This window comes from Modestobacter sp. VKM Ac-2979 (assembly GCF_026967995.1).
Taxonomy (GTDB): Bacteria; Actinomycetota; Actinomycetes; order Mycobacteriales; family Geodermatophilaceae; genus Modestobacter.
In genome coordinates this window covers 339542-564438 of sequence record NZ_JAPVBO010000001.1, presented here as the reverse complement: position 1 = coordinate 564438, position 224897 = coordinate 339542, and the positions used below count along the sequence as shown (strand labels likewise).

General features: G+C 73.2%; 231 protein-coding genes, 1 other RNA gene and 2 pseudogenes (2 of these 234 running past the window's edge). 131 read left to right on the top strand and 103 right to left on the bottom strand.

What is annotated here, in order from left to right; genetic code table 11:
* Positions 1-29, top strand: the 3' end of a protein-coding gene (locus O2W15_RS02805) for a hypothetical protein (RefSeq protein WP_269178298.1). The gene continues 514 nt to the left of window position 1, outside the view; 29 of the gene's 543 nt are visible here — the last part of the coding sequence; the start codon falls outside the window, past its left edge; it ends in the stop codon at positions 27-29.
* A 73-nt stretch (positions 30-102) separates the two neighbouring features.
* Positions 103-396: a hypothetical protein gene (locus O2W15_RS02800; protein ID WP_269178297.1), complete on the top strand. Its 294-nt coding sequence runs from the start codon at positions 103-105 to the stop codon at positions 394-396.
* Between the two features lie 8 nt (positions 397-404).
* Here the strand turns inward: O2W15_RS02800 and O2W15_RS02795 are convergent, their stop codons facing one another.
* Positions 405-1136 carry a spermidine synthase gene (locus O2W15_RS02795; RefSeq protein ID WP_269178296.1) on the bottom strand — a complete coding sequence of 244 codons (732 nt, stop codon included), beginning with the start codon at positions 1134-1136 and terminating at the stop codon, positions 405-407.
* Between the two features lie 26 nt (positions 1137-1162).
* The gene (locus O2W15_RS02790) at positions 1163-2512 is read right to left on the bottom strand and encodes a reverse transcriptase family protein (RefSeq protein WP_269178295.1); all 1350 of its coding nucleotides are present in this window, start codon (positions 2510-2512) and stop codon (positions 1163-1165) included.
* A 284-nt stretch (positions 2513-2796) separates the two neighbouring features.
* Between O2W15_RS02790 and O2W15_RS02785 the strand changes: the two genes are divergently transcribed.
* Positions 2797-3417 carry a hypothetical protein gene (locus O2W15_RS02785; protein ID WP_269178294.1) on the top strand — a complete coding sequence of 207 codons (621 nt, stop codon included), beginning with the start codon at positions 2797-2799 and terminating at the stop codon, positions 3415-3417.
* A gap of 12 nt (positions 3418-3429) precedes the next feature.
* On the opposite strand, the gene O2W15_RS02780 is transcribed toward O2W15_RS02785, so the two are convergent.
* Both O2W15_RS02780 and O2W15_RS02775 read right to left on the bottom strand, forming a co-directional pair.
* Positions 3430-3834 carry a hypothetical protein gene (locus O2W15_RS02780; protein ID WP_269164966.1) on the bottom strand — a complete coding sequence of 135 codons (405 nt, stop codon included), beginning with the start codon at positions 3832-3834 and terminating at the stop codon, positions 3430-3432.
* A 100-nt stretch (positions 3835-3934) separates the two neighbouring features.
* Positions 3935-4264, bottom strand: a complete 330-nt coding sequence (locus O2W15_RS02775; RefSeq protein ID WP_269178293.1) for a hypothetical protein — start codon at positions 4262-4264, stop codon at positions 3935-3937.
* A 122-nt stretch (positions 4265-4386) separates the two neighbouring features.
* Between O2W15_RS02775 and O2W15_RS02770 the strand changes: the two genes are divergently transcribed.
* On the top strand, positions 4387-5376 hold the full coding sequence (locus tag O2W15_RS02770) for an LLM class flavin-dependent oxidoreductase (RefSeq protein WP_269164964.1): 990 nt from the start codon (positions 4387-4389) through the stop codon (positions 5374-5376).
* Positions 5377-5381: 5 nt separating this feature from the next.
* Here the strand turns inward: O2W15_RS02770 and O2W15_RS02765 are convergent, their stop codons facing one another.
* The gene (locus tag O2W15_RS02765) at positions 5382-6716 is read right to left on the bottom strand and encodes a C40 family peptidase (RefSeq protein WP_269178292.1); all 1335 of its coding nucleotides are present in this window, start codon (positions 6714-6716) and stop codon (positions 5382-5384) included.
* Positions 6717-6887: 171 nt separating this feature from the next.
* Here O2W15_RS02765 and O2W15_RS02760 point away from each other — a divergent pair, with 171 nt between their 5' ends.
* Both O2W15_RS02760 and O2W15_RS02755 read left to right on the top strand, forming a co-directional pair.
* Entirely contained in the window at positions 6888-7085 is a 198-nt protein-coding gene (locus O2W15_RS02760) for a hypothetical protein (protein WP_269164962.1), read from the top strand.
* Positions 7086-7145: 60 nt separating this feature from the next.
* Positions 7146-7754, top strand: coding sequence for an SGNH/GDSL hydrolase family protein (locus O2W15_RS02755; RefSeq protein WP_269178291.1), 609 nt, complete (start codon positions 7146-7148; stop codon positions 7752-7754).
* Position 7755: 1 nt separating this feature from the next.
* On the opposite strand, the gene O2W15_RS02750 is transcribed toward O2W15_RS02755, so the two are convergent.
* The 4 genes from O2W15_RS02750 to O2W15_RS02735 all read right to left on the bottom strand — a co-directional run bounded on the left by O2W15_RS02750 (position 7756) and on the right by O2W15_RS02735 (position 11672).
* Positions 7756-8136 (bottom strand): thiol-disulfide oxidoreductase DCC family protein, encoded by a 381-nt coding sequence (locus O2W15_RS02750; RefSeq protein WP_269178290.1) that lies wholly within the window; start codon positions 8134-8136, stop codon positions 7756-7758.
* Positions 8137-8221: 85 nt separating this feature from the next.
* Positions 8222-8977, bottom strand: a complete 756-nt coding sequence (locus tag O2W15_RS02745; RefSeq protein ID WP_269178289.1) for a succinate dehydrogenase/fumarate reductase iron-sulfur subunit — start codon at positions 8975-8977, stop codon at positions 8222-8224.
* Between the two features lie 20 nt (positions 8978-8997).
* Positions 8998-10944 carry a fumarate reductase/succinate dehydrogenase flavoprotein subunit gene (locus tag O2W15_RS02740; protein WP_269164958.1) on the bottom strand — a complete coding sequence of 649 codons (1947 nt, stop codon included), beginning with the start codon at positions 10942-10944 and terminating at the stop codon, positions 8998-9000.
* Positions 10945-10961: 17 nt separating this feature from the next.
* On the bottom strand, positions 10962-11672 hold the full coding sequence (locus O2W15_RS02735) for a succinate dehydrogenase cytochrome b subunit (protein ID WP_269164957.1): 711 nt from the start codon (positions 11670-11672) through the stop codon (positions 10962-10964).
* Positions 11673-11879: 207 nt separating this feature from the next.
* Between O2W15_RS02735 and O2W15_RS02730 the strand changes: the two genes are divergently transcribed.
* Positions 11880-12491, top strand: coding sequence for a sulfite oxidase-like oxidoreductase (locus O2W15_RS02730; protein ID WP_269164956.1), 612 nt, complete (start codon positions 11880-11882; stop codon positions 12489-12491).
* Positions 12484-13209, top strand: coding sequence for an FAD-binding oxidoreductase (locus tag O2W15_RS02725; protein WP_269178288.1), 726 nt, complete (start codon positions 12484-12486; stop codon positions 13207-13209). Before O2W15_RS02730 ends, O2W15_RS02725 begins: the two co-directional genes overlap by 8 nt.
* A 47-nt stretch (positions 13210-13256) precedes the next feature.
* Here the strand turns inward: O2W15_RS02725 and O2W15_RS02720 are convergent, their stop codons facing one another.
* Entirely contained in the window at positions 13257-15368 is a 2112-nt protein-coding gene (locus O2W15_RS02720; RefSeq protein ID WP_269178287.1) for a catalase, read from the bottom strand.
* 178 nt (positions 15369-15546) lie between these two features.
* Between O2W15_RS02720 and O2W15_RS02715 the strand changes: the two genes are divergently transcribed.
* A complete protein-coding gene (locus O2W15_RS02715; protein WP_269164953.1) occupies positions 15547-16416 on the top strand; it encodes a formate/nitrite transporter family protein in 870 nt (289 codons plus the stop codon).
* Between the two features lie 2 nt (positions 16417-16418).
* Here O2W15_RS02715 and O2W15_RS02710 read toward each other — a convergent pair whose 3' ends face one another.
* Positions 16419-16967 (bottom strand): DUF1990 family protein, encoded by a 549-nt coding sequence (locus tag O2W15_RS02710; RefSeq protein ID WP_269178286.1) that lies wholly within the window; start codon positions 16965-16967, stop codon positions 16419-16421.
* Between the two features lie 40 nt (positions 16968-17007).
* Here O2W15_RS02710 and O2W15_RS02705 point away from each other — a divergent pair, with 40 nt between their 5' ends.
* The 4 genes from O2W15_RS02705 to O2W15_RS02690 all read left to right on the top strand — a co-directional run bounded on the left by O2W15_RS02705 (position 17008) and on the right by O2W15_RS02690 (position 23164).
* Entirely contained in the window at positions 17008-17877 is an 870-nt protein-coding gene (locus tag O2W15_RS02705; RefSeq protein WP_269178285.1) for a HipA family kinase, read from the top strand.
* Entirely contained in the window at positions 17874-18278 is a 405-nt protein-coding gene (locus O2W15_RS02700) for a DUF3037 domain-containing protein (protein ID WP_269178284.1), read from the top strand. The genes O2W15_RS02705 and O2W15_RS02700 overlap by 4 nt, the downstream gene beginning before the upstream one ends.
* 232 nt (positions 18279-18510) lie before the next feature.
* Positions 18511-20742 carry a PhoX family protein gene (locus O2W15_RS02695; RefSeq protein WP_269178283.1) on the top strand — a complete coding sequence of 744 codons (2232 nt, stop codon included), beginning with the start codon at positions 18511-18513 and terminating at the stop codon, positions 20740-20742.
* Between the two features lie 190 nt (positions 20743-20932).
* Positions 20933-23164 carry a PhoX family protein gene (locus tag O2W15_RS02690; RefSeq protein WP_269178282.1) on the top strand — a complete coding sequence of 744 codons (2232 nt, stop codon included), beginning with the start codon at positions 20933-20935 and terminating at the stop codon, positions 23162-23164.
* 91 nt (positions 23165-23255) lie between these two features.
* On the opposite strand, the gene O2W15_RS02685 is transcribed toward O2W15_RS02690, so the two are convergent.
* The 5 genes from O2W15_RS02685 to O2W15_RS02670 all read right to left on the bottom strand — a co-directional run bounded on the left by O2W15_RS02685 (position 23256) and on the right by O2W15_RS02670 (position 26869).
* Entirely contained in the window at positions 23256-23567 is a 312-nt protein-coding gene (locus tag O2W15_RS02685; RefSeq protein ID WP_269178281.1) for a 4a-hydroxytetrahydrobiopterin dehydratase, read from the bottom strand.
* 31 nt (positions 23568-23598) lie between these two features.
* Positions 23599-24312: a phosphoadenylyl-sulfate reductase gene (locus O2W15_RS02680; RefSeq protein ID WP_269164946.1), complete on the bottom strand. Its 714-nt coding sequence runs from the start codon at positions 24310-24312 to the stop codon at positions 23599-23601.
* A 163-nt stretch (positions 24313-24475) separates the two neighbouring features.
* Positions 24476-26155: a nitrite/sulfite reductase gene (locus O2W15_RS02675; protein ID WP_269178280.1), complete on the bottom strand. Its 1680-nt coding sequence runs from the start codon at positions 26153-26155 to the stop codon at positions 24476-24478.
* Positions 26156-26248: 93 nt separating this feature from the next.
* Positions 26249-26335 (bottom strand): putative leader peptide, encoded by an 87-nt coding sequence (locus O2W15_RS23950; RefSeq protein ID WP_371327776.1) that lies wholly within the window; start codon positions 26333-26335, stop codon positions 26249-26251.
* Positions 26336-26386: 51 nt separating this feature from the next.
* Complete coding sequence (locus O2W15_RS02670) at positions 26387-26869, bottom strand: RrF2 family transcriptional regulator (protein WP_231558426.1); 483 nt, start codon at positions 26867-26869, stop codon at positions 26387-26389.
* Positions 26870-26896: 27 nt separating this feature from the next.
* Here O2W15_RS02670 and O2W15_RS02665 point away from each other — a divergent pair, with 27 nt between their 5' ends.
* Positions 26897-27649 (top strand): (deoxy)nucleoside triphosphate pyrophosphohydrolase, encoded by a 753-nt coding sequence (locus O2W15_RS02665; protein ID WP_269164944.1) that lies wholly within the window; start codon positions 26897-26899, stop codon positions 27647-27649.
* A gap of 69 nt (positions 27650-27718) precedes the next feature.
* On the opposite strand, the gene O2W15_RS02660 is transcribed toward O2W15_RS02665, so the two are convergent.
* Complete coding sequence (locus O2W15_RS02660; RefSeq protein ID WP_269164943.1) at positions 27719-27889, bottom strand: CsbD family protein; 171 nt, start codon at positions 27887-27889, stop codon at positions 27719-27721.
* A gap of 396 nt (positions 27890-28285) precedes the next feature.
* Between O2W15_RS02660 and O2W15_RS02655 the strand changes: the two genes are divergently transcribed.
* From O2W15_RS02655 to O2W15_RS02625, 7 genes are all read left to right on the top strand, one after another.
* Complete coding sequence (locus O2W15_RS02655) at positions 28286-30025, top strand: ABC transporter family substrate-binding protein (protein WP_269178279.1); 1740 nt, start codon at positions 28286-28288, stop codon at positions 30023-30025.
* A gap of 316 nt (positions 30026-30341) precedes the next feature.
* A complete protein-coding gene (locus O2W15_RS02650; protein WP_269178278.1) occupies positions 30342-31331 on the top strand; it encodes an ABC transporter permease in 990 nt (329 codons plus the stop codon).
* A 27-nt stretch (positions 31332-31358) separates the two neighbouring features.
* Positions 31359-32315: an ABC transporter permease gene (locus O2W15_RS02645; RefSeq protein WP_269178277.1), complete on the top strand. Its 957-nt coding sequence runs from the start codon at positions 31359-31361 to the stop codon at positions 32313-32315.
* Between the two features lie 11 nt (positions 32316-32326).
* Positions 32327-33625 (top strand): ABC transporter ATP-binding protein, encoded by a 1299-nt coding sequence (locus tag O2W15_RS02640; protein WP_269178276.1) that lies wholly within the window; start codon positions 32327-32329, stop codon positions 33623-33625.
* The gene (locus O2W15_RS02635; protein WP_269178275.1) at positions 33622-34686 is read left to right on the top strand and encodes an ABC transporter ATP-binding protein; all 1065 of its coding nucleotides are present in this window, start codon (positions 33622-33624) and stop codon (positions 34684-34686) included. The genes O2W15_RS02640 and O2W15_RS02635 overlap by 4 nt, the downstream gene beginning before the upstream one ends.
* Positions 34687-34976: 290 nt before the next feature.
* A complete protein-coding gene (mshB, locus tag O2W15_RS02630) occupies positions 34977-35873 on the top strand; it encodes an N-acetyl-1-D-myo-inositol-2-amino-2-deoxy-alpha-D-glucopyranoside deacetylase (protein WP_269178274.1) in 897 nt (298 codons plus the stop codon).
* Positions 35870-36286, top strand: coding sequence for a hypothetical protein (locus O2W15_RS02625; protein ID WP_269178273.1), 417 nt, complete (start codon positions 35870-35872; stop codon positions 36284-36286). The genes mshB and O2W15_RS02625 overlap by 4 nt, the downstream gene beginning before the upstream one ends.
* On the opposite strand, the gene O2W15_RS02620 is transcribed toward O2W15_RS02625, so the two are convergent.
* Both O2W15_RS02620 and O2W15_RS02615 read right to left on the bottom strand, forming a co-directional pair.
* Positions 36243-36995: a GNAT family N-acetyltransferase gene (locus O2W15_RS02620; RefSeq protein WP_269178272.1), complete on the bottom strand. Its 753-nt coding sequence runs from the start codon at positions 36993-36995 to the stop codon at positions 36243-36245. The two genes, O2W15_RS02625 and O2W15_RS02620, sit on opposite strands and share 44 nt — an antisense overlap.
* A gap of 17 nt (positions 36996-37012) precedes the next feature.
* Positions 37013-39862, bottom strand: coding sequence for a bifunctional diguanylate cyclase/phosphodiesterase (locus tag O2W15_RS02615; RefSeq protein WP_269178271.1), 2850 nt, complete (start codon positions 39860-39862; stop codon positions 37013-37015).
* 198 nt (positions 39863-40060) lie between these two features.
* Here O2W15_RS02615 and fdxA point away from each other — a divergent pair, with 198 nt between their 5' ends.
* Both fdxA and dapC read left to right on the top strand, forming a co-directional pair.
* A complete protein-coding gene (fdxA, locus tag O2W15_RS02610; protein WP_014739194.1) occupies positions 40061-40381 on the top strand; it encodes a ferredoxin in 321 nt (106 codons plus the stop codon).
* Positions 40378-41481: a succinyldiaminopimelate transaminase gene (gene dapC / locus O2W15_RS02605; RefSeq protein WP_269178270.1), complete on the top strand. Its 1104-nt coding sequence runs from the start codon at positions 40378-40380 to the stop codon at positions 41479-41481. The genes fdxA and dapC overlap by 4 nt, the downstream gene beginning before the upstream one ends.
* On the opposite strand, the gene O2W15_RS02600 is transcribed toward dapC, so the two are convergent.
* Positions 41478-42410 carry an AraC family transcriptional regulator gene (locus O2W15_RS02600; RefSeq protein ID WP_269178269.1) on the bottom strand — a complete coding sequence of 311 codons (933 nt, stop codon included), beginning with the start codon at positions 42408-42410 and terminating at the stop codon, positions 41478-41480. The genes dapC and O2W15_RS02600 overlap by 4 nt on opposite strands.
* Before the next feature lie 81 nt (positions 42411-42491).
* Between O2W15_RS02600 and O2W15_RS02595 the strand changes: the two genes are divergently transcribed.
* Together O2W15_RS02595 and O2W15_RS02590 are read left to right on the top strand one after the other, a co-directional pair.
* On the top strand, positions 42492-43325 hold the full coding sequence (locus O2W15_RS02595) for an NAD(P)H-binding protein (protein WP_269178268.1): 834 nt from the start codon (positions 42492-42494) through the stop codon (positions 43323-43325).
* Positions 43322-43792 (top strand): anthrone oxygenase family protein, encoded by a 471-nt coding sequence (locus O2W15_RS02590; RefSeq protein WP_269178267.1) that lies wholly within the window; start codon positions 43322-43324, stop codon positions 43790-43792. Before O2W15_RS02595 ends, O2W15_RS02590 begins: the two co-directional genes overlap by 4 nt.
* A gap of 7 nt (positions 43793-43799) precedes the next feature.
* Here O2W15_RS02590 and O2W15_RS02585 read toward each other — a convergent pair whose 3' ends face one another.
* Together O2W15_RS02585 and dapD are read right to left on the bottom strand one after the other, a co-directional pair.
* A complete protein-coding gene (locus O2W15_RS02585; protein WP_269164929.1) occupies positions 43800-44576 on the bottom strand; it encodes a hypothetical protein in 777 nt (258 codons plus the stop codon).
* A 213-nt stretch (positions 44577-44789) separates the two neighbouring features.
* Positions 44790-45773: a 2,3,4,5-tetrahydropyridine-2,6-dicarboxylate N-succinyltransferase gene (dapD, locus tag O2W15_RS02580; RefSeq protein WP_269178266.1), complete on the bottom strand. Its 984-nt coding sequence runs from the start codon at positions 45771-45773 to the stop codon at positions 44790-44792.
* Between the two features lie 111 nt (positions 45774-45884).
* Between dapD and dapE the strand changes: the two genes are divergently transcribed.
* The 4 genes from dapE to O2W15_RS02560 are packed head-to-tail and all read left to right on the top strand — an operon-like array spanning position 45885 to position 48718.
* Entirely contained in the window at positions 45885-47015 is a 1131-nt protein-coding gene (gene dapE, locus O2W15_RS02575; protein WP_269178265.1) for a succinyl-diaminopimelate desuccinylase, read from the top strand.
* Positions 47012-47860, top strand: coding sequence for a TIGR00730 family Rossman fold protein (locus tag O2W15_RS02570; protein WP_269164926.1), 849 nt, complete (start codon positions 47012-47014; stop codon positions 47858-47860). The genes dapE and O2W15_RS02570 overlap by 4 nt, the downstream gene beginning before the upstream one ends.
* A 2-nt stretch (positions 47861-47862) precedes the next feature.
* Entirely contained in the window at positions 47863-48255 is a 393-nt protein-coding gene (locus O2W15_RS02565; protein ID WP_269178264.1) for a DivIVA domain-containing protein, read from the top strand.
* On the top strand, positions 48248-48718 hold the full coding sequence (locus O2W15_RS02560; protein ID WP_269178263.1) for an SRPBCC family protein: 471 nt from the start codon (positions 48248-48250) through the stop codon (positions 48716-48718). The genes O2W15_RS02565 and O2W15_RS02560 overlap by 8 nt, the downstream gene beginning before the upstream one ends.
* Before the next feature lie 11 nt (positions 48719-48729).
* Here the strand turns inward: O2W15_RS02560 and O2W15_RS02555 are convergent, their stop codons facing one another.
* Together O2W15_RS02555 and O2W15_RS02550 are read right to left on the bottom strand one after the other, a co-directional pair.
* Positions 48730-49476 carry a cytochrome c oxidase assembly protein gene (locus O2W15_RS02555; RefSeq protein WP_269178262.1) on the bottom strand — a complete coding sequence of 249 codons (747 nt, stop codon included), beginning with the start codon at positions 49474-49476 and terminating at the stop codon, positions 48730-48732.
* The gene (locus tag O2W15_RS02550) at positions 49473-49949 is read right to left on the bottom strand and encodes a DUF2243 domain-containing protein (RefSeq protein WP_269178261.1); all 477 of its coding nucleotides are present in this window, start codon (positions 49947-49949) and stop codon (positions 49473-49475) included. The genes O2W15_RS02555 and O2W15_RS02550 overlap by 4 nt, the downstream gene beginning before the upstream one ends.
* Positions 49950-50109: 160 nt before the next feature.
* Between O2W15_RS02550 and O2W15_RS02545 the strand changes: the two genes are divergently transcribed.
* The 9 genes from O2W15_RS02545 to O2W15_RS02505 all read left to right on the top strand — a co-directional run bounded on the left by O2W15_RS02545 (position 50110) and on the right by O2W15_RS02505 (position 58177).
* On the top strand, positions 50110-50823 hold the full coding sequence (locus O2W15_RS02545; RefSeq protein ID WP_269178260.1) for an ABC transporter ATP-binding protein: 714 nt from the start codon (positions 50110-50112) through the stop codon (positions 50821-50823).
* Positions 50820-52157: a hypothetical protein gene (locus tag O2W15_RS02540; protein WP_269178259.1), complete on the top strand. Its 1338-nt coding sequence runs from the start codon at positions 50820-50822 to the stop codon at positions 52155-52157. The genes O2W15_RS02545 and O2W15_RS02540 overlap by 4 nt, the downstream gene beginning before the upstream one ends.
* 96 nt (positions 52158-52253) lie before the next feature.
* Complete coding sequence (locus O2W15_RS02535; protein WP_269178258.1) at positions 52254-53162, top strand: DMT family transporter; 909 nt, start codon at positions 52254-52256, stop codon at positions 53160-53162.
* On the top strand, positions 53159-53737 hold the full coding sequence (locus O2W15_RS02530; protein ID WP_269178257.1) for a DNA-3-methyladenine glycosylase I: 579 nt from the start codon (positions 53159-53161) through the stop codon (positions 53735-53737). Before O2W15_RS02535 ends, O2W15_RS02530 begins: the two co-directional genes overlap by 4 nt.
* A gap of 116 nt (positions 53738-53853) precedes the next feature.
* Positions 53854-54021, top strand: a complete 168-nt coding sequence (locus O2W15_RS02525) for a DUF3117 domain-containing protein (protein WP_064972432.1) — start codon at positions 53854-53856, stop codon at positions 54019-54021.
* An 89-nt stretch (positions 54022-54110) separates the two neighbouring features.
* Positions 54111-55643, top strand: coding sequence for a leucyl aminopeptidase family protein (locus O2W15_RS02520; protein WP_269178256.1), 1533 nt, complete (start codon positions 54111-54113; stop codon positions 55641-55643).
* 81 nt (positions 55644-55724) lie between these two features.
* The gene (locus O2W15_RS02515; RefSeq protein WP_269164917.1) at positions 55725-55898 is read left to right on the top strand and encodes an antitoxin; all 174 of its coding nucleotides are present in this window, start codon (positions 55725-55727) and stop codon (positions 55896-55898) included.
* A 72-nt stretch (positions 55899-55970) separates the two neighbouring features.
* Complete coding sequence (locus tag O2W15_RS02510; RefSeq protein WP_269178255.1) at positions 55971-57419, top strand: hypothetical protein; 1449 nt, start codon at positions 55971-55973, stop codon at positions 57417-57419.
* A gap of 56 nt (positions 57420-57475) precedes the next feature.
* A complete protein-coding gene (locus O2W15_RS02505) occupies positions 57476-58177 on the top strand; it encodes a hypothetical protein (RefSeq protein WP_269178254.1) in 702 nt (233 codons plus the stop codon).
* Positions 58178-58272: 95 nt separating this feature from the next.
* Here O2W15_RS02505 and O2W15_RS02500 read toward each other — a convergent pair whose 3' ends face one another.
* Together O2W15_RS02500 and O2W15_RS02495 are read right to left on the bottom strand one after the other, a co-directional pair.
* Positions 58273-58677 (bottom strand): ArsR/SmtB family transcription factor, encoded by a 405-nt coding sequence (locus O2W15_RS02500; RefSeq protein ID WP_269178253.1) that lies wholly within the window; start codon positions 58675-58677, stop codon positions 58273-58275.
* The gene (locus O2W15_RS02495; protein ID WP_269178252.1) at positions 58674-59330 is read right to left on the bottom strand and encodes an SRPBCC domain-containing protein; all 657 of its coding nucleotides are present in this window, start codon (positions 59328-59330) and stop codon (positions 58674-58676) included. The genes O2W15_RS02500 and O2W15_RS02495 overlap by 4 nt, the downstream gene beginning before the upstream one ends.
* 218 nt (positions 59331-59548) lie before the next feature.
* Here O2W15_RS02495 and O2W15_RS02490 point away from each other — a divergent pair, with 218 nt between their 5' ends.
* The 4 genes from O2W15_RS02490 to O2W15_RS02475 all read left to right on the top strand — a co-directional run bounded on the left by O2W15_RS02490 (position 59549) and on the right by O2W15_RS02475 (position 63374).
* On the top strand, positions 59549-60475 hold the full coding sequence (locus O2W15_RS02490; protein ID WP_269178251.1) for an ABC transporter ATP-binding protein: 927 nt from the start codon (positions 59549-59551) through the stop codon (positions 60473-60475).
* Positions 60472-61353, top strand: coding sequence for an ABC transporter permease (locus tag O2W15_RS02485; RefSeq protein WP_269178250.1), 882 nt, complete (start codon positions 60472-60474; stop codon positions 61351-61353). Before O2W15_RS02490 ends, O2W15_RS02485 begins: the two co-directional genes overlap by 4 nt.
* Before the next feature lie 136 nt (positions 61354-61489).
* On the top strand, positions 61490-62242 hold the full coding sequence (locus O2W15_RS02480; protein WP_269178249.1) for a CPBP family intramembrane glutamic endopeptidase: 753 nt from the start codon (positions 61490-61492) through the stop codon (positions 62240-62242).
* 118 nt (positions 62243-62360) lie between these two features.
* Entirely contained in the window at positions 62361-63374 is a 1014-nt protein-coding gene (locus O2W15_RS02475) for a lipase family alpha/beta hydrolase (RefSeq protein WP_269178248.1), read from the top strand.
* A 34-nt stretch (positions 63375-63408) separates the two neighbouring features.
* On the opposite strand, the gene O2W15_RS02470 is transcribed toward O2W15_RS02475, so the two are convergent.
* The 3 genes and pseudogenes from O2W15_RS02470 to O2W15_RS02460 all read right to left on the bottom strand — a co-directional run.
* The gene (locus O2W15_RS02470) at positions 63409-64902 is read right to left on the bottom strand and encodes a phytoene desaturase family protein (RefSeq protein ID WP_269178247.1); all 1494 of its coding nucleotides are present in this window, start codon (positions 64900-64902) and stop codon (positions 63409-63411) included.
* 38 nt (positions 64903-64940) lie between these two features.
* Entirely contained in the window at positions 64941-65822 is an 882-nt protein-coding gene (locus O2W15_RS02465) for a polysaccharide deacetylase family protein (protein WP_269178246.1), read from the bottom strand.
* A 246-nt stretch (positions 65823-66068) separates the two neighbouring features.
* Positions 66069-66308, bottom strand: a pseudogene (locus O2W15_RS02460) (HNH endonuclease); the annotation flags it as partial.
* 25 nt (positions 66309-66333) lie between these two features.
* On the opposite strand from O2W15_RS02460, the gene O2W15_RS02455 reads away from it, so the two are divergent.
* Positions 66334-67737 (top strand): recombinase family protein, encoded by a 1404-nt coding sequence (locus O2W15_RS02455; RefSeq protein ID WP_269178245.1) that lies wholly within the window; start codon positions 66334-66336, stop codon positions 67735-67737.
* Positions 67738-67907: 170 nt separating this feature from the next.
* Here O2W15_RS02455 and O2W15_RS02450 read toward each other — a convergent pair whose 3' ends face one another.
* From O2W15_RS02450 to O2W15_RS02415, 8 genes are all read right to left on the bottom strand, one after another.
* Positions 67908-68534 carry a rolling circle replication-associated protein gene (locus tag O2W15_RS02450; protein ID WP_442928859.1) on the bottom strand — a complete coding sequence of 209 codons (627 nt, stop codon included), beginning with the start codon at positions 68532-68534 and terminating at the stop codon, positions 67908-67910.
* A 1014-nt stretch (positions 68535-69548) separates the two neighbouring features.
* On the bottom strand, positions 69549-70886 hold the full coding sequence (locus O2W15_RS02445) for a hypothetical protein (protein ID WP_269178243.1): 1338 nt from the start codon (positions 70884-70886) through the stop codon (positions 69549-69551).
* Positions 70887-70985: 99 nt separating this feature from the next.
* Positions 70986-72323: an HNH endonuclease signature motif containing protein gene (locus O2W15_RS02440; protein ID WP_269178242.1), complete on the bottom strand. Its 1338-nt coding sequence runs from the start codon at positions 72321-72323 to the stop codon at positions 70986-70988.
* A gap of 143 nt (positions 72324-72466) precedes the next feature.
* Complete coding sequence (locus O2W15_RS02435; protein WP_269178241.1) at positions 72467-74005, bottom strand: DUF2252 domain-containing protein; 1539 nt, start codon at positions 74003-74005, stop codon at positions 72467-72469.
* 55 nt (positions 74006-74060) lie between these two features.
* Positions 74061-75080 carry an ABC transporter permease subunit gene (locus O2W15_RS02430; RefSeq protein WP_269178240.1) on the bottom strand — a complete coding sequence of 340 codons (1020 nt, stop codon included), beginning with the start codon at positions 75078-75080 and terminating at the stop codon, positions 74061-74063.
* Positions 75077-75991 carry an ABC transporter ATP-binding protein gene (locus tag O2W15_RS02425; protein WP_036337515.1) on the bottom strand — a complete coding sequence of 305 codons (915 nt, stop codon included), beginning with the start codon at positions 75989-75991 and terminating at the stop codon, positions 75077-75079. Before O2W15_RS02425 ends, O2W15_RS02430 begins: the two co-directional genes overlap by 4 nt.
* Before the next feature lie 106 nt (positions 75992-76097).
* Complete coding sequence (locus tag O2W15_RS02420) at positions 76098-77093, bottom strand: MsnO8 family LLM class oxidoreductase (RefSeq protein ID WP_269178239.1); 996 nt, start codon at positions 77091-77093, stop codon at positions 76098-76100.
* Entirely contained in the window at positions 77093-78205 is a 1113-nt protein-coding gene (locus O2W15_RS02415; RefSeq protein ID WP_269178238.1) for a spore photoproduct lyase family protein, read from the bottom strand. Before O2W15_RS02415 ends, O2W15_RS02420 begins: the two co-directional genes overlap by 1 nt.
* 99 nt (positions 78206-78304) lie before the next feature.
* On the opposite strand from O2W15_RS02415, the gene O2W15_RS02410 reads away from it, so the two are divergent.
* The 6 genes from O2W15_RS02410 (at position 78305) to O2W15_RS02390 (ending at position 82267) form a co-directional block, all read left to right on the top strand.
* A complete protein-coding gene (locus tag O2W15_RS02410) occupies positions 78305-78724 on the top strand; it encodes a DUF350 domain-containing protein (protein ID WP_269178237.1) in 420 nt (139 codons plus the stop codon).
* Between the two features lie 21 nt (positions 78725-78745).
* On the top strand, positions 78746-79042 hold the full coding sequence (locus O2W15_RS23915; RefSeq protein WP_036337524.1) for an SH3-like domain-containing protein: 297 nt from the start codon (positions 78746-78748) through the stop codon (positions 79040-79042).
* Positions 79026-79316, top strand: coding sequence for an SH3-like domain-containing protein (locus O2W15_RS23910; protein ID WP_331253857.1), 291 nt, complete (start codon positions 79026-79028; stop codon positions 79314-79316). Before O2W15_RS23915 ends, O2W15_RS23910 begins: the two co-directional genes overlap by 17 nt.
* On the top strand, positions 79313-79903 hold the full coding sequence (locus O2W15_RS02400; protein ID WP_269178236.1) for a nitrile hydratase subunit alpha: 591 nt from the start codon (positions 79313-79315) through the stop codon (positions 79901-79903). Before O2W15_RS23910 ends, O2W15_RS02400 begins: the two co-directional genes overlap by 4 nt.
* 94 nt (positions 79904-79997) lie before the next feature.
* On the top strand, positions 79998-81185 hold the full coding sequence (locus O2W15_RS02395) for a zinc-dependent alcohol dehydrogenase (RefSeq protein ID WP_269164898.1): 1188 nt from the start codon (positions 79998-80000) through the stop codon (positions 81183-81185).
* A gap of 113 nt (positions 81186-81298) precedes the next feature.
* Positions 81299-82267: a GGDEF domain-containing protein gene (locus O2W15_RS02390; protein ID WP_269178235.1), complete on the top strand. Its 969-nt coding sequence runs from the start codon at positions 81299-81301 to the stop codon at positions 82265-82267.
* Positions 82268-82277: 10 nt separating this feature from the next.
* On the opposite strand, the gene glgA is transcribed toward O2W15_RS02390, so the two are convergent.
* A complete protein-coding gene (gene glgA / locus O2W15_RS02385) occupies positions 82278-83450 on the bottom strand; it encodes a glycogen synthase (RefSeq protein WP_269178234.1) in 1173 nt (390 codons plus the stop codon).
* A 71-nt stretch (positions 83451-83521) separates the two neighbouring features.
* Between glgA and glgC the strand changes: the two genes are divergently transcribed.
* Together glgC and O2W15_RS02375 are read left to right on the top strand one after the other, a co-directional pair.
* The gene (glgC, locus tag O2W15_RS02380) at positions 83522-84742 is read left to right on the top strand and encodes a glucose-1-phosphate adenylyltransferase (protein WP_269178233.1); all 1221 of its coding nucleotides are present in this window, start codon (positions 83522-83524) and stop codon (positions 84740-84742) included.
* A gap of 6 nt (positions 84743-84748) precedes the next feature.
* Positions 84749-85249: a 2'-5' RNA ligase family protein gene (locus O2W15_RS02375; protein ID WP_269178232.1), complete on the top strand. Its 501-nt coding sequence runs from the start codon at positions 84749-84751 to the stop codon at positions 85247-85249.
* Here O2W15_RS02375 and O2W15_RS02370 read toward each other — a convergent pair.
* The gene (locus O2W15_RS02370; RefSeq protein ID WP_269164892.1) at positions 85246-85923 is read right to left on the bottom strand and encodes an O-methyltransferase; all 678 of its coding nucleotides are present in this window, start codon (positions 85921-85923) and stop codon (positions 85246-85248) included. The genes O2W15_RS02375 and O2W15_RS02370 overlap by 4 nt on opposite strands.
* Before the next feature lie 233 nt (positions 85924-86156).
* Here O2W15_RS02370 and sigE point away from each other — a divergent pair, with 233 nt between their 5' ends.
* The 5 genes from sigE to O2W15_RS02345 all read left to right on the top strand — a co-directional run bounded on the left by sigE (position 86157) and on the right by O2W15_RS02345 (position 89813).
* Positions 86157-86762, top strand: coding sequence for an RNA polymerase sigma factor SigE (sigE, locus tag O2W15_RS02365; protein ID WP_269164891.1), 606 nt, complete (start codon positions 86157-86159; stop codon positions 86760-86762).
* Entirely contained in the window at positions 86759-87334 is a 576-nt protein-coding gene (locus O2W15_RS02360; RefSeq protein ID WP_269164890.1) for an anti-sigma factor family protein, read from the top strand. Before sigE ends, O2W15_RS02360 begins: the two co-directional genes overlap by 4 nt.
* Positions 87335-87579: 245 nt before the next feature.
* Complete coding sequence (locus O2W15_RS02355) at positions 87580-88944, top strand: S1C family serine protease (RefSeq protein ID WP_269178231.1); 1365 nt, start codon at positions 87580-87582, stop codon at positions 88942-88944.
* A gap of 92 nt (positions 88945-89036) precedes the next feature.
* Positions 89037-89429, top strand: a complete 393-nt coding sequence (locus O2W15_RS02350; RefSeq protein WP_269164888.1) for a twin-arginine translocase TatA/TatE family subunit — start codon at positions 89037-89039, stop codon at positions 89427-89429.
* A 45-nt stretch (positions 89430-89474) separates the two neighbouring features.
* Entirely contained in the window at positions 89475-89813 is a 339-nt protein-coding gene (locus O2W15_RS02345; protein ID WP_269178230.1) for a TfoX/Sxy family protein, read from the top strand.
* Between the two features lie 74 nt (positions 89814-89887).
* On the opposite strand, the gene O2W15_RS02340 is transcribed toward O2W15_RS02345, so the two are convergent.
* Positions 89888-91048 carry an Mrp/NBP35 family ATP-binding protein gene (locus O2W15_RS02340; protein WP_164701022.1) on the bottom strand — a complete coding sequence of 387 codons (1161 nt, stop codon included), beginning with the start codon at positions 91046-91048 and terminating at the stop codon, positions 89888-89890.
* 293 nt (positions 91049-91341) lie between these two features.
* Between O2W15_RS02340 and O2W15_RS02335 the strand changes: the two genes are divergently transcribed.
* Complete coding sequence (locus O2W15_RS02335; RefSeq protein ID WP_269164885.1) at positions 91342-92871, top strand: esterase; 1530 nt, start codon at positions 91342-91344, stop codon at positions 92869-92871.
* 108 nt (positions 92872-92979) lie between these two features.
* Here O2W15_RS02335 and O2W15_RS02330 read toward each other — a convergent pair whose 3' ends face one another.
* Positions 92980-95055, bottom strand: coding sequence for a calcineurin-like phosphoesterase family protein (locus tag O2W15_RS02330; RefSeq protein WP_269178229.1), 2076 nt, complete (start codon positions 95053-95055; stop codon positions 92980-92982).
* A gap of 316 nt (positions 95056-95371) precedes the next feature.
* Here O2W15_RS02330 and O2W15_RS02325 point away from each other — a divergent pair, with 316 nt between their 5' ends.
* The 3 genes from O2W15_RS02325 (at position 95372) to O2W15_RS02315 (ending at position 98081) form a co-directional block, all read left to right on the top strand.
* The gene (locus tag O2W15_RS02325) at positions 95372-96979 is read left to right on the top strand and encodes a nickel/cobalt transporter (RefSeq protein WP_269178228.1); all 1608 of its coding nucleotides are present in this window, start codon (positions 95372-95374) and stop codon (positions 96977-96979) included.
* An 80-nt stretch (positions 96980-97059) separates the two neighbouring features.
* Complete coding sequence (locus tag O2W15_RS02320; protein ID WP_269178227.1) at positions 97060-97767, top strand: AzlC family ABC transporter permease; 708 nt, start codon at positions 97060-97062, stop codon at positions 97765-97767.
* Positions 97764-98081 carry an AzlD domain-containing protein gene (locus O2W15_RS02315; RefSeq protein WP_269164881.1) on the top strand — a complete coding sequence of 106 codons (318 nt, stop codon included), beginning with the start codon at positions 97764-97766 and terminating at the stop codon, positions 98079-98081. The genes O2W15_RS02320 and O2W15_RS02315 overlap by 4 nt, the downstream gene beginning before the upstream one ends.
* 48 nt (positions 98082-98129) lie before the next feature.
* On the opposite strand, the gene O2W15_RS02310 is transcribed toward O2W15_RS02315, so the two are convergent.
* Together O2W15_RS02310 and O2W15_RS02305 are read right to left on the bottom strand one after the other, a co-directional pair.
* Positions 98130-99710 (bottom strand): MDR family MFS transporter, encoded by a 1581-nt coding sequence (locus O2W15_RS02310; protein WP_269178226.1) that lies wholly within the window; start codon positions 99708-99710, stop codon positions 98130-98132.
* A gap of 42 nt (positions 99711-99752) precedes the next feature.
* Entirely contained in the window at positions 99753-100355 is a 603-nt protein-coding gene (locus O2W15_RS02305) for an acyl-CoA-like ligand-binding transcription factor (protein ID WP_269178225.1), read from the bottom strand.
* Positions 100356-100471: 116 nt separating this feature from the next.
* Between O2W15_RS02305 and O2W15_RS02300 the strand changes: the two genes are divergently transcribed.
* Complete coding sequence (locus tag O2W15_RS02300; RefSeq protein ID WP_269178224.1) at positions 100472-101080, top strand: DUF6518 family protein; 609 nt, start codon at positions 100472-100474, stop codon at positions 101078-101080.
* 4 nt (positions 101081-101084) lie between these two features.
* Positions 101085-101582 carry an AAA family ATPase gene (locus O2W15_RS02295; RefSeq protein ID WP_269178223.1) on the top strand — a complete coding sequence of 166 codons (498 nt, stop codon included), beginning with the start codon at positions 101085-101087 and terminating at the stop codon, positions 101580-101582.
* 3 nt (positions 101583-101585) lie between these two features.
* Here the strand turns inward: O2W15_RS02295 and O2W15_RS02290 are convergent, their stop codons facing one another.
* Both O2W15_RS02290 and O2W15_RS02285 read right to left on the bottom strand, forming a co-directional pair.
* The gene (locus O2W15_RS02290) at positions 101586-102128 is read right to left on the bottom strand and encodes a DUF1003 domain-containing protein (protein ID WP_269178222.1); all 543 of its coding nucleotides are present in this window, start codon (positions 102126-102128) and stop codon (positions 101586-101588) included.
* Positions 102121-103359: a magnesium transporter MgtE N-terminal domain-containing protein gene (locus O2W15_RS02285; protein WP_269164870.1), complete on the bottom strand. Its 1239-nt coding sequence runs from the start codon at positions 103357-103359 to the stop codon at positions 102121-102123. Before O2W15_RS02285 ends, O2W15_RS02290 begins: the two co-directional genes overlap by 8 nt.
* Before the next feature lie 93 nt (positions 103360-103452).
* On the opposite strand from O2W15_RS02285, the gene O2W15_RS02280 reads away from it, so the two are divergent.
* The 3 genes from O2W15_RS02280 to O2W15_RS02270 are packed head-to-tail and all read left to right on the top strand — an operon-like array spanning position 103453 to position 106311.
* Complete coding sequence (locus O2W15_RS02280) at positions 103453-104334, top strand: PhzF family phenazine biosynthesis protein (RefSeq protein ID WP_269164869.1); 882 nt, start codon at positions 103453-103455, stop codon at positions 104332-104334.
* Positions 104331-105299 (top strand): DMT family transporter, encoded by a 969-nt coding sequence (locus O2W15_RS02275; RefSeq protein WP_269178221.1) that lies wholly within the window; start codon positions 104331-104333, stop codon positions 105297-105299. The genes O2W15_RS02280 and O2W15_RS02275 overlap by 4 nt, the downstream gene beginning before the upstream one ends.
* Positions 105300-105357: 58 nt before the next feature.
* Positions 105358-106311: an HpcH/HpaI aldolase/citrate lyase family protein gene (locus O2W15_RS02270; RefSeq protein ID WP_269178220.1), complete on the top strand. Its 954-nt coding sequence runs from the start codon at positions 105358-105360 to the stop codon at positions 106309-106311.
* A 15-nt stretch (positions 106312-106326) separates the two neighbouring features.
* Here O2W15_RS02270 and O2W15_RS02265 read toward each other — a convergent pair whose 3' ends face one another.
* Together O2W15_RS02265 and O2W15_RS02260 are read right to left on the bottom strand one after the other, a co-directional pair.
* Positions 106327-106737, bottom strand: a complete 411-nt coding sequence (locus O2W15_RS02265; RefSeq protein WP_269178219.1) for a DUF4190 domain-containing protein — start codon at positions 106735-106737, stop codon at positions 106327-106329.
* A gap of 16 nt (positions 106738-106753) precedes the next feature.
* Positions 106754-107470, bottom strand: a complete 717-nt coding sequence (locus O2W15_RS02260) for a hypothetical protein (RefSeq protein WP_269178218.1) — start codon at positions 107468-107470, stop codon at positions 106754-106756.
* 122 nt (positions 107471-107592) lie between these two features.
* On the opposite strand from O2W15_RS02260, the gene O2W15_RS02255 reads away from it, so the two are divergent.
* The 3 genes from O2W15_RS02255 (at position 107593) to O2W15_RS02245 (ending at position 110161) form a co-directional block, all read left to right on the top strand.
* Positions 107593-108789, top strand: a complete 1197-nt coding sequence (locus O2W15_RS02255; RefSeq protein ID WP_269178217.1) for an acyl-CoA dehydrogenase family protein — start codon at positions 107593-107595, stop codon at positions 108787-108789.
* A 120-nt stretch (positions 108790-108909) separates the two neighbouring features.
* Positions 108910-109833: a quinone oxidoreductase family protein gene (locus O2W15_RS02250; RefSeq protein ID WP_269178216.1), complete on the top strand. Its 924-nt coding sequence runs from the start codon at positions 108910-108912 to the stop codon at positions 109831-109833.
* A 19-nt stretch (positions 109834-109852) separates the two neighbouring features.
* Positions 109853-110161 (top strand): hypothetical protein, encoded by a 309-nt coding sequence (locus O2W15_RS02245; RefSeq protein WP_269178215.1) that lies wholly within the window; start codon positions 109853-109855, stop codon positions 110159-110161.
* Here O2W15_RS02245 and O2W15_RS02240 read toward each other — a convergent pair whose 3' ends face one another.
* Complete coding sequence (locus O2W15_RS02240; RefSeq protein WP_269178214.1) at positions 110162-110821, bottom strand: DNA alkylation repair protein; 660 nt, start codon at positions 110819-110821, stop codon at positions 110162-110164.
* 99 nt (positions 110822-110920) lie between these two features.
* Here O2W15_RS02240 and O2W15_RS02235 point away from each other — a divergent pair, with 99 nt between their 5' ends.
* Entirely contained in the window at positions 110921-112459 is a 1539-nt protein-coding gene (locus O2W15_RS02235; RefSeq protein WP_269178213.1) for an acetolactate synthase large subunit, read from the top strand.
* Here O2W15_RS02235 and O2W15_RS02230 read toward each other — a convergent pair whose 3' ends face one another.
* Positions 112460-113899 carry a sodium/glutamate symporter gene (locus tag O2W15_RS02230; protein WP_269178212.1) on the bottom strand — a complete coding sequence of 480 codons (1440 nt, stop codon included), beginning with the start codon at positions 113897-113899 and terminating at the stop codon, positions 112460-112462. It abuts the gene before it with no gap.
* 122 nt (positions 113900-114021) lie between these two features.
* A complete protein-coding gene (locus tag O2W15_RS02225; protein WP_269178211.1) occupies positions 114022-115287 on the bottom strand; it encodes a DUF3152 domain-containing protein in 1266 nt (421 codons plus the stop codon).
* A 360-nt stretch (positions 115288-115647) separates the two neighbouring features.
* Here O2W15_RS02225 and O2W15_RS02220 point away from each other — a divergent pair, with 360 nt between their 5' ends.
* From O2W15_RS02220 to O2W15_RS02190, 7 genes are all read left to right on the top strand, one after another.
* Positions 115648-116115, top strand: a complete 468-nt coding sequence (locus tag O2W15_RS02220; protein ID WP_269178210.1) for a hypothetical protein — start codon at positions 115648-115650, stop codon at positions 116113-116115.
* Positions 116116-116567: 452 nt separating this feature from the next.
* A complete protein-coding gene (locus O2W15_RS02215; RefSeq protein ID WP_269178209.1) occupies positions 116568-117815 on the top strand; it encodes a CpaF family protein in 1248 nt (415 codons plus the stop codon).
* Positions 117812-118675 carry a type II secretion system F family protein gene (locus O2W15_RS02210; RefSeq protein ID WP_269178208.1) on the top strand — a complete coding sequence of 288 codons (864 nt, stop codon included), beginning with the start codon at positions 117812-117814 and terminating at the stop codon, positions 118673-118675. The genes O2W15_RS02215 and O2W15_RS02210 overlap by 4 nt, the downstream gene beginning before the upstream one ends.
* 70 nt (positions 118676-118745) lie before the next feature.
* Positions 118746-119687, top strand: coding sequence for a type II secretion system F family protein (locus O2W15_RS02205; RefSeq protein WP_269178207.1), 942 nt, complete (start codon positions 118746-118748; stop codon positions 119685-119687).
* A 28-nt stretch (positions 119688-119715) separates the two neighbouring features.
* Positions 119716-119922, top strand: a complete 207-nt coding sequence (locus O2W15_RS02200) for a hypothetical protein (protein ID WP_269160612.1) — start codon at positions 119716-119718, stop codon at positions 119920-119922.
* On the top strand, positions 119912-120319 hold the full coding sequence (locus tag O2W15_RS02195) for a TadE/TadG family type IV pilus assembly protein (RefSeq protein WP_269178206.1): 408 nt from the start codon (positions 119912-119914) through the stop codon (positions 120317-120319). Before O2W15_RS02200 ends, O2W15_RS02195 begins: the two co-directional genes overlap by 11 nt.
* Positions 120316-120783, top strand: a complete 468-nt coding sequence (locus tag O2W15_RS02190; protein ID WP_269178205.1) for a hypothetical protein — start codon at positions 120316-120318, stop codon at positions 120781-120783. Before O2W15_RS02195 ends, O2W15_RS02190 begins: the two co-directional genes overlap by 4 nt.
* A 37-nt stretch (positions 120784-120820) precedes the next feature.
* Here the strand turns inward: O2W15_RS02190 and O2W15_RS02185 are convergent, their stop codons facing one another.
* The gene (locus O2W15_RS02185) at positions 120821-120991 is read right to left on the bottom strand and encodes a hypothetical protein (RefSeq protein ID WP_269178204.1); all 171 of its coding nucleotides are present in this window, start codon (positions 120989-120991) and stop codon (positions 120821-120823) included.
* 780 nt (positions 120992-121771) lie between these two features.
* On the opposite strand from O2W15_RS02185, the gene O2W15_RS02180 reads away from it, so the two are divergent.
* The 4 genes from O2W15_RS02180 (at position 121772) to O2W15_RS02165 (ending at position 124142) form a co-directional block, all read left to right on the top strand.
* Entirely contained in the window at positions 121772-122401 is a 630-nt protein-coding gene (locus O2W15_RS02180) for an ATPase, T2SS/T4P/T4SS family (RefSeq protein ID WP_269178203.1), read from the top strand.
* Between the two features lie 48 nt (positions 122402-122449).
* On the top strand, positions 122450-123022 hold the full coding sequence (locus O2W15_RS02175) for a hypothetical protein (protein WP_269178202.1): 573 nt from the start codon (positions 122450-122452) through the stop codon (positions 123020-123022).
* Positions 122922-123302 (top strand): ATPase, T2SS/T4P/T4SS family, encoded by a 381-nt coding sequence (locus O2W15_RS02170; RefSeq protein ID WP_331253856.1) that lies wholly within the window; start codon positions 122922-122924, stop codon positions 123300-123302. Before O2W15_RS02175 ends, O2W15_RS02170 begins: the two co-directional genes overlap by 101 nt.
* Before the next feature lie 144 nt (positions 123303-123446).
* Entirely contained in the window at positions 123447-124142 is a 696-nt protein-coding gene (locus O2W15_RS02165; protein WP_269178200.1) for a hypothetical protein, read from the top strand.
* A 20-nt stretch (positions 124143-124162) separates the two neighbouring features.
* Here the strand turns inward: O2W15_RS02165 and O2W15_RS02160 are convergent, their stop codons facing one another.
* The 5 genes from O2W15_RS02160 to O2W15_RS02140 form a co-directional block, all read right to left on the bottom strand.
* Positions 124163-124501 carry a hypothetical protein gene (locus O2W15_RS02160; RefSeq protein WP_269178199.1) on the bottom strand — a complete coding sequence of 113 codons (339 nt, stop codon included), beginning with the start codon at positions 124499-124501 and terminating at the stop codon, positions 124163-124165.
* Between the two features lie 52 nt (positions 124502-124553).
* Positions 124554-125722, bottom strand: a protein-coding gene (locus tag O2W15_RS02155; protein ID WP_269178198.1) for an IS3 family transposase whose coding sequence is annotated in 2 segments (ribosomal slippage) — positions 124554-125425 and positions 125425-125722 — 1170 coding nt in all. Because the reading frame shifts where the segments join, the coding sequence is not laid out codon by codon here.
* A gap of 30 nt (positions 125723-125752) precedes the next feature.
* The gene (locus tag O2W15_RS02150) at positions 125753-126022 is read right to left on the bottom strand and encodes an HGGxSTG domain-containing protein (protein ID WP_269178518.1); all 270 of its coding nucleotides are present in this window, start codon (positions 126020-126022) and stop codon (positions 125753-125755) included.
* A gap of 128 nt (positions 126023-126150) precedes the next feature.
* Positions 126151-127680 (bottom strand): major capsid protein, encoded by a 1530-nt coding sequence (locus O2W15_RS02145; protein ID WP_269178197.1) that lies wholly within the window; start codon positions 127678-127680, stop codon positions 126151-126153.
* A 123-nt stretch (positions 127681-127803) separates the two neighbouring features.
* Entirely contained in the window at positions 127804-128397 is a 594-nt protein-coding gene (locus O2W15_RS02140) for a hypothetical protein (protein ID WP_269178196.1), read from the bottom strand.
* Between the two features lie 564 nt (positions 128398-128961).
* Between O2W15_RS02140 and O2W15_RS02135 the strand changes: the two genes are divergently transcribed.
* Complete coding sequence (locus O2W15_RS02135; protein WP_269178195.1) at positions 128962-129561, top strand: mobilome CxxCx(11)CxxC protein; 600 nt, start codon at positions 128962-128964, stop codon at positions 129559-129561.
* A 568-nt stretch (positions 129562-130129) separates the two neighbouring features.
* On the opposite strand, the gene O2W15_RS02130 is transcribed toward O2W15_RS02135, so the two are convergent.
* Positions 130130-130852, bottom strand: a complete 723-nt coding sequence (locus tag O2W15_RS02130) for a hypothetical protein (protein WP_269178194.1) — start codon at positions 130850-130852, stop codon at positions 130130-130132.
* Positions 130853-131190: 338 nt separating this feature from the next.
* On the opposite strand from O2W15_RS02130, the gene O2W15_RS02125 reads away from it, so the two are divergent.
* From O2W15_RS02125 to O2W15_RS02115, 3 genes are all read left to right on the top strand, one after another.
* Positions 131191-131562 (top strand): hypothetical protein, encoded by a 372-nt coding sequence (locus tag O2W15_RS02125; protein ID WP_269178193.1) that lies wholly within the window; start codon positions 131191-131193, stop codon positions 131560-131562.
* 90 nt (positions 131563-131652) lie between these two features.
* Entirely contained in the window at positions 131653-132234 is a 582-nt protein-coding gene (locus O2W15_RS02120; RefSeq protein WP_269178192.1) for a hypothetical protein, read from the top strand.
* Between the two features lie 143 nt (positions 132235-132377).
* Positions 132378-133136, top strand: a complete 759-nt coding sequence (locus O2W15_RS02115; protein ID WP_269178191.1) for a hypothetical protein — start codon at positions 132378-132380, stop codon at positions 133134-133136.
* A gap of 32 nt (positions 133137-133168) precedes the next feature.
* On the opposite strand, the gene O2W15_RS02110 is transcribed toward O2W15_RS02115, so the two are convergent.
* Positions 133169-133480 carry a hypothetical protein gene (locus tag O2W15_RS02110; RefSeq protein ID WP_269178190.1) on the bottom strand — a complete coding sequence of 104 codons (312 nt, stop codon included), beginning with the start codon at positions 133478-133480 and terminating at the stop codon, positions 133169-133171.
* Between the two features lie 49 nt (positions 133481-133529).
* Complete coding sequence (locus O2W15_RS02105; RefSeq protein ID WP_269178189.1) at positions 133530-134129, bottom strand: hypothetical protein; 600 nt, start codon at positions 134127-134129, stop codon at positions 133530-133532.
* Positions 134130-134668: 539 nt separating this feature from the next.
* On the opposite strand from O2W15_RS02105, the gene O2W15_RS02100 reads away from it, so the two are divergent.
* Positions 134669-135415: a pentapeptide repeat-containing protein gene (locus O2W15_RS02100; RefSeq protein WP_269178188.1), complete on the top strand. Its 747-nt coding sequence runs from the start codon at positions 134669-134671 to the stop codon at positions 135413-135415.
* 170 nt (positions 135416-135585) lie between these two features.
* Here the strand turns inward: O2W15_RS02100 and O2W15_RS02095 are convergent, their stop codons facing one another.
* From O2W15_RS02095 to O2W15_RS02065, 7 genes are all read right to left on the bottom strand, one after another.
* The gene (locus O2W15_RS02095) at positions 135586-135945 is read right to left on the bottom strand and encodes a hypothetical protein (protein WP_269178187.1); all 360 of its coding nucleotides are present in this window, start codon (positions 135943-135945) and stop codon (positions 135586-135588) included.
* 265 nt (positions 135946-136210) lie between these two features.
* Positions 136211-137245 (bottom strand): hypothetical protein, encoded by a 1035-nt coding sequence (locus tag O2W15_RS02090; protein ID WP_269178186.1) that lies wholly within the window; start codon positions 137243-137245, stop codon positions 136211-136213.
* Positions 137242-137586, bottom strand: coding sequence for a hypothetical protein (locus tag O2W15_RS02085; RefSeq protein WP_269178185.1), 345 nt, complete (start codon positions 137584-137586; stop codon positions 137242-137244). Before O2W15_RS02085 ends, O2W15_RS02090 begins: the two co-directional genes overlap by 4 nt.
* 291 nt (positions 137587-137877) lie before the next feature.
* Complete coding sequence (locus O2W15_RS02080; protein WP_269178184.1) at positions 137878-139452, bottom strand: FMN-binding glutamate synthase family protein; 1575 nt, start codon at positions 139450-139452, stop codon at positions 137878-137880.
* A 133-nt stretch (positions 139453-139585) separates the two neighbouring features.
* Positions 139586-140521 (bottom strand): sugar phosphate isomerase/epimerase family protein, encoded by a 936-nt coding sequence (locus O2W15_RS02075; protein WP_269178183.1) that lies wholly within the window; start codon positions 140519-140521, stop codon positions 139586-139588.
* Positions 140522-140696: 175 nt separating this feature from the next.
* Positions 140697-141542, bottom strand: a complete 846-nt coding sequence (locus O2W15_RS02070) for a MurR/RpiR family transcriptional regulator (protein ID WP_269178182.1) — start codon at positions 141540-141542, stop codon at positions 140697-140699.
* Between the two features lie 4 nt (positions 141543-141546).
* Positions 141547-142359 carry a class II glutamine amidotransferase gene (locus tag O2W15_RS02065; protein ID WP_269178181.1) on the bottom strand — a complete coding sequence of 271 codons (813 nt, stop codon included), beginning with the start codon at positions 142357-142359 and terminating at the stop codon, positions 141547-141549.
* Between the two features lie 59 nt (positions 142360-142418).
* Between O2W15_RS02065 and O2W15_RS23945 the strand changes: the two are divergent.
* From O2W15_RS23945 to O2W15_RS02040, 4 genes and pseudogenes are all read left to right on the top strand, one after another.
* A pseudogene (locus O2W15_RS23945) lies at positions 142419-143827 on the top strand (hypothetical protein).
* Positions 143828-143871: 44 nt separating this feature from the next.
* The gene (locus O2W15_RS02050; RefSeq protein WP_269178178.1) at positions 143872-145314 is read left to right on the top strand and encodes an APC family permease; all 1443 of its coding nucleotides are present in this window, start codon (positions 143872-143874) and stop codon (positions 145312-145314) included.
* The gene (locus tag O2W15_RS02045) at positions 145314-146492 is read left to right on the top strand and encodes an amidohydrolase family protein (protein WP_269178177.1); all 1179 of its coding nucleotides are present in this window, start codon (positions 145314-145316) and stop codon (positions 146490-146492) included. Before O2W15_RS02050 ends, O2W15_RS02045 begins: the two co-directional genes overlap by 1 nt.
* A gap of 245 nt (positions 146493-146737) precedes the next feature.
* Positions 146738-148366, top strand: a complete 1629-nt coding sequence (locus O2W15_RS02040) for an ABC-F family ATP-binding cassette domain-containing protein (RefSeq protein ID WP_269178176.1) — start codon at positions 146738-146740, stop codon at positions 148364-148366.
* Between the two features lie 74 nt (positions 148367-148440).
* On the opposite strand, the gene O2W15_RS02035 is transcribed toward O2W15_RS02040, so the two are convergent.
* Positions 148441-149157, bottom strand: coding sequence for a Clp protease N-terminal domain-containing protein (locus O2W15_RS02035; protein WP_269178175.1), 717 nt, complete (start codon positions 149155-149157; stop codon positions 148441-148443).
* Between the two features lie 55 nt (positions 149158-149212).
* On the bottom strand, positions 149213-149443 hold the full coding sequence (locus O2W15_RS02030) for a hypothetical protein (RefSeq protein WP_269178174.1): 231 nt from the start codon (positions 149441-149443) through the stop codon (positions 149213-149215).
* A gap of 194 nt (positions 149444-149637) precedes the next feature.
* Between O2W15_RS02030 and O2W15_RS02025 the strand changes: the two genes are divergently transcribed.
* Genes O2W15_RS02025 through O2W15_RS02015 form a run of 3 tightly spaced genes read left to right on the top strand, consistent with a single transcriptional unit; the run spans position 149638 to position 153134 of the window.
* Positions 149638-149883, top strand: a complete 246-nt coding sequence (locus tag O2W15_RS02025; protein ID WP_269178173.1) for a hypothetical protein — start codon at positions 149638-149640, stop codon at positions 149881-149883.
* A complete protein-coding gene (locus O2W15_RS02020) occupies positions 149880-150623 on the top strand; it encodes an ABC transporter ATP-binding protein (protein ID WP_269164839.1) in 744 nt (247 codons plus the stop codon). Before O2W15_RS02025 ends, O2W15_RS02020 begins: the two co-directional genes overlap by 4 nt.
* Positions 150624-150626: 3 nt before the next feature.
* The gene (locus O2W15_RS02015; protein WP_269178172.1) at positions 150627-153134 is read left to right on the top strand and encodes an FtsX-like permease family protein; all 2508 of its coding nucleotides are present in this window, start codon (positions 150627-150629) and stop codon (positions 153132-153134) included.
* A gap of 15 nt (positions 153135-153149) precedes the next feature.
* Here the strand turns inward: O2W15_RS02015 and O2W15_RS02010 are convergent, their stop codons facing one another.
* The 3 genes from O2W15_RS02010 to O2W15_RS02000 form a co-directional block, all read right to left on the bottom strand.
* Positions 153150-153347 carry a hypothetical protein gene (locus O2W15_RS02010; protein WP_269178171.1) on the bottom strand — a complete coding sequence of 66 codons (198 nt, stop codon included), beginning with the start codon at positions 153345-153347 and terminating at the stop codon, positions 153150-153152.
* Between the two features lie 145 nt (positions 153348-153492).
* Complete coding sequence (locus O2W15_RS02005; RefSeq protein ID WP_269178170.1) at positions 153493-153729, bottom strand: hypothetical protein; 237 nt, start codon at positions 153727-153729, stop codon at positions 153493-153495.
* A 282-nt stretch (positions 153730-154011) separates the two neighbouring features.
* A complete protein-coding gene (locus O2W15_RS02000) occupies positions 154012-154248 on the bottom strand; it encodes a hypothetical protein (protein ID WP_036337631.1) in 237 nt (78 codons plus the stop codon).
* Between the two features lie 230 nt (positions 154249-154478).
* Here O2W15_RS02000 and O2W15_RS01995 point away from each other — a divergent pair, with 230 nt between their 5' ends.
* Positions 154479-156260, top strand: a complete 1782-nt coding sequence (locus O2W15_RS01995; RefSeq protein ID WP_269178169.1) for a putative bifunctional diguanylate cyclase/phosphodiesterase — start codon at positions 154479-154481, stop codon at positions 156258-156260.
* Between the two features lie 32 nt (positions 156261-156292).
* Here the strand turns inward: O2W15_RS01995 and O2W15_RS01990 are convergent, their stop codons facing one another.
* Positions 156293-156607, bottom strand: coding sequence for a DUF6343 family protein (locus O2W15_RS01990; RefSeq protein WP_269164834.1), 315 nt, complete (start codon positions 156605-156607; stop codon positions 156293-156295).
* Positions 156608-156652: 45 nt separating this feature from the next.
* On the opposite strand from O2W15_RS01990, the gene prfB reads away from it, so the two are divergent.
* From prfB to O2W15_RS01965, 5 genes are all read left to right on the top strand, one after another.
* Positions 156653-157765, top strand: a complete 1113-nt coding sequence (prfB, locus tag O2W15_RS01985; protein WP_269164833.1) for a peptide chain release factor 2 — start codon at positions 156653-156655, stop codon at positions 157763-157765.
* A 165-nt stretch (positions 157766-157930) separates the two neighbouring features.
* Positions 157931-158620 (top strand): cell division ATP-binding protein FtsE, encoded by a 690-nt coding sequence (gene ftsE, locus O2W15_RS01980; protein ID WP_269164832.1) that lies wholly within the window; start codon positions 157931-157933, stop codon positions 158618-158620.
* A 62-nt stretch (positions 158621-158682) separates the two neighbouring features.
* Entirely contained in the window at positions 158683-159567 is an 885-nt protein-coding gene (ftsX, locus tag O2W15_RS01975; RefSeq protein WP_269164831.1) for a permease-like cell division protein FtsX, read from the top strand.
* 83 nt (positions 159568-159650) lie between these two features.
* On the top strand, positions 159651-160127 hold the full coding sequence (smpB, locus tag O2W15_RS01970; RefSeq protein ID WP_036333358.1) for an SsrA-binding protein SmpB: 477 nt from the start codon (positions 159651-159653) through the stop codon (positions 160125-160127).
* A 4-nt stretch (positions 160128-160131) separates the two neighbouring features.
* Positions 160132-161055, top strand: a complete 924-nt coding sequence (locus O2W15_RS01965) for an NADP-dependent oxidoreductase (protein ID WP_269164830.1) — start codon at positions 160132-160134, stop codon at positions 161053-161055.
* A gap of 7 nt (positions 161056-161062) precedes the next feature.
* On the opposite strand, the gene O2W15_RS01960 is transcribed toward O2W15_RS01965, so the two are convergent.
* Complete coding sequence (locus O2W15_RS01960) at positions 161063-161389, bottom strand: DUF1905 domain-containing protein (protein WP_269164829.1); 327 nt, start codon at positions 161387-161389, stop codon at positions 161063-161065.
* Between the two features lie 94 nt (positions 161390-161483).
* On the opposite strand from O2W15_RS01960, the gene O2W15_RS01955 reads away from it, so the two are divergent.
* Together O2W15_RS01955 and O2W15_RS01950 are read left to right on the top strand one after the other, a co-directional pair.
* Positions 161484-162374: an amidohydrolase family protein gene (locus O2W15_RS01955; protein WP_269178168.1), complete on the top strand. Its 891-nt coding sequence runs from the start codon at positions 161484-161486 to the stop codon at positions 162372-162374.
* Between the two features lie 11 nt (positions 162375-162385).
* Complete coding sequence (locus tag O2W15_RS01950) at positions 162386-163381, top strand: GNAT family N-acetyltransferase (protein ID WP_269178167.1); 996 nt, start codon at positions 162386-162388, stop codon at positions 163379-163381.
* Positions 163382-163426: 45 nt separating this feature from the next.
* Here the strand turns inward: O2W15_RS01950 and O2W15_RS01945 are convergent, their stop codons facing one another.
* Positions 163427-164938: an MFS transporter gene (locus O2W15_RS01945; RefSeq protein WP_269164826.1), complete on the bottom strand. Its 1512-nt coding sequence runs from the start codon at positions 164936-164938 to the stop codon at positions 163427-163429.
* A gap of 203 nt (positions 164939-165141) precedes the next feature.
* Entirely contained in the window at positions 165142-165771 is a 630-nt protein-coding gene (locus tag O2W15_RS01940) for a TetR family transcriptional regulator (protein ID WP_269164825.1), read from the bottom strand.
* Between the two features lie 109 nt (positions 165772-165880).
* On the opposite strand from O2W15_RS01940, the gene O2W15_RS01935 reads away from it, so the two are divergent.
* The 4 genes from O2W15_RS01935 to corA all read left to right on the top strand — a co-directional run bounded on the left by O2W15_RS01935 (position 165881) and on the right by corA (position 169707).
* Positions 165881-166873, top strand: a complete 993-nt coding sequence (locus tag O2W15_RS01935) for a hypothetical protein (RefSeq protein ID WP_269178166.1) — start codon at positions 165881-165883, stop codon at positions 166871-166873.
* A gap of 18 nt (positions 166874-166891) precedes the next feature.
* Positions 166892-167773, top strand: a complete 882-nt coding sequence (locus O2W15_RS01930) for an SCO6745 family protein (RefSeq protein ID WP_269178165.1) — start codon at positions 166892-166894, stop codon at positions 167771-167773.
* Positions 167770-168306, top strand: a complete 537-nt coding sequence (locus tag O2W15_RS01925; RefSeq protein ID WP_269178164.1) for a carboxymuconolactone decarboxylase family protein — start codon at positions 167770-167772, stop codon at positions 168304-168306. The genes O2W15_RS01930 and O2W15_RS01925 overlap by 4 nt, the downstream gene beginning before the upstream one ends.
* 255 nt (positions 168307-168561) lie before the next feature.
* The gene (gene corA, locus O2W15_RS01920) at positions 168562-169707 is read left to right on the top strand and encodes a magnesium/cobalt transporter CorA (RefSeq protein WP_269178163.1); all 1146 of its coding nucleotides are present in this window, start codon (positions 168562-168564) and stop codon (positions 169705-169707) included.
* A 3-nt stretch (positions 169708-169710) separates the two neighbouring features.
* Here the strand turns inward: corA and O2W15_RS01915 are convergent, their stop codons facing one another.
* Positions 169711-170604: a dioxygenase family protein gene (locus O2W15_RS01915; RefSeq protein WP_269178162.1), complete on the bottom strand. Its 894-nt coding sequence runs from the start codon at positions 170602-170604 to the stop codon at positions 169711-169713.
* A gap of 172 nt (positions 170605-170776) precedes the next feature.
* Between O2W15_RS01915 and ssrA the strand changes: the two genes are divergently transcribed.
* Positions 170777-171152: a transfer-messenger RNA gene (gene ssrA, locus O2W15_RS01910) on the top strand.
* A 145-nt stretch (positions 171153-171297) separates the two neighbouring features.
* On the opposite strand, the gene O2W15_RS01905 is transcribed toward ssrA, so the two are convergent.
* The gene (locus O2W15_RS01905) at positions 171298-172542 is read right to left on the bottom strand and encodes a serpin family protein (RefSeq protein ID WP_269178161.1); all 1245 of its coding nucleotides are present in this window, start codon (positions 172540-172542) and stop codon (positions 171298-171300) included.
* A gap of 186 nt (positions 172543-172728) precedes the next feature.
* On the opposite strand from O2W15_RS01905, the gene O2W15_RS01900 reads away from it, so the two are divergent.
* Both O2W15_RS01900 and O2W15_RS01895 read left to right on the top strand, forming a co-directional pair.
* A complete protein-coding gene (locus O2W15_RS01900) occupies positions 172729-174354 on the top strand; it encodes a sodium-dependent transporter (RefSeq protein WP_269164818.1) in 1626 nt (541 codons plus the stop codon).
* Complete coding sequence (locus O2W15_RS01895) at positions 174351-174485, top strand: methionine/alanine import family NSS transporter small subunit (protein ID WP_269164817.1); 135 nt, start codon at positions 174351-174353, stop codon at positions 174483-174485. Before O2W15_RS01900 ends, O2W15_RS01895 begins: the two co-directional genes overlap by 4 nt.
* Positions 174486-174528: 43 nt before the next feature.
* Here the strand turns inward: O2W15_RS01895 and O2W15_RS01890 are convergent, their stop codons facing one another.
* Together O2W15_RS01890 and O2W15_RS01885 are read right to left on the bottom strand one after the other, a co-directional pair.
* Positions 174529-175221 (bottom strand): NADPH-dependent F420 reductase, encoded by a 693-nt coding sequence (locus O2W15_RS01890; RefSeq protein ID WP_269178160.1) that lies wholly within the window; start codon positions 175219-175221, stop codon positions 174529-174531.
* Positions 175222-175281: 60 nt separating this feature from the next.
* Positions 175282-176316, bottom strand: coding sequence for a 5-methyltetrahydropteroyltriglutamate--homocysteine methyltransferase (locus O2W15_RS01885; protein ID WP_269178159.1), 1035 nt, complete (start codon positions 176314-176316; stop codon positions 175282-175284).
* 148 nt (positions 176317-176464) lie between these two features.
* Between O2W15_RS01885 and O2W15_RS01880 the strand changes: the two genes are divergently transcribed.
* The 4 genes from O2W15_RS01880 (at position 176465) to O2W15_RS01865 (ending at position 179871) form a co-directional block, all read left to right on the top strand.
* The gene (locus tag O2W15_RS01880) at positions 176465-177403 is read left to right on the top strand and encodes a Rieske 2Fe-2S domain-containing protein (protein WP_269178158.1); all 939 of its coding nucleotides are present in this window, start codon (positions 176465-176467) and stop codon (positions 177401-177403) included.
* The gene (locus O2W15_RS01875; RefSeq protein ID WP_269164813.1) at positions 177400-177882 is read left to right on the top strand and encodes a hemerythrin domain-containing protein; all 483 of its coding nucleotides are present in this window, start codon (positions 177400-177402) and stop codon (positions 177880-177882) included. Before O2W15_RS01880 ends, O2W15_RS01875 begins: the two co-directional genes overlap by 4 nt.
* A gap of 103 nt (positions 177883-177985) precedes the next feature.
* Complete coding sequence (locus tag O2W15_RS01870; protein ID WP_269178157.1) at positions 177986-179224, top strand: sensor histidine kinase; 1239 nt, start codon at positions 177986-177988, stop codon at positions 179222-179224.
* Entirely contained in the window at positions 179212-179871 is a 660-nt protein-coding gene (locus tag O2W15_RS01865) for a response regulator transcription factor (protein WP_036333338.1), read from the top strand. The genes O2W15_RS01870 and O2W15_RS01865 overlap by 13 nt, the downstream gene beginning before the upstream one ends.
* A 103-nt stretch (positions 179872-179974) precedes the next feature.
* On the opposite strand, the gene O2W15_RS01860 is transcribed toward O2W15_RS01865, so the two are convergent.
* Positions 179975-180301, bottom strand: a complete 327-nt coding sequence (locus O2W15_RS01860) for a hypothetical protein (RefSeq protein WP_269178156.1) — start codon at positions 180299-180301, stop codon at positions 179975-179977.
* A gap of 13 nt (positions 180302-180314) precedes the next feature.
* Positions 180315-180968 (bottom strand): DJ-1/PfpI family protein, encoded by a 654-nt coding sequence (locus O2W15_RS01855; RefSeq protein ID WP_269164810.1) that lies wholly within the window; start codon positions 180966-180968, stop codon positions 180315-180317.
* Between the two features lie 117 nt (positions 180969-181085).
* Here O2W15_RS01855 and O2W15_RS01850 point away from each other — a divergent pair, with 117 nt between their 5' ends.
* Complete coding sequence (locus tag O2W15_RS01850; protein ID WP_269171118.1) at positions 181086-182024, top strand: GlxA family transcriptional regulator; 939 nt, start codon at positions 181086-181088, stop codon at positions 182022-182024.
* Positions 182025-182186: 162 nt separating this feature from the next.
* Here the strand turns inward: O2W15_RS01850 and O2W15_RS01845 are convergent, their stop codons facing one another.
* The 3 genes from O2W15_RS01845 to O2W15_RS01835 all read right to left on the bottom strand — a co-directional run bounded on the left by O2W15_RS01845 (position 182187) and on the right by O2W15_RS01835 (position 184691).
* Entirely contained in the window at positions 182187-182930 is a 744-nt protein-coding gene (locus O2W15_RS01845) for a DUF6518 family protein (protein WP_269178155.1), read from the bottom strand.
* A gap of 136 nt (positions 182931-183066) precedes the next feature.
* Positions 183067-183804 carry a hypothetical protein gene (locus O2W15_RS01840; protein ID WP_269178154.1) on the bottom strand — a complete coding sequence of 246 codons (738 nt, stop codon included), beginning with the start codon at positions 183802-183804 and terminating at the stop codon, positions 183067-183069.
* On the bottom strand, positions 183801-184691 hold the full coding sequence (locus tag O2W15_RS01835; protein ID WP_269178153.1) for an ABC transporter ATP-binding protein: 891 nt from the start codon (positions 184689-184691) through the stop codon (positions 183801-183803). The genes O2W15_RS01840 and O2W15_RS01835 overlap by 4 nt, the downstream gene beginning before the upstream one ends.
* A 130-nt stretch (positions 184692-184821) precedes the next feature.
* On the opposite strand from O2W15_RS01835, the gene O2W15_RS01830 reads away from it, so the two are divergent.
* Positions 184822-185997: a sensor histidine kinase gene (locus O2W15_RS01830; RefSeq protein WP_269178152.1), complete on the top strand. Its 1176-nt coding sequence runs from the start codon at positions 184822-184824 to the stop codon at positions 185995-185997.
* A complete protein-coding gene (locus tag O2W15_RS01825; protein ID WP_269164797.1) occupies positions 185994-186644 on the top strand; it encodes a response regulator transcription factor in 651 nt (216 codons plus the stop codon). The genes O2W15_RS01830 and O2W15_RS01825 overlap by 4 nt, the downstream gene beginning before the upstream one ends.
* 37 nt (positions 186645-186681) lie before the next feature.
* On the opposite strand, the gene O2W15_RS01820 is transcribed toward O2W15_RS01825, so the two are convergent.
* Together O2W15_RS01820 and O2W15_RS01815 are read right to left on the bottom strand one after the other, a co-directional pair.
* On the bottom strand, positions 186682-187857 hold the full coding sequence (locus tag O2W15_RS01820; RefSeq protein ID WP_269164796.1) for a serine hydrolase domain-containing protein: 1176 nt from the start codon (positions 187855-187857) through the stop codon (positions 186682-186684).
* Between the two features lie 125 nt (positions 187858-187982).
* Complete coding sequence (locus tag O2W15_RS01815) at positions 187983-188486, bottom strand: hypothetical protein (protein WP_269178151.1); 504 nt, start codon at positions 188484-188486, stop codon at positions 187983-187985.
* Positions 188487-188608: 122 nt separating this feature from the next.
* Between O2W15_RS01815 and O2W15_RS01810 the strand changes: the two genes are divergently transcribed.
* Entirely contained in the window at positions 188609-189610 is a 1002-nt protein-coding gene (locus O2W15_RS01810) for an aldo/keto reductase family protein (RefSeq protein ID WP_269178150.1), read from the top strand.
* Between the two features lie 43 nt (positions 189611-189653).
* On the opposite strand, the gene ggh is transcribed toward O2W15_RS01810, so the two are convergent.
* Complete coding sequence (gene ggh, locus O2W15_RS01805) at positions 189654-191198, bottom strand: glucosylglycerate hydrolase (protein WP_269164793.1); 1545 nt, start codon at positions 191196-191198, stop codon at positions 189654-189656.
* A 136-nt stretch (positions 191199-191334) separates the two neighbouring features.
* Positions 191335-192702: an APC family permease gene (locus O2W15_RS01800; protein ID WP_269178149.1), complete on the bottom strand. Its 1368-nt coding sequence runs from the start codon at positions 192700-192702 to the stop codon at positions 191335-191337.
* Positions 192703-192834: 132 nt separating this feature from the next.
* Here O2W15_RS01800 and O2W15_RS01795 point away from each other — a divergent pair, with 132 nt between their 5' ends.
* Both O2W15_RS01795 and O2W15_RS01790 read left to right on the top strand, forming a co-directional pair.
* Positions 192835-194148 (top strand): EAL domain-containing protein, encoded by a 1314-nt coding sequence (locus O2W15_RS01795; protein ID WP_269178148.1) that lies wholly within the window; start codon positions 192835-192837, stop codon positions 194146-194148.
* Positions 194145-194324 (top strand): DUF1059 domain-containing protein, encoded by a 180-nt coding sequence (locus O2W15_RS01790; RefSeq protein ID WP_269178147.1) that lies wholly within the window; start codon positions 194145-194147, stop codon positions 194322-194324. The genes O2W15_RS01795 and O2W15_RS01790 overlap by 4 nt, the downstream gene beginning before the upstream one ends.
* A 15-nt stretch (positions 194325-194339) precedes the next feature.
* Here O2W15_RS01790 and O2W15_RS01785 read toward each other — a convergent pair whose 3' ends face one another.
* Together O2W15_RS01785 and O2W15_RS01780 are read right to left on the bottom strand one after the other, a co-directional pair.
* Complete coding sequence (locus O2W15_RS01785; RefSeq protein WP_269164789.1) at positions 194340-195365, bottom strand: potassium channel family protein; 1026 nt, start codon at positions 195363-195365, stop codon at positions 194340-194342.
* Positions 195366-195451: 86 nt separating this feature from the next.
* Positions 195452-195994: a MarR family winged helix-turn-helix transcriptional regulator gene (locus O2W15_RS01780; RefSeq protein WP_269178146.1), complete on the bottom strand. Its 543-nt coding sequence runs from the start codon at positions 195992-195994 to the stop codon at positions 195452-195454.
* A 40-nt stretch (positions 195995-196034) separates the two neighbouring features.
* Between O2W15_RS01780 and O2W15_RS01775 the strand changes: the two genes are divergently transcribed.
* Positions 196035-198173 (top strand): MMPL family transporter, encoded by a 2139-nt coding sequence (locus O2W15_RS01775; RefSeq protein ID WP_269178145.1) that lies wholly within the window; start codon positions 196035-196037, stop codon positions 198171-198173.
* Here O2W15_RS01775 and O2W15_RS01770 read toward each other — a convergent pair.
* Positions 198088-199896, bottom strand: coding sequence for an AMP-binding protein (locus O2W15_RS01770; RefSeq protein ID WP_269178144.1), 1809 nt, complete (start codon positions 199894-199896; stop codon positions 198088-198090). The genes O2W15_RS01775 and O2W15_RS01770 overlap by 86 nt on opposite strands.
* 94 nt (positions 199897-199990) lie before the next feature.
* Between O2W15_RS01770 and O2W15_RS01765 the strand changes: the two genes are divergently transcribed.
* The 3 genes from O2W15_RS01765 to O2W15_RS01755 all read left to right on the top strand — a co-directional run bounded on the left by O2W15_RS01765 (position 199991) and on the right by O2W15_RS01755 (position 202982).
* Positions 199991-200845 carry a patatin-like phospholipase family protein gene (locus O2W15_RS01765; protein WP_269178143.1) on the top strand — a complete coding sequence of 285 codons (855 nt, stop codon included), beginning with the start codon at positions 199991-199993 and terminating at the stop codon, positions 200843-200845.
* Between the two features lie 38 nt (positions 200846-200883).
* Positions 200884-201648 (top strand): crotonase/enoyl-CoA hydratase family protein, encoded by a 765-nt coding sequence (locus O2W15_RS01760; RefSeq protein WP_269178142.1) that lies wholly within the window; start codon positions 200884-200886, stop codon positions 201646-201648.
* Between the two features lie 173 nt (positions 201649-201821).
* Positions 201822-202982 (top strand): glycerophosphodiester phosphodiesterase, encoded by a 1161-nt coding sequence (locus O2W15_RS01755; RefSeq protein WP_269178141.1) that lies wholly within the window; start codon positions 201822-201824, stop codon positions 202980-202982.
* 95 nt (positions 202983-203077) lie between these two features.
* Here the strand turns inward: O2W15_RS01755 and O2W15_RS01750 are convergent, their stop codons facing one another.
* Both O2W15_RS01750 and O2W15_RS01745 read right to left on the bottom strand, forming a co-directional pair.
* Entirely contained in the window at positions 203078-203950 is an 873-nt protein-coding gene (locus tag O2W15_RS01750; RefSeq protein WP_269178140.1) for a type IV toxin-antitoxin system AbiEi family antitoxin, read from the bottom strand.
* Between the two features lie 119 nt (positions 203951-204069).
* Positions 204070-204588, bottom strand: a complete 519-nt coding sequence (locus tag O2W15_RS01745; RefSeq protein WP_269178139.1) for a MarR family winged helix-turn-helix transcriptional regulator — start codon at positions 204586-204588, stop codon at positions 204070-204072.
* An 89-nt stretch (positions 204589-204677) separates the two neighbouring features.
* On the opposite strand from O2W15_RS01745, the gene O2W15_RS01740 reads away from it, so the two are divergent.
* The gene (locus O2W15_RS01740; protein ID WP_269178138.1) at positions 204678-205235 is read left to right on the top strand and encodes a YceI family protein; all 558 of its coding nucleotides are present in this window, start codon (positions 204678-204680) and stop codon (positions 205233-205235) included.
* A 74-nt stretch (positions 205236-205309) separates the two neighbouring features.
* On the opposite strand, the gene O2W15_RS01735 is transcribed toward O2W15_RS01740, so the two are convergent.
* The gene (locus O2W15_RS01735) at positions 205310-207415 is read right to left on the bottom strand and encodes a putative bifunctional diguanylate cyclase/phosphodiesterase (RefSeq protein ID WP_269178137.1); all 2106 of its coding nucleotides are present in this window, start codon (positions 207413-207415) and stop codon (positions 205310-205312) included.
* A 186-nt stretch (positions 207416-207601) separates the two neighbouring features.
* Here O2W15_RS01735 and O2W15_RS01730 point away from each other — a divergent pair, with 186 nt between their 5' ends.
* From O2W15_RS01730 to O2W15_RS01715, 4 genes are all read left to right on the top strand, one after another.
* Positions 207602-207940 carry a hypothetical protein gene (locus O2W15_RS01730; RefSeq protein ID WP_269178136.1) on the top strand — a complete coding sequence of 113 codons (339 nt, stop codon included), beginning with the start codon at positions 207602-207604 and terminating at the stop codon, positions 207938-207940.
* Between the two features lie 200 nt (positions 207941-208140).
* On the top strand, positions 208141-210030 hold the full coding sequence (gene typA, locus O2W15_RS01725) for a translational GTPase TypA (protein ID WP_269164777.1): 1890 nt from the start codon (positions 208141-208143) through the stop codon (positions 210028-210030).
* A gap of 339 nt (positions 210031-210369) precedes the next feature.
* Positions 210370-210849: a DUF5994 family protein gene (locus O2W15_RS01720; protein ID WP_269164776.1), complete on the top strand. Its 480-nt coding sequence runs from the start codon at positions 210370-210372 to the stop codon at positions 210847-210849.
* A gap of 154 nt (positions 210850-211003) precedes the next feature.
* Positions 211004-211984, top strand: a complete 981-nt coding sequence (locus tag O2W15_RS01715; protein ID WP_269178135.1) for an NAD-dependent epimerase/dehydratase family protein — start codon at positions 211004-211006, stop codon at positions 211982-211984.
* Positions 211985-212013: 29 nt separating this feature from the next.
* Here the strand turns inward: O2W15_RS01715 and O2W15_RS01710 are convergent, their stop codons facing one another.
* From O2W15_RS01710 to O2W15_RS01690, 5 genes are all read right to left on the bottom strand, one after another.
* Complete coding sequence (locus O2W15_RS01710; RefSeq protein WP_269178134.1) at positions 212014-212646, bottom strand: class I SAM-dependent methyltransferase; 633 nt, start codon at positions 212644-212646, stop codon at positions 212014-212016.
* A 9-nt stretch (positions 212647-212655) separates the two neighbouring features.
* Positions 212656-213669 (bottom strand): NAD(P)/FAD-dependent oxidoreductase, encoded by a 1014-nt coding sequence (locus O2W15_RS01705; protein WP_269178133.1) that lies wholly within the window; start codon positions 213667-213669, stop codon positions 212656-212658.
* Between the two features lie 111 nt (positions 213670-213780).
* Positions 213781-214791: a sulfite exporter TauE/SafE family protein gene (locus tag O2W15_RS01700; protein WP_269178132.1), complete on the bottom strand. Its 1011-nt coding sequence runs from the start codon at positions 214789-214791 to the stop codon at positions 213781-213783.
* Between the two features lie 90 nt (positions 214792-214881).
* Positions 214882-215010, bottom strand: a complete 129-nt coding sequence (locus O2W15_RS01695) for a putative leader peptide (protein ID WP_269164771.1) — start codon at positions 215008-215010, stop codon at positions 214882-214884.
* Positions 215011-215067: 57 nt separating this feature from the next.
* Positions 215068-216510 carry an MFS transporter gene (locus tag O2W15_RS01690; protein ID WP_269178131.1) on the bottom strand — a complete coding sequence of 481 codons (1443 nt, stop codon included), beginning with the start codon at positions 216508-216510 and terminating at the stop codon, positions 215068-215070.
* Positions 216511-216621: 111 nt separating this feature from the next.
* Between O2W15_RS01690 and O2W15_RS01685 the strand changes: the two genes are divergently transcribed.
* The 5 genes from O2W15_RS01685 (at position 216622) to O2W15_RS01665 (ending at position 222086) form a co-directional block, all read left to right on the top strand.
* On the top strand, positions 216622-218460 hold the full coding sequence (locus tag O2W15_RS01685) for a copper resistance protein CopC (RefSeq protein ID WP_269178130.1): 1839 nt from the start codon (positions 216622-216624) through the stop codon (positions 218458-218460).
* Positions 218461-218494: 34 nt separating this feature from the next.
* The gene (locus tag O2W15_RS01680) at positions 218495-219226 is read left to right on the top strand and encodes a YcnI family copper-binding membrane protein (protein ID WP_269178129.1); all 732 of its coding nucleotides are present in this window, start codon (positions 218495-218497) and stop codon (positions 219224-219226) included.
* A complete protein-coding gene (locus O2W15_RS01675) occupies positions 219223-219897 on the top strand; it encodes an SCO family protein (protein ID WP_269178128.1) in 675 nt (224 codons plus the stop codon). The genes O2W15_RS01680 and O2W15_RS01675 overlap by 4 nt, the downstream gene beginning before the upstream one ends.
* Entirely contained in the window at positions 219894-220985 is a 1092-nt protein-coding gene (locus O2W15_RS01670; RefSeq protein ID WP_269178127.1) for a hypothetical protein, read from the top strand. The genes O2W15_RS01675 and O2W15_RS01670 overlap by 4 nt, the downstream gene beginning before the upstream one ends.
* A gap of 441 nt (positions 220986-221426) precedes the next feature.
* Entirely contained in the window at positions 221427-222086 is a 660-nt protein-coding gene (locus O2W15_RS01665) for a M23 family metallopeptidase (RefSeq protein WP_269178126.1), read from the top strand.
* A 38-nt stretch (positions 222087-222124) separates the two neighbouring features.
* On the opposite strand, the gene O2W15_RS01660 is transcribed toward O2W15_RS01665, so the two are convergent.
* The 4 genes in view from O2W15_RS01660 to O2W15_RS01645 are tightly spaced (at most 41 nt apart) and all read right to left on the bottom strand, a layout consistent with a single transcriptional unit that may run on beyond the window.
* Positions 222125-222607 carry a hypothetical protein gene (locus O2W15_RS01660; protein ID WP_269178125.1) on the bottom strand — a complete coding sequence of 161 codons (483 nt, stop codon included), beginning with the start codon at positions 222605-222607 and terminating at the stop codon, positions 222125-222127.
* Positions 222604-222876 carry a helix-turn-helix transcriptional regulator gene (locus tag O2W15_RS01655; protein WP_036333296.1) on the bottom strand — a complete coding sequence of 91 codons (273 nt, stop codon included), beginning with the start codon at positions 222874-222876 and terminating at the stop codon, positions 222604-222606. The genes O2W15_RS01660 and O2W15_RS01655 overlap by 4 nt, the downstream gene beginning before the upstream one ends.
* A gap of 41 nt (positions 222877-222917) precedes the next feature.
* Positions 222918-223613: a response regulator gene (locus O2W15_RS01650; protein ID WP_269164762.1), complete on the bottom strand. Its 696-nt coding sequence runs from the start codon at positions 223611-223613 to the stop codon at positions 222918-222920.
* Positions 223610-224897, bottom strand: partial view of an ATP-binding protein gene (locus tag O2W15_RS01645; RefSeq protein WP_269178124.1) — the 3' portion only. Its footprint extends 1235 nt past the window's final position; the window shows 1288 of its 2523 coding nt (coding positions 1236-2523); its start codon lies off the right edge, out of view; it ends in the stop codon at positions 223610-223612. The genes O2W15_RS01650 and O2W15_RS01645 overlap by 4 nt, the downstream gene beginning before the upstream one ends.

Genomic DNA, 224897 nt, shown 5'->3' with positions numbered 1-224897 from the left:
CGGCCATCACCGTCGCACCGCCGAGCTGATCGGGGGACGCCTCACAGGCTGGACACATCTCGGGCACAGTGGCGTGCCACCGAGCCCGGCGAGCCTGGGGGCATGGCAGCGACGACGTTCCCCGGCTCCGACACGACCGGACCAGCCGGGAGGGCACCGGACATGGACGACGGCGCCGGGATGACCCGGCGGGACTTCCCGTTCCCCGAGGCCGGCGACCACCACATGCGGGAGTGGCCGCTGGTCTGGCACCCGGTGCGCGGCCACTTCGAGCGCACCTGCCCGCACGGCGTCGGGCACCCCGACCCCGACGACGTCGTGTACCTCCAGTCGGTCGGCGGTGTCTCCGGCGCGCACCCCTGTGACGGCTGCTGCATCGCGCCGATGCGGGACTGACCCCGCGGTCAGCGTGGCTCCGTGGCCAGGTAGACCGTGTTGGTCGCCGGTCGGCCCTGCAGCGGGTTGGGGAAGCTGACGACCTCGGCGGCGACGTCGACGAAGACCTCGGCCAGCACGGCCAGGTAGCCGTCCTCGGGCGGGTCGTTCGACCACAGCGAGAAGACCCCGCCCGGCCGCAGGTGCCGGGCCAGCCGCCGGGTGCCGTCGACCCCGTAGAAGCCGGCGCTGCCGTCGGCGAGCAGGTGCTGGGGTGAGTGGTCGATGTCGACGACGACGGCGTCGAACACCCGGTCCGGCGCGGCGGGGTCGAAGCCGGTGCCCGTGGCCATGGCGAAGAAGTCCCCGTGCACGAACCGGCAGCGGGGGTCGGCGGTGAGCGTGGGGCCGACCGGCACCAGCCCGCGTTCGTGCCAGTCGATCACCGGCTCGAGCAGGTCGACCACCACCAGCTCGGTCACCCGCGGGTCGGCCAGCACGGCCTCCGCGGTGTAGCCGAGACCCAGCCCGCCCACCGCGACGGCCAGGCCGGGCGCGTCCGGGGCAGGCGCGTCGAGGCGGGCCAGGGCGAGCCGGGCCACCGCCACCTCGGCCACGGTGAACTGGGAGGACATCAGGAACTCGTCGCCGAGCTTCACCTCGAAGACGTCCAGGCCGGTCGCCGGGTCCCGCCGCCGGCGCAGGCTCACCTCGCCGATCGGCGTGGGGCTCCAGTCGAGCTCCTCGAACCGGGCGCTCATCGGGTGACCACGGTCATCGGCCGAGCCTACGAGCGAGGGGGTGCGGTCCAGTCGATCCGGTCGGCCAGGCGGTGCAGCCGCGCGCCGAACGCCGGGTCGACCGAGGCGGCCCAGGCCACCCGGCCCAGCACGTGGTCGCGGAAGGTGTCCGGGTCGCGGCCCCGGGTCTGCGTCGTCCAGCCGTGGACGGCGCAGTTGTGCAGCAGCGCCCGCAGCGCGTCCCGTTCCGGCCTGGGCAGCGTGGGGTGGTCGTTGACCACGGTGCCCAGCACCGCCTGCCGGCGGGCGGCGCTGGTGGCCGAGGTCTTCGCCGCGTTCACCCGGAAGCCCTCCTCGGTCACCACCTCGGTGACCAGGTCGGCGAACCGGTCGCGGGCGATCCGCCGGTCCCCGCTGAAGGTCAGGTCGTCGACGTACCGGGTGTACGCGCCACCGGAGGCGGCGGCGAGGCCGGCCAGTCGGCGGTCGAGGCGGTGGCAGACCAGGTTGGCCAGCGCCGGGGACGTCGGTGCACCCTGCGGCAGGTGCGGCACCGTCAGCCGCTGCTCCAGGCGCCGGTGCCGCTCCCGCGCCTCGATGCCGTCCGGGGGCGGGATGCGCCGCCACACCTCGGTCGGCAGCACCGTCGTCATCAGGCCGGTGAGCACGTGGGCCACCGGCTCGGGCAGCCCGGCGACGCCCAGCAGCAGGCCGTGCACCCGACCGGCGGCGACGCTGGCGAAGAACGCCTCCAGGTCCATCCGCAGCACGACCGCGGACCCGGCGTGCGGGGCGACCGCGGTGCGCACGGAGCGGCCGGGCACGCAGCCGTGCGCGGCGTCGTGCACCGGGACGCGGTCGAGCACGTGCCGCAGCAGTCGTCGCTGCGCCTCCTTGAGCCGCGGCTTGGGCGCGGCGAGCAGCCGGACCCCGGCCGGGCGCTGGACCACCCGCCACCGGTAGTGCCGCAGCGCCTCGCCGGCCGTGCGCTCCAGCCGGCGGGCGTCGGCGAACCACGCCAGCTCGCCGGTGTCGACGTCGAGCAGCCGGGCGACCGCGGCCTGGTCGGGGAGGTCGGCGACCGGCCGCCGGCGCCAGGCCAGCTCGGTCGGCACCGGCTCCCACCGCACGGCCCGGGGGAGCGGGCGCCGGGACTGCCCGCGGTCCCACCCGCGCGTCGTCCGGACGACGGCGGCCAGCTCCCGAGGCCGGTCGACCGGGGCGGTGGGGTAGACCGTCTGCACCTCGCCGACCAGCGTGCCCACCCAGGTGCGGGCGCGGGCCTGGCCCAGCGCCACCGCCACCCGGCGGACCATCTCCCGCCGTCGCCACGGGCCGGCCAGCAGCGCGGTCGCGATCGCGGCCGCGGTGGCGGCGGCCTGCCGCTCGGCGGTCATCGCAGCTCCCGGCGTGCACGGCGGGGCGGGCAGCCGCTCCTCGCTGGAGGCGCCGCCTGGTGCGCGGAGCGCACAGCGCGGCTCATGACGCGATGCCCGACCTGCTCACGATGCCCCGGGGTTGCCCCGGGGTGATCGGCCGTTGCCGATCGTCCTGCCCGCCCCGTCGTGCACCCGGCCACCGTAGTGGTGTGCTGACCGCCGCCGGGGTCACATGCGGGACAGCCGGCCGCGGGATGCACCAGGATGGGCCCCCGTCGTCCCCGACCCCCTGGAGTGCCGCCGTGACCTCTTCGCCCTCCGGCCAGCCGCCGGCCCCGATGGCCGTGCCGGCCTTCTTCGTCTCGCAGCGGGTCACCATGATGGTCAACCGCTACGAGATCCGGGCCGCTGCCCCCGACGGCTCCGAGGGGCAGCTGCTGGCCCTGGCCGAGCAGAAGCGGATGAAGCTGAAGGAGGAGGTGGTCTTCTACGCCGACGAGACGAAGAGCCGCCCGGTCTTCTCCTTCAAGGCCCGCCAGCGGATGGACGTCTCGGCCCAGCACGACGTCTTCGACGAGCACGGTGCACCGCTGGGCATGTTCAGCAAGCAGTTCGGGGCCAGCCTGCTCCGCTCGACGTGGACCCTCTCGGCCCCGGGCATCGAGGCGGTCGGCCGGGAGCGCCGGCCGGTCCTGGCGGTGGTGCGCCGGGTCTGGACCGCGCTCCCGGTCGTCGGCGACGTCCCGGTGCCCTTCGTCTTCCACTTCGACTTCGTCGACACCGCGACCGGGGCCCCGGTGCTGATCAGCGAGCGGAAGAAGGCGATCCGGGACCGCTACACCGTCACGGTGCCCGACCCGCGGCTGGACTTCCGGGTCGCCGCCGCGATGGCCGTCGCCCTGGACGCCCTGCAGAGCCGCTGAGCCGGGCGGGCGCTACAGGTAGCGGCTCTCCAGCTCCGCGAAGAACGCCTTCGCCAGCGCGGTGAAGTCCGCCTCGCGGACGGCGATCTCGTCGCCCACCCGGTACTTGAGCACCGTGCGCGCCGGGTCCAGCCGGATGTGCTTGTCGGCGATCATCGTGCGGCCGTGCACCAGCGACTCGGCGATCAGCCGCACCTCGTTCAGCGCGTTGCCGTCCGAGCCCTCGATGCCCCGGCCGCGGTGCACGAACCAGTTCTCCAGCACCACGACCAGGTCGTTGAAGAAGACCGGTTCGAACTCCCGCAGGGCGGCCGGCTCGGTGGCGGCGGCCAGAACCCGGTAGGCGTCGACGCGGGCGTCGACCGCCGCACGCCGTCCGTCGATGTAGTCCAGTGCGTACGTGCTCTGACACAACACGGCTGCTCCTCACCCGATCGCGACGCTGCGTTCCGGCTGGCACCTCCAGGGTGACACCCGGTGCGGCGATCCGGAACCCGTCCAGGTGCGGGACCGGCGGTCAGGCCCAGGTGGAGTCGGGCTGCAGGCTGCGGGGGACCGGCAGCGGGGGGAGCGGTGTCGGGGTCCGCCGCGGCTGCCCCCGGCCGGGGAGCTGCAGGTCCGGCCGGGTCCGCGGCTCGGGGGCCGCTCGGTCCGGCCGGGGGAGGCGCAGGTCGGCCAGGTGCACCCAGCTGGCGCGGCGCAGCCCGCCGACGACGGCCTGGACGCGCACCCAGCAGGTGCCGTCGGGCTCGTGCGCCCAGCCGAGCAGGACGGCGGGGCGCCAGTCGCCGTCGAACAGGAACTCCACCGGCAGCGGCTCGCCCAGCAGCGACGTCATCTCCTGCACGACCGCGACTGTAGGTGCGCGGACGATCACTGAACGGCAGGCGCGCGTGCGCCGTCCCCGCCGGGAAGGGCACCGGGGCGCCGTGCGTTGTCCCGGACAACCAACGCGAAAGGCTCTTCCCCATGCGCATCCCGCTGTCCGTCCTCGACCTCGCCCCGATCGCTCGCGGGGAGACCGTCAGCAGCAGCATCGAGGCCAGCGTCGCCCTGGCGCAGCGCGCGGAGGAGCACGGCTACCAGCGGGTCTGGTACGCCGAGCACCACAACATGCCGACCATCGCGTCCTCGGCCACCAGCGTGCTCATCGCCCACGTCGGTGCCCGGACCAGCCGGATCCGGCTCGGTGCCGGCGGCGTCATGCTGCCCAACCACGCGCCGCTGACCATCGCCGAGCAGTTCGGCACCCTCGACGCGATGTACCCCGGCCGGATCGACCTCGGCCTGGGCCGCGCGCCGGGCTCGGACCAGAACACGATGTACGCACTGCGCCGGGACCCGAACTCCGCCGACACCTTCCCGCAGGACGTGCTGGAGCTGCAGGGGTACCTGACCGGCTCGAGCCGGGTGCCCGGCGTCGACGCGATCCCCGGCAAGGGCTCGGACGTCCCGCTGTACGTGCTGGGCTCCTCGCTGTTCGGGGCCCACCTGGCTGCCGCGCTGGGCCTGCCCTACGCCTTCGCCAGCCACTTCGCGCCGCAGGCCCTGGAGGCCGCCGTCGCCACCTACCGGCGGGAGTTCCAGCCCTCCGCCCAGCTCGACGCCCCCCACGTGATCGCCGGGGTCAACGTCATCGCCGCCGACACCGTGCGCCAGGCGGAGGAGAACCTGCAGGCGGTGCGCCGGACCATGGCCGTCGGCCTGTTCGGGCGGGGCCGCAGCTTCACCGACGAGGAGGCCGACCTGCTGCTCGAGCAGGGGGCCGGGCAGCACGTCAGCTCGATGTTCACCTACGCCGCGATCGGCACCCCGCGCGAGATCGGCGACTACCTCGAGGGCTTCCGCAAGCAGGCCGACGCCGACGAGCTGATCGTCGCCCACCAGGCCCCCACCACCGAGGGCCGGCTGCGCTCGGTGACCCTGACCGCGGAGGCCATGGAGTCCGTCAGCGCGTAGCCGCGTCAGGCGGTGGGGCGGGTGCCGCCGATGAAGCCGCTCCACCGCATCGACGTGACGCGGAGGACCGAGCCGCTCTGCGGCGCCTCCAGGATCTGGCCGCCCCCGAGGTAGATGGCCACGTGGTGGATGGTCGCGGGGCTGTTCGTGTTGGTGGCCCAGAAGACCAGGTCGCCGCGCTGCAGCTCCGACCGGGAGACCTTGGGCAGGGCCGCGTACTGGGCGCGGCTGTTGCGCGGGATCGAGATGCCGGCCTGGGCGTAGGCGTAGCGGGTGAGCCCGGAGCAGTCGAAACCGACGATGCCGGCGTCCACGCCCCAGCCCATGCTCGGTCCGTTGAGCGACCCGCCGCCCCAGGAGTAGATGGTGCCCAGGTGGCGCCGGGCGGCGGAGATCGCGGTCTCGACCGCGGAGGAGTCGCCGGTCCCGGCGGAGGTGCCGCTCTGCGGTGCGGAGACGAGGGAGCGGGTGGGAGCCGGCGTCCGCTCGGCGGTCGCCCGCTCGGCCGTGGCGCGCTCCGCTGCAGCCCGCTCGGCGGCCGCGGCGCGCTCGGCGGTCACCTGCTGGGCGGCGTACTGCTCGGCGGCGGCGCGGGCGCCCTCCAGGCCGAGGAGGGCCTGCTGGGCCTGGGCGAGCTCCTGCTCCAGGGTGGCCTGCCGGGCCGCCAGGCCGGAGGCCTGCGCGCGGGCGCCGGCTTCCAGCTCCCCGGCGGCGGCCAGCGCGTCCTCGGCCTCCTGCTTCAGCGTCGCGGCCTCGGCCAGGGTGGCGTGCGCAGCGGTCTCGGCGGTGCGGGCCCGCTCCTCGGCGGCCGACACCTCGACGACGACGTCCCCCTGGTGGGCGCCGGCGGCCTCGAGGAGGGCGGCGCGCTCCAGCATCTGGGCCGGCCCGTCGGCGGTGGTCAGCGCCTCCAGCGTCGGGGAGGTGCTGCCCTGCTGGTAGCTCTGCCGGGCGAACGCGGCGATGGCCGTGCGGGCGGTCGCCAGCTCGGCGGCGGCGTCGTCGGCGGTGGCCGCGGCGGCGTCGGCGGCGGCCTGGGCGACCTCGTACTCGGCCTGCTCGGCCTGGAAGGTGTCCAGCGCGATCGCCGATCGGGCCCGGGCGGCGTCCACCTCGGCCTGGGCGGTGGCGAGCTCGGCGGACAGGGCGCCGACCTGCTGTGCGGCGGTGTCCTGCTGCTGCCGGGCGGCGCCGATCTGCTCGTCGGAGGGGTTGGTCGGGGTCGCTCCGGCGGTGCCGGGAGCCGCCACCAGGCAGAGGGCCGCCACGACGACCACCCCGGCCATGCGGCGCACCGGACGGTGGCCGGTCCGTCGCTGGGTCGTTGCCTCGGTGCCCATGTCCTCGTGTCCCTCCACTGCCCTCGTTCACCCGATCAGGTGACCTGACAGAGAGGTCGGACGTTCCGGGACGCTCCTTGAGCGTCTCGACACCATGAGTTGTGGAAAGCAACTCGCTGCCCGGGCCTGGTCACTCGGGGGCACGGGCAGCGCAGGGGAGACCATGGGGGCATGAACGTCTTCACCGACTACGCCGAGACGCACTGGGTCCCGATCAACGGCGACATGGTGACCGTGCAGACCATCGACACCGCGGGGAAGCGGGAGACGCACGTGCTCTCGGTGCCGGACGCGCTGGCCCAGTTCAAGGTCAAGTACCCGTTCGTGGACGACGCCCAGGCCGCCGCGCTCTTCGCCCAGGGCGGCTGAGCCGCCGCAGCGAGGTCCGGGTCACGGCACACCGGGCGGCAGCGCGGCGTTGACCGAGGTGTGACCCTCCGCTTCCTCGTCCTCGGTGACTCCCTCGCGTTCGGCACCGGCGCCGCGACGGCGCGGGACACCCTCGGCGCACGACTGACCCGTTCGCTGCGAGAGGCCGGGCACGACGTCGACCCGCAGGTGGTCGCGGTGCCCGGTGCCACCTCACTCGACCTCGCCGCCCAGGTCCGCCGGGTGACCGGGCCCGTCGACGTCGCGTTGCTCGTGGTCGGCGCCAACGACCTGACCCGGCAGGTGTCACCGGTCCGGGCGGCCGCGGCGCTGGGCGCGGCCGTCCAGGACCTCCGGAGGGCCGGCGCGGCGGTGCTGGTCGTCCCCACGCCCGACCTGTCGTCGGTGGCCTGGGTGCCGCCGGCCCTGCGGGCGGTCGTCGCGGGCGTCTGCGACCTGCTGCGCAACCGGCAGACCGTCGCCGCGGAGCGGGCCGGCGCCGTCGTCGCCCCGGTCGCCCCGGAGCTGGCGCGGCGGTTCGCCGCCGACCCCTCGCTGTTCTCCGCCGACCGGTTCCACCCGTCCTCGGCCGGCTACGCGCTGGTCGCCGAGGCCCTCGCCCCGACCCTGCTCCGCCTGGTCGCCGAGCGCACCGACGCAGCGGCCTGACTCAGCCGGCGTCCGGCGGGGGCACCCGGCAGGCCGCCGTCCCGCCGGGGAGCCGGTGCCGGTTGGCCGCCACCAGCCGGTAGGCGATCGGGGCGACCCACCGGACCGGCGGCACGGAGAGGACGACGCCGGGCACCGACCACGGCAGACCCGCCGCCCGCAGGGCCTGCGCGACCGCCGGGGCGCCACCGGCCACCGCGCCGTCCCGGTCGAACCACAGCACCTCCGTCTGCGCCCGTGCGGCGCTCACCCCGGCCGTCGCCAGGTCGGTGGACTGCCACGGGACCACCTGCACGTCGGCCGGCAGCAGCCGCCGGGCGACGTCGGCGCAGCGGGTGCAGAAGGCGCAGTCGCCGTCGAAGACGAGCGCAGGTCCGGTCACGGGGGTCATCGTGCGCCCTGTCTCCTGGAACGACGAACGGGCCGGCACCCCAGGGGGTACCGGCCCGTTCGGTCGCGTACTTCGTTCAGCTGGTCGGGACGCCGCCGGCCCGCAGCGCGCCGAGCAGGTCGTGGTTCAGCCGGGAGATGGTCTCCATCGAGATGCCCTTGGGGCACACGGCGGAGCACTCGCCGATGTTGCTGCAGCCACCGAAGTCCTCGGCGTCCTGCTGGGCCACCATCTTCAGCACCCGGCTGTCCCGCTCGGGCTGGCCCTGCGGCATGAGCCCGAGGTGGGAGACCTTGGCCGCGGTGAACAGCATGGCCGAGCCGTTCGGGCAGGCCGCCACGCAGGCACCGCACCCGATGCACGTCGCGGCGTCGAAGGCGGCGTCGGAGTTCTTCTTCGGCACCGGGGTGGAGTGCGCCTCGGGAGCCGTGCCGGTGGGAGCGCTGATGAACCCGCCGGCGGAGATGATCCGGTCGAAGGACGACCGGTCGACCGCGAGGTCCTTGATCACCGGGAAGCCACCGGAGCGCCAGGGCTCGATGTCCAGCACGTCACCGTCGGAGAACGACCGCATGTGCAGCTGGCACACGGTGGTCTGCTCCGGGCCGTGCGCGATGCCGTTGATCATCAGACCGCAGGAGCCGCAGATGCCCTCACGGCAGTCGTGGTCGAAGGCCACCGGGTCGTCGCCGTCGAGGATCAGCTTCTCGTTGAGCACGTCGAGCATCTCGAGGAACGACATGTCGGGCGAGACGTCGGTGACGTGGTAGGTCACCATCTTGCCCTTCTTGGTCCGGTCGCGCTGACGCCAGATCTTCAGCGTCAGGCTCATCGTCCGTGTCTCTGTGCTGGTCACTTGTAGCTCCGCTGTGCGAGGTGGACGTACTCGTACTCGAGGGCCTCGCGGTGCAGCACCGGCGGCTCGCCCTCCGGGGTGTACTCCCACGCGGCGACGTAGGCGTAGTTCTCGTCGTCGCGCAGCGCCTCACCCTCCGGCGTCTGGCTCTCGGCCCGGAAGTGGCCGCCGCAGCTCTCGTTGCGGTGCAGTGCGTCGACGCACATCAGCTCGGCGAGCTCGATGAAGTCGGCGACCCGGCCGGCGTGCTCCAGGTTCTGGTTGAAGATGCCCTGCTCGCCGGAGACCTTGACGTTGGTCCAGAACTCGTGCCGGATCTCCGGGATCCGGTCCAGCGCCTTGCGCAGGCCCGGCTCCGAACGCTCCATGCCGCACAGGTCCCACATCAGCTTGCCCAGCTCGCGGTGGAACGAGGCCACCGTGCGGGTGCCGTTGATCGACAGCAGCCGCTCGGTCTGGGCGCGGACGGACTGCTCGGCCTCGACCGCCGCCGGGTGGGTGGCGTCGACTGCGGGGAACGGCCCGTCGGCGAGGTAGTTGCTGATCGTGCTGGGGAGCACGAAGTAGCCGTCGGCCAGGCCCTGCATCAGCGCGCTGGCACCCAGCCGGTTGGCGCCCTGGTCGGAGAAGTTGGCCTCACCGATGACGAACAGACCCGGGATGTTGGACGACAGGTCGTAGTCGACCCACAGCCCGCCCATCGTGTAGTGCACGGCCGGGTAGATCCGCATCCCGGTCTCGTAGGCGTTCTCACCGGTGATCCGGTTGTACATGTCGAAGAGGTTGCCGTACTTCGCCTCGATGGCGGCCTGGCCGACCCGGGCGATGGCGTCGCTGAAGTCCAGGTAGACGCCCAGGCCGTTCGGCCCGACACCGCGGCCCTCGTCGCAGACCGCCTTCGCCTGGCGCGAGGCGATGTCGCGGGGCACCAGGTTGCCGAACGCCGGGTAGTTGCGCTCGAGGTAGTAGTCCCGCTCGTCCTCGGGGATGTCCTTGGGGTTGCGGTCGTCGCCGCGCTCCTTGGGCACCCACACCCGGCCGTCGTTGCGCAGCGACTCGCTCATCAGCGTCAGCTTCGACTGGTAGTCGCCGCTGACCGGGATGCAGGTCGGGTGGATCTGCGTGTAGCAGGGGTTGGCGAACAGCGCGCCGCGCTTGTGCGCCCGCCAGGCCGCCGTGACGTTGGAGCCCTTGGCGTTGGTGGAGAGGTAGAAGACGTTGCTGTAGCCACCCGAGGCCAGCACCACGGCGTCGGCGAAGTGGCTGGTGATCTCACCGGTGATCAGGTGCCGGACGACGATGCCCCGGGCCTTCCCGTCGACGACGATCAGGTCGAGCATCTCGGTGCGCGGGTGCTGCTCGACGTTGCCCAGCCCGATCTGCCGCTCGAGGGCCTGGTAGGCGCCGTAGAGCAGCTGCTGGCCGGTCTGGCCACGGGCGTAGAAGGTGCGCGAGACCTGGGCGCCACCGAAGGAGCGGTTGTCCAGCAGGCCGCCGTACTCGCGGGCGAACGGCACGCCCTGGGCCACGGCCTGGTCGATGATCGCGGCGCTGACCTCGGCCAGCCGGTAGGAGTTGTCCTCGCGGGAGCGGAAGTCACCGCCCTTGACGGTGTCGTAGAACAGCCGGTGCACGCTGTCGCCGTCGTTGCGGTAGTTCTTGGCCGCGTTGATGCCGCCCTGGGCCGCGACGCTGTGCGCGCGCCGGGGGCTGTCCTGGAACCAGAAGTTCTTGACCCGGTAGCCCATCTCGGCCAGCGTGGCCGCCGCCGAGCCACCGGCCAGGCCGGTGCCGACGACGATGATCGAGAGCCGGCGACGGTTGGCCGGGTTGACCAGCCGGGCGCGGAACTTGCGCTCGTTCCAGCGGTCGGGGAGCGGGACGTCGCGGGGTGCCGTGGTGTCGGCGATGGGCTCGCCCACGGTGAAGAGCTCGAGAGGCATGACGGTGTCCTTCTCTCTCAGTCGATCAAGCCGAAGGCGACGGACAGCGGTACGAGCAGGAAGCCCACGGTGATGACCCCTGCGACGAGGTAGGCGAGGCCGTTGACGGCGCGCTCGCGGCGCTTGTTCGTCTGGCCGAGGGTCTGCGTGGCGGCGAAGATGCCGTGCCGCAGGTGCAGGCCGAGCAGCACCATCGAGACCACGTAGAAGAGCGTGATCGGGATGTTGGAGAAGCTGGCGACCAGGCGGTCGTAGGGCGTGGAGTCGTGACCGACCGGGTTCACCGCACCGAGCGTGAGGTCCAGGATGTGCCAGATGATGAACAGCGCCAGGATCAGCCCGCCCCAGCGGACGGTGCGCGAGGCGAAGCTCTGCTGCACCCGCTTCTTGGTCACGTAGGGCACCGGGCGCGCGCGCCGGGCCTGGCGCCACAGCGAGATGGCCGCCCAGAAGTGCAGCACCACCGCGGCGAGCAGCACGATCCGGATGATCCACAGCGCCGTCTGGGCCGGGAGCGCCGGCTCACCGATGGTGCGGATCCACCCGGAGTAGCTGTTGAACGACTCGGGACCCGAGAAGGCCTTCAGGTTGCCCACCATGTGGGCGAGCAAGTAGAGGATCATGATGATCCCGCTGACCGCCATGACGGTCTTCTTCACGACCGAGTTGTCGAACCGGCCGGTCTTGGGGGCCCTGCGCTGGGCTGGCTGCGTCGTCACTGTCGCCACAGGGCCAAAGGTAAGCCCAGTGCCCACATGACACCCAGGTGAACGCACCGTGACACAGCTCATGTAAGGCGACCCTGACCGTTCCGGGGGTCCGGACGGGGGACCGGCCCGGCCGGGGGAGCGGTGTCACCACCCAGGGAGACGGCGGCCCCGGGGGTGGAGGAAGATCGTCCTCACCCCAGTCCGGTGCCCCGAGAGGACGACGACGTGCCTGGACCAACCCGCGGCTTCCTCGGCCGCCGCCGCGCGGCCGGAGACCCCCGGCTCCCACCCGGCCAGTACGACGCCGGCAGTGACTGGCCGGTGCTGACCGCCGAGCCCACGCCCCGGATCGCCCCGGAGACCTGGAGCATCACCGTCGACGGCGAGGTGGCCACCCCGACCACCTGGACCTGGGACGAGGCGCACGCGCTGCCGTCGGCCGAGTACCGCGGTGACATCCACTGCGTCACCACCTGGTCGAAGTTCGACACCCGGTTCGGGGGCATCAGCGTCGACTCGCTGCTCGACATCGCCCAGCCCACGGCCGAGGGCCGGTTCGTGATGGCGACGTCCAAGACCGGCTACACCACGAACCTGCCGATCGAGGACGTCACCGGTGGCAAGGCGTGGCTGGTGTGGGAGTTCGACGGCAAGCCGTTGACCGCCGAGCACGGCGGGCCGGTGCGGATGCTGGTGCCGCACCTGTACTTCTGGAAGAGCGCCAAGTGGATCAGCCGGATCACCGTGCTCAAGCGCGACCAGCCCGGCTTCTGGGAGCAGAACGGCTACCACGACCGCGGCGACCCGTGGAAGCAGCAGCGGTACCAGGGTGACTGATGGAGGACGCGCGCCGGCCGGGGGATGGCGGACGGCGACGGTCGCCGGGCTGCGCCGGCCGATCGCCCGGGCGGTGGAGCTGCGGCTGGACGTGCACGACCGCATCGACCACCTGCCCGGCCAGCACTACGTCCTCCGGCTGACCGCCGAGGACGGGTACACCGCGCAGCGTTCGTACTCGCTGGCCTCGGCGCCGGGTGACCCGCTGGTGGAGCTGTTCGTCGAGCGGCTGGACGACGGCGAGGTCTCCACCTACCTCGCCGACGTCGTGGAGCCCGGTGACGAGCTGGAGGTCCGCGGCCCGATCGGTGGCTGGTTCGTCTGGGACGGCGTCACCCCGGCACTGCTGGTCGGTGGGGGGAGCGGCGTCGTACCGCTGGTCGCGATGGTCCGGCACGCCCGGGCGCTGGGCAGGCTGGACCTGCTCCGGGTGGCGGTCTCCGCCCGCACGCTCGCCGAGCTGCCCTACGCCGACGAGCTGGTCGAGGCAGGCGCGCTGATCGCGCTCACCCGGGAGACGCACGGCATCCGCCCGGGGGCCCGGTTGACCGCGATGGACCTGCTCCCGCTGTGGGAGCCCGGGCAGACCGCCTTCGTGTGCGGGTCCGCGGGCTTCGCCGAGTCGGCCAGTCAGCTCCTGGTGGGGCTGGGGCTGCCGCCGGAGTCGGTGCGGGTGGAGCGGTTCGGGCCGTCGGCGCTGGAGCTGCCCAAGCGCTGACCGGGGTGCCGGGACGCAGTCGCCTGCGTCCCGGCACCCGGTGCGGGTCAGGCGGCCGGCGGCACCTGCGAGGCGGTCACCAGCGGCGCCCGCTCCCAGACGCGGTGCTTGCCCATCGCGGCGATCAGGTCACCGGCCAGGGCGCCGGCGCTGTCCGCGGTGAGCACGCCGGGGCCGTCGACGTCGATGCCGGTGGCGGTCAGCACGTCGGCGCCGTCGCCCCACGCGCCGATCGCCTTGAGCTGGCGGTAGCTCTCCAGCAGCAGGACGACCGACTTCACGTCCTTCTCCTTCGGCGCACCGCCGGCGACCACGACCGCGTCGAACTCGACCGACCGCGCGGTCACGAAGGTCCGCTCCACGACCTCGGTGGCGCCCCCGTCGCTCAGCTCGCCGCCGGTGGGGGCGATCAGCTTGGTCATCGCGCCCTCGGCCTCCAGCGCCTCGCGCAGCGCGGTGACCCCGGCGATGTCGGCGCCGGGGCCGGCGACGACGCCGACCAGCCGGCCCTCAATCGGGTAGGACTCCCCGGTCACCTGGGCCAGCGCCGGGCTGGGCGCCAGGTGCTCCACCGGCGTCCCCTCCGGTGCCGGGAGGCCGAGGCCCTCGGCCACCGCCCGACACAGCTCGGTGTCGATCTTCGCCAGCACGCCGAGCGTGCGCTCCTTGATCGCCTGCTCGTAGACCTTGCCGAGCTCGAACGTGTACGCCTCCGCGACGTGCTTCTGCTCGTCCGCCGAGAGGCTCGCGTAGAACAGCGCGGCGTGCGAGAAGTGGTCGTCGAAGGACGCCGGGGCGCCCCGGACCACCTCGCCGGCGACCTTCCGCGGGACGTGCACGTAGGCCGCCTGGCTCGCGTCGGCGAGGGCGGGGGAGTCGTCGTCCACGCTGTTCGGCTTGTACGCCGCCAGGCCCTCGGGGATCCCGTGCTGGTGGAAGCCGTCCCGGGAGTTGTCGTTGACCGGGGCGTGCGGGCGGTTGATCGGGATCTGGGTGAAGTTCGGGCCACCGAGCCGGCTCAGCTGGGTGTCCAGGTAGGAGAAGTTGCGGCCCTGCAGCAGCGGGTCGTTGGTGCCCTCGATGCCGGGCACCAGGTGACCGGTGTGGAAGGCGACCTGCTCGGTCTCGGCGAAGTAGTTCGTCGGGTTGCCGGTCAGCACCAGCTTCCCGATCCGCTGCACCGGGCAGAGCTCCTCGGGGACGATCTTGGTGGGGTCGAGCAGGTCGATCCCCTCGAAGGTCTCCTCGTCGGTGTCCGGCATGACCTGGACGCCGAGCTCCCACTCCGGGTACGCGCCGGCCTCGATGGCGTCGGCCAGGTCGCGGCGGTGGAAGTCCGGGTCGACGCCGGCGGCGATCTGCGCCTCCTCCCAGATGAGGGAGTGCACGCCGAGCTTGGGCTTCCAGTGGAACTTGACCAGCGACGTCTCGCCGTCGGCGTTGACCAGCCGGAAGGTGTGGATGCCGAAGCCCTCCATCGTCCGGTAGGAGCGCGGGATGCCCCGGTCGCTCATGTTCCAGATCGTGTGGTGGGTCGCCTCGGTGTGCAGGGAGACGAAGTCCCAGAACGTGTCGTGGGCCGACTGCGCCTGCGGGATCTCCCGGTCCGGGTGCGGCTTCCCGGCGTGGATGATGTCGGGGAACTTGATCGCGTCCTGGATGAAGAAGACCGGCATGTTGTTGCCGACCAGGTCCCAGGTGCCTTCCTTGGTGTAGAACTTCGTCGCGAAACCGCGGGTGTCGCGCACGGTGTCGGCCGAGCCGCGCGAGCCCAGCACCGTCGAGAACCGGACGAACACCGGCGTCTCCAGGCCCTCCTCGGCCAGCACCGCGGCCCGGGTGACCCCGGCCGCGTTGCCGTAGGCGGTGAAGACGCCGTGCGCCCCGGCGCCGCGGGCGTGCACCACGCGCTCCGGGATCCGCTCGTGGTCGAAGTGCATGATCTTCTCGCGGAGGTGGAAGTCCTCCAGCAGCACCGGCCCGCGGCGTCCCGCCTTCAGCGAGTGGTCGGTGTCCGGGATGCGCACGCCGTTGGGCGTGGTGAGGAACTCGCCGGCCTGGGCGCGGGGGTCCCGGCCCTTCTCGGGGCCCTCGTAGGCCACGCCGGTGGCGCTCACGGTGGCCGGGGCGGACTGGTCGGGCTGGCGCTTCGGGGGCATGCGGGAGCTCCTGTGCTCGGAGGAGGGGTCGAGGTCCGCTACCCGGTCCTCGGCGGTGCAGAAACGGCGCCCGACGACGTGTGACGTGGTCGGTGTCGGGTGTGGTCGGGTCGGCAGCGGGTAGGCCCGCGCAGGACCGCGGCGCCCGACTGCCCGGCCGTCGTGGCAGGAGAGCACCGTGGGCACCACCCGTGAGGACCTCGGGGAGACCAACCCCTCCAACGAGGAGTTCGCCGACACCGACGCGGCGCGCGAGGAGCTCGGCGACGCCGACGGCGCCACCGAGGACGAGCTGCAAGAGGCCTTCGACGCCATCGTCAGCGACGGTGCGCAGCGACTGCACCGCAACTGGCGTGAGGTGCTCACCACCGGCTTCGCCGGCGGGCTGGAGGTCGGCACCGGGGTGCTGCTGCTCTTCGCCGTCTACGCCGAGACGGGCAGCCACCTGCTGGCCGGGCTGGCCTTCTCGGTGGGCTTCATCGCCCTCCTGCTGGCCCGCAGCGAGTTGTTCACCGAGGGCTTCCTCGTCCCGGTGACCGCCGTGGCCGCCGGTCGGGCCAGCTTCGCCCAGCTGGGCAAGCTCTGGGGCGGCACCCTGGTGGCCAACCTGCTGGGCGGCTGGGTGTTCATGTGGCTGGTCGTCCGGGCCTTCCCGGACCTGCGGGCCACCGCGATCGAGAGCGCCGTCCACTTCGTGGAGTCGCCGCTGGACCTGCAGTCGGCGTCGCTGGCCTTCCTGGCCGGGATCGCCATCACGCTGATGACCCGGATGCAGCACGGCACGGAGTCCGACCCCGCCAAGATCGTGGCTGCGATCGGCGGCGCCTTCGTGCTTGCCGGGCTGCAGCTGTTCCACTCGATCCTGGACTCACTGATCATCTTCGCCGCGCTGCACGCCGGGGCGCCGTTCGGCTACGGCGACTGGCTGGCCTGGCTCTGGTACACCGTGCTGCTCAACATGGCCGGCGGGTTGTTCGTGGTCACCCTGCTCCGGCTGGTCCGCAGCAAGGACATGATCAAGGAGGAGCGGGCCAAGGCCGGCCACTGAGGTCAGCCGGCCTGCGCGGCCCGACGGATCGCCACGACGTAGCGGTCCAGGGCCAGTCGCTGCACCCGCCGGCTGACCGGCGCGCCCAGCCGGGCCAGCGGCGTCGCCAGCCGGGAGAACGCCCGCAGCGTGTAGACGACGTCGCCACCGGGCTCCAGCGTGACGACGAAGCACTCCTCACCGCTCTCCGGGTGCCCGGGCAGCGTGCCGTAACCGAACCCGCGCCGAGCGGGCTCGTCGACCGCCCACACCACCCGGCAGGGGATGTCCAGCCCCAGCCGGCGCAGCCCCGCGGTCATCAGCACGACCGTGCCCGGGGTGCTGGCCGGCCCGTCGGCCAGGACCCGCAGGCCCGCGCCGCGCTGAGCGGCCCAGCGGAACACCGCAGCCCCGGCCCGGTCGAACTCCGCCCGGCCCGAACCGACGACGACGGACCGCTCGACGTGGTCGTAGCCGGCGGGCAGCGTCGCCTCCTGTGTGGCCCCGACCTCCGGGTAGGTGAACGGCGCGTCGGCCAGCTGCGGCAGCGTCGTGCGGCGGAGGAGTCCCACCGCGTCAGTGTCCCCGGACGGGCCCCGGCCCGCCGGTAGGGTGCGCAGCACTGTGCTCCCCGCCGTCTCCGCCACCCGCTACGTCACCCCGCTGCGCGAGGGTGGCTCGCTGCCGGGGCTCATGGAGGCCGACGACCTCGGCACCTACGTGGTCAAGTGGCGGGCTGCCGGGCAGGGCGTGAAGGTGCTGGCCGCCGAGGTGGTCTGCGGGGAGCTGGCCCGCCGGCTCTCCCTGCCGGTGCCCGCGCTGGTGACGGTGGACGTCGTCCCGGAGCTGGCGGTGGGGGAGCCGGACCAGGAGGTCCAGGAGCTGCTGCGCAACTCCGCGGGCACCAACCTCGGGATGGACTACCTGCCCGGTGCACTGGACTTCGAGGCGGGTGCGGCCCAGGTCGACCCGGAGCTGGCCGGGCGGGTGCTCTGGTTCGACGCGCTGATCGGCAACGTCGACCGGTCGTGGCGGAACCCGAACATGCTCTTCTGGCACGGGCGGCTGCACCTGATCGACCACGGTGCCGCGCTGACGTTCCACCACAACTGGCCGGGGGCGCCCGCCGCCGTCCCCCGCGCGTACGACGCGGCCCAGCACGCGCTGGTGGAGTGCGACCCCGACGTCGTGGCCGCCGACGCCGCGCTGGCCCCGCAGGTCACCGGCCCGCTGCTCACCGAGGTGCTGGCGCAGGTGCCCGATGCGTGGCTGGAGGGACCGACGGCCGCGGAGCCCGCCGACGAGGTCCGCGCCCGCTACGTCGGGCAGTTGCTGCAGCGGCTGGCCGCCCGCGAGGCCTGGATCCCCGGCGTCGTCGCGGCGGCCGCGACCGGAGGAGCGGGACGACGGACCGCGCCGCGGGGGGAGAACCGGCCGACCTGGCTCGGCCCGCCGCCGCCGGAGGGCGTGACCCAGCGATGAGGGCTGTGACACTCAGGGACACCTTCGAGTACGCGGTGCTCCGGGTGGTGCCGCGGGTCGAGCGTGGGGAGTCGTTCAACGCCGGGGTGCTCGTCTACTGCCGGCAGCGGGACTACCTGGGCTCCCGGCTGCACCTGGACGTCGACCGGCTGCGCGCGCTCGACCCGACCGCGGACCCGGTGGCGATCACCGCCGCGCTGCAGGCGGCGGCCGACGTCTGCTCCGCCGCGGTCGGGGCGGGCGCCGCCGGGCGGGAGGCGCTGGGGTCGCGGTTCCGCTGGCTGACCGCGCCGCGCAGCACGGTCGTCCAGCCCAGCGCCGTGCACACCGGGCTCACCGCCGACCCGGACGCCGAGGCCGACCGCCTGCTGCGGCTGCTGGTCCTCCCCGTCCGGGCCTGACCTCCCGGTCCGAGGAGCGCGGTCCTGTCCGCTCCGGTGGCGTGGCCGCGGCCCCGACGCCGCACCCGTCCCAGGCGGTGGCTACTCAGCGTTTGCGGCTCGACACGATGCGCTCAGACGCCCCGCCGGGATCCCACGGGTCACCCAGCATTCGCCCCCCGCCCGTCGAGAGAGTGATGCACGTCACTTAGCGTCCCGGTCCTCAGCGCCCCACCTGACCAGAGGACTTCCCATGACGGACATCGCGCCCACCCGCCGTCGTCTGCTTCTCCCTCTCCTGGACTCCTTCCGCCATGGCAGTCGGACGCACACGACGTGCCACTACAAGTGCGGCAACGCCTGTGACGTCCCAGTGCCGAACAAGTCGGACAACCCGACCATCGGCGAGGTCGTCGAGAGCGCCTTCAGCCGGCGGACCCTGCTGAAGGCCGCCGGCGCCGGGGCGCTGGTCGTGGCGGCGGGGCCGTTGCGCACCACGCCCGCGCTGGCCACCGGGGGGCCGGGCGGAGGCTGGCAGCCGCACCCGGAGGCACCGCTCACCTTCGAGCCGGTCGAGCAGAACTTCCTCGACGAGCTCGTCACCGCCACCGGCTACGAGTACGCCGTCGTCCTGCGCTGGGGCGATCCGGTGGAACCGGGTGCACCGGAGTTCGACGTCGACAACCAGACGCCGGAGGCCCAGGCGAAGCAGTTCGGCTACAACTGCGACTACATCGGAGTGCTGCCCCTGGACCGGAGCGGGCGCCGGGCGCTGATCGTGGTCAACCACGAGTACACCAACGAGCAGCTCATGTTCGCGGGCGTGGCGGACGAGGACGCGCCCACCACCGACCAGCAGAAGCGCATCGCGATGATGGCCCACGGGCTCTCGGTCGTGGAGCTGCACCGGGACGGGGACTCGGGCAACTGGCGACCGGACCCGCGGGGGAAGCGCAACCGTCGGCTGACGCCGGCGACGACCTTCGAGCTCACCGGACCGGCGGCCGGCTCGGAGTACGTGCAGACCAACGCCGACCCGGCGGGCCGCCACGTCCTCGGGACGCTGAACAACTGTGCCGGCGGCACGACGCCGTGGGGCACCACCCTGCACGGGGAGGAGAACTTCAACCAGTACTTCGGGCCGTCGACGCCGTTCGCGGAGGACCCGAGGGAGCCGCGGTGGTCGCGCTACGGGATCTCCACGGAGGAGCCCGGCGGCCGCCGGTGGGACCAGGTCGATTCCCGCTTCGACGTCACCCAGGAGCCCAACGAGCCCAACCGCTTCGGGTACATCGTGGAACTCGACCCGTACGACCCCACTTCCACGCCGAAGAAGCGGACGGCGCTCGGGCGCTTCAAGCACGAGGGGGCCAACGTCCGGATCGCCGAGGACGGACGCGTGGTCGCCTACTCCGGCGACGACGAGCGGTTCGACTACATCTACAAGTTCGTGTCGAAGAAGCGCTACCGGCCCGGCTTCGACCGCGCGTCGCGCGCGCACAACATGACGCTGCTGGAGGAGGGGGACCTCTACGTCGGACGCTTCACCGGCGACTCGCCGCCCGAGCAGATCGACGGCCTCGCGACGCTGCCCGCCGACGGTGAGTTCGACGGCACCGGCCAGTGGCTCCCGCTGGTCAAGGACGGGCAGTCGATGATCCCCGGCAAGTCGGTGCCCTGGGTGCTCACCTTCACCCGGCTGGCCGCCGACCGGCTGGGCAAGCAGCTGGACGCCAACGGCGACTTCCCCGACCCGGCCGCACCCGTGGTCGTCGACCCGTCCCAGCTGCCCACCCGGATGGACCGGCCCGAGGACATCCAGGTGAACCCGGTCAACGGGCGGGTCTACGCCGCGCTGACCAACAACTCCCAGCGCGAGGTGGCCGACGAGGCGAACCCGGTGTCCCGGTCCTTCGCCTTCGACCTCGAGGACGGCACCTACGAGTTGCGGGACGGGAACCGGAACGGCCACGTGCTGGAGTGGCTGGAGACCGACGGGATCGCCGGGGACGACTTCTACTGGCGGGTGTTCATCGTGGCCGGTGACCCGGAGACCCCGGGGACCTACTTCGCCGGCTACGACAAGACGCAGGTCAGTGCCCTCTCGTGCCCGGACAACCTCGAGTTCGACCCCGCCGGCAACCTGTGGATCTCGACCGACGGGACCGTGCTCTCGACGAGGAACCGGGAGGTCGGCACGTACGCCGGGACGAACGACGGGCTCTTCGCCGTGCCCACGGCGGGGCCGGAGCGTGGCCACCTCAAGGCGTTCCTGACGGTGCCGATCGGTGCGGAGTGCAGCGGTCCGCTGATCACCCCGGACGTCCGCTCGGTCTTCGTCGCGGTGCAGCACCCCGGGGAGACGCCCGGGTCGACCCGGGAGGCGCCGTCGAGCACCTGGCCGGACCGGCTGGCCGAGCGGCCGTACCCGCGGCCCAGCGTGGCGGTCGTCTTCCGGCCCGACGGCGGTCGGATCGGCAGCTGACCCGGTGACGCAGGAGCCCGGCTGTACCTGCGGCCGGGCTCCTGCTGCGCCAGTGCCTCGGCGCGACACGCCCGGTCGTCCCCAGGGACCCCACCGGTCACCCTGGTTTCTGCTGCCGTTCACCGGATGGGTGGGTGGGCCTTCCTAGCGTCCGGGGTCGGACCGTCCACCCGACCAGAGGACCCCTCCCATGACGGACATCGTCCCCGCCCGCCGCCGTCTGCTGCTGCCGCTGCTGAACTCCGTACGGCACGGCAGCCGCAGCCACACGACGTGCTACTACAAGTGCGGCAACGCCTGCGACACCCCCGTGCCGAACACCACGGGCAACCCCACCATCGGTGAGGTCGTCGAGGGCGCGTTCAGCCGGCGGACCATGCTGAAGGCCGCCGGGGCCGGGGCCCTGGTCGTGGCGGCCGGTCCGCTGCAGGCCGCCCCGGCACGGGCAAACGAGGCGGATCTGCTGAACTGGCGGCCGGCGCCCAACGCGCCGCTCACCTTCGAGCCGGTCGAGCAGAACCTGCTCGACGAACTGGTCACCGCCACCGGCTACACCTACGGCGTGGTGATGCGCTGGGGCGACCCGGTGCTCCCGGACGCCCCGGACTTCGACGTCGACGCCCAGACGCCCGAGGCCCAGGCCATGCAGTTCGGCTACAACTGCGACTACATCGGGCTGCTGCCGCTGGACCGGAAGGGGCGGCGGGCGCTGCTGGTGGTCAACCACGAGTACACCGACGAGCAGCTGATGTTCGCCGGCGTGGCGGACGAGGAGGCGCCCACCACCGAGGCGCAGAAGCGCATCGCGATGATGGCCCACGGCATCTCGGTCGTCGAGCTGGCCCGGGACGGGGACACGGGCAACTGGCTTCCCGACCGGCGGGGGAAGCGCAACCGCCGGGTCACCGCGATGACCACCCTGGAGCTGACCGGGCCGGTGGCCGGGTCCGAGTACGTGCGGACCAGCGCCGACCCGGCGGGCCGGCACGTCCTCGGGACGCTGAACAACTGCGCCGGAGGGACGACGCCGTGGGGCACCACCCTGCACGGGGAGGAGAACTTCAACCAGTACTTCGGGACGTCGACGGTCATCACGGAGGACCCGCGGGAACCCCGGCTGGCCCGCTACGGGATCTCCACCGAGGAGCTCCCCGGCCGCCGGTGGGACGAGATCGACCCTCGCTTCGACCTCACCCGCGAGCCCAACGAGGTGAACCGCTTCGGCTACGTCGTGGAGCTCGACCCGTACGACCCCACGTCCACCCCGAAGAAGCGCACCGCCCTCGGTCGGTTCAAGCACGAGGGCGCCAACGTCCAGATCGCCGAGGACGGCCGGGTCGTGGCGTACTCCGGTGACGACGAGCGGTTCGACTACATCTACAAGTTCGTGTCCAAGGCGCGCTACCGGCCAGGCATCGACCGTGCGTCGCGCGCGCACAACATGACCCTGCTGGAGGAGGGCGACCTCTACGTCGCTCGCTTCACCGGCGACTCGCCGCCGGAGCAGATCGACGGCCTGGCGACCGTGCCGGCCGACGGTGAGTTCGACGGCACCGGCCAGTGGCTTCCGCTGGTCAAGGACGGGCAGTCGATGGTCCCGGGCAAGTCGGTGCCCTGGGTGCTCACCTTCACCCGGTTGGCCGCCGACCGGCTGGGCAAGGAGCTGGACGCCAACGGCGACTTCCCCGACCCGGCCGCACCCGTGGTCGTCGACCCGTCCCAGCTACCCACCCGGATGGACCGGCCCGAGGACATCCAGGTGAACCCGGTCAACGGCCGGGTCTACGCCGCGCTGACCAACAACTCCCAGCGCGAGGTCGCCGACGAGCCCAACCCGGTGTCCCGGTCCTTCGCCTTCGACGTCGAGGACGGCACCTACGAGTTGCGGGACGGGAACCGGAACGGCCACGTGCTGGAGTGGCTGGAGACCGACGGGATCGCCGGGGACGACTTCTACTGGCGGGTGTTCATCGTGGCCGGTGACCCGGAGACCCCGGGGACGTACTTCGCCGGCTACGACAAGTCCCAGGTCAGTGCCCTGTCCTGCCCGGACAACCTGGAGTTCGACCTGTCCGGCAACCTGTGGATCTCCACCGACGGGAACGTGCTCTCCACCCGGAACCGGGAGGTCGGCACCTACGCCGGGACCAACGACGGGCTCTTCGCCGTGCCGACGGCCGGAGCGGAGCGCGGTCACCTCAAGGCGTTCCTCACGGTGCCGGTCGGTGCGGAGTGCAGCGGGCCGCTGATCACCCCGGACTCCCGCTCGGTCTTCGTCTCGGTGCAGCACCCCGGCGAGACGACCGGGTCGACGCGTGAGTCGCCGTCCAGCACCTGGCCGGACCGGTTGGCCGACCGGCCGTTCCCCCGGCCCAGCGTGGCGGTCGTCTTCCGGCCCGACGGGGGTCGGATCGGCAGCTGACCAGCTGACCAGCTGACCAGCTGACCAGCTGACCAGGAGCCCGGCCGCGGACAGCGGCCGGGCTCCTCGCGGCTGCGCCCCCGGGGGTGCCCTACACGCCGTCGTCGGACTGGTCGTCCAGATGGAGGTCGGCCCGACGGGCGAACTCCACGTCGAGCTCGGTCACCCCGTCCACCGAGTGGGTGATCAGGTGGACGGTGAGGTTGCCGTAGCTGATCTCGACGTCGGGGTGGTGGTCCAGCTCCTCGGCGACGTCGGCCAGGGCCACCACGCACCGGGCTGCGCTGCGGAAGTCGATCCCCTTCACCCTGCGGTGGATGCCGTGGACGTCCCCCGCCCACCCGGGCAGTTCCTCCAGGGCGTCGGAGAGCTCGTCAGGGGTCAGCAGGATGCGGCGGGCCATGCCGGCAGTGTGCTCGCCGGGTCCGACAGGATCAGGTGTGCAGCCCGCACTCGACCTTGTTCTTGCCGGCCCAGCGGCCGGCGCGCGGGTCCTCGCCCGGGGCGACCGGGCGGGTGCAGGGTGCGCAGCCGATCGAGGCGTAGCCGATCTCCGACAGCGGGTTGACCGGCACCTGGTGCTCGGCGACGTAGCCGTCGACGTCGTCCTGGGTCCAGGCGGCCAACGGGTTGACCTTGACCATGCCGCGCTTGGCGTCCCAGTCGACGACCCGGGTGCCCGTCCGGGTCGCGGACTCGTCGCGGCGCACGCCCGACCCCCAGGCGGTGAAGCCGGCCAGCGCCTGCGCCAGCGGCTGCACCTTGCGCATCGAGCAGCAGAGGTCGGGGTCGCGCTCGAAGAGCTTGGGCCCGTGCTCGGCGTCCTGCTCGGCGACGGTCAGCAGCGGCTGGACGTTGTGCAGGGTGATCGGCAGGACGCCGGTGATCCAGTCACGGGTGCCGATCGTCTCGGCGAAGTGGTAGCCGGTGTCGAGGAAGACGACGTTCACGCCGGGGACGGCGCGGCTGGCCAGGTGCGCCAGCAGCCCGTCGGCCATCGAGGAGGTGATGGCGAAGGAGTCGCCGAACGTCTCCCCGGCCCAGGTGAGCACGGCCAGCGCCTGCTCGACCGGGTCGGTGATGCCCTCGAAGCGCGCATCGGCCTCGGCCGCGAGCTCCGGCGTCGGTGTGGTGATCGCGATCGTCATGGGTGCTGCACCCCCGTTCCGGTCAGCCGCAGGGTGAAGGTCCGCAGGCAGGCACCGCAGTGCCAGCCGGTCGCATCGTCACCGTGCGGGGTGAGGTCTTCTTCGCCGCAGTACGGACAGTGGAACGGTGGCAGCTGGCGCGTCCTTCCGGACGTGCTGTCTGTCACACCAGCCACTCATCGTCGGCCCGCGCCACGTAGGCAGCGAACCGCTCGCCGGGCTCACGGCGGTCCAGGTAGCCGCGGAGCACGCGCTCGCAGTAGTCCGCGGTCTCCTCCTTGGTGATCTTGTGGCCGCGGAACTTCCGGCCGAAGGAGGCGTCGACACCGAGGTGGCCGCCCAGGTGGACCTGGAAGCCCTCGACGCTCTCACCTGCGGCGTTGCGGACGATCATGCCCTTGAAGCCGATGTCGGCGGTCTGGAACCGGGCGCAGCTGTTCGGGCAGCCGTTGACGTTGATCCCGATCGGCTCGTCGAACTCCGGCAGCCGGCGCTCCAGCTCGGCGTAGAGCTCCTGGGCGTGCTGCTTGGTCTCGACGATCGCGAGCTTGCAGAACTCCAGCCCGGTGCAGGCCATGGTGCCGCGGCGGAAGGCGCTCGGGCGCACCAGCAGGTCGTGCTCGGCCAGCGCGGCGACCAGGTCCTCGACCCGGTCGTCGGGGACGTCGAGGATGACCAGCTTCTGCTGGGTCGTGGTCCGGATGCGCCCGCCCTGGGTGCCGTACTCCTCGGCGAGGTCGGCGATCCGGGTGAGCAGCGTGCCGCTGATCCGGCCGGTGCGCAGCGCGAAGCCCAGCGCGTTGTTGCCGTCCTTCTGCTTGCTGACCCCGACGTGGTCGCGCTGGTCGTGCTCAGCCGGTGCGGGAGCCGGGCCGTCGGGCAGCTCGGCGTGCAGGTACTCGTCCTGCAGCACCTGGCGGAACTTCTCCGGGCCCCAGTCGGCCATCAGGAACTTGATCCGGGCGTGGTTGCGGGACCGGCGGTAGCCGTAGTCGCGGAAGATCGAGGTGCAGCCGGCCCAGACGTCGGTGACCTGGTCGGGGCGGACGAAGACGCCGATCCGCTTGGCGAACATCGGGTTGGTGGACAGGCCGCCGCCGACCCACAGGTCGTAACCGGCCTCGCCGGCCTCGTTCACCACGCCGACGAAGGAGACGTCGTCGATCTCGGGCTCGGTGCAGTGGTCGACGCAGCCGGACATCGACGTCTTCCACTTGCGCGGCAGGTTGCTGAACGCCGGGTCGCCCAGGTACTTCGCGACCGTCTCGGCCAGCACCTCGGAGGCGTCGATCACCTCGTCGGCGAGGACCCCCGCCATCGGGCAGTTCAGCATCACGCGCGGGACGTCTCCGCAGGCCTCCATCGTGCTGAGGCCGACCGACTCGAGCCGTCGCCAGATCTCCGGCACGTCCTCGATCCGGATCCAGTGGTACTGGACGTTCTGGCGGTCGGTGACGTCGGCGACGTCCCGGCCGAACTCGGTGCTGATCCCGCCGATGACCCGGAGCGACTCACTGGTCAGCGCCCCGCCGTCGATGCGGGCCCGCATCATGAAGTAGGAGTCCTCGAGCTCCTCGGCCTCCAGCACGGCGGTCTTGCCGCCGGGGATGCCCTGGGCCCGCTGGGTGTACAGGCCCATCCAGCGCATCCGGCCGCGCAGGTCGCCGGGGTCGATGCCGTCGAAACCGGTGTGCGCGTAGATGTCCAGGATCCGCTGGCGCACGTCCAACCCGTCGGAGTCCTTCTTCATCCGCTCGTTCGGGTTCAGCGGCTCGCGGTAGCCCAGCGCCCACTGACCCTGTCCGCGGACGGGGCGGTTGCTGCTGCGGGTGGGGGTCGACACGTCAGTCGTTCTCCTCTGCGCCAGCACGCCGAGCGTGCGCGACGCGGCCGGGTGTGGGTGCAGCAGGGAAGCTGCGGGGGAGCGGGCCGTTGGTCAGCGCGCGGCGCGACAGGCGGCGCTGGAGACCCGCGCCAGGTCGACGTGCAGGCGCTCCACGAGAAGGGCGCCGCAGTCCGTCACGGTTCGATCGTGCCACACCGAGCCGACTCGTGTTCCCGTCCGCGCTCGCGGTCAGTCCGCGGCCGGGACGCCGAAGGAGCGCCACGCACTGTCCAGCTCGATCATCTCGGCCACGTGCGGCGGCATGGTGCCGGCGACGACGTCGGCCAGGGTCACGTTCTCCAGCACCCGGCGGTAGGACTCCCGGGCCGCCACCCACACCGAGGCGAGCGGCCCGGCGGCGCCCGGGTACTCGACGTCCTCGGGGCGCTGCCCGTGCACCTCGGCGAGGAAGCCCTGCTCCACCCGCATGACCCGGGCGACGGAGATCTCCGACGGCGGCATCGCCAGCCGGTAGCCGCCCTCCCGGCCGCGCTGGCTGGTCACCAGCCGGGCGTGCTGGAGGTCGCCGAGGATGGCCTGCAGGAAGCGGGCCGGGATGCCCTGTGCCTGGGCGATCCGCTCGGAGGTCAGCGAGTCGGGTGCCACGGCGGCGAGTTCGACGGCGGCGCGGACTGCGTAGTCGACCCGGGCGGAGATGCGCACGACGTCCATCCTGCCGTGTCTGCGACGCTGCTCCCCGTGTTCCAGCTGCGGTTCACCACCTTGGTGGAGGCGCCCCTGACCGTCGCCTTCGACGTCGCCCGGTCCCTGGGGCGGCCGTGGCCGCACCCGTTGCAGGAGGTCGTCTCGGAGCGGCCCTGGCGCGACGTGCACGTCGCGGCGGCCGGCAGCGGCTGGCGGACCCTGGTCCACACCCGCTCCTTCACCGCCACCGCGGCCGGCACGCTCGTCGAGGAGCAGGTCGACGCGGAGGCCGCGCTGCCGGCGTGGCTGGCCGGGCTGGTGCCGCGGCGCCGGGTCGCGCGGGCCATGCAGGCACACCTGGACGCCTACGCAGCGGCGGCCGGCCGGCGGGCGCAGGAGGTCACCCAGGTCGTCGGTGCCGCGTTGGTCGACGACCGGCAGCGGGTGCTGGTCGCCCAGCGGGGCTCGGGGCCGCTGGCCGGGCTGTGGGAGTTCCCCGGCGGCAAGGTCGAGCCGGGGGAGCCCGAGGTGTCGGCGCTGGTCCGGGAGTGCCGGGAGGAGCTCGGTGTCGGGATCGCGCCCGAGGCGTTCCTCGGGGAGGTGCCGCTGGACGGCGTGGTCGCCGGCGGCCTGCCGGGCGCCTCGACCCTGCGTCTGTACGGGGGCCGGATCACCGCAGGTGAGCTGGTCGCCCACGAGCACAGCGAGCTGCGCTGGCTGGGGCCCGAGGAGTTGGACGACCTGGCGTGGATCCCGGCCGACCGTCCGCTGCTCCCCGCCGTCCGTGCCCTCCTCGCCCGCCGCTGACCCGCCCGATGCGAGAGCGCCGCCCCCGGCGGACCGGGGACGGCGCTCTCGACACGGCTCAGGACCGGGTCACTTGAAGACGTCCTTGACCTTCTCGCCGGCCTGCTTGACGTTGCCCGCAGCCTGGTCGTTCTGGCCCTCGGCCTTCAGGTCGGGGTCGTTGGTGGCGTCGCCGACGGCCTCCTTGCCCTTGCCGGACAGCTCCTGGGCCTTGTTCTTCATCTTGTCCATGCCGCTCATGGGGACTCCTCCGTCGTGGACGCCGGGGACCGGCGTCGGTGCAGCGGTACCCGGCTGCGGTGGGCGCACACGCTCAGTGAGCGGTCCGCGCGCGCGGCAAGATCACGTTCTCCGGGGTGTGCTCCGGACGGCCGGAAAGTGTGCGGCCGAGGGCGTCATATTGCCACGATGTTTCAGGTTCCCAGCCATGGTCGTTTGCACAGGTCACAAAATGATGACGGCCGTGGACGGCCTCTTCCAGCACTGCCTAGGGTCTGGCCGTTGCGCTCGTCCGAAAGCGTCCCGACAGCTGGATGACAGTGCGTGTTCATGTAGGTGCCCAGTCCGCCGGGCGATCCCCGGTCGGTCAGACCTGATCGTTCCCCCCGCTCCTGCGGGTCGAGGAGGCAAGCGAACGTGAAGTTGAGCAAGCGCACTTCCATGCTCATCGCAACCGGGCTCACCGGTGTGATGGCGCTCTCGGCGTGTGGCGGCGGTGGCGACGACGGTGGCGACGAGAACGCCAGCGGCGGGTCGGGGCGGGTCGTCTTCGGTGAGTCCACCGACTTCCCGGAGAACCTGTTCCCGAACATCGCGGCCGGGAACGCGGTGTCGACCGCGAACATCATCCACGGGGTGCTGCCCGGGGCCTTCAACGTCCTACCGGACTTCAGCGTTGTCTACAACGAGGACCTCCTGACCGAGGAGCCGACCCTCGAAGAGGTCGACGGGCAGCAGGTGAACACCTACGAGATCAACCCCGAGGCGGTCTGGAGCGACGGGACCCCGATCACCGCCGCCGACTTCGAGTTCACCTGGCGGAGCAGCCGTTCCGGTGACCCGGCGGACGGCGGCTGCGCGGCCAACCTCTCGACCACCGGCTACGAGCAGATCGCCTCCGTCGAGGGCTCGGGTGACGAGGACAAGACCGTCACAGTGACCTACGAGACCCCCTTCTCCGACTGGCAGTCCCTGTTCAGTGGTGACTTCGGCGGGGGGCTGCTGCCCGCCCACCTGATGGACGACGAGGACCCGGTCGCGCTCTGCGAGACCCTGACCGCCGGCTGGCCGATCGCCGAGGGCCTGCCCAACGACATCTCCGGTGGCCCGTGGCAGGTCACGGCCGAGAACATCGACGTCGGCAACCAGGTCGTCGTGCTGACGCCGAACCCAGAGTGGTGGGGCGAGGGGCCGGAGCTCGAGCAGCTGGTCATCCAGAACATCGGCAACGACCCGACCACCGCGGTCCAGGGCCTGCAGTCCGGTGAGCTCGGCGTGATCTACCCGCAGCCGCAGCTGGACCTGGTCGACCAGGTCCAGGAGCTCGAGCCCAACGTCGAGAGCGACATCACCTTCGGGCTGTCCTTCGAGCACCTCGACTTCAACACCACGGGCCCGATCCTGAACTCGCTGGCCGTCCGCCAGGCCTTCGCCATGGCGCTGGACCGCGAGGAGATCGTCGACCAGACCGTGGGTCAGTTCTCCAGCGACGCCGAGGTGCTGCAGAACCGGATCTACTTCAACAACCAGCCGCAGTACGAGGACACCGCTCCTGAGGAGTACAAGGGCCAGAACACGGAGCAGGCCCGGGCACTGCTGGAGGGTGACGGATGGGTCGCCGGCCCCGACGGCATCTACGTCAAGGACGGGCAGCGCCTGACGGTCCAGATCGACACCACGGCCAACAACCCGCTGCGGCAGACCACCATCGAGGTCATGATCCCGCAGCTGGCCGAGGCCGGCATCGAGGCGACGTTCAACGCCAACCCGGACATCTTCGAGAGCGCCGAGTCGCCCACCTCGCTCGAGGGTGGCGGCTTCCAGGCCGCCGTCTTCGCCTGGGTGGGGTCGCCGCTCCGCGGTGCCACCCAGTCGATCTACTCCTCGCCGCAGGGTGACAACATCCAGCAGAACTACTCGCGTCAGGGCACCCCGGAGATCGACGCCCTGTTCGCCGAGTTCGTGGCCGAGCCCGACCCCGACGCGCAGGCCGAGCTGGGCAACCAGATCGACGCGCTGCTCTGGGAGCAGGTCGCCACGATCCCGCTGTACCAGAAGCCGACCTTCATCGCCCACCAGAGCTCGATCAACGGCGTCGAGGACAACTCGAGCCAGGCCGGTCCGCTCTGGAACTCGGCGACCTGGACTGTCGAGTGACTCGGTTCCACCCAGCACGGCACAGTTCCACCCAGCACGGCACCACCTGAGCACGACCGCACCGCCCGGTCCGGCGCCGCCCTCGGCGGCGCCGGCCACCGGCTGCCGTGGCCCCCGGGAGACCGTTTCCCGGGGGCCGCGGTGTGTGCGGGCCGATGTGACGACGGCGTGTCCGGTCGGTGACCACCAGGTCACCCGGCAGCGTCTCGCCCGCCCCGCTCGCTCCGGACCGAGCACGACCTGCGCGGTCCGACGAAGGCACGCTGAACTGGTCGTTCCGACCGGACGGCTTCCGCTCCCGGCGTAAGGTCACCGCATGTTCTTCTTCACGATCCGGCGTCTGCTCGCGTCGGTCCTCGTGTTGCTGGTCAGCTCGTTCCTGGTGTTCGCGCTGTGCGCGGCCAGCTTCGATCCGCTGGCCAGGTACTACACCCAGAACCCCCGGCCGCCGGAGTCCTTCTTCATCAACCTCCGCGAGACGCTGGGGCTGGACGACAACTTCTTCGTCCGCTACTGGCGCTGGCTCTCCGGGGCGCTGACGGGTGACTTCGGCGAGACGATCAACGGCACCCCGGTCGCCGATCAGCTCTGGCCGCGGTTGATGGTCACGGGGCGGATGATCGTCGGTGCCGTGGTGATCGCCATCCTGCTGGCGATCATCGTGGGGGTCATCGGCGCCGTGCGGCAGTACAAGGCCTCCGACTACACCTTCACCTTCATCGCCTACATCCTCATCGCCCTGCCGACCTTCTGGTTCGCCGCGCTGCTCAAGGAGTACGTCGCCGGCGGGGTCAACGACCTCTTCGGGCAGCAACTGCTCTACACGATCGGGGAGGAGACCCCGGGGCTGTCGCTCTACGCCTCCGGCTGGGAACTCTGGTCCGACCGGCTCGGGCACCTGGTGCTGCCCACGATCAGCCTGGCCGCCTTGTCCTTCGCCGCCTGGAGCCGGTTCCAGCGCGCTGCGATGCTCGACGTCCTGGGGTCGGACTACATGCGCCTGGCCCGGGCCAAGGGGCTCACCTACCGCCGCACCGTGGTCAAGCACGGGCTGCGCAACGCGCTGATCCCGCTGACCACGGTGGTCGCGCTGGGCGTAGGCACGCTGCTCGGCGGCGCGGTCATCACCGAGACGGTGTTCGTCTGGCACGGCATGGGCGAGTACCTGCTGCGCAACGGCATCGGCCAGGACGACATCAACGTGGTGCTGGGCTGGTTGTTGATCAGCGCCGTCTTCGTCGTCGTCTTCAACCTGGTCGCCGACATCCTGTACGCGGTCCTCGACCCGCGCATCCGGCTGTCCTGACCCGGCCCCGCGAGAAGGAACGAGCCCATGGCCACCACTCAGACCACCACCGGACCCGTGGTGCCCGCGACACCCGGCACGCCCGAGGGCGGCGGGATCGAGCGCGAGTTCACCGTCAAGGCGCGCAGCCAGCGGCAGCAGATCGTCGGCCGCTTCCTGCACAACAAGGTCGGGATGGCCGGGCTGGTCATCTTCGTCCTGCTGTTGGCCTTCGGGTTCCTCGGCCCGCTGGTCACCGGCGTTGACTACGCCGACCAGGACAGTGCCTATCAGTCGGTCCCCCCGGGCACCGATGGCTACCTGCTGGGCAGCGACGCGATCGGCCGTGACCTCATGGCCGGGCTCATGACCGGGGTCCAGCGATCACTGTTCATCGTGCTGCTCTTCGTCGCGATCGCCTTCCCGCTGGGCCTGCTGGTCGGCGCCCTGGCCGGCTACTTCGGCAGGTGGGTCGACAGCCTCCTGATGCGCTTCGTCGACCTGATCCTCACCGTGCCGCTGCTGGTCGTGCTGATCGTCGTCGCCAGCAACTTCCCGGGCTCCCGCACCCCGCTGGGCGTCGGGATCATCCTAGGGCTGTTCGGCTGGCTCGACCTCGCCCGGATCGTGCGCAGCCAGTTCCTCTCCCTGCGGGAGAAGGAGTACGTCGAGGCCGCCCACGCGATGGGCGCCTCCAACGGGCGGATCATCTTCAAGCACCTGATCCCCAACGCGCTGGGGTCGCTGATCGTCTGGACGACGCTAGCCGCCGCCACCGCGATCACCCTGGAGGCCGCGCTGACCTACCTGGGCTTCGGGGTAAACGGCGCCAACCAGACCTCCCTGGGGCGGCTGGTCTCCGACGGGGTGCAGGCGGCGAGCACCCGCCCCTGGCTCTTCTACTTCCCCGGCATCGCCCTGCTCGTCATCGTGTTGTCGATCAACCTGATCGGCGACGGGATCCGGGATGCCTTCGACCCGAACAACCGCCGCGTGCGGGCCTGAGAAGGAGCTCCATGTCCACGATCGGGACCTCGGGCCCCGCCATGTCCGGTGCCACCTCCACGGGCACCATGACCCAGGGCCGGACCACCAGCCTCCCCGACTTCGACCCGGCGGCGCCGCTGCTGGAGGTCACCGACCTCAACGTCCGGTTCCCCACCGAGGACGGCCTGGTCCACGCCGTCCGCGGGGTCGACTACTCGCTGCGCTCCGGTGAGGTGCTCGGCATCGTCGGCGAGTCCGGCTCCGGAAAGTCCGTGACTTCGCTGGCGGTGATGGGGCTGCTGCCCGGCTCCGCCCGGGTCACCGGCTCGATCAAGTACCGCGGCCAGGAGCTACTCGGGCAGAGCGACCGCAGCATGTCGCGGATCCGCGGCAAGGGCGTCTCGATGATCTTCCAGGACCCGATGACGTCGCTGGACCCGGTCTACAAGGTCGGCGCGCAGATCGAGGAGACGCTGCGCATCCACGACAAGCAGCTGTCCTCGAAGGCCGCGGAGGCGCGGGCCGTGGAGCTGCTGGAGCTGGTCGGCATCCCCAACGCCGGCGACCGCGTGGACGCCTACCCGCACGAGTTCTCCGGCGGCATGCGCCAGCGGGTGGTCATCGCGATCGCCATGGCCAACCAGCCCGAGGTGATCATTGCCGACGAGCCGACCACGGCTCTCGACGTCACCGTCCAGGCGCAGATCCTCGAGGTGCTGCAGACCGCCCTCCAGGAGACCGGCGCCGCGATGGTCATGATCACCCACGACCTGGGTGTCGTGGCCGGCATCGCCGACCGCGTCCTGGTCATGTACGCCGGGCGGCCGGTGGAGATCGGCAGCGTCGAGGACATCTACTACGAGCCCCGGATGCCGTACACGCTCGGCCTGCTCGGCTCGTTGCCTCGGCTGGACTCCGCGACCCGGGAGCGGCTCACCCCGATCCAGGGTGCGCCGCCCTCCGTGGTGAACATGCCACCCGGCTGCCCGTTCGCGCCGCGCTGCCCGCTGCACATCGCCGAGTGCGACGAGGCCGAGCCCGAGCGGTTCCAGGTCGGCCCCGGTCACACCGCCGCCTGCATCCGCACCGAGGAGGTCGCCGCCGCCCACGGGCGGGCCGCCGACATCTTCAGCGAGTCCGCCGCCGACGCCACCCTCGAGGCGGCACGGGTCCCGGCCGGAGTCGCCGACGCCCAGAGCGACCTGGACGGCGACGGTCCCGCCGTCCCGCCCGGCGACCAGACGGCGCCCCGGGCCGGTCAGAGCGACGCCGGCACCCAGAGCGTCGTCAGCGCCCCGCCACGCCCCACGAACGGAGACCGGGCATGACCGCCCCCACCACCCAGCGCCCTGCCGGCGGTGCGCCCGACCGCGGCGAGCCGATCCTGTCGGTGCGCGGCCTGGAGAAGCACTTCCCGATCAAGGGCGGCGGCCTGGTCAAGCGGACCGTCGGGGCCGTGCGCGCTGTCGACGGCATCGACCTGGACCTCTACCCCGGTGAGGTGCTCGGCCTGGTCGGGGAGTCCGGGTGTGGCAAGTCCACGACCGGGCGCGCCATCCTCAACCTCCAGCCGGCCACCGCCGGCTCGGTGGTCTTCCAGGGGCGGGAGCTCGTCGGGCTCAACCGCAAGCAGATGCGCCCGCTGCGCCGGGACATCCAGCTGATCTTCCAGGACCCCTACGCCTCGCTGAACCCGCGGTTGCCGGTCTTCGACATCGTCGCCGAGCCGATGGTCATCCACGGGCTCACCAAGGACCAGGACGAGCTGCGCTCGCGGGTGCGGGAGCTGGTGGAGACCGTCGGGCTGAACCCGGAGCACACCAACCGGTACCCGGCCGAGTTCTCCGGTGGGCAGCGGCAGCGCATCGGGATCGCCCGCGCGCTCGCGCTGCAGCCCAAGGTGCTGGTCCTCGACGAGCCGGTGTCGGCGCTGGACGTCTCGATCCAGGCCGGCGTCATCAATCTGCTCGAGGACCTGAAGAGCAACCTGGGCCTGAGCTACCTGTTCATCGCCCACGACCTGTCGGTGGTCCGGCACATCTCCGACCGGGTCGCGGTCATGTACCTGGGGCGGATCATCGAGATCGCCGACCAGGAGGAGCTGTTCAACCGCCCGGCGCACCCGTACACGCAGGCGCTGCTGTCGGCGATCCCGCTGCCCGACCCGCGCCGCGAGCGCGCCCGGCAGCGGATCATCATCACCGGCGACGTCCCGAGCCCGGCCAACCCGCCCTCGGGGTGCCGGTTCCGCACCCGGTGCCAGAAGTTCGCCAACGAGCTCACCGACGGCCAGCGCGAGATCTGCATGACGGAGGACCCGAAGCTCGAGGACCGCGGCGCCGGCCACCTCAACGCCTGCCACTACGCCGAGGTCAAGTCGGTGCTGTGATGTTCGCGATCCTCCGGACCGCACCGCGGCCAGCGGCCGTGCCCGGCTCTCGGTGAGCCGTTTCGTCGGATCTGAGCAGGACCCTCCGGGCCCGTGCTCGGATCCGACAGCTCGCTCCGCTCGCGCACTGCTGCGCGGCCGGGTCGCGGGTCGGCTGTCGTGACGCGCCTGCGTCGGTGGCAGGCGAGAGTCCTCCGGACGCCGCGCCTGGCACCGACAGCTCGCCGCGCTCGCGTCCGTTGGCGGACACGGGTACGAGCGTCCTGGGCCGTCACGGTGTAATTGCTCGTGTGACTGCTCCACGCCGGCTGATGCTCGTGCACGCCCATCCCGACGACGAGACGATCAACAACGGGGCCACGATGGCCCGGTACGTCGCCGAGGGGGCGCACGTCACCCTGCTCACCTGCACGCTGGGGGAGGAGGGCGAGGTGCTGGTGCCCGAGCTCGCCCAGCTGGCCGCCGACCAGGCCGACCAGCTCGGCGGCTACCGGATCGGTGAGCTGGCCGCGGCGATGGCCGCGCTCGGCGTCACCGACTGGCGCTTCCTCGGCGGGGCGGGCCGGTATCGCGACTCCGGGATGATGGGAACGGCGGCCAACGACGCGCCCCGCGCCTTCTGGCGGGCCGACCTGGACGAGGCGGTCGCGCACGCGGTCGCCGTCGTCCGTGAGGTGCGCCCGCAGGTGCTGGTCACCTACGACGAGGACGGCGGCTACGGGCACCCCGACCACATCCAGGCGCACCGGGTCGCGATGGGTGCGGTGGAGGCTGCCGCCGACCCCGGCTACCGGGCCGACCTCGGGCCGGCCTGGCAGGTGGCGAAGGTCTACTGGAACGCAATGCCCCGCTCGGTCCTGCAGCGGGGCATCGACGCGATGGCCGCCCTGGGGGAGGAGTCGCCCTTCGCCGCGCTGGGCGACCTGGACGAGGTGCCGTTCGCCGTCGCCGACGTCGTCGTCACCACCGAGGTCGACGCCCGCGCCCACGCCGGGGCCAAGGAGGCCGCGATGCGCGCCCACCCGACCCAGATGACGGTGGACGGCCCGTTCTTCGCACTGTCGAACAACCTGGGCCAGGAGGTGCTGGCCACCGAGCACTACCGGCTGGTGCGCGGGGAGCGGGGCCCGGCCGGGTCGGGCCCGCAGGGCTGGGAGGACGACCTGTTCGCCGGGCTGCCGGGGTGAGGGTGCTCCGACTGCTGGGCTGGTCGGTCGCGGCGGTGGTCGTCGCCGCCTGGCTGGCGCTGGTCGAGGTGCTCTGGCTGCCCTGGCGGGTCGGCGGGGTCCCGGTGCCGCTGTCCCTGCTCGTGGCCGTGGTCGGCAACCTGCTGCTGGTCGACGCGGCCCGCCGGCTGTCGGGCTCGCGGCTGGTCGCCGTCCTGCCCGCCGTGGTCTGGCTGGCCGTCGCGCTGACCGGCACGATGCGCCGGCCGGAGGGCGACCTGCTGCTCCCCGGCGGCGACGCGGTCACGCAGGCGACCACCCTCGGGTTCCTGCTGCTCGGCGTGGTGGCTGCCGCCTTCGCCGTCGGCCGGGCGCTGGGCGCTGCGCCGGTCAGGCCGGCCGGTGCCGGTAGTGGTAGCGGTGGTGCTCGATGAACCCCGCCTGCCGGTAGAGCGCCCGGGCTGCGGCGTTCCCGGCGGTCACCTGCAGGTAGACCGAGTGCGCGCCCCGTTCGGCCGCCCACCGTCCCAGCGCGGCCATCACGGCGGTGGCCAGCCCGCGACGACGGTGCTCCTCGGCCACGGTGACCGCGGTGACCCCCAGCCAGCCGTCGGTCAGTGCCCCCCGGGCGACCGCCGCCAGCGGGGCCGGTGCCGGGTCGAGGCGCACCGAGGCGAAGACGACGTCCGCGGCGGAGGTGAGCACCTGACGGGCGACCGGCGGGAGCGCCGCCCCCCGGTGCCGGTAGCCGGCCAGCCAGGCGTCGTCCGGCGTGGGGGAGAGGTCGACCGGGACGGCGGGCTCGGCCGGCCGGCCGACCGGTGCGGTGAGCACCAGCACGTCCTCGTCCCGGGTCCACCCGGCCTCGTCGAAGGCCGCATCGGCGCGCCGGGACTGCACGCCGGGCAGCTGGGCGGACGGCCGGAGACCCCGGTCGTCGTACCAGCGGGTGACGGCGGCGACCGCCTCGGGCAGCGGCAGCCCGGGGTCACCGACGACCAGCGCCGAGTTGGCCCGCCCGGTGAAGCCACCACCGGCGCGCAGCAGCCAGTCGCCCAGCCGCTCCTCCGCCAGGGCCTGCCAGCCACGGGCGGCCAGCAGTTCCAGCTCCGGTACCCCCAGGGGTGAGCGCCGCTGTCCCATGGGTCGATCCTGCGGTCTCAGGTGGGCGGGGCCGTCACCGGGGTCGGCAGCCGCTCGGCGAGCCAGTCGAGGACGTGCTCGGCCGCCATCGGCCGGGCCACGTGGTAGCCCTGGGCGACGTCGCACCGCCACTCCCGCAGGGCGGCCAGCGCGGCGGCGTCCTCGACGCCCTCCACCACGATCGTCATCCCCAGGTCCCGGCCCAGCTGCAGCGTGCTGCGCACGATGGCCGCCGCCCGGACGTCGGAGGTGAGCTGGCCGACGAAGCTCCGGTCCAGCTTCAGCTCGTGCACCGGCAGCGCACGCAGGTACGACAGGGACGAGTAGCCGGTGCCGTAGTCGTCGATCGAGAGCCGGACGCCGAGGGCCCGCAGCCCGGCGAGCACCTGGGAGCTGCGCGCCGCGTCGGCCATCAGCACGTCCTCGGTGATCTCCAGGGTGAGCGCGGCGGCCGGCACCTCGGTCGCCTCCAGCAGCATGGCGACCTGGTCGGGCAGGGCGACGTCGGCGAGGTTGGACACCGACAGGTTCACCGCGACCGACAGGTCGTGGCCGGCGGCCCGCCAGCCCTGCAGGTCGCGGAGGGAGCGCTCCAGCACCCGCAGCGCGAGCCGCCGCATCAGGCCGGCCTGCTCGGCGAGGCCGAGGAAGGTGTCCGGGGCGAGCAGGCCCCGCTCGGGGTGCTCCCAGCGCACCAGCGCCTCCACGCCGGTGACCTGGCCGCTGCGCAGGTCCAGCTGGGGCTGGTAGTGCGGCACGAGCTGGTCGGAGTCGAGCGCGTCGCGCAGCTCCTCGAGGGTCTGCAGCCGGTCGCGGGGGTCCGTGGCGCCGTCCGGCGTCCAGACCTGGGAGCCGTCCCGGGCCCGCTTGGCCGAGTACATCGCGGTGTCGGCACGGGCGAGCAGCAGCGAGCGGTCCCGGCCGTGGTCGGGGCACACCGCGATGCCGATGCTGGCGTCGACGTGCAGCGACATGCCGTCGAGCACGAAGGCCTCGCGCAGGGCGGCGCCCAGTCGGTCGGCGACCTCCTGGGCCCGGGCCGCGTCGGCGTCGGGCAGCAGGACGGCGAACTCGTCGCCCCCCATCCGGGCCAGCAGGTCCGCCGGTCCCAGTGGCTGCTCGAGGCGGGGGCCGACCAGGCGCAGCAGTTCGTCGCCGACGCTGTGCCCGAAGCTGTCGTTGACCTCCTTGAAGCGGTCCAGGTCGATCATCAGCACCGCACAGGACCGGGCGGGCGTCGCGTAGACGGTGCGCTCCAGCTCCTCGGTGAAGCGCCGTCGGTTGGCCAGGCCGGTGAGCGGGTCGTTGTGCGCCTCGAGCGCCAGTTGCTGGACGCGCAGCTGCTCCACCGCCCGCAGCTCGGCGTTCTGCACGACGAGGGCCCCCTCGAGCACCACCTGCTGGACGGCCTGGCGCAGCGACGGGGACCACTCGCCGGTCCCGCTGGAGGAGCCGGTGACGACCATGCCGAGCAGCCGGTCGCCGGACAGCAGCGGCACGCTGAGGTAGGAGGTGAGGCCCAGCGCGTGCACCAGGTCGGCGTCCAGCAGGTCGCTGGCGACGGCGTCGGGGACGAAGACCGGGCGTCGGTCGCGGACGGTCAGCTGCCACAGCCGGACGTCGCTGACGTCCTGGCCGACCAGCCGGTCGCGGATCACCTGGATGTTCTGCTCGGGCCACCCGACGTGGCGCACCTCGCCCAGTCGACCGGCGTCGTCGAGCAGGTAGGCGGCGCTGCGCTCGGTGCCGGCGAGTCCCCGCACGACGGTGGCCAGCACCTCGGCAGCCTCGGCCACCCCGGTCGCCGACGCTCCGTCGACGAGCAGCTGGCGGACGGCGCGGGCGGTGCTGAGCGATGCGGCGCGGGCCTCGGTGGCGCGCGCCTGCTCGATGACCCCACCCAGGTGTGCACCGGCGGCCGAGGCGAGCCGGCGGACGTCCTCGGAGAAGGGCTGGATCGAGGGGCTGTCCAGGGTCAGCACGCCGGACAGCTGGGGGCTGCGGCCCAGGGGCACGGCGAGGCCCGAGGCGATGCCGAACGCGTCGACCCACCAGCCGGTCAGCAGCTCGGAGTCCCGGTCGGCGGACATCGGGCGACCGGTGCGCAGCACCTCGTCGGCCAGCCGGAGCGGCTCCGGTGCCTGGCGGAACTGCGTCCAGGAGCCGATGTCGCGCCGGCCGTCGGCGTAGCTGGCCATCCGTGGCACCAGGACGCCGTCCTCCAGCAGGAAGACGCAGGCGCGGTGGACCTCGCCCAGCGCGGCGAGCTGCTCGCAGGCCGAGCCGAGGAGCTGGTCCATCGACCGGGCGAGGGCCGCGCTCTCGATCAGCCCGAGCAGCACCTCGGCCTGGGCCAGCCGACGCTGCTCCGAACGGCGCGTCCAGGCCTCCTGCAGGGCCACCGCCAGCCGCGGGGTGGCGTGCCGCAGCTGCGACGCCGAGGCCGCCGCGGCCGGCTCGATGACGAGGGCACCGACGACCTCGTCGCCCACCAGGAGCGGCTCGCCGTGGGCGGAGCGGACGCCGTAGCGGTCCGCCTCGTCGGCGAGCGACCGCGGGGCGTCGTCGAGGTGCATGTTCAGGGTGCGGCGTTCGCCGATCACCGCGGAGAGCACCGGTGAACGCTCCAGGGACAGCGGCACCCGTTCGCCGGGCGGCACCTGACCGACCGGTCCACCGGAGCGGACCTGGCGGAAGGGGACGGCGACGCCGGTGCTGGCCTCGTGCACCCAGACGGCGACCCGGCTGGCGCCGGAGGTGCGCTGCAGCCGGAGCATGAGCTGTTCGAGGGCGGCGACGGCGTCGTACGGCGAGGGCGGGTCGCCCTGCGCCTGCACCCCGTCGCCGGACGTCCTCGACTCTGACACACCGCTCCATCGGCGGGACGGGTCGGCTCTTGAGGGTGTGCGGCAGGTCACCCCCCGATCGGGTGGCGCGGTCCGGCGGCGCGTCGGCGGCCCACCCATCGCGCTGAGCGGGCAGGCCTCGGGTGATACTGGACATGATCCACCGCAGTCCCTGGCCCGCCAGGGAGCTCACCGCCCCGCACGTCCCGGAGGAACCCCGTGACCTACGTCATCACCCAGGCCTGTGTCGACGTCCTCGACAAGGCGTGCATCGACGAGTGTCCGGTGGACTGCATCTACGAGGGCGACCGGATGCTGTACATCCACCCCGACGAGTGCGTGGACTGCGGCGCCTGCGAGCCGGTCTGCCCGGTGGAGGCCATCTACTACGAGGACGACGTCCCGGACAAGTGGAAGGACTTCTACAACGCCAACGTGGAGTTCTTCTCCGACCTGGGCAGCCCCGGTGGTGCCGCCAAGACCGGCAAGATCAACAAGGACCACCCGCTGGTGGCCGCGCTCCCGCCCCAGGGCGAGTGAGCACGGTCCGGCTGCCGGACTTCCCCTGGGACTCGCTGGGCCCCGCCCGCGCTCGCGCCGCTGAGCACCCCGGTGGTGCGGTCGACCTGTCGATCGGCACGCCGGTGGACCCGACCCCGGCCCTGCTGGGGGAGGCGCTGGCCGCGGCCGGCAACGCCCCCGGGTACCCGACGGCGTTGGGCACCGTGGACGTGCGGCGGGCGGCGGCCGGCTGGCTCTCCCGCCGGCTCGGCGTCCAGCTGGCCGACCCGCTGGGGGCCGTGCCGTCGGTGATCCCGACGGTGGGCTCCAAGGAGCTCGTCGCGCTGCTGCCGACGCTGCTGGGGCTCTCCGGCACCGGGACGGTGCTCATCCCCGAGGTCGCCTACCCGACCTACGAGGTGGGCGCCGTCGTGGCCGGGCTCTCCGTGCAGCGCACCGACACCCCGCCGGCGGTCCGTGGCGACGCCGTCCTGGTCTGGCTGAACTCGCCGGGCAACCCGCACGGCCGGGTGCTCACCGACGACGAGCTGCGCGCCTGGGTGGCCTGGGGCCGCACGCACGGCGTGCCCGTGGTGGCCGACGAGTGCTACGTCGAGCTGGGCTGGGACGGCGTCCGGCCGAGGTCGGTGCTGCACCCCGACGTCGCCGGGCCGGACCACACCGGTCTGCTGGCCGTCCACTCGCTGTCCAAGCAGTCGACCGCCGCCGGCTACCGCGCCGGCCTGCTGTCCGGTGACCCGGCGCTGGTCCGCCGGGTGTGGGAGGTGCGCCGCCACCTCGGTCTGCTGGTGCCCACGCCGGTGCAGGCGGCGATGGCCGCCGCGCTGGCCGACGACGGCCACGTGGACGCCCAGCGGGAGCGCTACCGGTCCCGCCGGGACCGGCTGGCCCCGGCCGTACGGGCCACCGGCGCCCGGATCGACCACTCCGAGGCCGGCCTGTACCTCTGGGTCACCCGCGACGAGGACTGCTGGGCGACGATCGACTGGCTCGCGGGGCTGGGCATCGTGGCCGCACCCGGCAGCTTCTACGGCCCGGCCGGGAGCCGGCACGTCCGGCTGGCGCTCACCGCCACCGACGAGCGGATCGACGCCGCCGTGCAGCGCCTCACCAGCTAGCCCGCGAGCGTGGCGCGGTGGGCCGCCGGGCTGACCCCGGTGGCGCGCTTGAACGCGGTGCTCAGCGCGAAGGGGCTGGCGTAGCCCACCCGGTGGGCGATGCCGGAGAGGGTCAGGGTGCGGTCGCGGAGCAGGTCGGTGGCGAGCGCGATCCGCCAGCTGGTCAGGTAGCTCATCGGCGGCTCGCCCACGAGCTCGGTGAACCGCCGCGCCAGCGTCGCCCGGGCGACCCCGACGCCGTCGGCGAGCGAGGCGACGGTCCACGGCTCCGCCGGGCGGTCATGGAGCAGGGTCAGCGCCGGCCCGACGACCGGGTCGCCGGCGGCCACGTACCAGCCGGGGGCGCGCGCCCCGGGCCGGGCGGCCCAGACCCGCAGCGCGGACACGAGGGTGACGTCCAGCAGCCGGTCCAGCACGGCCTCCTGGCCGGGCGCCTCCCGGGCGACCTCCGCGGCGAGCAGCCGGGTCACCGCGGACGTGCCCTCGTCGGCGGGGACGACCACCAGGGGCGGGAGCGCCCGCACCAGCCGCTCGCCCACCGCACCGGGCTGGGGGTAGGTCCCGGTGAGCAGCACGGTGCCCCCGGCGGCGTCGTTGCCCCACGCGCGGGTGCCCAGCTCGGCCATCACTGTGCCCGATCCGACGGGTGTGCACTCCTGCCCGGGGCCGACGGACACCTGCGGCGGCGTCGACGGCTCGTCGGCCACCGTGTAGTGCTGCGGGCCGCGGACCAGGGCGACGTCGCCGGCGCCGATGCGCTCGGTACGCCCGTCGGCGAGCACCACCCACGCCGAGCCGTGCAGGACGGCGAGCAGGGTCAGCGGAGCCTCGTCGGCGATCCGCATCGACCAGGGCGGGCTGAGCAGGGAGCGCAGCAGGAACGCACCCCGCGCGTGCGGGCCGTCGAGCAGGGCGGAGACGGCGTCCATGCGGCGCAGCGTAGACGCTGACGCATGTCATCGCGCTCCTCGGCGATGGATCGTCTCGATCCGTCTCGCTGTACTGACGTCATGACCGAACAGCTGATCCTCGTGACCGGCGGCACCGGGACGACCGGCCGCCGCATCGCCCACCGACTGCGGGCCCGGGGCGTGCCCGTGCGGGTCGCGTCCCGGAGCGCCGCCTGCCGGCTCGACTGGGCCGACCCCACCACCTGGGACGCCGCCCTGGCCGGCGCCTCCGCGGTCTACCTGGCGTACGCGCCGGACCTCGCCGTCCCGGGGGCGGACGACGTCCTGGCCGCCTTCACCGACCGGGCCGCCCGGGCCGGGGTCGGCCGGGTGGTGCTGCTGTCCGGCCGCGGCGAGCCCGCCGCGCAGCGGGCGGAGCAGGCGGTACGGGAGACCGCCAGCAGCGCCGGGCTGGACTGGACCGTGGTGCGCTGCAGCTGGTTCGTGCAGAACTTCACCGAGGGCCAGTTCGCCGATGCGGTGCGCACCGGTGAGCTCGCGCTGCCCGTGGACGACGTGGTCGAGCCGTTCGTGGACGCCGACGACATCGCCGACGTGGCCGTCGCGGCGCTGCTGGACGACGGACACGCCGGGCTCACCCACGAGCTGACCGGGCCGCGGGCGCTGACCTTCGCCGCGGCGGTGGCCGAGCTCGCCGCGGCGACGGGCAGGCCGGTGGCCTTCCGGTCGGTGCCGCTCGCGGAGTTCACCGCTGCCCTGGCGGGGGAGGGCGCGCCGCCGGAGGTGGTCGAGCTGATGACCCACCTGTTCACCGAGGTCCTGGACGGCCGCAACGCCGCGCCCACCGGCGGGGTGCAGCAGGCGCTGGGCCGCCCGGCCACCGACGTCACCGACGCGGTGCGGCGCAGCGCGCTCGCCGGGAGCCGGGCGTGAGCGCGGAGCGCCCACCCGTGCTGGTGGTCGCGACGATCGGGTCCGGGCTGGTCGCCGGGGCCTTCGCCGTCTTCAGCCTGATGGTGGTGCCGGCGCTGACCGCCCTGCCCGGCGCCGCCGGTGCGACGGCGATGCAGTCGGTCAACCGCACGGCGGTCCGCCCGGGCTTCATGACGCTGCTGTTCGGGACCGCGCTGGTCTGCCTGGTGCTGGGCGGGGCCGAGCTCGCCGGGGCCCGTCGGCCGGCCGTGCTGACCGGGGTCGCGCTGTACCTGTTCGGGGTCGTCGGGGTCACCGTGCTGGCGAACGTCCCGCTCAACGACGCGCTGGCCCGGCTGGACGCCGCGGCACCGGGTGCGGCGGAGGCGTGGCGGGAGAACGCCGGCCACTGGACCCGGTGGAACACCGTGCGCTCGGTCGCCGCGACGGGCGCGGCGACCGCCTTCCTGCTCGGGTCGGCCGACTGACCGCCGGTCACTCCAGGCGGAGCCGGAGCGGGAGCTCGAAGGCGCTCGGGGTGCTCTCCCAGCCGACCGCGGGGGTCCAGCGCCAGCCGTCCATCGCCACCTCGGTGAGTCCGAAGCCCTCGGCGTGCGCCACCGCCCAGGTGGCCTCCGGCCAGCCGGCGCCGGCGATGGAGACGGTGCCGTCGGTCTCGACCGTCGGCGGGCCGGCCTCCCGCCGGGCGGCCTCGGTGACCACGGCCGTCCGGTCGGCCAGGGTGGCCGGCCCGGCGCCCGGAGCCGCGCCGCAGGTCAAGGCGGAAGGAGAGGTGGCGAGCAGGGCACCGCTCAGCGCGCTCGCCATCGGCTCCCACTGCTGGTACGCCTCCGGGTACCCGCTGCGCTGGACCGCCTGGGCCACCTCGGTGAGCCGTCCGGTCTCCCAGCCGGGCACCTCGACCAGGCCGTCGAAGAACTTGCCGGCCGAGTAGACCGGGTCCCGCACCTGCGCCTCGCTGCCCCAGCCCTGCGAGGGCCGTTGCTGGAACAGACCGAGGGAGTCACGGTCGCCGTAGTCGAGGTTGCGCAGCCGGGACTCCTGCTGCGCGGTCGCCAGCGCGATGACGGTGGCCCGCGGCGGCAGGCCACGCGAGCGGGCCACCGCCGCGATCGTCGCCGCGTTGGCCGCCTGCTCGGCGGTGACGCTGACGTCCGAGCCGGGCACCGTGCACCCGGCGAGCACCGACGGCGTGCCCTCCTCCTCCCGCCACAGCAGCGCGATGGCGGCGAGGAGGGCGGCGACGAGCACCAGCGGCCACAGCGTCCGTGCGGGGCTCGTCCGGCGGGCACGGCGCCGCGGGGTGGGTCGCGCCGGAGGGCGGCGCGCCGGACGTGCCGCGGGGCGGGCGGCCCGCGGCGGGGGCCGTCGGCCCGCGACCGGGGTGCTCACCATCGCGCCGATCGTAGGTCGCCGAACTGTCAGGAACCTGGAAGGCGGGGGCCCGCGCGGCGGCCCCCGGCCTCAGTTGGCGTGCAGTGCGGCGTTGAGGGCGCCCCAGTCACCGTCGCGGGGCAGGGCCTCGAGCGCGCCGCTGAGGGAGTTGCGGCGGAACAGCAGGCCGTCGCGACCGGAGAGCTCGCCCGCCTTGATCGTCGTCCCGTCGGGGAGCGCGACCTTCGACCCGGCGGTGACGTAGCAGCCGGCCTCGACCACGCAGCCGTCGCCGAGGGAGATGCCGATGCCGGCGTTGGCGCCCAGCAGGCAGCCCTTGCCGATCGAGATGACCTGCTTGCCGCCACCGGAGAGGGTGCCCATGATCGAGGCGCCGCCGCCGACGTCGGAGTCGGCGCCGACGACGACGCCCGCGCTGATCCGGCCCTCCACCATCGAGGGGCCCAGCGTGCCGGCGTTGAAGTTGACGAAGCCCTCGTGCATGACCGTGGTGCCCTCGGCGAGGTGCGCGCCCAGCCGCACCCGGTCGGCGTCGGCGATCCGCACCCCCGAGGGGACGACGTAGTCGACCATCCGCGGGAACTTGTCGACCCCGAAGACGGTCAGGTGCCCGGCGTCCGAGCGCAGCCGGGCGCGCGCCGCGTCCAGCTCGGTGGCGAGCACCGGGCCCGCGCTGGTCCAGGCCACGTTGGCCAGCAGCCCGAAGACGCCGTACATGTTGACCCCGTGCGGCTGCACCAGCCGGGCGGAGAGCAGGTGCAGGCGCAGGTAGACGTCGTGGGCGTCGACCGGCGGGGCGGACAGGTCGGCGATGGTGGTGGAGACGGCGACCGACTGCACGCCGCGGGCCTCGTCGGTGCGGACCAGCCCGGAGAAGTCGGGCCCGAGCAGCCCCTCCAGCTCCAGCACCCCGATCGGCTGGGTGCCGCTCTCGCCCTGGTCGGCGCTGCTGAGCGTCGGGGAGGGGAACCAGGTGTCGAGCACCGTCCCGTCGGAGGTGAGGGTGGCGATGCCGACGCCGTTCGCGCCGGTGGTCTCTGCAGCGGTCGTCACGGGCAGTCAGGCTACCCAGGGCGCCGCAGCGCGGTCCGGCTGCAGGGGCCCGACCTCGCGTCGGCGAGGGGCGGGGGGCAACCAGGTCCTCCCTCACTACCCTCGGCGGTCGTGAGCCCCGACGACCAACCGCTGCCCCCGCTCGACCTGAGCGCCGACGTCCTCACCCTGACCCGGGCCCTGGTCGACGCCCCCTCGGTCTCGGGCACCGAGGGGCCACTGGCCGACGCCGTCGAGGCGGCGCTGCGCGGGCTGGGCGGCCTGGAGGTCGAGCGGGTGGGGGACACCGTGCTGGCCCGCACGAACCTGGACCGGCCCACCCGGATCGTGCTCGCCGGGCACCTGGACACCGTGCCGATCGCCGACAACGTGCCCAGCCGGGTCGAGGTCGTCGACGGCGAGGAACGGCTCTACGGCTGCGGCACCAGCGACATGAAGGCCGGCGACGCGGTGATGCTGCGGCTGGCCGGGATGTTCGGCGTCCCCGGGGCGCAGCCGGCCCGCGACCTCACGTTCGTCTTCTACGACAACGAGGAGGTCGAGGCGGTCCGCAACGGCCTGGGCCGGGTGGCCCGGGAGCGCCGCGGCTGGCTGTACGGCGACCTGGCGGTGCTGCTGGAGCCCACCGACGGGGTGGTCGAGGGCGGCTGCCAGGGCACGCTGCGCGTCGTCCTCACGGTGCCCGGCACCCGTGCGCACAGCGCGCGTTCCTGGCTCGGCGTCAATGCCGTGCACGGCGCCGCCGGCATCCTCGCCACCCTGGCCGCCCACCCGGCGCGGGAGGTCGAGATCGACGGTCTCCGCTACCGCGAGGGGCTCAACGCCGTGCGGATCGAGGGCGGGGTCGCCGGCAACGTCGTCCCGGACGTCTGCCGGGTGACCGTGAACTTCCGGTTCGCCCCGGACCGGGACGAGGACCAGGCCCTGGCGTACGTGCGCGAGGTCTTCGCCGACGCGCTGGCCGCCGGGGTCACCCTGGAGCTCACCGACACCTCCGGCGGCGCGCTGCCCGGCCTGTCGGAGCCGGCCGCCGCGGCGTTCGTCGCCGCGGTCGGGCAGCCGGCCCGGGCGAAGCTGGGCTGGACCGACGTGGCCCGCTTCGCCGCGTTCGGCATCCCGGCGGTGAACTACGGCCCGGGTGACCCGAACCTGGCCCACACCGTCGAGGAGCACGTCCGGGTCGACCGGTTGCAGCCGGCCGAGGACGCCTTGATCGCCTACCTGAGCGGGAGTGACGCATGAGCCAGACCGACGACGGTGCCCGGCGGCGGCCGATCCGGCACCGCGGGCCGATCACCCTGCGCGGCGGCGAGCCCGACCCGCAGAACGCCGGGACGACGACCGACCAGCGCCTGCTGGACCGCCGCGGCAGCAGCGACTGGGTGCACACCGACCCGTGGCGCGTGCTCCGGATACAGGCCGAGTTCGTCGAGGGCTTCGGCCTGCTGGCCGACCTGCCGCGCGCGGTGAGCGTCTTCGGCAGCGCCCGCACCCCGCGGGACTCCGCGTACTACGCCACCGGGGTGCAGCTGGGCGCAGCGCTGGCCGACGCCGGCTATGCGGTGATCACCGGCGGTGGCCCCGGCGCGATGGAGGCGGCGAACAAGGGCGCCTGCGACGCGGGGGGCACGTCGGTCGGGCTGGGCATCGAGCTGCCGTTCGAGCAGGAGCTCAACGAGTGGGTCGACGTCGGCGTGCTGTTCCGCTACTTCTTCGTGCGCAAGACGATGTTCGTCAAGTACGCCCAGGCGTTCGTCATCCTGCCCGGCGGTTTCGGCACGCTCGACGAGCTGTTCGAGGCGCTCACCCTGGTGCAGACCCGCAAGGTGACCCGGTTCCCGGTGATCCTGTTCGGCAGCGAGTACTGGTCCGGGCTGGTCGACTGGATCCGGCAGACGATGGTCGCGCAGGGGACGGTGAGCCCGGCGGACCTCGACCTGCTGCACGTCACCGATGACGTCGCCGAGGCGGTCGCGATCATCCAGGCCGCGGACGCCACTCGCGGTGAGCACGAGTCGGAGCCGCCCCCCGGGGAGGCGGTCCCCGACCCCGCTCCCGTTCCCGGCTCGGCCCCGGTCGACGACTGAGCATGGCCGGACTCGTCTTCGTCATCAGCCTGCTGCTGGTCGGCGGGCTGCTGTTCCTCGGCGCCTCGCTGCTGCTCGGCCGGGGCGAGACGCAGCCCCCGGCCGAGCCCGAGCGCTCCCCGGTGCAGCTGCCCGAGGGGCGGGCGGTGGTCGCCGACGACGTCCGGGCGCTGCGCATCTCGGTGGCCGTGCGCGGGTACCGGATGACCGAGGTCGACTGGCTGCTGGACCAGCTGGCCTCGGTGCTGGACGACCGGGACGCGGAGATCGCGGCCCTGCGGGCACAGCTGCCGGGCGTCCAGCGTCCGGTCGACCAGCGAGACACCGACCCCGGAGGCCTCCCCGTCCTGGAGGACGGCCCCGGGAGTGACGAGGAGAGGCGGGCCGATGCCTGAACTGGTGGAGCAGGTCGAGGTGGACGCACCACCGGAGCAGGTGTGGGCGGCGCTGGTCGACTGGGACCGGCAGGGTGAGTGGATGCTGCTCACCGACGTGCGGGCCGGCGCACGCGACGGGCAGGGCGTGGGTGGGGAGCTCGCGGCCACCACTGGCGTCCGGCTGCCCGGTCCGCTCGGGGGCCGCCGGCTGGGGGTGCTGGACACCATGCTGATCACCGGCTGGGAGCCGCCCCGCCGGGTCGACGTGCGGCACACCGGGCGGGTGGTGCGCGGCACCGGCACCTTCGAGGTGCGGCCCCGGGACGGCGGCGGGTCGACGTTCGTCTGGACCGAGGGGCTGGACCTCCCGCTGGGCGCGCTGGGCCGGGCCGGCTGGCCGCTGGTGCGCCCGGTGATGGCCGCCGGGGTCCGGCTGTCGCTGCGCCGCTTCGCCGCCTACGCGCAGGCCCACCCCGCCTGACGGGGCTGCGCTCAGGCCGGTGCGGGGAGGGCGGCGTGTTCGGCGTCCCGGATCGTCGCCCGCGAGCGGTACCACTGCCGCCACAGCAGGGCGGCCACCAGCACGTGCACGACCGTGCCGCCGTGGTACATCAGCTGGGCGCCGGCCTCGGCTCCGGTGACCCCGGCCGGCGGGGCTGCGTACAGCGCCTTGGCCAGCACGTCGTGGGCGGCTGCGCCCGCCGCCAGCGCCACCGCGCGGACGACCACGCCGCGGCGGTGCCCGATCGGGTCCAGGGCCAGGACGGCGGCCGTGGCCAGCCAGCCGGTGAGCAGCACGTGCACCGAGACCAGCAGGTGCAGCCCCGGCGAGTGCAGCATCGCCGTCAGCAGGCCGGTGCCGTAGAGCAGCCAGAGCCCGGCGGCGTTCAGCCCGGTGGCCACGAACGGGTCGGTGAGCACCCGCACCGGTGCCGTGCGCAGCGCCCGGCTGACCCGCCGGGCGGCGGGCGCCGGGAGGGCGCGCAGCAGCAGGGTCGAGGGGCGGGCGAGCACGAGCAGCACCGGGGCGACCATCCCCAGCAGCAGGTGTGCGGCCATGTGCGCGCGCAGGTCGTCGTGGCTCGTGGCGAGCGGCCCGGTGAGCGCGACGGCCAGGCAGCCCAGCCCGGCCAGCCAGGCCGCCGTCCGGCCCGCCGGCCACGGGGAGCGCGAGCGGGCGACCCCGGCCAGGTAGAGCGCGGCCGGTACCAGCACGAGGGTCCACACGGCCTGGTTCACGGTGCCGGGGCTCCCGGGGCGCTGCGGGTGCGGGCCCGCCGGAGCAGCAGCACACCGGCCAGCAGCACCAGGGCACCGGCGCCGATCCAGGCCACGTCGTAACCGGTGAGGTCGACGCCGTAGCGGACCTGGTGCAGCCGCAGCAGCTTGTGGTGGACGACGCCGTCCCAGACCTGGAACGCCCCGGCGCCCACCAGCACCGCACCCCACCAGGCGCCCGCGGCGAACGACCGCCGCCGGCGGACGTCGGCGAGCAGTGCCAGGCCGGCCACGGTCGCCGACCAGGTGGCGGCGTGCAGCAGCCCGTCGGAGACCAGGCCCGCGGCTCCGCTGGCCCGGTCGTAGAAGTGGTGCCAGTGCAGCAGCTGGTGGAAGACGATCTCGTCGACCGCACCCGCGGCGCCGAGACCGAACAGCAGGCCGGAGACGAGCAGCCGCCGACGGTCGGGCCGCCCGGGATCGGCTGCGGTCACGGGACCTCCGTCGTCCGGCTGCGGGTGGTGCCCGGTCGCTGCCCGGCCGCCGACCGGGGGAAACCCCCAGCCGGTCGTACGACCCAGGGCTGAGCCGGCCCGCCGGGCTTCCGTCCCCGGGGCGACGCGGTGCGCCGGGTCGGCGGCCGACGATCAGCCCATGACCGTGACCCTCTCCGCCCGGGACCTCCGGATGACCTACGGCGACGGCCCGGCCGCCGCCCACGCCCTGGCCGGGGTCGACCTCGACCTCGGCGCCGAGTCGCTGGCCGTGATGGGGCCCTCCGGCTCCGGCAAGACCACCTTGCTGCACTGCCTGGCCGGCATCGTCCGACCGACCTCCGGGTCGGTCACCTGGCAGGGGCAGGACCTCGCCCGGCTGTCCGACGCGCGGCGCACGGTGCTGCGCCGGTCGGACTTCGGGTTCGTCTTCCAGTCCGGCCAGCTGCTGCCCGAGCTGCCCGCGGTGGAGAACGCGGCGCTGCCGCTGATGCTGGCCGGGGTCGACCGCCGGACGGCGACCGAGCGGGCGGCCCGCTGGCTGGACCACCTGGGGCTGGCCGGGCTGGAGCAGCGCCGGCCCGGTGAGCTCTCCGGCGGGCAGGGCCAGCGCGTGGCGATCGCCCGCGCCCTGGTCACCTCGCCGGGCGTCGTCTTCGCCGACGAGCCGACCGGTGCCCTCGACGCCGCCACCGGGCAGGAGGTGATGAGCCTGCTGGTCCGCTCCACCTCGGCGGCCGGGGCGGCGCTCGTCGTGGTCACTCACGACGAGGGGGTCGCCGCCTGGTGCGGGCGGGTGGTCACCATGGGCGACGGCCTGCTGGTCGACGACCGCCGGACGCCGGCCGCGGCGCCGGGCGGTGGCCTCCGATGAGGGCCGCGCTGCGCCTGTGGTGGGCGCTGGCCCGCAGGCAGGGGCCCGACCGGCTGACCACCGGCCTGGCCGTGCTCGCCTTCACCGCGGTGACCTGGGCGCTGCTGACCACCCTGGGCGGGCTGCGCGCCTTCGTCGACCGCGCCGCCGTCGAGCGGGCCGAGCCGGAGCCCTCGGGCATGGCCGAGGTGTACGTCGTCCTGGCCGTCGTCGCGGCTGCCCTCATCCTGGTGCCGCTGATCACGCTCGGCGGCGCGGCGGCCCGGCTGGCCATCGCCCGGCGCAACGCCCGGATGGCGGCGCTGCGGCTGGCCGGGGCGACCACCGGGCAGGTCGCGGGGATGGCGGTCGCGGACGCGCTGGCCCAGGCGGTCGCCGGCGCGCTGGCCGGTGCGGTGCTCTACGGGGCGACCCTGCCGCTGGTGGCGCTGCTGCACTTCCAGGGCCGGGCCTTCGCGGTGGGGGAGCTGTGGGTCGGCTCCTGGGGAGCGCTCGCCCTGCCGGCGGTGCCGCTGGTGGCGCTGGTCTCGGCGCTGGCGGCGCTGCGCCGGGTGGCGGTCACACCACTGGGGGTGGCCGCGCGCACCGGGGTGAAGCCGCTGTCCTGGACCCGGCTGCTCCCGCTGTCCGTGCTGGTCGGGGTGTTCCTGCTCGCCGCCAACGGGATGCTCCGGCTCGACGCGATCGTGGTGCTGGCGATCCTCGTGGGGACGCTGGCCGGCGCCATGTGGGTGTTCAACCTGGTCGGCCCGTGGCTGATCTCGGTGCTGGGCCGGGTGGTCGCCCGGCGGGCGCGCAGCGTGCCGACCCTGCTGGCCGGTCGGCGGATCGTCGACGACCCGAAGGCGGCCTGGCGCAGCGTGGGCGGGGTGGCCCTGGTCGCCTTCGTCGCCGGCGTGCTGAGCGTCAGCCCGGGCCTGGCGGCGACCGGCGCGGAGCAGGACCACCTGGGGGTGGACATCGCGACCGGGACGGCGATCACGCTGGTGATCGCGTCGCTGCTGGCCGCGGTCTCCACCGGTGTCACCCAGGCGGGTCGGGTGCTCGACCACGCCGGGGAGTACCGCGCCCTGCACCTGGCCGGCACCGAGGTGGCCACCCTGCACGCGGCCCGGATGCGGGAGACCTGGATCCCGCTGACGGTCTGCGTGGGCGGCGCGAGCGTCACGGCGCTGGCGCTGATCACCCCGTTCATCGACGTGCTGGCCGACGAGCCGATCGGGGTGGTGCTCTTCCTCGGCTCCGTGGTGGCCGGCTGCGCGCTGGTGCTCGGCGGCACGGCGGCCAGCCGGCGGATGGTCGACCGGGCCGCCGGGGCGGCGGTCCCGGGCTGACCGGGAGCGGCCTGCGGTTCTGGGGCCGCCACCGTCGGGATCCGTCGTACCGGGGAGCCATGATGACCCGGTGACGGCGGCGGCTGGGGGACGAGGATGAGTCGGCGGGGCTGGGCGCTGTTCGTGGCGATGTCGCTCATCTGGGGCCTGCCGTACCTGCTGATCAAGGTGGCGGTGGAGGACTTCTCCCCGGTCGTGGTGGTCTTCCTGCGCTGCGCGATCGGCGCGGCGCTGCTCGTGCCGTGGACCCTCGCCCGGGGGCACCTGGGCACCGCGCTGCGCCGGCACTGGCGGGCCCTGCTGCTGTTCACCGTGCTGGAGATGACCGGCCCCTGGCTGCTGTTGCCGTACGCCGAGCAGTCGCTGTCCAGTTCGCTGACCGGGCTGCTCGTCGCGGCGGTGCCGTTCGTGGCCGCGGTGGCGGCCCTGGTCGCCGGGGACGAGGACCGGCTCTCCCCGCTGCGGGTGGTCGGGATGCTGATCGGGGTGGTGGGCATCGTCGCCCTGCTGGGCCTGGACGTCGGCGGGGCCCAGCTCAGTGCGATCGGGGCGGTCGCGCTGGTGGTGGTCGGCTACGCCGTCGCCCCGATCGTGATCAGCCACAAGCTGCCCGACGTGCCGGGCGTGACGGCGGCGTCCTTCGCGCTGCTGTTCACCGCGCTGGTCTACGCGCCGTTCGCGGTGCCCCGGCTCGGCGACGCCGTCGAGGCACCGACGCGGGCGTGGCTGGCGCTCCTGGCGCTGGGCACGGTCTGCACCGCGCTGGCCCTCGCACTGTTCTTCGCGCTGATCCGGGAGGCCGGCCCGCAGCGGGCGCTGGTGATCACCTTCGTGAACCCGGCGGTCGCCGTGCTGCTGGGCGTCCTGGTGCTCGACGAGCCGTTCACCCTGGGCCTGGCGCTCGGGCTGCCGCTGGTGCTCCTCGGCTGCGTGCTGGCCACCCGGCGCAGCCCCGTCCGCACCGCGCGGTCGGAGTTCGACGACCTCGACACGGCCGTCCCGTGACCGCGCAGACGCCGGAGCCGGGAGAGCGCTGCGGATGGGCCACGAGCGCGCCCGAGTACGTCCGCTACCACGACGAGGAGTGGGGGGTGCCGCTGCACGGCGACGACGCGTTGTTCGAGCGGGTCAGCCTGGAGGCCTTCCAGTCGGGCCTGTCCTGGATCACCATCCTGCGCAAGCGCCCCGCCTTCCGGGCCGCGTTCGCCGGGTTCTCGATCCAGGCGGTGGCCGCCTTCACCGACGACGACGTGGAGCGGCTGATGGCCGATGCGGCGATCGTCCGCAACCGCGCCAAGGTGACGGCCGCGGTGCGCAACGCCCGGGCTGCGCTCGACCTGACGGAGGGGTTGTCGGCCCTGTTGTGGTCCTTCGCCCCGACCGCGCCGCGTCCGCGGCCACAGGCCCTCGCCGACGTCCCGGCGACCAGCCCGGAGTCGGTTGCGCTGGCCAAGGAGCTGAAGCGGCGGGGGTTCTCCTTCGTCGGACCGACCACCTCCTACGCCCTGATGCAGGCCACCGGGATGGTCGACGACCACGTCGCGACCTGCTTCCGGGCGGGGGCGACGCACCCGGACTGAGGGGTCCGGGTTGGTCGATGGCCGTGGATACGGGATCATGGACCGCACAGCTCTGCACGAACAGTCGCCACACCACGGTCCAACCGGGCTGTGGGTGGCCGGTGAAGGAGGCACGCATGGCGGCCATGAAGCCGCGTACGGGTGAAGGTCCCCTCGAGGTCACCAAGGAGGGCCGCGGCCTGGTCATGCGCGTCCCGCTGGAGGGTGGCGGCCGGCTGGTCGTCGAGCTGTCCCCCGACGAGGCGAGCGCCCTCTCCGAGGCCCTGAAGGGCGCGATCAGCTGAACACCGACGCGAGTCTGCCCCCGGGCAGCCCCGCGACAGACGACGCGGCCCCGGCCGTCGGCAGCACGCCGGCGACCGGGGCCGCGCCGTTGCCGCGGGTCGAGGTCGTCCCGGCGGTGCCGGTGCTGGGTCCCGACGACGTCCTGGCCGTGCCGGTCGGTGCGAAGGGCTCGCTGCCCGACTGGCTCACCGCGGCTGCCCAGCCGCCGGTCGACCCGGAGTTCCTCGCTGCGGCCCTGGCCGACACCGGCAACGGCGGCAAGCCCGGCGGGATCACCAACGTGCCGCTGGAGAGCCGCCGCCCGCGCAGCGTGCTGGCGGTCGGGGTGGGCGATGCGACCCTGCCGCACCTGCGCTCCTACGTGGCGGTCGCCGTCCGGCGGGCGCAGACGCTCGCCGAGTCCGGCGCCCGCCGGCTCGTCCTGCCGCTGGACACCGGCGTCGCCCCCGCCGGGGCCGACGAGGTGCGGACCGCGGTCGAGACGGCGCTGCTGGCCGGCTACCGCTTCCGGGACACCTCCACGCCACACCCGCCCAGGCTCGCCGAGGTGCTCGTGGTGGCCGCCGGTGCCGACGACCCGGCGGTTGCCGCCGGTGAGCACGCCGGCCGGGTCGCTGCCGAGTCCGTTGTGTGGGCCCGTGACCTGGTCAACACGCCCAGCAGCACCAAGGACCCGGCCTGGCTCGCCGACCAGGCGCTCGGGCGGCTGGGTGGAGTCGACGGTGTGACGGTCACCGTGCTGGGGCCCGACGAGCTGCGGGCCGGCGGCTTCGGCGGCGTGCTCGCCGTCGGCGGGGGATCGGCCTCCCCACCGCGGGTGGTGATCGCCACCTACCGACCGCACGGGGCCGGTCCGGCGCACCCGGTGCTGGTCGGCAAGGGCATCACCTTCGACACCGGCGGCATCTCGATCAAGAAGAACGCGGGCATGCGCGAGATGAAGACCGACATGGCCGGGGCCGCCGCGGTCCTCGCCGCCGTCGACGCCGCGGCCCGGCTGCAGCTCCCGAGTGCCGTCACCGCCGTCGTCGCGCTCTGCGAGAACGCCGTCTCCGGTGCTGCCTACCGGCCGGCCGACGTCGTCCGGCACGTGGGCGGGCGCACCACCGAGGTGCGCAACACCGACGCCGAGGGCCGGCTGGTCCTCGCCGACGCGCTGGCGCACGCCCGGCTGGCGCTGGGAGCGACCGTGCTGGTCGACGTCGCCACCCTCACTGGGGCGATGCGGACGGCGCTGGGGGCCCGCACGGCCGGGCTGTACGCGACCGCCGACGGCCTGGCCGACGCCCTGCTCACCGCCGGCGGGCACGCCGGCGAGGCGTTCTGGCGGATGCCGCTGACCGAGGAGCACGTCGGGCACCTGCGCGCGCAGCTCGACTCCCCGGTGGCCGATGCGAACAACGCCCCGGGCGACCCCGGGTCGACCACGGCGGCGCTGTTCCTGCAGCCCTTCGCCGGGGGCCTGCCGTGGGCGCACCTGGACATCGCCGGCCCGGCGCGCGCCGGCCGGGACGACGCCGAGGTGGTCAAGGGCGGCTCGGGGTTCGCCGTCCGCACGCTGCTGCACTGGCTGGAGGCCGGCGCACCGGCCGACCTGCCGGAACCGGTGGTGCGCGACTGAGCGGTTGCCGCCACCGCTCGTTGGGCACTGGCCGGGACGAGCCGCGCCGTCGGGCGCGACCGGATCCGAGGGGGACCAGCCATGAGCATGATGGACAAGGCCAAGGGCGCGCTGGACAGCGACAAGGGCGAGCAGATCAGCGACAAGGGTCTGGACAAGGGCGAGCAGTTCGCTGACAAGAAGACCGGTGGCACGCACGACGCCCAGATCGACAAGGGCCGGGACGCCGCCGACGGCAAGATCGGCAACCAGTAACCGACGGTGCCGGCGGCTGGGGCCTGAGCGCCCCAGCCGTCACCGGCGGGCCGGGTCGGGCAGGATCGGTCCGTGACCGAGGAACAGCGCGGAGTCGTCTTCCCAGCCGGGCCCGACGGCCGGCGCAGCACCGCCACGCTCGGCCGGGCGGTCGTCGCCGACGCGCTGCGGCCGGTCGACCCGACCGGGGCGCGGGCAGCTGAGCAGGAGACCAACTGGCGGGCCGGCTACCTGCCCCACCTGCGCCGCACGGTGGAGGCGGGACTGAGCTCTCCCGACGCGGCGCTGCAGATCGCCGGTGCGGGGCTGGACTCGCTGCACGCCCGGATGCGGGTGGCCGGGCCGGACCGCGAGACCGACCTCGGCGCGCTGCAGACCGCGCCGGCGGCTCGCCGGCTGCGCACCGTCGAGGTGACCGGGGACGCCGAGCCCGAGCGCGAGCTGTCGTTGCCCTACCGCGGCGCCCGGCTGCGCGGTGACGACCTGCACCGCCGGCTGGTCGCCTGGGTCGACGCCGGGGTGATCGAGCCGAGCTGCGCCGATGCGGTGCGCACCGTGGCCGACCACCCCGAGTGGCTGGCGCTGCCCGACCGCACGGTCGCGGTGCTGGGTGCCGGCGCGGAGATGGGGCCGCTGACCGCCCTGCTGCGCTGGGGTGCCCGGGTCGCCGCCGTCGACCTGCCCCGGCCGCCGTTGTGGCAGCGGGTCCGCGACACCGCCCAGCGGGGCGCGGGCACGCTGCTGCTGCCGGTAGCCGACGACGACGCGGCCGGCGCCGACCTGATCACCGAGGTGCCCGAGGTCGCCGACTGGCTCGCGGCCCTGCCCGGCTCCCCGGTGCTCGGCAACTACGTCTACGCCGACGGCGCGACCAACGTCCGGGTCTCCACCGCCGTCGACGCGCTCACCCGGCGGCTGACCGAGGCCCGCCCCGAGCTGGCGCTGGCATTCCTGGCCACTCCGACCGACGTATTCGCCGTGCCCGGCGAGGCGGTCGACCACTCCGTCGCCGCCTACGCCTCCCGGCCGCGGACGGCGAAGCTGGTGGGCCGGCCGCTGCGCACGCTCTCGGCCGGGCGGTTGCTGCGCAGGGCGTACGTGCCGGGCACCGACCCGGGCATCGCCGACAGCCTGGTGCCGCAGCAGGGGCCGAACTACGCGCTGGCCAAGCGGTTGCAGCGCTGGCGGGCCTCGGTGGCCCGGGCGGCGGGCAGCACGGTGTCGATGAACGTCGCCCCGCCCACCCGGACCCGCTCGGTGGTCAAGAACCGCGCGCTGGCCGCTGCCTACGCCGGGGCGCACCGCTTCGGCGTGGAGGTCTTCGAGCCGGCGACGTCGAACGTGCTGATGGCGGCGCTGCTCGTGCACGACCTGCACACCGGTGGCGGGCCCGCGCAGCAGCACCCGTGGCAGGACGAGGCACACGCCGCCGCGCACGGCGGGCTGTGGCGCACCCCGTACGCGCCGCGCAGCGCGCTGGGCCTGGCGGCGGTGCTCGGCCTGGGCGCCGCGCGCGGTTGATCCGGCCGAGCGTGTTCCGCCCCTGACGGCCACCGGTCGCCTCTACGGTCGCGGCCATGTCGCCGGACGCCGCACCGACCACCCCGGCACCGCCGCGCCCGCGGGTGACCCTGCGGGACCCGTGGACGGCGCTGCGGGTGGCGCTGGTGCTCGGCTGCGTCGTCGTCGCGCTGGCCACCGTCCTCGTCGGTCAGCGCCCGGCGTCGCTGGAGGACCTGCGCGCTGCGGTCGATGCGGGCCGGGTGGAGGAGGTCCGGGTCAGCGAGGGGCTGGGGCCTCGGGCGACCGGCTCCGCGGTGCAGACCGCTGTCTGGCGGTCGGGGCTCGTCACCCGCCGCACCGAGGTCTGGCAGGTCAGCCCGAGCGCCCAGCCCCACGAAGGCTCCCGACCGGTCGTCACCGGCGACCTGGCCGACCAGCTGCGGACGGTCGAGCCGGGCCTGCGCGTGGGACCGCTTGCCGAGTCGTCCTCCTCGTCGGAGCTCCTGGGTTGGCGGGCCCCCGTGTGGGTGGGGGCCCTCCTGTTCGTCATCTGGCTCGCTGCGCTGTTCCTGCTGGTCGGCGGTCCGGTCCCGGAGCGAGCCACGCGCTGGGCGTGGTTCTGGCTCTGCTGGATCCCGCTCGGCACGCCGGTGTTCCTGGTGCTGTCCGGGCCGTTCCCCGGTGTCCCGGCGCCACGCCCGGGAGCTCGTCGGCTGACCGGTGGCTGGGCGTTCCTGCTCAGCTGGTTGGTCGTCGGCGCAGTCGCCGGGAGCTGACCCGGTGGCCCGGCAGGCCACCTCCCGGCCGGCTGTACGCACCGCAGGTGCGGTACGCCGACGCCCGCCGGGCGCTGGTCACCACGCTCATCCGGTCAGGCGGGGCGTCGACGGTCGGCCGCGGGGCGGTCGGGCTTCCCGGTCGTCGTCGGGCGGGTCCGCCGGCCTCGGGCCACCTCGGTGGCCAGCGCGTCCAGCGGCTGGGCGAACTGCGCCAGCGGGTCGACGAGCCCGGTCAACCACGCGCGGGCGGCGTCCAGGCCGTCCGGGTCGAGTGCGTAGAACCGTCGAGGCCCCTCGGCGCGCACCGTGACCAGCCCGGCGTCCCGCAGCACCCGGAGGTGCTGCGAGACGCCGGGCTGGGAGATGGGTGCACGGGCCTGCAGGGCCGCGACGATCTCACCGGCCGGCCGCTCGCCTGCGGCGAGCAGTTCCAGGACGTGCCGCCGGACGGGGTCGCCCAGCGCCTCGAATGCTCCGGTCGCTGCTGCTCGGGTCACTGCGCTCCTGGGGCGTCCTCGGGCGGGGTGGTGTAGAAGTCGACCGTACGGGCCGCCGCCTCGTGCGCCGGGCCCCGTTCGTCGCCGTCGGCGACCGCCGCGTCGGCCCAGCCGGTCGCCGCCCGCCGGACGAACTCCCGCCCCTCCGGCGTCAGGGGGAACGCCAACGCCTCGGCCGGGTCGACCGCGGCGCCGCTGTCCAGGTGCAGGCCCAGCCCCATCAGGCCGAGGTCCCAGCCGACGCCCACCGCGCCCGGGCCGAACTGCTCCCACATCTCGGGCTCGACCGGGGCCTCGTGCAGCAGCTCCAGCTCGGTGCCGGTGGCAGCCGGGGTCAACCGGACCTGCAGCCAGGACACCATCGGCCCGTACTCCCAGGTGACCGAGAAGGTCTCCGGCGCCGCGCAGTGCTCGACGGTGCCACCGGCGTTGCCCTCGAGCTGGTAGCGGCCGCCGACGCGCAGGTCACCGCTGACCGGCAGGAACCAGCGGGGGAGCCGATCCGGGTCGGTCACGGCAGCCCAGAGGTCGGGCCGGTCGGTCGGGTAGGTGCGGCGGGCGACCGCGATCCGGGTGGGTGTGCCCCCGCGGGAGCCGGTGCGGACCTCTCGGGTCACCAGCCCGGCGGATGCGGCGGCGTCGGTGATGGTCATGAGCCCCTCCTAATAAGTGAAAACTTATAGAACGACCGTAGCCCTGGGGCCGGAGTTGGACAAGGCCGTGCGGCACCGCTGCTCAGGGGCCGCTCAGGGACGCAGGTCAGGGGCGGTTCAGGGTCGGTTCAGGGCGCTCCCCGATGTGCCGGGGGCGGCCCCGCCGACAGGCTCGTCGGCATGGACACCACCTCTCCCGCCCACCTCGGAGGGACGCTGTGATCGTCGCCCGGGGACTCACCAAGACCTACGGCCCCAAGACCGCCGTCGACCACCTCAGCTTCACCGTCGAGCCCGGCCGGGTGACCGGCTTCCTCGGCCCGAACGGGGCCGGCAAGTCCACGACGATGCGGATGATCCTGGGGCTGGACCGCCCCACGTCGGGCAGCGTGACCGTGAACGGCCGGTCCTACGCCGCCTCGCCGGCGCCGCTGCGGGAGGTCGGTGCGCTGCTGGAGGCCCGGGCCCTGCACCCCGGTCGCAGCGCCCGCGACCACCTGCGCTGGCTGGCCGCCAGCAACGGCATCCCGCGCACCCGGATCGACGCAGTGCTCGACCTGGTCGGGCTGGAGGCCGTCGCCGACCAGCGGGTCGGCCGCTTCTCCCTCGGCATGGGCCAGCGGCTGGGCATCGCGGTGGCCCTGCTGGGCGAGCCACCGGTCGTCGTCCTGGACGAGCCGGTCAACGGCCTGGACCCGGAGGGCATCCGCTGGGTGCGCAACCTCGCCCGGGAGCTCGCCGGGCAGGGGCGCACCGTGCTGGTCTCCAGCCACCTGATGTCGGAGATGGCGCTCACCGCCGACCACCTGATCGTGGTGGGCCGCGGCCGGATGCTGGCCGACTGCTCGATGGCCGACTTCATCACCGAGCACGCGTCCTCCTACGTCCGGGTCCGCAGCCCACGGATGGGCGACGCCGAGGCGCTGCTGCGCAACAACGGCCTGGACGTCGACCGGGTCGACGACGAGCTGCGGGTGCGCGGCCGGAACGCCGCCCAGATCGGTGAGCTGCTCGGCGGCGCCGGGCTGTACGTCCACGAGCTCGCCCTCGTCCAGTCCTCGCTGGAGGACGCCTTCATGACCCTGACCGCCGACAGCGTCGAGTACGCCACCCACCCGGCCGAGACCGCAGGAGCCGTCCGATGAGCGCCACGTCGACCACGAACGCCGCCCCGGTCCGTCTCCGGGCCGGTTCCGCACCCGGCCCCGACGTCGTCTCCCTCGACCCGAACCGGCACGTGCCCGGCGTCCGGCAGCCCGGCTTCGCGCAGGTGCTGCACGCGGAGTGGGTCAAGTTCTGGACCGTCCGCTCCACCCGCTGGTCGCTGGGCCTGCTGTTCCTGCTCGGCGCCGGCCTGACCACGCTGGTCTGCTGGGCCGCCGCCACGGACCTCGCGGCCGGCGACACCGGAGAGGCGCCCGCCGCCTTCCTCACCTGGGGGCTGCTGTTCTCCCAGCTCACCGCTCTGGCGCTGGGCACGCTGGTGGTCACCAGCGAGTACGGCACCGGGATGATCCGGGCCACCGTCACCGCGGTGCCCCGCCGCGGACGGGTGGTGGCGGCCAAGGCCGTGGTGCTCGCCGGCGTGCTCTTCGTCGCCGGCGTGGTGACCGCGGTGGCCGGCTACTTCGGCGGCAACTGGTTCCTCGAGCGGGAGGGCGTCGGCATGGCGCTCTCCGACGACGGCGTGATGCGCGCCCTGCTGGGCAACGGGCTCTACCTCGCCGGGCTCGGGCTGTTCGCCCTGGCCACCGGGCTGCTGATCCGGCACACCGCCGCGGCCGTGACCGTCGGCATGGCGCTGGTGCTGGTGGTCGGCAACGTCGCCTACGCCCTGCCGGGCACCTGGGGGGAGTGGGTGGCCAAGCTGATGCCTGGCAACGCCGGCGGATCGGTCGCCCAGGTCGCTCCCTTCAACGGCGGTGCGGTGCTGGCGCCGTGGACCGGCTTCGGGGTCTTCGTCGCCGAGGTGGCCGCGCTGATGCTCGTGGCGGTCCTGGTCTTCCGCCGCCGCGACGCCTGACCCGAGCCGGTCAGCCCCTCCCTCGACTCCTCCCTCACCCCGACCGGCGAGGGAGGAGTCGCTGCGTCTCCGGTCGGCGGGGCCTGGACGGCGGGGGCCTGGACGGCGGGGCGGCGGGCGCGGGAGGCTGCCCGCCGTGCGCCTGCGTGTGCTCGACCTCGCCTGCCGGCGGCCGTTGACCCTGGCCGCCGCGGTCACGGTGCTCTGGCACCTGCTGCTGTTCGCCGTCGAGGACCTGCTGCCGCCGTTGCGACCCGGGTGGTTCCCCGACCTGGGCGCAGCGGTGGTGAACGTCGTGCTCGCCGCGCTCACGCTCGCGCTGATCGGCTGGCTCGGCTGGTGGCGAGAGACCGGCCTGGCCTGGCGCCGGCCGGACCGCTCGTGGTGGCTGCTCCTGCCGCTGCTGGCCGAAGGGCTGCTGCACCTCGTCGACGGGCTGACCGGTTCGGCGACGGCGCTGGCCAGCGCGGCGGTGACCATGCTGGCGGTCGGGCTGGCCGAGGAGTCGCTCAGCCGGGGGCTGGTGCAGCGGCTGCTGAGCCCGTTGGGCCTGGCCCGGGCAGCGGTCCTGGTGGGCGTGCTGTTCGGCCTGGGGCACGCGATGAGCGGGCTGTGGTTCGGGCGGCCGGGCGACGAGATCGCCTTCCAGGTGGTGAACACCGCCGCCTTCGGGTTCTGCCTGGCTGCGCTGCGCTGGCACGTCCGCACGATCTGGCCGTTGGTCGGGCTGCACGCGCTGGTGAACTTCACCAGCATCAACAGCCCCGGCGCGCTGCCGGACGTCGTCCAGATCGGGATCATCGTGGCGCTGATCGCCTACGGCTGGTGGTTGCTGCGGCTGCTCGACCGGCGACCGGAACGGACCCCGGACCCGGCCCGCACCGGCTGACCAGGGCTCCGGCCCCGAGCCCGCGGCGGCCGGACCTCGCGGTGCCGTCCGGTCGTCCCTCCCGCATCATCGGCTGGGCGGGCGGCGACGGAGCCGGCCCGGAGGACGGGAGTCGTCGATGCGCAGGTGCTGGACGGTGCTGGTCTGTGCGGTGGTGGTGCTGCTGGCCGGCCAGGGAACGGCGGCGGCGGCCCCGGTGGCCGGCGGGTACGCGGACCTGGACCAGCGCGGCCCCGCACTCGCTGTCCCGGCGGCGCAGCTGGCCGCCTCGCTGCACTGCAACGGCCCGGTCACCAAGGGCGGGCGGGCGCCGGTGCTGCTGCTGCCCGGCACCACGATGGACCCCGCGGTCGGCTTCGCCTGGAACTACGAGCGGGCGTTCGACCGCCTGGGCTGGCGCTGGTGTGCGGTGACCCTGCCGGACGACGCCACCGGCGACATCCAGGTGGCCGCCGAGCACGTGGTCTCTGCGGTCCGCACGGTGAGCAAGCAGGCCGGCCAGCGCGTCGACGTGGTCGGCTGGAGCCAGGGCGGCATGATCGGACGCTGGGCGCTGCGGTTCTGGCCGGACACCCGGGCGATGGTGGACGACCTGGTCGGGTTGAGCCCGTCCAACCACGGGACGACGGTCGCCGACCTCGCCTGCCAGACCACCTGTACACCGGCGAACTGGCAGCAGCGGTCGATCTCCGCGTTCACCGCCGCGCTCAACAGCGGCGCGGAGACCTTCGCCGGCGTCTCGTACACGGTCGCCTACACCCGGGCCGACGAGGTCGTCGTCCCGAACGCCGGACCCACCGCGAGCTCGGTGCTGCGGACCGGTGAGGGGCGGATCTCGAACATCGCCACCCAGGACGTCTGCCCGGCGAACGCGGCCGACCACTTCGCGATCGGCAGCTACGACCCGGTGGGCTACGCGATCGCGATCGACGCGCTGACCCACGACGGCCCGGCGGTGCGCGCCCGGGTCCCGGTGAACACCTGCCTGCAGGTCTTCCAGCCCGGCGTCGACCCGGCGACCTTCGCGACCGACTACGCCGCGTTCGTCGCCTACGCCACGGACGGGGAGGGGGACGCCGCAGACGTCCCGGCTGAGCCCGCACTGCAGCCGTACGTGTTCGCCCGGCGTTGAGGCCCGCCCGGCGCCGGATCGGACGGCCGCTGGGTCAGGCCGGGCCGATGAGCCCGGCGACGATCTCGGCGGAGAGGGTGACCAGCGGGAGCCCGCCGCCGGGGTGCGCCGAGCCGCCGACCAGGAACAGACCCGGGAGGCCGGCCGCGTTGGCCGGCCGCAGGAAGGCCGCACGGGCCCCGTTGCTGGACGTGCCGTAGATCGAGCCGCCGGGGCTGGCGGTCTCCCGCTCCAGGTCGGCCGGGGTGCGCACCACCCGCCAGCGGACCCGGTCGCGCACGTCGAGTCCGCGGGCGGCCATCGTCGCCAGCACCTGGTCGGCGTAGCGGTCGGCGAGCCCGGGGGCGGTCCAGTCGACGCCGCTGCCCGGCTCGTGCCGCGGCGCGTTGACCAGCACGAACCACGACTCGCTGTCGGCGTCCGGCCGGGTGGCCGGGTCGTCAGGGGCACTCACGTAGACCGTCGGATCGGCCACCGGCCGGCGGGGCCCGCCCCGTCCGAACAGGGCGTCGAACTCGGCGTCGTAGTCGGTGGGGAACAGCACAGTGTGGTGCGCCAGCCCGGGGGTGCGGCCGCGGAGCGCGAGCAGCAGCACGAACCCCGAGGACGACGGCGTCACCCGCCGCAGCGCGGCCCGGGCCCGCCGCACCGGCGCCTGCGGCGGCAGCAGGCTGCCGTAGAGGCTCATCGCGTCGGCGTTGCAGACGACGACGTCGGCCGGCACCACCTCGCCGTCGGCCAGCCGCACCCCGGCCGCCCGGCCCGCCGTCACCAGCACCTCCGTGACCGTGGCGCCGGTGCGCACGACCGCTCCTCGCTCGACCGCGCGCGCGGCCACCGCCTCGGGCAGCCGGCGGAGTCCGCCGGGGACGTACCAGGAACCGAAGGCCTGCTCGGCGTAGGGGACGGTGAGCAGCGCGGCGGGTGCCCGCCGGGGGTCCGAGCCGGAGTAGGTCGCGTACCGGTCCAGCAGCATCCGCAGCCGCGGGTCGGTCAGGTACGCAGCGCCCAGGCCGCGCAGCGTGCGGCCGGGCGCGACCGTGCGGAGGTCAGCGGTGTTGCGGGCGAGCCGGGCCAGGGTGGCCGCACCGGCCAGCGGGGTGCGCAGGAACGGCTGCTCGGTGGCCCGCCACATGGCCTCGGCGCGGGTCAGCAGCGCCGTCCACTGCGCACCGCTGCCGGGGCCGAGGTCGGCGTCGAGCCGGGCCGGGATGTCGTCGCGGTGCCCGGGCAGCGCCGTCGTCGTCCCGTCGGCGAACCGGTAGGCCACGGCCGGGTCGAGCCGCTGCAACGGCAGCACCTCCGACAGCGGTGCGCCGGTGGCGGCGAAGAGGTCCTCGAGCACCTGCGGCAGGGTGACCAGGCTGGGACCGGTGTCGAAGCCGTGGCCGTCGCGGGCGTACCAGCCGAGCTTGCCGCCGACCTGCGGCGCCTGCTCCAGCACGGTCACCGCGTGGCCGGTCGCGGCCAGCCGGGCGGCGGCGGCGAGACCCCCGAGCCCGGCGCCGACGACGACGACCCGGGCCACGCCCCTCACGGTAGCCGCCGGGGTGCGAGCGCCGACGGTCAGAAGTCGGACTCCAGGTGGGCCAGCAGGGTGGCGCCGTCCCAGGTGGGCGGCGGCATGATCCGGCGGATGGTGAGCAGCGGCTGCGCCGGGTCCGTGGGCTCGGAGAGCTGGAACGCGGCCCGGTACCCGGCGGCGGCGACGTGCGGCAGCGCCTCCTGGTCCCACATCCCGTGCGGGTAGGCGAGCAGGTCGACCGGGTGCCCGAGGATGTCGGCCAGGGTGGCCCTCGGGTCGTCGAGCTGCTCGGTCCACTGGCCGCCGGTCAGCTGGTCCACCCGCTGGTGGTCCCAGCTGTGCGCGCCGATCGTCATGCCGGCCGCGTCGAGCTCCCGCAGCTGGTCGCTGCTGAGCCAGTCCGGCTTGTCCAGCACCACGGTCATCGGGAAGAACGCCGCCGGGAAGCCGAACTCGCGGAGCACCGGCAGGGCCGCTGTGGCGTGGGTGACCGACCCGTCGTCGAAGGTCAGCAGCACCGGGCGGTCGGGGAGGGCGGTGCCGAACTGGAGGTGGTCGACGAGCGCCGGGGCGGTGACCGGGGTGTGGCCGCCGTCGCGCAGCGCCTGCAGCTGGGCGGTGAGCACGGCCGGGGGCGTGATGATCGTGCGGGCGTAGGCGCTGTCGTCGGGGCGGAACTCGCGGATCTGGTGGAAGCACAGCACCGGCACCGTCGACCGGGCGAGGATCTCCGCCGGCGTCCCCGGGGTCGGCGCCGGTTCCTCGGTCGGCGTGGGGGCCGCACTGGTCGACTCGGCTGCAGACTCTGGTGCCGAGGGCGTGGCTGCCGACGTCGTGGGCGCAGCGGTCGGGGAACTGTCGGATCGGCTGCAGCCGGCGAGGAAGAGTGCGCCGCCGGCGGCCAGGAAGTCTCGTCTGCGCACGGCACCACCGTCGCCCACCGGGGGGTGCCGAGGCAAACCCCCCGGCGTGGTGTTGCCCGGTTGAGCAGCCGCAGGGACCCCTGACGGCCCGCCGACGAATGGACCAGAACGCGGGCAGGGCTGGTCGCGGCGAGGGCCTGTTGCGGCGAGGGCACGTCGACACGAGGGCACGTCGACACGAGGGCACGTCGACACGAGGGGATGTCGACAGGAGGGCAGGCAGGGACGACGTCTGCCGGCGTGGGATCAGAAGGGCGGTGGGTCGTCGGCCGGGTCGGGTGGTGGTGCGCCCGGCGCGGGTCCTGGCTGCAGGCTCGAGCCCTCCGGGGGTGGCTGATCGGGTGGTCGTTGGCCGGGTGGTCGGGTGGTTCTGGTGACGCCGGAAGGTGTGGTCACGGTGAGGGTGCCGTCGTCGGCCATGGCGAAGTGCCAGCCGGGGGCGAAGGTCTTGAGCCGGTGGTGGGAGCGGCACAGGCAGCAGAGGTTGTTCACCAATCACTAGTCTGCCCCCATGGCAACGGCGGTAGGCGCGGCAGCGGTGTATGCGCGGATCAGCAGTGACACCGAGGGCCGCGCCCTGGGCGTGACCCGGCAGCTTGAGGACTGCCGACGGCTGGCCGACTCCCTCGGTTGGCCGGTGGCTCAGGAGTACGTCGACAACGACCTGTCGGCCTACTCCGGCAAGCGCCGCCCCGCCTACGAGCAGCTGCTGGCCGACCTGGCAGAAGGGGTGAGGGACGCGGTGATCTGCTATCACGTGGACCGACTGACCCGCCGGCCGGTGGAGTTGGAGCAGTTCGTGGCCACCGTCGACGCCGCCGGCGTGCGGCAGGTCCGCTTCGTCTCCGGGGACATGGACCTGGGCACCGGCGACGGGTTGCTGATCGGAAGGATCATGGCGGCGGTGGCAGCGAACGAGTCAGCAGCGAAGAGCCGCCGAGTGCTCCGGAAGTTGGACCAGATCGCCGCCGAGGGACGTCCGCACGGCGGGAACCGAAGGCCGTTCGGCTACGAAGACGACCGGGTGACAGTGCGGTCGGACGAGGCAGAGGTGATCCGGCAGCTGGTGGCCCGCTACCTGGCCGGGGAGAGCCTTCGATCCCTGTGCAGCTGGCTGGAAGCCAACGGCGTGCGGACCACCACCGGCGGCGAGTGGCACAGCCCCTCCCTTCGGACCGTGCTGAAGTCAGGCCGGATCGCTGGACTGCGGGAGCACCGCGGCGACGTGATCGGCCCGGCAGTGTGGGACGCGATCATCAGCCCGGCCGACCGGGACCGCGTGCTGGCCCGCATGGCTGAGGCGGCGGTGACCGGCCGCCGGTCCCCGCGTCGGTATCTGCTCTCGGGGCTGCTGCGATGCGGGCGGTGCGGAGGCAAGTTGTTCAGCTCCCCGCGAGGCGAGACGCGCCGCTACGTGTGCGTGTCCGGGCCGGATCACGGCGGCGGGTGCGGGCGCCTGACCGTTGTGGCTGAACCGGTCGAGCAGCTGCTGGTCGAAGCGGTCCTGCAGCGGCTGGACAGCCCGCACCTGGCCCAAACGCTCACCGGTCGCGGCGGTGACGTCCTGGCGCTCGAGCTCAGCGACGGCCTGGCCGCCGACCAGGAGCAGCTCGACGAGCTGGCGGTGATGTTCGGCAAGCAGGAGATCAGCGCCCGCGAGTGGCGAGCGGCCAGGCAGCCCATCGAACGGCGCATGACCGACCGGCAACGACAGCTGACCGCCGCCACCAGCACTGACGCCCTAGCCGGTCTGCCCGGCAACAGCGGCCCACTCCGCCAGCAATGGGCAGAGCTGAGCCTCACGCGACAGGCAGCCATCGTCTCAGCGGTCGTCGACCACGCCGTCATCGCTCCCGGCCAGCCCGGCAGCCGCTCCTTGGACCCGACCCGTGTCCGGCCGGTCTGGCGCCTATGACTGTCTCGGCGACCGGCTTCGGCCCTTGCGACGGTCGGTACCGAAACCTGCTGCCGTGGGCGGGGACAGCAGCGCGGCCACTTTCGCCAGCACGTGCGGATCGGTGATCAGCACCGGAACGCCCTGCTCGGCGCACGATTCGCTCAGCCAGGCCGCGACCGCCTCTCGGCTCAACCCCATGCCGACTCCACCGCCGCAGGCACATCACCCCGACTGGCCTCGCCAGCTGAAAGTGCCGACCCGAAAGCCGCCGCCGACGGGGCCAGTTGGTCGGTCGACGCCGCGCCAGCAGCTCGCGTCAGCCGCGTGTTCTCCATGGCGGCGCGGTTGGCCGCTCGCACGTCCCGCACCGTGAGCCCCCATTGCCGCGAGGAGGACCAGGTGCGATACCGAGCCGGTGCGCTGCCCCGGGAGACCTCCCCGGTGCGGGTGTTCACCACGTCGACCGCCCAGGGAACGTCTCCCCGCTGATCGGTGGCTTTCGTGGCGTACTTCGCCGCGTAGCGGGCGTGCTGCTGAGGGGACAGCAGGGTCAAGCCCACCTGACAGCCGAAGCCGGCAGCTAGCGCGATCCTCTGCACCTGGTCGCGTGACAGCGGGTCGGAAGACCACACCAGTACGTGCAGGTGCAGCGCGCCGCGCTTCTGGACCTCGACCACCCGGAAGTACTCGAACCGGCACACCCGCGAGAGGCTCAGCCGCAGCCGGTTCCATGCCTGACCGGCGGCCGCGTTCCACTCCGCGAGGTCCCCGACCCGGCAACCGCAGGAGCCACCGCCACCAGGGCGACCAGGCACCCACCGGGCATGTTCGCGCTCACCCGGCGCGGTCAACGTCAAGAAGCTTCCGTGGCCGCGATGCGCCGTAGCGGAGCGGGACTCCGCTATCCGGACGAGCAATCGTCGGTATCGGTCGGAGCAGGGCACGCATCGGGAGGCCCGGTGTGCCCGGCAAGCCCAGACGAGTCGACGGTCGCAGACGCGACACACGACGAGCAGGGGCGAAGTGCAGTCCAGCCCATCGACGCCGCCTCCTGGCAGGTAGCCCACGACGCGCAGTCCCCGGACGCCCGGCGGGCAGACGCACCCCGGCTTCTCTTCGGCTGGTTGGACATGACGACGCGGCTCAGCGAGCGCAGACACGGACGCGGCCGGAAGCGTCGGTCAGGGAGACGGGGCGGCCACGGCGGACAGCGCGGGCACGCATGGAACGTGCAGACATGAGGCTTCCAGGGAGACGACGGGACGCGACAGATGTGCGTAGTCGCCGCCGGTCGGCCGCCGGTCGGGGACGCACTCTGTGATGTCGTCTCGCGGGCCGATCCCCTGTAAGTGGCTGGTCCCGGGCGGGGTTTGCCTCGATGGGCCCCGGGGTGCAGTCGACATAGTGACACGAGCCCACGGCGAGCGGAAGCAACCCCAGGTCAGGCGCGTCTTGAGTTAGTGCAGGAAGAGGGTCAAGAGGCGACCCCTTCGGGGTCGCCACCCACAACGCCCGCTCGGCGCGGGGTCGGCCACAGGCCGCGACCCGGGCGCTCCGCACCCTTGAGCCGCGACCTGCGGTCGACCCCCCGTCCGTCGAGGGCGCCACAGGTGCCGACGCAGCGCACGGGCGCCCTCCGGGCGACCCTTCGGGCAGACCCGTGCACCACGACGACCCCCGCGGCAAATGCACTCACTACCGGGGGGCCGGGGAGATTGGAGGTCCAAGGACAGACCAGAGTTGCGTTGCTGCCTCAAGTTCAGGTCGACGGCTTCGCCATCGGTCGACAGGGCCGCCGTTTGTCGGCGGTCATCTTTCCGCTCTTAGCGTCACTGCCCGTTTAGTGGCGGCTCAGGAATGTTTCGGGACAGGTATCCCATTACACCTAGCAAGTCCCACCCAAGGTAGCTTAGGCGAGCGAATATCTCGTCAATCGGTCGCTCATACATGCGGCTAAGCACTCCGGCAAATTCGTCTCCGCGCGTCCGCATCTCCTTAATAGCTTCATTCGCTGACTCGTCTGCCTTCGATTGCCTAATCCCAAAGTAGAGCGTGACGACCAAGATCAACAAGAGGACGGCGATCGAAAAACCCGCCAAGATTTGCATAGCCGCTGCAACACCCTTGACAGGGGCGATCGCGGACACCTCTGACACAAAAAGCGAGGCGAAGGAGTAGTACGCGAACATTGCATAGCCCGTCGATCCTGACGTGTCGTACTGAGTAGGATCGATTTTGAAGATGGCCACGTTGATGAACGTGAATGAGATGAGCGCCTGAAGCATCAAGCCAACAACGCTAAGTGCGGAGAAAATTACAGCGAAATTGCTTCGCCGATAGACGTCTAGGCGGTAAGCCCAGAACTGGCTAACCCGATACCCCATGAGACCGAAACCAGCTCTGGTCATGATTTGGGAGCCAACCTGTGAGTCGAACTTGACGATCGCCGGGTCGCGCCACGCCTCATCAGGCGTCACGAAGTTGAGGAACGCCTTGCTCGAGAGCAACCGCGAGAGCATTTGCCGCTGGGCAATCACGAAGCGCGCGGGGGCGAAGGCGTAACGGAACGCCTTGTAAAGCGATGCGAACCAGAGGGCCAAAAGTCCAACGCTTGCCGTAGCCAGGATAGGGGTTACGGACGATGCAGCGATAGCGAGGAAGCAAAAGGCTGCGACAGTGCCAGCGATGACCGCATACTTAAAGCTTTGCATCGACGTGACGATTATGTGAATCACCCCCAGCGCAAGGGTCCAACTACCCCGCTTTTTCAGCGCCCGAGGAATCTTCCAGAAAAGCACAATCAGGGGGAAGAGTGAGACGTATAGCGGGAGCCAAGACTTGTCTTTCCGTATAGCGATCAACAAAATTGAGGTCAGAAGGAGGATGCCGAAAAACCGATAGTCCAGCAACCATTGGAAACCGGGGGCCACTGCGGACACCACCCAGCGATCGACGTCCCCCACGAGCAGCCGGAGGATCGCATAGCTCCATAAGAGGGAGGCGACGGCATCAAGGGCAAACCATTTCCAGCGACGCCACCTTGGGCCCAAGCGCAGCTTCTTCGAGTCCTGGGGCGAGGGTGAAGCGTTGTCCGCGTCGACCTTCGATTTCGTGAGCTGTATTGGCTCCAACTTGTCGAGGATGTTGTGCCGCGGTTCGTCGCCCACTGACTGCCTTCCGCCTGATCCGGTCTCGGACAGTACCTGTGTAAGCCGGTCGGAGCGCGTAGTTGAGCGACCAAGCCGCTGTCAGTTGAAGGGGAGGTCCTAGGGGTTGCTGAGGTTGGTGCAGTCGGTGGGGCCGCCGCAGGCGTGGGCGGTGACGTGGTCCAGGTCGGTCCAGCCGACGCGTTGGCCGCAGTTGGGGAACCGGCAGCGCCGGTCGCGGGTGGTCACGAATGACCGTTGCCGTGCGGTGGGGGTGTAGGCGGTGGTGGCCGGTGGCGGGCCGAGCACCGGACAGCCGCACGGCTGGCTTCCGCTTCCGCTGCCATCGCCGCTGCCGCTGGCTTCGCGGTTGCTGCCACGTTCGGGATGGTGCGGGCAGCCACGGCGGGCGAGGCGGGCCAGTTCAGCCGGGGTGATCGTGCTCAGCAGCTGCCCGTCCGGGCCGGTGAGCGCGTAGGTGAGGCTGCCGCCGTCGGGGGTGGTGAGCCCGAGGGCGCCGACCCGGCCGAGCAGTTCGCGCAGGTGGGCGGCGGTGATCGGCAGCCCGTTCACCCCACCCGGTGCACTGCTGACGCCGGCCAGAGCGGTCAGGTCGGCGGTGACCGTGACGTTCACGGCCACGGCGGGCAGCCCGGAGTCAGCCGGGCGGCGGATCAGTGTGGACAGCACGTGCGCCCGCAGGGCGCCGATCGGGCGGTCATCACCGTCGGCCTTGAGCATCTTCGCGAGTTGGTCGACCAGGTCGTGGCACTCCACGGCCTCATCGGTGGGCAGGTCCGCGGACAGCGTCGACCGGCCGTCGGTGGGGGAGGGGAAGACCCGCACGTCGGCGTTCTTGGCCGCGGCTTCCCGGCGCTCGTCGGCTGCGGCGGCGTCCAGGCGGAGCAGTTCCTCGGTGGCCCGTTTCTCCAGCCGCGCCACCGACAGCTCGCGCGCCTCATCCAGCAGCGCGGCCTCGACCTGGCCGGCGACGGCCGCCGGGGTGTGCTCGAGGACGTCGGCGAGCACCTGGGCCCGGCGCTCGTCCAGCTGCCCGGCGGCCAGGGCGGCGAAGGTGGCGGGCAGCTTCTCCGACCAGGTCAACGCCCGCCGCAACCGCACCGCCGCCGTCCCACGGCCCAGGTTCAGCACCGCAGACAGCTCGGCGAGGAAGAACTCGCTGATCTCCGTGCCATCGAGCTCGGCCGTCCAGCCCAGCCGGCGGGCACCCCGGCTGCCCGGCGGTGGGTCGAAGGTGGCCGGGCGCCGGCCGGCCAGCTGCAGGATCAGCTCGGCTTCCTCCGCGGCGGCCATCGCCCGCTGGCGCTGCACCGACCGCAGTCGGGCCGCCAGCTGCTCATCGGAGGAGGCAGCCTCCCGCGCGCCGTGCGCCGTGCCGGTGAAGCAGACGTCGACCGCCACACCCCAGAAGCCCGGTGGCATCGCCGTCGTCGTCACGCATTCGAACATACGTACGGCGTCTGACAGTTTCGGCGGGAGCGAGGCTGCCGACGGGGTCGACCCGCCCCACCGACCGTGGAGCCGTGCCGGGGCCCGGCTCCACGGTCGGTCTGGTGGCTCGCGCTCGGCCACCGCCGAGGTCAGCGGTAGACGACGTCCACGCTGCGGAAGGCGCCCAGCTCGTGGTCGGCGACGAAGTGCTCGTGGTCGCGGCGCACCCGGTCGGCGGCCTCCTCGGCGAAGCGCAGGACGTCGTCGACGAACAGGTCGCGCCCGCCGATGGCCTCCAGGATCGCCGGCTCGACGTCGTAGTCGACGTTGCCGGTCTCGTCGGACATCGCGTGCGTGTGGGCCAGCACCCGGCCGCAGATTTCCGCGTACTCCTTCCACTCGCTCGTGGACAGCTCGTCCAGGCTGATGTCGTCCCGGAACGGCGCCCGCTCCCGCACCATGAAGCTCTGGCCGTCGATGTCGACGCTCCCGTAGAAGACGTCGCCGCTGACCAGGTGCACCCGCTGGGCGTGCCGGATCCGGTCGCCCTGACCGTCCACCTCGTACCCCGACGGCGGCACCAGGCCGGACAGGGCCGAGCGGCGGGCGCGCTTGAACTCCAGGAGCAGGTCATCCGTGCCGTCGTCGCGCACGCCGGCGATGAGCACGTAGTACCGGGTCAGGCCCAGCGAGGCGGTGCCGGCGCCGCGCCGCTCGGCGACGTCCTTCACCCGCATCCGGCCGGCCCGCTCGGGCACCTCCACCTCGTTCTCGGCGACGTAGCGGTCGACGATCTCCTGGAACTCCTCCCGGCGGCTGCTGACCGGCACCAGTTCCTCGTCGGTGCGGAAGCCGCGCCGGGTCTCCTCCAGGAGGTCCTCCAGCCACTCGGCGCGGCTGGTCTCCAGCGTGCTGCCGATCAGCTCCGCGATCAGCGGCGGGGCGTTGTCCATCCGGAGCTGCTCGGTCTGCTCCTGGCCGTCGGCGGCATAGGCGGCGATCCCGGCCACGTAGCCGCGTACGAACCGGCGGGCGATGGCCCGCTGCTTCTTCTGGCTCTGGCCGGTCTTCTCGGCCGCGCCGAGCATGAACCCCACGGTGCCGCGCTTGAGGTCCCAGGTGAAGGGCGCGTAGTAGGCGTCGTCGAAGTCGTTGACCCCGAAGATCGGCACGTTGTCGGAGCTGGGCATCACGCCGAAGTTGCCGGGGTGGACGTCGCCGAGGGCCAGGACCGTGGGCAGTCGGGCGTCCTCGCCGACCAGGTCGCGGTAGAAGAGCAGGTTCGTGCCGCGGAAGAAGTGGAAGACCGAGCCGGCGAGCTTGTCGAACTTCGCCCGCGCCTCCAGGTCACCGGTGGCGATGCGAGTCTCGTGGTCCTCACGCACGGTCTCCCGTACGTGCACCCGGCGGTCGTTGCCACTGAGCATCCGGGGGATGAGCACCATCTCGCCCCGGGCCCGGGCCTCGGCCAGCAGGCGGAACGCCTCGACCCGCGAGTGCACCGGCCGTGAGCCGTCGCCACGGACGCCGTCGGACAAGGCGCCGCCGGACGCGGCGCCGTCGCCGGAGTCGGACGTCAGCGCGTCGACCAGTTGGTCCTTGGTCATCGACGAGCGTCCGGGTACGTCCTGCTCACGCGCGCGGCGCAGCAGTTCGGTGCGGGTGGCGGACTCGAGGTCTGTGTCCATGCCCCTCCGCCTACCCCGACCCGCCCGGGTGCTGAAACCCCGGCCGGCTGACGGGTCAGTGCAGGTCGCGGCGGGTGAACAGCACGGTGCCCAGGGTCAGGACGACGGCGGTCACCACGGCCATGAAGACGCCGGCCTGCAGGTTGCCCAGCAGGTACTCGGTGGACTCCCCGGTGAACGGGTCGGAGCCGAGGAACAGGGTCAGGCCGTCGGGCACCACCAGCGCCGAGGCGTTGTTGGTGAGCAGCCAGGGCTGCCAGTCCGGGCGTACGGCCCGTACCGCCGTCTCCAGCACCGCGAAGTAGACGAACCCCACCCCGAGCGCCGCGCCGGTGTTGCGCACCAGGTTGGTCAGCCCGAACCCGAGCAGCCCGGTCAGCGTGGTGAGCAGCACCCCACGGCCCCCGGTGGCCAGCAGCTCCGACCAGAACCCGTCGGGCAGGGCGGCCCCGTCGCCGGCGAACGACTGCCAGAGGCCGGCCATCGCCAGCCACGCGCCCTGCGCGACCACGCCGAGGACGGCGGAGGCCACGGCGACGACGACGATCTTGGCGCCGAGCACCCGGGGCCGCCGGGTCTCCCAGAACAACAGCGCGATCATCGACCGGGAGGACCACTCGGCGCCGACGAACGTGGCGCCGATCAGGAAGGCCAGCACCGCACCCGCTGCGCTGAACGCCACGGCCCCGGCGACGCCGTCCGCGGCGAAGGAGAACGGCGCCGGGTCCAGGTACCAGTCGAGGTCGAGGTCCGCGGCGGTGACCGGCGCGCCACACCACTCCTCGGGGGAGACGTCCGCCGGGACGTCGTCCGAGGCCAGGCACTCCGCCCGGAAGTCGTTCGCCCGTTCCACCTCCACCTGCAGCTGCTGCTGTGCCGCAGCGAGCCGCTCGGGCGTGGGGGAGGCGTACTGGGTGAGGCCGATGGCGGTGAAGGTGGCCCAGCCGAGCGCCGCGAGGAGCAGCAGCACCTGGATGAACCGGCGGGCTGCGAAGCGGTGCACCTCGGCCCTGAGCAGCCCGCTGAACCGGCCGGCGGGTGTGGTCGGGGGCGCCTCGGTGCGGACGGCGGTCATGCCGGCTCCGCCGTCAGTGCCAGGAACGCGCTCTCCAGGTCCGCCGCCACCGGGGTCAGCTCCTCCAGGTAGTGGCCGTGCTCGGCGAGCACCCGGGTGACCTCACCCGGCGCCGGGACGGCGGAGACCAGCAGCGCGTCCTCGGTCGGGGTCACGGTGAAGCCGGCGGCGGTGAGCACGGCGGTCGCGGCCGCCCGGTCGGGCACGCGCACCCGCACGTCCCCGGAGGACCGGCCGGCGAGCACCTCGTGCACCGGGCCGGAGGCGATGCACCGGCCCCGCGCCATGATCGAGACCTGGTCGGCGACCTGCTCGATCTCGGCCAGCAGGTGCGAGCTGAGCAGCACCGTCGTCGACCCGTCGCGGCCCAGCCGACGGATGAGCTCGCGCACGTCCCGGATGCCGGCCGGGTCCAGCCCGTTGCTGGGCTCGTCCAGGATCAGCAGCTGCGGGGACTTCAGCAGCGCGGCGGCGATGCCCAGCCGCTGCTTCATCCCGAGCGAGTAGCCCTTGAACCGGTCGTCGGCCCGGTCGCGCAGCTCGACGGTCTCGAGCACCTCCTCGACCCGGCTGCGCGGCACCCCGGCGGTCTCGGCGAGCAGCCGCAGGTTGCGGCGGCCGGAGAAGCCGGGGAAGAACAGCGGGGTCTCGACCAGCGCGCCCACGCTGCCGATCACCTGCGGGAGCCCATCGGGCACCGGCCGGCCCAGCAGTCGCACGTCGCCGGCATCGGGCCGGATCAGGCCCAGCAGCACCCGGATGGTCGTCGTCTTGCCCGAGCCGTTCGGGCCGAGGAACCCGTGCACGCCGCCGGACTCGACCACCAGCTCCAGGGAGTCCAGGGCCTGCTGCGGCGGGCGGCCGCGTCGGGCGTAGCTCTTGGACACCGCGTGCATCTCCACGGCCGGCACGAGTGCCTCCTGTCGGGACGGGGCTGGGCGGGAGCACCGTGGCACAGCGCGCGCCCGGGCGACACCACCTGGCGTGCGTGTCCGGAACGGGTCCGGCCGCCGGGGGTCAGTGCGCGGTGCGCGGTGCGCCGAGGAGCGCTGCCAGTGCGGCGTCGGAGTCGGCGAGCGCCGTCCGGTCGTGCGTGCTGCTGGAGGCGACCAGCTCCGCGGCGCCGGTCCGGTCGAGCAGCTCGCCCAGCCGGCTCGCCACCTGGGCGGGGGTGCCGGCGATCGCGGCGGCGACGGTCTGCTCGACGTAGGACTGCTGGCGCGGGGTGGGCGTGCGGGCCCGGATCCCCGCCACCGGTTCCAGGGGCGGGAAGACGCCGGTGGTGCGGGCCTGGGCCATGGCCCATGCCTCGGGCAGCAGCAGGTCGGTGGCCTCGCCGGCGGTGTCGGCGACCAGCACGTCGAGGCTGATCGCCACCCGCGGCTCCGGTGCCGACTCGCTCGGCCGGTAGCTGCGCCGGTACCCCGCCAGCGCGGCCAGCCCGGGCTCCGGGTCCCCGGCCACGCCCAGCAGCGGACCGCCGACGATCACCGGCAGCCCCAGCTCGGCCGCCACGGTCAGTCCTGAGCCGGTGGCCAGCACGTACATCGGGACGGCGGCGGCCGGGCGGGGGTGCGCGGTGATGGCCGCCGAGCCGGTGAGGTACGCCCGCAGCTCGGTCAGGTCGTCGGCGAAGTCCGGCTCGCCGGTGGAGCGCAGCGCCTGCCGTACGGGGGCGGTGAAGCCGGGGGAGCGGCCCAACCCCAGGTCGACCCGGCCGGGGGCGAACGCGCTCAGGGTGGCGAACTGCTCGGCGACGACCAGCGGCTGGTGGTGCGGCAGCATCACGCCGGCCGAGCCCAGCCGGATGGTCGTCGTCCGGCCGGCGATCGCGGCCAGCAGCACCGCCGGGGCGGCACCGGCGATGCCCGGCACGCCGTGGTGCTCGGCGACCCAGAACCGCTCGAAGCCGAGCCGCTCGGCGGCGACCGCCCGCTCGACGGTGGCGGTCAGCGCGGCGGCGTCCGGCTCGTCCGCCCGGGTGCGCGCGCGGTCCAGCAGGGAGAGGCGCATCAGAACGCGTAGCGGACGTGCAGCCAGGGGGCGTGCTGCCGGATGAGCTGCTGCAGCCGGTCGACCCCGGCCCGCTTCACGTCGTTGCGGTAGCGGACGTTGTGCATGCCGTTCTGGCTGACCTTGGGCTGCTGGAGCTCCGGGCGCCAGAGCAGGTCCTCGGCCTGCGGGTGCCAGCCGAGGTTGACCTCGTGCAGCTGCTCGTTGTGGGTCAGCATGATGATCTCGACAGCCGCCTGGGCCTTGGTGGCGTCGGACAGCTGGTCGTCGAGCTGCTGGAGCAACGTCGTCCAGTCCGCCTCCCATCCCTCGCGCAGCACGACGGGGGAGAAGTTGAGGTGCACCTCGTAGCCGGCCTCGACGAAGTCGTCGATCGCGGCGATCCGCTCGTCGATGCGGCTGGTGCGGACGTCGAGGAGGTGCGCGTCGGCGTCGGGCATCAGGGAGAAGCGCACCCGGGTGCGGCCCTGCGGGTCCAGGTCCAGCAGCTGCCGGTTGACGAACTTCGTGGCGAAGGAGGCCTTGGCGGTGGGCAGCGTGCGGAAGGCGGCGACGAGGTCGGCGATGTTGTCGCTGACCAGCGCGTCGACCGAGCAGTCGCTGTTCTCCCCGAGGTCGTACACCCAGTCGAAGGGGTCGCACTCGTTCGGCTCGGGCTTCGCACCCTGCCGCCCGACGTGCCGGCGCACGGCCCCGGTGATCTGCTCGATGTTGGTGAAGACGGTGATCGGGTTGGCGTACCCCTTGCGCCGCGGCACGTAGCAGTAGGCGCAGGCCATCGCGCAGCCGTTGGCGGTGGAGGGCGCGATGAAGTCCGCGGACCGGCCGTTGGGCCGCACGGACACCGCCTTCTTCACCCCCAGCACCAGCGTCTCGGTCTTCACCCGCACCCAGCGCTCGACGTTGCCCTCGTTGCCGTGCAGCGTCGGGATCTGCCAGTGCGAGGGCACCTCCACCAGCTCGGCGTCGGGGAACCGGGCCAGCACCTGCCGCCCGCGCGGGGAGGCGGCGGCCGCGGGCTCCGCGTAGACCGTGCGCACCTGCAGCAGCCGGTTCTCCACCGGGGTCTCCGGCGGGAGGACGTCGTCGAACAGGGTCAGTGCGTCCGTCACGCCTGGTGCAGCGCCGGCCGGTCGACGGCTGTTCCACCGGGCGATGTGGTGATGGCCCTAGGCTCAGCGCTCCGCCGTCCCCCAACTCGGAGGTCCTCTGTGCTGGCCAGCATCGGCTACGCCGTCGCCTACACCGGCGTCGGCATCCTGCTGCTCGTGGTGGGCGCCCTCGCTCTCGACCTGCTCACCCCCGGCCACCTGGCCAAGCACATCTACGAGGAGCGCTCGGTCAACGCCGGCATCGCGCTGGCCGCCGGCCTCCTCGGCCAGGGGGCGATCGCGTTCACCACCATCTGGACCAACGCGACCAGCGGCTTCGGGCGGGCGCTGCTCTACACCGTGGTGTTCGGGCTGCTCGGCGTGCTGCTGCAGGCGCTGGTGTTCCTGCTGCTCGACCTGCTCACCCCCGGGCGGCTGGGCCAGCACCTCACCGAGGTGACCTTCCACCCCGCCAGCCTGGTCTCCGCCGGCTCGACGCTGGCCGTGTCGGCGATCGTCGTCGCGTCCATCTGGCCCTGACCCCTCACCAGGAGGCTCCGCATGAGCCGGATCAACGACGTCGGCGGGATGGCCGGGTTCCCGGCGATCGTCGAGGAGCCCGACGAGCCGCCGTTCCACGCGGACTGGGAAGCGCACGTCCTCGCGCTCAACGGTGCGCTGATCAAGCGCGGGGTCTACAACCTCGACGAGTTCCGCGACGCCCAGGAGCGGCTGCCGGTGCAGCAGTACCTGGGCGCCTCCTACTACGAGCGCTGGTTCGCCGCGATCAGCACGCTGCTGGTGGAGAAGGGCGTCGCCACAGCCGACGAGCTCGCGGTCGATGACCACGGCGCCTGACGGGTTCGCCCCCGGCGACCGGGTGCGCACCCGGTCCGTCGACCTGGCCGGCCACACCCGGCTGCCCCGGTACGCCCGCGGCGCGGTCGGGGTGCTGGTCGAGCGCGCCGGGCGGCACCCGCTCGCCGACGACCGCGCCCGCGGCCTGACCGGGCCGGCCCGGTCGGTGTGGCACGTCCGGTTCGTCGCCGCCGACCTGTTCGGCGCGGGCGACCACACGGTCACCGTCGAACTGTGGGAGGACTACCTGACCCCGATCGAGGAGCAGCGATGAGCGGCGACCACGGCAGTTCCCGGATCTCGGCGCAGGTGCGGCACGTCGAGGCCCTGCTGGAGGGCCGCGCTCTGCTGGACGCCGGGGAGGTCGACCGCCGCATCGACGAGTTCCTCGCCGGTGGCACCCCGGCCAACGGGGCGCGCATCGTGGCCCGGGCGTGGACCGACCCCGGCTTCGCCGAGCGGCTGCTGGCCGACGCCAACGCCGCCATCCGGGAGGTCGGGCTGTCGATGGCGGGTGGCCTGCAGGAGCAGCGGCTGAAGGTGGTCGCCAACAGCGCCGAGACGCACAACGTCGTCGTCTGCACGCTGTGCTCCTGCTACCCGATCGCTCTGCTGGGCCCCTCCCCGAGCTGGTACAAGAGCGAGGCCTACCGCTCCCGGGTGGTCCGCGACCCGCGGGGCGTGCTCGCCGAGTTCGGTCTCGAGCTCCCGGCCGGGACGTCGATCGCCGTCTGGGACGCCAGTGCCGAGTCGCGGTACCTGGTGCTGCCCCGTCGTCCGGAGGGAACGGCGTCGCTGACCGAGGCGGAGCTGACCGGGCTGGTGACCCGCAAGGGCCTGATCGGCACCGCCGTCGTCTGAGCGGCTCCCGCCGGACGGCAGCGCCGTTTGGCCTGGTCAGGCGAGGGCACCGGGGTCTGGACGACGCATCGTGCGTCCCGACGAACGGAGCCCCATGAAGGCAGTGACCTGGCACGGCAAGCAGGACGTCCGGGTGGACACCGTGGACGACCCCTTCGTCCAGGCTCCCACCGATGCGGTGATCCGGGTGACCACGACCAACATCTGCGGCTCGGACCTGCACCTGTACGACCCGTTGGCACCGTTCATGGGCGTGGGGGACGTGCTCGGCCACGAGGCGATGGGCCAGGTCGTCGAGGTCGGCGCGGAGACCGGCGACCTGAAGGTGGGCGACCGGGTGTCCATCCCGTTCCAGATCTCCTGCGGGCACTGCTGGATGTGCCAGCAGCACCTGTACACGCAGTGCGAGACCACCCAGGTGCGCGACCAGGGGATGGGCGCGGCGCTGTTCGGCTTCTCCAAGCTCTACGGCGAGGTGCCGGGCGGGCAGGCGGAGTACCTGCGGGTGCCGCAGGCGCAGTTCACCCACATCAAGCTGCCCGAGGGGCCGGCCGACGACCGGTTCGCCTACCTCTCGGACATCCTGCCCACCGCCTGGCAGGGCGTGGAGTACGCCGGGGTGCCCGACGGCGGCACGCTCGTGGTCCTGGGGCTGGGCCCGATCGGTGACTTCGCCTGCCGGATCGGCCAGCACAAGGGCTACCGGGTGATCGGCGTGGACCTGGTGCCCGAGCGGCTGGCCCGGGTCGCCGCCCGCGGCATCGAGGTCCTGGACCTGCGCGAGCACTCCGACGACCTGGGCGACGCGATCCGGGACATGACCGACGGGCGTGGGCCGGACTCCGTGCTCGACGCGGTCGGCATGGAGGCCCACGGTTCGCCGGCGACCGGGTTCGTGCAGAAGGCGGCCGGGTTGCTGCCGCGGGCCGTCGCCGCCCCGGTGATGAAGGAGGCCGGCGTCGACCGGCTCAACGCCCTGTACTCGGCGATCGACATCGTCCGGCGCGGCGGGACCATCTCGATCTCCGGTGTCTACGGCGGGGCGGCCGACCCGATGCCGATGATCACGCTGTTCGACAAGCAGATCCAGCTGCGGATGGGCCAGGCGAACATCAAGCGATGGGTCCCGGACATCATGCCGCTGCTCACCGACGCCGACCCGCTCGGCGTGGACACCTTCGCCACCCACCGGCTGCCGATGTCCCAGGCACCGGAGGCCTACAAGGCGTTCCAGGAGAAGGCCGACGGCTACGTGAAGGTCCAGCTCAAGCCCGAGCTGTGAACCCGCCCGGTGGTCGGTCCCGCGGGGCCGGCCACCGGCCGTCGGGTCACCCGTGCGAGTCGTCCCGGCCGACGAACGCTCGGTGCCCGCTCTCCCCGGACCGATGAGGTGGCATGGAGTGGACGCGCAGCGCGCCTGAGGTGGCGACCGCCCGCGTCATCGGACCGGTCATCGGGGCGCTGTACCTGGCCGGGGGGCTCGCCGTCCTCGCGGTCGTCGCGTTCGGCGGCGGGGCGCGGCCGGTCTCGCCTGCGCTGGTGGCGATCGGCCCGGTCGCCATGCTGGCCGGCGCCGCGGTGGCCCGCTGGGGCCACCACCTGCCTCGGTCGGTGTTCCACCTGCTGGTGTTCCTGGGCACCACGCTGATCAGCGTCGTCGTGTACGCCGCGCCCGATCCGGCGTCGGCCATGGCCCTGGCCAGCACCTACTCCTTCGTCGCGGTGGCGGCGTTCTTCCTCTTCGCGCTGCCGGCGGCCGCGGCACATCTGGTCCTCGCGCTCGCCGCCTGCACCGTCGTCCTGCCGATGCGCGGGGTGTCGGCCGGGCCGGTCGTCGCGCTCGCCGTCGTCATGGCGGCGATCGGGCTGGTGGTCGCCACGCTGGCCCGGCGCGCCTCCGCCGCCAGCCTGGACGGGCTCACCGGCCTGGCCAACCGGCGCGGCTTCGACGACGCGCTCGAGGAGACGGTGCGGGTCGCCGTGCGCAGCGGCGCCGACCTGTCCGTGGCACTGGTGGACATCGACCACTTCAAGTCCATCAACGACCAGCACGGGCACGCCGCCGGCGACGACCTGCTCCGGACGGTGGCCGACGAGTGGCTGCCCCGGGTGCCGCGCGGGTCCGTGCTCGCCCGGCACGGCGGCGACGAGTTCGCGCTGTTGCTGCCCGCCCACGCCGGCCCGGCCGCGCTGGAGGTGGTCGAGCAGCTGCGGCTCGCCTGCGCGGGCGTGCCGCTGTCGATCGGCGTCGCCGAGCACGAGCCGGGCGAGCTGACCTCCCAGTTCATGCGCCGCGCCGACAGCGCCCTGTACCGGGCGAAGGCGGCCGGTCGTGCGCGCAGTGTCCTCGCCGAGGACCGCTGAGCGACTCGGGTCAGCGGCGGGCGGCGAGCACCGACTCGTAGACCTCCGCGGTCTGCTGGGCGATCGCCGGCCAGCCGAACTCCGCCAGGACCCGCTCCCGGCCGGCCGCGCCCATCGTGGCCGCGCGGCCGGGGTCGGCGAGCAGCTCGGCCATCCGCGCCGCCAGCCCGGCGGCGAAGGCGGTCGGGTCCTCGGCGTCGTAGGGCACCAGCAGGCCGGTGCGGCCGTCGTCGACCACCTCCGGGATGCCGCCCACGGCGCTGGCCACGACCGCGGTGCCGCAGGCCGCGGCCTCCAGGTTCACGATGCCCAGCGGCTCGTACACCGACGGGACGACGAAGACCGTCGCCCCGGTGATCAGCGGCACCAGCTGCTCGCGGGGCAGCATCTGCTCGATCCACACCACCCCGCTGCGGCGGGTCTGCAGCTCCGCCACGGCGTCGGCCACCTGCGCCCGCTCGGCCGGGGTGTCGGGCGCGCCGGCGCAGAGCACCAGGCCGGCCTCGGGGGGCAGCTGCTCGGCCGCGGCCAGCAGGTGCATCAGCCCCTTCTGCCGGGTGATCCGGCCGACGAACAGCGCGTACGGCCGGTCGGGGTCGACCCCCACCGAGCGGACGACGTCCGGCGCCTCGATCGGCCGGTAGGCCTGGGCGTCGACCCCGTTGCCGACCACGACGACCTTCGCCGGGTCCAGGTCGGGGTACACGTCGAGGACGTCGGCGCGCATGCCCCGGCTGACCGCGATCACCGCGTCGGCGGAGGCGTAGGCGGTGCGCTCCACCCAGGAGGAGAGCCGGTAGCCCCCGCCCAGCTGGTCGGCCTTCCACGGCCGGCGGGGCTCCAGGGAGTGCGCGGTCACCACGTGCGCGGAGCCGTGCACCAGCGAGGCCAGGTGGCCGGCGTGGTTGGCGTACCAGGTATGCGAGTGCACCAGCTCGGCGTCGGCCAGCGCGGCGGCGATCTCCACGTCGACGCCGACGGCCTGCAGTGCGCCGTTGGCGGCCTGCAGCCCGGACGGCACCCCGTGGCCGGTCGCGTCGGGGCGGGGCCCGCCGAAACAGTGGACGTCCAGCTCCGGCCCCTGCTCGAGTCCACGCAGGGCGGCGACGAGGTGCTCGACGTGCACCCCGGCCCCTCCGTAGACGTCCGGCGGCCATTCCCGGGTGATCACTCCGACGCGCACGGACTCACCCTAGGTGGTTGGAGCGGACGGCAGATGGGGCGAACGCCGCGTGCACCCGATACGGTCCGTCCATGCGTGGCGGCCCTCGAGTTCTCGGCATCGTGCTGGCAGGTGGTGAGGGCAAGCGCCTCGCCCCGCTGACCCAGGACCGGGCGAAGCCCGCGGTCCCCTTCGGGGGCAACTACCGGCTCATCGACTTCGTGCTGTCCAGCCTGGTCAACGCCGACATCCGGCGGATCGCGGTGCTCACCCAGTACAAGAGCCACTCGCTGGACCGGCACATCACCACCGTCTGGCGGATGTCGACGCTGCTGGGCAGCTACATCACCCCGGTGCCGGCGCAGCAGCGGCTCGGCCCGCGCTGGTACACCGGCAGCGCCGACGCGATCTACCAGAGCCTCAACCTGATCTACGACGACCGGCCGGAGATCGTCGTCGTCTTCGGTGCCGACCACGTGTACCGGATGGACCCGTCGCAGATGATCGACCAGCACCTGGCCACCGGCGCCGGCGTGACCGTCGCGGGCCTGCGGGTGCCCCGCAAGGAGGCGACCGCCTTCGGCGTCATCGACGCCGACGAGAACGGCAAGGTGCGCCAGTTCCTGGAGAAGCCGGCCGACCCGCCGGGGATGCCGGGCAGCCCGGAGGAGACCTTCGCCTCGATGGGCAACTACGTGTTCACCACCGACGCGCTGCTCGAGGCGCTGCGGGTGGACGCCGCCGACGAGAACTCGGTGCACGACATGGGCGGGTCGATCATGCCGATGATGGCCGACGCCGGTGACGCCTACGTCTACGACTTCAGCAGCAACGTCGTGCCCGGGGAGACCGAGCGCGACCACGGCTACTGGCGGGACGTGGGGACGCTGGACGCCTACTACGACTCGCACATGGACCTCGTGTCGGTCAGCCCGATCTTCAACCTCTACAACGACCGCTGGCCGATCTACACCCTGCCGCCGATGCTGCCGCCGGCCAAGTTCGTGCTCGGCGGCCGGGCCGAGGAGTCGATGGTCAGCGCCGGCGTGATCATCGACGGCGGCTCCGTGCACGGCTCGGTGGTCGCACCGAACGTGCGCCTGGAGCGCGGTTCGCGGGTCGAGGCCAGCGTGCTGATGGACGGCGTCCACATCGGCGAGGGCGCCGTCGTGCGCCGCGCCATCCTGGACAAGAACGTCGTCGTCCCGCCCGGTGCGCAGATCGGTGTCGACCCCGAGCGGGACCGGGAGCGGTACCACGTGAGCGCGAGCGGCATCACCGTCCTGGGCAAGGGCTCCCGCGCCATCCTGTAGCCGACGGTGCCGTCACCGCTGATCGTGACGCTGCTGCTGGACGACGACGCCCAGCAGCGGTTCGACCGGCTGCGGGCGGCGCACTTCCCGCCGGAGCGCAACCACTTGCAGGCGCACGTGACGCTGTTCCACGCGCTGCCCGGTGAGCACGTCCGTGAGGTGCGGGACGGCCTGCGGGGGACAGCCACCCGGTCACCGTTCGACGTCGCGATCTCAGGCGTGCGGTTCCTCGGTCGCGGCGTCGCCCTGGACCTGGCGTCTTCGGAGCTCACTGCCCTGCGCAACGACCTGGCCGACGCGTTCGACCCGTGGCTGACCCGGCAGGACCGGCAGTGGTCCCGCCCGCACGTGACGGTGCAGAACAAGGTCGCCCCGGAGGTGGCCCGCGCGCTGCACGCCGAGCTGACCGCGTCGTTCGTGCCGGAGACGGTCACCGCCCGCGGGCTCGGCCTCTGGCGCTACCTCGGCGGGCCGTGGGCGGCGGAGGCGGAGTTCCCGTTCGGTTAGGTGCGCTTGGTGGCGACCAGCAGGCCGGTGCCGATGGGGAGCACGGCGCAGGTCAGCGTCTCGTCCTCGCGCAGGGTCCGGGCGATCTCCCGCCAGGCGACGGTCTGCGCGTCCCGGGCCGCGTGGTCGGCGATCTTGTCCTCGGCGAGCAGGCCGTGGCAGATGAGCGACCCGCTGTGCCGGATGAGCCCGAGCAGCCCGGCCAGGTTGCTGGCGTACTCCAGCGGCGGGCCGGCGCAGCTGACCAGGTCGTAGGCGCCGGGGGACAGCCGCGGCAGCACCTCGCCGGGCGTGCCGAAGATCAGCCGGGTCCGGCCGCTGGGGACGCCGGCCTCGGTGAAGGCCTGCCGGGCCGCACGCAGCTCGGCCGGGTCGGCGTCCAGGGCGGTGAGGACGCCGTCGGGGCGCATGCCCTGCAACAGCCAGAGCCCGGCGACGCCGCCACCGCTGCCGATGGACACCACCGAGCGGGCGTCGCAGGCGGCGGCCAGGACGGAGAGGGTCGCGCCCACCGCCGGCTCGACCGGGACCTGGGTCCCGAACGCCTCGGCGGAGGTCATGGCCCGCTGGCGGGCGGCCACCTGGGCGGGGGTCTCGGCGGCGAAGCCATCGGCATAGGCCGCCGCGCCCGTCGGGGAGCCGCCGGTCGGGGGCGGTCCGGCAACGCTGGTCACCGGGCGAGGGTAGTGGCGAGGGCGGGGTCGCCGCCCGCCCGGGTGGGGGACGGGACGACGCCCGGTCGACTGCCTGGCAACTGGCTGTGTGTCTGCGCCGTACGGGAACACCGACTGCGCGCCCGGCCGTTGGACCGGACGTGCGTCTCTCGCGTACCACCAGCCAGCGCTCCGTCGAGCGGTCCACCCCCGCTGGGGAGGTGTCGTCCTCGGCCGTCTGCGATCCTGGGGCCGTGACCGAGCCCACCGCGACCGGGTCGGCGGCCCCCGCCGGCCCCGAACCCGCGGCCTCCGCGGCCGAGGGCTGGGTGGCGCCCACCTGGGAGCAGGTCGTCCGCGACCACTCGGCGCGCGTCTACCGGTTGGCCTACCGCCTCTCCGGCAACCAGCAGGACGCCGAGGACCTCACCCAGGAGACCTTCGTCCGGGTGTTCCGCTCGCTCGCCGACTTCTCCCCGGGCACGTTCGAGGGGTGGCTGCACCGGATCACCACGAACCTGTTCCTGGACATGGTGCGTCGCCGGCAGCGGATCCGCTTCGACGCCCTCCCGGAGGACACCGAGCGGCTGCCCGGCTCCGCGCCGTCCCCGGAGCAGGTCTACGCCGACACCCACCTCGACCCGCAGATCCAGGCCGCCCTCGACGCGCTCTCCCCGGAGTTCCGGGTCGCCGTCGTGCTGTGCGACATCGAGGGCCTCACCTACGAGGAGATCTCGGCGACCCTCGGCATCAAGCTCGGCACCGTCCGCAGCCGCATCCACCGCGGTCGCGTGCAGCTGCGGGAGGCGCTGGCCCACCTCGCCCCCGGCCGCCCCGTCCCCGCCGTGGAGGTGTCGTGAGCATCCCGGAGAGCCACCTCGCCCAGGAGGCGATCGCCGCCCTCGTCGACGGGGAGCTCTCCGGTGGCGCGGCGAACCGGGCGGCCCGGCACCTGACCGGCTGCGCACAGTGCCGGATGGCGGTCGCCGCCCAGCGCGAGGCGAAGGACGCGCTGCGGTACGGGGTCGACGTCGCGGTCCCCGGTGACCTCATCTCCCGGCTGCAGGCCATCCCGTTCACGGCCGCCGGCCCCGGCGCCGGGCTCGGCTCGTTGAGCGCCGGTTCCGACGGGCTCGCGGCCAGCGGCGCGGGTGGCTCCTGGGCGATCCCGCTCGCGCCCGCCGAGGCCCCGCCCCGGTCCGACGGCGGTGCCCGCTGGCTGCGGCGGGGGATGACCGGGGCGCTGGCCGGTCTCGGTCTGGGCGTCGCCGTGCTCGCCGTCAACCTGCCCACCGCCGACATGCCCGACCGGGAGCCGGTGGCCGACGCCGTCCGCTACGCGCCGACCGAGCGCACCGACATCGTCCCGCCCGTGGTGCGCACGTTCACCGTCGGTTCCACCACCGGCCTGCCCGCCGGCGGGACGCCCTGAGCGGGACGCCCGGCACCGAGCCGTCCGACGCCGGCTCCCGTCGCGCCGACGCCGACCACGCCGTCGGCCGGCCCGACGAGCCGCCGACCGCGTACGCCCGGCCCGCGGGGACGACGGGCGCCTTCGCGCCCACCGACGCCCGGCTGCAGCCCAGCACCCCGCCGGCCCCGGCTCCCCAGCCGGAGCAGCAGGCGGCCTTCGGTCGGCCCGCCGCGGTCGACGGGTCGTTCGGCGGTGACCGCCCGGTGCCGGCGCCCCGGCCAGTGCCCCCACCGCCCCCGGAGGCAGTGCTGCGGGCGTTCGCCCCCCGGGACGGCGCCACCGGTCTGGGTGAGCCCCCGGGCGGTCGCCCGGTGCGGCGGCGCACCGCCGTGGCCCCGTTCTGGAAGGCCGACGCGACCGCGGACCCGTGGCGCGACCCGCACGCCCCCGCTGCGCTGGGTGCACCCGCGCAGTACCCGCAGGAGCCACCGCAGCCCGGCCCGGTGCTGCCGGAGCCGCAGCCTCGCGGCGGCAAGGTCCGGCTGCGCGACCTCTCCGTCCGGCTGACCGTGCTGGGCCTGCTGAGCCTGCTCCTGGTCGGCATGGTCGGCGGTACGACCGCCTGGTACCTGGGCCGGACGGCCGACGAGGCGCCGTTGCTGGCCGAGGGCACCCAGCTCTCCGAGGTGTCCCCGGGGACCAGCCGGGAGCCCGGGTCGATCGCCGACATCGCCGGCCGGATCATGCCCGCCGTGGTCTCCATCGAGGTCCGGCTGGCCAGCGCAGGCGCCACCGGGTCCGGGGTCGTGGTGGACGCCGAGGGCGGCTACATCGTCACCAACAACCACGTCATCTCCGGTGCCGCCGACGTCGAGGGCGCAGAGATCCGGGCGGTCTTCAGCGACGGCAGCGGCTCGACCGCCCGCATCGTCGGCCGCGACCCGGCCAGTGACCTCGCCGTCCTCAAGGTGGAGAAGCCCGGGCTGGTCGCGGCGTCCCTCGGCAGCGTCGGCGACCTCGTCGTCGGTGACCCCGTGGTGGCGATCGGTTCGCCATTGGGCCTGGCCGGCACGGTCACCAGCGGCATCGTCAGCGCGCTGGACCGCCCGGTGCGGCTGACCGGCGAGGGCAGCGACACCAACGCCGTGATCAGCGCCGTGCAGACCGACGCACCGATCAACCCCGGCAACTCCGGTGGCGCACTGGTCGACGCCACCGGTGCGGTCATCGGGATCAACACCGCGATCGCCTCGGTGGCGGGCGCCGGCACCACCGGCGGCTCGATCGGCCTCGGCTTCGCGATCCCGATCGACACCGTGCGCGACATCTCCGAGGAGCTGATCACCACCGGGACGGCGGTGCACGCCTCGCTCGGGGTGAACGCCCGCACGGTCACCGACGGCACCCGCGACGGGGCGCTGGTGCTCAACGTCGAGCCCGGCAGTGGTGCCGCCGAGGCCGGGGTGCAGGAGCAGGACGTGGTCATCGCGGTCGACGGTGAGCCGGTCGTCAGCTCGGAGGAGCTGGCCGTCTTGGTCGACGCCCGCGAGCCGGGTGACACGGTGACCCTCGAGCTGGTGCGCGGTGGCAGTTCCCGCGAGGTCGACGTCACCCTCGGCGTCGCCTGACACCTGCTGTTGGGCTGCGGGTCGTCCGGCAGCAAGCCGGTCCACCTACGCTGGACACGGACCGCGTTCCGCGGCGGGCGCGAGGAGGAACGGTGTTCGACTCGATCGGCTGGGGCGAGATCGTCGTCCTGGCGCTGGCGGCGCTGTTCATCTTCGGCCCCGACCGCCTGCCCACGCTGGCGAAGGACGCCGCGAACGGGCTGAAGAAGGCGCGGGAGGCGGTCACCGGGGTGCGCGGGCAGCTGCACGACACCCTGGGCGACGACTTCGACCACCTGCGCGACATCGACTTGCGGCAGTACCACCCGAAGACGTTCATCCGGTCGCAGCTGATGGGCGACGACGACGCCCCGGCGCGGACGGGGAGCACCGCCGCCAGTCCAGCTGCTGCGGGTGCGACCGCGGCCGGCTGGTCCCCGGCGGGGCAGACGGCCCGCACGCGGGACGCGAGCACCCCGCCGCCGTTCGACGTCGACGCGACCTAGGCCGCGTCACCGGAGTCCTGCGACTCACCAGGGAGGAGCCGGTGGATGGCTCACGACGCTGAGCTCGCGGCCCGCGTCCGCACGGCCCTCTCGGAGAGGGACGTCCGTGAGGTGACGATGTTCGGCGGCCTCGCGTTCATGGTCGAGGAGAAGATGGTCGCCTGCGTCTCGGGCGGCGGGGGAGCCCTGCTCGTGCGCGTGTCCCGCAGCCGCGATGCCGAGTACCTGGCGGTGCGCGGCGCCCGCCGGGCAGAGATGGGGAAGGGCCGGTCGATGGGCGAGGGGTGGATCGCCGTCGACGAGGAGGCGCTCACGGGGGACGAGGACCTGCAGTTCTGGGTCGACGCCGTCCTGGAGCACCACGCCGAGGCAGCGGGGCGCTGACCGGACACGTCCACCGATGCGCGAGAGGCCGGTCACCCCGCGTGGGGTGACCGGCCTCTGTCGTGCCGGGGTGGCTACCGCTTGACCGGGGTCAGCCCCAGCGACATGCCGGACAGGCCGCGCTGGCGGACGGCGAGGGCGTCGGCGATCGCGGACAGCGACTGCGCGGCGGGGGCGTCGGGCTGGGCGAGCACGATCGGTGCCCCGGCGTCGCCGGCCTCGCGGAGGCGGGTGTCCAGCGGGATCTGGCCCAGCAGCGGCACCCGCGCACCGAGGGTCTTGGTGAGCGCGTCGGAGACGGCCTGGCCGCCGCCGGAGCCGAAGACGTCCATCCGGGAGCCGTCGGGCAGCTCCAGCCAGGACATGTTCTCCACGACACCGACGACCTGCTGGTGGGTCTGGGTGGCGATCGCGCCGGCCCGCTCGGCCACCTCGGCGGCGGCGAGCTGCGGCGTCGTCACGACCAGGATCTCGGCGTTGGGCACCAGCTGGGCCACCGAGATCGCCACGTCACCGGTGCCGGGCGGGAGGTCCATGAGCAGCACGTCCAGGTCGCCCCACCACACGTCGGCGAGGAACTGCTGGAGCGCCCGGTGCAGCATCGGCCCGCGCCAGACCACCGGGGTGTTGCCCGGGGTGAACATGCCGATGGAGATGACCTTCACGCCGTAGGACTGCGGCGGCATGATCATGTTGTCGACCTGGGTGGGCTTGTCGTCCACGCCGAGCATCCGGGGCACCGAGTGGCCGTAGATGTCGGCGTCCACGACGCCCACCGACAGGCCCTTCTTGGCCAGCGCGGCGGCGAGGTTGACGGTGACGCTGGACTTGCCGACCCCGCCCTTGCCCGAGGCGACCGCGTAGACGCGGGTCAGCGAGCCGGGCTGGGCGAAGGGGATCACCGGCTCGGCGGTGTCGCTGCCGCGGACCGTCTTGCGCAGCTCGGTGCGCTGCTCGTCGCTCATGACGTCCAGGCCGACCTGGACGGAGGTGACACCGGGGACCGCGGAGACGGCCTGGGTGACGCGGTTGGTGATGGTCTCGCGCATCGGGCAGCCGGCGACGGTCAGGTAGACCTCGATGCGCACCGCGCCCGGGTCGCCGCCGACGCCGATCTGCACGTCCTTGACCATGCCCAGCTCGGGCAGCGGACGGTTGATCTCGGGGTCCTGGACGGTCGCCAGCGCCGCGTTCACGGCGTCCAGCTCCGGGGATCCGGTCAGCGTGTCGGACATGCGCGTTGTGTCTCCTTCGACGGGGAGCCTGCGGATTCCGGGCCCCTGCGGGGGCCCGCGCGCCGGCGAGCCCCACTGTACGGCGGCTGATCGACCTGCCCCGGGCCAGCGGGTGTGAACCGGCCGACCTCCGACCTGCGGGGGACGACGACCGGTGGTGGCTGATGGCCGCCCGGCGCGCCCGGCACGACCCGCCGGTGCCCGAGGGTCACCAGATGACAGCGCTGCGGTGCCTGGTCATGATGAGGCGCCCAGTGGCGCAGCTCACAGTCGAGCAGTCGGGAGACGTCCTCATGACCCAGTTCCAGCACCGCTCCACCCGGCTCTGCGCGGTCACCGCCGCTGCGACCCTGCTGGTCGGCGGGTGGGCCGGCACGGCCGGTGCCACGGACGACCGGCACGGACCCGAGGGCCCGGTCGCCCCGGGGTTCCAGGAGGTCCAGCAGTCGCCGTCGCTGCCGGCGGTGCCCGCCCGGGACATCGAGTGGACGGTCGCCGACCCGGCCTTCGACTACGACCCCGCCACCGGGCAGCCGGGTGAGGCGTTCACCCCGCTGCTGGACGCGGAGGGCCAGCCGCGGACCCGGGTCCTGACCGGCGTGGAGAAGGGCGCCGGCTACCGGATCGAGGTGCCCACCGAGGGCTGGAACGGGGACGTGGTGTTCTGGGAGCACGGCTACCGCGGCACCGGGACGGTGCTCTGGGTGGACAGCCCCTCCTTCGAGCTGCGCCAGGCCTACGTCGACGCGGGCTACGCCTGGGCGGCGTCGTCCTACTCCGCCAACCGGTACGACATCCGGGCCGGGGTCACCTCGACGGAACGGCTGGCCCGGCTCTTCGACCGGCTCGTCGCCCCGGCCGACGACCGCTACCTGCAGGGCGTGTCCATGGGCGGCCACATCATCGGGGCCCTGGTGGAGCGGGAGCGGGTGGACTGGGCCGGTGCCGCGCCGATGTGCGGCGTGATGGGTGACCTGGCCCAGTTCGACATCCGGCTGGACTACAACCTGGTGGCGCAGACGCTGGCCGAGGTCGACGCCTACCCGGTGACCTCGACCGAGGACTACCAGGCTGCGATCGCCGAGATCAAGGCGACCCTGGGGCTGCCCACCTCGCCCACCGGGCCCAACCCCGAGCTGACCGAGCGGGGGGAGACCTTCCGGGACGTCGTGATCGACCTGACCGGCGGCCCCAGGCCGGCCGACGAGGCCGCCTTCACCTACTGGGAGGGGCTGACCTTCAACCTGGGCCGGTTCGCCGACGACCCGACCGGGACGCTGGGCGGGCTCACCGCGGGCTCGGTGGCCGAGAACGCCGACCGGCTGTACCCGACCACCTTCACCTTCCCGGACGGCTCGACGCTGAACTCCCGGATCGAGCGGGTCGAGGCGGCGCCGGGCACCCGCAAGGAGACCGGGAAGGCGCCGATCATCCAGCTGGACGCCGACTTCTCCGTCCCGGTCCTGTCGGTACACACCATCGGTGACATGTTCGTGCCGTTCGAGCACCAGCGGATCTACGCCGCCGAGGCCGCGATCCAGGGCACCGGCGGGCTGCTGGTGCAGCGGACGGTCCGGTCGGTCGGGCACTGCGAGTTCAGCCCGGAGGAGGCGGCACAGACCTTCACCGACCTGGTGACCTGGGTCGAGTCCCTCGAGGAGGGCGGCCCGGTGGTGCGGCCGGCAGGGGAGGACGTGCTGAACCGGAACGCGGTGGCCGAGGCGGACCTGGGGTGTGCCTTCACGGTGCCGCAGACCGGCGGCACCCGGGACCTCTTCCCGGCCTGCCCGGTGGCCGAGGAGCAGGCGGGCGCCGGCTCCTGACCGCCGCGCTCCGGCCGGCAGCCGACGACGCCCTCGGCGGGGATGGACTCCGGTCCCCGCCGAGGGCGTCATCGTCAGCCGGCCGCGGTCACACGGCCCACCTGCTGGTCACCCGTCCGCCGGGAGCACCTCGGAGCGGTAGAACGGCTGCGGCCGCTCCTTCACCACCTCGAAGTTGAGCGTCTCGACGAACTCCCGGCCGCTCGGGTCGACCGCCCGCACCGTCGCGGTGTGCGCGCCGACCGGCAGGTCCGCCGGCAGCGGCAGCCGCCACAGGTGGCTGGACTGGTCGGCCCACAGGTCCTGCTCGATCGGCTGGGTCGGGCCGGGACCGAACTTCTCGCCCCGGTAGGCCTCCCAGCCCTGCGCCCGCTCGTTGCCCGACGTGCTCGCCAGGGAGTAGCGCCCCACCTGCATCTGACGCACCAGCGCGTAGGGGTCACCGAACTCGGCGCCCTCCAGCACGCCCTCACCGGTGGCCGACTGGGTGCGATCGGCTGTCACCGGCTCCTGGTCGCCGATCTGCACGGTCACCTCGGTGGCCGTCTGCCCGTTCCACACGTTGGCCGTCAGGTAGCTGTCCGTGGCCAGGTCGGCCGGGGTCAGCAGGTTGAGGTCCCCCAGGTCGTTGACGTTGACCGGCGGCACCGCCATCGGATCCGGCGCCTCGAGCTCGGACTGGCCGGTACGCCAGGCAGCCAGCGTGTCGTACCAGCTCCGGAAGAAGGGCGAGTTCACCGACAGCGTCATCTGCTCGTCCTCGGGACGTCCGGTGGCGCGGTAGGTCTCCTGGTAGGAGTTGCCGTCCAGTTCGAGGTTCATGTAGCCGGGAGGGCCTCCCTCGCGCTGGATGGCCTCCGGGATGATGCCGCTGTTGCTGCCCGCGGTGCTCAGGTCGCCGGTCCACCAGGAGCCGGACGCGGCGCCGACGGTCAGGTGGCGGAAGGGCGCGGCGTCGAGGTCCAGCAGCTGCGTCCAGCCGGCGTAGCTGTCCCCGGCCGAGAGGTTCTCGACGACCTGGGTGTGCCCGGAGACCGACAGGGCCTCGCGACCATCCAGGAGCTCGTAGAGCCTCTTCACGTCGTCGGTCTGGTGCTTGATGAACTCCTGGTCCAGGTAGGAGATCAGCGGGATGTGCGTCGCGATGACGATGAGCTTGTCCTTCGACACGTGCGCCAGGTCGTTGGCCAGCCAGGTCAGCTGCTCCTCGCCGATCAGCCCGGTGTAGGTGGGGTGCTCGGCGTCGTTGCAGAACTCGTGGTCGCCATCCGCGTTGTCCTCGGCGACGCACGGGTACTTGACGTTGTCGAGACCGACGAAGTGCGTGTCCCCGATGTCGTAGGAGTAGTACTCCGGGCCGATCTCCCGCTTGTAGGTGTCGAAGGAGTGCTCGTCCTCCGTGGCGTCGTAGTCGATGTCGTGGTTGCCGGGGACCGCACGCACCGGCATGCCGGCCAGGCTCATGACCTCCTTGATCCGCGGGTAGAGGCCCAGGTCGTCCCCGGCGACGTCGCCGACGATGAGCGCACCGCACTCGCCCAGGTCGTCCCGCTGCTCGAGGTCGTTGACGACGCCGTCCCGCAGGAAGCCGATCTCCTGGTTGCTGTAGGTCTGGGTGTCACCGATGACGGCGCAGTCGATGGGGTCGTCGCCGGTGTCCGCGGACTCGACGAGCGGGAAGTTGATGGCCTCCGGCAGCGGCCCGGTGGGCGGCAGCCCGTCGAAGCGCAGTGGCGGGGAGCCCTCCGGCAGGTGGTGGTAGAAGAACTGCGGGAAGTTCTGCTCGTCCAGCGGGACCTCCCAGCCGGCCGGCTTGGTGACGAAGACGGTCATCCCGTCGTAGGCGGGCAGCTCGTAGTCGCCGTCGTCGTCGGTCTCGACCACCTCCCGCCCGTTGGAGACCAGGACACCGGCGACACCGGCCTCCCGGTCGCCGCGAGTGCTGTCCCGGTCCGCGTCCTCGTAGACGGTGCCCCGGATGATCTGCGGCTCGTCGCTGCCCGCGCGGACGACCTCGACCTGTCCGACGTAGGGGGCTGCCTGCTCTCCCTCGTCACCGGTCGCGGTGTCGCTCGCCGCCGCGGTGGTCATCGCCCCGATGAGCAGCGTCGCACCCACCGTCAACGCGAGGCCGCCGGCCAGCAACGGGACGGCCTTCGTGTGTGCCTTCCGTACCAACACCATGAACCTCCTGCAGACGGGCTGATGGGGTGCCCGGCGACAGCTCTCGCCGCGCCCGGCCAGACTCCGCCGCCGGTGGTTACCAGCAGGGGTACGGCAGGCGAGGATCACGCGCACGTGCGGGGACGACGGGGCCCCGCGGGCGTGTCGCCGCCTCGGGCGCTCCCGTGCCGGCTCGTGGTCGGGCACGACTCAGATGGACGGCTGCCGGACACCGTGCGTTCGCCGTCCGATCACGCAGGTGGGACTCCACCCGCGGTGTGATGGGTGAATGCGTCGATGGCCGTCTCGCGCGCGTGCCTCCCGCTGCCTCACGTGGGTGCTGGCGTGCCTGATCTGCACCAGCGGGCTCGTGGTCACCGCCGCGCCGGCGCTGGCCCATCCACTCGGCGACTTCACGGTCAACACCCACATCGGCGTTCGGGTCGAGCCCGCCGCAGTCGTCCTCGACGTCGTCGTGGACATCGCCGAGGTCCCGACCCTGCGGGCCTTCCCCGGGCTCGACGCGGCCTCGGCCGCCGCCGGGGACGCAGTGTCGGAGGCAGACCAGCGCGCCTACCGGGAACGCATGTGCCCGGCGCTGCGCGACGCGGTGGACCTCCAGGTCGGCGGGGCGCAGGTGGAGCTGGCGGACGACGGCAGCTCGTTGAGCTTCCCGCCGGGCAGCGCTGGGCTGGCCACTGCCCGGCTGGAGTGCACCCTCCGGAGCGTCCAGGAGCTGGACACCGTCGGGCAGGAGGTGGTGCTGATCGACCGCATGGCGGTGCAGCCGGTCGGCTGGCGCGAGATCACCGCCGTGGGTGACGGCGTCGAGCTGGCTGCGAGCGACGTGCCGGACCGCAGCGTCTCCGACGTACTGCGGAACTACCCTGAGGACCTGCTGGACGACCCGCTGGACCAGCGCCGGGCGACGCTGAGCGTCGTGGCGGGCAGCGGGATCGTCACCGGTCCAGTGGCTGGGCCAGGCGGCGGACCGGGACCGGAGCCGTTGCGGGGGCTGGACCCCATGACGACGGCGTTCATGGACCTGGTCTCCGCCACGCAGCTCAGCGTCGGGTACGGCGCGCTCGCCATCGTCCTGGCGCTCCTCCTCGGGTCGCTGCACGCCGTGGCCCCGGGGCACGGCAAGACCCTGATGGCGGCCTACCTCGTGGGCCGGGAGGGCTCGCTGCGACAGGCGGCAGTGATCGGTGCCTCCGTCACGGTGACGCACACCGCCGGCGTGCTGGTCCTCGGGGTGCTGCTCTCGGTCGCCGCGGTGACCGCGCCCGAGCGGATCTATCCCTGGCTGAGCCTGGCCAGCGGCCTGCTGCTCGTCATGATCGGGCTCGCGCTGCTGCGCGGGGCCTGGCGCCGCCGGTCATCCGGCACGGACGACGGTCATGCCCATGCCCATGCCCATGCCCATGCCCACGGCCACGGCCACGGTCATGGCCACGGGCACGGGGGAGACCTGGCGACCGCGAGTGCGACCCGGGAGGGAGCGGCAGCACCTGGGCGGGTCGCCGTCGCGACCTCGGCCGGCGCGGTGGCGCGGCCCGGGGACCGCGGGTCCTCCAGCGCCCAGTCGGGCGACGGGGTGCGCGGGGGCCACCGCAGCCTGCTGGCCGTGGGCTTCGCCGGTGGCCTGGTGCCCAGCCCGTCGGCGCTGGTGGTCCTGCTGGGGGGCATCGCGCTGGGCCGGGCCTGGTTCGGGGTGCTCCTCGTCCTGGCCTACGGGATCGGGATGGCGCTGGCGCTGATGGGTGCCGGCCTCCTCGTCGTGCGGGCCCGCGACCGGGTCGAACGCTGGTCCTCGGCGCGGCACCTCTCCGGCGGGCGCACCGGCGCGGTGCTCGCCGTCGCCCGCGCACTCCCGCTTCTCACCGCCGTGCTCGTCGTGGTGATCGGCGTCGGTCTCGCCGTGCGGGCTCTCGCGCAGGTGTGAGCGGCCGGGTCCGCACGGTCGCTGGGTGGACCCGTGCTGGCCCGTTCCGACGGGCACGGGCCGCTGACTAGGGTCGGCGCGTGCCGCCCGACGCCCGCACCGCCACGCTCCGGGACGCCGTCGGGCTCGGTGTGGCGGTGGGGCTGTACGGAGTCGCCTTCGGTGCGGCGGCGGCCGGCGCCGGGCTGGACACCTGGCAGGCGGTGGCGACGTCGGCGCTGATGTTCACCGGCGCCTCCCAGTTCGCGATGATCGGCGTGCTCGGGGCCGGCGGGGGAGCCTTCTCCGCCGTGGGCAGCGCCCTGCTGCTCGGCACCCGCAACACCGTCTACGGCGTCCGGCTGGCCCCGATGCTGGCGCCGCAGGGCTGGCTGCGCCGGGCCGGCGCGGCGCACTGGGTGATCGACGAGACGACGGCGATGGCGGTCGCCGCACCGGACCGGGAACTGGGCCGGCTGGCGTTCTGGGTCACCGGCGCCACCATCTACCTGGGCTGGAACGTCACGACCCTGGTCGGCTCGCTGGGGGCCGCGGCGCTGGGCGAGACGGCGCAGGCCGCGCTGGACGCCGTCGTGCCCGCGGCCTTCCTGGCGTTGCTGTGGCCCCGGCTGCAGCGCTCGGCGCGGGAGCCGGGCGTGCAGCGGCGGGTCGCCCTGGGCGGCGCGGTCGTCGCGCTGGCGCTCACCCCGTTCGTGCCGGCCGGGGTGCAGGTGGTGCTCGCCGTGGTCGCGGTGGCGCTGGCCGGCCGGCCGCGGACGGCGGCGTCCCCGCGGGAGGGGGCCGCGTGAGCACCGGGACGCTGTGGGCGGTGGTGCTGGCCGGCTCGCTGGGCTGCTACCTGCTGAAGCTGGCCGGGCTCTCGGTGCCGGCGGCCTGGGTGGAGCGGCCGTGGGTGACCCGGGTGGTGGAGTTCGTGCCGGCGGCGCTGCTGGCCGCGTTGGTCGCCGTCCAGGCCGCGACGTCGGGGCCGGACCTGGTCGTCGACGGGCGGCTGGTCGGTCTCGCCGTGGCCGCGGTCGCGCTGGCGCTGCGGGCACCGTTCATCGTCGTCCTGGTGCTGGCCGGTGCAGCCGGCGCGCTCGTGCACGTCGTGACCGGCTGACCGGACGGGCTGCCGTGCCCCCATCGGCGGCATGGCAGCCCGCACCGCTCAGTGCGCCAGCGGCAGCTGGGCCTGCTCCTCGGCCAGTCGCTCCGCGCCGCTGGTGGTCTTCAGCGGCTTCTCCTTGATGAACAGCACCACCAGCAGCGCCAGCGCAGCCAGCGGGGTGGCGATCAGGAACAGCTCGGCGGTGGCGTTGCCGTAGGCGTCCTGCACCACGCGGGCGACCTCCGGCGGCAGGCTGGAGACGTCGGGGACGGTGGTCTCGCCGCCGCCGCTCTCGCCACCGCCCAGCACGGCCAGGTCACCGGCGACCCGGCTGGCGAGCACCGCGCCGAGCACGCTGACCCCGATCGTGCCGCCCAGGCTGCGGAAGAACGACAGCACCGAGGTGGCCGAGCCGAGCTCCCGGGCGGGCACGTCGTTCTGCGCCGCCAGGACCAGGTTCTGCATCAGGAGGCCGACGCCGACGCCGAGCACGACCATGAACGCGCCGAGCAGCCAGATCGAGGTCTGCGCGTCGATGGTGGACAGCAGGCCGAAGCCGAGGGTCATCAGGACGCCGCCGGCGACCAGGAACCGCTTCCAGGTGCCGGTCTTGGTGATCAGCGCACCGGCCACGGTCGAGGAGACCAGCAGGCCGCCGACCATCGGCAGCGACAGCAGCCCGGCCTCGGTGGGGGAGTAGCCCAGCGAGATCTGGAAGTACTGGGACAGGAAGACCGTGCCGCCGAACATCGCGATGCCGACCAGGGCGCTGGCCAGCGTGGTGAGGGCGACGGTGCGGTTGCGGAAGATGCCGAGCGGGATGACCGGCTCGGCCACCCGTGACTCGACGAACAGCGCCAGCGCGAGGAGCACGGCGGCGCCGCCGACCATCAGCGCCGTGGTGCCGGAGAGCCAGTCGAAGTCGTTGCCGGCCAGGGTCACCCAGATCAGCAGGGTGCTCACCCCGGCGGTGATCAGCAGTGCGCCGAGCCAGTCGATCCGGACGTTCTCGCGCTTGACCTGCTTGAGCTTCAGCGTCTTCTGCAGCAGCACGATCGCGGCCAGGGCGAACGGCACGCCCATGAAGAAGCACCAGCGCCAGCCCAGCCAGGAGGTGTCCACGATGACGCCGCCGATCAGCGGCCCGGCGACGGTGGCGACGGCGAAAACGGCGCCGAAGATGCCGGCGTACCGGCCCAGCTCGCGCGGCGGGATCATCGCCGCCATCACGATCTGTACCAGCGCGGTCAGACCGCCGGCGCCGATGCCCTGGACCACCCGGGCGACGATCAGCATCGTGGTGTCCTGGGAGAACCCGGCCAGCAGCGACCCGGCGACGAAGAGGGTCAGTGAGATCTGCACCAGCAGCTTCTGGCTGACCAGGTCGGCGAGCTTGCCCCACAGCGGCACCGAGGCCGTCATGGCGAGCAGCTCGGCGGTGACCACCCAGGTGTAGATCGACTGGCTGCCCTCGAGGTCGGCGATGATCACCGGCAGGGCGTTGGAGACGACGGTCGCCGCCAGGATGGACACGAAGATGCCCACCATCAGGCCGGACAGCGCCTGGAGCACCTCCCGTCGGCTCATCCGGGCCTCGGTGCTGGCCGCGCCGGCTGCGCCGGTCTCCACGGTCGTGGACATGGTGCTCCTGTCAGTGCTGTGCATCGATGGGGGACGGGGAGGTCAGTGACCGGGCTCGGGGAGGCCGGCGGCCAGCGCGTCCAGCGCCTCGTCGAGCAGGGCGGTGAGCGGGACGGCGCCGCGCTGGACGTGCCAGCGGGAGAAGGTCACCCGGACGGCGGCGGACAGCACCGCGGCGAGCAGGCCGGGGTAGAGGTCGGTCTCCGCGGTCTGGCCGGTCCGCTCGGCGATCGCCACCGCGACCTCCCGCTCGTCGGCCGCACCGATCTCCACCAGCCGGGGGAGCAGCGAGGGGCTGCCGGCGACGACGGTGATCCGGTCGCGCAGCGCCGCGGCGTCGGCCTCGAGCCCGGTGAGGTCCGCGTGCAGGGCGGCGCGGGCGGCGGCGAGCACGCCGGTGCCGGCCGGCTGGGCGCGCAGTCGCGCGGAGAGCCGCGGCTGGTCGGTGCCGGCGGGGAAGAGCAGCGCCTCCTCCTTGGCGGAGAAGTGGTTGAAGAACGTCCGGTAGGAGACGTCGGCCGCCGCCGCGACGGCCTCCACGGTGACGTTCTCCCAGCCGAGCTCGATCGCCAGCCGGAGGGTCGCCGCGGCCAGCGCGGCCCGGGTGTCGGCCTTCTTGCGCTCGCGCAGCCCTCGCTCGGTCATGCGCTCAGGATGCGTCGTTCATTGCACACTGTGCAAGCTTGCTCGGTGTGCAGCTGCTCACGACGGTGCGGCGCGGCAGACGTAGGTGGGCGGGCGGCGGCGGCACGATCGGTGTCGTGACGGCGACCATCGAGGCACCGGCCCGTCGGCGGGCACCCCTGGCGCTCGCCCTGCTCGCCGGGGTGCTGACCGGCGTCGCGGCGAAGGCGGGTGACGAGTCGGGCTGGCGGTGGGCCACCGATCTGGGCAGCTACCCGGCCGCCTGGGTGCTGGTGGTCGCGCTGATCGGCTGGTCGGCGCCCGCTGCGGCGGCCGCCGCGCTCCGCTCCGGGGTGTTCTTCGCGGCGATGACGGTCGCCTACTACGCGTGGGCCGCCCTGGTCCTGGACTTCGGCTGGGCCGTCCGGCTGCTGGTAGCCTGGCTGGTGCTGTCGGCCACCGCGGTGCCGGCCACCGCTGTGGCGGCGCACGTGGCGACCCGGGGATCGGGGTGGCTGCCGGGTGCCCTGCTGGCGATGGCCGCCGGCATCACGCTGGGCGGTGGTGCGCTGGCCGACGCCGGTGACCACCCGGTGCAGGCGGTGGTCGACGTCGTCGTCGCCCTGGTGCTCGTCGTCGTCCTGGCCCGTGACCTGCGCACCCGGTTGTGGGCCGCGGCGCTGACGCTCCCGCTCACCGGGGTGGCCGCGGTGCTCCTCGGTCTGCTGCGCGACCTGCTGGGCTGAGCGGGTGCTCATCGTGGTGGGCGGGCTGTCCGGGGTCGGCAAGACGACGGTCGCCCGGGGGGTGGCCGGCGCGCTCGGCGTGGCCCACCTGCGGGTCGACGCCTTCGAGGTCGCGCTGCTCCGGCAGGGCCTGGTGCCCAGCGCGGCCGAGGTCGGCGCGCACGGCTACGACCTGGCGCTGGCCGCCGCCGACACGTGTCTGACCGCCGGCACCGGCGTGCTGGTCGACGCGGTCTTCGACGTCGCCGCCGCCCGCCGGCCGTTCCGGGACCTGGCCACCCGGCACGACGTCCCGGTGCACTGGGTGCGGCTGATCTGCACCGACCGGGCCGAGCACCGCCGCCGGGTCGAGGGGCGTCCCGCCGACCTCCCCGGCCACGTCGTCCCGACCTGGGAGCAGGTGCGGGCGCGGCGGGTCGACCAGTGGCACGAGCGGCACACCGTGGTCGACACCGCCACCGGCGACCCGGCCGACGCCGTGCTCGCCGCGCTGCGCCGCTGACGGTCAGCCGGTGGGCTCGGCCGCGGCCTCCCGGCGCTTCTTCTTCTTCTTGCGCTCGGCGGCCTCGTCGTCGGGGTCCTCGGGCACCAGTCGGTTCAGCTCGCCGCGGATGAAGTCGCGGGTGGCCAGCTCACCGACCGACACCCGCAGCGACGCCAGCTCCCGGGCCAGGTACTCGGTGTCGGCGCGGGTCTGCGCCGCGCGGTTGCGGTCCTCCTCGGCCTGGATCCGGTCGCGGTCGGCCTGCCGGTTCTGCGCGAGCAGGATCAGCGGTGCGGCGTAGGCGGCCTGGGTGGAGAAGGCCAGGTTCAGCAGGATGAACGGGTAGGGGTCCCACCGCAGGTCGACCGCGACGACGTTCAGCACGATCCAGACGATCACGAGGATCGTCTGGACCGCGAGGAACCGGCCGGTGCCCAGGAACCGGGCGATCCCCTCGGCGAACCGGCCGACCGCGTCGGGGTCGAGCCGCAGGAAGCTGCCGATGCCCCGGGCGGTGCGGGGCTGGTCCAGCCGCAGGTCGGCGCGCCGCTCGGCCTCAGCCACGCCGGGACCTCTCGCGCCAGTCCTCGGGCAGCAGGTGGTCCAGGACGTCGTCGACGCTGACCGCGCCCACCAGCCGGCCCTGCGGGTCGACCACCGGCGCGGCCACCAGGTTGTAGGTGGCGAAGTAGCGGGTGACCTCGGTCAGCGGCGTCTCCGGGCGAAGCGGCTCCAGGTCGTCGAGCACCCCGCTGACCAGGCCGGACGGCGGTTCGCGCAGCAGCCGCTGGATGTGCGCCAGTCCCAGGTACCGCCCGGTCGGCGTGGCCGAGGGCGGCCGGCAGACGTACACCTGGCTGGCCAGCGCCGGGGACAGCTCGGGGGTGCGCACCCGGGCCAGCGCCTCGGCGATCGTCGCGTCGGGGGCGAGGATCACCGGCTCGCTGGTCATCATCCCGCCGGCGGTGTCCTCGGAGTACTTGAGCAGCTGGCGGACCGGCTCGGCCTCGTCCGGCTCCATCAGCTCCAGCAGCCGGTCGCGGTCCAGTGTGGAGAGCTCGGCCAGCAGGTCGGCGGCGTCGTCGGGGTCCATCTCCTCCAGGACGTCGGCGGCCCGCCGCTCCTCGAGGGTGCCCAGGATGGTGATCTGCTCGGCCTCGGGGAGCTCACCGAGCACGTCGGCCAGCCGGGGGTCGTCCATCGCCTCGGCGACCTCGTGCCGCCGCTTGATCGGCAGCTCCTGCAGCGCGTGCGCCGCGTCGGCGGCGTTGAGCTCGCGGTAGGTGGCGATCAGCGTCTCGGCGCTCTGCCCGGTCTCGGGCAGGGCGAGCCCGCTGGCCTCGTCCCACGAGAGCTGGTGCAGCTGGCCGCGGCGGCCCAGCCGGCCCGGCTCCTGGACGGCGAGGCGGGCGACCACCCAGTCACCCGTGCGGGTCTGCTCGATCGCGGCGTCGACCACGACGGCCGGCCGGTCGGACTCCTGGATGGTCACCCGCCGGTCCAGCAGCTCGCCGAGCACCAGGGTCTCCCCGGCCCGCTGCTCGAAGCGCTTGAGGTTCACCGTGCCCGAGGCGAGCCGGACCGAGGCGGAGTCCAGGCCGGTGACCCGGCCCATCGGGCAGAAGATCCGGCGCCGCGGCACCACCTCGACGATGAGGCCGAGCACGCGGGGCGCGGCGCTGCCGACCCGCAGCGCGATGAGCACGTCGCGGACCTTGCCCACCCGGTCGCCGTTGGGGTCGAAGACGGTCAGCCCGGCCACCCGGGACACGTACGCCCTCGTCACCGTCGTCACTGGCCCTCCTCGATGCTGCGTCGGTCCCGGGACCAGTGGCCGGCGGTGACCTCGGGAACTCGGCCACCGGAGCGGAAGGCTACCGTCGCCGTCGTGGCGGCTCCGGGACCCGATCGACTCAGCTACGAGGTCGTGGACGTGTTCGCGCCCCGGCCCTACGCAGGCAACCCGCTGGCGGTGGTGTTCGACGCCGACGAGCTGAGCACCGAGCAGTGCCAGGCGCTGGCCTTCGAGTTCCACCTCTCGGAGACCTCGTTCCTCTGCGCACCCACCGCCGCGGACGCCGACTACCGGGTGCGGATCTTCACGCCGTTCGCCGAGCTGCCCTTCGCCGGGCACCCCAGCGTCGGGGCCGCGCACACGCTGGTGCGCGCCGGGCGGCTGCCGGCCGGGCGGGTGCGCCAGGAGTGCGGCGTCGGCGTCCTGGACCTGACGGTGGACGACGCCGGGGCGACCCTCGGCGGCGGCCGGCCGACCCTGGACCCGGGGCCGGACCCCGCCGTCCTGGCGGCTGCGCTGGGGTTGTCCGCCGGCGACCTGGCCGACTCCCCGGTGCACGTGGCCGGGTGCGGCCTGCCCTTCGCGTACCTGGCGGTGCAGCCGGGCGCGGTCGACCTGGCGCGCCCGGACCAGGGCGCGCTGGACCGGCTCGGCGTGGGGGAGGGCGTGTCGGTGCTGAGCTGGGACGCCGGCACGGCCACCGCGTACGCCCGGGTGTTCGCCGGTGACCTGCGCTGGGGCGAGGACCCGGCCACCGGGTCGGCGGCGCTGGGCACGGGGGTCTGGCTGGCCGCGGCCGGCCTGGTGCCGGCGGACGGGACGGCGGGGTACACGGTCCGCCAGGGTGAGCAGCTCGGCCGCCCCTCGGTGCTGTCCTGCACGGTCACCACCGCCGGCGGTGTCGCCACCGCGGCCACCGTGGCGGGCACCGTGCTGCCGATCGCCAGCGGCACCATCCGGGTCCCGGCGCGGTGACCGATCCCGCCGCCCCGCCCCGGTCACCGGCGCGCCGGGTGGGCGCCGCCGCCCCGTCGGTGTCGCCCTGGGCGGTGCACCGGCCGGGTGGCCGGGACGTCGCGCTGATGGCGGTGGCCGTCATCGGGGTGTCCTTCTCCGGGCCGCTCACCGCGCTCGTGACCACCTCGTTCCTGGCCATCGCCTTCTGGCGCAACGCCGCCGGCGCGGTGCTGCTGCTGCCGGTCCTGCTGCTGCGCGAACGTTCCACGCTGACCGGGCTGCGGGCCCGGCAGCTGGTCAGTTCCGTCGTCGCCGGGCTGTTCCTGGCCGCCCACTTCGCCGCCTGGCTGCCCAGCCTGTCGATGACGACGGTCGCCGCCTCCACCGCGCTGGTGACGACGACGCCGATCTGGACGGCGTTGGCCGCCCGCGTCTCCGGCGTCCGCCTGCCCCGGCAGGTGTGGTGGGGGCTGGCCCTGGCGGTGTTCGGCGCCGCACTGATCGCCGGCGTCGACGTCACCGTGTCCTGGACCGCGCTGGCCGGTGACGGGCTCGCGCTGCTGGGCGCCATCTGCGCCGCCGGTTACATGCTCGCCGGAGCCCGCGCGCGGGAGCGGCTGACCACCTCGGCGTACGCCGTCGTCTGCTACTCGACCTGCGCCGCCGTCCTCGCCCTCGCCGCCCTGGTCGTCGGGGTGCCGCTGGCCGGGTTCAGCGCGCGGGACTGGTGGCTGATCGCGGCGATCACCGTCTGCGCGCAGCTGCTCGGGCACACGCTGCTGAACCTGGTGCTCTCCTCGGTGGGCCCGACGGTGGTCGGGCTGGCGGTCCTGCTGGAGGTGCCGGGTGCGCTGCTGGTCGCGCTGGTGCTGCTCCAGCAGGCCCCGCCGCTGCTGGCCCTGCCGGGGATGGTCGCCGTCGTGATCGGGGTGGCGCTGGTGATCCGGGCCGGGCGCCCGACGCCGGAGGCCGACCCGGTGTAGCGCCGGGACGTCGCTACTCTCCGGTAACAACGTCGACCCGACCAGCAGCGGAGGCACCGTGGCCCAGCTCCGATCCCGTCGTTCCAACCTCGCCGTCCCGGGCAGCAACCCCCGGTTCCTGGAGAAGGCCAAGAGCCTCCCCGCCGACCAGGTCTTCCTGGACCTCGAGGACGCCTGCGCCCCGCTGGCCAAGCCAGGCGCGCGGAAGAACATCGTCGCGGCGCTGAACGAGGGTGGGTGGGGCGAGAAGATCCGCACCGTCCGGGTCAACGACTGGACGACGGAGTGGACCTACCGCGACGTGGTCGAGGTCGTGGAGGGCGCCGGCGCCGAGCTCGACTGCATCATGCTGCCCAAGGTCGCCGACGCCGCCCAGGTGAAGGCGCTGGACCTGCTGCTCACGCAGATCGAGAAGAGCAACGGGCTCGAGGTCGGCCGGATCGGCATCGAGGCGCAGATCGAGACGGCGCAGGGCCTGATCAACGTCAACGACATCGCCTTCGCCAGCGACCGGATCGAGACGATCATCTTCGGCCCGGCCGACTTCATGGCCAGCATCAACATGAAGTCGCTCGTCGTGGGCGCCCTGCACCCCGACTACCCGGGCGACCCCTTCCACCACATCCTGATGACGATCCTGATGGCCGCCCGCGCACGCGGCGTGCAGGCCATCGACGGCCCCTTCCTGCAGGTGCGCGACGTGCCGGCGTTCGAGGAGGTGGCCAAGCGCTCGGCGGTGCTCGGCTTCGACGGCAAGTGGGTGCTGCACCCGGGGCAGATCGACGCGGCGAACGAGATCTACGCGCCGTCCCAGGAGGACTTCGACCACGCCGAGCTCATCCTCGACGCCTACGAGTGGGCGACGTCGGAGGCCGGCGGCAAGAAGGGCTCGGCGATGCTCGGCGACGAGATGATCGACGAGGCCAGCCGGAAGATGGCGCTGGTGATCGCCGGCAAGGGCCGCGCGGCCGGGATGTCCCGCACCTCGACCTTCACCCCGCCGGAGGGCTGACCGGCGGGTCGCCGCTCAGGGGGCGAACGCGCCCTCGCTGATCGAGGCGAGCACCCAGATGTAGGCCACCAGCCCGATGACCATGAAGGTCGTGGCGATGCCGCCGACGATCACGGCGACCACCGCCAGTCCGCCGCCCCTCTCGCCGGTCCGCCGGACCTGCCGGCCGGCCACCAGGCCGAGCACCAGGCCGACCGGGGCGAACACGAAGGCGGTGAACAGGGCCACGATCGCGAGCTGGTTGGTCGGCCGCTGCCAGCCGGGGCCGTAGGCAGACCGGCCGTACCCGGGAGGTCCGTACCCGGGAGGTCCGTACCCCGGGGGGCCGTACGCGGGCGGGCCGGGAGGTCCGTACGCGGGCGGTCCGTACCCCGGCGGGGCGCCGGACGGCGGCGGGTCCCCGCGGTAGAAGTCGTCCTGGCTCACGGCGTCAGTGTGCCGGTCAGGCGCCGATCGCCTCGGCAGGCAACGCGGCGATGCGGGTGGCGATCGACCGGCCGGCGGCGGCGGTGACCTCCGGGTCCTCGCCGACCAGCACCGAGAGCACCTGCCCCCGCGCCTGGGCGAGGGTGACCTGGGTCGTGCCGTCGGCGAGGCGGTACTGGAAGACGACGCTGTTGGCGGCCAGGCCCTCGGCGCTCGGGCCCGGCTCGAACGTGTACTCCTCCTCTGGGCAGCCGCCGAACGCCTGGACCAGCTCCTGCACCGCGGTCGTCGCCGCGGCCGGGGTCGCGTAGGCGATCGCCTCCGACGACAGCTGTGCGGTGCCGGCGGGGTCCAGGCCCACCACCGGCTGCTTCGCCGTCCGCTGCGACTCGGAGGTGAACGGGTAGCCGCAGATGCCCTCGAGGCTCGGGTTCCCCGCCAGGTCGGCGTCCGTGGGGACCGGGTTGGCCTGCACCGACCAGCCCTCCGGCAGGTCGGCGGCCCGCAGGGCGGTGGCCACGATCGCCTCGGCCGGGTCCTGCGCGGCGGCCGGGTCGGCCGTCGCCGCGGCTGCGGCGGCTGCGTCGGCCGGGGCGGGTTCGGCAGTTCCCTGGGCGGGTTCGGCGGTGCCCGGGGCGGCCGCACCGTCGTCGGCGTCCTCGGCCGCCCCGCACCCGGCCAGCGTCAGGAGGGCCACGGCGGCGGGGACGAGGAGGCGGCGACGGTGCTTCACCGCCGCGACGGTAACCGCCACAGCTGTGCGGCCGGGACGCCGGAGGAACCGGGCCGGGAGTGCTCCATACTCGCGACGTACTCGCCAGTAACCGAGACACCGTCGTCCCGAGGAGTGTGCGCATGACCCGCCTGGCCCAGACCGCGGACCTGACCGACGTCCAGACCGAGATCCTGTCGACGGTCCGCCGCTTCGTGGACAAGGAGATCATCCCCAGGGCCCAGGAGCTGGAGCACGGGGACGTCTACCCGACGGAGATCGTCGAGGGCCTGGCGGAGATGGGGATCTTCGGGCTCACCATCCCTGAGGAGTTCGGCGGGCTGGGGGAGTCGCTGCTGACCTACGCCCTGGTCGCCGAGGAGATCGCCCGCGGCTGGATGAGCGTCTCCGGCGTCATCAACACGCACTTCATCGTGGCGCACCTGATCACCCAGCACGGCACCCCGGACCAGCAGGCCGAGTACCTCCCGCGGATGGCCACCGGCGACCTGCGCGGCGCGTTCTCGATGTCCGAGCCGGAGCTGGGCAGCGACGTCGCGGCGATCCGGACGAAGGCAACCCGCGACGGCGACGAGTACGTGATCAACGGCTCGAAGATGTGGCTGACCAACGGCGAGAACGCCACCCTGGTCGCCTTCCTGGTCAAGACCGACGAGGGCAGCGACTCCCCGTACAAGAACATGACCACGTTCCTGGTGGAGAAGACCCCGGGCCTGGGTGAGCGACTGCCCGGCTTCTCCATCCCCGGGCGCATCGACAAGATGGGCTACAAGGGCATCGACACCACCGACGCCAGCTTCGACGGGTTCCGGATCGGCGCGGACAAGATCCTGGGTGGGCAGCCCGGCCGCGGCTTCTACCAGATGATGGACGGCGTCGAGGTCGGTCGGGTGAACGTCGCGGCCCGTGGCTGCGGGGTCGCGATCCGGGCCTTCGAGCTGGCCATCGAGTACGCCCAGCAGCGGGAGACCTTCGGCAAGCCGATCGCCCAGCACCAGGCCATCGCCTTCAAGCTCGCCGAGATGGGCACCAAGGTCGAGGCGGCCCACACGATGATGGTGCGCGCGGCCCGGCTGAAGGACTCCGGCGAACGCTTCGACGTCGAGGCCGGCATGGCCAAGCTGCTGGCCAGCGAGTTCGCCAGCGAGGTCACCCAGGAGTCCTTCCGCATCCACGGCGGCTACGGCTACTCCAAGGAGTACGAGATCGAGCGGCTGATGCGCGAGGCACCGTTCCTGCTGATCGGCGAGGGCACCAGCGAGATCCAGAAGACGATCATCAGCCGCGGCCTGCTCAAGGAGTACGCCAGCAAGCGCTGACCCGTCCCCCCGCTCCCACCAAAATGGCCATTTTGGTGGGGCCGGGGGCCGGTGGAACGGCGGGGTGGGCGGAACAGCGGGGCGGGTGGGCGCCTTGCACCGGGCATGAGAGCTGCAGGAGTGACGGAGTTCGGTGGTCCGGAGGCCCTGCGCCTGGTCGACGTCCCCCGGGAGCCGCTGGGTCCGGGTCAGGTGCGCGTCCGGGTCACGGCGGCGGCGGTCAACCCGACCGACACCTACGCCCGCAACGGCACCTACGCCCAGCGTGACCCGGTCAAGGAGCCCCCCTACGTGCCGGGGATGGACGTCGCCGGCACGCTGTCCGAGATCGGCGACGGCGCGGACACCGACATCCACGCCGGCGAGCACGTGATGGGCATCGTCGTCCCGTCCGGTGCGCACGGCGGCTACCGCGAGGACGTCGTGCTGCCCGCCGGCTCGATCGCCCGCGTCCCCGAGGGCGTCGGCGACGCCGCGGCGGCCACGCTGCCGATGAACGGGCTCACCGCCCGGCTCGCTCTGGACCGGATGGCGCTCCAGCCGGGCCAGGTGCTCGCGGTGACCGGCGCGGCCGGGGCGTTCGGCGGCTACGTCGTCCAGCTGGCCAAGACCGAGGGGCTGACCGTGGTGGCCGACGCCAAGGCCGAGGACGAGCAGCTGGTGCGCGACCTGGGTGCCGACGTCGTCGTCCGGCGGGGGGACGACGTCGCCGACCGGATCCGCGAGCAGTTCCCCGACGGCGTCGACGGGCTGGCCGACGGCTCGGTGCAGGACGCCGCCGTGCTGCCCGCGGTCAAGGACGGCGGGGCCGTCGCGACCGTCCGCGGCTACCGCGGCGACGGGCAGCGCGACCTGCGGGTGTTCCCGGTTATGGTGCGCGACTACGCCGAGGAGCACGCCAAGCTGGACCGGCTGCGCGAGCAGGTGGAGAAGGGTGAGATCACCCTCCGCGTGGCGCAGACCTTCCCGGCGGCGAAGGCCGCGGAGGCGCACCGGCGGCTCGAGGCCGGCGGCGTGCGGGGACGTCTGGTCCTCACCTTCTGATCGCGATAGGAAGGCCCGCATGAGACGCAGGCGCTCGTGGGGCTCGCTCTGGTCGAAACGCTCGGTGCTGTCGATCAGCTCGACCGGGTCGGTGCTGTCCATCGGCAGCGTCGGCTCGGTGCTGTCGATCGGCAGCATCGGCTCGTCCTGCTCGCTGTTCAGCATCGGGTCGAGCACGTCGATCGGGTCGGCGGCGTCCTGGCTGTCGATCGGGTCGCTGCTGTCGGCGGAGTCCCGGTGGTCGGTGCTGTCCTGGCGGTCGGTGAGGTCCCGGCGGTCGGCGGGGGAGTGCGCCGGGGAGTGCGACTGCTGCGGGTCGGCCGGCTGATCAGCCCAGGTGCTTGGCCGCCTCCCGCCGGGAGAGCGGACTGAGCTCGTGCTCGGCCAGGAACCGGCGCACCCAGTCGGGGTCGGTCTTGGTGTGCTCGCGCAGCGCCCAGCCGATCGCCTTGCGCACGAAGAACTCCGGGTCGGCGACGTTGACCTCGATCACCTCGGCCAGCAGCGCGGTGTCGGTGCGCTCCTTCGCGCCGAGCTGGGCGATCACGGCGCTGCGCCGCAGCCACCGGTCCGGGTCGCGCGCCCAGCCCTGCAGCACCGGTCGCAGCGGCGCGGGATGGGCGAGCAGCAGGTCGCGGACCCGGGGCTGGACCCCGTCGACCAGGTCCCACCACGCGCCGGTGGTGATCATCTCCTCGTACAGCGGCAGCAGCTCCAGGGCACCGCGGGCGACGGGCAGGCCGGTCAGCGCGATGGCGGCGTGCCGCTCCTCCCGCACGGTCGCCTCCCGCCACAGCGCACCGGCGGCCCGTTCGACGTCCGGTGGGTGCGCGGCCGCGGCGGCCCGGACGATCCGGCGGACGTCGGGCAGCCGCACCCCGAGGCAGGGCTCCGCCGTCTTCAGGTAAGCCTGCATGCCGCGGCCCCGCTCGGGGTCGGCCGCCGCCCGCAGCGCGGCGCGTACCTCCGGGACCAGGTCAGCGGCCATGCCGGCGATCCTGCCGCAGTCGGATCGCCCGGCGGGAGTCCTCGTGCGAGGCTGCCGGGGAGGTCGCCCGCCGGTGCGCGGCCCTGGTCGGGAGGTCCCGTGAACGGCGCGCAGGCAGTCATCCGCACCCTGGTCGACGGCGGGGTGGACGTCTGCTTCGCCAACCCCGGCACCTCGGAGATGCACTTCGTGGCGGCCCTGGACGACGTGCCGGAGATGCGGGCCGTGCTCACCCTGTTCGAGGGGGTCGCCACCGGCGCCGCCGACGGGTACGCGCGGATGACCGGCTCGCCGGCGGCGACGCTGCTGCACCTGGGGCCGGGGCTGGGCAACGGCATCGCCAACCTGCACAACGCCCGCCGGGCACGGACGCCGCTGGTCAACGTCATCGGCGACCACGCACTGACCCACAAGCGGCTGGACGCGCCGCTGGAGTCCGACATCGACGCGCTGGCCGGCACGGTGTCCGGGTGGGTGCGCCGGTCGCTGGCCACCAGCGAGGTGGGTGCGGACACCGCCGACGCGATCGCCGCCGCCGCCCGCGGCCAGGTGGCCAGCCTCGTGCTGCCGGCCGACGTCTCCTGGAGCGACGGCGCCGCGGTGGCCGCCGTCCCGGCCCGGCGCCCGGCCCCGCAGGTGCCGGCCTCCGTGGTGGCGGAGGTGGCCGGCGTGCTCGGCGGTTCGACGGTGCTCTTCCTCGGCGGCGACGCGGTGCTCGAGCCCGGGCTGCGGGCCGCTGCCCAGGTCGCCGCGGGCACCGGTACCCGGCTGCTGTCCCAGCGGTCCCCCGCGCGGATGCAGCGCGGGGCCGGGCTGCCCGACGTGCTCAAGCTGCCCTATCCGCCCGAGGGCGCCCGCAAGCAGCTGGACGGCGTGCAGCACCTGGTGCTGGTCGGCGCCGCGGAGCCGGTGGCGTTCTTCGGCTACCCCGGCATGGACGGCCGGCTGCTGCCCGAGGGCTGCACGGTGCACGTGCTCGCCGAGCCCGGGGAGGACGCCGTCGCGGCGCTGCAGGCCCTGGCCGAGTCGACTGCACCGGACGCCGTCCCGGAACTGGCCGAGGCCCGCCGTCCGGACCTGCCCACCGGCGAGCTGGACACCAAGGCCCTGGCCGAGGTGGTCGGCGCGTTGCTGCCCGAACGGGCGATCGTCGTCGACGAGGCGCTGACCAGCGGCTACTTCCTCCCCATGGCGACCGTCGGGGCGCCGGCGCACGACTGGCTGACCCTCACCGGCGGGGCGATCGGGCAGGGGATGCCGGTGGCCACCGGCGCCGCCGTGGCCTGCCCGGACCGGCCGGTGGTCTCGCTGCAGGCCGACGGCAGCGCGATGTACACGATCCAGGCGCTGTGGACCCAGGCCCGCGAAGGGCTCGACGTCACCACGGTCATCTGCGACAACAGCGCCTACGCGATCCTCGCCAGCGAGCTGGAGAACGTCGGGGCGGCCGGCGGGGGAGAGCGCGCCGGGAAGCTGCTGGACCTGGGCGGTCCGGCGCTGGACTTCGTCGCGCTGGCCACCGGGATGGGCGTGCCGGCGACCCGGGCCACCACCGCCGAGGAGCTGGCCGAGCAGTTCCGCGCCGCGCTGGCCGAGCCCGGGCCGCACCTGATCGACGCCGTCCTCCCGCGCGGCTGATCAGGTGTCCGCGACCCGGGCCTCCTCCTCGGCCGGGGAGCGACGGCCGAAGTAGAAGATGCCGATCCCCAGCGACACGGCGAGCAGCACGGCCATGAAGACGAGCAGCGGCACCGCGCCGAACTGGGCGATCAGCGGCAGCGACGCCGCGGTGACCAGGCCGCCGCCGAAGAAGGGCTCGAAGGCCAGCTGTTTGTAGCCGAACGCCTCCATGGCCGGGGTCGCCGCGTTGGGGTCGGCCACCCGGATCAGGATCAGCCCAGTGGCTGTGACGCCGAGGGACTGCCCGAGGTCGCCGATGCCGCGCTCGAACCAGAACCGCGGGATCATCCGGCGGGCCAGGAAGACGAAGACCCCGACGTTCCAGGCGAGCCCGGCGATGGCGAGCAGCAGGAACGTCACCCAATTGTTCGCGATCGCCTGGATGGACAGCGTGGCCAGCGCGCTGATGATCAGCAGGTCGAGGGCGATGCCCTGGATCCGCAACATCATCTGCCGGTCGACGATGCCGGTGTGGTCGAAGCGGTCGACCAGCTTCTGCACCGCGACGCCGCCGATCATCGCCAGCGGGAACAGCGGCACGTACTCGAAGAGCTCGACGGTGTCGGCCCACAGCAGCCGCTCCAGCGCCTGCAGCGCCTCCAGCAGGGCGAGCCCGAGCAGGATCGCCACGGCGACGACGGCGAAGTGGATCGCCAGCGGCTCGACCGAGGCGGTGCGCACCGTCAGCATCGCGGCCGGCTTCTGCTCCTCCTTCTCGTAGAGCCCGCGCTGCTCGGCCAGTGAGGTCTTCGCATCGCTCTCCAGCACCTCGGCGCGGCCGGTGTGCACCCCCCAGTTGATCAGCGCGATGCCGACGACGACACCGGCGACGACGCCCACCGTGGCCAGGCCGAGCGCCAGGTCCTGCCCCTCGGGGAAGCCGAGCTCGGCGAAGGTGTCGCCCAGCCCCGCCGCGGTGCCGTGCCCGCCCTCGAAGCCGACCTCGATCAGTGCCCCGACCATCGGGTCCTGGTCGAGGAAGGGCACCAGCAGGAGGACGGCGAGCAGCAGCCCGATCACGTACTGGCCGGACGCCATGGTGACGCCGAGCGCCAGCTGCGGGCCGGCCAGCTCGGCCGCCTCCTTCACCTTGGGGATGCGCTCGCCGAGGAACAGCGTCGCGAAGACCACCGAGATGAGCAGGCCGGGCAGCGACGCCCAGACGTCGAGGAACTCCTCCGGCCACAGCCCGCCGGTCAGCGGCGCGTCCGGCCCGCCGATCGCCTCGGCGATCGAGCCGACCACCTCCGGGCCGATCAGCAGGGCCAGGAAGCCGCCGATGATCGAACTGGGGAGGAAGAGCTTCTGGGCGATCCGCGACCGGATCCGGACGAGCTTGGCGACCAGGAGCAGGACGCCCAGCACGAGCAGGCTGAGTCCGATGACGTCGGCGGACACGGTGCCTCCCTCGGGGAGATCCGAGTCGGGGACCGGTCGCGCAGGGTGGTCCCTGACGGGTGCGTACACCCTGGCGGCTCACGGGCTCGCCGACAACCCCCGGTCGGCCGTGCGGTCGGCGATCAGTCCGCCGACAGCACCTCGGTGCTGCCCGTGGCCCGGTCCCACACGATGGACCCGCCCTGGAAGTCGCTGCGGCGCCCGCCCTCGACGTCGTACTCCCCGCTCACCGGGTAGCCCAGCGGGCCCTGTTCCCAGTCCAGCTCGGCCCAGCGGTTGCGGATGGCGCCGTAGACCTCGTGGGCTCCGGTGCTGGGGGTCCAGTAGATGGAGGCGCCGCTCGGCCGGCTGAAGTGGTTGTAGCGGCCGACGCCGTCGGGGGTGGCCCGTTCGCCGGTGATCGGGTAGCCCATCGGGCCCTGTTCCCAGTCCAGCTCGGCCCAGCGGTTGCGGATGGCGCCGTAGACCTCGTGGGCTCCGGTGCTGGGGGTCCAGTAGATGGAGGCGCCGCTCGGCCGGCTGAAGTGGTTGTAGCGGCCGACGCCGTCGGGGGTGGCCCGTTCGCCGGTGATCGGGTAGCCCATCGGGCCCTGTTCCCAGTCCAGCTCGGCCCAGCGGGCGCGGATGCCGCCGTAGACCTCGTGGGCTCCGGTGCTGGGGGTCCAGTAGATCGAGGCCCCGCCCTGACCGGCGTAGTGCTGGTACCGGCCGACCTCGTCCGGGGTCGACAGCTCCCAGGTCACCGGGGGCCCGAGCAGCCCACCGGCCTCGCCCAACGCCCGGTACAACTGCTCGATGGCCGACCAGTTCACCGACACGCCCTGAGTTCGCGCGGCCTGCTCCCGTTCGGCGATGAGCGGCCAGACGTTGGCCAGGCAGCCCTGCAGCGAGATGGACTGCTGCTGCATCACCGGGGCCGCCTGACCCCCGGTCGGGCAGTCCCGGTGCCCGAGGCCGAGCCAGTGCCCGACCTCGTGCAGGATCACGTACTGCTGGTACAGCGGGAGCCCGAAGGCCCAGGAGCTCGTGGCCAGGCGCCACCGCTCGTCGTTGATGTAGACGGTGCGCCCGACCCGGCAGCTCCACGTGCTGCTGCACCCGGGTGCGGCGTTCCCGACCACGGCGGGCGAGGCGAGGACGAGGTCGAAGTCGGCGCCGGAAGGGACCTGCTGGAAGGCGAGCGTGCCGCCGAGGCTCCAGCCGCGGTTGTCGGTCAGCGTGTCGGCCGCCACGGCGGAGAAGTGCCCGAGGTCGCCGGCGACCGAGCCGCGCGTGGACACGGTGTAGGTGATCGTCCGTTCTGCAGCCTGGGCCGTGCTGGCGCCCGGGACCAGCACCGTCGCAATCGCGATCAGTGCGGCCAGGACGGTCGTCGCGTACCGGTTCATCTGCCACCTCATCCCTGCGCAGGGACCACGGTGGCGCTCCTGCGCGTGTCCTCCCGCGCGGAGTCGGTCCGGATCGAGGGTGTGCGGCGCCGGCCCCGCTTACCTTCCTCCCGCACCGTAGCGAGCGGACCTCGTGGTCCGCGAGCCCTCCGGTGTGCCGAGAGGAGGGCGTTGCTACCGAGCGCGCCGCTGACTAGCGGGAACGCAAGAACGTCGTCGGTACAGCGACGGTAACCACCGCGGCTGACAGGAGTCGGGGGTCGCTCGTGGCGATCGCGAGCACGACCGTCTCCCCTGTGGGGCCGGGTTTCCCGTTGATCAACACGGGGCACCTGTGGGCCACCATCCGAGGAGGACCCCGTGGACACCTGGCTGATCGTCGTCATCGTCATCGCCGTGCTGATCGTGCTGGCGCTCGTGGCGTTGGCGATCACCAAGCGCGGCGGGGCGAGCAAGGAGCGCAAGCGCGAGCAGGCCCTCGAGCACCTGCGGGAGGCAGAGGTGCTCGCCGCCCGCGCGGACGAAGAGCAGGCCCTCGCTGACGAGCAGGCCGCCCGGGCCCAGCGGGAGCGCGCCGAGGTCGAGGAGCGCACCGCGCTGGCGGAGAAGGAAGCGCACGAGCACACCGTGCACGCGCAGCAGGAACGGTCGCGGGCCGCGGAGCTCAAGGCCAAGGCCGAGAAGCTCGCCCCGGGGCTGGCGCAGTCCGAGGGCGGCCACGCCCGCCTCGAGGACGGCGACCGGCGCGAGGTGGTCGAGGACCACGAGGCCGGCCGACAGGACGACGCCGCACGGCCAGAGGGGCCGCACGGCGCCACTCGCGCCTGATCGGCTCCGATGCCGGGCCGCCCCCCACTCGGGGAGGTGGCCCGGCATTCGTTACAGGTACTGCACTCAACCGGCGGATCGACAGGTCAGGGCGCCGGCTCGCGACCTCAGGCCCGTGAGCGCAGGCCGGTGCGCCAGGCGAGGGCGGCGAGCTGCGCCCGGTCGCGGGCGCCGAGCGTGCTGAGCACCCGGCCGACGTGGGCTCGCGCGGTCGCCGGGCTCATCGCCAGCGCGCGGGGGTGGATGTGGGGGTCACGCCGGCGATGACGTAGAGAGCCGCGTCCAGAGACGCTGGCGTCGAGTGGATGTCGACGCAGGCGTCGCTTGATCGGGTGAACCGTCCGGGTGAGCAGTCACTCCTTGTCCACAGGGCTTCCCGCGAGACCGGATCGTCCCCTTACAGTCACGGCACTCATCTGACCAAGTGGCTGCTCAACGGGGGTGTCGTGCCGGTGGCGAGCTCTGCCGTCGATCTCGTCGACGGCGAGGTCCGGGAGCTGATCCGGCGCCGGGGGCTGGACCCGTTCGGCGATCCAGGGCCGGTGCGGATGCTGGTGCGGGACGTGGTCGCCGACTACTCCGAGCGCTCGCTGTCCTCGACGTTGCCGCCGGTCGGTGACCCGGAGGGCGTCGTCCGTGACGTGTTGGACCGGGTGGCTGGCTACGGGCCGCTGCAGCGGTGGCTGGACGACCCGGAGGTCGAGGAGATCTGGGTCAACGAGCCGGGCCGGGTGTTCGTCGCCCGCCGGGGTCGCAGCGAGCTGACGACGACGATCCTGGGTGCCGGGCAGCTGGCGGACCTGGTCGAGCGGATGCTGCGCAGCTCGGGTCGGCGGATCGACATGTCCACCCCGTTCGTCGACGCGATGCTGCCCGACGGGTCGCGGCTGCACGTCGTGATCCCGGATGTCACGCGCCGGCACATGGCGGTCAACATCCGGAAGTTCGTGCTGCAGGCGCACTCGCTCGACGAGCTGGTCGCCTTGGGCACGCTGACCTCGCAGGTGGCCCGATTCCTGGAGGCGTCGGTCGCCGCCGGGCTCAACATCCTGGTCTCCGGCGGCACCCAGGCCGGCAAGACCACGATGCTGAACTGCCTGTGCGCGGCCGTGCCGGCCCGCGAGCGGGTGGTCACCTGCGAAGAGGTCTTCGAGTTGCGGGTGCCGCTGCCCGACGTCGTGGCGATGCAGACCCGGCAGGCCAACCTCGAGGGCGCCGGAGAGATCCCGCTGCGCCGGCTGGTCAAGGAGGCGCTGCGGATGCGGCCCTCCCGGCTGGTCGTCGGAGAGGTCCGCCAGGAGGAGTGCCTGGACCTGCTGATCGCGCTGAACAGCGGCCTGCCCGGGATGTGCACCCTGCACGCCAACAGTGCTCGGGAGGCCGTGGTCAAGATGTGCACCCTGCCGCTGCTGGCCGGGGAGAACATCGGGCACGCCTTCGTCGTCCCGACCGTGGCCTCCAGCGTCGACCTCGTGGTGCACGTGGGCACCGAGCCCAGCGGTGCGCGGCGGCTGCGCGAGGTGGTGGCGCTGTCCGGCCGCACCGAGGGCAGCGTCGTCGAGACCGCCGACGTCTTCACCACCCGCGACGGACGGCTGGTCCGCGCCGACGGCTACCCGCCGCACGCCGACCGGTACGCCGCCCACGGCTTCGACCTGGCCGCGTTGCTGGGTGACCCGGACGAGCGGCGGACCGCGTGAGCGTGCCCGGCGGCCTGCTCGGGCTGGCCCTCGGCGTCGGTCTGCTGCTGATCTGGCGCAGCGGCGCCCGGGCGCCGGTCCGGCGGGCGGGCACGTCCCGGCCGGGACGGCGTCAGCAGCTGCTGGCCGCCGCCGGGCTCACCGGGATCAACTCCGCCCAGCTGCTCGCCCTGCAGGTCGCCCTGGGCATCGCCTGTCTCCTGCTGGTGCTGCTGACCACGCAGACGGTGACGATCAGCCTGGCGTTCGGCGTCTTCGGCTCGGCGGTGCCGTACCTGCTGGTGCGCCGGCTGGCCGCCAAGCGCCGGGCCGACCTGCGCGAGGTGTGGCCGGAGGTCGTGGACAACCTGGCGTCGGCGGTGCGCGCCGGGCTCTCGTTGCCCGAGGCCTTGTCCGCGCTCGCCGTCCGTGGCCCGGAGGTGCTACGGGGCTCCTTCGCCCGGTTCGCCGCCGACCACCGCTCAAGCGGCCGGTTCAGTGACGCCCTCGACCGGCTGAAGGACGACCTGGCCGACCCGGTGGGCGACCGGATCGTGGAGACGCTGCGGGTGGCCCGCGAGGTGGGCGGCAGCGACCTGGGCCGGGTGCTGCGCACCCTGGCCGCGTTCCTCCGCGAGGACGCCCGGGCCCGTGCCGAGCTGGAGACCCGGCAGGGCTGGGTGATCCAGGCCGCCCGGCTGGCCGTGGCCGCGCCGTGGGTGGTGCTGCTCCTGCTCGCCACCCAGCAGCAGACGTTGACCGCCTACGACAGCCCGGTCGGGACGGCGCTGCTGCTCATCGGCGGCGGGGTGTGCCTGCTGGCCTACCGGCTGATGCTGAAGATCGGGCGGTTGCCCGAGGACGTGCGGGTGCTCCAGTGAGTGAGCATCGCAGCGAGCGCCAGCGAGCGAGGAGCGGAGCGAACGGGCCGCGGAGCGGCGCGGTGTCGTCGTGAGCGCCGGGCTGACCGGCATGCTGCTGGGGCTGGTCGCGGCCACCGGCGTGCTGCTGGCGGTGAGCTTCGCGCCGCCGTTCCGGCAGGTGCGGCTGGTCGACCGGCTGGCGCCCTACGTGCACGACAGCCCGGCGCCGTCCCGACTGCTGGGCACCGCCACCCAGCCGGGGGTGCTCAGCGCCGCCCGGCGGGTGTTCGGCCCGGTGCTGGCCGACGGTGCGCGGCACGTCGACCGGTTGCTCGGTGGCCGGGTGGCGGTGCGGCGGCGCCTCGACGCGCTGAACGCCGACGCGACCGTCGAGGACTTCCGGATCGAGCAGGTCGTGTGGGGCGGGCTCGGGCTGCTGGGCGCCGCCGTCCTGGCCGTGCTGGGGTCGGCGCTGGCCGGGACGGTGAACCTGCTGTCGGTCGTGCTGCTGTGCGTGGCCGGGCTGGTCGGCGGCGTGCTGGGCCGGGACTGGTGGCTGACACAGCAGGTACAGCGGCGCGAGGAGCTGCTGCTGGCCGAGTTCCCGGTGGTCGCCGAGCTGCTGGCGCTGGCCGTGACGGCGGGGGAGAGCCCGACCGCGGCGATCGCCCGGGTCACCCGGCTGTCCGGTGGAGAGCTGGCCCGGGAGCTGGGCGCGACCCTGGCCCGGGCCCGCGCCGGGGTGTCGCTGGTCGATGCGCTGCAGCAGCTGGCCGACCGCACCTCACTGGACCCGCTGGCCCGCTTCGTCGACGGACTGATCGTGGCCATCGAGCGCGGCACCCCGCTGGCCGAAGTGCTGCGGGCCCAGGCCGCCGACGTCCGGGAGGCCGGCAAGCGCCGGCTGCTCGAAGCAGGCGGGCGCAAGGAGATCGCGATGATGGTCCCGGTCGTGTTCCTGGTGCTGCCCGTCACCGTCCTGTTCGCCCTGTACCCGGGGCTGATCAGCATCGTCTCGCTGGCGCAGTGACGCCGGTGACCGACAGAGAGGACCACGGATGCGTGCCTACGCGTTCCTTCTGACCGCGCTGGCTGCGCTGGCGGCCCGGCTGCGGGAGGACGATCCCGAGCGGGGCGACGTCCCGGGCTGGGTGATGATCACGGTGATGACCGCCGCGCTGGTGCTGGCGATCCTCGTGCCGTTCCGCGCGGCGATCGTGGAGGCGGTGTCGAACGCGCTGGAGTCCGTGACGAGTGCGCCGTGAGCGGCTGACGGACGACGGCGAGCGGGGGAGCGCGGTCGTCGACTTCGTGTTGGTCGGCGTGCTGGTCGTGGCGCTGCTGCTCGCGGTGCTGCAGGTGGCGGTCTACGTGCACCTGCGCAACGTGGTGGTGGCCAGCGCGCAGCAGGGTGCCCGGTACGCGGCCAACGTCGACGTGCCCACCGAGGCGGGGGCGGCCCGGACGTTGGAGATCGTCGGCCAGGCGACCTCGGCCGGGACGGCGGCGGGGTTGGCGTGCGAATCGGTGCAGGAGGTCGACGAGAGTGGGCTGACGCTGGTCGTCGTCCGGTGCGTCGGCGCGGTGCCGAGCCTGTTCGCCCCGCTGGGAGACCTGTTGCCGTTGTCGGCGACCGGGCGCTCGGTGGCGGAGACGCCGTGAACTGGATCCGGGCGCGGCTGGGTGTCGGCGGCTCCGAGCAGGGGTCGGCGATCGTGGAGTTCGTGTTCATCGCGCTGGTGGTGTTCCTGCCGCTGGTCTACATCGTGGCCGGGTTCTCCGCCGTCCAGCGCGGGGTGTTCGCGGCCAACGCGGCGGCGCGGGAGGCGGGGCGGGCGATCGCCACTGCGCCGGACGTGGCGACCGGGCAGGCGCGCGCGGAGGCGGCGGTGGCGATCGCGGTGGCCGACCAGTCGGTGGAGGCGACCGACGTCGTCCTGGCGTATGCGCCGGCCGGCGCCGGGTGCGAGGCGGCGGGCGGTTACTGGCCGTCGCTGGTGCCGGGGGAGGAGTTCTCGGTGTGCGTGACGGTGACCGTGCGGATCCCGCTGCTGCCGGAGTTCATCGACGCCAACACCGCCACCGGCCAGTTCCTCGTCGAACGCGACCGCTACGTCGACGGCTGACCGTGCCCCCGTTCACCACCTTCATCGGCTGACCGGCTCAGTCGATGGAGGTGGTGGACGGCGGGGCGCTGCCGCCTTGCGGTGCCTCGCCGGTCATCAGCTGCACGATCTGCTCGCGGTCGGCCGCCGAGGGCAGTCCCCAGGTCGGCTCGTACTCGTAGACCTCGGAGAGCGGGCGCGAGGCAGTGCGGCCGGTGAGGATCTCCACCGCCGAGGTGTCGATGAGGCCGGGGTGCTCGACGCCGCAGGCCTCGGCGACCCTGATCAGGTCGCGTCGGAGCGTCTGGATGTAGGTGCCCGCCCGGACCGACTTCAGCGCCGGGTCGAGGCCGTGGGCGAGCCAGGCGTTCTGGGTGGCGACGCCGGTGGGGCAGGTGTCCGAGCACCTTGGCGCTGGGCACCTGCGTCTCCTGGCCGGCCTGCGCGGTGGTGGCCGGGACGGCGTGGCCGAAGGTGCGGTGGTTGATCACCGGGTAACCGGCGGTGAACTCGAGGTCGTTGTCGGTGCCGAAGCCGAAGTAGTTGTTCTGCTTCTTCGCCGAGGCGTACACCCAGCGCCGTTGGTCGCGGGTGAACGGCCGCTCCTCGTTGTTGCCGGCCACCAGGTACTGCCGCATCTCCGGTCCGATGGACTCCAGCAGGTAGCGGGCCCGGCCGAGCACCGGAAAGTTGCGCAGCAGGGTGTGCTCGCGCTGCAGGAGGTCGCGGGCGGCGACCCCGGCGAGGGCGGAGAGTCCGGCGGCCGCGGCGCGGGTGGCCCAGGTCATGTCCCACTATGACGCGAGCCCGCTCCGATCGTGTCCGGTTCTGCGCCGGGACCTCTCCGTGCGCGCGCGGGGCACTTCGCCGTCGTCGTGTCCCCTGACCGGGTGAACCAGCCGGGTGAGGGGCCCTGTTCGTCCACAGGGCTCCCCGCGGAGCCGTCTCATCCCCTTACAGTCACGGCACTCATCTGACCAAGTGGCTGCTCAACGGGGGTGTCGTGCCGGTGGCGAGCTCTGCCGTCGATCTCGTCGACGGCGAGGTCCGGGAGCTGATCCGGCGCCGGGGGCTCGACCCGTTCGGCGATCCAGGGCCGGTGCGGATGCTGGTGCGGGACGTCGTCGCCGACTACTCCGAGCGCTCGCTGTCCTCGACGTTGCCGCCGGTCGGTGACCCGGAGGGCGTCGTCCGCGACGTGTTGGACCGGGTGGCTGGCTACGGGCCGCTGCAGCGGTGGCTGGACGACCCGGAGGTCGAGGAGATCTGGGTCAACGAGCCGGGCCGGGTGTTCGTCGCCCGCCGCGGGCGCAGTGAGCTGACCACGACGATCCTGGGTGCCGGGCAGCTGGCGGACCTGGTCGAGCGGATGCTGCGCAGCTCGGGTCGGCGGATCGACATGTCCACCCCGTTCGTCGACGCGATGCTGCCCGACGGGTCGCGGCTGCACGTCGTGATCCCGGATGTCACGCGCCGGCACATGCCGGTCAACATCCGGAAGTTCGTGCTCCAGGCGCACTCGCTCGACGAGCTGGTCGCGCTGGGCACGCTGACCTCGCAGGTCGCTCGGTTCCTGGAGGCGTCGGTCGCCGCCGGGCTCAACATCCTGGTCTCCGGCGGCACCGCGCAAGGAGCCTAGACCCGTCTCTAAATGCGTCGCCCGGACGGTGACTTCTACTCTTGCCACATGGCAGACCTAGCACCGCCGCTCGTCACAGGCGTGTTCGCGCTGGCCGGGGCGAGTGCTGGCGCACTGCTGAGTGGTCTTGTGTCTAGGGCCAGTGACAAGCGGCGTGTCAAGGCCGAGGACGACCGCAGGTGGCTGGCTGATAGACGGCTGATCTACAGCACCTTCCTGGGGGTGATCGAGTCCATGCTCAATGACCTCGAACGCGTTTCCCACCTACTGGGCGGTGAGTCGAAACAGCTGGCCGAAGAAGACAAACAAGCTCTCGAAGCGGCAAATGACGCGTACGAGCGCCGGTGGGCGAACGATCTCCGGCCAGCGTTCGGTCAACTCCGGCTCATCGCCTCCCTTCCCGTTGTCGAGCTAGCTGAGCGTCTCGCGGGCTTTGGCGGGCACGTCGGCGGAGTGCAAGTCCCGTTCTTTGAGGGCGGAATGGTGCAGGAGTACCTCCGCAGGATGCTCCGGACTCGTGATGTTGTATCGGAGCTGCTTGCCGAAATGCGGTCTGAGCTGGGGCTGCCGCCAACCGAAAAGCGCCGGTCTTGGGCGTGGGATGTCGAGGAGGCTGATTAGGGTTCGGACGTGGACCCAGGCCGGCAAGACCACGATGCTGAACTGCCTGTGCGCGGCCGTGCCGGCCCGCGAGCGGGTGGTCACCTGCGAAGAGGTCTTCGAGCTGCGGGTGCCGCTGCCCGACGTCGTGGCGATGCAGACCCGGCAGGCCAACCTCGAGGGCGCCGGAGAGATCCCGCTGCGCCGGCTGGTCAAGGAAGCGCTGCGGATGCCGCCCTCCCGGCTGGTCGTGGGCGAGGTGCGCCAGGAGGAGTGCCTGGACCTGTCGCAGTCGGCCTGAACGAATACGGGCTCGGCTCGCGCCTTGCCGCTTCCCTTTTGACTGCAAGCACCCCAGGATTAGGTGAAGCAATGCTATGTCCCGTCCTACCGACAGGGTACGGTGCGCCTCACCATCTTGCCCCCTGCGGGCTGCTGTGTCCGCATGGCGCTGGTAACCGGGAGGGGCCGTTTGGTGGCAATCGAAGATGTAGTGCGCAAAGCATTCGAGGACGCGCGGGCGTCGGGCTATGAAGAGGCCTTCCTGTCCGAGGCGATAACCAACTGGCGAGAATGCGAAAAGAGCATAAACAAGACGACCACGGTCCTTGTGCTGACCTCTGCGGTCGCAGAGTTGGTCCTTCGCGGAGCGGCGTCCGAGCTGTCGATCGCGGGCATTAAGGTCACGCAGCTTGTTGTCGTCTACTCCGCACTCCCGGTGGTCATCGCATACTTGTATTCCAGTCTGATGTTCCTTTGTGCCGAGTCTTCGATGAATCAGACCGCCTTTGACGCCGTCATGACTGTGCGACAGCCCACTCTTTGGCGTGCGAACCTCGAGCGGTTGTTGTACCCCCCAAATATGACATTCATTGCAGGTGATCGACTCCGCCACGGATTTCCCCGTGGATCAAAGCTTGGAAAGCTCGTGGATTGGGCACTGGGTGCGCGAGCTATACTCCTAATAATCCTTCCGATTGCCTTCATTTCCTACATGTTCGTGCGACTCTTTGACAAGATGGGAGCTTCCAATGTTGCAGTATGGATTTCCCTATGCTTGTCGGTGATTCTCGTGTTGGTCGGACTGGTGGGCCTGGCCGCAGCAGCGCTCGTCTGGGAGGGCCAAGACAAGTCTTCGTGAATTTGGCGGCGCGCTCCCGGTTAGAACTGCACGGGCTCGGGGACCGGTTCGCCGGAGACGACCTCAGCGTCGAGCACGTCTTCTCTCGTGTATGCGTCGCTGTGCCAAGCCTGCTTGCCCAGATGACGACCGATCGTTCGGCGGACGCGCTGGCTTTGCGGGTCTAGGCCGAAGTCGCGGAGCGTGGCGACGATCGCAACTTCAAGGGCAGTGACCGTCTGCTCGTTGAGCTTTGACCGGCGGTCGTCGGTCTTGCTCGTGACCATCCCGCTGGCGAGCTGGCCCAGATGTCCGCGCTCGGCTGAGTAGACCGCCAGCAGCGCGCCGTTGTTGGGGTCGTGGGCCAGCTGGCCGTCCAACCAGTCGATCGGGACTGCCCAGGCTTCAGTTGACTCGGTTCGTTAGGGGCGGTCAGGCCGCGTGAGCGGCCTGGGTCAGTGTCTCGAACTCGATGGTGGTCATGCGGCCGAGGGCGTCTTGGCGCCGGCGGCGGTGGTAGGTCTTCTCGATCCAGATGACGATCGCCAGGCGCAGCTGGTCACGGGTTGTCCAGCGCTGGCGGTTGAGGACGTTCTTCTGCAGCAGGCTGAAGAAGGACTCCATGGCGGCGTTGTCGGCGCAGGCACCGACCCGGCCCATCGAGCCGCGCAGCTGTGCGTCGCGGAGAGCGCGGACGTAGGCGTGCGATCGGAATTGGCTGCCGCGGTCGGAGTGGACGATCGCCTCGACCGGGCCGCGCAGCGCCAGCGCGTTGCTCAACGCGTTGACCGCCAGGTCCGAGGTCATCCGGGCGTCGATGGAGTAGCCGACGATGCGCTTGGAGCAGGCGTCCTTCACCGCGCAGAGGTAGAGCTTCCCTTCCGCGGTGGGGTGTTCGGTGATGTCGGTCAGCCACAGCCGGTTGGGCGCCTCGGCGGTGAAGTGGCGCAGCACGAGATCGTCGTGGACAGGTGGTCCGGGCTTTCGGTTCAGCCCGCGCTTACGCGAGTGCACCGACCACAGGCGCTGGGAGCTGCACAGCCGATTGACCCGGTTGCGGGAGGCCCGCACCCCTTGTTCGGCGAGCTCGTCGGTGATGAACCGGTAGCCGAACCCCGGGTCGTCGTGGTGAATGTCGATCGCGGCGTTGATCAGGTGCGCGTCGTCCCAGTCGCGCTGGCTGACCGGGTCGGCCTGCCACTTGTAGAACGCCTGCTTGGAGAAGCCCAGCACCCGGCAGGTCACCGCGACAGGGATCTTGTCGGCGGCCAGGTCCTGGACCAGCGGGTACATCATCTTGGGAGCACATCGCGGGCGAAGTAGGCCGTCGCTCGGCGCAGGATCTCGTTCTCCTGCTCCAGCTGCTTGGCCCGCTTACGCAACTCCCGGTTCTCAGCTTCCAGGTCGACCCCGGCGCTCGAGGCAGCCGGCGATGACGTCGGGCCGGAAACCCTGTCCTCGCGGTCGGCGATCTTCAACCACCGCTGCAAGCAGGACTCAGAGACCCCGAAGCTCCTGGCGACCTGCGCGACCGACTGGTCACCCTGCCGGGCAACCGCGATCACGTCAGCCCGGAACTCCTTGGGGAACGGCTTGGGCACGATGCAGATCCTTCCAGCGAGACCGAAGCCTCACAGGTGAGGAGTCAACCGAACCCTGGGCAGTCCCATCCGCCCCTGGGTGCGGTCGAGTTCTTCTTGCAGCGCGTCGACGGCGGAGATCGATCGCGGGATGCCGAGTCGGTTGGCCAGGTCGACGGCTTGGGCTTCCGCGACGCGCTCGACGGCCTTGGCGCGGGTCCTTGGAACCGAGCCGCCGTGCATGCGGCACCGCTCCTGGCCCTTCATGGCCGGCTGGGTGCAGTCGCCGCCGTCGCGCCGTCGGGCACGGCACAGCCGCATGTGGTCGACGGGTGCGTTCGTGTGGGGCCGCGCGGGCGGGGTGCCCCCGTGCTGCACGCACATCGGCTGGTCGGAGACAGCGATGTACGTGCAGCCGGGAGCGTCGCAGCGCGGATCGCGCTGCCCCATCAGGCTGCGATCTCGGCGGCGCGTGCGATGCCCGAGGGGGTCAGCGCCTGGTCGATGCGCAGCGCCTCGCCACCACGGAACAGCACGGACTCGAACGTCTCAGAGAACATCTGGAAGTCGTTCGCCGCGTTCAGCGTCGAGTCCCGCACCAGGCCGAGGTCGAGCGTGCCGCCGTCGAGGAACTGGAAGGCCCCGGCCGGGAACATGTAGCTCACGACGCTGGTCGGCCACGCGTTGACCGCGCCGGGTGCCTGCGGATCGAACTGCTGCCCGGCCTCACCGTCCAGGGCCCACGTCGGTGCCAGGTTCCGCGACGCGAGGTACTGCCCCAGCTCGGCGTCGCTGATGCCGATCGTGGCGTCGCCGGGCTCCTGCAGCGCCAGATCGGACCGGAGGATGCCCTTGGCCCAGTGCGGCAGGATCAGCTGCAACGGGGTGTCTGGTGCCGTCCGCAGCCGGTTGCGTATCCCCGTGGCGGCGCGGTCCAGCAGTGGCAGCAGCACGCGAGTCGCACCGAGGCCGTTGCCCTCACCGGTAGCGCCGGACACCGACGTCGACAGCGAGCCGATCTGCGTGAGCAACTGCTGCTCGGCGATCCGGGCGTGCAGCGTCATCGCCAGGTCCGTCACCCGCGCGATGTGCTCCGGGTAAGTCCGAGCGAGCAGGTTGCCGAACGTCAGGATGTTGGTGACGGCCTGGACGGTCACGAGGATCTCCGGGCCGGGAACGACGCGCAGGCTCGGCTTGCGCACCGTCGGGTCGGTCACGGCGGCGAGGTCATCGGCCACGTCCCAGATGTCGATTGCGCCTTCCAGATCGGCCAGCGTCGGCGGACGCATGAACCGCACTGCGCCACGGGTCGTGGTGAACGTCGGCAGCGACTGCTTGACCGGCCGGTCGTTGACCTCCGAGCCGGGCAGCGCGTAGTCGGTGTCCTCCGGCGCACCGAGCCCACCGGCCGCCACGATGGCCTGCACGGCTGCGTGGCTGTGTGCCTCGGCGGCGGCGTCGAGTGCCGCTGTGGTGCTCACCGGGTCGTCGCTGCTGAGGGTTTGCGCGGCAGGTCGATCAGCGTGGACCCGCGCCAGCAGGACGCGGCCGTTCGCGGTGTTCGCGGCGCGGTTGCTGCGCAGCGCGTCAACGATCTCCCCAGCCAGGGAGGCGCGGTCGTTGATCGCGGTACCGCTGGCGGTCATCGCGTGCGACGAGCCGCCGGGGGAGAGGCGAGGCCGACGATCACCGGGAACGACCAGTCGACTCCGAGGGGAGGACTGGTCGCGCAGCGAGGCCAGGATGGTGCGGGACTCGTGCGCACGGATGACGTTGTCCTCGCGGCGCTTCTCTTCGCGCTTGAGCGTCGTCGCGGCTGAGGCGAGGACTTCGAGCTGAGCGAAGCGCTCTTCGCCGTGGACCTGGGTGGGGTCGACCTGGCTGTCTTCGAAGGCCTGGAGGATGAGGGTCTTCAGCTCGTTGAGCTCTTCGTCGCTCAGTTCCGTCACTCGTCCGAGCAGCTGCTTGATGCGGTCCATGTTGGACTCCCGATGGCGTGATCACGTGGTGATCGACTCGCACATCGGGATTGCCGCCGTAGCGCCATGTCGCGCCACCGGTTCACCGCTGCTGCCCTCGCTCAAAGGCGCCGGGCCGTCGTTCTAAGTAGATCGTACGTCGTCTGGCTCGCCCGTCTGTTCGGTCGTCTTAGGCTCGTCTTTGGGCGAGAATCCCGTAAGCTCTTTCAACTTCCTCCCTGGCCACGTGATCGCATCTTTGCGGCGTTGTCGTCTTCTTTGCTCCTGTGCAATGGTTGGTGCAAGATAAGTCTTGCAGGCATCCCGCAAGGAATGAATGTCGTCGTACTGCCGCGTGATGTATCCCTCGGCGGTCGTGTGCTTCATCGTCTGAAAGTTTGCGTAGACGTGAGCGTGCTTTATCGCCCACGCGGTGTCTTCGACCAACCGGTCAACGAAAACTTGGCCTTCGTGCATCGTCAGTGCAGCGAACCTGACGTGGAGGTCCTCGATCAGTACGTCGAGCTCGGCTGCGCGAAGTTCTAGGGCAGTGGACGCCTTCTTGTAAGCGGTGTAACGCTCAAACCACTTGTCGCTAGATGGCACGATGACGCCGTTCGCGGCGACATCGATGTTCCGGAACCATTCGATGGTTGCCGTGCGATGGGTTTCGCCAGCCATGATCAATGCAACACCCAAGCGGCGGCACTCGCGCAGATACTCGTCCTGGCGATCCACGCGACTCTTGCTCGTAGCCTGCTGACGACCAAGCAAAACGCCCAGGAGAGCTGCTGCCGGCGCAGCCAACGGCCCGGTTAGACCTACCCAATCCACCACGTCTCTGGTCTAGCACGAATTGCCGACAAATTCCCCCACCGGCGATCGGGGCGCGCTACAGGAGTCCAGTCCGTGCTCTGCGCCAGGAGCGTGATGCACGCACAGGTCATCGATGAGGGCGGCTTCGGCCACCGGCTGAGATGACCTCCAAGCAAGACGACGACGCCCACTGCGGGATTACTCGCAGTGGGCGTTGTCGTATGTCGAGCGCGGCGCTCAGCCGCCTGGGGGGCGGGTCAGACGGCTCGGCTCAGGACGCCGCGGACGGTGGAGGGCCACCAGCGAAGCGCAGCACCCCGCTGGCCGAGGTGCTGCGGGCCCAGGCCGCCGACGTGCGGGAGGCCGGCAAGCGCCGGCTGCTCGAAGCAGGCGGGCGCAAGGAGATCGCGATGATGGTCGCAAACGCTAGGTGCACACCGTCTTGGCCGGGTGGGTCAGTCTCTGTTCCTGGGTATCATTCAGGCGATGCCCATCCCCGTAGGAGAGCAAGACGAGCAGTCGTCGCTCCATAGGCTGCGGTCGGAGGCTTGGGACCGCGCCATCTATGCTGCGGGCACTGCGTACATCTTTGAGATTCGGGTGGCGAAGCTCCGCCGCAAAATCAAATTGCTGACCTTCTTCGGCTTCGCTGCCCCATTGGCCGTCGGTCTCTTGGTATTGGGGTACGGGCTCGACGCCCCCTTCTTGCCGGTCGTCCTTCCCGTTACCATCGCCGCCGCCGCCGTTCAGCTCGTCATCGCGCTCTGGGCTTCGTTGTCGAACTGGTCCGAGGACTTGGAGCGGTCGGTGCGCTCTCTCCTGGCCAACGAGGCGCTGAGACAACGGTTTGAGGACCTGGGCAGAACGCCGCCTGAGTCGGAGGAACTACTGCGCCACGGCCTAGACGTTCAGCGCGTTGCCGATGAGGCCCAACGTCAGCAGGACCACGTGATCGGTGTGTCGGCGAAGGACAAGAGGAGGGGTATGAGGGCAGGCCTGCTGAGGTATGTACGTCCGTGCGCATCCTGCAAGGAAGTGCCAACCACGATGAAGCCGACTAAGTGTGGAGTTTGCGGTGACTTCTAGCCAACCGTCCGCCAATGCCCAGCGAGTCTTTCGCGGGTTCGCGACACTGGGCAGCCAAGATCAGGATGCCCTTGTTGAGATGATCAGCAGGTATCGACGGGAGAATCCGGGGCAGCGCGAAAGCACGCGCAAGAGCTTTGAAAACGTCCCGGGCGTGGACCTCGGGCCGCTCTCGGGTGGTTGTCCCTGTTGTGGAAGGGGCTAAACGACTGAAGCGCTAGGCCGATGCGCGTAAACGACGAAGGCCCCGACCTTCGGAAGTGGAGGTCGGGGACCTTCGTGGTTGTGCAGGGAGGGTCGCCGCAGCGGCGGAGCGGTGGCCTGCTCTGGTGGCCAAGGGCAGTGGCCTCGCGGACGCCGCGCCCTCAAGGTGACGGCTGAGAATCTCGTGGCCTACATGGCAGGCGACGCCCAGTAGCTGGCGGCGTGTAAACGCAAGACGCCCCGCCTCCGTGGTGCGGAGACGGGGCCTTCGTGGTCATGCGCGGTTGGGTTCAAAAGGTCTGCAAGTGCCCGCCCTCTGCGGGGAGCAGGCGGGGCCGTGTCGTGCGGGGCGGTCTCGGCGCTATCAGCCGCTGGTGATGCCCTTGACGGCGACGTCCACCGCCGACGTGATCGCGGCGATAGGTACTGCTCCGCTCCACTGGCTCAGCATTTTTCGTGAGGCTTCGCGCCAGGTCGTCTTCGTCTTGTTGTCCTGCGCGATCTCGGCGACAGACCCCATAGCTCCGCCCAGCTCAAAAGTTACGCTCCGGAGTGCGGCAGTGCCAAAAGTTTCGATCTCCTCAAGCACCCTGCCCGCTTCAAAAACCAGGCCGAGCAAGTACCGCCTCGGCCCCTCCTTGAGAACGTCATCCCCAGTCTCGGTGATAAGAGCAGTGGCCTGGTCGATGGCAAGGCGTAGGTCGGCGAGATGCTCGGCGGACAGCTTCGGGGTTAGTCGCGCGGTGTCAATGGTGCCAGCAAGTGCGCGAAGGAGACGAAGGTCGCGGGGGTCAATAGCAGGAGCGGTCTTGGTGGCCAGGCCGTTCCAGCCGTGGTTGATCGAAAAGACGGCCTCGTACCAAAACGGGAGGGTCTCTAGGTAGTAGTCAACGTCGTCTCCGGCCGCTCGGAGCGCGTCGAGGTCGCGTTCCACCTGCACGAGGTAGCCGACCGCGCGCTGATGCAGCGGCCAAAGCGAGGTTCCGCGCTGCGTCGCCACCGTGCGGCGATGACTGAGGGCGCTGGCCCCCTGGGGAATCGTCCACTCCTCGATCAGGTCAGCGAGCAGGGCGGCAGCGTTCTTCACAGTCACGACCTTCTCACCGGGGACCGGCGACGCGCTTGCCTGCGGTCTGCATGAGCACGCCCGCCCCTCCTGTCACAGGGGCAGCTCCGGCGCGACGACCGCAGGGCCCCGCCCTCCGCCAAGCGGACGGGGCCGGTGTCGGTGCTCAGACGCGGGAGATCAGCGGAAGCCGCCGCCCCGCTTGGCCTTGCGGAGAGCCCACGTCACGGCGTCCACCGTGGCGGCGGGGCCAGCCTCGGTGGTGTTGACCGTGAGGCTTTCGATGAGCGGGCCAGAGCCGCCGTTGACCTGTAGGCCTCCAGCGGCGGCCTCGGTCGCGGTGGTCCTAGGGTCCCGTCATGGCGTTCGGGAGACAGAAGGCGGGCGATAATCAGTCCGACGACGGCAACATGGTTCCCGAGGCCGAGGTGCGGGCCATCGTTGAGGCCGCGATCCGGGCCAGGGACTCCGGTCGCCGGATCTTCACCTGCTCTGTGACCGTGGAGTTCACCACGGGCAGTGGCCTCGGCATGGGAGGCAAGCGGAGCACCCAGGTCAGGCGTTGGGATCCGGCCGTGATGATTGAGGAGGTCGAGGCGCTCGGATGGCGCTTGGAGCATCTCGACCACGTCTGGGAGCAGACGGAGCACAACAACGCTCTCGGTGGCGCCGCGATGATCCGGGGGCTCACGGTGGCCCACCTGCTGTTCCGGATGGGCGAACGGCCCTAGGAGGGCGGCACTTCGCCACCGCCAATGGGGTCCAAGGGTCGCTTTCCTGTCGGACCTTGCCATTCCAGATATGTATGTAACGCTGCCACTATGGACATTGCAGCAGTCGTGGCGATAGTCGCCGCTGGCATCTCATTGGTGGCGCTTGTTGCCGCGTTCTACCAAGCCAAGAGCGCCAAGGACCAAGTCACCGAAGCGCGGGAGCAGACCGAGCTACAGAGGCAGATGCACCGAGACGCGACGGAGCCGTACGTCTGGGCAGACATTCGCCCGGATGAAGGTCACGGACAACTTCTCAAGGTCGTCGTACAGAACGGCGGTCCCACGGTAGCGGAGGACATTCGGGTGAGTTTCGACCCCCCGCTGCGGGACGCGAGCGAGCGCGACGGGGGAGTCTTCTCGGCTCTCGACGGTGGAATCTCGGCGCTGGCCCCTGGGCGCTGGATGACGTGGAGCATCGGCGATCCCAATAAAGTCATCACCGATGATGCTCCCACGTCCTACTCGGTAACGGTGGACGCCGTGGGGTCGTTCGGAGCCATTAAGACGTTGCGCTATACGATTGATCTTTCCCAATGGGCCGAGACCTCGGGAGTGCCGCTGGGGACTTTGCATGAGGTCAGGAACGCCATCACCGACGTCACCAAGGCGATCAAGGGTGGCGGCGTGTGAACGGCCCGGAACGCGAGAAGGCCCCGCCTCCTCGGGAAGAGGAGACGGGGCCTTCGTGGTAATTCGGTGTGTCTTGGACTTGCCGGATCTACGCCGCGTCTGCGGGATGCCCGTCAGAGCCGTGCAGGAACCCGGAACCTCGGGTGGACGGGGTCGACGCCGTTGTCATCACAGAGAAAGCGGAGGCGGCGGATCTCCCGCTGGAGCGCGTACTCGCCGTCCTCCGGCTCTACCGCCTCCGCCCACGCCGCGCATCCGCAGTCGGCACCGCACCACCAGCGGCTCACCTCGTAGAGGAGGCCGGTGTCCAGGTCGGTGACGTCCACGGTCGGCGGGATGAAGTCCGGCGGGGTCCCGCTCTCCGGGGCCAGGCGCGGGAGAGCGTCGAAGGCGTCCCGATCATCCTGGTCGACGCGGAGGCGGAGGGTGGGGCCTTGGTCATCTCAACTCGGATGTGCGTCGTCAAGTTCAAAAAGCGGCCGAAGTTCGTAGGCAGCGGCTCATGCCGCGTCCTCGCCAGCCAGGTCCTCGTTCCGCGGAGTGACCCTACAGCGGTAGCGCGCCCAGCTCGACGCGTCACGTCAGGCGGCATCAGCCATGCTTCGCGGATGCACGAGGACTTCTACTCCGTCGCCACAACCGCCGCCTTGGTCTTCCTTCTAGGAGGTATGTACGCGGTGAACAGGAAAGAGGCTGAGGGCATGCAGGGGTGGCAGCACTTTATGCTGTACGTCTTCTTCGCTGGGCCAGCTCTTGGCGTGCTCTTCATCTCACTGGGAGTGCTGTCCGGGGATATCAGTGATACATCTGCGTGGCGGACGACCGTCCGCTATTTAGTGCTAGTGCAGGTGATGACCGGCATGGTCGGTTTCCTAAGCCAGTCCAACGAGCACCGCAAGTAGAAACTGGGAGCACTGCTTGAGGGCGGGGGTGCTCACTTGGGGGTCTCCGCGTTGAGAGTGGTGGGAATGGGGGTCTTCTTCGCGGCCTTATGGGCCTTCTTGACGATCTGCTCGACGTCCTTGAGGGCCTTCTCGTGGGCCTTCTCGGCCAGGACCCGGTGCTCGGCCTGCAACGTGGCGAGCTGCTCGGCGTGCGCCGCCTCGGCCTCCCGGCCCTCCCAGGCCACGAGAATCTGGGAGATCCAGTCGCGGGTGACGGTCTGGACGATGACGTCGGGGTCGGTCTCGTCACCGACGAGGGCGGGGTAGGTGCCTCGGAGAGCGGAGACGATGCGGGGCCGCATCTCCGGCGGGACGACGATGCCGCCGATGACGTCGGCGTCAGTGGGGCGGTCACCGACGGCCTCGTGCGGCGATGCGGCGCTGGGCCTCGGCCCGGCCCCCTGCCGACGTGGAGCCGGACGTGGCTTCGGTGGACGCGGGTTCAGAGGCGGCGTCCTCGGTCGCCGTCTCGCCGGGCTTGACGGGGTGCCTACGGCGGGCTTCGACGCGAGCCGCCTCGATGCCGCTCTGCCAGCTCGCCTCCTGCTCCCGCCGGGACTCGGCACGGAGTTGGGTGACGGCCTTCTCGGCGGCGGTGACGGCGGCGGCAGTCGCCGGGCTCACCTCCACGTCCGGGCGAGGCTCGACGGGCTTGCCCGCCCGGCGGCGGGCCTCGGCCACCCCGGCGGCGGCACCCCGGGGCTCGGAGAGCTGCTTCCGCTCGGCTCGGGCGACGGCCTGGGCGTCCTCCAGCACGCGCTCGGCCTCGCGGAGGCGACCGGCCAAGGTCGGCGTCCCGGTGGGCTGGTCGTCCTGGTCCTCGTCGTCGGCACCGACGCCATGAGCCTTCTGCGCGGCCACGGCGTTGGCTAGAGCAGTAGCCAGCCGGTCGGCGTCGGCCAGAAGGGCCGCCAGGCGGGTCTCGGCAGCGGTGATGTTGTTGGTGGTCATGCGGGGTCCTTGTCGGTGTCGTTGGGGGTGGCCTGCCAGCCGCTGTCGGGCTGGACGACGCGAAAGCGTTCTCGGGCAGAACGCGGGGAGCCGCTGGATCGGCTGGGGTCCGGAGCGTGACGAACGGAGTGGCCAGCGGAGCCAGGGGACGCGGGGTCCTCACCGATCACTACCCCGGCTCGGCGCATGGCCGGGATAGTGAGCAGTAGGTCGTCCAGGAGTCGCCGCATGGTGTCCACGCTGGCGCTGGAGGACCCGGGCGCCTCTGCTTCGGCGCGCTTGCGCACGTAGAGGGCGACGTCGTTCTCCAGGCGGTCCTGTTGCCAGATGACGGCTTGGGGCCGGGTCCACTCCTGCTCCCATAGCAGGGCTTCCCGGGGGCTTGCTTCACCGGGCAAGGGCCAATCGGGGGCTGGATGCTGACGGCCCTCGCGGGACAGGACGGTGAGGTGGCCGTCGAAGGTGGGGACTCGGCCGGAGCGAGGCGTGACTCCACGAGGCAAAGGGTGTCTCCTTTAGGGCTGGCAGTGAGGTGGGGGGTGTTAGCTCTCGACGAAAAGCCACGCCACTCTCTCGCGGCTGGGGGGTGCTTCCTGGGACGCTCTGAGCCAACCAGTAGCGAGGGGGCGGTCGGCGTGGCGACTAGTCGAGGTGGCCGAAGCGGTGGTCAGGTCTCGTCCTTCTTTAGCAAGCATGCTTACGAGGTCGTCCGCGACCTGGGCATCGCACTCTTAGCGATTGCTATCACGTTCCATCTTGACGCTCGGATTGCCGATAGGCAGGAAGCGAGGGAGGATCTGCGGAACGCGCAACAGCAGATTGTTGAAAATGTGCGTTTCGTGCGGGAGCGGTCGGGTGACTCTGATGGAATCAAGCCGTTCATGATCATGAACTTGCGAGGTGCGAACCTGTCCGGCTTGCATCTCGGTTGCAGTGCACCAAGCGAGCCTTCATGTGCCGACCTATCTAACGCCGACCTGAATGGTTCCGTCTTGCAATACACTAATCTTCGCAACGCCAACCTTTTCGGTGCCGATATGACGAACGCCCGACTGTGGTCGACGGATCTGGAAGGCGCGAATCTAATCAACACTGATCTGCGTAACGCCTGGCTGGCTGACGCGCGGCTGCAAGGCGCAGACTTGCGGGGAGCGGACCTGTCCGGCGCGGATCTATCGACGAGTCCCGCGCTCGTGGATGCGACCACCATCGATGGCGTCTGCTATGACTCCCGAACGAAGTGGCCCCGAGGCTTCATGCCGCCTTCACCAGAATGCGACGGGTGACCCCGGCCGACCATTCCGCAGCTCACCCCGCTGCCCTCACCTCCGGGCGTGAGGGGGCTGAGGGGGGGTGTCTACCCCCCAGGGGGGGGACCCTGGTTGAAGTCGGAGAGGGTGACGGTCACTCGGGTATGGGTGGGCGAGGCCGTGCAGTCCTGGAAGAGCTGAGAGGCTCAGAGCCCGGTCCGCTTCCAGCCCGCGTTACAACGCCTGCACTGGGCGACGACGCCGTCGGAGGTCCCTCCGCCGTGGCGTAGGGCCTTCACGTGGCCGCCTTGAGCGGGGTTGTCCTCGGTGAAGCGCTCGCCACACTCGGAACAGTTGGTGGCCTTGGCCTTGGCCTTGGCCTTGGCCTTGGCCTTGGCCTTGGCCTTGGCCTTGGCGGAAGCGCGACGGAACGCCGCGTCGTAGCCGCGTTGTGCGGGCGTGCCGCGTTCACGCTCGTACTCACTGGCGTGCGTTGAGCATCGGCCTCGGAAGGTCGCGTGCTCAGGGCAGCCAGGCCGTGCGCAGATCTTGGGGGCTCGGGCCATGAGGGCTCCAGAGGGGTTGAGGGTGTGCCCGCCCCCGACACCGCCCGGCTCGCGCTGGGCAGGGTCACTGGCAGCCACCGGGCAGGGCGGCAGGACTCAGGGGGGTGGCGCTGGCATGGCCGCCAGGGGTGAGCCAGGTGCCGGGGCAAGGGGGCGTTGACGGCCACCTCCCTCGGGGGAGGCGGCCTACCTCGGCCACCTCCGGCCGCCTCCCCCAGGAGAGGGCGGCCGGAGGGAGAGGGGGCAAGCCGAGGGGCCGGGGGTGTCAGCCCTGCTGGGCGGCGGAGTAGTCGCGGAGCCCAGCCGGGCTCCCGCCGGGGAGCTGGTGGGCGAGGACGTTGGCCTCGGAGCCGTGCCATGCCTGGAGGCTTCCGGGCTCCGGCCGCACCGGCTCCAGCTCGCCGGTCCGGGGATTACGGACCAGGTGGACGGAGGTGTCGCGGATGACCACGGCCCCGTCCGCCTCGTCACCCGGACGACCGATCCGGGGCGAGAGCGTGGCGCGATGGCGGACGACCAAGAGAAGGTCGTCGGTGCTGGATCCGAAGGGATCGAAGGGGGCAGAGGAGACGACGCGGCCGGTGAGGTCAGCGGTGGCGTGGCCTCGTAGCTCCTCGGCGTAGCGGGGCCAGGCGGAGCCGATGCCTGCGTACATCGTGCGGGCGAGGAGGACGCGGCCACCCTCTCGGCGGTATAGATCGTTCGCCGCGTTGAGGAGGTCCCGGTGGTCCTTGCGGACCTCATCGTGACGGCGGGCCAGGCGGCGAAGGGCGGCGAACTCGTCGGCGAGCCCGTTGTCCACGGCCTCCTCGGCGCTGGTCACCCCGCCGAGCTTGGCGGCGATCTCCTCGGCGTCGTTGAGGACCGTGTCCAGGTCCTCGGCCAGGGCGTCGTAGAGGGCATCGGAGGAGTCCACGATGACCTGGACCAGCTCATCGCGGTAGCGAGCCGGAGCCTCGGCCAGCAGCTTCACGGCCGCGTTCCGGTGCGCCCGAGCGGTCTCGGCTACGCCGAGCTTGGAGATCAGGTCGGCCACGTCAACCGAACCGCCAGCGCGGAGGGTGGCGTCCACCTCGGCGGCCAGGTCGTCGGCGGGCACCGGGGTCTGGCGGGCCTCGGCGGCGGCCTTAATCGCGGCGGTGAGCGCGGTGGTGAGGGTGTCGAACTCAGGCGGCAGCACGGCCATGAGGCGTGCGCTGGCGAAGACGGTGCGGACCAGGCGGCCCCGGTGGTCGTCGGCGGGGAGGCGGACGTCGGGGGCGGTGCGGACGGGGGTGGGGGTGTTGGTCGTCAGTGTCAAGTGCTCACGGTCTGGATCGTCCTCAGTGCACCTCGATGCACGAGTGTCACCTGCGCCGCGTACACCGCGAGCATCGCGACAGCGAGAGCGGCCACACCGGCCCATCGCCACAGGGTCAAGCCCTCAGCATGGGCAGAGACATCGGCGATGCCGATGGCCAGGACCTCGAATGCCAGGAAGACGACTCCCGCTGCGAAGACGACCGAGGCCAAGCGCCCTGGCCTGTACGCGAGGGCGATCGCGCCCGGCAGCAGCACCACGACGTAGAAGACCGTGATCCCAGCGGTCCCCACCCAGCTGAACTCCGCGGCTCCGTTGGTCACCAGGGCGATCGCGCGCATGAGCAACCGCGTGAGCGCCGCACTGGCGGTGCCCCATACGGCAGCCACAGCGGTGCCCCTGGCAGCCGCACGTCCCAGCCGATGGATGTCCATGACCGTCCCAAGCTGGCCTAGACCGTCTTTCCATGCTGCTCTCCATGGCTGGAGAACGCCAGAGGATGACGGCTGACCAGAGAGCCGTCCTGACCGTGCTCCTGGGACGGCCCGTCACTGTCCTGTTCCCGAACGTCTCAACCGGGAGAGCGAAGGTGCGCGGTCGTCTGACGGCACACCTCAGGCTCTCGACCGGGCTCAGTCGGTTGCGGTGGTGGACGGCGGGGCGCTGCCGCCTTGCGGTGCCTCGCCGGTCATCAGCTGCACGATCTGCTCGCGGTCGGCCGCCGAGGGCAGTCCCCAGGTCGGCTCGTACTCGTAGACCTCGGAGAGCGGGCGCGAGGCAGTGCGGCCGGTGAGGATCTCCACCGCCGAGGTGTCGATGAGGCCGGGGTGCTCGACGCCGCAGGCCTCGGCGACCCTGATCAGATCGCGTCGGAGCGTCTGGATGTAGGTGCCCGCCCGGACCGACTTCAGCGCCGGGTCGAGGCCGTGGGCGAGCCAGGCGTTCTGGGTGGCGACGCCGGTGGGGCAGGTGTCGGTGTGGCACTTCTGCGCCTGGATGCAGCCGATCGCCAGCATCGCCTCGCGGGCGACGTTGACCAGGTCGCAGCCGAGGGCGAAGGCGATGACCGCGTTGTCGGGCAGGCCGAGCTTGCCGCCGCCGATGAAGGTGACCTGCTCGTGCAGCCCGGCCCGGGCGAAGGTGGAGTAGACCCGGGCGAAGCCCAGCTGGAAGGGCAGCGAGACCGAGTCGGTGAAGATCAGCGGCGCGGCACCGGTACCGCCCTCGCCGCCGTCGATGGTCACGAAGTCCACCCCGCGGCCGGTGGTGGCCATCAACTCGGTGAGCTCGTGCCAGAAGCCCATGTCGCCCACCGCGGACTTCACGCCGACCGGCAACCCGGTCTCGGTGGCCAGCAGCTCGACCCAGTCGAGCAGGCTGTCGGTGTCGGAGAACTCGGCGTGCCGGGAGGGGCTGATGCAGTCGACGCCCTCCGGGACACCGCGGGTGCCGGCGATCTCGGCGGAGACCTTGGCCGCGGGCAGCACACCGCCCAGCCCCGGCTTGGCGCCCTGGCTCAGCTTGATCTCCAGGGCGCGGACGGGGGCGGAGGCGACCAGGTCCTTGAGCCGGTCCAGGTCGAAGCGGCCGTGCTCGTCGCGGCAGCCGAAGTACGCCGTCCCGAGCTGGAACACCAGCTCCCCGCCGTGCCGGTGGTGCGGGGAGATGCCGCCCTCGCCGGTGTTGTGCAGGCAGCCAGCGAGTGCGGCGCCGCGGTTGAGCGCCTCGACCGCGTTGCCGGACAGCGAGCCGAAGCTCATCGCGGAGATGTTGACCACCGACTGCGGGCGGAACGCGTGCGTCCGGTCGCGGGCGGCGCCGAGCACCTTGGCGCTGGGCAGCGAGGACGCGTGGCCGGCTTGCACGGTGGTGGCCGGGACGGCGTGGCCGAACGTGCGGTGGTTGATGACCGGGTAGCCGGCGGTGAACTCGAGGTCGTTGTCGGTGCCGAAGCCGAAGTAGTTGTTCTGCTTCTTCGCCGAGGCGTACACCCAGCGCCGCTGGTCGCGGGTGAACGGCCGCTCCTCGTTGTTGCCGGCCACCAGGTACTGCCGCATCTCCGGTCCGATGGACTCCAGCAGGTAGCGGGCCCGGCCGAGCACGGGGAAGTTGCGCAGCAGCGTGTGCTCACGCTGGAGGAGGTCGCGGGCGGCGACCCCGGCGAGGGCGGAGAGTCCGGCGGCCGCGGCGCGGGTGGCCCAGGTCATGGACCACTATGACGCGCCGGCGGCTGGTTCGGGGCCGGTTCAGGGCCCGACCCTGCTGCGGTGGGACCAGCCGGACACGCGCGAGGGGGCGGTCCCGGCTGACCGGGACCGCCCCCTGCGGGATGGTGCTGCCTCAGTAGGTCACGGAGGTGAGGTAGTCGAGGCCGGCCTGTGCGGCCTCGAAGGGGTCGAACGACGGGTCGCCGAAGCGCGGGTCGTGCTCGACGACGTAGTAGCGGACGCGGTGGGCGGCCGCGAAGATCGACGGGAAGTCGAGGGAGCCGCGGCCGACGATCTCGATCCGGTTCTCCAGGTCCGGGTTGAGGTCCTTGACGTGGAGCAGCTTGACCCGCTTGCCGTACTCCTCGATGACCTCGACCGGGTCGAGGCCGGCGTAGGCGACCCAGTACAGGTCGAGCTGGGAGACCACGTTCTTCTTCTGGGTGTGCTGCATCAGGATGTCGAAGGCGGTGCGGTCGCCGAAGACGGTGGTGAACTCGAAGTCGTGGTTGTGGATCATCAGCGTCTGGCCGGCCTTGCGCGCCTGCTCACCGACGGCGTCGAGATACTCGGCGTAGGCGATCCAGTCGGCCTCGGTGGTGAGCTCGCCGATCCACGGCGCGCCCGCGGTGCTGCCCGAGCCGAAGTACTTGATGCCGAGGACGCGGTTGTCCTCGATGATCTGCTCGATGTCCGCGGGGTTCGCGGGGGAGCCCACGTCGACGTGTCGGGCTGACGCCTTGAGGCCGTACTCGTCCAGCAGGGCGGCGTACTCCTCGGCGGTCCAGCCGCTGAGCGTGTACGGCTCGACGTTCCGGTAGCCCATCTCGGCCAGCCGGCGCAGGACCTCCTCGTGGCGCGCCTGCTCGTCGGTGCCACTGCTGAGGTAGTCGGCGAACGTGTAGAGCTGGATCGAGATCTTGCTGAGCGGCACGCCACGCTCGGCGCACTCCGCGGCCGCTGCCCCCTTCGACGGTGGGGCGGCGCTCGCCGTACCGGCGACGCCGACGAACAGCAACGCGGACAGGACGGCGACGAGCACGGCCCGCAGGCCGATCGGCAACTTCACGGTTTCCCCCTTGGCTGGTCACGTGGGCACACGACACCGCCGCGGGAGGCCGCCCGCTGGCTGGGGCGGAGCACACGCGACTGTGGCGTGCGCCACAACCTAGGGCCACTTACGTCAGATGCAAAGCAGAAGTCGGACGAACCCGGGGCGGAACGACACGGTCGCGCCCGGGGCGTCAGTCCAGCACCTCCTTCGCGCTGGCCGCCTCCCAGCGCCGCATGCGTTCCACCGCGGTCGGGCCGAGCCGGTCGAGGACGGCGTCCACCAGGAGCTCGGTGAGGACGAAGGCTGCCGCCGCGGAGTCGAAGGCGCCGGACGAGCGCACGGAGGTGGGCAGGACGACCTCCGCCACCTGAGCGATGGGGGAGAGCCACTCGTCGGTGATGCAGATGATGTGCGCCCCGGCCTCGGCGAGCAGTGCGGCTCGGGCCACCGTCCTGGACTGGTAGCGCCGGAAGTCGTAGACGACGAAGACGTCCCTGCTGTCGGCGTCGAGCACGTCGGCCGCACCGATCTGCTGGTCCTCGTCCGGCAGTCGGACGTGCGGCCGGATCTGTCGCAGGTGCAGGGAGAGGTAGCCGGCGATGTGTCCGGAGAACCGGCCACCCACGACGGTGATCCGCATCCTGGGGTGGGCGAGCAGGTCCACGGCAGCGTCCAGCTCCGTCCGCGGGATCGCGCCCAGTGACTGGGCGATCGATCCGGTCGCGATCTGGACGCCTCGTTCCAGCCAGTGCCCCTCACCACGGGTCGCCCGCGTGCTGTCGTACAGCGACAGCGGAGAGGCCACGCGCTCGGACAGCTCTTCGAGCAGCGCCTGCTGGAGAGCGGGGAAGCCGGTGTGCCCGAGGCTGCGGGCGAAGCGGACGACGGTCGGGGGGCTGACCCCTGCCGTGGCGGCGAGTTCGGCGCTGGTGCCCAGTGCTGCGCGCGGGTAGTCCGCCAGCAGGACCCGGGCCACCCGCCGTTCCTGCGGGCTGAAGGACGACAGGTCCGCCGTCAACGCATCCCTGATCGACACCGGCTCACTGTGCAGGTTCGGCCGGAACGGGATCAAGCACGTCGATGACCCGGGTGGTCAGGTCGATCGCCAGGACGCTGTCGGGCGGCACCGGTGTCCAGCCCTCGTCGGGCAGGCCGCTGGAGATGACGTGCACGGCGGTCGCGGAGACCTTGTAGGCCATGTCGAAGTAGGCGGTGGCGTGCCCGCGCGGCATCGCGTCGTCGGACCCGAAGACCTGTCGCAGGTCGTCCAGCGGCGTGGCCGCCCGACTGTTCACGTGCACCGCGTAGAGCCGCGCCGGGGTGAGGAACAGTGCGTTCAGGCTGGACTGCGGGAAGTGGCTGCGCAGCATGCCGACGGCGCGGGCGACCCCCGCCCGCTCGTCCGCGGTCTCCTCGATGCACTGCAGCACCAGGCGGAAGTAGCGCTCGCTGTCGGTGTCGCCCACCAGCTGGGCTCGGGCGTCCTCCCCCAGGAGCGCCTCGAGCTCGTCGATGGGGGAGATGCTGCCGTTGTGGGCGAGGGCGTGGTCGCCGTCCGTGAACGGGTGGGTGTTCTCGGCACCCACGGCCAGTCCGTCGGTGGCCCAGCGGAGGTGCACCAACCCGGCGGTGCCGAGGGCCCGGTCGGCCAGCGCCGTGTAGGTGGGGTCGGCCGCGGCCGAGATCGGCGAGGTGGCCGCCCGTGTGGTGTCGGTCGCCTGGTCTCGCCAGGCCATCCCCCACCCGTCGCCGTGCACGGCGGACAGCGAGGTGAAGGTGTCGAAGTCCGTCCGGCCGAGTCCGTCGACCGCCGAGACAGGTGTCTCGGCGACGTATCCCAGCAGTCGGCACATGGTCGCCAGGCCTCTTCCTAACAGCTCAGCAGGACGGTATAAACAGCGCCTGACCTGTAATGCGCATTACAAGCACGTTAAGCATCGCCCTCACGAAACGGATGCGTCAAGTGCTCCCGACCTCAACGACGAGCGATCACGATGTGCAGCAGCTCGCCGAGCGCCTCCGCCATGCCGGTGCCCGCACGCTCACCGGGGTCGTCAGCGACTCCGGTGGCGTCATCCGGGCGAAGACCGTCCCGGCTCGCCGCATCGAGTCCTTCGCCCGCTCGGGGATGGGCGCCTCGTTGACGTGGCCGGTCTTCTGCGTGGACAACGGGATCGCCATGACCCCGGAGGTCAACGTGGTCGGCGACCTGCGACTCACCACCGATCTCGAGCGTGCGGTGGTGCTCGACCACGGGTTCGGCTGGGCTCCCGCCGACGTCCGTGACCAGCAGGGCGAGCTGTCCCCGTACTGCTGGCGCAGCGTGACGCGCCGTCAGGTCGCCCGGCTGGCGTCGCTGGGCATCGAGGCCCTGGTCGGCAGTGAACTGGAGTTCGGGCTGCTCGGCGCCGACGGCCGGCTGCTCGGCGAGAGCGACGGGTGGCCCTGCTACGGGGCTGCGGTCTACAGCGGGTTGAGCGACTTCGCGGCGGACCTCTGCGAACGGCTGGACGCGGCGGGTGTCCCGGTCGAGCAGGTGCACGCGGAGTACGGACAGGCCAGTTCGAGATCTCGTTGCCCCCTCGCACACCGCTGGCCGCGGCCGACGACGTGCTGCTCGCCCGCGCGGTGATCGGCCGGGTCGCCCGGGCGCACGGGCTGCGCGACACCTTCTCCCCGGTGCCGTTCGCCGGCGGGTCCGGCAACGGCGCCCACATGCACCTGTCCCTGACCAAGGACGGCGTTCCGCTCTTCAGCGGCGGGTCCCTCGCCGGGGACCTCACCACCGAGGGTGCCCGGGCGGTGGCCGGCATCGTGCGCGAGCTGCCGGGCAGCATCGCCGTGCTGGCCGGGACGGTCGTCTCGGACGAACGCATGCAGCCCGGGCACTGGTCCGGCGCCACCGCCTGCTGGGGAGTCGAGAACCGGGAGGCCGCCGTCCGCCTGCTGCGGGCCAACAACGGCAACCCGCACGGGGCCAACGTCGAGGTCAAGTGCGTCGACTCCGGAGCCAACACCTACCTGGCCACCGGGCTGCTCCTCGGGTTCGCCGCATCGGGGATCGAACGCGAGCTGGCCCTGCCGGCCCCCGTCGAGGTCGATCCCCGGGAGCTCACCCCGCAGCAGGCAGAGGCCGCGGCCGTGGTGCCGCTCCCCAGCGATGCCGCCGGCCGCATCGCCATGTTCGAGGAGAGCCAGGAGGTGCGCGCGGTCCTCGGACCGGAACTGCACGCAGCGGTCCTCGCGGTGCGCCGGTACGAGGCCTCGCTGGACGCCGGCCCCGACCTCCATGCGCGCACCCGGTTCGCCTGGTCCTCCTGAGTCCGGCACCACCTCACCCACCTGCACCGACACCGAGGAGTGACATGGCCAAGCGCAAGCTCAAACTGTGGGAGGCCCTGGCGCTCTCGCTCGGCCTGATGGGGCCGACGCTGGCCATGGCCGGCAACGGCCAGGGCATCATCGGCACGGTCGGCAAGGCGGTGCCCCTGGTCTTCGCCCTGGGGTTCGTCGGGGTGGCCCTGGTCGCCTACGGGTTCATCCGGCTGACCCAGCGCTACAACCACGCGGGCAGCGCCTACGCCCTCGTCGGGGCGACGCTGGGTCCCCGCGCGGGGTTCGTGGCCGGGTTCGCGCTCTTCGGCACGTACCTGTTCTTCACGATCTGCACGGCGGCCGTCTTCGGGGCCTTCCTCAACGCCCTGATCGGCTCGGCCTCGGGAACGGGCACGAGCGTCGGGTTCGGCATCGCGGCCGTCGCGTGCCTGCTGGTCACCGGCTTCATGAACACCCGGGACACCCGGACGGTGTCCCAGTCGCTCCTGGTGATCGAGGGCGTCGGCATCGCCGCCATGCTGGTGCTCGTCGCCGCCGTTCTCGGTCAGGGCGGTGCGGAGCAGACCGGCGTCGACCTCACCACCTTCTCCCCGGACGGCGTCGGACTCAGCGCTGTGCTCGCTGCCGTCGTGGCGGCGTTCCTCTCCTGGGCCGGCTTCGAGGCCTGCGCCGCGCTCGGCGAGGAGACCGACGACCCGCGGCGCAACATCCCGCGTGCCCTGTTCGGCTCCGTCCTGCTCACCGGCGCGCTGTACGTGCTGGTCATGTTCGCCCAGACCATCGGCTTCGGCACCGACGAGGCGGGGCTGGCCGCGTTCCAGGGATCGGGGAACACCCTGGGCGACCTGGGGGAGGGGTACCTCGGCCACTGGTTCGCGCTGCTGCTGCTGTTCACCGCGGTGCTGTCGGCGTTCGCCTCCAACCTGTCCTCGGTGATGGCGTCGGCACGGCTGGCCATGGCCTTGGCGCGGGACGGCTTCGGCCCGCGGCAGTTCGCCCAGATCGACCCGACGCACCAGACCCCCCGGAACGCGGTGCTGGCGATGGCGGGCATCGGCATCGTCGTCAACCTCGTGTCCTGGCTGACCGGGTGGCCGGTGATGGGCACCGGGGACGCCGCCATCGACGCCTACTTCTTCTACGCCGTGGTGGGCGCCACGTGCCTGCTGTTCGTCTACCTGCTCGTCGAGGTGGCGGTGTTCGCGGCCTGGCGCCGCGGTGTCATCAGCGTCCGGGCCGCCGAACTGGTGCTGCCGGCCCTGGGGGGCGGCTTCATCCTGGTCGTCATCGGCTACAGCGTGAAGGACGCGACCGGCTTCTCCCCGGCCTACGTGGCCATCGGGTGGGTGCTGCTCGGGCTCCTGGTCGCCGTCCTGGCCGGTGGACTGGCCAAGCGGATCGGCGCCTCGCTGGCCCGGGAGCTGGACGAGGTCGACGAGGACCGCACCGTCGTCGACCCCGAGCCGGTCTGATGCACCCGGCTGCGGAGCGGCGGTACCCCTGGGACCACGCCGGGGCGCGGGCGTTCGGAGGTCCGCTGGCGGACACGGTGGCGGACCTGGCGCTGGTCGACCACCACGTCCATGGTGCGCTGCGCACCGGGGTGGACCGCCCGAGCTTCGAGTCGATGATCACCGAGGCGCCCAGGCCGTCGACGGTCGCGACGCAGTTCGACTCGCAGATCGGCTTCGCCATCCGTCGCTGGTGTGCCCCGGTGCTCGGGCTCCAGCCGCACGCGTCGGCTGACGAGTACTGGCACCACCGGTCCGAGCTGGGTGAGGAGGAGGTCAACCGACGGCTGCTGCGCGCCAGCGGCACGTCGACCTACCTGATCGAGACGGGGTATCTCGGGGACGCCGTGCTGTCGCCGGAGGAGCACGCCGACGTGGCCGACGCCAGCGCCCGGGAGGTGGTGCGGCTGGAGACCATCGCGGAGTCACTGCTGGACGAGGTCGACTCCGCACGTGCCTTCGTGGCGCAGTACCCGTCCCGTCTCGCCGAGGCGACCAGCTCGGCGGTCGGCACGAAGAGCATCCTCGCCTACCGCTTCGGCTTCGACGTCGACGCCGCACGGCCTGGCGACGACGAGGTCGTCCGGGCCGTCGAGCGGCTGCTCGGCACGACCACCGGCCGGCAGCGGATCGAGGACCCGGTGCTCCTGCGCCATCTCCTCTGGTGCGGCGTGGACCGGGGGCTGCCCATCCAGCTGCACAGCGGCTACGGCGACCCGGACCTGGACCTGCACCGGGCCAATCCGCTCCTGCTGGCCCCGTGGCTGCGAGAGGTGGAGGGCTCCGGCGTCCCGGTGATGCTGCTGCACAACTACCCGTACCACCGTGAGGCCGGATACCTGGCCCAGGTCTTCGACAACGTCTACTTCGACGTCGGGCTGGGGCTCAACTACGTCGGCAGTCAGAGCCCACAGCTGATCGCCGAGTCGCTCGAGCTGGCGCCCTTCCACAAGCAGCTGTACTCGTCGGACGCCTGGGGACCCAGCGAGCTGCACTTCCTCGGCTCGCTGCTGTGGCGCCGGGGGATCAGCAGGGTCGTCGGTCAGTGGGTGCAGGACGGTGACTGGTCCCAGGGCGACGCCGAGCGGGTCCTGCGGCTCATCGCGCACGAGAACGCCGAGCGGGTCTACCGGCTCTGAGGCACGTCGCGGAGGTCGAGCGCACGGAGCGTGCACAGCGGCAAATGGCGTGACGACCCGGGCCGCCGGTGACTAGCGTGCCGGGCAGGAGTCCTCGACCAGGGAGCAGCGGCATGGGTGGCAGCGGCGACATCTCCGGGTGAACCCCGGGATGTGCCCGGCAGGCGAGCAGCCGCCGGAGCCTCCGTCGTCCTCGTCCACCGCCGGGCCGCCACGTGCGCCCGCGTCCCCGCAGAGGTCCCGCCGTGCCCGATGCCTCCGTCGTCTGCTCCGCCCTGTCCTTCGCCTGGCCTGACGGCACCCCCGTCTTCGCCGACCTCTCCTGCACCGTCGGCGCCGGCCGCACCGGCCTGATCGCACCCAACGGTGCGGGCAAGAGCACCCTGCTCAGGCTGATCGCCGGTGAGCTCCGGCCCGCCGCAGGCGCGGTCACGGTCGGCGGCGTCCTCGGGTACCTGCCCCAGTCGCTGCCGCTGGTCGGTGACCTCACCGTCGCCGAGGTGCTCGGCGTCGCGCCCGTGCTCGCCGCGCTGGCCGCCATCGAGTCCGGTGACGTCGCCGACGAGAACTTCGCCGCCATCGGCACCGACTGGGACGTCGAGGAGCGCGCCCGCGTCCAGCTCGGCCGGCTCGGCCTGGGCGACGTCATGCTCGACCGCCGGCTCGACACGCTCAGCGGCGGGCAGGTCGTCACGCTCGGCCTGGCCGCGCAGCTGCTGAAGCGCCCCGACGTCCTGCTGCTCGACGAGCCGACCAACAACCTGGACGGCGACGCGCGCCACACCCTGTACGCCGCGCTCGACGACTTCCCTGGCTGCCTGCTCGTGGTCAGCCACGACCGGGCGCTGCTCGACCGGATGGACCGCATCGCCGAGCTCGACCGGGGCGAGTTGCGCACCTACGGCGGCGGGTTCACCGACTGGGAGGCCGCCGTCCGGGCCGAGCAGGAGGCGGTGGAGCGGGACGTCCGCACCGCCGAGCAGGAGGTCAAGCGGGAGAAGCGGGAGCGGCAGCTGGCCCGGGAGCGGGCGCAGAAGAAGTCCGGCAACGCCGCCCGCACCGTGAAGGACGCCGGGCTGCCGAAGATCCTCATCGGCAAGATGAAGCGGACCGCCCAGGAGTCGGCGGGCAAGGCCGACGACGTGCACGCCGCCCGGCTCGACGGTGCCCGCACCCGGCTGGAGGAGGCCGAGCGCGCGCTGCGGGACGACCAGGCGATCGTGTTGGAACTGCCCGGCACCGCGGTGCCGGCCGGGCGCACCGTGTTCGCCGGCGAAGGCCTGCAGCTGCGGCTGGGGGAGCGGGCACTGTTCGCCGAGGACGGCGTCGACCTGACCGTCCGCGGCCCGGAGCGGATCGCGCTGACCGGGGCGAACGGCGCCGGGAAGTCGTCACTGCTGCGGCTGATGACCGGCGACCTGCAGCCCGACGCGGGGGAGATCCGGCGGGCCGACGGTCGGGTCGCCCACCTCTCCCAACGGCTGGACCTGCTCGACCCCGACCGCACCGTGGCCGAGGCGCTCGCGGACGCGGCACCGGCGATGCCGACGGCGGAGCGGATGAACCTGCTGGCCCGCTACCTGTTCCGCGGCAGCCGGGCGCACCTGCCGGTCCGGGCGCTCTCCGGCGGTGAGCGGCTGCGGGCCACGCTGGCCTGCGTGCTGCACGCCGAACCGGCACCGCAGCTGCTGCTGCTCGACGAACCGACGAACAACCTCGACCTGGTCAGCGTCGCCCAGCTGGTGAGTGCGCTGGCGGCCTACCGAGGCGCGTTCGTGGTGGTCAGCCACGACGAGCGGTTCCTCACCGAGCTCGGCATCACCCGCTGGCTCCACCTCACCGACGGCCGCCTGCAGGAGATCACCGCGCCCTGACCCGGCCGCGCCTGTGCACTCGTCGTCGGTCCTGGCCCGGCGAAGCGACGGTCAGCGCACAACGGGCGCCGTCCTCACTGCGGGGGTTGCTCGGAGACGGCGGACAGGGCGGCGATCAGGTGCTGTTCCGCGGTCGCCTTGTCGACGCCCAGCGAGGTCAGCAGGCCGGCGCCGTCCTCGGCCTCCAGTAGCGCCAGCAGCAGGTGCTCGGTGCCGATGTAGTTGTGGCCCAGCCGCAGCGCCTCGCGGAAGGTCAGCTCCAGCGCCTTCTTCGCACCCGCGTCGAACGGGATGAGGGCCGGGACGTCGCCGGCCGCCGGCGGCAGCGACGCGGACGCGGCCTGCCAGACGGCGTCCAGCGTCAGGCCCTGCGCGACCAGTTCCTCGGCGCCGAGCCCGTCACGCTCGGTCAGCAGCCCGAGCACCAGGTGGGTCGTGGTCAGCTCGACGTTGCCGGCCGCGCGAGCTGCCTCCTGCGCCGCCACCACCACGTTGCGGGCGCGCGGGGTGAAGCGGTTGAAGCCCTCGTCCGGGTCCATCGGCAGGTCCTTGGGCACGAAGCGCTTCTGAGCCGCCTGCTTGGTCACGCCCATGCTCCTGCCGATCTCGGTCCACGACGCCCCGGAGCGGCGGGCCTGGTCGACGAAGTGGCCGATCAGGTGGTCGGCGACCTCACCCAGGTGGTCGGCGGCGAGGACGGCGTCGGTGAGCTGGTCCAGTGGCTGGTTGTGCACCTGCTGGATCGCGGAGATCAGGTCGTCGAGCCGGACGGTGGGCGGCAGCTGTGTCATGCCGTCAACGCTAGGTTGACGACTCGCTGACGTCAACCCCCGGTTGACGATGTGGTCAGCCGGCGATGCGGGTGCACTCGGCGCAGCGGTCGGTGCCCGGGAAGGTGAGCCAGTCCTGCGTGGCGACGGCGGAGACCAGGACACCGCAGACTGACTGGTCCAGACCGTCGACGACCGGGCGAGCGACGGCGTGGGTGACCTGGTCGCTGCTGCGGGGGTCGTGCGCCGTGGAGGCCACGTGGGTGGCCGTGAGGTCGGTGCCGATCGAGGAGATGGTCGCCGTCATGGGCAGCAGCCTGCCGCAGGAACATGACGATCTGACTGCGATGGGACGTTGATCGTGCGATGGCTCGTCACACGGGTGCCGAGCCGGCCCCGGGTACAGCCTGCTGCACCGCAAGAGGCCAGGTCAGGGGATCGGATACGGGGCCCGCCCCGACCAGCATCGGGAGGGACACCAGCCCGACCGAGGAGCCCCCCGTGCCCGACCCGTACCGCCTCGACCCCACCGCACAGCCCGTCGACCTCCGTCCCGCACCCGAGCCGGCACGCAGCACCCCGGACCGGCCGCTGCGCACGCTGCTGTGGGTCGTCCTGGTGCTGAGCATCGCCGGCAACAGCGTCACCTCGTTCAGCGCCGTCCCCCTCGCGGTCAGCATCGGCTTCGGCCTGCTGACCGCCGTCAGCGCCATCACGCTGATCAGCCTGCACGTGCGCAACCGATGAGCACCGCCCTCGCACCGACGGCCACCGCCGCCGTCGCGCTCACCCACGTGACCAAGACCCACCCCAACGGCGTCCGCGCCCTGGACGACGTCACGGTCGAGGTGCCCCGCGGCAGCTTCCTCGCCGTCATGGGCCCCTCCGGCTCCGGCAAGAGCACCCTGCTGCAGGTCGCCGCCGGGCTGGACACCCCGACCAGCGGGGAGGTCCTCCTCGACGGCACCGGGATCGGCGGGCTGGACGAGACCCGTCGCACCGAGCTGCGCCGCGACCGGATCGGCTTCGTCTTCCAGGCCTACAACCTGCTGCCCGCGCTCACCGTGGGGGAGAACATCACCCTGCCGTTGCGGCTGGCCGGGAAGTCGCTGGACCGGGAGTGGGTGCAGTACCTGGTCGATCGGGTGGGCCTGGGCGACCGGCTGGACCACCGGCCGACCGAGCTCTCCGGCGGCCAGCAGCAGCGGGCCGCGATCGCCCGCGCCCTGGTCGCCCGGCCCGCCGTCGTCTTCGCCGACGAGCCCACCGGCGCCCTGGACCTGCACAGCGCCGCCGAGGTGCTCGGCCTGCTCCGCGCCCTGGTCGACGACCTGGGGCAGACCGTCGTGCTGGTCACCCACGACCCGGCCGCCGCCGCCCGCGCCGACCGCGCGCTGGTGATGGCCGACGGCCGGGTCGTCGACACCCTCGAGCACCCGGCCGCCGCCGACCTGGCCGGGCGCCTCGTCGCGCTGCGCGAGGGCTGAGCCGTGCTCGCGCTCGCCCTGCGGCTGGCCCGCACCCGGCTCACCGCCTCTCTCGCCGTCCTCGTCGCGGTGCTCGGCGGGGCGGCCATCGTCACCGGCACCGGCGTGCTCGCCGAGTCCGGCCTGCGCTCGCACCTGCCCGTCGACCGGCTGGCCGGCGCGGAGGTGGTCGTCTCCGCCGACCAGACGGTGCAGCCCAGTGCCGACCTCGCCGTCGCCCTGCCCGAGCGGGGGAGCGTTCCCGCAGCGCTGGCCGACGAGCTGGGGGAGCTTCCGGGGGTGGCGGCCGCCGTCGCCGACGTCGGCTTCCCGGCCGCCGTCCTCGGCACCGACGGGGACGTCGTCGCGACCACCGACCCGACGACCGCCGGGCACGGCTGGTCCTCCCTCGGCCTGCTCGACGACCCCGAGGTCACCGGCACCCCGCCGACCGGCCCGCAGGAGGTCGCCCTCGACTCGGCGATCGCCGCCGCGGCCGGCGTCGCCCCGGGCGACACCGTGCGGGTCGTGCTGGCCGGCCGCGCCGTCGACGCCCGGCTCACCGCCGTGGTCCCGGCCGGTACGGGCGTGCTCGTCGCCGACGACCGGGCGGCGCGGCTGGCCGGGCAGACCGACACCGTCGACCTGATCGGCCTCCAGGTGACCGGGGACGTCGAGGCGGTCGCCGACGCCGTCCGCCCGCTGCTGCCCGCCGGCACGATCGTCAGCACCGGCGACGCCCGCGGCGACGTCGCCCTCCCCGAGGCGGCCGCGGCCCGGTCGCTGCTGGTCGTGCTCGCGTCCTCGCTGATGGGCGTGCCGCTGCTGATCGTCGGGTTCGTCGTCGCCGGGGCGCTGGCCGTGTCGATCGGCGGTCAGCGCCGCGAGCTGGCCCTGCTCCGCGCGGTCGGCACCACCCCGCGGCAGCTGCGCCGGCTGGTCGCCGGTCAGGCGAGCGTGGTCGCGGCGGTCGCGCTCGTCCCGGGCATCGCCCTCGGCTACCTGCTGGCCGGGCAGTTCCGTCGGCTGCTGGTGCACGTCGGGGTGCTCCCCGACGCGCTGCCGCTGGCCGTCGGCCCGCTGCCGGCGCTGGCCGCTGCGGCGCTGCTGCTCCTCGTCGTCCAGGTCGCCGCCCGCTGCGCCGCCTGGCGCACCAGCCGCGAGCCGGTGACCCAGCTGCTCGCCGACTCCCGGACCGGCCCGCGCACCCCGTCACCCGGCCGGCACCGCACCGGCCTGCTGCTCATCGCCGCCGCCGTGCCGCTCTCGGTGCCGCCGCTGCTGGTGCAGTCGCCGATCGGGGCGGCGTCCACCTCGCTGGCCGGCATCGTCGCCGCCATCGGCCTGGCGCTGGCCGGCCCCCTCCTGCTCCGCCGGGTCACCGGCCGGCTCGCCCGCCGGCTGCCGGCCGGCACCTCCGCGCCCGCCTGGCTGGCGGTGGCCAACCTGCACGGCTACGCGCTGCGCTCGGCGGGTGCGGTCACCACGCTGGCGATGGCGGTCGTCGTCGCGCTCACCTACACGTTCGCCCAGACCACCGTGATCGACGCGACGGCGGAGGAGACCCGGGCGGGCACCGTCGCCGATGCGACGGTCACCGCCCCCGCGCTGGGCGGCATCCCCGCCGGCCTCCTCGGCGCGGTGCAGGCCGTCCCCGGGGTGGAGTCGGTCGCGCCGGTCAGCTCCACGGCCGTGCTCTGGCCGATGCGCGTGCTGGGGGAGGAGGAGCTGTCCGGCGGGCCGGCGCTGGTGCTGCCCCCGACGGGGGCCGGTGTGCTCGACCTCGACGTGCGGGACGGCGACCTGGCCGACCTGACCGGCGCCACCGTGGCCGTCGGAAGCGACGCCGCCGCCGCCCGGGACGTCGGGATCGGCGACCAGGTGCAGCTCATCCTGGGGGACGGCGCCGAGGTCGAGGCCCGGGTGGTCGCCGTCTACGACCGGGAACTGGGCTTCGGCTCCGTCGTCCTCTCCGCCGACATGGCCGCGGGGCACACCACCGGCGGGCTGGCCGACAGCCTGCTGGTGCGCACCGACGGCGACCCGGCGACCGACCGGGCGCTGGCGGGCCTGACCGACCGGCCCGGCGTGACGGTGTCCGACGGCGGGGTCGCCGGCGACCGGCCGGCCGCGCCGCCGGAGGTGTGGATCAACCTGGCGGTCATCGGCGTGCTGCTCGGCTACCTGCTGCTGGGGATCGCCAACGCGCTGGTCGCGGCCACCGCCCAGCGGCGCGGGGAGATCGCGGCCCTGCGGCTGACCGGGACCACGCCGCGTCAGGTGCGCGCGATGATGCGGCGCGAGGCGGCGCTGGTCTCCGGCGCTGCGGTCGCGGCCGGGGTGCTGGTCTCCGTGGTGCCCTTGGCCCTGCTCGGCCTGGGCTTCCTCGACCGCCCCTGGCCGTCGGGGCCCGGCTGGCTGCTGCCGGTGACGGCGCTGGTCGTCACCGGCATCGCGTTCCTGGCCATCGAGGTGCCGACCCGGGCCGCGCTGCGGGTCGCGCCGGCCGATGCGCTCGCCACCCAGGGGTGAACCGGCCGTGCCGACTCAGCTCGGGAAGCCGTCCCCGCCGGCCAGTGCGGTGATCGCGATCATCGCGGTGAAGACCAGGACGGTGGCGACCAGGACGCCAAGGCACAGCACCCAGCCGCGGTCACCCAGCCCGGGCTCCTCCGCCGGCGCCGGGGTGGGGGTGGACTGCTCGGCAGCGGGACGGGTGCGGCGCTGCTCGACGGACACGCTCATGCGGACTCCCGGAGACGTCGGCCGGACCGGCCGGTGGCCTGGACGCCGTGGTCAGCGCCCGATCCGGACGTTAGGCAGCGCAGGAGCCCAGGACCCGGGGTCGGAGGTCCCTGATCGAGGGACTCTCGGCCTCATCCGGGCAGCGTCACTGCAGGGTGTCGCGGTTCTGGGCGTGCTCGCTGACCTGCGGCACCTCCTCGCCACCGGAGCCCACCCGCACCGGCTCGCCGGCCGTGGTGCGGGCCCAGCACAGCCGGCACAGGTGGGTGGGCTCCTCCGGCAGCAGTGGGTGCGCGCCGAGTGGCTGCACCTGCACCCAGCCGACGGCGGCGGGGGCGTCAGCCACCTCGGCGCACCGGTCGCAGCGGTACTGGACGGACATGCGGATCAGCCTCCTGGCCCGGGGGGACGACGGTGGCCCTCAGGACACCAGCGTCCCCCTCCGCCGCCGAGATCGCAGCCCGGATCCGATCAGGAGCGCAGCGTGATCAGGCCAGCGGCAGCTGCTCCTGCAGGTCGGCCTCGAACCAGTCGCTGCCCAGGTCCTCGACCTCGCGCAGTTCGAGCTCGGCGAGCAGGGCGTAGGCGGTCTCGATGTCCATGCCCCCGAGCCAACGGCGAGTTCCGCACGCACGGCTGGAGGGATCCGCAGGAGAACCGCAGATCAGCCGCCGCGGTTGACCTCGGCCTGGACGACGCCGAGGAGCGCGGTCTGCAGCGTCTGGTCGTCGTGATCGCCGCGGTCGAGGGCCTCCTGGGCCGGGCCGGGGAGCTGGCGCACGTCGAGGTCGTCGAGCCACGTCGTCTCCCCGCCGACCTGGCGCCCCAGCGTGAGGGCGTCGCCCTCCCGCCGCACCAGGTACTCCTCGCCACCGAGCTCGATCGTCGTTGAGTCGCTCATGGCGTCGCCGTACCCGGGGCCCCTGCAGGTCTACACCCGCCCCGACACGGGCACCCCGGTGATCGGGCGCTGAGACACGCCGTCCTGAGCTGCCGGTGTTCACTCTTTCCGGGCCGACCGGCGTGGCGGGTCTCCAGCTGTGGCCACTGTTGCCGATGGTCTCGGGGAGACAGGAGAGGCCTGGGAGATGCCCGGACGGGCCCTGGGACGGACCGGAGGAGGAGGTGGACGTGCCGCGAGCGAGGAGTGGTGCACAGCTGCCGATGGACGTCCGGCACCGGGACGGCGGCGAGCAGGCGCAGGCCGGCCTGGTGGCCGGCGTGCTGGACGCCCTGCCCTCGCCGACGGTGCTGATCGACGCCGACGGCACGATGCTGCTGGTCAACTCCGCCTGGCAGGCCGCCGGCGACCTGCTCGACGACGACCGGCTGCGGGTCGGCGTGGGAGGCAACTACTTCGCGGTGGTGCTGAGCCTGTCCGACGACGCGGCGAACCGGGCGCGCATCGACCAGCTGCGGGAGCTGTCGGCGGGGCGCCGGACCACGGTGTCGGCCGACTACGCGCTGGCCACGGTGACCGGCGTGCGCTGGTACCACCTGCAGGCCTCCCGCGCCGACCGTTCCGGGCGGGTGGTGGTCACCCACACCGACGTGACCTCGCGGGTGGAGGCGGAGCGGGCGTCGTCCTGGCAGGCCCGGCACGACCACCTCACCGACCTGCCCAACCGGGCGCACCTGCACGACCTGATCTCCGCCGAGCTGCGCCGCGTCGACCGTGGCCCGGTCACCGTGCTGTTCCTGGACGTCGACGGCTTCAAGGACGTCAACGACACGCTCGGCCACGAGATCGGCGACCACCTGCTGCGCGAGCTGGCCACCCGGCTGACCAGTCGCACCCGGACACAGGACACCGTCGGCCGCCTCGGCGGCGACGAGTTCGTCGTGCTGTGCCGTGACTGCGACGTCGACGGCGCCCTCGCGCTGGCCGAGCGGTTCCAGAGCACCTTCGACGAGCCGTTCGACCTCGGTGAGCGGGTCACCCGGCTGACCGTGAGCATCGGCGTGGCCACCGCGCCCGGCGACGACCCGGACCTGCGCTCCACCGACCTGGTCCGGGACGCCGACCTGGCGATGTACGCGGCGAAGGCGGCCGGCCGCAACCGGGTGCGGGTGTTCAGCCCCGACCTGCGCAGCGCCGTCGAGCAGAAGGTGCTCGTCGCCGCCGAACTGCGGGAGGCGATCGAGGCCGGCCAGCTGGTGCTGCACTACCAGCCGGTGCTGCACCTGCCCAGCGGTGAGGTGTCCGGGGTGGAGGCGCTGGTCCGCTGGCAGCACCCCGAGCGGGGCCTGCTGAGTCCGTGTGACTTCATCCCGCTGGCCGAGCAGACCGGGGTCGTCGTCCAGCTCACCCGGTGGGTGCTCGGCGAGGCGACCCGGCAGGCCGCAGCGTGGGAGCGGGCCGGCCTCTCGCTGGTCACCGGGGTCAACATCAGCGCCGCGCACTTCGCCACCGGCACCCTCGTCGCCGACGTCCACGACGCGCTCGACGCCGCCGGGCTCGCCCCCGAGCGCCTGGTGCTGGAGCTCACCGAGACCAGCGTCGCGGAGGACCCGCTCCGGGCCGCGGCCCAGTTCGCCCAGCTGCGGGTCACCGGCGTCGAGGTGTCCATCGACGACTTCGGCAGCGGCTTCTCCTCGCTGAGCCAGCTGGTGTCCATCCCGGCCGGCGTCCTCAAGCTGGACCGCAGCCTGATCGCCGGCATCGAGGTGCGGCGCAGCGAGTCCGCGGCGGCGATCGCCGCGGTGGTCGGGCTGGCCGCCGCCTGCGGCATGCGCAGCCTCGCCGAGGGCGTGGAGACCGCCGGTCAGCTCGAGCTCGTCGCCGAGCTGGGCTGCACCCACGCGCAGGGCTTCCACATCGCGCGGCCCATGCCGGCCGCCGAGGTGGCCGACTGGCTGGCCATCCGGCTCGCTGCCCGGCGCGCCCGGCGCAGGCGCCTGCAGACCGCCTGACCCCGCCCGGCGGCCGGTGCAGGCGGCCGGGCTCAGCCCGGTTCGCCGCGCAGTTTGCGGCGGGCCACGACCATCAGGTCGACCAGCGCGATCACCGCCAGCACGGCCAGCGCGATCGGGAAGACCAGCGGGACGTCGGCGAGGAACGCCAGCACCGCGAACACCGCGCAGATCACCAGACCGAAGGTCGCCAGCACCAGCCGCAGGGTCAGCGCACTGCGGGCTGTGTCGGCGCCGCCTTCCGGGTACCTGGGTTGGGACTCGGGGATCCCGTGCGGGAACTGGTCGCGCTCGTACTCGGTGAGGTCGTCGGGGTTGCGCCGGTCGTCCGGCGGTGACGTGCTCATGCCGCCGTGGGTACCCGGTGGCGCAGCGCACTACCCTGGATCGACGTGGCCGCTGACTTCTCCGTCGTCCTGGACGAACTCGACACGACCTTGAAGTCCATCGAGGCCGTGATGCGGGTCGATGACCTGCGTCGGGAGGTGGCCGAGCTCGAACAGAAGGCCTCCGCACCCGACCTCTGGAACGACGTCGAGGCGGCGCAGGCGGTGACCTCTCGCCTGTCCTACCTGCAGGGCGACCTGCGCCGGGTGGAGGAGCTGCGCAGCCGGCTCGACGACGTCGGACTGCTGCACGAGATGGCGGCCGAGGAGGGCGACGAGGCCACCACCGCCGAGACCGAGCGCGAGCTGACCAGCATCCGCGCCGTGCTCGACGAGCTCGAGGTGCGCACGCTGCTGTCCGGGGAGTACGACTCCCGCGAGGCGCTGGTCACCATCCGCTCGGAGGCCGGGGGAGTGGACGCCGCCGACTTCGCCGAGATGCTGATGCGGATGTACCTGCGCTGGGCCGAGCGGCACAAGTACCCCACCGAGGTCTACGACGTCTCCTACGCCGAGGAGGCCGGGATCAAGTCGGCCACCTTCGCCGTCAAGCAGCCCTACGCCTACGGCACCCTCTCCGTCGAGCAGGGCACCCACCGGCTGGTGCGCATCTCGCCGTTCGACAACCAGGGCCGCCGGCAGACCTCCTTCGCCGGCGTCGAGGTGCTGCCGGTCGTCGAGCAGACCGACCACGTCGACATCCCGGAGAACGAGATCCGGGTCGACGTCTTCCGTTCCTCCGGCCCGGGTGGGCAGAGCGTGAACACCACCGACTCCGCCGTCCGGATGACCCACATCCCCACCGGCATCGTCGTCTCGTGCCAGAACGAGAAGTCCCAGATCCAGAACCGGGCCGCCGCGCTGCGCGTGCTCCAGGCCCGGTTGCTCGTGGTCCGGAAGGCCGAGGAGCGGGCCGAGATGGACGCCCTCAAGGGCGAGGGGAGCAGCTGGGGCAACCAGATGCGCTCCTATGTGCTGCACCCGTACCAGATGGTCAAGGACCTGCGCACCGAGGTCGAGACCGGCAACCCGAGCAACGTGCTCGACGGTGACATCGACGGCTTCATCGAGGCCGGGATCCGCTGGCGGCGGCAACAGGAGTCGGCGCCGCTCGCCTAGCGGCCCGGGGGAGAGACCGGCCACAGCCGGCCCCCGCCCGGGGGCACGCTGGGTGACCACGGCCCACAGGAGGGGCTGTGCTCGCTCACCGTCTGCACACAACGTCGCAGGGCGCGCCGGGCGAACGTGTCATCGTCCGGCGCGGGGCAGGTACCGTTGCCCCCCGTGATCGAATTGCAACACGTCTCCAAGATGTACCCGACCAGTCCCCGGCCGGCGCTGGATGACGTCTCGATGCACATCGACAAGGGTGAGTTCGTCTTCCTCATCGGTTCGTCGGGTTCGGGCAAGTCGACCTTCCTGCGGCTGCTGCTGAAGGAGGACAGCCCCACCAAGGGCGTCATCACGGTCAACGACAAGAACCTGAACACGATGAGCAAGTGGCAGGTGCCCAAGCTCCGCCGCACGATGGGCTGCGTCTTCCAGGACTTCCGGCTGCTGCGCAACAAGACGGTCGCCGAGAACGTCGCCTTCGCCCTCGAGGTGATCAACAAGCCCCAGCGCACCATCAAGCGGGTCGTGCCCGAGGTGCTGGAGATGGTCGGCCTGGACGGCAAGGAGAACCGGCTGCCCAGCGAGCTCTCCGGTGGTGAGCAGCAGCGGGTGGCGATCGCCCGGGCGTTCGTGAACCGGCCGCTGGTGCTGCTGGCCGACGAGCCCACCGGCAACCTGGACCCGGAGACCAGCCAGGACATCATGCTGCTGCTGGAGCGGATCAACCGCACCGGCACCACCGTGGTCATGGCCACGCACGACTACCACATCGTCGACTCGATGCGGCGGCGCGTGATCGAGCTCAACGACGGCGTCGTCAGCCGTGACCAGAGCCGCGGCGTCTACGGCGTGGGCCGCTGAGGTGGCGGCCGCCTCCGCGCGACCGCTGACACCGGGCCACTGAACGACATGACAGGGAACTGATGCGCGTCAACTTCGTCCTCTCCGAGGTGGCTGCCGGGCTGCGTCGGAACCTGACCATGACGGTCGCGATGATCCTGACCACCGGGATCTCGCTGGGCCTCATGGGCACCGGCCTGCTGATCGCCAACATGATCGGCGACATGCGCGAGATCTACTACGACAAGATCCAGGTCTCGATCTACCTCGCCGACGACGTCACCGACGAGCAGCGTGACTCGATCGCCGCGCAGCTGGACGCCTCACCGGAGGTGCAGGAGTACATCTACGAGACCCGCGCGGAGGCCTACCAGCGCTTCACCCAGCAGTTCCAGGAGCAGCCGGCGCTGATCGCCAACACCCCTGAGGACGCGCTGCCGGAGAGCTTCCGGGTCGAGCTGGTCAACCCCGAGCGGTACCCGGTCATCGCCGAGCAGTTCCCCAACGGGGAGGCCGGCGTCGACGAGGTCCGCGACGAGGGCGACTTCCTGGACCGGCTGTTCAGCCTGCTCAACGGCGCCCGCAACGGCACGCTCGCGGTGGCCCTCGTGCAAGCGCTGGCCGCGTTGCTGCTGATCTCCAACACGATCCAGCTCGCGGCCTTCAACAGACGCAACGAGACCAACATCATGCGGTTGGTCGGCGCCTCCCGCTGGTACACCCAGCTGCCGTTCATCCTGGAGGCCGCGCTCGCCGGCCTGATCGGTGCGCTGCTCGCCATCGGCGGCCTGGTGCTGACCAAGATCCTGTTCGTCGACAAGACGCTCGCCGGGCCGATCAAGGCGGGCATCATCCCGCCGGTCGACTGGTCGGCGATCATCGCGATCTCGCCGATCATCGCCGCGGCCGGGGTGGGCCTGGCCGCCGTCGCCGCCTACGTGACGCTGCGGCTCTACGTCCGGCTCTGACGCTCGCCGTCCGCTGATCATGGCGCCTGCCCCCTCGGGGTCGGGCGCCATGATCGGTTGCGGGCCCTGGGTAACCTGGCGACATGCCGCGGGAACAGGGGCGCAAGTTCATCGCCCAGAACAAGAAGGCGCGGCACGACTACTCGATCCTGGACACCTACGAGGTGGGCCTGGTGCTCACCGGCACCGAGGTGAAGAGCCTGCGTGCCGGCCGTGCCTCGCTCGTCGACGGCTTCGCCACCGTCGACGACGGCGAGGTGTGGCTGCAGCACGTGCACATCCCCGAGTACACCGAGGGGACGTGGACCAACCACACCCCGCGCCGCAAGCGCAAGATCCTCATGCACCGCGCCGAGATCGAGAAGCTGATCGGCAAGACCAAGGAGGGCGGGCTGACGCTCGTCCCACTGGACCTGTACTTCAAGGACGGCAAGGTCAAGGCCACCCTCGCGCTGGCCAAGGGCAAGCGGAGCTACGACAAGCGCCAGGACCTGGCCGAGCGTGACTCCCGCCGGGAGATGGAACGCGCCTTCGGTCGCTACGTGAAGGGACGGCGCTGACCTCATGCGCGGCATCGCCTACGACCGGTTCGGTGACGAGTCGGTCCTGCAGTTGCGCGACGACCTGCCCGAGCCCCCGGTGGGGCCGGACACGGTGCTGGTCCGCACCCGCGCGGCCGGGGTCAACCCGGTGGACATGGGCATCCGGGCGGGCGGCCTGGCCGGCTTCTTCCCGCACCACTTCCCGATCGTGCCGGGCTGGGACCTGGCCGGTGTCGTGGAGCAGGTCGGGCCGGCGGTGGTCGACTTCGCCCCCGGTGACGAGGTCTTCGGTTACCTGCGCCGGGACGACGTCCAGTGGGGGACGACGGCCGAGCTCGTGCCCGCCCCGCAGCGGTGCATCGCGCACAAGCCCGACTCGCTGGGGTTCACCGAGGCCGCCGCGCTGCCGCTGGCCGGGCTGACCGCCTACCAGGCGCTCACCGAGGCGCTCGACGTCGGCGAGGGCGACCGGGTGCTGGTGCACCGGGCCGCCGGCGGGGTCGGCTTCTTCGCCGTACAGATCGCCGCCGCGCTCGGCGCACACGTCATCGGCACCGCCAGCCCGCGCAACCACGGCTTCCTGACCGACGCCGGCGCCGCCGAGGTGCTCGACTACAACGCCGGCCCGATCTCCGGGCAGCTGTCCGAGCCGGTCGACGCCGTCCTGGACCTGGTCGGTGGGCCGGCGCTGGGCGACGCCCCCGACCAGGTGCGCGACCCGAGTCGGATCGCCAGCGTCGTCGACCCGGCGGTGCTCGACCTCGGCGGCCGGTACGTCTTCGTCCGCCCCGAGCGGCACGACCTGGAGGAGCTCGGCCGGATGGCCGACGCCGGGCAGCTGCGGGTGGCGATCGCCAAGGCGTTCCCGCTGGCGCAGACCGCCGACGCCCAGCGGCTGGTGGCCGAGGGGCACGTGCGCGGCAAGGTCGTCATCACGCTCCCCTGATCCCGCCTCACATGGTCGGGCCGCTCCCGTTGGCGGCCCGACCGCCGCGAGGGGCCACGCTCAGCGCGACCGTCACCGTGTCGCCGTCGTCGAACCGCTCCGCCGCGCGGACGTGCTGCTTCACCGGGAGCACGTAGCCGCCGGCGCGCGGCAGCAGCGAGGTCTCCCACTCGGTGGTGCCGATCTGCACGCGCACCGGGACCGCGCCCCAGCCGTAGCTGGCCACGGTGGCCTCGGCCCGGATGCGGTCGCACACGTCCGCGGGCAGGGGCAGCCAGTGGAACGGCGCCGGACCACGCCACTCGAACAGCTCTGCGGTGAAGGTCGCGTCCACGCCGCCGGAGGCTAGTGGCGATCAGCGGACGGCGGTGCTCGTCCTGCCCGGCACGGTGGGCGCCGCACGGTGCGGCGGACCTAGGGTGGCCCTCGTGGTCGCGCCGCCCGTCGACGATGCCGACGTTCCGAGGTTCTGGCGGGAGCTGGGGCTGCCCGGGCTGGTCGACGTGCACGTGCACTTCCTGCCGGAGCGGGTGCAGGCGAAGGTCTGGCAGTACTTCGCCGAGGCCGAGACGCACTACGGGGCGCCGTGGCCGGTCACCTACGCGCTGCCGGTCGAGGAGCGGCTCGCCGTCCTGGACCGACTCGGTGTCCGGGCCTTCCCGACGCTGCCCTACCCGCACCGGCCCGGGATGGCCGCCTGGCTGAACGACGAGGCAGCCGCGTTCGCCCGGGAGCACCCGGCCGTGCTGCAGTCAGCCACGTTCTTCCCGGAGCCCTCGGCGGCGGCCTACGTCGCCGAGGCGCTGGACGCCGGCGCCCGGGTGTTCAAGGTGCACGTGCAGGTCGGCTCGTTCGACCCGCGGGACCCGCTGCTGGACGCCGTGTGGGCCCGGCTGGCCGAGACCGGCACACCGGTGGTCATCCACTGCGGCTCCGGGCCGCTGCGCGGGGAGCACACCGGCCCGGCGCCGATGGCCGGCCTGCTGGAGCGCCACCCGCGGCTCCAGTTGGTGATCGCGCACCTCGGGATGCCGGAGTACGCGGCGTTCCTGGACCTCGCCGAGCGGTACGAGCGGGTGCACCTGGACACCACGATGTTCGCCACCGACTTCACCGAGCGGCTGATGCCCTTCGACCGGGCGCTGCTGCCCCGGCTGGCCGGGCTGCGGGACAAGGTGGTGCTCGGCAGCGACTTCCCGGCCATCCCGTACCCCTACGCCCACCAGCTGGCCGCGCTGCACCGGCTGGGCCTGGGGGAGGAGTGGCTGCGGGCGGTCCTCTGGCACAACGGTGCACGGCTGTTCGGGGTCACCGCCTAACCTCGTCCCTCGTGAACTCTGCGCCGCTGGTCCTGCCCGAGGGCCTCTCCGCCCGCCCGATCCGCCCCGACGACGTCGTTGCCGTCGCCGACCTGCTCGCCGTGGCCGAGGCGGTCGACGACACCGGGCTGCACGAGTCCCCCGAGGACCTCACCGGGCTGTGGGTCAGCGAGCTGGTCGACCTGGAGCGGGACACCCGGCTGGTGAGCACCGCCGACGGCACCGTCGTCGGCTACGCCACCACGATCGCCCCGCCCACGTTCCGGGACGCCTACGGCGTGCACCTGCAGGGTCGGGTGCTGCCGGAGTGGCGGGGCCGGGGCATCGGCCGGGCGCTGCTCGCCTGGCAGCTGGCGCGGGGCGCGGAGCTGCACGCCGAACGGCACCCGGAGTCACCGGCCCGGCTGACCGCCACCGTGTACACGACGATGCCCTCGCTGGAGGCGCTGGTGCGCCGGGCCGGGCTGGAGGCGGTCCGCTGGTTCTTCCACATGGAGCGCCCGCTCACCGACCTGCCGCCGCGGCGCCGGCTCGACGGCATCGACCTGGTGCCGTTCACCTGGGACCGCGACGAGGAGGTGCGGCTGGCGCACAACGCCGCCTTCACCGAGCACTACGGCTCCAGCGAGCGCGACGTCGCCTCCTGGCAGGTCATGTTCACCGGCATGCGGACCTTCCGCCCGGACCTGTCGGTGCTGGCCGTCGAGGACGGCGAGGTGCTCGGCTACGCGCTGGCCTACGTCTCCGAGGCGACCGCCGCGGCCAGCGGCTCCCGGGAGAGCTACTTCGGCCAGATCGGCGTCCTCCCGACCGCCCGGGGCCGGGGTGTCTCCAAGGCCGTGATCATCGAGGCGATGCACGCCGCCGCGGCACAGGACTGCCAGACCGCCGGGCTGGAGGTCGACAGCGAGAACGTCACCGGCGCGCTGGGGCTGTACGAGAGCCTCGGCTTCGCCACCGCCCGCACCCAGGTCTCCTGGTCCCGGCGGCTGGCCCCGCTCAGCTGACGCACCGGAGGGGCCGACGCCGCGACGTCGGCCCCTCCGTGGCGGTCAGGCCGCCAGCACCATCTCGGCCGGCAGGTCGTCCTTCTTCGCCCGGATCAGCACGATGCTGATGACCAGCGCGACCGCCAGGAACACCGCGGCCCAGATGAAGGCCACGTGGTACCCCTGCACGAAGGCGGCGCCCGGCGCCGCACCCGGGTTGTCGACGAGGTACCCGGTGACCGCCGAGGCGTAGAAGGTGTTCAGCAGGGCCAGGCCGAGCGAGCCGCCGACCTGCTGGCTGGTGTTGAGCACGGCCGAGGCGATCCCCGTGTCGTGGCTCTCCACCCCGACCAGCGCCGTGCTGGACGCCGGGACGAACACCGCTGCCATGCCGAGGCTGATCGCCAGCAGGGCCGGCAGCACCTCGGTGACGTACGAACTGGTCTCACCGATCCGGGTCAGCCAGAGCATGCCCAACGCAGCCAGCACCAGCCCACCGATGATCAGCGGTCGCGGCCCGATCCGGGGGAGCACCTGGGAGACGATGCCGGCGCCCACGATGATCCCGGCGCTGAAGGGCAGGAAGGCGAAGCCGGAGTCCAGCGGGCTGTACCCCAAGGTCTGCTGGAAGTAGAAGGTCAGGAACAGGAAGATCGCGAAGATCCCGGCCCCCACCAGCAGGAAGACCAGGTACGAGCCGCCCCGGTTGCGGTCCAGGACCACGCGCAGCGGCAGCAGCGGGTGGCTGGCCCGCTGCTCGTAGAGCACGAAGGTCACCAGCAGGACGGCGGCGGCGGCCAGCAGGGCCAGGGTGACCGGGTCGGTCCAGCCCACGCCCTCCTCGGCGGCCTTGCTGAAGCCGTAGACCAGGCTGACCAGGCCGGCGGCCGACAGCAGCACGCCCGGCACGTCGTAGCGACGATCGCCGTCGGCGCGGCTCTCCTTCACCAGGCCGATCGCGAAGACGGCGGTGGCCAGGGCGATCGGCACGTTGACGCCCAGCGTCCAGCGCCACGAGGCGTACTCGGTGAGCACCCCACCGAGGATCAGGCCGATCGCGGCGCCACCACCGGAGATGGCACCGAAGACGCCGAAGGCGCGGGCCCGCTCCTTGGGGTCGGTGAAGGTGACCGCCAGGAGGGACAGCGCGGCCGGTGCGAGCAGCGCCGCGAACGCACCCTGCAGGCCACGGGCGGCGAACAGCAGTTCCTGGTTGGGAGCCAGGCCGCCCAGTGCGGAGGCGCCGGCGAAGCCGATCAGGCCGATCAGGAAGGCGCGCTTGCGGCCGGTGAAGTCGGCGATCCGCCCGCCGAGCAGCAGCAGCCCGCCGAAGGCGAGCGTGTAGGCGGTGACCACCCACTGGATGTTCGCGGCGCTGATGCCCAGGTCGAGGCCGGCGTCGGGGAGGGCGATGTTCACGATCGAGGCGTCCAGCACGACCATCAGCTGGGCGACGGCGATGACGGCGAGGGCCAGCCAGCGGCGGGGGTCCGGGCCCTCGGTGTCCGGTGCGGGCGGTGGTGGCGCGTCCGGGACGGTGGTCCCCGGCGGGGTGATCAGGCTGTCTGCGGGCATGGCGGAGCCGTCCTTCCTGCGCAGGGCGCAGTGCGGGCTGAGGGGACGAGGGCAGGGGAGGGCTCACGGCCGGCGGCGTCGCTCGGTCGCGTGGTGCAGGAGGAGCCCGGGCAGGCGCGACGGCGCGACGGTGCGCGGTCGGGGAGCGGAGTGCCTGCCGGAGGAGGGCCGGCGGGGTCGAGGCCGGCGGGGTGGGGAGCGGGTCAGCTCACGGGTCGGGCCAGTCCGCCGCCGACCAGTCGCAGGCAGTCGCGGACGAGGTCCAGGAAGTGGTCGAAGGAGTCGTCGGGGTCCCAGGCCTCGATCGCCGTGTTGAAGGCGGCGAAGGTGGTGTTGAGGACCAGGGCGGCGTGCAGCTCCTCGCCGTCGGGGGTGCGACGGGCGACCCACTCCCGCAGGTCGGGCCCGAAGCTGTCACAGACGTCCCGCGACGAGTCGCAGAGCTCCGGTGACTGCTCGAACAGCCGCTTCTGCAGGGGCAGGCGGTCGGCGAGGAGCTCCGCCAGGCTGAGGGCGAGACCGGTGAGCGCCTCCCACAGCGGCTCGCCCTTCGGACAGTCCGCCAGGAGAGCGCGCCACTGCTGCAGCTCCTGCGGATCGAGGTCGTAGACGACGGCTTCCTTGCTGCGGAAGTAGCTGAAGAACGTCGTCCGGGAGACACCGGCCTCAGCGGCGATGTCCTCCACGCTCACCGCGTCGAACCCGCGTTCGCTGATCAGGCGCAGCGCGGTCGAGCGGATCGTCCGCCAGGCCTCGAGCTTCTTGCGTTCCCGCAGGCCCAGCACGCGACCGACCGGGCAGTGCGGGGTCTTCCCCTGTCCGGATCCGGTCACGTGAGCACCGTAGGACAGAAACTGAACGGAGTACAGACATTTACCCAGTCCAGTTTCGTGAACATCGTGCGACCGATCGACGGCCGTCGCGAGGCGTAGGGTCGACGGGATGCGGAGCACCCTGCGGACGGCCGTCGTGGCCTCGGCTGCGCTCGGCGCCGCGGTGCTCGGCGCACCGGCGACCGCCTCGGCGGAGGAGCCCGGTCCCCAGCTGCGCAGCACGGTGGGGAGCACGGTCGGGTACGACGTCTCGTACCCCCAGTGCGACCGGACGCTCCCCGACGACGCGGCGTTCGCGGTGATCGGCGTCAACGGCGGCATCGCCACCACGGAGAACCGCTGTCTCGCCGACCAGTGGGAGTGGGCGGACGACTCCTCGGGTGCCGTGCCGGCCCAGCCGCGGGCGCAGCTCTACGTGAACACCGCCAACCCCGGCGAGGTGCGCGAGCAGGTGACCACCTGGCCTCGGCTGGGCGTCAACCGCTACGGGGTGTGCGACGGCGACAACAGCGCTGCCTGCTCCTACGAGTACGGCGTCGACCGGGCCGAGGACGACGTCCGGATCGTGCTGGACACCCTGGGCGACCTCGACGGGGACGCCGCCATCGAGGACCGGTCCGACCTCGTCGGCCTGCGCTGGTGGCTGGACGTCGAGACGATGAACACCTGGCAGACCGACGGCGCCGCGGCGCAGCGGAACAACCGGGCCACCCTGGAGGGGATGACCGACCACCTCGAGTCGGTGGGCGGCCGGGTCGGGCTCTACTCGACCGGCTACCAGTGGGGCGAGATCGTCGGTGACGTGCCCTCGTGGAGCAGTCTGCACGGGCTGGACAGCTGGCTGGCCGGTGCCCGCAGCCTCTCCGGCGCGGTGGCGAACTGCTCCGACTCCCCGCTCGTCGATGGCGGCCGGGTGATCATGACCCAGTACGTCGAGGACGACCTGGACCACAACCACTCCTGCGTCGCGGCCGCCCTCTCGGCCCCGGCCACCACGGCCCCGGCCACCACGACGCGGATCACCACGGCCCCCGCCACCACCGCGCCGAGCACCACGGCCCCCGCCAGCGCGACGCCGACCACCGCGGGCGCGTCCGGCTGAGTGGTTAGGGTGCGCGGCATGGTCAGCGTCGATCAGCCCGCCTCCCCGCTCGCCCCCGACCTCCGCCTGGTCGCCCGCACCCACCGGCGGCTGGAGCCGCTGCACTCGCACGTCTACTTCGCGCCGGAGACCGACGAGCACCTGACCGGAGCCGGCCTCCGCCCGGGCCGGATGGTCTACTTCGCCGGCCGCGCGGCGGCGATGGGCGCGGTCGGCCCGGGCGTGGTGACGGCCACCTTCGCCAACTTCGCCCCGGCGATCGTGGCCAGGCACCTGCCCCGTGCCTGGACCCTCGCCACCCCGGAGCAGGTGCTCACCGCCCGGACCGCGGCCGCGCGCGCCTCGCTCACCCGGCTCCTCGACGGCGCCGATGAGAGCAGCCTGCGCGAGCTGGCCGGCCTGCTCCGCGAGGCCTGCACAGCGCTGACGCCGGAGGCCCGGCCGCTGTTCGCCGCCCACGCCGACCTGCCCTGGCCGGACGAGCCGCTGCTGCAGGTGTGGCACGGCGTCACGCTGCTCCGCGAGCACCGCGGCGACGGGCACGTGCTCAGCGTGGTCCGGCACGGGCTGACCGGGCTGGAGGCGCTGGTCACCCACACGCTCACCGGCCGCGGGTTCACCCGCGAGGCCGCCCAGGCGACCCGGGGCTGGTCCGACGAGGAGTGGACGGCGGCGCTGGACGGGCTCACCGAGCGCGGCCTGGTCGCCGACGGCGCGCTCACCGAGGCCGGCCAGCAGCTGCGGGTGTCGATCGAGCAGGAGACCGACGCGCTGTCGGCCGCCCCGTTCGTGCACCTGGGCACCGAGCGCACCGAACGGGTCGCCGCGCTCGCCGGCGACCTGACCGGCCGGCTGCTGGGCAACGGCGCGTTCCCGGCCGGCGTGCTGTCCCGGTCGTGACCGGCGCGCGGCTGCCGGACGCCGTCGGGGACACCCCGGCCGCGGAGGTGCTGCGGGCCCGGCGCGGGGGAGAGCTGTCCGGGCTGGACCGCCTCCTGCTGCACAGCCCCGCCGTCGCCGAGGGGTGGAGCGCGCTGCTCGGGGCGCTGCGCAACGGGACGACGCTGACCGCCGACCTGACCGAGCTGGTGGTGCTGCGGATCGCCGTCCTCAACGGGGCGGGGTTCGAGTGGGTCGCGCACGAGCCGGCCGCCCGCCGGGCCGGGGTCACCGACGCCCAGCTCGCCGCACTGCGGACCCCCGACGCGGCCGCGGCGCCGGTGTTCTCCCCGGTCCAGGCCGCGGTCCTGCGGTTCACCGATGCGTCGAGCCGGCAGGTCGACGTCCCCGATGCGGTCTTCTCCGCCGTGCGTGCGCACCTGGACGACCGGCAGGTGGTCGAGCTCGTGGCCACCGTGGCCGGCTACGCGATGGTCTCCCGGTTCCTGGTCGCGCTGCGGGTGCCGGCTCCGGCCGGCGAGGTCGCCGGCTGACTCTTCCCACGTCGTCCACCCCCCCGGTCGGGCGACGGGGATGCCCAGGAGCGCCCTCGCGTGTCACGATGGACGACGGCCCGCGCGACGGACGCGGCCCTGGGACGACGGGAGGTGCTGGGCCGTGCGATCGGAGCCTCCCAGTTGCAGTCCCGAGGTCCCCTCCCGCTGACGCCGCCGGTTCGCTGAGCCGGGCGGGCACGCGTACGGGGACCTCCCGCGCCCACCCGTCCCCGCGTCCCCCGGGAGTCCGCCGTGGCCGACCGTCGCCTCGCCCCCCGCACCGCCCTGTCCACCCTCACCCGCCGGCCCCGCGCGGTCCTCGTGCCCCCGCGGCCGGCCGAGCAGCCCGGTCCGGAGACCGCGGCCGAGCGGCGCTCGCGGATGGTCGACAACGCCGTCTACGCCGCCGGACGGCGGATCGCCACGCCCGCATCGGCGGCCGAGAGCCACGAGTGGCTGACCGAGGGCTTCGACGACCGGATGGTCTGGCTCGGGCTGTACCGCCCGGAGCCGGCCGCGCTGGGTGAGCTGGCCGAGCAGTACGACCTGCCCGACCTCGCGGTCGAGGACGCCATCCACGCCCACCAGCGGCCGAAGTTCGAGCGGTACGGGGACACGCTGTTCGTCGTCCTCAAGGCCGCCCGCTACCTGGACGAGGCCGAGGAGGTGGAGTTCGGCGAGCTGCACCTGTTCCTCGGCAAGGACTTCGCCATCACCGTGCGGCACGCCGAGTCGCCGGACCTGGCCCGGGTGCGCCGCCGGCTGGAGAGCTCGCCGGAGCTGCTGGCCCGCGGTTCGGAGGCGGTGCTGTACGCGATCCTGGACGCCGTCGTCGACGGGTACGCCCCGGTCGTCGCCGGGCTGGACAAGGACATCGACGAGATCGAGGTCGAGGTCTTCCGCGGTGACCCGCAGGTGTCGCGGCGCATCTACGAGCTGTCCCAGGAGGTCCTGGACTTCCAGCGGGCGGTGCAGCCGCTGACCGGCATCCTCGCCGCGATCACCGCCGGGTTCGAGAAGTACGGCGTCGACGAGGAGCTGCGCAGCCACCTGCGGGACGTCGCCGACCACGTCACCTCCACCACCGAGCGGGTCGAGGGCTTCCGGCTGCAGCTGCGCGACATCCTCACCGTGAACGCCACGCTGGTCGCCCAGCGGCAGAACGAGGAGATGAAGACCCTCACCGAGACCAGCCTCGCCCAGGGCGAGGAGGTCAAGAAGATCTCCGCGTGGGCCGCCATCCTCTTCGCCCCCAGCCTCGTGGGCGGGGTCTACGGGATGAACTTCGAGAGCATGCCGGAGACCGAGTGGCAGTACGGCTACCCGTTCGCCGTCGTGCTGATGTTCATGGTCAGCCTCACGCTGTACGTGATCTTCAAGCGCCGCGACTGGATCTGAGGGTCACGGGGAGGGCGTCCCGGTCGGCTCGACCACGAGGTCGATGACGGCGAGCCGGAACGGGTTCACCGTGCCGAACCGGGCGGCCTGCTCGGCGTCGTCGACGGGGGCGAAGTCGCGGATCAGGCTGCGCTTGACCGCGAAGACCGCATCGGCGTCCAGGTACGGGCTGCCGTCGACGAAGACGTGCGTGGTCACCGGCACGAACCCGGGCGCATCGGCGATGAAGTGCACGTGCGCCGGCCGGAACGGCGGCCGGTCGGTCGCCGCGAGCAGCTCGCCGACCGGGCCGTCGGTGGGGATCGGGTAGTGCGCGGGGACGGTGGTGCGGAACCAGAACCGGCCCTCCTCGTCGGTGGTGAACAGGCCGCGGCCGTTGCCCGCGGGCTGCACGTCGGGCTGCTGGACGTCGTAGAAGCCGTGCTCGTCGGCCTGCCACACGTCGACGCTCGCCCCGGGCACCGGCTCACCGCCGACCGAGAGCACCCGGCCGGTGATGACGCAGGGCTGGTCGCCGCCCACCTCGTCGATCGCGTCGCCGTTGCGGCGGGGTGGCGAGACGGTCATGTGGAAGGGCCCGAGGACGGTCGCCTCCGTGGCGCCGCCGACCTTGCGGTGGTTGATGTTCTCCACCAGCGACGAGATCCCGAGGACGTCGGAGAGCAGCACGAACTCCTGCCGCACGTCGTCGCACTGCTGCCCGGTGTGGGTGAGGAAGTCGATCGCGTGCTCCCACTCGGCGAGCGTCGGTTCCACCTCCCGGATCGCGGTGTGCAGCCCGCGCACGAGCGCGCCCAGCACCTCCTGCAGCCGACTGTCCGGTGTCCCGGCGAAGCTGGCGACGACGGCGTCGGTGATCGTGTGCTCGTCGATGTCGGCGGTGACGTCGTCGGTCATGCGCTGCCCCCTGGCGGGTCGAGCGGGACGACCGGCGGCTGGAGCGCCGACGGCCCGGCGGTGACGTGGTGACGGTGTGCAGTGTCGTCCGCGAGCCGAGCGGGGGGGTGGGCCGCGCGCTCGGGAACACCTGGGGGACGTGTGCCGTTATGCTGGCCGTACAACTACACAGGGGGGCGATTGGTCTCGACTGCGGTCGTTTGACCAGGGGAAGCGAGCCGAGGAAGGCAACGATGATCTCGTTAACCATCCGTTGCAAAAAACACAAGCGCCGATTCCAATCAGCGCGACTTCGCTCTCGCTGCCTAACAGCAGCTAGGCGAGTCTGTCAGCCCGGGTTCGTCATCGGCCCGGATCCTGGCATCAGCTAGATGACTCACCGCACGCATCGGTCGCGGGTGCGTGTGGGACACCACACAGCGACTGGGCCCGTCATCCCGACTCGTTCGTGAGATCGGGAGGGCCGAGCAGAGGCAGAGCGAACTGCGCTCGGAGAAGCCCTGGTGATGCGTCGCAGGACGCGGGTTCGATTCCCGCCGCCTCCACCACAGGATCGTCCTCGACGAGCTGGTCCGGTTCCCGGGTCCGCCGCTCGAGGTGCATCCGCTGGTGAAGCCCCCGTTCCACCACGTAGGGCCCGGTCACTCGACCGGGCCCTACGTGCGTCCGGTGCCGGTACCCGGGCTGGGGAGCTCAGGCCGACGGTTCGTGGACGACGGTCATGAACAGCGGTGAGCGCGTCTCCGTGTCGGTCAGCACGAGGAGGAAGGGCCGGTCGAACGAGACGACCGCCGACGGGGGTGCCGCTGCCGCCTCCTCGACCACCACGGCGGTGGCAGCGGCCGCTTCGGTGCCCTCCTCGTCCACGTCGAGGAACGCCTGCTGCACGACCCGCGAGATGAAGAGGCCGTCCCGGCCGAGGGCGGAGTAGTCACCCGCGACAGGGAGCCCCATCGAGGCCAGCACGTCCAGCAGCTGGTGCGACTGCTCGAGCTCCAGCCGCGGCAGCAGCACGCCCACCTCCGCCGACTCGGCCGCCTGCAGGTCGGTGAGGGTGGCGGCGTCGACGGTGCACGGGTCGGTGCCCTCGGGCGGCAGGACGGCGACGGCGCTGAGCGTGCCGTCGCGGTAGGCCAGCTCGACCGACTGCCAGCCGTCCGCGGTGCGGTGGGCACCCGTCGCGCCGCTCATCATGTCGACGGTCACCTCGCCGGACGGCGCCGCGAACGGAGCCGGCCGCGTGTCGGTGAAGGGGACCGCCCACCTGGCCCGCAGGTGCAGGGCATTGGTCAGCACGGCGACGGTCGTCGGGTTCAGCGGGTCGTCGAGGAGCTCCTCGATGACCCCGCGGGTGTCCTCCTCGACCGCCGTGTTGATCCGGTCGGTCGCCCCGGCCGGGTCGCCGGCGAAGTCCAGTGCCTGCACGTCCGCGTCGAAGCCCGTCGCGATGTCGTCCAGGTAGTCGGGGTCGGGCTCCATGCCCTCGGCGATCCAGAGGCGGTTGCTCATCTGCAGGGAGTCCGGCGCATCGTCGTCCTCGAGGTCGCCCTCATGGCGGAGGCCGTCGAGCGCGTCGGTGTGGTCGCGGAACGCCGCGACGAGGTCGGGGGACCACTCCGGCAGGTGCAACACGGTCCGGACGGCCTCCGCCGTCTGCCCGCGGCTGGCGGGGTACAGCAGGCTCAGCGCCCCGGCCGCCGAGGTCGGGGACAGCAGCACGGTCTGGTCGGGGGCGCGCTCGCAGACCTCGTGCAGCAGGTCGACACCGAACGCGGTCTGTGCCTCGGCGACGTCGTCAGCCGTCAGCGTCCCCACCGGCACGGGGACGACCTGCCCGCGGTGGCCGAGGGGGTCGGTGCCCGCCGTGCCGCAGGCGGTCAGCGCCGCCGCCGAGCCGGCCGCGACGGCGAGGAGTCGTCCCCGACCGCACCTGGCCATCGCGTCGCTCCTCCCTGGTGTCACCCGCGCCACGGACGGGGTCAGCATGATCGTGCCGGGCCGTGCCGGTACAGGACCGCGCGGCCTTCGTGCTGCTCCCGTGACCTGGGAGGGCGCCGGGACGATGCCGCCGAGGCGCCGGGGCCTGACATCCTCTCCTCGGCGGATCACGACACAGGAGGTCGCATGAGCACGACGGCGGGGCGGGCCCCGGAGCAGCCCGACGAGGAGGAGCGCCGCGGCGGGTTCAGCTCCAGGCGGGTCTTCATCCTGGCGGCGATCGGGTCGGCGGTCGGGCTCGGCAACATCTGGCGGTTCCCCTACGTCGCCTACGAGAACGGCGGCGGTGCCTTCCTGCTGCCCTACCTGATCGCGCTGCTGACCGCCGGCATTCCCTTCCTGCTGCTCGACTACGCGATCGGCCACCGCCACCGCGGCTCGGCCCCGCTCTCCTTCGCCCGGCTGCGCCGCGGCACCGAGGGGCTCGGCTGGTGGCAGGTGGGCATCTGCTTCGTCATCGCCGTCTACTACGCCGCGGTCATCGCGTGGGCGCTGCGGTACACCTTCTTCTCCCTCGACCTGGCCTGGGGCGACGACCCCGAGGGCTTCTTCTTCAGCGAGTTCCTCCAGGCCGGCGACGTCCGGGTCACCGCCGACGTGGTGCCCGGGGTGCTCGTGCCCCTCGCGCTGGTCTGGCTGGCCGTCCTGGTGGTCATGGCCCTCGGCGTCCAGCGCGGCATCGGCCTGACCTCGCTGGTCTTCATCCCGGTGCTGGTGCTCGCCTTCGTCGCCCTCGTGGTGCAGGCGCTGCTGCTGCCGGGCGCAGGAGCCGGCCTCGATGCGCTCTTCGCGCCCGACTGGTCGGCACTGACCTCGCCGGCGGTCTGGGCCGCCGCGTTCGGCCAGATCTTCTTCTCGCTGTCGGTCGGCTTCGGCATCATGATCACGTACGCCTCCTACGTCCGCCGCCGCGAGGACATGGTCGGCTCCGGCCTCGTCGTGGGCTTCTCGAACTCCGGCTTCGAGCTGCTCGCCGGGATCGGGGTGTTCGCCGCCCTGGGCTTCATGGCCCAGGCCAGTGGACAGGCGGTCGACGAGGTCGCCAGCGGCGGGATCGGCCTGGCCTTCATCGCCTTCCCGGCGATCATCAGCGAGGCACCGGCCGGCGGCCTCCTCGGCGTGCTGTTCTTCGGGGCGCTGGTCATCGCCGGCATCACCTCGCTGATCAGCGTGATCGAGGTGGTGATCTCCGCGGTCCGCGACAAGCTCGACACCGGCCGCCTCACCGCGACCCTCGCGGTCGGCGTCCCCGCCGCGGTGCTGAGCCTGGTGCTCTTCAGCACGACCAGCGGCATCTACGTGCTCGACGTCGTCGACCACTTCGTCAACCAGTACGGCATCCTCGTCGTGGCGCTGGTCAGCATGCTGGTCGTCTCCTGGGTGGTCCGGGCACTGCCCGGTCTCGGCGGGCACCTCAACGTGCACGGCCGTCCCCGGGTCGGCACCGGCTGGCGCCTGCTGACGAGCGTGGTCGCCCCGGCGGGCCTGGCTGTCGTGCTCGTCCTCGCGCTGCGGGACGACCTGGCCGCGCGCTACGAGGACTACCCGGCCTGGCTCCTGCTGGTCCTCGGCTGGGCGCTGGTCGTGGCGCTGCCGCTCATCGGCTTCCTGCTCGCCCGGCTGCCGTGGCGCGCCGGGACGCACCTGGACGGACCGCCCCCCGGCTCCGATCCGGCGGCGCCGCTGCACGCGCCCGCCACCACGGACCCGACCCCGCACGAGCGCCGGCAGGACGAGGGAGGACCCCGATGAGCACGGCCGCGATCGTGATGATGGTGGTGGCGATGGTCGTGATCTGGGGCGGCCTCGCCCTGGCCGTCGCCAGCCTGCTGCACCACGGCGCCGTCGAGGAGCGCGCCGAGGGCCCGCGCCGGGACCGCTGACCCCGGCGGACGGCGGGTCGGGGCGTCGACGACGCCCCGACCGTCACATGTCGCGGTAGCGGACGGCTGCGGCCAGCTGCTCCGTCAGCTCCGCCCGGGTGACCTGGCGGCCCGGCACCTCGGGGAAGCCGTCGCCGGGGACCGCGTAGGGCACGACGTAGGCCGCCGTGTCGCGCTGGAAGCGCCAGCCCTCCGCGAGCGGGCCGACGTCGTGGGCGTCGTAGCCGATCGAGTCGAGGAACGCCGACACCGTCTGCTTGGCCGTCTCGTCGTCCCCGGCGATCGGCAGCACGGAGCGCTCGGGGTCGCCCACGGGCCGCTGCAGGGTGCCGAGCTGGGTGACGTAGATGTTGTTGAAGGCCTTCACGACCTGCGCCTCCGGCAGGTGTGCCTGGAGCAGCTCGCTGGTGGTCGTCGACTCGTCGTCGAGCTCGGCGATGCGCCCGTCACGCTCGGGGTAGTAGTTGTTCGTGTCGATCACGACCTTGCCGCGCAGCGGCTCGACCGGCACCTCGCGGTAGGCCTTGAGCGGCACGGTCACCACGACGACGTCGCCGGCCGCGGCGGCCTCGGCCGCGGTGGCCGCCCGGGCCCTCGGACCGAGCTGGTCGACGAGGTCGGTGAGGGTCTCCGGCCCCCGGCTGTTGCTGAGCACGACGTCGTGGCCGGCGTCGACCGCGAGCCGGGCGACGGTGCTGCCGATGTTGCCGCTGCCGATGAGTCCGATGGTGGTCATGCCCGCGGCAAGCGAGCCGCCGGCCGGGTCATTCCCGGCCGGCGGCGTCCCCCGGCCGGGTCAGAGCTCGGCGCGCAGCAGCTCCGCAGCCCGGGCGAGGGAGCGCATCTTGCCTGCGGCCGACTCGCGCGGCAGGTACTTCAGTCCGCAGTCGCTGGACAGCACGAGCGTGTCGACGTCCACGTGGTCCAGCGCGCGCCGCACCCGGTCTGCGACCGTCTCCGGGGTCTCCACCTCGGGAGTGGACAGGTCCAGCACGCCGAGCGCGACGCCCTTGCCGCGCAGCGGGCGCAGGGTCGCCGGGTCCAGGTGCGACTGCGCTGTCTCGATCGAGATCGCCGCGGCCGGCACGTCGGCCAGCTGTGGCAGCACCGAGTAGCCCTCGGGCCGGTCGGCGACCATCGCCGCGTAGCCGAAGCAGACGTGCACGTGCACCGGCCCGGGGGCGTCGGCCAACGCGGCGGTGAGCACCTCGACGCCGTAGCGGCGGGCGACCTCCGGGCGGGCCTGCAGCCAGGGCTCGTCCAGCTGCACGATGTCGGCGCCGGCGGCGAACAGGTCGGCGATCTCCGCGCGCACGACCTCGGCGTAGGCCAGCGCCAGGGCGCGGTCGTCGCCGTAGTGGTCGTCCTGCGCCTGCTGCGCCATGGTGAACGGACCGGGCACGGTGATCTTCACGGCCCGGTCGGTCTGGGCGCGCAGGAACCGGACGTCGTCCACCTGCACCGGCCCCGAACGGCGGATCTCACCCACCACCCGCGGGGCCGGGATGTCGATGCCCGAGCGGTTCCGCACCGACCCGGGGTGGTCCAGGTCCAGCCCCTCGAGCGCGGTCGCGAAGTGGTTGGAGTAGGACTCGCGCCGGATCTCGCCGTCGCCGACGATGTCCAGCCCGGCCTGCTCCTGCGCCCGGATGGTGGCCAGCGTGGCGTCGTCCTGGGCCTCCTGCAGGAACTCCGGCGGCACGCGCCACAGCTCCTTGGCCCGGACCCGTGGTGGGAACTGGTGCCCGAGCCGGTCACGGTCGATGAGCCAGTCGGGCTGGGGGAGGCTGCCGACGACGGTCGTGGGCAGCGGCGGGAGCGGGGCTGGCATCTGTTCCTCCTGAGGACGCGAACGGCCCCGATCCTCCACGCCGGGTGCGAGGAGGTCGGTCACCGGGACCCGGCGACGACCTCGGCCCGTCGTTTCGACCGCCGGGCATCGGGCACCCGGGGAACGTGACCGGACGGGACGTGCCCCGATGAGCGTGCGGAGTCGGCTGGAACGCGTCCTGGGGGCGGTCGAGCGCTGGCAGGTGCTGGACGGCCCGGGCTACCAGGTCGAACACGGCGTCGCGCTGACGTACCTGCTCACCGGTCGGTACGCCCGGCCGCTCCAGGACCTGCTGCACGGCGTCTGGCTCGGCCATCCGCTGCACCCGGCGCTGGTCACCGTGCCGGTCGGCGCCTGGACGGCGGCGTCGGTGCTCGACGCCCTCGACGCCACCGGCCGCGGGGGACCGGGAGCCGGGCCGGCGGCCCGCACCGTGGTCGGCGTCGGCGTGGCCGGTGCGGTGGCCTCCGCGGCGACCGGGTTCACCGACTGGCAGCACGCCCACGACGGCGCCCGGCGGGTCGGCCTGGTGCACGCCGGTCTGAACAGCACCGCGCTCGGGCTGTACGTGTGGTCCTTCGCCGACCGGGGACGGGGCCGCGCGGTGCGGGCCCGGCTCACCGCGGCCGCCGGCCTCACGCTCACGGTGGCGAGCAGCTGGCTGGGCGGCGCGCTGTCCTACCGCCACGGGCTCGGCACCGACCACGCCGAGCGCAGCCCCGAGCCGCGCCGGTTCACCCCCGTGCTCGCGGAGGCCGACCTCGTCGACGGCACACCGGTCGGGGCCGACGTGGACGGCGTGCCGGTGGTGCTGGTCGCCCGGGACGGCGAGGTCCACGCCGTGGGCGGCACCTGCCCGCACCAGGGTGCCCCGCTCGGGGAGGGCTGGCTGCACCGCGGTGAACTGGTCTGCCCGTGGCACGGGTCCCGCTTCGACCTGTCCACGGGCGAGCCGACGCAGGGCCCGTCGACCGCGCCGCTGCCGTGCTTCGAGACCCGCTTGCGTGGAGGCCAGGTCGAGGTGCGGCGCCGGGCGCACTGGCGAGGCCCCACTGCGACGACGACCGTCGAGGAGGCGTCCCGATGAAGGCCGACGAGGTGCTGATCGCCCACCACGACGTGCTGCGCGGACTGCTGCGGCAGCTGGCGGAGACGACCGGTGACCAGACCGCGGAGCGCCGGCGGCTGCGCGATGACCTGCTGCGCGAGCTGGAGGTGCACACCCAGATCGAGGACGAGCTGTTCTACCCCGCGGTCCGGGACGTCTCGCCGCTGCTCTCGGTGGCCCACGCCGAGCACCGCCAGATCGACGACCAGCTCGCCACCGTCATGCGCACGTCCCTGGACGACCCGGAGTTCGTCACCGAGGTGCGCATGCTCGAGTCGACGCTGCGCCACCACACCTTCGAGGAGGAGCAGCGGATGTTCCCCCAGGCGCACGCCCTCGGCGAGGAGCGGATGGAGGAGCTCGGTCGCCAGCTGCAGGAACGGCAGGACGAGCTCGGCCGCTCGGGCGCGATGCGGCTGATCGTGCGGCTCAAGCGGATGACGCTGAAGCTCGTCTGACCCGCCCGGGGTACAGCAGGCTGTACTCCTGGGCCGGTTCGCTGTCCCCGCCCGGTGCCGGGCCCTAGCGTCAGCAGCCGTGGGGACGACGAGCAGGCAGCGCGTGGGCGCCCGGCGAGGCCCGGTGGTGCGCGCCGCCGGCCGCAGCCTCCCGGCCCTGGAGCAGCTGCCGGGTGCGCTGGGCACCGCGTTGCTGGCCTTGGGCGTGCTGCTGTTCCTGCTGGTCGCCGTGGTCACCAGCGTGGTCGGGGTCGGGCTGCTCGCGCTGCCCGCCGGGTTGCGCGGCGCGCACGCCGTCGCCGAGCGGGAACGGGCCCGGCTCGGCCGCTGGGGCCCGGAGGTCGTCGGCCCGCCGCCACCGCCGCAGCAGCTCCGCGACGCCGCCGCCGACCCGGCCACCCGGCGCGAGCTCCGCTGGCTAGCCGGCCACGCGACGGCCGGCCTGCTGCTGTCGGCGGTCGGTCTGCTGCTGCCGATCTACGCCGTCCGCGAACTCACCTTCCCGCTGTGGTGGCAGCTGCTCCCCGACGACGAGGCCACCGACGCGCTCACCTTCTGGGTCGTGGAGGACTGGGCCGGCGTCGCCCCGGTGGTGGCGATCGGCGTCGGCTGGGCGCTGCTCACCGTCGTCCTCACCCCGCCGGTCGCCGAGTTGCTCGCCCGGCGCGGACGCCGGCTGCTCGCGGCGGACGCCGGCGCCGACCTCTCGCTGCGGGTCGCCCAGCTGACCGCCACCCGCGCCGCCGCGCTGGACGCGCACGCCACCGAGCTGCGCCGGATCGAGCGCTCGCTGCACGACGGCACGCAGAACCGGCTGGTCGGCGTCACCGTGCTGCTCGGTGCCGCGCGGCGGGCCGTGCTCCGGGACCCGGCGGCCGCCGAGGAGATCCTCGAGCGGGCGCAGGACGCCGCCGAGCAGGCGCTGGCCGAGCTGCGGTCGGTGGCCCGCGGCATCCTGCCGCCGGTGCTGGAGGACCGCGGTCTGGCCGGCGCGCTCACCGGGCTGGCCGCGACGTCCGCCGTGCCGTGCCAGGTGGACGTCGACGTGCCGGCCCGCTGCGCCGCCTCCGTCGAGGCGACCGCCTACTTCGCCGTCGCCGAGGCGCTGACCAACGTGTCGCGGCACAGCGGGGCCGGCCGGGCGGCCGTCGAGGTGCGACTGCGCGAGCAGCGGCTGTGCGTCCGCGTCACCGACGACGGCGCCGGTGGCGCCGTCGAGGGGGCCGGCTCCGGGCTGGTCGGCATCCGCCGCCGCGTCGAGGCGCACGACGGCACCCTCACCCTGACCAGCCCGCCCGGCGGGCCGACCACCCTCACCGTGGAGCTGCCGTGCGGATCGTGATCGCCGAGGACGACGCGCTGCTGCGCGAGGGCCTGGCCCTGCTGCTGCGTGCCGAGTCGCTGGACGTGGTGGCGACCGCGGGGGGCCCGGCGGAGTTCCTCACCGCGCTGGACGAGCACCGGCCCGACGTCGCGATCGTCGACGTCCGGATGCCCCCGACCCACACCGACGAGGGGATCGTGGCCGCGGTCGAGGCGCGCCGCCGCCGGCCGGACCTCGCCGTCCTGGTGCTCTCGGCGCACGTGGAGCAGGCCTTCGCCACCGACCTGCTCGCCGGTGGCGCGGCTCGGCTGGGTTACCTGCTCAAGGAGCGGGTCGGCCGGGTGGAGGAGTTCCTGGGTGCCCTGCACCGGGTGGCCGCCGGCGGCACCGCGATCGACCCGGAGGTGGTCGCCCAGCTGTTCGCCCGCACCCGCACCGACACCCGGCTGGAGCGGCTCAGCCCGCGGGAGCGGGAGGTGCTGGCGCTGATGGCCGAAGGGCTGGGCAACACCGCGATCGGGGAACGGCTGGTGGTCACCGACGGTGCGGTGCACAAGCACATCCGCAGCATCTTCGCCAAGCTCGACCTGCCCCCCGACGATCGGGCGGACCGCCGGGTGACCGCGGTGCTCCGCTACCTGGAGGACGTCCGCCGCCGCGCGTAGCTCGTGTCCTCACGTGCGAGCTGGGCGCGGCCCAGGAACGGGCGTTCCCGGTCCATCTGTGGCTGGACGTCGGTGAGCGGCGATGAACTGAGGACGAATGCAGCTAGCCCGAGATGCGATGCCCCGTAACGGTCGACTTGGGGAGCTGGCCTGCGCGGGAGTGGCCATGGAGCTCGTCCCCAGCGACGACGACGTCGAACACGAGCTCCAGCCGCAGTGGCTTCGTGATGGTCTGCGTCCAGGTCACCTGCTCACCGTCCTGGTGGGCTGCTGTCCGGACCTCGTGCAGTGGGACCGTCTCTCCCCTTCCGGTGGCCTGGCCGGTGAAGCCGTCGTCGTGCTGGATGAAGGTCATCTCTGCCTCGATGCTGCCGACGGGGGTCTGCATGCGCAGGGCCCAGCGGCCGGGGAGGTGGCTGGTGGTCGGCACGGGAGTCCTCAGGTCAGGCGGGGAGCGGGACGTGACCGACGGGGCGCCAGACGGTGCCGCGTCGCTCGTACTGGAAGAGCTGCTCGACGGCGTGGGCGACCTGGGGTCCGAACTGTCGGTCCAGCAGGTGCAACCCGAGGTCCAGACCGGAGGTGACCCCGCCAGCGCTGACCAGGTCGCCGTCGTCGACGACCCGCGCGTCGACCACGTGCACGCCGGTGGCCTCGAGGACGTCGTTGCCCATGTGGTGGGTGACGGCGTGGCGGCCGTCCAGGAGCCCTGCCATGGCCAGGGCGAGGGAACCACCGCAGACGGTGGCCACCACGGTGTCGGGCGCGGCGAAGGCCTGCTCGATCTTGCCCGGCAGCGAGGTCTCCCCGACGCGGGCCAGCAGGACCGGGATGGTGTCCACCACGTCGGGATCGGCGGCCACCGGGCCCGAGGCGCCCGGGACGATCACGTAGCCGGGCTCCGTGGGGGCGAGCACGTGGGTGGCCTCCAGGCGCAGGCCACCCGTGCCGCTGGTGACCGGGCCGGTGGCGTCGATGCCGACCAGTCGCACCTCGAGCCGGCCGCCAACTGAGTCCGAGCCTGCACTGAGCACCTCGAAGGGTGCGATGACGTCCAGCGGGTCGAACCCGTCGAACAGCACGATCTGGGCCAGCACCAAAGCTCCTCTCGCAGGGCGTGTGGCGAGCCTAGGAACCGGTCGGGCGCGTGCGTGAGTGGCCAATTGGCCAACCTCCGCAATGATCTCGCCAGGTTCGGCGCTACCGTGAGTGGCGTGCACACCGTGGTTGTCCTGGCCCTGGACGGCGTGATCACGTTCGATCTCGGCACGCCGGTGGAGGTGTTCGGGCGCACCACCGTTGCGGGTGAGCCCGCCTACGAGGTGGTCGTCGCCGGTCCACGGCGCACCGTCGACGCCGGGCCGGTCTCGCTGGCCGTGCCGCACGGCCTCGACCGCATCGTCAACGCGGACACGGTGATCGTCCCGGGCCGGTCGGACCTCACTCTGCCGCCGGACCCCCGGGCGGTGCGTGCCCTCCAGGAAGCGGCCGGCCGCGGTGCGCGCATCGCGTCCATCTGCGTGGGCGCCCTGGACCTGGCGGCCACCGGGCTGCTGGACGGACTGCGGGCCACGACCCACTGGCGGGCCGCCGGTGTCCTCGCCGACCGTCATCCAGCCGTCGACGTCGACGCGGGCGCCCTGTTCGTCGACAACGGCCAGGTGCTCACCTCCGCCGGTGCGGCGGCCGGCCTGGACCTCTGCCTGCACATCATCGCCCGCGACCACGGAGGAGCGGTCGCTGCCGAAGCCGCCCGCACCGCCGTCGTGCCGCTGACGAGGGACGCCGGCCAAGCGCAGTTCATCCGGGACGACGAGCTGGGCAGTGGCGGGCTGGCGGCAACGCTCCAGTGGATCGAGGAGCACGCTGCCGAGCCCTTGACCGTCGCCGACATCGCCGCGGTGTCCGCCGTCAGCGCCCGCACCCTCAACCGCCGGTTCGCCGAGGAGGTGGGGACCACCCCCAGCGCCTGGCTGACCCGGTCCCGGGTCCGCCGGGCGCAGCGGCTGCTGGAGACCACGGACTGGTCGGTCGACCGCGTCGCCATGGCCAGCGGCCTGGGGTCGGCCACCAATCTGCGGACCCGGTTCTCCGCCGTCGTGGGTACCAGCCCCACGCGCTACCGGACTGCCCTGGGCGCCGCCCCGCGCTGACCTGGGTTCGTGGTCGGCGGGGTCTGCCTCGGAGGCCACGGAGGCCGGGGCGTCTCGGCCCAGCCAGGTCGAGAGCAGCTGGTACCGGGCGCCTGCGGTGCTCCGCCAGGTCCCGCGCGGGGGGAGTCGCCCGGTCGGCAGGAGAGCTGCGCCGGGCGCGGCTCAGGCGATGAGTCGCAGCAGCGCCTGCCCGGCGGCACCGAGGGGGAAGACCAGCAGCAGCCAGACCATGGCGGTGCCGATGCCGCGACCCGGCGCACGAGCCGCTCGTGCTGCCGGTGCAGCGGCGCCCAGGGCCACCACGAGCAGGGCCCCGAGCGTGCAGAAGACGACGGCGTCACCGGCGTAGCCCAGGTAGACCCCGTAGCCGATGGCGCCTTCGGAGAGGAACACCCCGCCCAGGAGCGCTGCGCTGAGCCCCGCCCAGCGCAGCGACCGCATCCGACGCCAGTACCACCCCGCTGCGCCGAACACCGGACCGCCGACCACGCCGGTGGCCACCCACAACACGACCATGGTCGGGTTGACGCCGAAGTCACGCACCATGGAGACGAGGTAGTAACCGCCGACCTCGCCGAAGCAGACGAGGACCCCGGCGACGGCAGCGACCCACGACCGCCTGGTCAGCGCACCGATGGCGAAAGCGGGAGCGACCCAGGGACTGACTGCGTTGGCGAGCCCGGAGAAGGGCGACGGCAGGACCGTCTGCAGGCCGGACGTCGCCGCTCCCCATGCCAGGCCGATCAGCACGGCCAGGCCGAGCGCCGCCGGGGCACCCAGCCCAGATCGCCGTTCCTCCTGGGGCGCGACGCCGCCATCCCGGTCATGGGCCACGTCGAGCGGACGGTCAGGGATGACCTGCGGAGCCTCGGATGAGGCGGCGGCAGCGGGAACGAGAGTGCTCACCGGCGGAGCCTGGCACGCAACCAGGTCGCCGCGGATCAGCCCACGGAGGGACAACGGCGAACACCCCTCCTCCCCAGGTCGGACCGCCTGTCGATCCGGCACCGCCGTTCTGCGCCCACCTCACCGAGCAGTACAGCTAGGCGTCCCGGCGGCGCAGCACCCACCAGGCGCCGAGCACCGCCGCCGCGGCCCACAGGGCCAGCACGGCCAGCCCGGTGACCGGTCCGAAGGCGTCGATCGGGCGGGCGTGCAGCCGGATGGCGACCTGGCCGGCCCGGTCGGGGAGGTAGACCGCGAGGCGCTGCAGCCCCGGCACCAGTTCGAGCAGCGGCGAGACCAGGAAGAAGAACGGGGTCAGCAGCCCGAGGGCGATGGTCTGGTCGCGCATCATCATCGCCACGCCCATGCAGACCACGGCCAGCAGCGTCGGGTACAGCGCTGCCGCCAGTGTCGGCCGGGCGAGCTCGGACAGGGCGACCCCCGCCGACCCGAGCAGCGCCTGGGTGACCACCACGCTGACCAGCGCGGTGACCGTGGCGGTGGCGAGCACCAGGGCGCCGCCCACCGCCACCTTGCTCGCCAGGAACACGCCGCGCCGTGGGACGGCGACCAGCGCGTCGTGCACCGTCTGCCGGCCGTACTCCCCGGCGGTGAGCAGCACCGCCACCACGATGACGGCCACGTGCCCGAAGTTCAGGCCGTAGAAGGCGAGCAGACCGGCGTCGTAGTCGGGCTCGGCGGCCTGGAGGTCACCGATCGCACCGACCACGGCGGCGCTGATGCCGGCGACGGCGACGGCGAAGCCGGCCAGGCACACCCAGGTCGACCGCAGGGTGGTCGCCTTGACCCACTCGGCGTGCAGGGCGGCGATCACGTGTCGGCTCCGGTGGTCAGGGCCAGGAAGGCGTCCTCCAGCGACCGGTGGTCGGTGCCCAGCGCCTGCAGCGGCACGCCGTGCCGGGCGGCGACCGCACTGACGTCGTCCGCGCGGACGCCCGAGACGTGCAGCGAGCCGTCGGGCTGGACGGTCGCCGTGGCGCCGCCGGCCTCCAGGAGCTCCGCCAGGCGCCGGGCCTGGGGCGTGCGCACCAGCACCCGGTCGGCGGAGTGCTCGGCGAGGAAGTCCGGCAGCGGGGTGTCGGCCAGCAACCGGCCGCGGCTGATCACGAGCAGGTGGTCGGCGGTCTGCTCCACCTCGCTCATCAGGTGGCTGGAGACGACGACCGTGCGGCCCTCGGTGGCGAGCCGCCGCAGCGACGTGCGCAGCCACCGGATGCCCTCGGCGTCCAGGCCGTTGACCGGTTCGTCCAACAGCAGCACCGATGGGTTCCCGAGCAGGGCCGCGGCCAGGCCCAGCCGCTGGCGCATGCCCAGGGAGAACCCGCGCACCCGCCGGTCGGCGACGGCGGTCAGGTCGACCATCTCGAGGACCTCGTCGACCCGGTGTCCGGGGACGCGGTTGCTCGCGGCGAGCCAGCGCAGGTGTGCCCGGGCCGTCCGGCCGGGGTGGGGTGCGCTGCTGTCCAGCAGTGAGCCCACGGTCCGCAGCGGGTCGCGCAGCTCGGCGTAGTGCTGACCGTCGATGCGGGCCGTGCCGGCGGTCGGCCGGTCCAGCCCGAGCAGCATCCGCAGGGTGGTCGACTTCCCGGCCCCGTTGGACCCCAGGAACGCGGTGACCACGCCCGGGGCCAGGTCGAAGGTCAGCCCGGCCACCGCGGTCACCGGGCCGTACCGCTTCGTCAGTCCACGTACCTCGATCACGTCCCGCTCCCGTCGTCCGGCATGCGTCCACGCTGGCCGACCGGGCGCTCCCGCACCTCCACCGCACGGTCCGTCCGGCTCCCTCTCCAGCGGGAGGCCGTGGGCGGCCGGGAGACGGGATCATGGCCGCGTGCACAGCGTGCTGCGGCCGGCGACCAGCAGGACGACGTGGACGCGCGTCCTGCACCTGGCGATCGGGCTCTGGGTCGCGGCCGCCTGCGCGATGGTCTGGCCGGGCCTGGAGGACACCTCGCCCGCCACGCTGGCCGGGCTCGCGCTGGCCCCGCTGCCGCTGCTGGTGCTGCTGGCCGCCGTCCCGGTGGTGCGGCGCAGCGAGGGCGTCCAGGCGCGCGCCCTGGTGCTGCCCGGCGACGACGACGTCACGGTCGAGCCCTCGCGCAGCTGGTCGGACCGGGCCCGGCTGCTGGCCTGGCTGGTCGTGCGGGTCGAGCTCGGCGTGCTGGCCGGTCAGCTGACGGCGGTCACCGTGGCCGCCGGCTGGTCCCTGCTGGGTCTCCCGTCGGCACGGTGGCCCGCGGCGAGCGTCCCGGGCTGGGCCGGACTGCCGCTCGCGCTGCTGCTGGTGGTCGCGCTGGTGTACGCCCTGGCCGCCCTCGGCGGGCTGCTCGCGGCGGCCGCCCGGCACCTGCTCCACCCCTCGGCGGCCGAGCGGCTGGCCGCGCAACGGGCCCGCACCGAACGGCTGCTGGAGCGCACCCGGCTGGCCGCCGAGCTGCACGACTCGATCGGGCACGCCCTGACGGTCACGCTGCTCCAGGCCGGCGCCGCGCGGGAGGTCGCCAGCCGGGACCCGGCCTTCGTCGACGGCGCGCTCCGCGCCATCGAGGACTGCGCCCGGCAGGCCACCGACGACCTGGAACGGGTGCTCGGCCTGCTGCGCGACACCACTCGCCCGCCGGTCGCGACGCCCACGCTGGCCGACCTCGACCGGCTGGTGCGCTCCGCCGAGGCCGCTGGGGCGCAGGTCGAGCTGCACGTCACCGGCGAGGTGGCCGACCTGCCGGGTCAGCTGTCGGAGGAGGGGTACCGGATCGTGCAGGAGGCGCTCACCAACGCGCTGCGGCACGCTGGCCCGGTGCCGGTCCGGCTGCAGGTCGAGATGCACGGCGGAGGACTGGTCGTCGACGTCCGCAACCCGATCCCGGCGGCGCTGCCCGCGACGGCCGGCACCGGCAGCGGGGTGCCCGGCCTGCAGCACCGGGCCGCGGCGCTCGGCGGCACCGTGGAGGCCGGTCGGGTCGACGGCGGGTGGCGGGTCGCCGTCCGGCTGCCGGTGCCCGGATGACCGTTCGCGTGCTGCTGGTCGACGACGAGGAGCTGGTGCGCAGCGGGTTGCGCACCATCCTCGAGGCGCAGGCGGACATCGAGGTGGTCGGCGAGGTCGCGGACGGGGCGGTGGTCGTGCCGGCGGTGGCGCGGTCGTGCCCGGACGTCGTCGTCCTGGACATCCGGATGCCGCTGGTCGACGGCATCGAGGCGACCCGCACGCTGCGCCGCCGCCACCCCACCGCCCCGCGCGTCCTGGTGCTGACCACCTTCGCCGACGACGAGAACGTGTACGCCGCCCTGCACGCCGGCGCCGACGGGTTCCTCCCCAAGCGCGCGCGCCCGGCCGAGATCGTGGACGCCGTGCGGGTCGTCGCCCGGGGCGAGAGCCTGCTGTTCCCGGCCGCGATCCGCTCCCTCGCCGTGCGGCACGCGGGCGGGGGCACGGCCCGAGGTGCGGCGCGGGTGGCGTTGACCGATCGAGAGGCGGACGTGCTGCGGCTGATGGCGCACGGGCTGAGCAACGGTGAGATCGCCACCGAGCTGTTCCTCGGCCTGCAGACCGTCAAGACCCACGTCAGCAGCCTGCTGCGCAAGCTCGGCGCCCGGGACCGCACGCAGGCCGTGATCGCTGCCTACGAGTCCGGGCTGGTGCCGCTGCGCTGAGGGCCCCGGCTGCGGGACGGCGCAGCCGGGTCCTCGTTCACCCGCAGACGGCGGCGTCCACGGCGTCCTCGACGTGCACGATCTGCTCCACCGCGGTCGGCAGCGCGGTGACCGCGACCATGACGCCGCGCCCGTCCTCCGTCACCGCACCGCGGGTCTCGTAGCCGGGGATGTCGCCGCCGTGGGTCCAGGCGGTGACGCCACAGCTGAGCGAGAGGCTCTGCAGCCCCAGGCCGTAGGGCTCGTCGCCGCTGGCGGTCGACTCCGGCGCCGGCACGGTGGTCTGCATCTCGGCCAGCAGCTCGGGGGCGAGCAGCTCGCCGTCGACCAGGGCGGTGAAGAACTCCAGCAGGTCGCCAGGGCTGGAGACCATCTGGCCGGCCGCCCAGCCGAAGGAGGGGTCCTGCACCGTGACATCGGTGTACTCGGCGTCGGGTGCGGGTGCGTAGTAGCCGCTGGGGTGCTCGTCGCGGATCACCTGCTCGCCCTCGAGCGGCCAGTAGGTGTCGTCCAGGTCGAGCGGCTCGATGACCCGGGTGGTGATCTGCTCGCCGATCGGCCGGCCGGTGACCTCCTGGACGAGCAGGCCGGCCAGCACGTAGTTGGTGTTGCTGTACTCCCAGCCGGTGTCGGGGGCGAAGGAGGCCGGCCGGGCCAGCGCGATGTCCAGCAGCTGGTGGGGCTCGACGTAGCGGTGCTGCACAGCGAGGTAGTCGGCCACCACGACGTCGTCGTAGTCGGGGAGGCCGCTGGTGTGCTGCAGCAGTTGGCGCACCGTGATGGCGTTGCCGTCGCCGCCCGGTCCGCGGACCAGCCCGGGCAGGTAGGTCTCGATCGGGGCGTCCAGGTCGACCAGGCCCTCGCCGACCAGCTGGAGGACGACGGTGGCGACGAAGGTCTTGGTGTTGCTGGCGATCCGCACCTGGCCGTCGACCGGCACCGGCTCGCCGGTGGTCAGGTCGCCGACCCCGGCGGTGAGGTGGCGCACCCGGCCGTCCGCGCCGCGGACTGCGGCGAGCGCGCCCGGGAAGCCGTCGTCGGCGACGAGCTGGTCGAGCTCGTCCTGGAAGGCGTGCGCCGGCCGTGCGCCGCCGGCCTCCGCGACGTCGGGGGTCAGCAGGCCGGTGGCGCCGGCGGCGGTCACCGTGGCGGCGGCGACCAGCAGCGTGGCCCAGGTGCGGCGGGAGCGGTTCGGGTGGGTGGCTGAGGACACGAGAACTCCTGGAGGCGGGCCGATCGTGCGGACCTCCCGAGCCTGTCCGGGGAGGCCGCTCCGATCGATCCCGCCCAGGGGTCACCCGAGGTGGCGCAGGCTGCACCCGGGCGTGGGTCCCGGCGTCAGCCCTCGATCGAGGCGCAGGCAGACCATGCGGCGCCCTCGGCCAGGACCTCGTCGTCCAGCGGCAGCACGATGAGCGAGGTGCCGTCCTCGTCGGCCAGCAGGTCCAGGTCGAACTCCCCGGCCAGGGTGTCCAGTTGGCCGATCTCCTGCTCGGTCACCGGCAGCGCCGGGAGGTCGGCCACCGGGGCGCTGTCGACCGCGCCCTCGGTGCAGCCGCCCTCGCTGACCAGGAGCATGTCGTGGTCGCCCGGGGTCAGCCCGCTGGCCTCCACCTCGATCTCCGTGCCGGTGTCGGTGCTGGTGAAGGTGGCGGTGCCCAGCACGCTGCCCTCGGGGTCGACCAGCTCGCCGGTCAGGTCGACCAGCACCTCGGGGGTCGCGGTCACCGCCCCGTCGTCCAGCGCCTCGAAGGAGCCCCCGACGCCGTCCTCGTCGTCCCCGCAGGCGGTGAGCACGAGGGCGGTGGCAGCAGTGGCGGCGAAGAGCATCGTCCGCTTCACAGGGGGCTCCTTCAGGTCGAGGGCGTGGTCCGTGGAGGGACTGCCCGTTCACCGCGTCCCACTCCCGTCGGCCACGGAGTCGATGCCGAGCCGTGACCTGTGCCAGCGGGTAGGAACGACACATGGAGTTCCGACACCTGGGCCGCAGCGGCCTGAAGATCAGCGAGATCACCTACGGCAACTGGATCACCCACGGCGGGCAGGTGGAGGCCGATGCGGCGAACGCCTGCGTCCGCGCCGCCCTCGACGCCGGCATCACCACCTTCGACACCGCCGACGTGTACGCCGGCGGCCGCGCCGAGGAGGTGCTGGGCAAGGCGCTGGCCGGTGAGCGGCGCAGCGGGATCGAGCTGTTCAGCAAGGTCTACTGGCCGACCGGGCCCGGCCGGAACGACCGCGGCCTGTCCCGCAAGCACGTGCTCGAGTCGATCGACGCCTCGCTGAGCCGCCTCGGCACCGACTACCTCGACCTCTACCAGGCCCACCGCTACGACCACGAGACGCCGCTGGAGGAGACGATGTCGGCCTTCGCCGACGTCGTGCGCAGCGGCAAGGCGCTCTACATCGGCGTCTCGGAGTGGCGGGCCGAGGAGATCCGGGCGGGCAAGGCCCTCGCCGACGAGCTGGGGATCCCGCTGGTCTCCAACCAGCCGCAGTACTCGGCGCTCCACCGGGTGCCCGAGGCCGAGGTCATCCCGACCTCCCGCGAGCTGGGCATCAGCCAGATCGTCTTCTCCCCGATCGCCCAGGGCGTGCTCACCGGCAAGTACCTGCCGGGCCAGCCCGTCCCGGAGGGGTCACGGGCGACCGACGAGAAGGGCGGCGGGGCGAACATGATCGCCCGCTGGCTGAAGGACGACGTGCTGGAGCGGGTGCAGGAGCTCAAGCCCATCGCCGACGACCTGGGGCTGACGATGGCCACGCTGGCGGTGGCCTGGGTGCTGCAGGAGGAGAACGTGGCAGCGGCGATCATCGGCGCCAGCCGCCCGGAGCAGGTGACCGACAACGTCAAGGCCTCCGGGGTCCGGCTCGACGACGACGTCAAGCGGCGGATCGACGAGGTGCTCGCCCCGGTGGCGCTGACCGACCCGGCGCTGACCAAGAGCCCGGACCCTCGGCCCTGACACCCGGCCGGGCGGGCTCCACTCCGGAGCCCGCCCGGTGGGGTCAGGACGGCCGCTGCTGCGGCTGCGGGGTGGTGGCCGGGCCGCGGCTGTGCGGCGGGCGGTGCCCGGCGAGGTGCCCGGCGTGCGGGGTGGGCGAGGCGTGCTGGGCCGCCCGATGGGCGTCCCGGTGGGCGGGGGTGATCCGCGGCAGCTCGCTGGTCAGCCAGCGGACCGGACGCCGCTGCGCCGGACGCCGGGCGGCCAGGAAGTCCAGCGCGATGGCCGCCGTCCACGACTGGTCGCGGCTGCCGAGCGTCTCGCCGGTCACCGGCTGGTAGTACTCGGCGAAGTCGCAGTCGATCAGCTGGGACAGCCCGGCCAGCCGCAGCTGGTTGGCCGCCTCGGTCTCACCGGAGCGGTTGAGCGCCCAGGCCATCAGCCAGTTCAGCACCGGCCACTGCGGCCCGCGCCAGTAGGTCTGCTCCCGGAACGCCGGGGACGCGGGGGAGACCGACGGCATGACCGGCCAGCGCAGCCGGGAGTGCCCGCACCACCGCGGCCCGAGCAGCAGGTCGCGCTGCCGGCGGGTGAGCGCCTCGTCGCCGCCGCACACCAGCGGGGCGAACCCCGCGGCGCTCTCCACGTCCAGCCACTGGCCGGTGCGCAGGTCCAGGTCGCGGGCCAGCCCGGTCTGCGGGTCGACCGAGCGGAGCACCCCGGTGCGGAACCGGCGGGCGATCGCCCGGGACTGCTCCACGCCCCCGGCCGTGCCGCCGCCGATCCCGAGCTCCTCGCCCATGTCGGCGAGCAGGTCACTGGCGGCGGCCAGCAGCGCCGACACCAGCACGTCGCCCACCACGAAGTCGCCGGTCGCCCGGTAGGCGGTGTCGTCGTACCGGGAGCGGACCTTCTGCTCCAGCAGCCACAGGTAGCGGGCGTACTCGGCGTCGGTCGGCCGCTGCGACGGGTCGGAGACGTGCGCGAGGTCGGCGCGGACGAACGGCGGCATGTCCGGCTGGGGGTGCACGTTCGCGTACGGGGAGTCCCAGCGCGGGGAGTCGTCCATCCCCGACTCCCAGCCGTGGTGGATCTCCACCAGCCCGTAGGAGTACGGGTCGCGGGCGGTGGCCAGGTACTGGTGCCAGGCCAGCCACTGGTCGAAGGTCTCCCGGACGAACTCCTCGGCGAGCTCCTGGTCCGCCCCGCCCCTCCGGCGGGCGTCGTGCAGGATCCGGGACAGCGCGATCACGTGGATCGGCGGCTGGCAGATGCCGGAGGTCAGCACCCCGGCCGGGCGGGCGGCGGCCACCTGGGTGCGCCAGCGCTCCGGACCGGGGAAGTAGTCGCTGGGCTCGTGGAACAGGATGTGCGGGATCATCCCGGTCGCCCACTGCCCGGACAGCAGGCTGCGCAGCTCGCCGAGCGCCCGCGGCACCGAGACCGTCGCGATGCCCAGCGCCACGAAGCCGGCGTCCCAGCTCCACATGTGCGGGTACAGGGTGGGGGAGGCGACGGTGAAGGCGCCGCGGTCGTTGGCCCGCAGGACGTAGCCGGCGCGGCCGGACATCAGCCCGATCTCCACCGCGCTCGGTTGGGACACGGTCATCTGCAGTCCGTTCCTCTCGCCGGCGCCCTCTCGCGGTGCCCGGCCATCCTCACCCGGGACGCTGGAGGACGACGGACCGTCAGGCACATTTCACGCGAACGTCACGCCGTGGTCGTTGACCGCCACGCCAGCAGTCTCATCCGGCCGCGGTGGGCTCGCGCGGGCGGGTCGGCCGGCCGCCCCACCAGGGTGCCTGGGCCAGCAGGTACAGCAGCACCCCGACCAGGAGCAGCAGCCCGGCCCGCAGCCAGGTGACGGCCTCCTGCTGGGACAGCAGCAGCAGGCACGAGCCGATGGCGAGCACCGGCAGGACGACGGGTGCGGTGAAGTGCTCGGCGGCCACCCGGTCGCGACGAAGCACGAGCACCGCGACGTTCGTGCTCAGGAAGACCAGCAACAGCAACAGGACGACGATGTTCGCCAGTGCGCCCAGGTCGCCCACCAGGGTCAGCGACATCGCCACCGCGGTGGTGACCACGATCGCCACCCACGGGGTGCGCCGGACCGGGAGCACCCGGCCCAGCACCGCGGGCACGAGCCGCTGCTCGGCCAGCCCGAACGCCATCCGGCTGGCCATGATCATGGTGAGCAGGGCGCCGTTGGCGACGGCGATCAGCGCGATGGCGCTGAACAGCTGGTCGGGCACCGCCACCCCGCTGGCCTGCACCACGGCCAGCAGCGGGCCGGTCGAGGCGGCCAGCTCGTCGGCGGGAAGCACGATCGAGGCGACCAGTCCGACGAGCAAGTAGACGACCCCGGCGGTGAGCAGGGCACCGAACAGCGCCCGCGGGTAGACCCGCCGCACGTCGCGCACCTCCTCGGCGACGTTGGCCGAGACCTCGAAACCGACGAAGGAGTAGTAGGCCAGGATCGCCGCGGCCAGCACCGCCGTGCCGGGCGCGACCCCGTCGGGGAACTGCACCACCCGGCCCGGGTCGCCGTCTCCGCGGCCGAGCACGATGGCACCCAGCACGACGACCAGCAGGAGCCCGGACACCTCGACCACGGTCATCACCACGTTGGCCCGCACCGACTCCTGGATGCCGCGGGCGTTGAGCAACGCCACCAGCAGCAGGAACGCCAGTGCGGCCGGCACCGCCGGGACGTCGAGGAAGACGCCGAGGTAGTCACCGGCGAAGGCCAGGGACAGGCCCGCGGCGCTGGTGACGCCGGCGGCGAGCATGCAGTAGCCGACCAGGAACGACAGCAGCGGCTTGCCGAAGGCCCGCTCGGCGAAGACGGCCGAGCCGCCGGCCCGGGGGTACTTGGTGACCAGTTCGGCGTAGGAGGCGGCGGTGAGCAGCGCCAGCAGCAGGGCGAGCAGCATCGGCACCCAGATCGCGCCGCCGGCCTCGCCGGCGATCTCCCCGACCAGTGCGTAGATCCCGGCGCCGAGGACGTCGCCGAGGATGAACAGGTAGAGCAACCGGCCGCTGATCGCTCGGCGCAGCGCGGTGCCGTCGTTGCCGGCCGCGTCGGTCTGCTGATCTTGGTGCTGGGTCACCGGCCGAGTCTGGGTGGGTGCCCGGGCAGCGGCAACCCGAGTCCCGGCCCTTCCGGGTGAGCCGCACCGGCCGGTGTCTGCCGGTCCCGGCGCGGACCGGGCAGGCTCGAGACGGTTGCACGGCGAGACGAGATGAAGCGGCGGTCCGGCGAGGTGGCGCAGGTGTCGACAGGGGTGAGCGAGGCGGCGCCCGTGCACCCGACCGGCGTCCCGGCAGGTGGCTGGCGGGCGGCCCTGGACGCCGTCCTGGCCGATCCCGCCCAGCCCCGGTTGGTCTTCCAGCCGATCGTCGACCTGCGTCGCGGCGTGGTCGCCGGGTACGAGGCGCTCTCCCGGTTCGACGGTCCGGCCGGCTGTGGCCCCGACCGGTGGTTCGCCATGGCCGACAAGCTCGGGGTCGGTGCCCGGCTGGAGGCCAGGGTCGTCGCCGCCGCGCTCCGCGCCCGGGCCGACCTGCCCCCGCACCGCTTCCTCAGCGTCAACGTCAGCCCGCACCTGCTCACCGAGCCCGAGCTCGCCGACCTGCTGCTGTCTGCCCACGACCTCTCCGGCCTGGTGCTCGAGCTCACCGAGCACGTGCCGGTGGAGGACACCGGCCCGCTCGTCGAGCTGCTCGACCGGCTGCGGGCGGTCGGCGCGGCGATCGCCCTGGACGACGCCGGCTCGGGCTACTCGGGTCTCCAGCAGCTCGCGCTGCTGCGTCCGGACTTCGTCAAGCTCGACCGCGCGCTGGTCGACCACGCCGACCGGGACGAGGCCAAGCTGGCCCTCGCCGAGCTGCTGGGCACCTACGCCGGCCGGCTGGACGCCTGGCTGCTGGTCGAGGGGATCGAGCGGCCCGAGGAGCTGGAGGCGTTCGTCCGGCTCGGGGTGCCGCTGGCCCAGGGGTACCTGCTGGCCAGACCCGGCCCGGGCTGGCCCGAGCTCGACCCCGGCGTCGCCGACCGGCTGCGGGTGCTGGCCAGCCGGGCCGCCCTCGTCGACCAGGTGGCCCCGCTGCCGGAGGTCGCGCCGTCCGTGCGCTCGGCGGACCCCGCCGGTGACCCGGCCGCGCTGACCGCGGCGGAGGCGCTGCTGGCCGCCGACCCCGGGCTGGACGTCGTGGTGGCCGTCGACGACCTGGCCTGCCCGGTGTACCTGGTCCGCGCCGGGTTGCGGCACGGCGACCCGGGCCTGCAGATCGTGCCGATCAGCCTGCGGGTCCGCCCGTCGGCCCCGTTGGCAGAGGTCGCGACCCGGGCCATGACCCGGGTGGCCGCCCGACGGTTCGACCCCGTGCTGTGCGTCGACGAGGTCGGCCGGTTGCTGGGGCTCGTGCGACCCGAACGGATGACCCTCCGGCTGGCCGAGCTGCACCGCGGCCCGGCCCCGGCCGATGTCCCGGACGAGCCCGCCCGCTGCCCGGCCGACACCGCTGGGCGCCTGATCTCCGGAGGACCCCGGTGAAGGAGTTCGACTGTGCCGACGTCGTCCCCGGCTGCGGAGCCAGCTTCCGCGCCCCGACGTCCGACGAGCTGGTCGCGCACGGCCGGCTGCACGCCGAGCACGCGCACGGTAAGACCGAGCCGGACATGCCGGCGGTGGACGTCGTCGTCCGCGCGGCGATCCGCGACGTCCGCTGAGGCGGTCGGCCGCGGTCAGCCCTTCTCGGCCGCGGCCCGGTGGGCCTTGACGACCACGAGCACGTCCTCGCTCTGCAGGGTGCCGATCAGCGGGTCGTCGAAGCGCAGGGTGCGCCCGCCGCGGGCCACCGAGAGGACGACGTCCCGAAGCTGACGCGGCGCCAGGCCGACCTCGGACTGGGTGACCGTGCGCTGGGCCAGGTCCAGCCCTCGCCCGCTGGTCAGCAGGTCCTCGACGACCGCGACCACGCCGGGCTGGTCGGTCGAGAGACCGAGCAGCCGCCCGGAGGTGGCCGAGGAGGTGATCACCGAGTCGGCGCCGGACTGGCGGAGCAGGCTGGCGTTCTCCTCCTCGCGGACGCTCGCGGTGATCGGCACCGTCGGGTTGAGCTGCCGCACGGTCAGGGTGATCAGCACGGCGGCGTCGTCGCGGTCGGCCGCGACGATGACCGCCCGGGCCTTCTCCACCGACGTGCGGCGCAGCACCTCCATCCGCCCGGCGTCACCGAGCACGCCGGTGAACCCGGAGGCGGTGGCCTCGTCGATGGCCTGGGGTGAGGGGTCGACGACGAGGATGTGCTCGGCGTCGGTGCCCGTGCTGAGCAGGGCGCGGATGGCGCTGCGCCCCTTGGTGCCGTAACCGCACACGATGACGTGCTGGCGCAAGCGAGACCTCCAGCGTCGGATCTGGAACTCCTCCCGGGAACGCGCGGTGAGCGCCTCCAGGGTGGTGCCGATCAGGATGAGCAGGAACGTGATGCGCAGTGGGGTGATCACCAGGATGTTGACCAGCCGGGCCCCTGGAGTCACCGGGACGATGTCGCCGTACCCGGTGGTGGAGAGCGTGACGGTGGCGTAGTAGGTGGCGTCCAGCACGCTGATCTCGCCGCCCTGGTTGTCCGCGTAGCTGTCCCGGTGCAGGTAGACGATCAGCACGGTGGCGGTCAGCACGACGGCGGCGATCAGCACCCGGCGCCAGACCTGCCGGGCCGGGGACTCCTCGGTGTGCGGCAGGTGGACGCCGCTGTGGTCCTGGTTCACGATGCCCCGTTCACCGGACCGGCTGCTCGCACGTCACCGGCGGGACGATAGCCGCCGTCGCTGGGTGTTGCGGGGTGGCCGGGCGCTCAACCGGGGGTGTCGGCCGCTCCGGGGTTCGGCTGCGGCCCACCGTCCCGGCCCACTCCGGGTGGCGGCTGGACGGCGGTGAGCACCCGCTCCAGGAGGCCGTGCAGCGTCGCGGCCTCCTGCTCGGTCAGCCCCAGGACGGCGGGGCGGCCCAGCTCGGCCAGCACCGGGCCGGCGGCCAGCAGCGCCCGGTGCCCGGCCTCGGTGAGGTGCACCTCGGACTTCTGCCCGCGGCGGACGGGACCGGGCCGCTCGACCCAGCCGGCGTCGACCAGCCCGTGCAGCAGGGTGCTCATGCTCTGCGGCGTCAGCTGGAGCCGGCGGGCCAGCTCCGCGGAGGTGAGCGTGCGGGCGCGGGCGAGGTGCACCAGCACCACGAAGGTGTGCGGCCGCAGCCCGACCGTGGCCAGCTGCCGGGAGAAGAGGGCGTTGACCGCGGCGCCGGCCCGGGCGAGGGCGTAGGCGGGGATGCCGGCCGGGTCGTCGGCGAGCCAGCGCGGCAGCTCCGTTCCCGGACCGACTCCGTCCACTGGCTCCTCCACGCAGGACACCGTAGGTTGCCGACAGAGCATCAGTCTCCTGATGGTCGGGGTTGAGGAGGAGAAGATGGGCGCACTGGCCGACTGGGTGCTCGGGCACCGCCGGATCGTGGTGCTCGCCTGGCTGGCGCTCGCGGTCGTGGGCGGCGTGCTCGCGCCGACCACGATCGACCGGCTGGGGTTCGACTTCTCCACGCCCGGCCAGCCGGCCTACGAGGCGAACCAGGCCATCACCGAGCAGTTCGGCAACGGCGGGGGCGTCGACCCGCTGGTGGTCACCGTCCCCCTGCCCGAGGGCAGCACCGTCGCCGAGAACCGGGACGAGCTCGCCGCCGTCGTCGACCGGCTGCGGCAGCCCGGCTGGCGGGTGGCCAGCCCGCTCGACGAGGGCGCGGCCGCCGACGTGCTCGCCGCCGAGGGCACCGCGGTCGCGCTGGTGTGGCCCCCGGCGGTCGAGGGCCCGGCGCCCTACGCGGCCGCGCTGCCCCAGCTGGAGGGGGCGCTGCAGGGGGTCACCGTGGCCGGGGCCGAGCCGGTCGTCACCGGCACCCCGGTGCTGGCCGAGGGCGGCGGTGAGGAGCGCCCGATCATCGTGGAGATCGCCCTCGGCGCCGGCGGGGCGATCGTCGTCCTGGCGCTGGTGTTCGGCTCGCTGCTGGCCCTGGTGCCGCTGCTGGTCGCCGCGGTGGCGATCACCACGACCTTCCTGCTGGTGCTCGTCCTGACCACGGTCACCGACGTCAGCTTCATCGTGCAGTACCTGGTCGGGCTGATCGGCCTGGGCGTGGCGATCGACTACTCGCTGCTGGTGGTCATGCGCTGGCGCGAGGAGCGCGCCGCGGGTGTCGACGACCTGGTCGCGGTGCGCACCGCGATGACCACCGCCGGGCGGGCGGTCGTGTTCAGCGGGGTCACCGTCGCCATCTCGCTGCTGTCCCTGGTGGTGCTGCCGCTGCCCTTCCTGCGCACGGTCGGCTTCGGCGGGCTGTTCATCCCGCTGGTCAGCGTGCTCGTCGCCCTCACCCTGCTGCCGGTCGTGCTGGCCTCGGTCGGGCCCCGGCTGGAGTGGCCGCGGCGCCGGCTGCACGGCACGGAGAGCCGCAGCTGGCACCGGATCGGGACGACGGTGGTGCGGCACCGCTGGGTCGCAGCAGCGCTGGCCACCGCGCTCCTGCTGCTGCTCGCCTCGCCCGTCCTGGGCATCAAGCTGGGCACCCCGCAGGTCTCGGCCATCGCCACCGGGTCGTCCCCGGCGGCGACCGCCTTCCAGCAGCTCACCGGCGACGGCCTGCCGGAGGGGCTGGCCCGGCCCGTGGAGGTGCTCACCGACGACCGCGCGGCGGCCGTCGAGCGGCTGTCCGAGGTCGCGGGCGTGGCCGGGGTGCTGGCGCCGGCGGGGGAGTCGTGGGAGCAGGGCGGGACGGGGCTGGTGGACGTCGTCCTCGCCGACGACCCGTCGTCCACGGCCGGCCGGGAGGCGCTCTCCGCCGTCCGGACGGCCGCCGACGAGCTCCCCGGCGCCCGGGTCGGGGGCACCGCGGCCGGCGACGCCGACTCGGTCGAGGCGATCTACGGCAACGCCTGGTGGGTGCTGCCGCTGGTCGTCGTCATCACCTTCGCGCTGCTCGCCCCGGCGCTGCGGTCGATCTGGCTGCCGGTCAAGGCGCTGCTGCTCAACGTCGTCTCGATCGCGGCCGCCTACGGGATGACCGTGTGGATCTGGCAGGAGGGGAACCTGACCGACCTGCTCTTCGGCGCCTCCGCGACCGGCACGCTCACCTTCTGGGTGCCGGTGGCCGCGTTCTCGTTCCTGTTCGGGCTGTCGATGGACTACGAGGTGTTCATCCTGTCCCGGATCCGCGAGGGCCGGGACGCGGGGATGAGCACCGACGAGGCGACCGTGCACGGCGTGGCGTACACCGGCCGGCTGGTCACCTCGGCGGCGCTGATCCTCTTCCTGGCCTTCATCGCGCTCTCCACGGTGCCGGTGGTCGACGTGAAGATCTTCGCGACCACGCTGGCGCTGGGCATCCTGCTCGACGCCACCGTCGTGCGCGGGGTGCTCACGCCTGCGCTGGTCGCGCTGTTCGGCGACGTCAACTGGTGGTGGCCGTTCCGGTCCCGGCGGCGGCCGGCTCATGCGAGCCCGCGGCACGCTCACGCGCAGTCAACTCGCGCTTGAGCACCTTGCCGGCCGGCGACACCGGCAGGGCGTCGACGAAGACGACGTCCCGCAGTCGCTTGTACGGCGTCACCTGCTCGTTGCCCACCGCCATCACGCCCTCCGGGGTCAGCGCCGCACCGGCGTCGTCGGCCCGGCGCACCACGTAGGCGACCGGCAGCTCGCCAGCCTCCGGATCGGGCCGGCCGACCACCGCGGCGGCCGCCACCCCGGCGGTGCCGAAGAGGATCTCCTCCAGCTCGCGCGGGAAGACGTTGTAGCCCTTGTAGAGCAGCATGTCCTTGGTGCGGTCGACGATCGCCAGGTACCCGTCGGCGTCGAGCACCCCGACGTCGCCGGTGTGGAACCAGCCGTCGGGGTCGATCGACTCCGCCGTCGCATCCGGGCGCCCGGCGTACCCACGCATCACCTGCGGGCCGCGGATGCACACCTCGCCGCGCTCCCCGGCCGGCAGCGGGTCGCCGCCGCCGAGCGGGCGGATGCTGATCTCGGTGTCCGGCAGCGGGACGCCGACCGTGCCGGCCTTGCGGATCCCCGAGGTGTGCGGCGGGTTGCCGGTCGCCATCATCGTCACCTCGGTCAGCCCGTAGCCCTCGGCGATCACCACCCCGGGCACCAGCGCCGCCATCCGCTCGATCAGCGGCACCGGCAGCGGCGCCGCACCGCTGGCGAAGTCGCGCACGCTGGACAGGTCGGCCTCGGCGATCCCGGGGACCTGCAGCAGCGCGACGAACACCGGCGGCGCCCCGCCGATGCTGGTCACCCGGTACCGGACGGCGTCGGCCAGGTAGTGCGCCGGGTCGAACCGGTCGTGGACCACCACGGTCGCACCGGTCAGCACCCGCCCGTTGAGGTAGCCGATCACCCCCATCGCGTGGAACCACGGCGTCAGGTTGATGATCGTGGCGGTGCCCAGCCGGGTGGGGTGCTCGGCCGGGCTGCCGAACTGGTCGAGGGTGACGTCGCCCTCGGCGTCCAGTGCCGGCACCGAGCCGGTGCTGAAGCAGGCCGACTGCAGCACGTTGGTGACCACGGCCCGGTGCGGCAGCTCCACGCCCTTGCTCACCCCGGTGGTGCCGCCGGTGTAGGCCAGGTGCGCCAGGTCGGTGACCGGGTCGAGGTCCGCGTCGCGGTGCGCGTCGGTCGGGTCGGCAGCCAGCAGGTCGCCGAGGGAGACGGCGCCGGGCAGGTCGGCGAGGTCGACGGCGGCGGACGGGTCGGCGATCTGCTGGGGGCCGGTGACCACCACGGTCTCCACCCCGGTGTCGGGCAGCGCCTGCCGGACGACGGGCAGCACCGGCTCCCAGGTGACCAGTGCCCGGGCGCCGGCGTCGGCCAGCTGGTGCGCCAGCCCGGCCGGCGGCAGCAGCGGGTTGGTGGGGGAGAAGGTCGCCCCGGCCAGCAGCACGCCGTAGTAGACGGCCGGGTACTGCAGGCAGTTCGGCAGGTGCACGGCCACCACGTCGCCCCGGCCGATGCCGCGGGCCGCGAGCCCGGCGGCCACCGCGTGCGCCCGGCGGCCCAGCTCGGTGAACGACAGCGCCACGTCGTGGTGGACGAAGGCCGTCCGGTCGCCCCACCGGCGCACCGCGGCCCGCAGCACCGAGCCGACCGGGAGGAGCGGGTACTCCAGCGAGCGGGGCAGCCCCGGGGGCCAGGGAGAACGCTCGGCAGACGGCTCGGTCGGTGTCGTGGTGGTGCCGTGGGCCTGCGTCGTCGTCATCCGTCGTCCTCCCGCGCAGCGTCGTTGCTGGGCCCTCAGGGTGGCTTACGTCACCCTCTGCGTCGAGACCGACCGCGTGCGTCAGGATGGCCTGATGAGCCCTCAGCGCACGGCCCTGGTCCTCGGTGGCGGCGGCATCACCGGCATCGCCTGGGAGATCGGGGTCGTCGCCGGGCTCGCCGAGGCCGGCGTCGACCTGACTACGGCCGATCTCGTCGTCGGCACCTCGGCCGGCTCGGTGGTCGGCGCCCTGCTCACCACCGGCGCCGACGTCGAGTCGTTGCACGCGCGACAGCAGGAGCCGATCGGTCCGAACGAGCGCGCCTCCCGGCTCGGTCGCGGCACGCTGGCCCGCTACGGGCTGGCCATGCTGCTGGCCCGTAGCGATGACGCGGCCTTCCGCCGCCGGATCGGGCAGCTGGCGCGCACCGCCGCCGACACCGGCCGGACGCCGTCGGAGGAGGAGCGCCGGACGGCGATCGAGGCCCGGCTGGCCGGGGCGCAGTGGCCCGACCGGCCGCTGGTGGTCACCGCCATCGACACGGCCGACGGCGAGTTCACCACCTTCACCCGGAAGTCCGGGGTCGACCTGGTCACCGCGGTGGGCGCCAGCTGCGCGGTCCCGGGCGTCTACCCGCCGGTGACCGTGGGCGACAAGCGGTACATGGACGGCGGGATGCGCTCCACGGCCAACGCCGACCTGGCCGCCGCCTACGACCGGATCGTGGTGATCGCGCCGCTGCCGCGCGGCACCGGCCCGATGGCCAGCGTCGACGCCCAGGTCACCGGCCTGGTCAGCCGGGTCGCCGTCGTCTCCCCGGACGCGGCGAGCCGGGCCGCCATCGGCAAGAACGTGCTCGACCCCGCCGCCCGCGCCCCCTCGGCCCGGGCCGGGCGCACCCAGGCGGCGAGCGTCGCCGCCCGGGTCGCCGACGTGTGGCAGGGCTGACCCACACCCTCCAGCCGGACCCGACGAGAGGACAGGCCATGACCGCACCAGTGCTCACCGAGGTGATCGACGGGGTCGGGGTGCTGACCCTGAACCGGCCGGCGGCGAAGAACGCCGTCGACCTGGCGACGACCGAGGCGCTGGCGGCCGCGATCGACGAGTTCGAGGCCCGCGACGACGTCGCCGTCCTGGTGCTGACCGGCGCCGGCGGGACCTTCTGCGCGGGCATGGACCTCAAGGCCTTCGCCCGCGGCGAGCGCCCCCGGATCGAGGGCCGCGGGTTCGCCGGGCTCACCGAGGCGCCGCCGGCCAAGCCGCTGATCGCCGCGGTCGAGGGCTGGGCGCTGGCCGGCGGCTGCGAGCTGGCGCTCTCCGCCGACCTGGTGGTGGCCGCCCGGGACGCCCGGTTCGGCATCCCGGAGGTCAAGCGCGGGCTGTTCGCCGCCGGCGGTGGGGTGCTCCGGCTGGCCAAGGCGCTGCCCTACCAGCGCGCGATGGAGATGGCGCTGACCGGTGACCCGCTGCCCGCCGAGGAGGCGCACCGGTTCGGGCTGGTCAACGTCCTCACCGAGCCCGGCGGTGCGCTGGCCGGGGCGCGGGAGCTGGCCGCGCGGATCGTGGTCAACGGCCCGCTGGGCGTCCGGGCCAGCAAGCAGCTGATCGCCGGGTCGGTCGGCTGGACCGACAAGGCCGCGCTCGAGGCCCAGCGGGAGCTGGCCGACCAGGTGTTCGGCTCGGCCGACGCACAGGAGGGCGCTCGCGCCTTCGCCGAGAAGCGCGCCCCGGTGTGGCGCGGGGAGTGAGTCCTCGGGCGCGGCGGTGACCCGCTGACGCGACCCGCCGGGCGACTCGCCGTCGGAGGGGGTCGGCTTCACCCGTTGTTCGCCGGGCATTGCCTGTGCGGCGGCTGAGGACCCACTGTGCTGGGGAGGCGGGCCGCCGGCGAGGGTCGCCGTCCGAGCCCGTGGGGGTCCCGATGAGCCGTACGTCCCGGCTGTCCGCTGCTGCGCTGACAGCCCTGCTCGCCGTTCCGCTGTCCCTGGCCGTCGCCCCGGCGTCGTCCGCCTCCCCGGCGCACGGCTCCGACCACGGTGCCGACGAGGCCGAGGAGCTGTTGGTGATCGGCCACCGGGGAGCCTCCGGCTACCGGCCGGAGCACACGCTCGCCTCCTACGAGCTGGCCGCCCGGATGGGCGCGGACTACATCGAGTGCGACGTGGTCAGCACCGCCGACGCCGTGCTGGTCTGCCGGCACGAGAACGAGATCTCCGGCACCACCGACGTCGCCGACCGCCCGGAGTTCGCCGACCGGCAGACGACCAAGACGGTCGACGGCGTGGAGCTGACCGGCTGGTTCACCGAGGACTTCACGCTGGCGGAGCTGCAGACGCTGCGCGCGGTCGAGCGGCTGCCCGAGCTGCGGGAGGAGAACACCCTCTACGACGGCCTGTTCGAGGTCCCGACCCTGGACGAGTTCTTCGAGCTCCGCGCGGACCTCACCCGGGAGCTGGACCGGGAGATCGGGGCCTACATCGAGACCAAGCACCCGACCTACTTCGACTCGATCGGGCTCTCGCTGGAGGAGCCGCTGCTCGCCGACCTGCGCGAGGCGCACGTCGACCGCCGCCACTCCCCGGTGTTCCTGCAGTCGTTCGAGACCACGAACCTCCGTGAGCTGGACGCAGCCGGGGTGAAGGTGCCGCTGGTGCAGCTGCTGTCGGCCAGCGGCGCTCCGGCCGACCTGGTCGCCGCGGGTATCCCGTTCACCTACGCCGACCTGTCCACCGCCGCCGGTCTGGCCGTGATCGCCCGGTACGCCGACGGGGTGGGCCCGTCGAAGGACCAGGTGATCCCGCTGCTGGAGGACGGCACGCTGGGTGAGCCGACCTCCTTCGTCGCCGACGCCCACGCCGTCGACCTGCTCGTGCACCCGTACACGTTCCGCAACGAGAACGCCTTCCTGCCGGCCGAGCTCGACGAGGGCACCGACCCGGCGGCCTACGGCCAGGCGATCGCCGAGCAGCTGGCGTTCTGGGAGGCCGGCGTGGACGGCATCTTCACCGACAACCCGGACACCGGCGTGCTCACCCGCGACCTGTTCCTGGACGCGGACGTCGAGCTGGCCCCGGCCGCCTGACCCAGCCGCGGGCGGGCCACCCGGCCCGCCCGCGGTCAGGGCGCGCCGAGTGACAGCTCAGCGGGCTTCCCCGGCCCGGGAAGCCCGCTGAGCTGTCACTCGCCGAGTGCGGCGGCGATCCTCGCGAGCAGGTCGGCGGGGGAGTGGAGGTCGGCGGCGGTGACGAACAGGACCCGCCAGCCAGCGGCCTGGAGGGCCTCGATCCGCCGGCGGTCCGCGGCGACGCGGGTGGTGTGCCACGCGCCCTCGTACTCCAGCGCGACGCAGCGCTCCGGCCAGGCGAAGTCGACCCGGGCGAGGAACACCCCGCCGTGCCGGACCACGTGCTGGGCCACCGGTGGTGGCAGCGAGGACCGGGAGAACAGCAGCCGGAGCCGGGTCTCCGGGGGCGAGGCGGCCAGCCCGTCGGCGAGTGAGCACGCCGTCCGGGCCCGGCGGCACCCGCGGCCGGTCAGCTCGGCGGCCGTCAGTCGCAGGGTCGCCAGCGTGGTGGTCCGCGCCGCCACGAACCGGTCCAGCAGGACGACGCCGTCGTCGAGGGGGAGCCGTCCGGCGAGCTCCAGCGCGGTCGTCTCCGGCGCGGTGGCGCGGACCCCCTCGACGGGACGCACCCGCTCTCCGGGGAGGACGCGGCGGCGCACCGCCACCCCGGGAGCGGCGCCACGGGGCGTCCCCGGCGCGACGGTCACCTCCACGTCGTCCTCCGGCCGGGCGAGGTCGGTCAGCCCCCAGAGCACCGCGGCGCTGACCCCGGAGACGACGGCGTGCGGGAGCAGCAGTCGGCCCACCGCCCGGGCGCGGACGGCGTGCGTGACGTCGAGGGTGGCGTCGGCGTAGACGTCGGGGAACAGCCGCACCCAGGCGCCGCTGCGCAGGTCGTCGCGGGTCAGCAGGCCGTCGCGGACGGCTGCCGTGCCGTGGAAGACGCGGCCGCGGAGTCGCTCGGGACGGCGGGTCGGGCGGGGCACAGCCGCACCCTGCCGCAGCAGGGCAGGTCGCCGCTGCCGCCGTCCACAGCCGGTGAGTGACAGCCCAGTGGGCTTCCCCGGCCCGGGAAGCCCGCTGAGCTGTCACTCGGTGCGGGTGGCTACGCCTCGTCGTTCAGGTGGCGCAGCAGGGTCTCGCCGATGTCCTGCATCGCGGCGACCTGCTCCGGGCTGAGCTGGTCGAACAGGTGGCTGCGCACGCTCTCCACGTGCACCGGTGCCGCGCCCTCCAGGGCTGCGAACCCCTCGTCGGTGAGGACGGCGAGCTGCCCGCGCCCGTCCTCGGGGCAGACCTGCCGACGGACCCACCCGCGTTCTTCGAGCCGGGAGACCGCGTGGGACAGTCGGCTGCGGGAGGACAGGCAGCGTTCGGCGAGCTGGCTCATCCGCAGCTGCCGGCCCTCGGTCTCCGACAGCTGGACGAGGATCTCGTAGTACGCGTGCGAGATGCCCGTCTCCCGGGTCAGCTCGCGGTCGAGCCGGTCGTCGAGCAACATCCAGCTGTACAGCCAGGCGCGCCAGGCGCGCTGTTCCTCGGCGTCCAGCCAGCGCGTCGGGGCGGGCGGGACCGGGGCAGCTGCACCCGCTGCCCGCGCCGCGGGGGACACGTCACTCGTCATGGTGCGAGGGTACTGGCGGAATACTCAAGCATTCAACTACGCTACCGCCGGACGCAGACAGTCAAACGCTCAACCACTCGGAGGTCACCATGGCCAGCACCACCCAGATCCCCGGCTACGTCGTCGGCACGTGGGACATCGACGCCTCCCACTCCACGGTGGGCTTCTCGGTCCGCCACATGATGGTCAGCAAGGTCCGCGGCTACTTCCGCGAGTTCTCCGGCGAGATCGTCACCGCCGAGGACCCGTCGCAGTCCACAGTGCACGCCACGATCGACATGGACTCGATCGACACCCGCCAGGAGCAGCGCGACGCGCACATCAAGTCCGCGGACTTCTTCGACGTCGGCAACCACACGGTCATGGAGTTCCGCTCCACCGGCGTGCGCAACAAGGGCGAGGACTGGGTCGTCGAGGGCAACCTGACGATCAAGGGCATCACCAAGCCGGTCACCCTGGCCCTGGAGCTCAACGGCTTCGGCCCGGACGCCTACGGCGGCACGCGCGCCGGCTTCTCCGGCAAGACCTCCATCTCCCGCAAGGAGTTCGGCGTGGACATCGACATGCCGATGGACGGTGGCGGCGTCGTCGTCGGCGACAAGATCGAGGTCGAGCTCGAGATCGAGGGCGTGCTCCGCGCCGCCTGATCAAGGACCCCCGCAGAGGGGGCCGTGCACTGCAGCAGAGCTCTCACCCGGCTGGGTGGGAGCTCTGCTGCGTCTCAGGGCAGGCGCTGCTGACCGGTCTGCCGCCGGCCCTCCGCCAGCAATGCGCCCAGCCGTTCGCCGGTCACCGGCGGGCAGAGGTGGTGGCCCTGGGCGTAGGTGCACCCCACCCGGCGGGCCAGCTCCAGCTGCTCGGCGGTCTCCACCCCTTCGGCGAGCACCGCCATGTCCAGCGCCGCACCCAGGGCGGCGACCGCGCCGAGGAGCGCCTCGGGAGCCGTGGCGGCGGCCGGCAGGGGGCCGGCGACGAGCGCGCGGTCCACCTTGAGCACGTCCGCGGGCAGCGAGGCCACCGCCGCCAGGGAGCTGTACCCGGCTCCGAAGTCGTCGATGGCGATCCGGACGCCGTGGGCGCGCAGTGCACGGAACTGGGCCACCGCGTGCTCGGGATCGCGTGCCAGCGCCGTCTCGGTCAGCTCCAGCACGAGGCTCCCCGGGTCCAGGTCGCGCTCGGCCAGCGCCTCGAGGACGTCGTCGACCAGTGTCCCGGCGGAGAGGTGGACGGCGCTCACGTTGACCGCCACGGCCAGCTGGTGGCCCTGGGCCCGCCACACCTCGGCCTGGTCGATCGCCGTCCGCAGCAGCCAGCGGGTGATCGGCACGATCACCCCGGTCTCCTCGGCGATCGGGACGAACCCGGCGGGCTCGAGTCGGCCGCGGTGCGGGTGGTCCCATCGCAGGAGCGCCTCGCACCCGGTCACCTCGCCGCTGGACAGGTGCACCACCGGCTGCCAGCACACGGTCAGCTGGTCCAGCGCTGCCGCGTTCCGCAGGTGGCTGACCACCTGCCACCGGTCCTCCAGACTCGCGCGCAGGGCCGGGGTGAAGTGCAGGTGCTGGTCCCGGCCGTCGGACTTCGCTGCGTACATCGCGGCGTCGGCGTCCCGGAGCAGGTCCTCGGGCCCGGTGTGCGCCGGGTCGGAGGTGGCCGTCCCGATGCTGGCGGTCAACGACAGTCGGGTCCCGGCCAGCTCGAAGGGGTCGTCGAAGACGGCGCGGAACCGCCGGGCCAGCAGCTCCCCGGCTCCGGCGTCGCAGTCGCGGGCGACGACGACGAACTCGTCGCCGCCGAGCCGGCCGACCACGTCCGTGGCGCGGGTCCGCCGGGACAGCCGCGCCGCCAGCTCCTGCAGCAGCAGGTCCCCGACCGAGTGCCCGAGCGAGTCGTTGACCTGCTTGAACCCGTCGACGTCCAGGTACAGGACGGTCACCGGGCCGCCGTCCTCGGCCAGCGCCCCGGCGATCGTCTCGTGCAGTGCGGCCCGGTTGGGCAGCTCGGTGAGGTGGTCGTGGCGGGCCTGCCAGGCGGCCTGCTGTTCGGCGCGCACCCGGTCCGTGATGTCGGTGTGGGTGACGACGAGGCCCGGTCCGCCGTCCACCGGGAAGGCCTGCAGGTGCCACCAGCTGCCGGGCGGTTCGGTGCCGGCGGCGTGCGGCGGGCAGTAGTCGAAGGAGAAGGACGGCGCCCGCCGCTCCAGCACCGACTCCAGGCCCTCGACCGCGATCCGGGCGTCGGGGTCGCCCGTGGCGGCCAGCGCCCGGCAGGCGGCCAGGTAGTCGTCGCCGGTCTGGCACGCGGCCGGCCGCCCCGCCGTCGTCGTCCCCAGGGCCCAGGCCGCGTTGGTGGTCAGGATCTTCCCGTCGCCGTCGAGGATGGCCGTGCGGGCCGGCAGTGCGTTGAGCACCGCCCGGACGAGCGAGGACTCCGCGGCGCGCTCCTCGTCCAGGGTGCGGCGTTCGTGCACGTCGCGGAAGAACAGGACCAGGTCGTCGAGGACGGGGTAGGTGCGCACCTCGAACCACCGGTCCAGCGGTTCGTAGAAGAACTCCAGCTGCTGGCTCACACCCGTCGCCCGGGCCAGGCGGACCGACTCCTGCCATGCGGCGCCGGGCCGGTCCGGGAACTGGGTCCACAGCACCTGGCCGACGAGCTCGGCGGCCGTCCGCTCCAACAGCCGCTCGGCGGCGGCGTTGACCCAGGTGTAGCGGTACTCGGCGTCGAGGAAGCAGACCGCCTCGCTGATCGAGGTCAGCGCCTCCGTCGTCCGCGCGCGCCAGGACCCGTCGGCCACCCACGGTGGTGGCTCGGCGTGCTGGGCCATCGGCGACTCCTCGCACCGTCCGACTGACTCGGACGGCGAACCGTACCGCCCAGGACCACCGATCAGGCTGCGCTGCGCTCGGCCGCTCGCAGGGAAGGCGCAGGTCGACGACGGACCTCCGCTGCCGCGGACGCCGTCGCCCGGGACCGACCCCATCGGTCCGCGGACGCTGGGACACTGGGCGACATGTCGACCTCGACCCTCAGTCGCGTGCAGACCCGCTTCCCGTCGGCCGTCGCGGTGGCCGTCGGGCTGGCCGCCGGGTTCGGCGTGGCCCAGGGCACCGGCGTGCGGGCGCTCGGCGGCGTCGTGTTCGCCGCGGGGGGCCTGGCCGCCGGCTGGCTCTGGTACCGCCGTCGCGGGGCGGCGATCGCCGCCGCGCTGGCGGCCGGCTACGTGGCCGCCTTCGTCCTGGCGCACGTGCTGGCGATCGGCGTCGGCTGGCCGGCCTGGCTGGCGGTCGGGCTGGTCACGGTGGTCGCCGCCGCGGTGTCCTGGGTGGTGGCAGACCGCCTGTCGTCGTGAGGCCTCGGTCCAGAGGCTCGTCCCGAGCTTGCGAGGGATGAGGGGGACCGAGGTCCTTCGAGAGTGGTAGACCGGTCACAGCCGCTCGGCGGGGGGCCGTCGTCCCCTACCATGGGAAGGTCTCGGCCGCCCGTGCCGTTGCACCTGTCGCGCGCCGCTGCGCGCAGACCCCCACGCGATCCCCCGAGGTGCCTCTCCGCATGCCCACCCGCAACGACCTGCGCAACGTGGCGATCATCGCCCACGTCGACCACGGCAAGACCACCCTGGTCGACGCCCTGCTCCGGCAGGCCGGTGCCCTCGGGCGCTCGAAGGGCGAGGGGACGGACAACGACTCGACGCAGGACCGGGTCATGGACTCCGGCGAGCTCGAGCGCGAGCGCGGGATCACCATCCTCGCCAAGAACACCGCGATCCGCCTCGCCGACGAGGACGGCAACCCCGTCGTCGTGAACATCGTCGACACCCCGGGCCACGCCGACTTCGGTGGCGAGGTGGAGCGTGCGCTGTCGATGGTGGACGGTGTCGTGCTGCTCGTCGACGCCTCCGAGGGCCCGCTGCCGCAGACCCGGTTCGTGCTCCGCAAGGCGCTGGCGAAGGGGATGCCGGTCATCCTCGCGGTCAACAAGACCGACCGGCAGGACGCCCGCATCGAGGAGGTCGTCGACGAGACCTACGAGCTGTTCATGGAGCTGCTCGAGGACGCCGGCCTGCCCGCGGAGACCCTCGAGTTCCCGATCGTCTACTGCAACGGCCGTACCGGCCAGGCGTCGCTGAACAAGCCCGAGAACGGCACCGTCCCGGACAGTCCGGACCTCGGCCCGCTGGTCAAGACGCTGTTGGACACCGTGCCGGCGCCGGTCTACGACGCCGAGGAGCCGCTGCGCGCGCAGGTCACCAACCTCGACGCCTCGCCGTTCCTGGGCCGGCTGGCGCTGCTGCGCATCCACTCCGGTGAGATGAAGCGGGGCCAGCAGGTGGCCTGGTGCAAGGCCGACGGCACCATCACCCGCACCAAGATCACCGAGCTGCTGGTCACCGAGGGCCTCACCCGCACCCCGGCCGACAGCGCTGGCCCCGGCGACTTGATCGCCATCGCCGGCATCGAGGACATCATGATCGGCGACACCCTCGCCGACCCGAACGACCCGCGCCCGCTGCCGGCGATCACCGTCGACGAGCCGTCGATCTCGATCACCATCGGCATCAACACCAGCCCCATCTCGGGCAAGTCGGGCAAGAAGCTCACCGCCCGGCTGATCAAGAACCGGCTCGACCAGGAGCTCGTCGGCAACGTCTCGGTGCGGATGCTGCCCACCGAGCGCCCCGACACCTGGGAGATGCAGGGCCGCGGCGAGCTGGCGCTGGCGATCCTGGTCGAGCAGCTGCGCCGCGAGGAGTTCGAGCTCACCGTCGGCCGTCCGCAGGTGGTCACCAAGGAGATCGACGGCAAGCTGCACGAGCCGGTCGAGCGGGTCACCATCGACACCCCGGGTGAGTACGTCGGCACCCTGACCCAGGCCCTGGCCGTCCGGCGCGGGCGGCTGGAGAACCTCGTGCACCACGACACCGGCTGGGCGCGGATGGAGTACATCGTCCCCTCGCGTGGCCTGATCGGGTTCCGCACCGAGTTCCTCACCGAGACCCGCGGCACCGGCGTGCTGAACCACAACCTCGAAGGCTACGAGCCGTGGCTGGGCGACATGCGCGCGCGCCCGACCGGCTCGCTGGTGGCCGACCGCACCGGCGTGGCGACGACGTACTCGATGTTCTCGCTGCAGGAGCGCGGCCAGATGATGGTCGAGCCGGGCACGGCGGTCTACGAGGGCATGGTCATCGGTGAGAACTCGCGTCCGGACGACATGGACGTGAACATCACCAAGGAGAAGAAGCTCACCAACATGCGCAAGGCCACCTCCGAGGAGCTGGAGCGGCTCATCCCGCCGAGGCTGCTCAACCTGGAGCAGGCGCTGGAGTTCTGTGCCGAGGACGAGTGCGTGGAGGTCACGCCGGGCGCCGTCCGGGTGCGCAAGGTGGAGCTGGACCAGACGATCCGCGGTCGGTCCCGGAACCGGAAGCCCAAGCCCTGACGAAGGACCCCCTCGCCCCCCACCGCTCGCAGGCGGGGGCGAGGGGGTCGGGCGAGCTGACCGACGCCGTCGTCCCCTCGGGGGGCGGCGGCGTTCGTCGTCCCGGGGGCGGCGCGCCGACGAGGTCTGCTGAGACGGGTGGGGTCTCTGTGTCGAGAGTTGCCGCTCGATCACGGTTCGTGATGGCCCGCCGAGCGACGCGGCAGGGTTCGACGGCTCTCCTCGTGGCGCGCCGGGGTGTCGCGGCGGCAGTCGTACGTTCCGGTCCGGAGAGGTGTGCGCGGCAGGGGGAGGCCGGGCGCACCTGGGGGAACGGTGTGAGAGGTGGTCGGGGAGCCGATGACGGTCCAGCGGGCAGCAGGTTTCCGGAACGGGATCGACGTGCGGGTGCGGCTGCGCCCGGCGACGGCAGCGACCGACGGGACGTTCGACGGCGCGTGGTGGCCACGCAGCCGACTGCTCTCCGTCGAACTGCCCGAGCTGGCGGCGGCGCTGCAGAGCCTGGGCGTGCGGATCGACCGCTTCACCTACGCCGTGGGCGCCTGGGACGAGCCGCCGGCCCGCAAGATGCTGATCGGCGACCGCACCGTGCGCACCGGCGGGTTCGCGAGCATGGACCACCAGCTGGTCTCCCTCACCGTCGACGGCGAGCGTCGGGTGGACCTGCTCGTGGTGCCGCCGGAGGCCGACGCGCTCACCGGCGTCCGGGCGCTCCGGCTGGCCGGCCTGCGTGAGGACACCGGCAACCCGCAGCGCGGGCTGCTCACCGCCCCGTCCCGGTCGCAGGTCGTCCCGCTGACCGGCGTCCGCGCCGGCTGACGAGGTCGCGCCCGGCACCCTGAGCCGGGTGGCCGACCGTCCGGCCGTGCCGCGACCCGGCTCCCCGGACGGTGCGGCGGCTCCACCCGGACCGGCAGTGCGCCGAAAGCGAACCGGCTGGACGGCGGCCGGACGGCTGCGCTGAGGTCGGGGCATGCGACTCCTCGTCCTCGGCGGCACGCACTTCCTCGGCCGGCACGTCGTCTCCGCGGCGCTGGACCGGGGTCACGAGGTGGCCACGTTCACCCGCGGCGTCTCCGGCGCCCCGCCGGCCGGCGCCCGGGCACTCACCGGTGACCGGGACGACCTCGCCGCCCTGCCGACGGCGCTGGACGGCTGGCGCCCCGAGCTGGTCGTCGACACCTCCTGCCAGACCCGCGCGGCGGCCGAGCACGCAGCGGCCGCGCTCGCCGACGTCGCCGGCTACGCCTTCGTCAGCAGCCTGAACGCCTACCGGGACTGGCCGCCGGGGCCGATCGCCGGCGAGCGGGAGCCGACCTGGGGCTCCGACGAGGACAGCTACGGGCCGGTGAAGGCGCACGCCGAGCGGGTGCTGGGCGCGGTGCTGGGGGAGCGGTTCCTGACCGCCAGGGCCGGGCTGATCGTCGGGCCGCACGATCCCCTCCATCGGCTGGGCTGGTGGCTGGACCGGATCGCCGCCGGTGGGCGGGTCGTCGTCCCGGCCGAGGGGCTGGACCAGCCGATCGCCCTGGTCGACGCCCGCGACCTGGCCGGATGGCTGGTCGAGCTGGCCGAGCGCGGGCAGGACGGCCCGGTCAACGCCACCGGTCCGGCCGGGATGACGACGTTCGGCGGGCTGCTGGACACCTGTCGCGAGGTCACCGGCGGCGAGGCGGAGTGGGTGCCGGTGCCCGAGGCGGACCTGCTGTCGGCCGGCGTCCAGGAGTGGACGCACCTGCCGCTGTGGCTGGCCGCCGGCACCGCCCGCACCGCCTGGGACGTCGACACCACCCGGGCCCGGGAACTCGGTCTGCCCACCCGCCCGGTGCGCGACTCGGTCGCCGACACCTGGGCCTGGATGCAGACCGGTGACCGCCCGCAGCTCCCGGCCGGCCGGGAGCTGCCGGGCCTGCCTCCCGACCTGGAGCAGCGGCTGCTGGCGTCTGCGGGTTGACCCGGCCCGGCGGCGGCCGGCCCGTCGGCTCAGCTCCGGCGGCGGACCCGCACCACCTCGTCGGTGTGGTGGTGGCCGTTCTCGCCGGCCGGCCGCGGCTGGCTGCCGGCCAGGACGACGTCCCACTCCTGCAGGTCCAGGTCGGCGAGGACGTCGGCGGCCGCGGCGAAGCGGTCCGCGCCCCACAGGGCGGCGCGCTCCTCGTCGTATCCGTGACCGACCCACAGCAGCGTGCCGCCCGGGGCGACGGCCGCAGCCAGCCGGGGCACCAGCATGCGGCGCACCGCGGCCTCCGGGTGCAGGAAGTGGGCGGTGACCAGGTCGAACGCCGCGGCGGCGGGCTCCCAGGTGGCGACGTCGCCCTGCACCCAGGTCACCCGGTCGCCGAGCCCGGCGGCGGAGGCCTGGGCGGCGCCGCGGTCGAGGGCGGTCTGCGACCAGTCGAGGCCGGTCACCCGCCAGTCGCGGGAGGCCAGCCACAGGGTGTCGCCGCCCTCGCCGCAGCCGACGTCCAGGGCCCGCCCCGGGGGCAGGTCGGCCGCCTGGGCGGCGAGCGTGGGGTTGACCCGGCCGCTCCAGAGCGCCGCCGCAGCGGCGTAGCGCTCCTCCCACGAGGCGTGGTCGGATCCGGTGTTCGCCGGCTGCTGCTGGTGGTCGTGCACCGTTCCTCCTCAGATCCCGTGCCGGCGGTCGCCGAGCACCTGGTCGCACAGCTCCCGCTCGACGGCGGGGGAGAAGACCCGGCGTCCGGCCACGGCCCGGCGGGTGTCCTCCATGATCAGGTCGGCGTTGACCGCCGCCCCGGCGGTGAGCCCGGCCGCGGCCGAGCTGATCACCTGGGCCTTGATGTCGGTGACGTTCCCGGCCGCCCACACCCCGGGGACGGCGGTCGCGCCGGTCCCGTCCACCGGCACCCCGCTGCCCATCACCAGCTCGCCCATCCGCTGCTCGACCGCCTCGAGCCCCAGCGACTCCAGGACGCCGGCCCGTGCGGTGAACCGCGGGGCCACCACCACCGCGTCGCGGGCGAAGACCGTGCCGTCGTCGAGCCGGACGCCGGTCAGTCGCCCGTCGACGGACTCCAGGCCGGCGACCTCACCGACGACCACGCTGATGCCCCGCGCGGCCAGCTGCTCCCACTCCTCCTCGGTGGGCTGCGGGCCGGTGTGCAGGAAGAGGGTGACGTCGGCGCTCCACTGCCGCCACATCAGCGCCTGGTGCACGGCGGCTGAACTGGTGGCCAGCACGCCGATCGCCTGGTCGCGCACCTCCCAGCCGTGGCAGTACGGGCAGTGCAGGACGGCGCTGCCCCAGAGCTCGCGCACCCCCGGGACGTCGGGCAGCTCGTCGACCAGCCCGGTGGTCACCAGCAGCCGCCGGCTGCGCACCGCCCGCCCGTCGGCCAGCCGCACCTCGAAGCCGCCGTCGACCGGGGCGGCGGAGGTGACCTCGCCGTCGGTGAACTCCCCGCCGTAGCCGGCCACCTCGCCGCGGCCGATCGCCAGCAGCTCGCGCGGCGGCGTGCCCTCGCGGCCCAGGTAGTTGTGTGCGTGCGCGGCGGGGGCGTTGCGGGGAGCCCCGCCGTCCACCACCAGCACCGATCGGCGGGCGCGGCTGAGCGCCAGCGCACCGCTGAGGCCGGCGGCTCCACCGCCGACCACCACCACGTCGTACTCCGTCTCCACCGTGCGCTCCTCTGCTCGGACGGCGGGTCACCGGGGTGGTGACCCGCCAGGTCCGACAGTGCGCCGGGGGAGACGGAAGTGGCAAGGATCCTTGCCGCTATGGCAAAGGGGTCAGCGGTGCGTACGGCCCACGGGGAGGTCGTCGGAGTCGACCGGCGCCACCTGGTTGGGGTGCGCCCGGCGCTCGGCCCGGGCCGCCCGCTCCTGCTCGGCCAGCTGCTCCGCCTCGGCGACCAGCGCCTCGGCCGCCTCCTGCGCACGCTCCCTGCGGTACTCGCGGAACGACCAGACCACCGCCGCCGCCCAGGTCACGTAGACGACCGCGAGCACCGCGTACCGGACCGGGTCGCTGGCGCCGACCCAGTCGCTGCTGAGCAGGCTCGTCGCGTTGGTGGCGACGATCATGCCGCCGACCCCGGCGCCCAGCAGTCGCGGCGGGACGAAGCGGACCAGCCAGGCGGCCAGCGGTGCCGCGACCAGGCCGCCGGCCAGCAGGCCGAGCACCCAGAACGCGTTGATGCCCTGGCTGCCGAGGGCGAAGAGGAAGCCCAGGCTCGCGGCGAGGGAGACCAGGAACTCCGAGGTGTCGACCGAGCCGATCGTCTTGCGCGGCTCCATCCGGCCGCTGGCCAGGATGGCCGGGGTGCTGACCGGGCCCCAGCCGCCACCGCCGGTGGCGTCGATGAAGCCGGCGGTCAGGCCGAGCGGGGCGAGGAACCGGGCGCGCATCGGCTTGCCCAGCTGGCGCCGGTCGAGGCCGCGCAGGGTGAAGCGGGCCAGCAGGTAGAGCCCCAGGCCCAGCAGGATCAGCGACATCACCGGCCCGGCGACGGCGGTGGAGATGTTCGACAGCACGGTCGCACCGGCGAAGGCACCGATCGCGCCCGGGACGCCGATCTTGGCGACGACCTTCCAGTCGACGTTGCCGAACTTCCAGTGCGACAGACCCGAGGCGAGGTTGGTGCCGATCTCGGCGAGGTGCACCGTGGCCGAGGCGGTGGCCGGGTTGGTGCCGATGGCGAGCAGCAGCGTCGTCGAGGTGACGCCGTAGCCCATGCCCAGGCTGCCGTCGACGAGCTGGGCGCCGAGGCCCGCGAGGGCGAGCAGGATCAGGGTCTTCACGAGGGAGTGCTCCGGGTTCCAGGGTGCGGGCGCGCCGGGTGAGGGCGCAGCGGACCGCGGTGGACGAGGGGCGCCGGACGGCGCGGGAGGTCAGCGGGCCGGACAGGCGGCGGTGCTGACCCGGAGCAGGTCGACGTGCAGGCGGCTCACCAGGAAGGCGCCGGGGAGGGCGGACGGGAGGCGGGTGGGGAGCCCACCGGTGCTCGCCGTCGTCGTCACGCCGACATTCCTACCATGTTGGTAGAGATTGTGGGCAAGGGGACCGCGAGGGCCCCGTCACGTCCGCAGGACGTCGTTGCGCACAGTCGCCCAGGAGACCGCGGCGCCCAGCACCATCACCCCCGCACAGAGGCCCACGGCCAGCGAGTAGCCGGAGCTGAACGACGCGGCGTCGGTGTGGTCGTCGCCGGAGAGTCCGACCGCCACCGGCAGTGCCGCGATCGCGAGCAGGTTCGCCGCCCGGGCGACCGCGTTGTTCACCCCGCTGGCCACCCCGGCCAGGTGGTCGGGGGCGGCGCCGAGCACGGTCGCGGTCAGCGGGGCCACCACCAGCGACATGCCCAGCCCCAGGCCGAGCGAGCCGGGCAGCACGTCGACCCAGTAGGAGCTGCCGGGCCCGACCCGGGTCAGCCACAGCAGGCCACCGGCGGCCACCAGCGGGCCGACGGTCATCGGCAGCCGCGGCCCGATCCGCTGGGCGAGCGCGCCGGCCCGGGCCGACAGCAGCGTGATCACCAGGATCGTGGGCAGCAACGCGGCGCCGGCCGCGGTGGCGTCGTAGCCGAGCACGGTCTGCAACTGCAGGACGAGGAAGAACATGACCCCGCCCAGCGCCCCGTACACCGCCAGGGTGCTCAGGTTGGCGCCGGTGAACTGGCGGTCGGCGAAGATCCCCAGCGGCAGCATCGGCTGGGCCGCCCGGCGCTCCCGGACGACGAACGCCGCCCCGGCCAGCACGCCGACCGCCGCGGCGACCACCACCTCCGGGCTCCCGGGGTCGCTGCCCGCCGCGATCAACGCGTCGGTGACGCCGGCCAGGGCCAGCGCGCCGAGGACGGCGCCGAGCACGTCGAAGCGTCCGGTGCGCCCGGGGTCCCGGCTCTCCGGCAGGTGCCGGGCGGCCACCAGGACGACGACCACCGCGAACGGCACGTTGATCCCGAACACCCAGCGCCAGCCCACCGTGTCGACCAGGAAGCCGGCCAGGAACGGGCCGACCAGCCCGGCCAGCCCACCCAGCGCCGACCACAGGCCGATCGCCCGCGGCCGGTCCTGGTGCCGGAAGGAGGCCTGGATGATCGCCAGGCTCCCGGGGGTCAGCAGGGCGCCGCCGATGCCCTGCAGCACCCGCGCGGTGACGAGCTGGCCGGTGGTCTGCGCCAGCCCGCAGGCCAGCGAGGCGGCGGCGAACCAGACGACCCCGAGCACGAAGACCCGGCGGCGTCCGTACCGGTCGCCCAGGGAACCGCCGAGCAGGACGAGCGAGGCCAGCGCCAGCGTGTACCCGGTCACCGTCCACTGCAGGCCGGACAGGGACGAGCCGAGGTCCCGGCTGATCGAGGGGAGCGCGACGGTGACCGCGGTGGCGTCGAGCAGCGCCATGGCGGAGGCGAGCACGGTGGCCAGCAGCACCCAGCGGCCCGGGGCGGTGCCCAGCGCGACCGGCTGACCGGCGACCGGTGGTGGCGTCCCGGCCGCGGCGGGCGGGGTCGCGGTCACCGGGCCATCCTGGTGGACGGCGGCGGATGCGCGCCCCCGGTGTGGGCCGGCTCTCGTCCCCGGCCGCGCACGGCCGGGAACTGGACGGCGGGCACGGACGACTGTGCAACCGTGCAGCAGCAGGAGCGGACCCGGCGAGCAGCCCACCGCCGTACCCGGGTGGGGGTGCGCCGGCTGTCCGGCGCCGTCCTGCTGCTGGGGGTGCTGCTCGGCGTGCTCGTCGACGTGGGCACCGCGCGGCCGGCGGCCGCGCACGCCACCGTGACGACGACGACGCCGGCCGACAGCGCCCGGCTGGACTTCGCGCCGGCCGAGGTGGTCATCGAGTTCGACGAGCCGGTCTCCCTGGGCGCCGGCTACGCGCGGGTGCTCGACGGCGACGGCGAGCGGGTCGACACCGGGGCCGCCGAGGTGCGCAGCAGCACCCTCACCGTGCCGCTGCGCGAGGGGCTGCCCGACGCCGGCTACGTGGTGACCTACCGGGTGGTCTCGGCGGACTCCCACCCCGTCTCCGGGGCCTTCTCCTTCGCGGTGGGGAACGGGGAGCTGGTGGCGGCCGGCTCCGTCGGCGAGGGGGACGGCGCGGACCCGGGCGTGGCCGTGGCGCTGCCGGTCGCCCGGTGGCTGAGCTACCTCGGCCTGACACTCGGGCTCGGCGTGCCGCTGGTGCTGGCCACCTGCTGGCCGGGGGGCTGGGCGGTGTCGCGGCTGCGGCGGCTGGCCGGTGCCGGGCTGGCCGCGGTCGTGGTCGGTGGGGTGCTCTCGCTGCTGCTGCAGGGGCCCTACGCCGCCGGGAGCGGACTCGGGTCGCTGGTGGACCCGCAACTGCTGGGCACCACGCTGGACTCGACCTTCGGCCGGACGCTGCTGCTGCGGGTGGTGCTCGCCGCGCTGCTGGCCGCCGTCCTGCTGCGGAGCTGGCGGCGGGGGAGGGCGCCGGGGACGGGCTGGCTGATCGCCGCCGGGGTGCTCGCCGCCGCGCTGGTCGTCGCCGTCGCCGCGGTGGGTCACCCGGTCGCCGGGCCGCTGCCGGTGCTGGCCGTGGCGGTGGCCGCCGTGCACATCGCGGCGATGAGCGCCTGGCTGGGCGGCCTGATCGCGCTGTTCGCCGGCGCCCTCCGCGGGCCGACGCCGGCGGGGGAGCTGGCCGCCGCGCTGCCCCGGTGGTCGTCGCTGGCGGCCGGCTGCATCGGCGCGCTGGTCGTCACCGGGGTGCTGCAGTCGGTCCGCGAGGTCGGGTCGGTGTCCGCGCTCTTCGCCACCACCTACGGCTGGGTGCTGGTGGCCAAGGTCGCACTGGTGCTGCTGGTGCTGGTCGCCGCGCTGGTGGGCCGGGACTGGGTGCAGCAGCGGGTGGGCACCCGCCGCCGTCCCTCGCGCCGGGTCGTCGCGCAGGCGTTCGCCGCCGGGGAGGCCCCCACCGCCGACGGCTCCGCCAACGACGGCCCTGCCACCGGAGACCCCGCCACCGAGGACCCTGCCGCCGAGCCGCCGGCGACGATCGGCGTGCTGCGCCGCGCGGTGCTGGTCGAGCTCGTCGGGGCGGCCGTCGTCCTCGCGTTGTCCGCGGTGCTGGTCGGCACGCCGCCGGCGAAGGCCGCCGTCGCCCAGCCGGTCGAGGTGACCCTGCCGCTCCAGTCGGCCGGTGGCACGACCGGCGCCGGCACGGTGCAGGTCCTCCTCGACCCGGCCACCCCCGGGCCGACCACGCTGCACGTCTACCTCTTCGACGCCGACGGGCGGCTGACCCAGCCGCAGCAGATCGGGGTCACCCTCACCGAGGTGGAGCAGGAGATCGGCCCGCTGGACGTCGACCTCGCCCCCGCCGGGCCGGGCCACTACGTCGGCGACCCGACGCTGCCCACCACCGGCACCTGGACCCTGACGGCGACCGTCCGGCTGGACGAGTTCACCGCGGCCACCGCCAGCACCGTCTTCCCGGTGCGCTGACACCCCCTGCACGACACCGATCCGAGGAGAACCGTTGTCCCTGTCCCTGCTCCGTCCCGCGCGCCGTCCGGCCGTCGTCCTGCTGACCGCGCTGCTCGCCTCGACGGGGCTGCTCGTCGCCGGCACCGGGGTCGCGTCCGCACACGTCACCGTCTCCTCCGGTGACGCCGCGCCGGGTGGCTACGGCAAGCTCACCTTCCGGGTGCCGAACGAGAGCGACACCGCCAGCACGGTCGGGCTGCGCGTCCAGGTGCCCACCGACACCCCGCTCACCTCGCTGCGGGCGCAGCCGGTGCCCGGCTGGACCGTCTCGATGACCGAGGCGCAGCTCCCCGAGCCGGTCGAGGTGCACGGCGAGCCGGTCGAGCAGGCCGTCTCGGTCGTGGAGTTCCGGGCCGAGGAGGGACAGGGCATCGACCCGGGTGAGTTCCAGGAGTTCGCCCTCTCCGGCGGGCCGTTCCCGGAGACCGACGAGCTGACCTTCAACGCCGTGCAGACCTACAGCGACGGCACCGAGGCCGCCTGGATCGAGCCCACCGTCGACGGCCAGCCCGAGCCGCGGTACCCGTCACCGGTGCTGTCGCTGGCGGCGGAGGACGCCGACACCCCGACCGACACGGCGGCGACGGCCGACCCGGCAGCGGACGACGAGGGGAGCGACGGCACGGCGGTCACCGCGCTGGTGCTGGCGGTGCTCGGGCTGCTCGCCGGGCTGGGCGGTCTGTTCCTCGGTCTGTCCGCTCGCCGACGTACCGTGTCCTCGTGAGCTCTGCTTCCCGTCCGGCCCGTACCGGGCTGACCGCGCTGGCCCTCTCGACCGGTCTGCTGCTGGCCGGCTGTGGCGGGGACGCCGACGCCGACGCCGGTGCCGAGGCCGCCGGGCACGACCACGAGTCGACCGAGGCCCCGGCCACGCTGGAGGGCGGTGTGCGGGAGGGCGGCATGCAGCTGGTCGACCCGTACCAGAAGCCGGACTTCACGCTCACCGACACCAGCGGTGCGCCGTTCGACTTCGCCGAGCAGACCGCGGACGGCCCGACCCTGCTCTTCTTCGGCTTCACCCACTGCCCGGACATCTGCCCGACCACGATGGCCGACGTCATGCTGGCGCTGGGCGAGGTCGACCCGGCGGTGGCCGAGAAGACATCGGTGGTGTTCGTGACCACCGACCCGGCGCGGGACACCCCCGAGGTGCTGGGGGAGTACCTGGACCGGTTCGACGCCGGGCTGCCGACCCAGTTCATCGGGCTCACCGGCGACCAGGAGCAGATCGACCAGGCGCAGCTGGCCGCCGGGGTGCCGCAGGCGCAGAACGGCGGCGAGAGCCACTCGGCGCTGCTGCTGCTCTACGGCACCGACGGGGAGGCCGACGTCGCGTTCGACTCGGCCAACACCGCCCGCGACATCGCCACCGAGCTGGCTGCCGTCGCCGGGTGAGCCCCGGCCGGCACGTCTGGACGACCGGCGTGGGCCGGGTCCTCGTCGTCCTGCTCGGGGTGTTGGCCGTCCTCGCCGTCGCGGCACCCGCGTCGGCGCACGTGGGCGGGGGCGCGGCGGGCAGCGACTTCGACGCCGCCGTCCGGACGGTGTCCCCGCAGCTGCCGGGCGTGAGCGTGCGGGTGCTGCAGTTCGGGGACGAGCTCGAGGTGGTCAACGAGACCGACACGGAGCTGACGGTGCCGGGGTACTCGGGCGAGCCCTACCTGCGGGTCGGTCCGGACGGCGTCTGGCGCAACGCCGCGAGCCCGGCGACCTATCTGAACCTGGACCGGTACGGGCGCACGCCGATGCCGGACGGCGTCGACATCACCGCGGCGCCGCGCTGGGAGCAGGTCTCCACCCAGTCGCAGTACGTGTGGCACGACCACCGGACGCACTGGATGACCCAGGACCTGCTCCCCCCGGTGGTGGCCGCGGACCCGTCCCGGCCGCACACGGTCATCGAGTGGACCGTGCCGATGGCCCACGGCGGCACCGACGTCGTCGTCCAGGGGGTGCTCACCTGGAGCCCGCCGCCACCGGCCTGGCTGGTCTGGCCCGGCTACGTGCTGTTGCTGGCCGGCACGGTTGCGGCCGGCTGGCTCGCCCGCGGTCCCCGGCCGCTGGCCGCCGTGCTCGCCCTGGGTGCGCTGGCCGCGATCTACCACGCGCTGGCCACCCCCGAGCCGCCGAGCAGCGTCTCCTCGCACGTCGGGGCGATCGTGTCGGCCCTGCTCCCGGCGCTGCTGGTGCTGCTGGCCGCGGCGATCGGGGTGCGGGCGGCCGGGCGTGGGCGCGGCGTGCTGACCGGCCTGATGGCGGTGGTGGTCGGCTGGCTGCTGCTGGTGCAGGGCCTGCCCGACGTCGACGTGCTGTGGACGGCGAACGCGCTGACCGCCGGGCCGCAGGTGCTGGCCCGGGTGGCGGTCGCGGTGCTCGTCGCCGGCGGGCTGGGGCTGGTCGTCGGCGGGGTCGGCGCGGTCCGGCGGTTCCGGGACGACGCCCGCGCCTCCGGGGACCCGGTCGGCGAGCCCGCCCTGCACTGACGGGTCGACTTGTCGACTGGTCGACGAGTCGGTTTGTGGGACCACTGTGACAGTGACTCGGCGTGTCCGCTCGAACACGCCGGGCAGCGAATTACAAGGCTGTCACTTGATGTTTGGATGTCTCGGACCGAGCCGGAGCCGCAGGAGGTGGCCGGGGGTCCCAGGAGAGGCAGGCGCATGGGTTCGAGGCACGCCGGCAGCACGGTCCGCACCCGCGGACGTGAGGTCGCACCGTCCTCGGGTTCCCAGCCCTCGGTCTCGCCGTACTCCGGGTCCTCGTCGTCCGGGTCCTCGTCATCCGGGTCCTCGTCGTCCGGGTCCTCGTCATCCGGGTTCCCGTCGTCCGGGTCCCCGACATCCGGGTCCTGGCCGGTCGCGCTCCCGGCTGCCCCGCGGGCGGTCGCCCGCCGGCGTCCGGCAGCGCTGCTCGCGGCGCTGGTCGTGGGGGCGACGGTCGCCCTCGTCGGCACCCAAGCGCTGCCCGCCGCCGACGCCCGCGAGTCGGTCGCGGTGGAGGAGCTGCTCGGCTCGGACGCCGAGGGGCTGCTGGAGACCGAGCTGACCCCGCAGCTGGCGATCACCGAGGTCGAGGCGCGCGCCCGGCTGGAAGAGGTCGCTGCCTCCCGCCAGGCACGGGACGAACGGGTCGCGCAGGAGCAGGCCGAGGCCGCCGAGGCCGCCGAGGCGGCTGCGGAGGCGGCCCGGCCGAAGGCCTCACCGCCGGTCAAGGGCGCTCGGTTGACCAGCTGCTTCTGCCCGCGCTGGGGCACCATGCACTGGGGCATCGACCTCGCCGCGCCGATGCTGACCCCGGAGTACGCGGTCGAGGACGGCGTCGTCCTCCGGGCCGGTGCGGCCAGCGGCTACGGCCTGGTGGTCTACATCCTGGGTGTGAGCGGCGACGTGACCGTCTACGGGCACATGGAGAAGATCACGGTCGCGGCCGGTGACGTGGTGAGCGCCGGCGACCAGATCGCCTTGCTGGGCAGCCGAGGCCAGTCGACCGGGCCGCACCTGCACTTCGAGGTCCACTCCGGCGGCGTGGACGGCAAGCGCGTCGACCCGGTCGCCTGGCTCCGCGACCGCGGCGTCGAGCTGTAGGAGGACCCCGTTCCCTGACAGGGGACGGGGTCCTTCCCTCAGACCTGGCGGGACCAGGCGGTGACGAGGGTCGGCAACACGAGCCCGATGTGGAACGGCAGCAGGACCGCGCCCAGCAGCACCCCGCTGTCCGGGGTGGGCCAGTCGGCGGCCAGCCAGACGCCGACGGTGATGAGCTGCGCGGTCAGCAGGCCGAACCCGGTCCGGTAGGCGCGTGCGTACGCCTCGCCGCGCAGCTGCCACTGGCGCTCGTCGAGCGCCTCCGCCGGCAGCTCCTCGACTCCTCGGGTGCTGCCCTTGAGGGCGCCGAGGCACAGGACGAACGCCACCAGCAGCGCCGACAGGCCGATGGCGAAGAGGACCGGCGCCTGTTCGGCGAGGAAGAACAGGCCCGCTTCGGCCACGAGCAGACCGCACATGGCCACCACCAGCCGGCGGCGGACGCGCGGGGTGCGGAGGGACTCGAAGCGCGGGTCGTCGAGGCGGGCGGCGCGACGCTGGACACGGGTGGGGGTGCTCATGAGGGCTCCTTGGTGCCGTAGACCTGCTCGGACAGGGTGCGGAACGGGGTGAGGGAGAAGACCGCCTCCATCGGGAGGCCGAAGACCGCGGCCAGCCGCAGCGCGAGGGTGGCGCTGGGGCTGTACTCGCCGCGCTCGAGGTAGCCGATCGTCTGGTAGTGCACGCCGACGGCGTCGGCCAGCTCCTGGCGGGACATGCCGCGCTCGGTGCGCAGCAGGGTGAGCCGGTTGTACAGCTCCACCTCGTCGGAGTGTTTGCGTGGTGCCATGTAGCAAAAGTACTACACGGAGGGACACCTGCACTACTGCGTTAGCTCGCGCGGGCTGGCGGGTCCTTCAGGAAGCGGTAGCCCATGCCGGGCTCGGTGTGCAGGTAGCGGGGGTGGGCGGGGTCCGGTTCGAGCTTGCGGCGCAGCTGGGCCAGGTAGACCCGCAGGTAGTTGGTCTCCCGCTCGTAGGCCGGGCCCCACACCGCCTGCAGCAGCTCCCGCTGACCGACCAGCCGGCCGGGGTTGCGGACCAGCTCCGACAGCAGCGCCCACTCCGTCGGGGTCAGCCGCACCGGGACGCCGTCCACCGTCACCTGCTTGGCCGCCAGGTCGACGGTGAAGTGATCGGTGACCACCTGCGCCTGCCCCGGCTCGGCGGTGCCCCGGCGCAAGGCCGCGCGCAGCCGGGCGAGCAGCTCGGCCATGTCGAAGGGCTTGGTCACGTAGTCGTCGGCGCCGGCGTCCAGCGCGGCCACCTTGTCGTGGCTGTCGGCGCGGGCGGAGAGCACCAGCACCGGCCCGGTGAACCAGGGCCGAAGCCCGGCGAGCACCTCGGTGCCGTCCAGGTCGGGCAGCCCCAGGTCGAGGACGACGACGTCCGGGTGCGCCGCGGCGGCCTCGCGCAGCGCCGTCGTGCCGTCGGGCGCGGTGACCACGTCGTAGCCGGCCGCGCGCAGGCTGATCCGCAGCGCGCGCAGCAGGTGCGGGTCGTCGTCCACGACCAGGACCCGGCTCACGGTGCCGACACCGCCTCCGGCGCAGTGGAGGGGACGGCGGCCACCGGCAGCGAGACCACCATGGTGAGCCCTCCGCCGGGGGTGTCCTCGGCGGTCAGCGTGCCGCCCATCGCCTCGGTCAGCCCGCGGGCGACGGCCAGCCCCAGGCCTACGCCCTGCCCGCCGGGGGCGTCGCCGAGCCGCTGGAACGGGGCGAACACCCGTTCCCGGTCCGCCGGCCGGACACCGGGACCCCGGTCGACGACCCGCAGCTCCACCCGGCCGGCGGCGGCACCGGCGCGCAGGTCGACCGGCCCGGACGACGCGTGACGGGTGGCGTTGTCGGCGAGGTTGGCCACCACCCGCTCCAGCAGGCCGGGGTCGGCGAGCACCGGCGGCAGGTCGGCGGGGGAGTGCACCAGCACCCGGGCGCGCTGCGGCTCGTCCAGCCAGCTGAGCGCGGCGCCGAGCACCCCGGTCAGGTCGGCGGGCGCGACCACCGGGGTGAGCGCACCGGACTGCAGCCGGCTCATGTCGAGCAGGTTGTCCACCAGCCCGGTCAGCCGGTCGGCGGACTCGTCCACGGTGGCGACCAGCTCGTCCCGGTCCTCGTCGGTGAGCGCCAGGTCGGTCGAGCGCAACGCGGAGGAGGCAGCCTTGATCCCGGCCAGGGGCGTGCGCAGGTCGTGGCTGACCGCGGCCAGCAGGGCGGTGCGCATGCTGTTGCCGGCGGCGAGCCGGTCGGCCTCGGCGGCCTGGGCCGACAGCCGGCCCTGCTGCAGGGCGACCGCGGCCTGCTCGGCGAAGGAGAGCAGCACCCTGCGGTCGCCGGCCGGGAGGGCGCGGCCGCACAGCCGCAGGGTGAGCGTGTCGGTGACCGCGACGTCGTCGATCTGCTCGTCGTCGGCGTGCTCCCCGCAGGTGCCCACGGTGTGCTCGCGGCCCGCTTCGCGCTCGATCATGGTCACCGCCCGCAGTCCGAAGGCCTCCCGGATCTGCTCCAGCAGGCTGGGCAGCCCGCGGTCACCGGCGAGCACGGCACGGGACAGCGAGGCGAGCATCGCCGTCTCCGCGCGGGAGCGGGCGGCCGAGGTGGCGCGGCGCGCGGACCGGTCCACGACGGCGGCCACCGCCACCGCCACGACGACCCCGCCGAACAGTGAGACGACGTCGTCGACCTGGCTGACGGTGAGCCGTCCGGTGGGGGCGGTGAAGAACCAGTTGGCCACCAGCCCGCCGGCGATCGCGGCGGCCAGCGCCGGCCACAGCCCGCCGACGATCGCGACCGCCATCACCAGCAGGATG

Coding starts and splice junctions, on each gene's coding strand:
- O2W15_RS02600 (WP_269178269.1), bottom strand. CDS start 42,410: ATGGACGCCGTCTCCGCCCTGCTCGACGGCCCGCACGCGCGGGGTGCG.
- smpB (WP_036333358.1), top strand. CDS start 159,651: ATGCCGCGGGAACAGGGGCGCAAGTTCATCGCCCAGAACAAGAAGGCG.
- O2W15_RS01795 (WP_269178148.1), top strand. CDS start 192,835: ATGAAGCGGCGGTCCGGCGAGGTGGCGCAGGTGTCGACAGGGGTGAGC.
- O2W15_RS02685 (WP_269178281.1), bottom strand. CDS start 23,567: ATGGCCCGCCGCATCCTGCTGACCCCTGACGAGCTCTCCGACGCCCTG.
- O2W15_RS01735 (WP_269178137.1), bottom strand. CDS start 207,415: ATGGCCCAGCACGCCGAGCCACCACCGTGGGTGGCCGACGGGTCCTGG.
- O2W15_RS01965 (WP_269164830.1), top strand. CDS start 160,132: ATGCGCGGCATCGCCTACGACCGGTTCGGTGACGAGTCGGTCCTGCAG.
- O2W15_RS02400 (WP_269178236.1), top strand. CDS start 79,313: ATGAGCGGCGACCACGGCAGTTCCCGGATCTCGGCGCAGGTGCGGCAC.
- O2W15_RS23910 (WP_331253857.1), top strand. CDS start 79,026: ATGACCACGGCGCCTGACGGGTTCGCCCCCGGCGACCGGGTGCGCACC.
- O2W15_RS02330 (WP_269178229.1), bottom strand. CDS start 95,055: ATGGTGTTGGTACGGAAGGCACACACGAAGGCCGTCCCGTTGCTGGCC.
- O2W15_RS01990 (WP_269164834.1), bottom strand. CDS start 156,607: ATGAGCACGTCACCGCCGGACGACCGGCGCAACCCCGACGACCTCACC.
- O2W15_RS02095 (WP_269178187.1), bottom strand. CDS start 135,945: ATGGCCCGAGCCCCCAAGATCTGCGCACGGCCTGGCTGCCCTGAGCAC.
- O2W15_RS02595 (WP_269178268.1), top strand. CDS start 42,492: ATGACCGAACAGCTGATCCTCGTGACCGGCGGCACCGGGACGACCGGC.
- O2W15_RS02105 (WP_269178189.1), bottom strand. CDS start 134,129: ATGACCACCAACAACATCACCGCTGCCGAGACCCGCCTGGCGGCCCTT.
- O2W15_RS02035 (WP_269178175.1), bottom strand. CDS start 149,157: ATGACACAGCTGCCGCCCACCGTCCGGCTCGACGACCTGATCTCCGCG.
- O2W15_RS01775 (WP_269178145.1), top strand. CDS start 196,035: ATGGTCGGGGTTGAGGAGGAGAAGATGGGCGCACTGGCCGACTGGGTG.
- ftsX (WP_269164831.1), top strand. CDS start 158,683: ATGCGCGTCAACTTCGTCCTCTCCGAGGTGGCTGCCGGGCTGCGTCGG.
- O2W15_RS02800 (WP_269178297.1), top strand. CDS start 103: ATGGCAGCGACGACGTTCCCCGGCTCCGACACGACCGGACCAGCCGGG.
- O2W15_RS02010 (WP_269178171.1), bottom strand. CDS start 153,347: ATGAGCGTGTCCGTCGAGCAGCGCCGCACCCGTCCCGCTGCCGAGCAG.
- O2W15_RS02760 (WP_269164962.1), top strand. CDS start 6,888: ATGAACGTCTTCACCGACTACGCCGAGACGCACTGGGTCCCGATCAAC.
- O2W15_RS01945 (WP_269164826.1), bottom strand. CDS start 164,938: ATGCCCGCAGACAGCCTGATCACCCCGCCGGGGACCACCGTCCCGGAC.
- O2W15_RS02045 (WP_269178177.1), top strand. CDS start 145,314: ATGCACCCGGCTGCGGAGCGGCGGTACCCCTGGGACCACGCCGGGGCG.
- O2W15_RS02065 (WP_269178181.1), bottom strand. CDS start 142,359: ATGTGCCGACTGCTGGGATACGTCGCCGAGACACCTGTCTCGGCGGTC.
- O2W15_RS02650 (WP_269178278.1), top strand. CDS start 30,342: ATGTTCTTCTTCACGATCCGGCGTCTGCTCGCGTCGGTCCTCGTGTTG.
- O2W15_RS02225 (WP_269178211.1), bottom strand. CDS start 115,287: ATGAACCGGTACGCGACGACCGTCCTGGCCGCACTGATCGCGATTGCG.
- O2W15_RS02240 (WP_269178214.1), bottom strand. CDS start 110,821: ATGGCCGCTGACCTGGTCCCGGAGGTACGCGCCGCGCTGCGGGCGGCG.
- O2W15_RS02690 (WP_269178282.1), top strand. CDS start 20,933: ATGACGGACATCGTCCCCGCCCGCCGCCGTCTGCTGCTGCCGCTGCTG.
- O2W15_RS02790 (WP_269178295.1), bottom strand. CDS start 2,512: ATGACCGCCGAGCGGCAGGCCGCCGCCACCGCGGCCGCGATCGCGACC.
- O2W15_RS02030 (WP_269178174.1), bottom strand. CDS start 149,443: ATGACGGCGACCATCTCCTCGATCGGCACCGACCTCACGGCCACCCAC.
- O2W15_RS02670 (WP_231558426.1), bottom strand. CDS start 26,869: ATGGACGTCGTGCGCATCTCCGCCCGGGTCGACTACGCAGTCCGCGCC.
- O2W15_RS02170 (WP_331253856.1), top strand. CDS start 122,922: ATGTTGTATCGGAGCTGCTTGCCGAAATGCGGTCTGAGCTGGGGCTGC.
- O2W15_RS01740 (WP_269178138.1), top strand. CDS start 204,678: ATGGCCAGCACCACCCAGATCCCCGGCTACGTCGTCGGCACGTGGGAC.
- O2W15_RS01875 (WP_269164813.1), top strand. CDS start 177,400: ATGAAGGCCGACGAGGTGCTGATCGCCCACCACGACGTGCTGCGCGGA.
- O2W15_RS01730 (WP_269178136.1), top strand. CDS start 207,602: ATGTCGACCTCGACCCTCAGTCGCGTGCAGACCCGCTTCCCGTCGGCC.
- O2W15_RS01895 (WP_269164817.1), top strand. CDS start 174,351: ATGAGCACGGCCGCGATCGTGATGATGGTGGTGGCGATGGTCGTGATC.
- O2W15_RS02000 (WP_036337631.1), bottom strand. CDS start 154,248: ATGAGCGACTCAACGACGATCGAGCTCGGTGGCGAGGAGTACCTGGTG.
- ggh (WP_269164793.1), bottom strand. CDS start 191,198: ATGACCGTGTCCCAACCGAGCGCGGTGGAGATCGGGCTGATGTCCGGC.
- O2W15_RS02770 (WP_269164964.1), top strand. CDS start 4,387: ATGCGCATCCCGCTGTCCGTCCTCGACCTCGCCCCGATCGCTCGCGGG.
- O2W15_RS02515 (WP_269164917.1), top strand. CDS start 55,725: ATGAGCATGATGGACAAGGCCAAGGGCGCGCTGGACAGCGACAAGGGC.
- O2W15_RS02640 (WP_269178276.1), top strand. CDS start 32,327: ATGTCCACGATCGGGACCTCGGGCCCCGCCATGTCCGGTGCCACCTCC.
- typA (WP_269164777.1), top strand. CDS start 208,141: ATGCCCACCCGCAACGACCTGCGCAACGTGGCGATCATCGCCCACGTC.
- O2W15_RS01885 (WP_269178159.1), bottom strand. CDS start 176,316: ATGCCAGCCCCGCTCCCGCCGCTGCCCACGACCGTCGTCGGCAGCCTC.
- glgC (WP_269178233.1), top strand. CDS start 83,522: ATGCGTGGCGGCCCTCGAGTTCTCGGCATCGTGCTGGCAGGTGGTGAG.
- O2W15_RS01905 (WP_269178161.1), bottom strand. CDS start 172,542: ATGGCCAGGTGCGGTCGGGGACGACTCCTCGCCGTCGCGGCCGGCTCG.
- O2W15_RS02310 (WP_269178226.1), bottom strand. CDS start 99,710: ATGTCCACGACCGTGGAGACCGGCGCAGCCGGCGCGGCCAGCACCGAG.
- O2W15_RS23915 (WP_036337524.1), top strand. CDS start 78,746: ATGAGCCGGATCAACGACGTCGGCGGGATGGCCGGGTTCCCGGCGATC.
- O2W15_RS02660 (WP_269164943.1), bottom strand. CDS start 27,889: ATGAGCGGCATGGACAAGATGAAGAACAAGGCCCAGGAGCTGTCCGGC.
- O2W15_RS02255 (WP_269178217.1), top strand. CDS start 107,593: ATGACCCGCCTGGCCCAGACCGCGGACCTGACCGACGTCCAGACCGAG.
- O2W15_RS02305 (WP_269178225.1), bottom strand. CDS start 100,355: ATGACCGAGCGAGGGCTGCGCGAGCGCAAGAAGGCCGACACCCGGGCC.
- O2W15_RS02535 (WP_269178258.1), top strand. CDS start 52,254: ATGAGTCGGCGGGGCTGGGCGCTGTTCGTGGCGATGTCGCTCATCTGG.
- O2W15_RS02335 (WP_269164885.1), top strand. CDS start 91,342: ATGACCCAGTTCCAGCACCGCTCCACCCGGCTCTGCGCGGTCACCGCC.
- O2W15_RS02765 (WP_269178292.1), bottom strand. CDS start 6,716: ATGGGCACCGAGGCAACGACCCAGCGACGGACCGGCCACCGTCCGGTG.
- O2W15_RS02720 (WP_269178287.1), bottom strand. CDS start 15,368: ATGCCCCCGAAGCGCCAGCCCGACCAGTCCGCCCCGGCCACCGTGAGC.
- O2W15_RS01915 (WP_269178162.1), bottom strand. CDS start 170,604: ATGACCGACGACGTCACCGCCGACATCGACGAGCACACGATCACCGAC.
- O2W15_RS02505 (WP_269178254.1), top strand. CDS start 57,476: ATGTCGCCGGACGCCGCACCGACCACCCCGGCACCGCCGCGCCCGCGG.
- O2W15_RS01810 (WP_269178150.1), top strand. CDS start 188,609: ATGGAGTTCCGACACCTGGGCCGCAGCGGCCTGAAGATCAGCGAGATC.
- O2W15_RS02120 (WP_269178192.1), top strand. CDS start 131,653: ATGGACATTGCAGCAGTCGTGGCGATAGTCGCCGCTGGCATCTCATTG.
- O2W15_RS01715 (WP_269178135.1), top strand. CDS start 211,004: ATGCGACTCCTCGTCCTCGGCGGCACGCACTTCCTCGGCCGGCACGTC.
- O2W15_RS02545 (WP_269178260.1), top strand. CDS start 50,110: ATGACCGTGACCCTCTCCGCCCGGGACCTCCGGATGACCTACGGCGAC.
- O2W15_RS01935 (WP_269178166.1), top strand. CDS start 165,881: ATGCGGAGCACCCTGCGGACGGCCGTCGTGGCCTCGGCTGCGCTCGGC.
- O2W15_RS01825 (WP_269164797.1), top strand. CDS start 185,994: ATGACCGTTCGCGTGCTGCTGGTCGACGACGAGGAGCTGGTGCGCAGC.
- O2W15_RS02085 (WP_269178185.1), bottom strand. CDS start 137,586: ATGCGCGCGATCGCCCTGGTGACCAACGGAGCCGCGGAGTTCAGCTGG.
- O2W15_RS02135 (WP_269178195.1), top strand. CDS start 128,962: ATGCCCATCCCCGTAGGAGAGCAAGACGAGCAGTCGTCGCTCCATAGG.
- O2W15_RS02110 (WP_269178190.1), bottom strand. CDS start 133,480: ATGCGGCCCCGCATCGTCTCCGCTCTCCGAGGCACCTACCCCGCCCTC.
- O2W15_RS01765 (WP_269178143.1), top strand. CDS start 199,991: ATGAGCCCTCAGCGCACGGCCCTGGTCCTCGGTGGCGGCGGCATCACC.
- O2W15_RS01890 (WP_269178160.1), bottom strand. CDS start 175,221: ATGACCACCATCGGACTCATCGGCAGCGGCAACATCGGCAGCACCGTC.
- O2W15_RS02455 (WP_269178245.1), top strand. CDS start 66,334: ATGGCAACGGCGGTAGGCGCGGCAGCGGTGTATGCGCGGATCAGCAGT.
- O2W15_RS02700 (WP_269178284.1), top strand. CDS start 17,874: ATGAGGGCTGTGACACTCAGGGACACCTTCGAGTACGCGGTGCTCCGG.
- O2W15_RS02680 (WP_269164946.1), bottom strand. CDS start 24,312: ATGACGATCGCGATCACCACACCGACGCCGGAGCTCGCGGCCGAGGCC.
- O2W15_RS02420 (WP_269178239.1), bottom strand. CDS start 77,093: ATGCGCCTCTCCCTGCTGGACCGCGCGCGCACCCGGGCGGACGAGCCG.
- O2W15_RS01760 (WP_269178142.1), top strand. CDS start 200,884: ATGACCGCACCAGTGCTCACCGAGGTGATCGACGGGGTCGGGGTGCTG.
- O2W15_RS02620 (WP_269178272.1), bottom strand. CDS start 36,995: ATGGGACAGCGGCGCTCACCCCTGGGGGTACCGGAGCTGGAACTGCTG.
- O2W15_RS01930 (WP_269178165.1), top strand. CDS start 166,892: ATGGTCAGCGTCGATCAGCCCGCCTCCCCGCTCGCCCCCGACCTCCGC.
- O2W15_RS02475 (WP_269178248.1), top strand. CDS start 62,361: ATGCGCAGGTGCTGGACGGTGCTGGTCTGTGCGGTGGTGGTGCTGCTG.
- O2W15_RS02565 (WP_269178264.1), top strand. CDS start 47,863: ATGGCCGGACTCGTCTTCGTCATCAGCCTGCTGCTGGTCGGCGGGCTG.
- O2W15_RS02175 (WP_269178202.1), top strand. CDS start 122,450: ATGGCAGACCTAGCACCGCCGCTCGTCACAGGCGTGTTCGCGCTGGCC.
- O2W15_RS01770 (WP_269178144.1), bottom strand. CDS start 199,896: ATGACGACGACGCAGGCCCACGGCACCACCACGACACCGACCGAGCCG.
- O2W15_RS01755 (WP_269178141.1), top strand. CDS start 201,822: ATGAGCCGTACGTCCCGGCTGTCCGCTGCTGCGCTGACAGCCCTGCTC.
- O2W15_RS02145 (WP_269178197.1), bottom strand. CDS start 127,680: ATGGACCGCATCAAGCAGCTGCTCGGACGAGTGACGGAACTGAGCGAC.
- O2W15_RS02165 (WP_269178200.1), top strand. CDS start 123,447: ATGGCGCTGGTAACCGGGAGGGGCCGTTTGGTGGCAATCGAAGATGTA.
- O2W15_RS02740 (WP_269164958.1), bottom strand. CDS start 10,944: ATGCCTCTCGAGCTCTTCACCGTGGGCGAGCCCATCGCCGACACCACG.
- O2W15_RS02340 (WP_164701022.1), bottom strand. CDS start 91,048: ATGTCCGACACGCTGACCGGATCCCCGGAGCTGGACGCCGTGAACGCG.
- O2W15_RS02200 (WP_269160612.1), top strand. CDS start 119,716: ATGCGTGCCTACGCGTTCCTTCTGACCGCGCTGGCTGCGCTGGCGGCC.
- O2W15_RS02795 (WP_269178296.1), bottom strand. CDS start 1,136: ATGAGCGCCCGGTTCGAGGAGCTCGACTGGAGCCCCACGCCGATCGGC.
- O2W15_RS02645 (WP_269178277.1), top strand. CDS start 31,359: ATGGCCACCACTCAGACCACCACCGGACCCGTGGTGCCCGCGACACCC.
- O2W15_RS02395 (WP_269164898.1), top strand. CDS start 79,998: ATGAAGGCAGTGACCTGGCACGGCAAGCAGGACGTCCGGGTGGACACC.
- O2W15_RS02635 (WP_269178275.1), top strand. CDS start 33,622: ATGACCGCCCCCACCACCCAGCGCCCTGCCGGCGGTGCGCCCGACCGC.
- O2W15_RS02390 (WP_269178235.1), top strand. CDS start 81,299: ATGGAGTGGACGCGCAGCGCGCCTGAGGTGGCGACCGCCCGCGTCATC.
- O2W15_RS02005 (WP_269178170.1), bottom strand. CDS start 153,729: ATGTCCGTCCAGTACCGCTGCGACCGGTGCGCCGAGGTGGCTGACGCC.
- O2W15_RS02695 (WP_269178283.1), top strand. CDS start 18,511: ATGACGGACATCGCGCCCACCCGCCGTCGTCTGCTTCTCCCTCTCCTG.
- O2W15_RS02125 (WP_269178193.1), top strand. CDS start 131,191: ATGGCGTTCGGGAGACAGAAGGCGGGCGATAATCAGTCCGACGACGGC.
- O2W15_RS02570 (WP_269164926.1), top strand. CDS start 47,012: ATGAGCCAGACCGACGACGGTGCCCGGCGGCGGCCGATCCGGCACCGC.
- O2W15_RS02245 (WP_269178215.1), top strand. CDS start 109,853: ATGAGACGCAGGCGCTCGTGGGGCTCGCTCTGGTCGAAACGCTCGGTG.
- O2W15_RS02050 (WP_269178178.1), top strand. CDS start 143,872: ATGGCCAAGCGCAAGCTCAAACTGTGGGAGGCCCTGGCGCTCTCGCTC.
- O2W15_RS01660 (WP_269178125.1), bottom strand. CDS start 222,607: ATGAGCACCCCCACCCGTGTCCAGCGTCGCGCCGCCCGCCTCGACGAC.
- O2W15_RS01745 (WP_269178139.1), bottom strand. CDS start 204,588: ATGACGAGTGACGTGTCCCCCGCGGCGCGGGCAGCGGGTGCAGCTGCC.
- O2W15_RS01900 (WP_269164818.1), top strand. CDS start 172,729: ATGAGCACGACGGCGGGGCGGGCCCCGGAGCAGCCCGACGAGGAGGAG.
- O2W15_RS02540 (WP_269178259.1), top strand. CDS start 50,820: ATGAGGGCCGCGCTGCGCCTGTGGTGGGCGCTGGCCCGCAGGCAGGGG.
- O2W15_RS02345 (WP_269178230.1), top strand. CDS start 89,475: ATGGCTCACGACGCTGAGCTCGCGGCCCGCGTCCGCACGGCCCTCTCG.
- O2W15_RS01720 (WP_269164776.1), top strand. CDS start 210,370: ATGACGGTCCAGCGGGCAGCAGGTTTCCGGAACGGGATCGACGTGCGG.
- O2W15_RS02020 (WP_269164839.1), top strand. CDS start 149,880: ATGAGCACCGCCCTCGCACCGACGGCCACCGCCGCCGTCGCGCTCACC.
- O2W15_RS02080 (WP_269178184.1), bottom strand. CDS start 139,452: ATGACCTGGGCCACCCGCGCCGCGGCCGCCGGACTCTCCGCCCTCGCC.
- O2W15_RS02430 (WP_269178240.1), bottom strand. CDS start 75,080: ATGACCGCCGTCCGCACCGAGGCGCCCCCGACCACACCCGCCGGCCGG.
- O2W15_RS01880 (WP_269178158.1), top strand. CDS start 176,465: ATGAGCGTGCGGAGTCGGCTGGAACGCGTCCTGGGGGCGGTCGAGCGC.
- O2W15_RS02485 (WP_269178250.1), top strand. CDS start 60,472: ATGAGCGCCACGTCGACCACGAACGCCGCCCCGGTCCGTCTCCGGGCC.
- O2W15_RS02525 (WP_064972432.1), top strand. CDS start 53,854: ATGGCGGCCATGAAGCCGCGTACGGGTGAAGGTCCCCTCGAGGTCACC.
- O2W15_RS02435 (WP_269178241.1), bottom strand. CDS start 74,005: ATGGACACAGACCTCGAGTCCGCCACCCGCACCGAACTGCTGCGCCGC.
- O2W15_RS01655 (WP_036333296.1), bottom strand. CDS start 222,876: ATGGCACCACGCAAACACTCCGACGAGGTGGAGCTGTACAACCGGCTC.
- O2W15_RS02495 (WP_269178252.1), bottom strand. CDS start 59,330: ATGACCATCACCGACGCCGCCGCATCCGCCGGGCTGGTGACCCGAGAG.
- O2W15_RS02560 (WP_269178263.1), top strand. CDS start 48,248: ATGCCTGAACTGGTGGAGCAGGTCGAGGTGGACGCACCACCGGAGCAG.
- O2W15_RS02150 (WP_269178518.1), bottom strand. CDS start 126,022: ATGCGGCTGTGCCGTGCCCGACGGCGCGACGGCGGCGACTGCACCCAG.
- O2W15_RS02745 (WP_269178289.1), bottom strand. CDS start 8,977: ATGAGCCTGACGCTGAAGATCTGGCGTCAGCGCGACCGGACCAAGAAG.